The sequence below is a fragment of the Enterovibrio sp. QJM3NY_24 genome (genome assembly GCF_057786035.1).
On sequence record NZ_CM173520.1, the window covers coordinates 1,267,391 to 1,498,076 of the forward strand.

A 230,686-nucleotide genomic window follows, 5' to 3' on the forward strand; every position below is an offset into this window, starting at 1 on the left:
TTCAGATCTTTCTACTTTATCCATATAGGCTGCTGCATAGAGTTCACCTCTGCGCTCTAAGATTATTTTGTCGTCTAATTCCGTAACAGAAAACACGATGTTGGAAAGACTGTCTGGCGGTGTTGAGTAGCTGCCAGAGAGTGAAGCCCAAGCGTTCAAAGAGGTAACTAACAAAGCGAAGGGCACAATGTACTTCATATGCTGATCCATATTGCAGCATCACCTGCTTTATTAACCGGATCACCGCTTAGGCGTTCACCCATGTTCGCTTTAAGTGCCTCATTGCTGACATTGGAAACCCACTCAGCTGTCACTGGTGCCTCATCGCCCGGCAATGCGATGTGGTGAAAAGGTAGTTTTTCATGGCTGAATAAAGCGCTAACATTTTGTTCGCGAGCAAAGTCTACCCAATCTTTTGGGTAATAAAGCGATTTGCGGTATTCACTGTCGTCAAGATCAAAAAGGATGGTGGCAGCCCCCGACTCCAGTGACCAATAGCCAAAGTGGGTAGCATGTCTGCCTTTATGGCGATTATGCCAATAGCAATTTTTCATGCCCTTGTACCAGCCCTTAAGATAGGCATTTAGCGCCGCTTGGCGTTCGGATTTTGTCGGAGAAACGCCGTCGCCTTTAATGGCATCATAAAAATCGCTGTAGGGCTTTTCGAAAACAAGTGAATCTTGTCTTGGGAGACCTTGCAAGCCAACACGAGTGTATAATTGGACGATGCATTTGTCGTCGCCACCTTGTGGGTTTTTCCCAGTCATTCTAGCGATGGTGAGCAAAGCATCTTTGTTGCCAGTTAGCACTGCAAGACTGACCAGCCAAAGAAGAAATTGATAACCGTCTGGCTCCCAGTATTTTATTATTTCAAAGGTAAATTGGTCTTTGTGGCGATTAAGATCTTGGAAAGCGACATCAACGAGCAGTTGTACTGCTTCAATATTCGCTCCTCCAGAGTATTCAAGAAGCGCGTGCTCTACTTTATTTAAAAATAGAGACCAACTAATACTTGATCGATGAAATATGTCTTTATTTTCATCGGTTAGATGTGTGTAGCGCCGAGAGTTATCTTTGCTGAAGTAGGTGTTTTGTTCGTCATAAACATGTTCGTCCAGAAAAGCATCCCTTCTCGTTTGATTAAATGTTAGTGCTTGTCCTGTCATTTCATCACCTCTTCAATGCTTCTTGCATTGGCGTCCAATTTTGTAATGTTGACCACTTCTCCCGATTCATCAACAATCATTAACCATCGTTCATAGCCTTGATTTCTCACCTCCCGAGCCTGACTTTTACCTAATTCATCGGCCAGTCTAGGCTCGATCCACCGATCGCTCATTTGTTTTGCACTTATGGAAGTGAGACGTCGCATAAGGGCAAATCATTTCAAAATCTAGACTCCATAAATTCAGACCAGTCAGGAGGAAGTGAAATGGCCAGCTTTTCTTCAGTCGTCATTGAATTCCAATATACTGCCCAGAAGTGTGTAAACCACAAATCTAAGTTGCCTTGCAGGCTGCCATAGCTGTTAGGATCTAAACTTGGAAATGATTGATGAGGAAGAGGAGGAGCAAGCTTTAGTTGCGTAATTTTCTTTACAGTATCTTCATTATTGCAGGTAAAACTGACGACATATCCGGTGAAGTCTTCATACAGTGACAAATTAAGAATTAGTCCTTGTTCTGGAAGTGAATCACCAGATTGGGAAGATAATGCGGACATGAACCTTCCTAGTTCAGGCTTTGCCAGCAAAAAAAACAGATAATAGGCTTGGCTTTTGTGTTCTTGGGATAGCTTAACCTGAGGGTAAGTGTTCTTGTCGAAGTTTAGAGGTAGCGGGTTAGTATGCTCGATATCTACTGAGCTTTTTTTTGACAATCCAAATTTGCTAAAAAAGTTAGTTTTCATAAATAAAATCCGCTACCCAATCCGCTCCAAAGTAACCAGCTGCACCAAAAATTATGCCCCCGACGAGACCGGTGACAATCGCTCCTGGGCCGGTTTCAATGCCAACTGCTGCTCCAGCAACCGCCCCTATCTTCATACCTGCGACGGCAGAACCCCAACCGCCAACTTGACGAATAGTTTCAGCACTAATAGGTTTCATGCTACCAGTTTTAATCGACTCTTGAGTAGCTACGGTTAAGTCGTAAGCCGTGAGAGCAAACCCAAAGACCTGAACGGTTCTTCCAACTCGACCAACCTGTTTTACAAGGGCATACGAGTCTGGAGTGAAAACCGCTTTTGCGGGGACTTTATTGGCAAGCAGCACTTCCTTATCGATGTCTCTTACGTAGCTGATAATTTGCTCTATGCGTTTAACTCTTTTTGGGACGGTCTTTTTATATTCTTCTAAAGCTGCAATTATCTCTTCAGTAGAGACGAGCGTAGCTCCCCCCTGAATGGCCTTTTTTACATCAATGTAGACGGTTTTTCCATTAAATCTGGGGGATCCGTCAGGAAAGACTGAGCTTGTTGATGAAAACTGAGTTTGATTTTTGACACCCATAACATGTTCAGCGACGGTTGCATTTGCATTAATGTCTCTGCCGGAGATGCCAAACTGTTCAGGAAACACCTCTTTTAATGCTTGGGAATCTGGGAGCTGCATCGCCTTCAAAAACTGGTCGTCGAGCGTGGCATAAACTTTTCTTACGAGAATACCATCACTTCCGATTTCATCGACTATGGCAAAGAAAAATGCCCTTGCTGGCATGTCACCACTCAATACGTCAGTTGTTGAACCGACATTTGCGTTTGTTGTGACGTCAGTTTCAATCAATGTGTCGCTCATTTTCTGGCCACCTTTCAAGTGCTTTGACACCCGTTAGTACTTTCATAAAGTCGGGCTTATCCGTTTGGATTCTTGGCAATAAACCTTGTGCATCTGATACGCCAAAGAAGGTTCTTCCGTCGTTCACGTCAACAAAATAAGGCGTATTTTTCATAATTCGACCTTCAGAATTTACCAACCTTACTTGTTCATCAAATATGGGAGGTTCAGCAACAAAGTTTGGGGGATAAGGAAGTTGACCACCAAACCCACTGCCACTTCCTGCGCCCCCACCAGAGTTCAAATTAACTACCGCACCTGAAAAATGCACACCCGCAGGGTCAAGTTTTACAAAGCCCGCGGCTGTTTTGATGGTGATCTCTGTACCTGCTTCAATGATGACTTTATCGCCGGCTTTGTGGTGTATTTCGGTGCCCGCTTCGAGAAGCTGCTTCTTTCCCTGTTTAATATGGAGGGAGCTATCGATAGTCAGACTGATGTCACCCTTCACATGCTCTTTGCTTTGTCCGTCGACGGTTAAATGGTCATCGACTTTGATGTGCGAGAAACGCTCGTTTTCCACATCCAGATGCAAGTCATGTTTGATGTTGTCTTTGCGGTCGTTCTCGACCAGCAGGTTCATGTCCTTTTGGGCATGAACGTAAATCTCTTCTTTGTCCGCTTGGTCTTCAAAGCGCAGTTCATTGAACCCTTCGCCTTGATGGGTTTCGGTTCTCAGTACCGTGCGCGTTTTGTTGGCTGGCAGCGGGTAGGGCGGCACATTGGTCGCGTGATAAGTGCGCCCTGTGATAATCGGTTGGTCCGGGTCGCCTTCTAAAAACGACACAATCACTTCATGACCAATGCGCGGTATCGCCATCATGCCGTATTGCCCGCCAGCCCAGCCTTGGGAGACCCGTACCCAACAACTTGAGGCTTCATCACTGTTGCCGTATCGGTCCCACGGAAACTGCACTTTCACACGCCCGTGCTCATCACAGAAGATTTCTTCCCCCGCAGGCCCAGTGACAATCGCCATTTGTGGGCCATGCACACAGGGCTTGGCTTGTGGCGCGGGACGCCACGGGCGGTGAGCGGGAATGACCGAAAACGTATTGTGATACGTTGTCATGCCCTCACCACCGTGCTCTTCGAGCGCTTGGGGTTGTGTGCCGTCACACTGCGTTGAGACCACCACCCAACCACGGTTCGCCTCATCATCAGGGTGGTCAGCAAAATCAAACAGCATGCCGGCTTGGATTTGCATGACATTGCTTGAGGCGGTCGCGGTAATCGCATCGCTTCTTAGATGTTCTAACCGGTATTGGGTGAAAGGTTTTCCTGCCGCATCACTTTTAAAGCGACCAGGATAATCATAATGCTCATAGGTGCCGCGCTGATAATCCATCTCCGTACCGGGATGGTCATGCAAAAAGCCATAAGCCGGTTTTTTAAAGCTGTAGTCTTTAAGCTGCGCAGAGGAAGGTCGGGTTTTCGCTGAGCGTTGCCAGCCTTTGATAAAGGCTGAACTGGCCGTGCCGCCCACGGTGGCGTTATAAGGGAGTGTCAGCGAAGAGTGAGACAGCGTCTGAGTGTCATCCGAAAACAACACCGTGTGTTTGTCTTTACTGTGCAAGAAAGTATAGAACAAGCCTTCTTCGGCCGCGATGCGCTCTAAGAATTCCAGGTCCGATTCACGGTACTGCACGCAGTATTCGCGTACTTGCGGCGAGCCAGACACCGAAAACGCATACTCATCAATGCCCATTTCTTGCAGCAAGATACTGATGATTTCAGGGACAGATTGTTGCTGGAAAATACGGCTGTTATGGCGAAGGGACAAACGCGAAAGGGCAGGGACCATTTCAAGGGCATAACGGGTATGACTGAAGCCCGTGTCGCCGCGGGTAAAGCTGCGCACAACGCCATGAAAGCGTTGAACCAACTCCCCGTCTTTCCACAACATCAAAGAGACATTGCGGTCAACGACATCATGGTCAGTCAAAGTGTCAGTGCGGCTGGCGAGTTTCACCTGATACAGAAACGGGGCAGACAAGGCTGACGCCCCCGAGAAGTCGACCACCGCCAAGGCGTCGTCAGGTAAGCCTTCAACATGAAGAGTAAATTGCAGACCGCTTTCCGTAGCCATAAACCATCCCAGCATGACCCCGTTTAACCAGAGTCCGTACATCATTCAACATCAGGTCGTCAGGCGTCATTGCTTGACGACAAAACCCGCCCAAAGGCGGGTCAGTGGCAAAAGGTGTTAATGAGCAAGCGTTACAATACTGTGTTAACGCGTGCCACCTTTTGCTAAGAAGCCTTAGGCTTCAACAGGCGCACGCCAGTCATCGGCACCTGACGTCCCTGCTACTGTGTGTTCCCAATCAATCTTGCGGTATGCGACAGAGACAGTCACCAGCTGGGTGAACTCTTTCTTGTTCGCGTCTTGGCAATGGGGCATTTGGCAATCGATATCGATGATGGTGCTGTCCGTCAGGATGGTCGAGAAGAAATGCTCTTGCTTGCCTTCCACGGAGGTGCGGTACCATTTGAGTTCAATTTTCGGCAGCATCTCGCCTGAGGCCAGAGAGTTGTACATCAGCGGCACGGCTTTGTTCAGTGCCACGGTGAACTTGAAGGGCTTGTGAACACGTTGGCCAGAAGGCTGACCGCTTTGTGGGTCAGTCGGCACGGTGACGATGTGGTCAAAGGCTTGCACCAGCATTTGGTCTTCGTGGCCTTCCACATAGATGTTGCCGACAGAATCCGCGGTGAAAGCGCCCGCGGTAATGTTGCCCTGAGTTTTGCCTTCGATAGCGATATAACATGGAGTTGGCATTGCGATGTCCTTATTCAATGGTTGCCCGCCAAACATGGCCGACAGAGAAATGAGTGATACAACGCAAGAGATAACGCAAAGGGTGTGCCAGCTATGTGGTGCAATAAAAACAAGGAGTTATAGAAGAGTGAGGTTTAACAGAGCAAAGAATTGCTTGGATGTCGGGCGAAAAATTGCTCAGCGAGCAAGATTTGGCCGGAATGAGAAAATCAGATCCACCCAATACCGTCATCATTTTGCTAAGCGTATAGACTTAGAGAAGGATGAGGGAGAGGGAAGGTTCATGCGCGCTGACGAACAAAAACAATTTCATACCTTTTTGACTAAACCTGTATTGGCGATGGGGCAAAGCCTGCCGGGTGAAAGTGATTTGCGGATAGATGAAACCGCAACGCGAGCACGCGCAGGGCTGCTCAATATTCTGTCTGCGGTCACCCTATTTATACTCATTGTTCGTCCCGAATGGGATCCCGTCATTTATATCGGACCTTATGTCATATTTGACATGGCAATGGCTGCGATGTTTGGTTTAACACCACTCAGTCCATCGGGTGTGCTAGGTACCGCCATGACAATGAAGTTCAAGCCAGTTTGGCGGCCAATCAAGCCTAAACGCTTTGCGTGGATATTAGGCGCAACGATGGGGATCACCTGTTTGGCATTTCGTTTGCTCGATTTTTCTGATGTTTGGCTTCTCTCTGTCTTGGGGATCTGTTTCATGTTGACGTGGCTTGAGGCCGTTCTTGGCTTTTGCGTGGGTTGCTGGATGCACAGCAAACTCTTTGGTTGCGAAGTGTGCCAGCTAGATTGATAAGAAAGATGCATTCGGTCTTTCGTCGCAGGGATGCCACGTCGTGTCATCATCTGTTCATCCATTACTTTGCTGGCTTTTTTCGGATCTGAAATCCGTATGGGTATACACTGCTTTCTTGTTTCCCGTTCAAAGCGTTCACACCATGCTAGAAAAAGAAAATATGCTCAAACTTGCCCGTGTTAAAATGCCCTTCGGCAAATATTCAGGCAGAGTACTGATCGACTTACCTGAAGAATACTTGTTGTGGTTTGAAAGACAGGGTTTCCCGAACGGCGAACTTGGTAAGCTGATGGCGCTTTGCCTCACCTTGAAAATTGAAGGGCTAGACGAGATTGTGAGACCATTAAAAAACATGTAAGCCAAAAAAGCCCCTCTCACTAAAACATGCATGTATTTAATGGTTAGGGCTAGATTTTTAAGTACGCATTCTTTGTCTTAATCAGTCACTAGTGACCTCAAAGCCTACCAAGATGTAAAGCGTCAGATCGGCTTCATGGACATCATAGGATTACGTGAAATTCAGCACTTGTCCTTCGGCGCGTCGACTGACTGATTTATATTCCACTTTTGAAATCACGTTTTGCTCAGTGTCTAACAACTCAATGGTTGACCCTTTGTTGGACAGGGCTGCACCGCCACCTCCGGCTCGCACGATAATGCGATGATCTCGCCCAGGTGCAAGCTTGGTTTTTTCTTGAATCGTGGTGGTGCCAGATTTGCTGCGTATTTTCCATCCGGTGACATCGGCCAACCCCCCCGTTTCATTGCGAATGGCAACCCACTCGTTTTTATCACCTGCACCTTCAGGGTTAGGGAGTGCCGATGCGATAATGACATCGCCTTCTTCATACAATAAGACCTCGGCATTGGAATGCGGCGCCAAAAGGGGTTGAGTGTTGTCTTGGCTTTTCAGGATGGGGAAGAACGAACGTAAATGGAATCCGCGAGATTTATCTTGGCGTGTTTCACGATAAAGCACCAAGTCATAGCGCCAGTCGTTAATGGCAGCACGTCGGAAAGATTCGCCGTCGAAAAATGGTAGTGGGTCGGTTTCGTTTCGATAGCTTTCAAAGCTCAGTAGCGTGCCCATTGCCAGCATACATTCTGGGCTAGTACCCACGAAGAACCCGCCTTTTTCTTTCAATGCAGATTTGTTCCCCACTCGCCATCGCATGGAAAGGGTCGCCACATCGGCATTGAGTTGCCCTTCAGGACCATCATAAAACGAGCCGAGATAATTGAGGTTAGATTGACCGTTCATTGCGGCTTGTTCATCCCAAAAAAACTTCACCCAATAATGGTATCCGCTGACTTCATAGCGCGATCCTTCGCGCTTGATTTCGCCTAAAAAGACATGCTCAAAACCGGATGCACCAACCACAGCTTTATCAAAGTAATTGGTGTACAGACCAAACCAGAGGTTGCGCACGGTTTCTCTAAATGCCGCCATGTTTGAAAGGTCCACGCACGCATTCGAGCCAAATGTGGGGCTGGAAAAGGGCATATCGGAATATTTCTTTGCCTCAAAGCCTAGCCCGCCAATCTCACGACTCGCCGTGACGTAGTGATACACCTCTTCCATTAAAGGCACAGCATTACTGCTTTCAGCGTTAAAGCATGTCTCGAGAAAATGGTCTATTTCAATCAGTTCCTGTTGGCTGTATTGCTCACCATCACGTTGTAATTCGTTGTAGTTATCTATTAAACGCTTGAATGCTTGATAGGAAGAGGAATGCATTAACTTGTCGGTATTTACTGAATCGAACAGCGTAAATTTCGCGAGATCGCGCTTTCTCGGATTGCGTGACCCTTGCTCGTTGAGCTTGATATCCGCCCCTTCATTCATCCAACGGCCTTCTTTCATTCGCGTCACGCTAAAGCGGTTTCTGTCACCATCCCAAAGCGCTTGAACAATGTCAGTGTAATCACCGCGTGTATTGACGATATCTGTTGGTGATTCAATTGGCCGCATTTCCGGCGTGTCGATATCGTTTGAAAGCGTAAAGTTATTTGGCGAGTAGAAAATCGGATTGGCTTCATACAGTTCTACTTGAAAGTACAGATCCGTCAGCTCACTGATTTGGGTGAGAGAGACCTGATAGCTTTCTAAATTGAGGCTGTTTTTTCCGTCATGATCATCCCAAAATTCGCTTTGTTTCATTAAAAACGCGCGACATTGCAGCTCACCACCAAGGGTAAACACGATGACTTTCCAGAAGGCTGATGGAATAAATGTACCGCGATAGGGTTGGTCATTGATGGTATTGATTGGGCCAGTAAACACCGACAAGCGATCGCCGAGCTCTTGTTCTTCAAGCAGCCAATTTTCAAGTTCTAGCCATTCGTCCTGATTAAACTTGGCGTGTTGTAGGTTGGCGTTGGTATAGAAAAAGGAATCTCGATTGGCTTGACTAGCCTCGGGACGCTTCCCCCAATTAATGGCTGCGCGTCGCACCATGTGTCCACGATCCCACACATTATTTTTGTAGACAGCAGGACCTGCTTGATAGGTGAGATCGACCCGCGGGTCGAGTTTCCAACTGCTTCGTTTCAAGCTGATCAGGCTTTCACGATCTATGTTGTGTGCCGTGTAAAACGCCATTTTGGTTTCACGGTTCATCACCAATGAAAAGTGTTCGTAATGCAGGGGTTCACCAAACTCCCATGCCACTTCGAGTAAGCTTTCGCCCAAACGAGGGAGAGAAATAGGGATAGACAAAAACGCGGTATCGAATCCTTTAGCAGCCATTGAAATCTCCTGAGTATTAAGCCGAACTGCCCTCTGATGGCGACAAGTACCATGGCCTTAAAATGTGGGCTGCGTAATACGCTATATCAGCAATGTGTCTGTTTTGTTCGAACAAAGCATGGTTGTCAGATACTTATGTAGAAATGAGACGATTTTTCATGTTTGCTTTTATTGGTGGGGAGAAGATCGCAGTCGCGGAAAACAACAGAAGGGGAAGGTAAGGTCGATGAAATTAAACATGAATAAAGTGCGCCAACTGGACCTTCTTACTGGCAGTCATTGGCGCGGACTAATAAGTTACTCACTGAATAGGTTAGCGATTACCGTATTGGGTCATGGAATCCAAGTACAAGTCGAGTACGGCTTGATCTTTGACCTCGATGGCGACTTGTTGCGGATGTTTGTCTGCCCATTCATCAGTTTTGTGTTGTGTCTGTTTGTACTTTTGCAGGGTCAGACCTTCGGCCGGGCCGTCGCATACCACTCGGATAGGGCCTTCACGTAGCGTAAACAGCGAAGGATTTATCACATAAGCAATGGCAGAAGGGTCATGTACAAAACAGCCATTTACCCCCATGCGAGATTTGTAAAAATCGAGGTAGAAGCGGCTGATATCCCACATAAACTGACCCACTTCTCCGCACGTATCGCGAAGTGTGTCGATATAGTCCGTAGAGAAGAAGGTTTCGTGAGTCACATCCAACCCAATCACGGTGACAGGCCAGTCAGCGGTAAATACGACATCTGCGGCATGTGGGTCGTCGTGAACATTGGCTTCGGCAAATGGGGTGACATTGCCTGTGTGTTCATGCGTGCCAAAAGCCCCACCCATGATCACCACCTCTTTGACCAATCCCGTAATTTCAGGTGCTTCAATTAGAGCCAAAGCAAGATTGGTCAGTGGCCCAACAGCGACCAGCGTGATCTCGTTAGGTGATGCTTTGACGGTATCGATGATGTATTGGTGTGCTGCACGTGGGTCGGCAGAAATTGTGGGTTCTTTTATGTCTACGTTGCCGAATCCATTCTCGCCATGAACCGCAATACTGGCGCCGACGGGTGGGCGCTTAAGTGGTTTATTCGCCCCTTTGACCACGTCGCATTGAAAGCCAAAACGTTGTTTGAGGTAAAGCGCATTACGCGTACTGATATCGATCTCCGCATTACCAAACACCGTAGTTAGCGCGACCAACTCAACGTTGGGATTAGCCTCTGCAAACAGTATTGCCATCGCGTCATCAATACCGGGATCAGTATCAAGGATGATTTTTGTTTTCATTGTGAATATACCTAGCCATTATGTTTTTTATTTTAAATGTATTTTGAGGTCACATGGTTATATTGCCAAAGCAAATTAGAACTGTTGGCTTTTATTATGAGAAATGTCAATAAAGTGAAGTGTTGAGTCGTTTATGACTCTGTACCGACGCGTTGAAAATAGTCGCTCAGGTAGTCAATCACCGCTCTGACTGCGGGCGCCATGTTTTTTCTCGACGGGAAAAGAACGTAAACCTGCATGCTTTGCGGCTTCCATTCACCCAGAATTGGGACAAGCTCACCAGACTGAATATATTTATCAGCTAAGTAAGTTGGCTGCATTGAAATCCCCATCCCTTCTATTGAGCCGTATAACAATGCTGTCGCTTCATTCGCCGTAAGTTGGCATTGGATATCGATTGATTCGCTCAACTCGCCGTTTTGTAAATGCCATACGTGGTGCGCGAAGTTTCTATAACCAAGACACTGATGTGTCGACAGATCGGAAGGGCATGTGATCGGCGCATGGGTATCGATATATGACGGAGAAGCGACCAAGACGGATTCACAAACTGCGATAGGCTTTCCTATCAAAGATGGATCGGGGTTGGATGAAATGCGAATGGCGAGATCGATACGATCGCGGGTCAAATCGTTGGTTGTGTCTCGTAAGTCCATGTCGATGATGACACGAGGGTTGTCCGCCATGAAGGTTTTTAAAGCAGGAATAAGTTGAGCATGCCCAAATGACATGGAGACGGCAATGCGCACTGTTCCTGTTAATTCACCGTGAGTCGTATTAAGGAAAGAGAGCGATTCCGCCTGATCAACAAGTTGTTCAACGTGATCAAGATATCGCTCACCGGCTGAAGTCAGAGACACTTTACGTGTGGTGCGATTCAGCAGGCGTGTTTCCAACCAATTTTCCATGGTTTCAATGTATCGCGTCACCATAGGGCGTGACATGTCTAAGCGGTCGGCGCTTGCGGTAAAGCTTCCGGTTTTCGACACATCAATAAACACCTTTGCAGCAGTGATCCTATCCATGATTAGCTCGATATAAAAAACAATATTGTTCAGTATTTGCTGTTTTTCCGAGCAGGTCAATTCACTAATCTACTCTCCGACAAGAAAATTAAAATACAATCTTTTGGAGAACAATGATGAAAACACGTATCGCGCTTTTGACAACGCTACTTGCCGGTCAAACGTTCGCAGCTGACACGGCGCCATTGACACTGGATGTCTATCATGGCGATGAAAACAGCTTTTTGGTGACATCTACCCTAGTGTATGGAGAAACCGAAGCGGCACTGATCGACACTGGTTTTACTCGCGCTGATGCCCTACGCATCGCTGCTAAGGTGCTGGACTCAGGCAAAGAACTGAAAACCATTTTTATTAGTCAGGCAGATCCGGATTACTATTTCGGTGCAGAAGTGATTCATCAGTTCTTTCCCAATGCTGAGATCATCACAACGCCTGCTGTGAAGAAAGTGATTGAGAAGAAATTGGCGGGGAAAATAGCGTATTGGGGTCCACAAATGGGTGCGAATGCCCCTGTGAAGCCAATTGTTCCAGAAGCGGTTACTGCCTCCTCATTCTCAGTGAATGGCACGCCGATCGAAATCAAGGGGACGGAAGGCGCACTGGCACACCGCCCATATTTATGGCTACCTGCTAACAAAGCGGTATTGGGTAACGTAGGTGTATTCGGTGACATGCATGGTTGGATGGCAGATACGCAAACAGACGCGGAACTGGCAGCGTGGACTGCTCAACTGAAAAAAATGCAGGCACTGAAACCTGAGGTGGTGGTACCAGGTCACATGGCAGCGGACACTTCTTTGAATGCCGACGCGATTGAGTATTCACTCTCATACATCACTGATTTTGTCGAAGCGAAAAAGAGCAGTAAAGACAGTAAAACATTGATTGAGAAAATGACCGAGTTATACCCTGACGCGGTAGAGCCGTCTTCGCTGGATCTTAGTGCGAAAGTGCACACTGGCGAAATGGAGTGGTAAGCCACATTGGTTAAAATCACAATGAAAAAGGAGGCGTGATGTATTCATTCCTCCTTTTTATATTTTCATCAATCGTCGATTGTTATTCGTCGATCTTTAAGCCCGATTTCTCGGCAATCTGCGATTCAAAGCCGTCCAAGCTGGTTTGGTTTTTTTTGAGCCAGTATCTTTGAATACCGTGCTCGCCTTGTTTGGCTGACCATTTATCCAGTTCATCACGATCGCTTTCGTAACGAAAGAAGGGGACTGACATGCCGCATGATGCTTGCACCATATCGATATCAAGCAAGAAGATCTGTCGCGATGCGATGCTTTCAGGAAAAAGGACGCTGTAAATTGCCCACTCAGGATCATTGCGATGGATGGCTCGCGCAGTGCCGTAGGCACGAAGGATCAAAGGAGCCCCTTCGAAAGCACAAAACATCACAGTCATGCGCGGGTCTTGTAAAACATGAGCGGCGGACTCATTGCCACTGCCCGTCAGGTTCAACCACGCCAGCGTTTTACTGTCGATCACACGCAGAGAATCGCCTCCTTTAGGCGACATATTCACCGTTCCGGTTGGTGCAGCAGTACCCACAAAATAGAGCTTTTGCTTTTCGATAAACGCGATCTGTTTTTCGTTGAGTGATTTGGTGGTCTGTCCCATGGTCTTCCTCTGACGGGTAGTGTTGGAAGCCATGAGTATACCAGCCGATGAAATATTGACCACGCATCGTGATGAATCGCTGTTTTTGAAAGGAAAAAGCTAGATGCGACCCCGTCTGTTGCCTAGGCTGTTACTACCGCTAACCAGAGGTAGCATTCACCATGGGGCAACCGTCGTTGTTTTTCTTTAAAGGCTATATGAAAGCGCTGAAGGTCGCGGCGAGGGTGATCCCTATTCCGCGTCCTACTTTGTTTGCCGGCGCTGACAGTACCGAGCAATTGTGCGAAGCCATTGGGTTGATGAATCTCGGCAAGTTGCTGATAGTGACCGACCAGCCTTTAGTCGATGTGGGGATAGTCGATAAAGTGGAGGCGCATTTATCTCGCTTTGGCGTGAGCTTTGTTCGCTATGCCAGTGTCACGCCTGATCCCACCTACCCCATGGCCGAAGAAGGTCGAGACATGTATTTTCGCGAAAAGTGCGCGGGCATTTTAGCGATTGGCGGTGGCTCGCCAATGGATTGCGCCAAAGTGATTGCTGCGCGTGTGACCAATAAAAAATCGATTCGAAAACTGGCCGGAATCTTGAGAGTGTGGCGAACACCTGCGCCGTTATTTGTGATCCCTACAACGGCGGGTACAGGTTCAGAAGTGACGGTTGCCGCGGTGATATCGGACCCTTTCACGCATCAGAAAACCCCATTGATGGATCCAAAGCTCGTGCCCTTAATGGCGGCATTAGACCCAGTATTGATGACAGGCTTGCCTCCTAGCGTGACCGCCGCGACAGGCATGGATGCGCTAACACATGCAGTCGAAGCCTACCTTTCAGTCAACGCGACTACAGAAACAGATGGCTATGTGAATGCGGCGATAAAACTCATTAGTAATAACCTTGTCCCTGCATACAAAGACGGCCATTCACTAAAAGTGCGGCTCAATATGTCCATGGCGTCGTATTACGCTGGGCTGGCGTTCACCAAAGCCAGTTTGGGATACACCCATGCGATTGCACATAATCTTGGTGCCAAATACGGGACACCTCATGGCCTCGCCAATGCCTTGGCGTTGCCTCATGTGTTGAGGTTTTCATTGCCGAGCGCGACATCACGAATGGCTGATCTGGCGCACATGGCCGGGGTAGGTGATGCAACATGGGATGATGCGACCAATGCACATGCTTTTGTTGCCTATATAGTATCATTGCAAGACGCTTTATCGTTGCCAAAAACACTGGCGGAAATTCAAACGTCGGATGTGGCAATCATCGCCAAAAATGCTATTCAAGAGGCTAAGTGGAATTATCCCGTTCCACGCTATGCCACGCAAAAGGAATGCGAGCAAATGATAGAGAAAATCATGGCTTGAGTGATGCTTCAACATCGCCTTGCTAATGCGTAAATTGACCTGCACAGACATTGCTCTGCTTTTTGAACCACTCGTGCTAGAATGCGCGCCCTTTGTGGCGTTGCTATCTGCCATACTTGTTGTCTTTTCTTTTTACGCCGAGATTTCTCATGCCATTCTCTAAGCTGGGCTTAAGCCTGCCGATTGTTTCTGCCGTCACTGAACTTGGGTATGAAACCCCAACGCCGATCCAGGAAAAAGCCATTCCTGTGATTTTAAAAGGTAAGAACCTGCTAGCCGCAGCACAAACCGGTACGGGTAAAACAGCAGGCTTTGTATTGCCAATTCTTGAGATATTGAGCCGTGGTGAGACCCAGCGTAAAAAACGTGTACGTGCGTTAATCCTAGCACCAACACGTGAGTTGGCGGCACAGGTAGAAAAGAATGCAGAGCAGTACGCAAAGAACTTACCACTGACTACATTGGCTATGTATGGCGGTAAAGAAATCGCTGCACAGAAACAGCGTTTGATTGAAGGCGTCGATATTCTGGTTGCAACACCAGGCCGTTTGCTAGACATGTACGCGCAACGCGCCGTTCACTTCGACGAAATTGAAATTTTGGTTCTTGATGAAGCCGATCGCATGTTGGACATGGGCTTCATCGAGGATATCAACAAGATCATCGAGCGTTTGCCTGTTGATCGTCAGAACTTGCTGTTCTCTGCAACCTTGTCTGACAAAATCCGTATGCTGGCAAAAACAGCCGTGCCAAACCCCGTTGAGCTTTCAACCGCGGATTCGCAAAGCAAGCCAGAGATTACGCAGTGGTTAACCACGGTTGATAAAGACAAAAAATCTGCACTGTTGAGCCACCTCATCACTGCAAATGATTGGGATCAGGCACTGATCTTTCTTGAAACCAAACATGGCGCTGCCAAGTTGGTGGAACAGTTAGGTAAGCGCGGTATTCCGGCTGAATCTTTCCACAGCGGTCGCAGCCAAGCGGTTCGTGAGCAGTTGTTGGAAGACTTTAAATCTGGTGCACTGAAATACTTAGTTGCAACGGGTGTTGCCTCTCGTGGTATTGATATCGAAGAGCTGACCCGAGTGGTTAACTACGATTTGCCATTCCCAGCTGACGACTACATTCACCGTATTGGTCGTACAGGGCGTGCAGGCGCGAAGGGTGAAGCGATCACTTTCTTGTCGAAAGACGATTTCAAAAACCTGTGCATGATTGAAAGCCGCTTAGGCCATTTGATTGAGCGTCGTGTTATTGAAGGGTTTGAACCACGTAATCCAGTGCCTATTTCAGTGCTGAACTTTAAGCCAAAGCACTTGGCGTCAAAGAGCAGTGCCCCCCAAAATAGTTCATCAAAAAGTGGTTCACCAAAAAGTCGTCAGCCTCGCGGCAACGCAGGACGTAGCGAAAACGCACGTTCAGATGGTCGTTCAAATGACAGCCGCTCGCGTCATGGTGCTGACAAATCTCGCAGTGACAAGCCTTCTGTAGCAAGTAACAATGATCGCTCAGGTCGCGGAAGCAGCCCTTGGGACAACGTGAAGCCGCGTTCTGGTCGATGAGCTAACATCTTCTCGCTGATGCCCCTGGTGAAACATTGATAGAGAGCCCGCTCATTGTAAGCGGGCTTTTTTTATGGAATTTCCTGATAGCGCTCGGTTAGTTTAAGCCGATGTTAACTTAAGCTAGATGCCAAGTTCTTAACCCACTTTCCACTATTGAGTCGCCAGTAGCAAACCAGTGCTTTGAGTGTTTCTTCCACTATGATCAAACCAAACAAATACACGGGTGGGAACCCGAGTACATGAGTAAGCCAGAACGCACAAGGCAACAAGAATACCCACTGTGCGAGCACATCAGTCACCAAGCAGAAATTGGCATCTCCACCTGCGCGAAGTACGCCGACTATGAGCATCATTGAGATGCTTTTGATCACCAAAGAGGCAGCCATGATATCGAACAGTGATGACGTGAGATATTCGGCTTCTGACGGTAAATCAGAATGGAAGAACAGTGAGAGCAACGGCGCTTCCAGCAACGACAAAATTACCGCTGTGACGATACCAATCACGCCACTGAATATGACGTGTCGACGAACGGCGAGTGGCAATTTTTCGTGTTCGTTTGCACCCACCAAGTTGCCCACTATAATCGAACCCGCTGTCGCCAAGCCAATAAGTAAAGACATCGCGAGCGCCTCCAAAGGTGCAAGTACGGACAACGCAACCAACAGGTTCGGATCGCTATAACCAAGGATCGCGTGGAAGGCGAATAGTCCCGCTGCCCAAACCACGCTATTTAACGCTGCGGTTGCAGAAAGACGTGCCACTAAAATGACATCTTGGCGGCGAAGGGCGTTGAAATGGTGAAGACGAAAATGAGTCAGAGGGTGTGTTTTAGCGCGCAAGTAAAGGTAAAGAGCGACACACTCAATCACTGCACTGAACACGGTTCCCAACGCCGCCCCTTTGATGCCCATCGCTGGAAAGCCAAAGTGACCGAAGATGAGTATCCAGTTGAAGACAAGGTTCAGCGCCACACCGATCAAGCTGATTTTTGTTGCGATACCAGGTTGGTGCATGGCGCGCAATCCACTGGCAATACTCGATGCATAAGCAAAACAAAAGAGACTGATCGCGATAGTTTGTAGGTAGTCAGACCCTTTACCAATGATGTCTGTAGATTGGCTTCCCAGTGACATTAATTGACCGGGAAAGAAAAACAATACAATGAAAAATAGCAGGGCGGTGCTAACACTCAGCAGCAAGGTAATGAACACCGTTGTGTGGAGCTTTCGCTGTCCGTCTTCGCTCTTCATGCCAAAGCACTGCGCGGCAATTTGACCGCCACCGATACTCAAACCAATAATGAAAAAGGTGATGATCATTTGTGCTTTTGCTGCAAGGCCAATGGCAGCGATATCTAGCTCACTCAAGGAGCCTAACATCAGGGTATCGACGGTGCTTTTGCTCGAAAAAATAGCGGTTTGTAATGCGACGGGTAGTGCCAGCGCGATCAAGCTTTTGTAGCTTGATAGAGGCACGATAAAACGGGCATATAAAGACATGAAACAATCCATGTTGGAGAGAACGAGCAGATCCTCCTGTTATTTTGAAGGCGTTCGCCTTCAGTTTGACGGAAAAGGAGGATCTGCGAGTGAGGTTAAGACGCGATGTCTAACTGTTTAACTGTTTAACTATTTAACTATTTGAGCAGGGTTGCCCATGGCGATGCAGTTATCTGGCACATCGCGGTAGACAACACTGTTAGCACCGATCACTGCATTGTGTCCGATGGTGACACCTTTCAAAATAGTGACCCCCATACCGAGCCAAGCATTGTCTTTGATCGTGACCTTTGCACTTCGCGTTCGCGCGGCATCGTCATTACCCCAACGCCCTGTGACAGGGTGACCGCTACTGTCCATGATGGTGACTTGTGGGCCAAACAGTACCTTGTCCCCAATCTCGACTTCTTGATATGAGACGACAGCCGTACCCTGCATCACGACACCCTTTCCGATGGTGATTTTTCCTGGTGGTTGGTCGTTAACTTGCACCACGGTTAGACGAACGGGGCGGTTTTCAAAAGCAAGGTTATCGTCTGAATAGATAACCGTGCCTTCACCCACAGTGATGGCATTGTTGAAACTGGCTTTGTCGATCAAAGAAAACTGCACATCACGTTGATAGTCGTCTGAGTCTCTCGCCAATGTAAACGCAATGTGTGGTTCGCCAACAAAAGTCGCTTCCTTGTGGAAATTCATCTGATCGCGATAAACGGCCTTAGCATCCTCGATGGTCATGCCGTTTGAAACAGGGAAAATATTCTCGTAAACACAAGGCATAAACTGACTCCTTATGCTTCTACGGTGGTGTCGGGTGAGGCTTTACGCTTGGCGGTGTACAGCGAGTTGTCAGCCATTGGATAATTGGGGCTGGTTTTCATCACTTTGATCAACCTGTTGAGCGGTAAATCATTGATCTCATGGTCTAGATTGTAATAACTGGTTTGCCAGATGTTGTATTTGCTATGGATGAGTTCGGCGGCGCTTTTTGAGCTATCACTGGTGTCTTTGACTTCTTTCGGATGTGGCCAGTGAAAAGATGCCATGGATTTGTCGACGATGAACATGTTGTTGTTTCGGAACAGGCGCACACCTAAATCGACATCTTCACCACCCCAGCTGTTAAAGCGTTCATCAAACATACCGGCTTTGATTAATTCTTCGCGCTCAGCAGAAACGTGGCATGTCCAAAATAGATCGAAAGGCGCTGGCCAATCACTGATATTTTGGCCCAGGTCATCGTATTGTGATTGGCGAATATCATGCATGCCTTGCTTGTCTAACTCACGCAAAATAGCATCTACGTTATTAGGGCTAATAACCGATTCCATTTTCTTTACACCTTCTTCATCAAGATCGAAGCCGTAAACATAGCCAACAATAGCAATAGGGTGTGTAGAGACTTTGTGGCGGAACAAATGTTCTTCCAGTGCACCTGTCGCAAGCAACACGCCAGTGTCTAGGTAGACAACATATTTCCCTTCAGCAATTGCGGTGCCTACGTTTCTGGCTTTCCCGGCGCGAAAGCCTTTATCTTCCTGCCAGAAATATTTCACATTTAATTTTTTTGAAAAAGATTGAACAATGGCTTCAGAATCGTCGCAGCCACCATCATCAATAATAATGACCTCAAAGGAATCTGAAGGCAGTGTTTGTTCTGCCAACGCATTTAAAGTATGTGACAGCAATTCGCGACGATTGTAGGTGGGAATAACAACGCTTAATTCAATCATGTTCTAATTTCTCTTATTTTCTAGGCAACTGACAGGGAGGATAATAAGAGGTTAAATTTTTATAGCAATGTCACACTTTGACAAATTCTGTCATTTATTGAAACAATTCCTGTGTTTAAGTCAATATAAATCAATTGGTTACAGAAAATTTGATTCATGTCTCATTTTTACAACAGTGCGACTAGAATCTCATTAAGTTTGTAACAAATGTAAAAAATTGAAAGGTTAACTTTATGTGTCGTCACATTAACGAGGTGAGTGATTATGATGACCCCTTATGAACTTATGTATGGTTGTTGCTTTGGAGATGAAAGTGTGAATACGGTTTTTATGTCGGAATATGTTATGTGTTCTAATGGAAAATAGCCTCATCGTTTTTTTCATGGGATATTAGTCTGGAAATGATGGGCTTACTGATGGAGGTGATGTTGTTGATGAATAGCATGGCTAAATAATTTTCCGTGTATTGATATCTGTTCTTTTTGAATGTGTTTGAGAAGAAAGCATTGGGCGGGTGTTTATGCTAATAATGTTGGAATATTGGTGGCTTCTCAAAGTTATCCCTGAAAATTCATGTTGTGATAACACAATCAAACGTTGATTTAGAGACACTGACTTTGTTGATGTACGTGGCATTGAGGAACTGCATCGACACTAACCAGTAAGGAATGTATTTGAGACGAACAATTGGATCATTGACCGTGTTGCTACTGGCCGGTTGTTCAGGTGTTTCATCCGATTGGATGGCGGTAAACGGAACGTTAGTTACGCAACAAGATGTTGATGCGGTTGAGCGTCAATGCGGCGTATCGCCTGTTCAGGAATCGAAGGGTGGAGCAGGTATTGACTACTGTATGCTCTCCAATGGGTTGATCCGGCAAGATGCGATGTATAACGCGGCTCCTTCATTTGTTAAAGCCGCTGAGATACGCATCAATCGTGATGTCCCCGTTATGGTCGATAATGGAACGAGGCTAGACTCGGTATCGCAAGAGGGGGAAGGTCGTTTGCTGCGTCTTAATCATACAATTGTTGATGATGTGGCAGAAGACATTGATATTCAGTATTTTCGTCAGGTCGTGCCACCGTTGGTGGTGAAAAACACCTGCAGGGCTCGGCAAGCAGTTATGTTGTTTGAAAATGATGTGGTGTTTCGCTATCGCTATTTTGACATGGTAGGCGAGTTTATTACGGAATTTGATGTAAAACTGTCTGATTGTGTCGCTGAGGTGCCGTCATTAATGGAATAGCGATGTGCTTTTCTGCGGTTAATCACTATCTTATCGATTAGAACTTTAGAAGTGTGCCGCACAAAATGGCTCTCTTCGCGCTATTTTCCCCTATCTATGTAATAAATAACACTCCACTCAATAGTAGCCACTATGAGTGAGTGTTTTATCAGCAATCCACTGCCTTTTCTCGCTGATGTCAATCTGAGTGAAGTATCACCGATTGAACAATTCGTCCGCCTTGACGAACACCTACCTGAACATGTCCCTATGATGGAGACAACTCAGGTAGGTGGATTTCTTTATGCCTTTCTGACATTGTCTTTGTTTACGCAAATCGCGCAGCAGCGTGGCGGGCAAGACCTGATGTTACAGAACCAAAATAGTCACCAGCGACGATAGGTACACCCGGTAACGTTGTTTCAAGCAACGCACGCAAAATCGGAGATCGCGCACTACCACCCGTCATGAAAATGGCATCAGGCTTGATTTGTGCTTGCGCCAATGCCTCGGTCACCAATTCGGTAATCTTAGTCACGGGTTTCACTATCGCATCTGCTAACTGTTCCGTGTTGATATCAACATTCAGTTGCTCACCAACCATGGGTAGCGTCACTTGCGTGGTATGTTGCTCTGAAAGCAAAATCTTCGCTTCTTCTGCGCCACGAACAATTTGATAACCCAACGTTTCTCTATGCACGTTAATCAAACGTGCGATCTTTTCAGGTTCGCTGGCATCACGCATGAGTTGTTCTAGTACTTTGCGATTGGCAGAGGCATAGAAATCGGACTGAGCGACAACATTGTTGATTGCTATGGGGTTCCAAAACTGTGTCACGGGCATATCAATACCGCGTTGCAGGGTTGAACCTTTGCCAAACAGCGGCATGAGTTGATCAAATGCCAAATGAATATCAAGGTCGTTCCCACCGACACGACACCCCGAGTGTCCCAGCAACGAAGCGTGGCGATCTTCTTGGTTCCTCCAGCTTGGACCCATCTGAATCAAGCTACAGTCTGTGGTGCCACCACCAATATCGACCACTAAAACAGTGCTGTCTTGTCTCAGTGTGCTTTCATATTCCAAACCTGCGGCAACGGGTTCAAATTGGAATAGCACGTCTTTAAATCCGGCGCGTTTGGCGGCGGCAGTAAGAATTGATTCTGCCTGTTGGTTGGCTTTTTCACCGCCGCTTCCTTGAAAGTTCACTGGGCGGCCAATCACAGCCTGCAAAATGTCATCCTGTAGATTGGCTTCTGCTTGTTGCTTGATGTTAGCCATCATTGCGCACACCAGATCTTCAAAGAAACTGACTTGCACATCGCGCAACCCCGTTGCTCCTAGAAAAGACTTTGGAGACTTAACGTAGTAAACCTCTTCAGGATCTTCTAAATAGGTCGCTAACGCTGAGCGACCAAAACGTAGATCACCCGGTTCGATATCAATCCCTTCTTCACGATTAAAAGCCACGGCACGGCGCAATAGTTGCTCACCGACCGGATCGTTGGGTTTGATTGAAAAATGACGCCAAAGATACTCGCTCACTGCTTCTCGCGTCGGCGCACAAAGGGTCGAGGGGATGAAAGGGCTGTCGCCTTCCAGAGGAAGGAGGCGCGGTACGCCATTCTCAATAACAGCCACAGAACAGTTTGCGGTTCCGTAGTCGAAGCCGATAAACATGAAAACTCTCCTGCGTCAAAAAAGTCGGTCAGTTTACTCGAAAGAGAAATCATGACAAGCAAAGGTCACTAATAAATGTGACTGCTTTCGATTGATTAATGTTGGTTTTTTTACAAAGCGACAGAAAGGAGCGTTATGACAATGAGGTTTTTACTGAACACGTCTATCTTAAAGGTGAGATAAACTGTTGGGGCATTGATGAAAGGTCAAAGAATTACAAAACATCAATTGAGGAAAGGTTTATATATTAAGCTGCCTTTACGGTGGCATGAGCATCCATTTCTACGCAGTACGTTTGAAATTCAGACTGTTGAAGAAGTGGCACTGATAAAAAGGCTGCCCGTTGATTTTCTCCTCTACTTCCCTGAGAAAAGCTCTTCTACACCGAAGTTGGCTTTGGAGATCATGGAAAACAAAGATGCCGAACCAGAGCCAAGCAAAGAGAGTGTGCTAGAGCTATCCGTTGAATTGCACAAGAAAAAACAGCAACAAATCAATGAAATGAGTGTATTACGCACGAGACAAGCCGAATGCGAAAATAAATATAAACAAAGCATGCTGCTACTTCGCAAAGGGATTGAGGAATTTAGACGTAACCCTCAGAGGTCCTGCGGTGAAATTAAAGATCTCTCTGCTTCACTGGCTGAGATCGCGAGCTCAGGACCGTTGACGTTGCATTTAATTGATAAACCGTTGACCGGTGATGATCATTTTTTCCACACCCTAAATGTATCTATTTTTTGTGCGATGATGGCAAAGCAAAAAGGTTTCAGCAAAGAGCAGACCACAGAGTTGCTAATGGGGGGCATGCTGCATGATATCGGTATGATAGACCTTAGCCAGCCTTTCAGTGCCGATGGAAAAGTGGTGAGTGTTGGCGCTGATATGCAAAAAGAACAGCACCCCATAAAAGGGGCAAAAATGGTGGAGCACTATTCGTCGGTCTCGCTGAATACGCGTAACATAATTCAAAATCATCATGAGTACTATGACGGTAGCGGCTTTCCTATCGGGCTTAAAGGTGATGAGCTAGATGAAATGTCCCAGATTGTTTCCCTTTCCAATATGTATGATGATCTCTGCCAACCTCAGCGTAGTGGAAAAGCCTATCAGCCAAGTTCTGCGGTTTCATTACTTTATAAAACAATGAAATCAAAGTTCAGGCCAGATTTGCTTGAGCAGTTTGTGAAAATGATCGGCATCTATCCGCCGGGTACGATAGTGGTTTTGTCTGATCAAAGCGTGGGGATGGTTCTATCTAACAGCGCGGAGACACTGCTAAAACCGAATGTGGTTATCTATGACCCGATGATCCCTCGTGACCAAGCAACGTTATTACAGTTGAATGATACGGAATTGACTGTAAAACAGGTTATTAAACCAAAATCTGTTCCCCAACATATTTATGATTACCTTTGCCCCAGTTCGAAATTTTATTACTTCTTCGATACGTCGGAATGATTCTTTTATGTCGACTTCTCTCTCTTCGTTAAGATGTTCTAAGAGAGAGGGGTGAAAATATTGTTATAAAAATTTCGTCATTTAAATCAGTGTATTAATGTGTGTATTTTTTAGGCTTAGGCAAAGATCAACGAGATAGATATCATGCGGTAAAGCGATGCTCCTAGCTTTTTCTACGACTCTGCTAAATTAGAAAGACGACGTTATTTCACCTAACTGCTGCTCTCATGTTTCGCAGTCACAACGTCCTTGTTAACCCAATAGCTGTGCATTCAATAACACCTCGATGTCTTCAACCAGAAAGGGCTAACCCAAGCAGCGAACGCCTAACAGTGGCACTGGCGAACGTTACTCTCATACTAATCATCACATTTGGAGTGACCTATGTTGTCAGCAACACAGGTAAAAGCCGTTGTTTTTGAGTTAGATGGTATCTTGGTGGATACTGCAAACGACATTTGCCACGCTGCAGAGGAAATGTTGTCCGACTTGCGCTTACCGAGCTTGAGGCCTGAGCATGTTCGCGACTGGATTGGAGATGGTTCAGATAAGTTGGTCCACCGTATTCTTTCTCGAAAGATTGATGGAATCGTGCCTGACCCGGTGTTTCGTATCGGCAGTGCACTTTTTATGAAAGCCTACCAGCGCCGTAATCATGAGGGTGCGGCCTTGTTCGAGGGCGTTGAAGCTTGTCTTCACCAGCTGAGGCGACGAAAAATCCCCATGGCGGTTGTTACGAACCAAGCCACCGCACAAGCTAATGAGATTCTGACGGTGTTAGGTATTCGTAGTCACTTTTCACTGGTGTTAGGTCGAGACGCATTACAAGAGCCTAAACCTTCTGCTGATGGCTTGTTGGAAGCGGCGCTCTTGCTGCAACTCAAACCAGAGCAACTCTTACTCGTTGGTGGGAGTGTGAATGATGTGAATGCCTCCAGAGCTGCTCATTGCTCTGTTGTTTGTGTTAGCCACGGCTATAATTATGGAATTGATATTCGCAAATCAGCGCCGGATATTGTGGTGGATTCTTTGGCGGAACTCCCTGTCTATTTGAATCAAAATAAACGGCGAACCACCAAGCCCCGATCGGTGAGAAAAGTGACCTCGAAAGCGGGAAAAGAGAAGCGCTAGATAGCGCTTCTTTTCTTTAAGCGGATGGATGCAATTCATCCAGCGACTGTGGCAACCCTCGATCGTTGATGAGTTGGGCGTGAAAGCGTTTTAGTTTTCTAGGCTCGGTGACACCGCAGGCGTGGGCAATCACACCCACTTCGTACATCAGGTTTGTTGCGTAGTGTGCAACACGCTCGGCTTTGTCGCTGACCACCAGACCTTTATGTAACTTTGGGTCATGGGTAGTGATGCCTGTTGGGCAGGTGTTTTTGTTGCATTGCAACGCCTGAATACAACCGAGTGAGAACATAAAGCCACGCGCCGACGTGATAAAATCTGCCCCTATACACATTGCCCATGCGACTTCCGCTGGGTTCACCAATTTGCCCGAAACAATCACTTTCACGCGTTGTTTGAGCCCATGACTCTCAAGTTTGTCAACAAGCATGGGCAAACTACGCTTAATCGGTAAGCCCATAAAGTCCATCAGCGACTGCGGCGCGGCACCTGTCCCTCCATCCGCGGAATCAAGGGTAATAAAGTCTGGCGCAGATGAGATACCACGGCTGTGAATAGCCAGCATTAACTCGTCAAGCCAGCCATAAGCGCCGAGTACTATTTTGAAGCCAACAGGTTTTCCTGTGACTTGGCGGATTCTATCTATCATATCCAGCAAGTCATCAACGCAACGGATGTCTTTGTGCCCATTCGGGCTAATAGAATCCTCTCCTTCGGGAATACCTCGAATGGCTGCTATTTCAGCGCTGACTTTATTGCCGGGTAGGATCCCGCCTTTGCCCGGTTTAGCGCCTTGACTCATTTTGATTTCAAACATGCGTACTTGTTGATGAGACGCAATGGCTTTGAGCTTTTCGTCGCTCAGTTCACCGTTTTCATCACGCACTCCATATTTAGCCGTGCCAATTTGGAACACAATATCTGCACCTCCCTCAAGGTGATACGGTGACAAACCGCCTTCGCCAGTGTTCATCCAGACACCCGCTTTTTTGGCACCTTTGGACAAGGAAAGCACGGCTGGCACACTGAGTGCGCCAAAACTCATGCCGGAGATGTTGAAAATGCTTGAAGTGGTGTAAGGGACTCGTGCAACCCCTTCACCAATAGTGACAGCACTGGCAGGCACTGCATCTTCAGACAGTGTCGGAAATGGGCAATTAAGAAAGATGACATCGCCGGGCTGATTCAATGGGCGTGTTGACCCAAACGCGACAGTGCTGTCGATGTTTTTGGCGGCTCGATACACCCAGCTGCGCTGAGCCCGGTTAAAAGGGAGTTCATCGCGGTCTTGTGCGAAGAAATATTGGCGAAAAAACTCCCCCATATGTTCGAACCAATATCGAAAGCGTCCTACGACAGGATAGTTACGTCGTATTGCCTGCTTTGTTTGAGTGACATCACGGATGTAGAGGTAAATGATGCAGAGAAACAAGCAGCCCAGCAGGAAGATAAAGAGAGCGGCACTGATTTCCAAAAGGTGGGTTGCCCAACTTGCCATGACGTCCATGAGGTTTCCTTTTTCCATTTTGTTGCAGCTGATGAGTCGTTAGACCGGATTCACCAATCTATACTTTCCGTTAAATATCACAGACTCGTATTTGTGCTTCGTCGACGCGTTCTATACCTGTTGATTGAAAAGGGTATTGAGATGAAGTTTGCTTGGCGGAGATGACTGTCAATAATCCCAAAAATTGTCTCATAATCAGTGACGAAACCCGTTAAGTTATCGGAATCAGGGTAAAGGAGAATGACATGTTTAATCGTGTTCTTACGTTTTGGTTTGAAGAGCTAACGCCTAAAGATTGGTTCGTGAAAAATGCTGACATAGATAAAGAGATTGAGCATCGTTTTTTGCCTGTGTTAGAAAGGGCAGCACGATGTGAACTTGTTGATTGGCGTGACACAGCGAAGGGGCGTTTGGCAGAGATTATCGTGTTGGATCAGTTTTCACGTAATGTGTATCGCGACACACCATTGTCATTCGCGCAAGATCCGATGGCATTAGCGCTAGCACAAGAAGCCTTAAGTCTGGGTCTCGATAGAGAATTGACGGAAGTTGAACGTCCTTTTCTGTACATGCCGTTCATGCACAGTGAGTCATTGGAAGTTCATAAAGAATCGGTACAGCTCTTTGATAGCTTGGAAGAGAAAACGAGTTATGAGTTTGAGCTGAAACATAAAGTGATTATCGACCGTTTTGGCCGGTATCCGCACCGCAATATGATACTGGGTCGTGAGTCGACTCCAGAAGAAATCGAGTTTTTGAAGCAACCAGGTTCAGGCTTTTAAGCTGTCGATTACGGGCGTTCGAAGGGGCTCCCGAGAGCGGGTTGCTCCCGACCCCTTCTTGTTGGTTGTTAGCTAGGTGTTGGTTTGATCGCCTCTGGATGATACCCAGATACTGGCGAGCGCCAACATGGCGGATGCGACCATGAGCAGTAAAGAGACGGCGTTAATGACGGGTGTTGAACCTTCTCGCAGGCGATCAAACATGGCAATGGTCAGCGGCGCGTCAGAGCCGACTAGCATCAGTGTCGTATTGAAGTTCTCAAACGACATTAAAAACGCAATGATCCCTGCGCCAATCAATGCAGGACGCAAAAATGGCAAGGTGATGGTAAACACGGCTTCTGTTTTCGTGGCACCGAGATTCAGTGCAGCCTCTTCTAAGCTCATATCAAATTTGCGCAGTCTTGCCGCAATCACCAAGGTACAAATGGTGGTGATAAAGGCAAACTGACCCAGTACCACGAGCACCAGTCCCGGTCGCATCCACTCAATGTCCCAGCCTATGCTGTCTTCAATGCCATTGGCGATGGTGCTGCTCATCAGCAGAATCGACACGCCTAGAATCACGCCAGGAATTACCAACGGCAATAAAAGCAGCACGTAGCAGAACCCTTTGAAGCGAAATTCAAACCGTTCAAAAAGGAATGCGTTTGTGGTGGCGAAGGTCAGTGAACACAGGGTGACAGCGATGGCAACAAACAAGCTGACGCCAATGCCGTCCGTGAGTTCTCGGTCATGAAAAATGCCAACTTTAGGTTCGGACGTACCTGTAAACCAATCCATGGTGAACCCGTTCCACGGCAGGGAAGGGAACAAACTGTCGTTAAATGAGAACACGGCAACCACGACTAATGGCAGCATCAGAAAAAGGAAGAAAAGGGCAATGTATCCCTGATAAGCACGGGCGAAACGTTTATTGGTAGGCAATGAAGGGATCATGTTGTTACCCCATTGTCTTAACGAAGGATTGTCGAGTCAGCTTCAAACCACCCCACACCATCAGCGATGACATGCCCAGCAGCAAAATGCCAAATGCAGACCCCTGTTCCCAGTTGAAGCGAGTAATGAACTGGGTGAATATTTGCTCGGTAAACCACAGGCTGTCTTTACCTCCGAGTAGCGTTGGGGTGAGGTAATTACCCAAGGTCAGCATGAAGACCACAATACACCCAGCCACAATGCCGCTCATGGCATGGGGTATCACGACTTCTCGCATTACATCCCAACTGCTTCCGCCCAAATCATAGGCCGCTTCAATAAGACTGTTATCAAGGCTGTCTAGTGTGGTGACTAGGGGCACGACCATAAACAACATGGAGGTGTAGACCAACCCCACCATGATGGTCACATCGTTGTAAAGTAGCTCAACGGGTTGATCAGCAAGGCCAAGGGTTTGCAGTAAACCGCTCACTAACCCTGACTCGCGTAACAAGATCATCCAGCCGTAAGATCGCACCAATTCACTGACCCAAAACGGCAGTAAACAGGCAACAAACAGCAAGCTTTTAGCTTTTCCTTGGCACACCTTGGCAATATAAAAGGCGACTGGAAAGGCGATCACTAAGGTGAGTACGGTCGCCAGCAGCGACATCACAGCGGTACGCATAAAGGTACGCCAGTAAAGAGGCTCACTGAAAAACGTGGCGTAGTTTTCGATACTCAGTACCTTCGCGCCACCGACCGCGCGGTCGTGAATGGAAATAGAAAACATCTGCATATGAGGCAAGATGATCAGCAGTGTCAGCCAAAGTAGAAAGGGCGTCAGCAGCAGAAACAGGGCAAGTCGGTTACCTCGCTCAATCATGGTGGAGTCCTATTTCTGTGAGGGTAGGCAGCGAGAAAACTGCGACTGCCAATGCACAAACAGTGCGTCGCCAGGACGTACATGACGAAACGCTTCGGTTTGCGGTAATTGAACGGAAAATTGCGTTTGGTGCTGTGGGCAATCGACCACCAATTGGCTGCGAGAACCGTCAAACAGGATCTCTTTCACCGCGACATCAAACCCGTTGTCGGCAGTCGCAGGCTTGGCGTCTGGAAAAGCAATGCTGATCGCTTCTGGACGCACAAACACATCAGAGCGTTGACCAATTGAAAGAGGGCTTCCCGCATTGGCCTGCATAATGTCACCGCCTTCGCCTTTCAAGGTAACCACGTTGCCATTGATGGCAGTGACGGTGCCCGTGCGTTGATTATTTTCGCCGACAAATTTGGCGACAAATGCGGTGGAAGGTGAATAGTAAAGGTCTTGCGGTGTGCCGAGTTGTTCAAACTGGCCGTTGTTCATTACGGCGACTTGGTCGGACATGACCAAGGCTTCTGATTGGTCGTGGGTGATGTAAACAAAGGTGGTACCAAATTCTTGTTGTAAGTGTTTCAGTTCCACTTTCATTTGTTCGCGCAGTTTTAAATCCAACGCGCCGAGAGGTTCATCAAGCAAAAGCACGTCAGGGTTTAATACCAGACACCGCGCGATGGCTATACGCTGTTTTTGACCGCCAGAAAGCTGTGAAATCTGCTTTGGGCCACTGCCAGAAAGTCCCACGCGCGCGAGCACTTCATCGATTTTCTTTTTAATTTCATGCGACGGTGTTTTGCGACGGCGAAGCCCATAGCCAATGTTTTCAGCCACGGTCATGGTGGGGAAAAGGGCCAAATGCTGAAACACCATATTGACGGGGCGTCGATTCGGGCTGATATCGTTTACTCGTTTCCCTTTAATAAAGATGTCGCCATGACTGGCTTGCTCAAACCCAGCAAGCATTCTTAGCAGGGTGGTTTTTCCGCAACCTGATGGGCCGAGAATGGAGAAGAAGCTGCCGTTAGGCACGGTGAAATCAATGTTGTCCACGGCCATGAAATCGGCGAAGGCTTTGGTCAATGCCCGGCATTCGAGATCCGGGATAGGGTGTTCTGTCATGAAAGTACCGCCAATTGGTTCAGACTAGGTCACAATATGGGTCAACAAAAACGACCAAAAACATGCGATAAAGAGTGTGATAGAAACGGCCTGTGCGGATCACCGGCCGTGATGGGAGACTAACGAGCTTAGTTTGCTGCTTTCACGCGATCGAGCACCAAGCCTTCCATTTCTTCTAAACCAGCAGGCACGGTTGGATACCACTTGATGTTATCAATGTCCGCTTGCGGGAAACTGGTTTGGAACTGCGATTTTGCAGTGTCGTTGACAAAATTATCTGCACCTTTAGACGCGGTAAAGTTGCCTGCTGACTCAGTGATTTTGGCGGCAACCTCAGGCTGGTTAACGAAGTTAATCCACTGGTAAGCTGCATCAACCGCTTTGGATTTTCTTGGAATCGCGAAGGTATCAATCCAGCCTAGCGCACCAGAAGCAGGGGCGACAAAATTGATGTCAGCATTGTCTCTGTTTACTTTCCATCCACCTGCATCCCACGCCATTGCACCAACCACTTCACCAGAACGCACAAGGTTGAGCAGCTCATCACCGCCTGACCAATACGCTTTCACGTTGGGTTTGCACTCGACCAGCTTCGCTTCTACTTTGTCCAAAATGGCTTTGTATTTAGCAGGGTCGCTGTAGGCGGCAAACGGGTCTTCTCCCATGGCAAATGCGAAGCCTATTAAGGTTGGTCGCTTGAGGCGATAAGACACTTTGCCTTCGTACAGTTTATTACACAGATCGGTGTAATCTTTGATCATGCCTGCGTCTTTGGTGTTTATGACCAAGCCGCTGGTACCCCAAATGTGTGGTACACCATAAACCTCACCATCTAGGGCCGTGTTTTTCTTGGTGGCGTCTACCATGGAAGGAATCAACAGTGCCGTGTCGACCTTGCTCATATCGATAGGCTGATAGATACCAAAATCACGTTGTGCGCCGGTAATACGGTCCTGACTTGGTTGAACGAGATCAAAGCCTGAGCCGCGCGTTGCGCGCAGTTTAGAAATCATATCTTCATTGTTTGATTTGGTGACTTTGACTTCAATACCCGTTTCTTTCTCGAACTGGTCAATCACTTCTTGCGGTGCATACCCCCCCCACGTCAACAGGCGAAGGGTTTCAGCATTGACAGCTTGCGCAGAGAGCAATGTTCCTGCTGCAAGCGCAACAGTGAGTTTTAAGCTATTCATCTTTCGTTCCTTTTGATGGGGGACAGCGTAGGCATCATCCTTGCTGTTCGGAGCCAACTTGGCACGTCTGCTTCGAACGGTACGAATATCTTGTTACGTTTTTTTTACAAGTCAGTGAAATAGCTATGATCTAAAGCGGAAGAAATAACCAATAAGCGATCTCACATCTGTGAACGTAATCACGCGGCAGGGCCAAAATTTATCTTTAATTATTAATTGGTTGACCGTGTCTTAGTAGCGATGCGTTTGATTTGAGAATGAAAGGGGTGATAAAAGAAGGAAAGGTGGAATAGACATTGATTGACCTGACTCATGCATCGGCTCCTGTAGGACATACCAGCATATTTTTGTGTGAGATGACCAAGCCAGATAGTCACGCAACACTTGTATACTTAATCACATGGCGTAGCGTTACCGATCACTCTTCGGTGGTCCTTGTTTTGCACACTTGTGTATTGAAAATCATACTCATGAACACTGACATGCTCTTTGCTACCGAAATGCTGAAAGGGGTTTGTTTATTCCAAATGTAAGCAATAAGAGGTGAGTCATGAAAAATGAACTCAACATTGCCAAGTTGTTGGCAGCGTTCGAAGTGATTATGGAAAAAGGCGAAGCGACTGAATTTGGTAAACGCTATCAAGGGGTTGAAGCATCAACTGACTATGATGGATATAACGTGTATTTGAAGGGCAATGGTGTTGAATTGCATATTGGATTTCACAACATTTATGATCTTAAGTATGACCAGGCTCATCTCAAGGACAGCTTTTTGAAGAAAATCGATAGTCTGCTTCAGGATACGCCCGCGGATGATCATCGGTAAAAAAAGTCCGGACTCTCCGGACTTTTTATCTTTGAGTGACTGGAATCTAATGAATTATGCCGTTTCGCTGCGTGGGGTTAAGCGAGGTTTACTGCTTTCCATTTGAACCAGAAAGCGCGTAAAAGGCAGTTTTTCCAACAAGAAAACCAATCCAAACGAGAGTAAAACAGTCAGAGGTGCGAGCAAGACATCTTTAGCTGGACCTTCGATGGCAAAGGCGCCAAAGACGTTAAACAATACAATCATCACAACAAAGTGCGCCACATAAACGCCGAGTACACGCTGACTCAAAGCAAACGTCACGGGTGAATTACCCCACGTTGGGTGATTGAGTAGCAGACTAAAAATACCAATGGCCATGATTGGCGTACCTAGCAAGAAGTCATGTGTTGCCATCCAAATATCGTATTGACTGAGCAATGCCCCTTCTGCCAAACATAATGACAACCCACCCAAGAACATTGCTACTGATACCTTTGTCGAGAATGTTATGTTTCGACGACGTAATTCGAAGCCCGCGACAACCATCAGCAAGCTAAAGAAGGGACCATTGCGGGTGAAAATTGGCGCCTCACCTTCCATGATGGGTTGATAGCTTCCTGCACCTAGGCCCCACATATAGAGACCGAGGGCCAATGGCACCATTAAGGATTGCTGCTTGAATCTGATGAGTAATGCAATGATGCCAAGGGCGCAAAGTAACCCTGGAATGTACCAAAGATGAACCATGCCACCTTCAAATAACGTGTTCAGGGGCGAGTCTAATAGAAAGTTCCAGTATCCAGTACGAGCAGCTAGATAGCCTTCTGTCATCGCCACATCGAAACGAAAAGGGATTAACAAATAGATAGCACTCCACGCTAACCAGATAGCCACCAGAGGCTTGGCATAATGTGAGAATGTCTTAGACGGAGCCTGAGTCAGTTTGGGCTGGGTAAAATACCCCGTCAGCAAAAAGAAGAAAGGAACCGCAAAACGAGACAGTTGATTGATGACATCAGAGAGTATATTGATGTTTTGGCTGTAGGCGTCACCACGCAAAGGCCCAGCATGGATAATGATCACGGCAAGAATTGCCAATAGGCGTCCCATCTCTAACGATGAAATACGGGCGGGAGACATACAAATTCCTTAGACGCAAAACCGAGCACCGACTGGCGCAAAAAAGTGCACTGACTATAAGGATTTGTTGAACCGAAACTGAGTGATTCCTCTCGATTTTGCGAAGAGGTTATGCAAAGTTTGAGTAACTCGGTGCGCATGGTTGAAAAAAAGCCAATCTGTATCCACAAACAAAGTCGTCACTTCTAATGGAATCAGGATTGGGGACAATGCCACTTGCATAAACACGCAAGCAGAAAAGAACGCCGGAGATAAACGTGATTGGGTCTGAAATGTGGTTAGAAATACAGCAACATAAACTTAAATTATCTCGCTGTGTACAACATGTTTCTTTACGCGACAACGCCTGCTATAATCTCCGCCCTTATATAAGCCAGTAATTGTTTATAGAGACGAACAATGACAGATCTAAGTAAATACAGAAACATTGGTATTTTCGCGCACGTTGATGCGGGTAAAACCACTACTACCGAGCGTATCCTTAAGCTTACCGGTCAAATCCACAAAACTGGTGAGGTTCACGATGGTGAATCTACTACCGACTTTATGGAACAGGAAGCTGAGCGTGGTATTACCATCCAGTCAGCAGCAGTTAGCTGTTTCTGGAAAGACCACCGTTTTAACGTTATCGATACTCCGGGACACGTTGACTTCACTGTAGAAGTTTATCGCTCACTGAAAGTACTTGATGGTGGTATCGGTGTTTTCTGTGGTTCTGGTGGTGTTGAGCCTCAGTCAGAAACTAACTGGCGCTACGCGAACGAATCAGAAGTTGCACGTATCATCTTCGTTAACAAACTAGACCGTATGGGTGCAGACTTCTTCCGAGTTGTTAAGCAAACTAAAGACGTGCTAGCTGCTAACCCATTGGTTATGGTTCTGCCAATCGGTATCGAAGACGAATTCTGCGGTGTTGTAGACCTTCTGACTCGTAAAGCATACGTTTGGGATGACTCAGGTCTTCCTGAAAACTACGAGATCACAGATGTTCCTGAGAACATGCTTGATCAAGTAGAAGAATACCGTGAGATGCTAGTCGAAACTGCTGTTGAGCAAGACGACGACCTGATGGAAGCATACATGGAAGGCGAAGAGCCATCTATTGAGCAGCTTAAATCATGTATCCGTAAGGGTACTCGCACAATGGACTTCTTCCCAGCTTACTGTGGTTCTGCTTTCAAGAACAAAGGTATGCAACTTATTCTTGATGCTGTTGTTGATTACCTTCCTTCTCCGACTGAAGTTGATCCACAACCACTGATGGACGAAAACGGCGAAGAAAATGGCGAGCACGCTATTGTTTCTGCTGACGAAACCTTCAAAGCGCTGGCATTCAAAATCATGGATGACCGCTTTGGTGCACTAACATTCGTACGTATTTACTCAGGTAAACTGAACAAGGGTGACACCATCCTTAACTCGTTTACTGGTAAAACTGAGCGTGTTGGCCGTATGGTTGAGATGCAAGCAGATGACCGTAACGAACTAACTAGCGCTCAAGCTGGTGATATCATCGCTATCGTTGGTATGAAAAACGTGCAGACTGGTCACACTCTGTGTGATCCTAAGCACCAAGTTACGCTTGAGCCAATGATCTTCCCAGTGCCAGTAATCTCAATCGCAGTTGCTCCTAAAGACAAAGGCGGTTCTGAGAAAATGGGTATTGCAATCGGTAAAATGGTTGCAGAAGATCCAACGTTCCAAGTTGAAACTGATGAAGAAACTGGTGAAACCATCCTGAAAGGTATGGGCGAACTTCACCTAGACATCAAAGTTGATATCTTGAAGCGTACTTACGGCGTAGACCTAACTGTTGGTCAACCACAAGTTGCTTACCGTGAAACTATCACTAAAGCTGTTGAAGATAGCTACACGCATAAGAAACAGTCTGGTGGTTCTGGTCAGTTCGGTAAGATCGACTACATCATGAAGCCAGGCGAAGTTGGTTCAGGTTTCTCGTTCAAGTCTTCTGTAGTGGGCGGTAACGTTCCTAAAGAATTCTGGCCTGCAATCGAGAAAGGCTTCAAAGGCATGATGGATACTGGTGTTCTTGCTGGTTTCCCTGTACTTGATGTTGAAATCGAGCTACTTGACGGTGGCTTCCACGCAGTCGATTCATCTGCAGTAGCATTTGAAATCGCAGCGAAAGGTGCATTCCGTCAATCTATGCCTAAAGCTGGTGCTCAACTTCTAGAGCCAATCATGGCTGTAGACGTGTTCACTCCAGATGACCATGTTGGTGATGTAATCGGTGACCTTAACCGTCGTCGTGGCATGATCAAAGACCAAATGGCTGGCGTAACGGGTGTTCGTGTTAAAGCGGACGTACCATTGTCAGAAATGTTTGGTTACATCGGTACCCTACGTACAATGACTTCAGGTCGCGGCCAATTCTCTATGGAATTTGCACATTACGCACCTTGTCCTGCGAACGTTGCTGAAAAAGTTATTGCTGACGTTAAAGCGCTTAACGCTAAGAAGTAATTCTTACTAAGTCAGTAATACTAAAAAACCCGCATGCGAAAGCCTGCGGGTTTTTTGTTGTTTTTTGTTTATGTACCATTAACTTTTTTGATAGCCGTTGTTAGATGTCAAAAGCTAAATCAGAATAACTAAGGTGAAGGCTGTGTGGCTAGCTTAGCCAGAGAGACCAATGCTTTTTCTACTTTTTTCACAGACAAGCCGCAATCTTTGATACGGTGACGTTGTGCAATATAGTCTGGGCTGTTGTAGCCAAGCCAAACTTTCCCTTTCTCATCTTCCCAAATTAGTGCTTTTTGCGGTAAATCAATACCTGCTGACTGGTTACATTCCATAATTGGCGTACCAACTTTTGGGTTTCCGAATATGACCAATTCAGTAGGGCGAAGTGCTAATCCAGCTTTCTGTGCGCCTTCAGCATGATCGACTCGCCCAATGACTTTAAGCCCGCGTGCTTTTGCTGCGACGATCAAACGTTCTGTTGTGACTGGAACACTATACTGGCTTTGAATCTGAACCATCCCTTCTTGTGCAAAAGCAGGAATAGTGATGAATGCGGACAGAAGTGTAACAAGTCGGAAAGTCAATTTCATATTCTATTCCTTATCGCGAATACCATAATGACAAAGCAAATAATAAGGCTCTACTTTTCTCTATAATAAGCAAAGTAGTAATGCATGCCGACACATAAAGACTAGCAAATCAATAGGAATGTCACTGAATTACGGGAAGGAAAAATGAAATTGGCATACTTAAATGCTGCCTGTAACGGATAATTGACGAATGTTTGTAAATTTTACTGGGCAGTGTAAATGTCGGAGACTGAAATTAATTGGCCATAACTCTCGCAGTTTTGAGTCATTTTCGCCAAATATTTACATGTGGGAGCAAATGCATACTCCACAAAAGATGGCTTGTTCTTGCAGGTAATGTGCAACGTGCATCGTGAAACAGGAACATGAGCAGCGGAACGTTTTAGGTGCATGTTCACAGCACAAATTTGTAGCCTACACTGTATACCGATCGCACGGGGTCACTGGGTCGAAAGTTGTTTTTCAGCAAAAGCTTGAGTGGTGATCAAGATGTTGGCTGCGCCAGTTGCCATCACCCTATGTTGGGAGGTGCAGACGATCTAAGTCTTCCTGTCGGCGTGAATGCAGCGCAACCAGAAGTGTTGGGCGAAGGACGCGTGGATGTGGATGATTTGCCGATGTGCCAAGAAACAGCCCAACCATTTTTAACATAGCATTGTGGGACACCGGCTTGTTCTGGGATTCACGCGTCGAGAGCGCAGGCAAAGAGGCAGGGGAAATGGTGCGGGTTCGACCATTAGCACACCCGACACTGGGTTTGGGGCTGCTGATACCAATGCGGGTGATAATTTGGTGATGGCACAGGCGCGATTTCCGGTGACATCCGATGAGGAAATGAAAGATACAACGTTCGAAAATGGGTCAAGTAATGACACCATTCGAAGCCATCTTGCAGCGCGTGTTGGTGACTATGGTGCCGGTGCGGGGGAGTTGGCGACAAACCAGTGGCTTGCTGCATTCCAAACGGGGTTTAGTAGCTCAGATGATGCAACGCACTGATTACCTATGAAAACATTGCGAAAGCGCTCGCTGAATATCAAAGGTCGATGGTGCTTGTGAATTCTCCTTGGCAAAATTACCTTGATGGCGAGACCGATGCATTAACTATTCAGCAGGTTGAAGTTGCATTGTTATTTTTTACCGATGCAGCACAAGGTGGCGCGGGGTGCGTGAATTGCCATAGTGGCAGCCTTTTCAGCGATGGTTTACATCACACTGTTGGCTTTCCACAAATAGGTCCTGGGAACAATACCGCTGACGATGATGACTTTGGGCGCGAGCTGATTTCAGGCGATTCCAATGACCGTCATCGTTTCCGCACCCCATCTTTACTCAATATAGCGGCAACTGCACCTTATGGACATGCAGGGGCTTATGGCAGCTTAGATCGGGTCTTGCGCCACTATGACAACCCGAGAAATACCGTGAATAACTATTTTAACAATGATCGGCTATGTGATTTAGCGCAATTTGAAAACGTGAGTAACTGCAATAGCCTGTATCCTGATGCGCGCTCGCACACGTTAGATGCCATTTCAAAATTGGAAGATGAGCAAGACAATGGGACGTCGGAGCTCAATAACGTCAACTTTAATGGCACTGAACGCGGGCAACTTGAAGCATTTCTCAATGCATTGACGGACCCTTGCGTACTTGACCGAACGTGTATGAGTGCTTGGATTGCCGACGAAGTTGAAGATAACCCAGATGATCAGGTATTAATTGCGACCGATGAGTTTGGTGTCCCTCTTTAGCCCAGAATTAATAAAGAAAAAACCGATGTGAAGTTGTTAAATCAACAACATCACATCGGTTTTGTATCGATCTTGATGAACGATTTAAGCGCGAAGAATTACGCTTTTTTGATCGCTTTCTTGATCTGTTTTACTTTTGCTTTTGCTTTCTTCAATGATTTTTTCAGTTCTTTTTTAGTCTTAGCCATGCTGATTCTCCTTTAGTGGCTGATTAGAGAAACTCACCGGTACAACATACTCCGCTAAGTTTATTCCGAGTGGGTCTTAGACCCGTTTTCATTAATAAACTGTTTGATGAATCTTCGAATCTCTCGTGCGGATGACGTATCAAGATCTTCACATAATGAAATGAATTCATCACGTTGCTTGCTGTTGATACGAATGATTAGTTGGCTGTCTTTCTTGTTTTCCGCACTTTTCTTTTTACTGCTCATCGTCATCACTTCGTGTAATGCTTTGCGTATACAATGTATATACATTTTTGGTAGCGAGGCTAACAAGTCATGAGTGAATCGGTGAGAGTTGGTTAAAGAAAAGCCACTCTTGATGAGTGGCTCTATTACAGCAAGAGGTGATGTATCCCTAAAACGCTATTTTTCGAGATGTTGGAGTAAAGAAGGAAATCCCCAACTGTCTTCTCCCACTTCTACTGGCTTACCAGACAGGTATTCATACAGCGTTGGTGCAAGCGAACCGTTGACGGCGGTAGGAATGCGTTTATCACTGGTGACAGGTGTCCCCCAAAACCCAATGAAGGCATCTTTCTCATGAAAATGCTCTCCAGCATGACGTCCGGGTACCTTGGTGTTGTAGCCAACGCCTTGTGCAGGGAAAAGGTTGATGGTGCCTGCTCGGCTTTCATCATAAAGGTGGGCAAGCTGATTGACGCTGTCCGGTCTAGGGGTGAGTCTTGTTAGCTGTTGCCATGTGCTTTTATCACACCAGGTCTGCGGACTGGTTGCGTCTACTTTGTTCATGCACTGGTCAATTAACGCAGATTTCTCCTGCTGTTCTGTTTCGCTCAACGCTGCTGCGTAAGGGTTGGTCTCATAAAGATTCAACAGCACAGGTGTTTGGCCGTTTTTAGCGTGATACAAAGTGCGGTTGCCGTTGCGAGTAATAAATTCATCATGTCGAACGCCATCTTTCACCGCGACCAAACGCAACGTACAGGCGGATAAGCTGCAGTCTTGTTCGCGAACCGCAAGGTAATCCAAGCTATCGCCAAGGCGTGAAACGGTTTCGTGCACCATGTCTATCGCAGGATCATCCTTCTTCGCGGATAAAGGCTTCCAGAAAGTGAGTTCGCTATAGAGAGGCTGTGTTTCCCAGCCTCGTTGGCTATTGAATAGATCCATCATGTAGTTACCACCCGCGGTGGATGCCACAATGACATCAATCCCTTTATTACTTGGGTAATCGAAGGTGTGGGTGATTTTAGGCCCTTCTCCTTCATCAGATGAAATCTTGCGAATACGCAAAGACATGTCGTAATCCGATTGGATGCCCTCAAACACTTCGTTCTCTGGGCTAACGATATGGTAGATAGGTGACAAACCATGATCGCCGGCTATGCCCCAAAGCACCTGATCGTAAACGCCTGCTTTGCGGTAAACCGTTTCCATTTCTCCGAGCCAAAAATCTAAACGATTGAGCTCGCCCGTTGGCGCGAGAATTTCATTTGCAAAGGGGCCCGTGAAATGGGCGAAATGGTCTGCCCAAGGGTTATAGGCCAACACAAAGTCAGGTAGGCCTTTTTGAGAAAGCTTGGCGTAATCTCCCAGCTTGTCTTTTATGGTTAATCGCTTGGTCGAGCGCGTTAGCGGCGTCCACCATGTGATGTCTTGATAGGCGTGGATGTCTTTTATTAAGCTTTCGCGCATCGAGTGAAGGGAGACTTCTATCTCGCCGCGCTTGCGTAGATCTTTCAAGCAGCGCTGCTCACCAAAATCACGTATCGCCTCCCCGAGGCCAAGGTTAATCAGAGGGTCGTAACTGGATTGCGCATACCAATCATATTGTGCATTGCAGTTAAGCGTGACCAGTGGAACCAACCGCTCAAATTGCGTCTTTGCACCGTTACCACTAAATAGTGGATCGAGCTGAATGGCGTCGTTACCAAAGAAGTAATAGGCGCGATCTTGTTCGCGATCGACAAAGTGAAAATTCGGGATACCCGTGCCACCGTCGCCTGTCACGTTTGCACCGGTTTTGATGATCGGCAAATTGCGTACGCTGATGGTGGGTGTGGTCGACACACCATATTCCACAACGCCCTTCGCGCCTTCTTGATAAAGTCTGCTGAAGAAAGGCAGGTAGCGTGGGTCGGTATAAGGTGTGTCCGCAATCTCAAACAAGAAAGTGTTATCTGGCAAGTGGTTTGTCTGAGTGATTTCGACGCCTTTCGGTGCAAAGCCTTCGATGTTTTGTTCATCGCGCTTCACTTGCTGCAAGAAAGGTGAAGGTTGCTTGCTCACCAAGCCTTGAATCAGGCCTTGTTGCAGACCATCAACTGTCATTTGAACGGCAAAGGGACGTATGTTTTGATGCGCTAAATAGGCAAGTAATGCATTGGGCTCATCGTTCAGTGCGTCTTGCATCCACGCGTTTAATGCGTCAACTTTCGCGCCTTCAAGCAGGTATTGACGATAGCCTTTCAACACATTTAATCGCACAAAATCGACCAAGCTGATGGTAATGGCTTGGGCGCGATTGTTCTTTTTGGTCTGGTTTTCAGGTTTGGCGTCATCAATAATGCTGAGAATGGCCGCTTTCATGTCGCCTTCTTCAAGGCTTTCACTGTACTTAGTGAGCATGCTCACCAGTACTTGCTGCACGGTGGCGACCGTTTCCCTGTCTGCTTTGCTGTTCGTGAGGTATTGATATTGATCGGGCAAGTCATCGCCATAAAGCAGTTTATCTTTGCCAAAAAGGGCATCATAAAGCGTCACAAGTGCGGCGATGAACTGTCGATTCAGCAGGGCTTCTTCTTCGGTTTTAGGGCCATGGCTGCTTGATTTGGACACCTCTTTTTTGCCGTCGAGTGAGAACAATGAATGCTGCCATTGCGCGAGTTCAGCCTCAGTGAAAGTGTCCAGCAAATACTGTTTGAAGATGTCTTGGTTAACCACTTCGCCGGTGTAGCGATCGTAAAAGCTATAGAGCAAGTGCCCGAGCTGAATCGCGTATTTCGGATTGGATAACTGAGAAATGACTCTGGCCTTAACGCTCGCATCGAGAGGTAAGGTCAATACCAATGCATCGAGCGCGACACCACCAACCATAAACAGCGCGATGTCACGGCTGGTGGCTGCACTGATATTCATAGATTCGTAGATATTAGAATAAACCAGCTGACTGCTGTTATAAATGGCACCAACGAGAGGAGTACTACCAAGATCAGGCTCGGAGTTAGCTGAAGTACAGAAAGAAGTAACGGTCAGGGATAAAGAGACCGTTACTGCACAGCGTCGTATCGATTGGATGCGTGTCATTAGTCTATTACATTGTCATTGGGTATGACGTAGAGCTTACTAGAGATATCAGATTGTTAGAAAGGGAAGCGGTGCAGTTTTGCGCAGTTGCTCCGCCCACAATTGAGAACAAAACTCAGATCTCGCTATTCCCCGTCAGCTATTCGCCATAGTAGGTGACGAGGTAATCGAGGACGCGCTCATGATCCTCATCGTCTAGCTCATCCATGCCTTGTTCATCAACCATCCATTCCAACGTTTCGTCCCAACTATCACGGCTGAGCCCCTGCTGCACAACAAGGTGTAATGAGTGGCACACGGAACAGGTAGACGCAACCAATGCCATGTTTTCATCCGAGTTAAGAATGCCTTCCCCCAAGGCTTTCACCGGAACAACGTCGTCGATGCTTTGCCAATTTGGCGGCGTCGGATTTTTTGTGGCGAGCCATGCAATGATAGCCGCGCGAGCACCGGGATCTTTTACACCGGGATACACCATGTTCGTGCCTGGCGCGAAATCCGAGGGTGACGTTAAAAAGGCATCAAGGGATTCCGCATCCCATGTTTTACCTTCAATACGATTAGCGGAAAGCCCCTCACTGTAATTGAAACCCGAAAAAGCGGCGATTTCTCGATCAGCTATTCCGTAAAGAGGCGGGCCAACAATCGTGATACCGTTGGGTTCTACTTGGTGACACGCTTTACACACGGCAGCTTGTTGTTCCCCAGCAGCAACCAAGGCATCAACAGCAGCGTTGGCAGCGAGGGAAGAAAACAAGAAAGCAGCGCCGAATAACGACGCAATAGTAGATTTCATCAAAGCCATTTCACCTACCCTTTCACTACAAGTGCGATGCGGTGAAAGCTGTTGTTGAGGTAGCCTTTCGGGTTCCATGCAATCGCGAACGGTTGGCTGACGCCTTGGTCATCGGTGGCTTTTGCCCACACTTCGTAATAACCGGCTTGCGGGAAAGTCACTTTTGATTCAAAGGTTTGCCATGCGCCGTCATTCGCGGGATCGGAAAGATCGGCATCGATCCATGTTGCGCCGAAATCGTTCGACAGTTGAACCTTGGAGACTTTACGATCCCCAGACCACGCATGGCCACGTACCAGGACTTCTTTACCTGCGACTTCACTGTTCGTTTCCGGCGAGGTGATCAGAGATTTCACGGGCATTCTTTCGATGATCACAAAATCGTCTTTATCGACTTTTTCTCCGGGTGCAACGGGGCGGTTAGGCACGCGATAGGCTTTGCCTGTCATCTTTGGCCCATCATGCACCTGATCTCGCACCGTGATTTTGGTGAGCCACTTCTGTGAACATGAACCCGGCCAACCTGGCACAACCAGACGAAGCGGTGCACCGTTCATGTCGTGTAATGCTTCGCCATTTTGTGCGAAGGCAATCAGGTTTTCACCGCCCAAGGCTTTCTCTATAGGCACACCACGAGATATGGGCAGTTTGCCTTCCTTGCCCGAAAGGTGCTTATCCGCACTGTAGTGGGCGGTGTACACCGCGCCTTCTTGCACACCAGCGGCTTTCAACACGTCAGCCAAGCGCACGCCTGTCCAAGATGAACAGGCCACTGCCCCTAAGGTCCATTGGTTGCCTTTGGCTTTTGGTTCAAAATACGCGCGGCCATTACCGCCACATTCCACGACCAATTGTTGCTCAACCACGTCGAAGTTCTTCTTGAGATCTTCGATGGTTAGCGTCATGGGTTTATCGACTAAACCGTCAATGGTGAGTGTCCACGTGTCAGCATCGACAGCAGTAGGAGGAATGCCGTTGTTACGAATGAAATGTCGTGCTGTTGGCGTGACATCGTCATTAAGCAGGTGAGGGGGCGTTTCAGCGTTTAATGGTCTGTCGTTAAGCACGATCAGGCCATCTTTCCCTGCAATGGTGACATCATCGAGCCCTTCCGCAAATGCGGCGGGAACCATGCCTGCGGGCATATTGCGATGAAAAGGGATCGCGCCGCCAAGCACGGCAGCCATGGTGGCCAAGCCTGCGCCTTTTAGAAATCCACGTCTGTCAGAGTGGCTTTTTCGACCAAACACCTTTTCGTCTGCGGTTTCTGGGTGTTTGTTATAGAGGTCGTAAATGCCTTCCGTTTGTTGCGCGTCCGTGTCTGATGAATGTCCTTTCTTATTCGACATAGTGCCTCCTACTTAATGGGCCAACTGAGCTGTTTGAATAGTTATATTAAAAATGTAAGCGGTTACATTATTTAATAATAAAGTATAGGCACAGCTTTGATTGGGCTTTAGTGCGACTTGTAGGGGTTTCTTAGTAGCGGGACATGGATGCGCAGCAATGCGTTGAAAATTGCGATGTGTGCTGGCTTTTCCGCAAAAGATTTCTAGTCACTTTTTCCAACAACTTAGGCTGACATGTGGTGAATCAGCTTAATTTTAGTTTGTCGAACTTTTGGGAGGCTTATTTCGAATGGTGCCATCACTTATCTTGGGAGCACCAAACAAATAGGTTAGACGAACACTTATGGGAGTCTTGGCAGGCGAAAAGGCCAGCGTGACGAGTGTTTTCCATTGGTGAAAGGTCACCACAAAGGGATTCCAACTGTTTATGGCATGTGGAATACCGTAATTAATGTGGATGTCGCTTCTTTCTTCAACAAAAGTACCAAACAGTTTGTCCCATATGATCAAGACGCCTGCAAAGTTTTTGTCGATGTATTCTGGGTTTCGAGCGTGATGCACGCGGTGATGAGAGGGCGTATTGAAAATGTGTTCAATCCAACCCAATTTTCCCACTGTGCAGGTATGCACAAAGAACTGAAAGCCAAGGTTTAAAGCCACGACTAAGATAACCATTTGGGGTGGATAGCCCATTAACATTAGTGGTGTCCAGAACAACCACATGCCTGAAATGGGGTAGGTCAGGCTTTGGCGAAACGCCGTCGTGAAGTTCATCTTCTCGGAGCTATGATGGGCAACGTGTGAGGCCCATAGCCAATGTACGTTATGCGATGTTCGATGAAACCAATAATAGAAGAAATCTTGAAGAATAAATGCGGTAAATACCGCCAATGGCGTCATGGTGATATCGAACAGGCGAAACTGATACAGCCATAAGAAGAAAGGCATGAGTAGAAAGGTGGCGATAATATCTGCGCCTTGATGAAGACCGGCAAGGCTAAAGTTACACACTAACTCTTTCAACGAATAGTCGTTGGTGCCTTGCCTGCGCAGCAGTCGGTATTCAAGCACCATGCAGATTAAAAACAGCGGTGCAAGAAAAACCAGTGTTAGTGATTCCCAGCCTGATTCCATGTCATTTCCATATGTGATCTTGGCTTATTCAATCTATACCCTAGCAAATTCTCACTGAACAAACATCTTGAGGTTGCTTGGATATAACCACGAGCACAATGGTGACGACTTCACCTAACCGATTGGAAATCTGATTACTTTTCTAGTTTGTTTAATGCCGCTGCCCACGGATCTGCGGTCTCATCCTGAGTACAGAAAGTGTCAATATATAGCTCTTCAGTTTTTTCTCGTGCCCAAGGCGTTTTACGAAGAAACTTGAGGCTAGACTTCACGGAAGGATCGCTTCTAAAGCAGTTAATGGCAATATGTTGACCTAAATATGGCCAGCCATAATGGTCAACTAACGCATTGACGATTTGCTCAAGTTTAAGCCCATGAAGTGGGTTATTTGGTTGGACGTTCATGTTAAAGCCCGTGGATGAGTGAATTCGGCTGCGACTTTGCCACAATGTGCGCTGCGCTTCAATCTATCGAGCAAAAAGAAAGGGAGCCTAGGCTCCCGTTCGAATGTTTGCAATGTCCAATGCGCGGTTAACGGCGCATTGAAAGTCTTTGTTCTGTGAACTGATTAAGACGTAAACGGGTTTTGATGTCTTCGCATGCGCGTTGAACACTAAAGGTTTCTTCCGCTGACAGATGAAGTGACAAAGTGCCACTAAAACGGATATCTTCGCAAATGTCGGCTAACCCTACTAAATCAGACACTTTAGCGTCTTCTGGATCTTTCAACAGCTTCTCGTGTTGCTTTTGAATTTGAATCACATATATCTGACTTGAATAGGTCAGTGAGGTGAGCATCATTGCTAACATCGTAAAAAACAAAACCAGAGAGACAACAAGTAGAGGTTTATTCGTAGACATAAATTTTTATTGATACCATCAATGTAAATGGAAGCTCTTATTTTGGAAGGGGAAGTCTACTCTTCTGGACATTGTTTAGGCAAGCGTTTCAATGCGTTATATTGACAGTAATATGAGAGTGAAATCCAATTTATTGGTTTTATTTTCACAGGATTACAAATTAGTTGCTGTACAGTCTTTCCTGTTTCGTCGTACAGGTTGCAAAAGTAGACCTTTCAGGATAGACATGAGAGTATAATGAGAATTAATATCATTTAAGAGTGTAGGCATGCCGGAGTTACTTCTTATTGAAAGCAGGTTATCCCCATGCGGTTGGGTGAAAACGACATTTAGTCAACACGGTTGCAAAGTGACACGTGTTCTTCATGTCAAACAAGCAGAGCGCGCACTCCAGCAATACAATTTCGATTTGGTGCTGATTGCTTCTGAAGGCGTACTTCCTTGTATGACAGATGTTAGACGTTTAAGAGAAAGCACGGCGTTACCTTTGCTTGTTCTGATGCCAAATGCGACTAAGGCGAATCAAACCGACCTTTTCCGTGCTGGAGTGGATCAATTAATCTGCGACAATATAGCGAGAGAAGCACTTTGGCCTCAGGTCGAAAATTTGTTGAATCGAAAGTGTTAATTGGCCATCAACGCAATATTGCTACATTGATGAAGCTATTGCGTCAGTAGAGATTCATTTTACAGAAATAACCTATTGTTTTAAAAAGTATATTTACAGATACGATCAGGCTGATTGGCATGATTGTTTTACAGTGTAAATATTGACCAAGTATCCAGAGACACACTATTTCATGAAACTCTTCAAACGCATCTTTGTTATCACCTTAGTTAGCACACCTCTATTAGTGGGCGCGACTGAATTGGATAGAGCCGCTTCCATCGAGGCTGACACACTCCACGCTGCAACTGTCTCCCAAAAGCGCATTGATGCGAGTGACGAAAACACTCAACAGATGAAATCTGAGATTGAACGCCTTCAACAGGAAATCGAAAACCTGAAGGTTTATCGTCACCACCTCCAAAACTTGGTTATTGATCAAGACCAAGAGAAAGATCGCCTTCATCAACAATTGGAAGACATCAAACAAACACGACAAGGCATTGTGCCTTTGATGTATCTCATGATCGATGCGCTGGATAGCTGGGTAGAATCCGATTTACCCATCAAGCACGACCGCCGTCAGCAGCGTGTTGCTGGGCTCTTAAGCATGATGTCTCTGGCGGACGTCAGTGATGCAGAGAAGTTTCGCCGCATCCTCGAAGCTTATCAAATAGAGCTCGACTATGGCGCAAAGCTGGGCGTATATCAGGAAAAAATGACGTTGGATGGGGTTATACGAGATGTCGATGTTCTACATCTTGGCCGCCTTTCTCTTGTCGCTAAAAGTCTAGATGGCAGCGCATTTTGGTATTTCGATCGTGCTCACTCTGCGTGGGTGCCAGTGTCGGCTGAAGGTCGCGATATTGATAGGGATAAATTGCATTTGGCCTACCAAGTTGCCAACAAAAAAGCTGCGCCAACACTATTGAGTTTGCCACTATCATTGACTGAGCCTTCTCAACCGGAGGCGCAAAAATGAAGATGAAAAATCTGCTCCCAAACTTGCTACTGGCACTGCTAATGAGTGGTGTTTCTTTGCCCGTGCTGAGTGATTTGGTGGATAAATCTCAAGCTGCACACATTGAAGGCAAGGCACATAACAGGGAGCGCGAGTCTACATTCCAACAACAAGAGGCTGCGCTGAAAAGCCAGCTAACCGCACTTCAAATACAACAAGAGACGCTTGAAAGCGAGACTGAAAAACTGAGTGATAACTTCACCACCAACGAAAAAAAATTGTCTGATCTTGAACAAACTCTGCATCTGGAAACGGGCAGTTTAGGGGAAGTCTTTGGTGTGGTGAGGCAAGTTGGCCGAGAGCTTCAACAAGGGCGTGTAGATTCGCCAGTGTCGGCGTCTCAGTCCGAGCTAGCTCGTGAATATAATCGTACACTTGATGACATCGCTGACGCGAAAGTGTTGCCTTCTCTAACTAAACTTAACGCCTTGTTTGTCGGCATGTCGAACGATCTCGTGGCCAGTGGTGAAATTGCGCCAGTGCAGGTCAATGTGCGTGATGCGAGTGGAGCAATCCGTGAAAAATCAGTGCAGCGCTTGGGAAATGTTGGCTTGGTGGATCAAGACGGTTACCTCGAATGGGATGGCGTACGCCAACAAGCGAACCTGCTGCCGTATCAACCCAACGGGGGCTTGACGAATGTGACGTTGCGTCAAACCAAGGCGGGAGACTTTGTCACCATTGATCCTACTCGCGGCGAGGTGCTTAACCAATTGTCAAACACGCCGACATTGTCGCAACGATTTCAGCAAGCTGGTGTTGTCGGTAAGATTATCGCTGGTTTATTGACGGTGGGCTTGGGTATTGCCCTAGTGCGAGGGGTCGTGCTGTTAAGAACGCGCTTAATGATTCGCGCGCAAATTAAACACCCTGAAACAGCGGGTAATAATCCCTTAGGGCGAGTATTGAAGGTTTATCACTCAGAACCTAACCGAAGTTTGGATTCTCTTGAGCTGAGATTGATGGAAACCATTATGGATGAGCAGCAAGGCTTTGAAAAAGGTTTGTCGATGCTCAAACTGTTGGCAGCAATAGCACCGATGCTTGGGTTGTTGGGCACGGTGACGGGTATGATAGAAACCTTTCAGGTCATCACCCAATTTGGCAACAGTGATCCCACGGTCATGGCTGGAGGTATCTCAATGGCGTTGGTTACCACTGTGATGGGTTTAGTCGCGGCCATGCCGTTACTTTTAGCACACAATATGTTGACGACGCAGGCTGAAATGCTGAGGGGAACGCTGGAAAAAATTGGTGTGAGCTTGGTTGCGCAGCAGTCTGAAGTGTCCATCCCTACGAGTGTTGTCGAGTTGCGAGCATGACAGAGATAACCGTTTATCAGGCAAACCTTGCTGAACAGTGGTGGCAGTCACTGTTAGGCTTTATGACGCAAGGTGGTCCAATTCTATGGGGATTAGCCATTGTCGCAGGGGTGTGTTGGTTGTTGGTGGCAGAGCGGATACTCTTTTTAGCGCTGATCTTCCCCAATACTCACCAATCCTTGGTGTCACGCTGGCAGACTCGCGACAACCCTGCGTCATGGGCATCTCGAGTGATTCGTGACGGCTGGCTTTTTGACGCGCATGTTCTGTTGTTTCGTCATCTCAATCTGATTAAAGGGCTGGTGGTGATTTGCCCCATGCTCGGATTACTTGGCACTGTCACAGGCATGATTACGGTATTTGATGTTATTGCTATGGATGGGACCAGCGAGCCGCGTTCGATGGCTGCTGGTATTTCGATGGCAACGCTTCCCACTTTGGCTGGGATGGTGATCGCACTCACGGGAATGTTTGCACATGCCCGTATTTTTAAAGCATGTGAACGCCGTGAAGCTTTATTGTCCAAAGCGTTAAGGAGTCAGCAGTGAGATTCCAGAGACAGCAAAAGGCCAGAGATGATGCCCAGATTGATTTGACCTCCATGCTGGATATTGTATTCATCATGCTGATCTTTTTTATCGTCACTAGTTCATTTGTTCGAGAGTCCGGCGTTGATGTTAACCGCCCTGCAGCTAGCCATGCTTCAGTACAAAAAGGCGTTGGGATAATCGTTGCGATTACCGCTAGCAATGATATCTATATCGATAAGCAACGAGTGGATGAAGAACGTCTTGAAGCGACGCTAATAAGGCTGATGGTTGAACAGCCAGGCGCCTCATTGGTCATCCAAGCAGACAAGCTCGCATACAACGGCACGGTAGTGACGGTTATCGATGCCGCTAAAGGAGCGGGTATTGATAACATTGCATTGGCAGCGGAGCAAGGTTAATGCTGCGTTGGATATTGGCAGTCCCCGTTGCTGGGCTTTGTGTGCTTGCACTGTTTGCACTGATGGCTGCGATGGTTGAGCCGTCACGGCCAAACGATAGGCGTGCAAGCAACTCACTGGCTTTCGATCTTGTGATGGTTGAACCCGAATCTGAGTTAACACGCCGAGAACGTTTGTTGCCTCCGAAACCCGAACCGCCTCCACAATCTGCAACACCGTTAACGCCAGTTTTGAATCCGCAAGTTACCAGTACCGCGAATACGACCGCGCAACCCAGCATCAGTGCATTACTGCCAGATATTGCGATGGATATTAGCGTCACGGGTTTTGAAACATCGTTGCCTGTTGTGTCGAAGCTTGCTGCGATGCCTGCGAGTGCTTTGCCATCTATGGAGGTGGGAACGGCACAGGCCGCAACGCCGACTTTACGCGTGGAAGCAAGATATCCAGCCAAGGCATTAAAACGCGGTATTGAAGGATATGTGGTGATTAGCTTTACGATAAATGAAAAAGGACGCCCGACAGATTTGAAAGTGGTGGATTCAAAACCAAAACGCATGTTTGACCGCGAAGCACTACGCGCGCTGAAAAAGTGGAAATACACCCCTCAACGTATTGGCGGCCAAGTCATTGCGCAGCAGGGTCAAACCGTTAAGTTTGATTTTACGGTAGCCAAATGAGAACGCTTCGTTTGATTTTAGCTGCGATTTTTACTGTTTGTTTGATGATACCGCCCGTGAGTGCAACGTCGCTTTCCGCCATTACCGCCAATAAGGTACAACGGGCGATAAACTTGCAGCAGCAGGAAAAATGGAAAGAGGCAACCACAGTACTGGAAAGTACATCCATGGCTAGCACGTATGACGTTGCTTTCGTACAACGCATGTTAGGCGGCTTGTATTGGCAATTAGGTGTACCCAACAAAGCGATAAGGTCATTAGAAGCCGCAGTAGACAGTAACAAGCTTGAACCTGATGCACAGCGCTCAGCGCAACGTATGCTCGCTGATATCTTGCTTTCGCAATCGCGCTACGCCGAAGCCCTTCGTCGTTATTATTCACTGACCAGTGACAAGCTTCCACTTACCTCCGGTCATGCGCCAACCGAAAAAGAATTGGCTGATATTTGGCTACGTATTGCGCAGGCTCACTATCAAAATCAGCAAGCAAAACAAGCGCTGTCCGCGATTAATCGTCACCTTTCACTGGCGGCGGCCAAGGTGTCTTCTTTGTCTCTAAAATTGGGATCTCAGATCACGCTGAAGCAATGGAAGGGGACGATTGCCACGCTTAAACAGCTTATCGCAATTGATCCTGAGAATAAGGCCTGGTGGCTTCAGTTAACGGGGAGTTATCAGCAGCTCAATCAACCGATAGACATGTTGAAGACCCTTGTTTTGGCGGTGCGAAAAGGAATCGCACTGTCATCTTCAGAAAAAAGGATGATGGCACAACTTTATGCTCAACAGGGTGTTCCTGAAAAAGCCGCCGCTTTGATGCTCGAGTTGAATACGAAAAATGCTAAAGCCTCATCTTTGGCGATGGAAGCCAGTTACTGGCAGTTGGCGAAAGAGTGGGATAATGCGATTGCGGCTTGGCAGCGAGCAGCGGAGCAAGACAATCAGTATCGTTGGTCGCTGGCACAGTCACAACTTCAACGTGGTTTGTATCAAGAGGCGTTAACCAGTCTGGATTTGATCACGGAAACAAACCAACAAGCGCAAGCTGAACTTGGTCAGGCAATCGCTTATGACAAACTCGATAATCTAGATAAAGCCCTTGAGCATGCGAAGCGAGCCAATGAAATCGAGCCGACAACGCAAACTGAAAGCTGGATTCAATACCTTAGCCACAAACGGGATGCCGCTTCTGCTGTCTCTGACATTCGATGAAAGAAGTAAAATAATATATATCTGCATTAGATGTTGATAATCGCGTCATTCTCGCCTTATTATCGCTCCAGACCTTATTTTCCCCCTTACTTGTGCGGGCGTAATGGTTAAATATTCGGCAAGTTGGCTACGTCCTTTCTGTCGGTTAAGAAAAACGCAAATTTGAGCTTTTCATGCTCCTCTGTAAGAGATATACCCTGAATGACGTTAGACTTTTTCACAGAAATCCTTGGATGGACATCCGTTGCTTTCTACATCGGTATTACTATTTTCAATACCATGAAATTTACGCGATTTGCCGCGTTTGGCTCTGCAGCGAACGATACGTTGTGGGCGTTTTTGATGGGATGGTGGCCGAAAGTCATTCTTAACCTGTCAGTGGCATCACTGAATACTTACCGCTACGCAAAAGACTTCACCAATGCGTCAAAGGCCGTGATCCTTGGCCTGGGCGGAGTGATGGCGGCAGGTATTATGTACATCGTTTACGTGGCAGTCTCAGCGTTTATTGCAGAGCCTACGTTATCCGTTGCCTTGCAGTTTGCGGATTTGGGTGTGATTTTGCTGGCACTGTATATGACCACCCTGATCAACTACCGCAAGCTTATGCTGCTCTCGGGTTTTGTTGGTATGGCCGCCTACTACGGCAACACACAAATGATGATCATCAAAGTGCTGGTGATTGGCATTATGAGTTACAAGCTTTTGTTTGATAAATCACAGAAGACGGAAGCTGCTGAAGTGGCTTAGGCCCGTTAGATGTCCTCGATCTTCGCTTACTGTTAAAGGCACCTTATAAAGGTGCCTTTTTTGTATCTATCTGTTTAAAAGAGATTTATGACGTTGTATCTGCCGTATACATTTTGAGCGGAACAGGGTTTAATCGATGTAGAACGAGACTAGAGAGCATGTGATCATTAAGTATAAGAAAGGAGAACAAGATGAAAGGAAGTTGTCTTTGTGGTGCTGTTCAATATGAGGTGGAAGCATTAAGTTCACCGATCATGCATTGTTCGTGTAACACATGCCGTAAAGCGCATGCAGCGGCTTTCAATACATGTGCGGCGGTGAAGCCAGAGGATTTTCGCTGGTTAACGGGGGAGGACAAATTGTCACAGTTTGAATCTTCACCGGGTAAGTTGAGAAAATTTTGCTCAGTGTGCGGCAGCCAACTTATCTCTACCAAAGAAGGGATGCCATTTCATGTGCTACGTGTAGCTTGTTTAGATGATGATCCCCAGCAAACGCCCGCACTTCGTATCTGGAAATCGCACGAAGTCAGCTGGATGAATTATGAGCATGATATGCCACAGTACGAAGAATGGCAGCCTGGTCGATAAAGACGATCTATCTGGCCCTGCGTATTAACGAAAAAAGCACCGAGAGGTGCTTTTTGTGAATAAACATCGGGGGATCAATAGTTAATAAATCCATCATCAATGCAGACCAGTATACATTTTTCTGCGGCAATTTCTGCGTCTTCTTTGCTTTTGAAAATTGACACAGATTTATCTGAATTCATCAATTCATACGCTTTTTGCTCTACGTCTGTGTCATTGGATTGGGTTGTAAACGAGAACGATGCTGAATAACCGCCCAGATCTTCTTGCTTACTTTTACTAGGTAGTTGATATTATTATGAGTTCCCTTCATTTCTTTCATTCCTTTACTCTTTAATGTTACGCGTGTGTTAAAAAGTAGGTACTGAAATGGAGTTGGTCAAAAATATAACCGAACTAATGACGGTAAATGCGGCGCAGTCGTGATGGCGAAGGTGATAATAAGTGACGGTGTCACCTTGTGGTGCGATATTCAATTGTTAATGATCAATCCACCGCCGACCATATCTTGGCAACGCGGGCAATCAATGTCGCATTGGGTAATAGATGGGTTGTCAATGATGGCACGCGTGCAGTTTTCCAATAGCGATTCAAGCGAGTAGCTTGTCCAGTCACCTAATCCGACTTTGATTTTTGTCGCCGCAGGTTGCAAAGCATCCTCGAGCTGATTAAACCCATTCGAGCAACTACCGATGCAAACCTCAACTTCTCCCCTTGAGGCGGTGAGTGCCCATCTGCGGAATAAGCGACGTCCAGCCTGTTGTTCTGCGCAATGAATAGGGGTAAGACTTTGTGGTGTCACGCCTATTGATAGCACGATAGCGTCTTTGACCTCCGAACCTTGATAGTGACCATAGACCTCAGCATCAGTTTGTTGTGCCAGTATTGCACCTGCTTTAGGGCCCACACCGGCAAAGCTGTTGATCGGATGATCGGTTCTTAACCGTTTAGGGTGGTTGACAACCGCAGCGGCAAACGCGCCCATAGAGGGTTCGATGTGATTCGAGCTGACATCAAAGGACTCGGTGTGTTCGAAATGCCATTGACCGCGATGCCCATTTTGTTGGTAGTTCGTTCCTATGGGTGGGAGACAAAGTGTGTCGTAGTTAAATGCCGGTACGATAACGGTACACCCTGCGTCAAGAAAGGCATTGAGTAGCGCTATCGCTCCGCCATCAAGTTTGCCCAGTGAACGTATAGAAGCATGAACAAAAAGGACTTTATTATTCAGCGAAAGTGTTTGAATTGCCGATTTGACCTCGAGAAATGTGTTCGTCATAAGATAGCCTCTTGTGCGTCGACCTGAACGGGGATGTCTTCGAGCAAGGTCAATAAATACTCCAATCGTTCGCTACTTTGCGTTAAACCGCCGGGTCGATAGTATTCCGCCCAAAGCGTTCGATATGTGTTCAAAAGCTGTTGTACATCATGACGAAGGGTATCTTTTCGTGAAGATGAAAAGTGCTCTACCTGACGGTGGCCTTCTTCGGCATATCCTTGCACGATGCGACAAGCAATATCGAGCGCATCGATCGTCCACAGTAAATCTGGCATCACTTCACTGGCATCAAGGAGTGCCAGTTTTTGCTTCCACACAGTCAATTCTTTGCGTGCAATATCCAGAGTGTGGGATGGTACACCGGTGGCATGTTTGATATGTCGACGTGATTTTTGATCAAACAGAACGGGGCCAAAAAATGCACAGTTAGGGGTTTTGACTCCTGTTGAGAGGTAAATGTCTTGTAGTGCAATAAGCGCTTCTACCTCGGTATGAGTGGCATCAGGGTAGAACCCTTTCACTGCGTCGATGACATTACTGTCGAGTTGTTGCTCTTGTCCCCACGCCATGGCGGCACCAAACGCATAAGCCGGGATAGGCATAGCGAACTGCTGCCCATGTCCCATGTCACCCCACTCGCTCACCATGTACCCTTCAGCGCCAAAGCGCTTGGCGGATTTAGCCGCTCTACGCATATGCGAAACGGCCGCATGCCAACGGCCTGAAACAGAGGCAAAACAATTTGTCGATACCACGACATGAAACGGATATCCAAACAAGGAAAGCTGTTTGTGTTCAGCATCAAAGGGGTGATCGGGTTCGTACCCCCAATTTAATAAGATGAGATCGTCGGGGAGTTGGTCAATTAGGTTGGGGTAGCGAAACAGCATGTCGCTAAACATTTGGCAGTGTTTCCCTTTTGATTTGGCAAGAGAAATCACTTTATTTAGGTAAGTGAGGTAGACCTTTCCTTTACCGAAAATCTCGCAAGCAGATTTGCTTGCCCCAGCGCCGAGGTCCATGGTTTCATCAAAATTAATGTTAATGGTGTCACTCGAAAAATTCGGCAACAGTTCTTCGAGTAATTCGTCAATAAACGTTTCGGTTTGTGGGCTGATTGGGTTTAGTCCAAAGGCACCAGGGCGAAAGTCTCCCCTTTGATCGAGAAAGCCCGACGTCTGCTCGGCAAGATGTTGATAGTCTTCATGATTAAGCCACTTTTCCATATGGCCAAAGCAAGCTTGATTTGCGACCAACTCGATACCCAGTTGACGACAATACGCATCGATTTCTTTGACTTCTTGCGCTGTCATTGGCGAATAATTTGCCCATACCTTCTCATGATTGCGGTAAGCGAAGGTATGTTCGGTATAAAGTTGCAATTGGTTGAATCGTAGTGAAGAAAAATAATCGATCAATCGTTTGAGTGATGCCATGGTCGGCACACGATCACGGCTAATATCCAGCAAAACAGACCGTGTTGGAAAGTCTGGCCAATCTTCGATGACGATGTCCTCTCGAATCACAGCATTCTTTTGAATCAACTGATTAATGGCGAGATGTGCGTAGCGAATACCATGAAGGTCGGCATAGTCAACGACGAGGCATCCCCCCATAAACCGAATGCGAAAACCTTGCTTTGCTAGAGCGGGATCGTGGCGATAGTTGAGGGTAGCGATTAATACTTTAGCCCCAAAGCGTATCGGACAAGAAGATACTAACGCAGAGACATTGACATGTTTTGTCGAATATCCTGCTAAGTAGCGCTTTGGTGCGGGGAATATCATTGTCATCAGACGTCCTTGTCATTCGCCATTAAATGGAAAGATTTCCGTTTTCAGACAGGCCGAGACTTTCAGCAAGCTTGAGTTCGGGTGTGAGCAATTTTTGCCAAGCCATACAGGCTGCGCCCATCGCAGCGGCTTGTGGACCTAACAATGAAAACTCGATGTTGGGTTTGACGATTAATGACCCCGCCAGATTGTCACTGTGCTTTCGCAGTGAAGCCGCGAGTTCAGAACCGAAAGACATGCCATTACCACCGATGACGATCCGGCGAATACTCATTAAACTACAAACGTTTACGGCAAGTGATGAGAATTCTTCGATGATGACGCTAGGCGTCGGTTCAGCGCCTTGCATCAGCGCCTGGCTGTTAAATTGCCCCGCCATAAATTGCTCGCCATAAAACAGTTGGCGATTGAGCACCACGCCTACGCCAATCCCTAGTCGGTGATAAAGCTCTCTCGCATGGTGCGTTGAAAGCAGCACATAAAGGAAGTGGTCAAAGGGCAGGCTTCGTTGCTGCATGAGCTCACCCCAAGCGCCGCAGTTTGCATCGTTGTCGATGAAAACTGGATAGGGGAAATATCGCTTAAATCGAGAGGTAAAGTTGATGGTCGACCTAGCGTTTAGGGAATGAGAAACGTGTAATTGGCCTTTGTCAGGATCGATTAGCCCTGGCATACCAATACCAATCGCCAAAATACGGGGGAACAATGATTGAATGGTTTCAATACAAGGTAGCAAAGCATCAACAACGGCTTTATCTATGAGGGCTTGGGTATCGATGGCGCTCATGTCGTGATAGATCACCTGCCCGAGCAAGTTGATGACGGAAACTTTGATGGCATCAGAATTGACATCGACACCAATTATTACGCCAAACTTAGCGTTGAATAACAATGAGACCTTGGGGCGACCCCCTTTCCTGACACCGCCTGCGGCTGCTCCACGATCATGCCGATATCAATGAGATGGTTGACAGTCTTTGTTACGGTAGACTTATCTAGCCCTAATTTCATGGCCATATCAATCCGAGACACGCCAGGTGACTGCCACAAAGAATTGATAATTCCGGCAGTGTTGGTTGTGCGGCTGAGCTTTATTGACAAAACATTAGTTTCCAAAAACAACTTAACTATGAGCATGGTATTGATGGTGTTGAAAAAAACAACACGCTAGCGGTATTTCACAGCGCAGTTCACGAGTTATGCCTTATAGATTGAAGTGCATCGAAATTATGATGAAAGAGAAAGGGGGTTACTGTGATCGTATGGACAATATCCCCGAGCCGTTATGCATTGAGTTATTGAGGTGGCTCGGGTATATAGGTTGCTATTGGCAACTATTCTTAAAGAGAGGGCTGCAAGACCCAACCAAAACCTCAGTTCGGTGCACCGGTAAGGTTTTAACGGTGAAACTAAACGTTAGAAAAGAATCGGGTCGATAGGCTCTAAATCATCATTCCGAAACAGGTCGCTCGTGGTGACATTGGTGCTATCAATACTATGCAAGACAATGGTTACCTTGTCTTGAAAGTTTATCAGCATGTTTGCGCCTTGTTGCGTCACGATAAATGAAGTGTCTTGATTGGTGAGGTATTCATTGCCATAAAAGTGGAACGCGAGCTTATCAACGCCGACTTCAAAATCAGTAATACGCACTACGGTATTGCTTGGGTCGACATCATCGCTTTCCTCAAACTCAAAGAAATTAAATGAATCTGCTCCTTGTCCGCCAATGCAGAAACTCACGCCAGACTCGGCTATGCCGAGATCTCTAAATGAGAAAAAGTCATCGCCTTCTCCGCCATACATTGTGCAGTTTTGCGAGCTTTCAGAAGAGAGAGTATCGTCGCCGATACCGCCTTGCATCACATCGCGATAGTTGCCGCGATCTTGGTCTGAGTCGATTTTACTCAGAATGTAATCGTCACCCGTACCGCCGCGCAACGAGTTACTGCCGAAATTTGCAAAGAGAAAATCGTTACCTGCACCACCGACCAATATGTCATCACCGCGACCCGAATACATAGTGTCATGACCGCTGAATCCAACAATGGTGAGATCATCGTTGTCGCGTTGCAAATCAAAATAGTCATCTTGCGTTGAGCCATAGAGAAAATCGACGTCTGATTCCCCAAGTATTTCTATTGCCTCATTTGAAACCACTGACATAGCTAACACCTTCCTTGAGTATAAATAGTGATACGAGTTGGCTTGTTAACATTTACAGGTTTGCACAATCCGTTGATTCTGTGTGGCTTAATGTCGAGACAGGAATGTTAGAACGCCTTACACAGGCTTAAGATGTGATCCAGCATGTAAACTGGCGGCTGTTTGTTAGAAGGTTTGAAATGTTGATGAATTGAAAACGCTTTCAAAGGTTGCTGTCACTACTTCGCTGCGGGATACTCGGATGATTGCTTTCCTTTGCTCTGGATATTCACGGAATGAATAAAAACGTTTGGTTGTTGGCGCTTTGCCAAGCCCTTCTGATGAGTGGAAATATCGTGCTCATTTCGGTTAATGACCTCATAGGTCAACAACTCTCCCCGAGTGACAATTGGGTTACCTTACCTGTTTCTACTCAGTTTGTTGGCTTGATGCTGGCGACTATCCCTGCTTCTCTCATTATGGCTAAAATTGGTCGAAAAAATGGGTTTATGCTCGGTAATGTCATTGGTATTTTTGGCGCGATGTTGTGTGTTTATGCATTGAGTGAAGCGGCTTTCTGGCTATTTTGCTTCAGCACTTTGCTGTTGGGCGTCGGGATTGGATTTGGCACCTTGTATCGCTTTGCTGCGTTGGAAGTGAGCGCCCCTGAAAGCCACGATAAGGCCATTTCATTATCCATGGTCGGAGGCGTGCTGGCGGCAGTGCTTGGGCCAAACCTCGCAATTGCCAGTCAGCACTGGCTACCCGGTACTCATTTTAGCGGTGCTTTCGTTGGCATCACTGTGCTTTATATTATCTCTCTCATCGTTCTGCAATTTATCGGCTTACCGCCAGCTCCGGCGATTGATAAAAACAACCCACCACGCTCGGTGTTTCGCATTATTCGCGTTCCAGGATATTTGGTTGCGGTGTTCGCAGCCGTTGTCGCGTATGCGGTGATGAATTTGTTGATGACAGTCACGCCCATTGCTATGCACAAGCACGGATTTGAGTTCGAGCAGGCGGCGCTGGTGATTGAGTGGCATGTATTAGGGATGTTTGCTCCGTCATTTTTCACCGGGTCGATTATTGGGAAAATCGGGACTCGCATGACCATCATGCTGGGGAGTTTGTTCTTTATCGCCTGTATTTTAGTGAACATGAATGGGGTGTCGGAGTGGCATTTTCGTGTGGCTCTGGTCCTGCTTGGGGTCGGGTGGAATTTCATGTTTATTGGTGCGACCAGTAAACTCACCCAGACATATTTGCCTCAGGATAAATCGCGCGCACAGGCATTCAATGAGTTTGCGGTGTTTGGCAGTGTCACCGTTACTGCATTGTTGGCGGGGAATCTCGAAGTCACCTTAGGCTGGCAAACGCTTAACTTAGCCATGTTGCCTTTTGTCTGCATTGTGCCTCTGGTTTATCTTTTGTTTACGCGAACACCAAAAAAAGCCGCGGTCTAGTTTTCGTCTTCTCCTGCTTTGGGGTGTGGCATGGATTTTTGCACCTTTATGTAGATTGCGGAGGGCGTCATATCGCTTGTTGATAAAACTGATTACAATCGCGATTCCAATTCTGTGCCACAACAAAACGTGGGCACATGCCGTGTTTCAAAAAAGGATGTTGTATGAAACTGTTCGTGTTCGATCATTGCCCATTCTGTATCAAGGCTATGATGGTCGCCGGCTTGAAAAAGGTGGATGTGGAACTTGTCTATCTTCAGAACCATGATGTTGAGGCACGTGTCGAGAAAGTGGGTGCTAACTTGGTACCGATTCTAGAAACGCCGGATGGTTCTTATATGGCTGAAAGTCTTGATATTGCGGCGTACTTTGACAAGGTGGATGGGCAACCTATTGTGGCCGCTGGCCGTCAGAGTGATCGCATTTCATCGTGGATGGAAGTGGCTGGATATTTCGGTTCTCACCTGATTTATCCGCGTTGGATGATGATCGATTTACCGGAATTTCAAAGTGAAGAGGCGAATGCATGGTTTATCAAAAACAAATCCGCCATGATTGGAATGACGTTTGATGAAGCCTTTGCTAACAGTGAAGAATATCTTGCCAAATTGAACGTGGAACTGTTCAAGCTTGATTGGCTGGTGCCGCCTTCACAGCGTCATAATCAACTGACATATGACGACGTAAATATCTTTCCGTTCCTACGCAATTATACCGTGATAAAAGGGCTGCGTTATCCGGGTCATGTTCGCCAGTATCTTGATGAAATGTCGGTACTGACTGGAATCGCGTTGTATGATTCGGTCGCGGTGTAATACATAGCGGCGAATGCTCTTTTCTAGTTTCTAGTTTCTAGTTTCTAGTTTCTAAGTGAACGATTGTGTATCGACTGATATAAAAAAGGGGCTGGCGGATAACACCGCTAGCCCCTTTTTTGCATCTGTCAGAGTCGTTTGACTACAGGTATAGTTTCGCGAGTTCCGCAGGCTCAAGTTCTTTGCCTTCTAGCTCTGCATTCCAGTTGGTACCAACCAATATGCCATCTTCGCTGAGCGTGACTAACCAATCTTCAACGAACACATCCAACGGGATTTCAACGACATCGAAATCAGCCCATTCTTCGACATTATGATGTTCTGCATCTTCTTTTGCAGACCAGAAAGGCATTACTTCGCTGTTTTCGAATTCAGAAGAGTCGCAAGCCAGCCAACCATCTTCTTCGTTTTTCAAGCCCCACACCACTTGGGTGCGTTGGGTTTCTTCAACGAAAAGCATCAGGTTCGCTTGGGTATCTGCAGTCAGTTTGCTCATTTTTAGCATCTCTTAAGATAAGTCCGCGTTAGGGTAGCACTTTATTGGTTAATGTGCGCGTATGCTTTCGATTAATAGCAACAAGGTTTCTGTCTATAACGCCAAGATCAAAAGGAACTTTTGCTTGTTTCCTGTCTGTCGTCACGTTACAACGTTCCTTTACTGTAGAGGCTAGGGAAGCGGAGATGACACACAAGAAGGTTTCATTCATTGGGTTGGGTGTGATGGGGTATCCCATGGCAGGGTATCTGGCCAAGGCAGGCCATGCGACTCGCGTATTTAATCGCACAACAGCACGCGCTGAAAAGTGGGCAGAAGCTTATCAAGGTTCGGTTGAGTTAACCCCTCGTGATGCAGCTGAAAACTGCGATATGGTGTTTGTGTGCGTGGGCAATGATGACGATGTTCGTAGCGTGGTATATGGCGAGACTGGCGTTCTTGCCAGTATGAAACCTGACAGCGTGCTGGTGGATCACACCACCACATCGGCTGAATTGGCAATGGAACTAGCGAGTGCGTGTCGCGAAAAGGGTGTTCACTTTATTGATGCGCCTGTATCGGGCGGACAAGCGGGCGCAGAAAACGGTGCATTGACGGTGATGTGCGGCGGAGATGCCGACGTATTCGCTGGTGTAAAGACCGTGATTGATGCGTATTCTAAGCAAGCGGTATTGATGGGCGAAAACGGCCAAGGTCAGCGCTGTAAAATGGTTAATCAGATATGCATTGCCGGTATTTTGCAGGGATTGAGTGAAGGTATAACCTTGGCGCAAGCATCTGGCTTAGACGTTGAACAAATGGTGAATGTTCTTAAGCACGGGGCAGCGGGTTCATGGCAAATGGAAAACCGTGCAATAACAATGGCGCAGGATAAGTTTGACTTTGGCTTCGCCATTGATTGGATGCGCAAGGATTTAGGGATTTGTCTTGATGAAGCTAAATCCAAAGGCTTAGCACTGCCTCTTACCAAAGCCGTTGATGAAAAGTATGCCGAACTTCAAACCCAAGGCTTGGGGCGCATGGACACATCGGTATTGATTAAAGCGCGTTAATCTTTCTGCCTTAGATTTTTAGCTGATATTTATCTTAAAAAACAGGGCCAGCGATGCATGATCGCTGGCCCTGTTTTTTTAGTACTGTCTGACCGCTTACTTAATCTGATTGGTATTACTTTAAGTTTGCCGAATCGCTACGCGACTTGCTTACGAGCTTGTTTGGAAAAAAACTCCTGATGCAGCGCGCGAATCGCGTTTTCATAAACATTATCTTTGACGACGAACTGCACGTTCACATTACGCATCGATGAGTGAACGGCGATGGGTGAAATGTCGTGACTCATCAAGGCCAATACGCCTTTACTCAGCGTTGTGTTGGTATTGATTTCTGATCCGATTGCGGAGATCAGTGCCACCATGTGGCCCGTGATGGTGGAATGAGGAAAACGCTTTTCTGCGCGATAAAGCATTTGATTCAAGCTTTTTGATGCGCCGCTCAAATAGTAAGTAATGGAGTTGGCGTTCATCTCTTTACCAACCAAATTCACACGCTCATCCGCGATGATTTCCATTAACTCGTAGCTTACATTATCGATCTTGCCCACCATGGCCTGATCAAAGATGTGGAGTGCAAACACCTTATTTTTTCCTGCGATGATTTCGATTTTTTGCGCTTCTGGTTGATACGCTTTCGAAATCAATGTGCCTTTATGTTCTGGCTCGAAGGTATTCTTAATTTGAAGCGGAATATTGTTCTGACGAAGGCCTGAGGCGGCATTTGGGTGAATGGCTTCCATCCCTAAATTGGCCAGTTGGTCGGCCACATCGAAATTGGATTGACCGATTGGCAGCACGTTTTCAGGGCCGACAATACGTGGGTCTGCGCTACTCAAATGGTACTCTTTGTGGATGATGGCAAGATCAGCGGATGTATTGCAGGCAATGCGGCTAAAGGTAATTTCGCTGTAGCCACGATCATAGGTTTTCATTAGTCCTTCATCGCAATACGCATAGCCTGTCACAATGGGTAACTCGGTGCTGACATCGATGTCTTTAAACGCGCTAGAGATGACGGAATCAAGGTTACCCTGCAGTGTGTTATCCCAGCCTGACAAATCAACAAAACGTGCGTTGATATCAAGAGTTCTTAGCTTCAGGGCCGTGTTAAACGCACTGTGCGCTTCGCCGATTGAAGATAAAAACTCTCGGATTTGAGGAAGGTACTGACGCAGTGTGAACTGACCGTACTGGCAAGTCGCTAAAATGTTAGTGATGCAGTTTTGTGCCTCATCAACACGTGAACAAATGAAGTTGTCAGCGCGAGTACGGCTCAATGGGTCGGCAAACATGTTGCCATTAATCAGCTGCAAACGCTGTTTGAGTGCATGGAAGGCTTCAATCCAACTGTCATCGCGCTTTGCGACAAGCTGATAAATACCAGGCTCTCCGGTACGTTTACATTCCAATAGCGCATCGGTAATCCCGCCGTAAGCAGAAACGACAAAAACGCGATTATAGGGGGAAGCGGGGCGGAGGAAAATGTTGTCCAAAACGGCATCAAATGCCGACATAGATGTTCCACCGATCTTTTCTACGGTATAAGTCATGGATGAATCCTTTGCTTGCCAAGACGATAAATGAAAGGGAGCAAATTGCTCCCTAAAGCGGTGGGGGTAAATCAGTCGACTAGCGGGTAAACACCATTTTCGTCGTGGACTTCATTGCCTGTGATGGGCGGGTTGAAGACACAGGCCATCACCATTTCTTTATTTGTGTAGGCACGCAGATAGTGTTCATCGTTCTTGTCGAGAATATATAGCGTACCCGGCTTAATTGGATAGGTTTCACCGCCGACCACTTCGATCTCACCTTCGCCGGACATGCAGTACACTGACTCTAAGTGATTTTTGTAGTGGATGTGCGTTTCGGTGCCTTCGTAAATCGTCGTGATGTGGAAAGAAAATCCCATCTTGTCGTCTTTGAGCAGCATGCGAACGCTTTCCCACGTTTCTGATACCACGCGACGCTCGCTGTTTTGGCACTCTTCAAGAGTTCTTACAATCATCTTTTATTCCTTACGACGCTTTACGGGTGGAAACAGTAGCAACATGCTCGGCAGCTTTTTCGAAGATATGTAGGCCTTGCTCTAGTTCCGACTCACTGATAGTAAGTGGTGAGAAAAATTTGACCACTTCATCATTCGGGCCTGCAGTTTCAATGACCATACCGTTTTCAAAGCAGTGGCGCGTGATAGAAGATGCAAACTCAGGTCGCTGACACTCAATACCTTGCATCATGCCGCGACCTTTGGTGCGCACAAATAAACTTGGGAATCGTTTCAGAACACGGTCGATGGTTTTCTTTACTTGTTGGCTTCGGTCTGCAATGTGATTCTCGAAGTCATCATTCTGCCAGTAAGTTTCAATGGCACTGGTGGCAGTGATAAAGGCGTGATTGTTACCACGGAATGTGCCGTTGTGCTCGCCTGGTGACCACTTATCCAATTCAGGCTTCAGCAGTACTACTGCCATAGGCAGGCCGTAACCACCGATGGATTTTGATAATGTGATCATGTCCGGTTTGATGCCTGACGGCTCAAAGCTAAAGAAAGTCCCCGTTCGGCCACAACCTGCTTGGATATCATCCACAATCGTCAAAATGCCATGGGCTTTACAGATTTTGCAGAGTTTTTGCAGCCAAGCATCAGACGCCACGTTCAGACCGCCTTCACCTTGAACCACTTCCAACAAAACTGCAGCTGGCTTGTCGAGGCCGCTTGAATTGTCGTTCAGCATCGTTTCAAGTAGTGCCAATCCGTCGACACCGGCATACCCTTCATAAGGAAGACGAGACGTACCAGCAAGTGGCATACCTGAACCACCACGATGATGTTGGTTACCCGTTGCAGCTAACGCACCCATGGTACAGCCATGGAAACCATTGGTGAAGGTGACGATGTTGGTACGCCCAGTGACTTTACGTGCCAGTTTCATCGCCGCTTCAACAGCATTGGTGCCTGTTGGGCCGGTAAACTGCACTTTGTAATCAAGATTTCTAGGTTCGAAGATGTGATTACGGAGTGCGGTTAGAAACGCGGCTTTGGCCTCAGTGTGCATGTCTAGGCCATGGGTAATACCGTCTTTGTCGATATAGTCGATCAAGGCTTTCTTCAATATTGCGTTGTTATGGCCGTAATTGAGCGAGCCTGCACCAGCGAGAAAATCAATGTAGCGATCGCCATTATCTGTTTTCAGCCAGCAGCCTTTGGCTGCGGTAAATAGCACCGGGAAGCTGTTGCAGTAAGACTTAACGTTTGATTCTTGCTTGTTAAAAATGTCCATGAGGGTTCCGTTATTATTGAGTGTTTTTATTCAAAGGGATGCGGAAAAGAAACTCAGTGTCATGATGTCCCTTAAAATGCTGTGCTTCATCAAGAAACACGGAGACTTCACCTTTTCTGCCGTTTGCGGCATCAAGTTTTTTAAACAAATGCCAAGACCCTTCATTCGATTTAGTGATCGTGGTTTCGATCGCCTCAACATGTTGTAAATGCTCTCGCATCAAAAGCTCTTGCAGCATGTGATAAGCCAACCCTTTACCACGCATGTTTGGAGACACAGCGACTTGCCAAACAAACAGATCATGAGGGGAATCCGGTTTTAGATAGGCAGAAATAAATCCAGCTATCTCGCCATCATGCTCAGCGACAATGCAGGTTTTACTAAAATGGGAAGACTGGAGGAAGTTGCAGTACGAGGAGTTTTCATCAAGCGGGGGGCAGTTAGCGATGAGGCTATGGATATTGATGCCATCATCCGTTCTAGGAACACGAAACACCCACTCGTCTTCGTCCGTCCTCAAACGCGTTAATGTCGCGTTCTGGTAAATCGTCTCAGTACTCATTGTGATTCAAATCCTTTAGTGTTCTAAGCATTGCAACCCTGTAAATGATACCAATAATGGATAATTTATCAAGTGTAAGTCACCAATTCGAGAATAAATGCTTGTAAAGCCTTGTTTTATATAGGTGGCTAACGCATGACTTAAAAGTGAAACATTTAGAGGTGTAATCAAGTTGTCACTTATTTGTCGGAATTAAATGAGCAATGAAGAGAGGAACCCGCTTGTGTTCTTACTTATCGACGAATATTAAGTGGGGTGATCACAATTTTCTGTCGATATTACGTAGTAAACTTTCAGTCAGATTTTAGTTGGCGATAAAGCTAAGGGGGATTAGACAGTAATTAGTTAACGAAAATATCGTTAAAGTATTGAATAATAGGCAATAGATTTAGATCTTATTTTTTCTTGGTTAATAATTATTCCCTCGTTAGACTCTGCGCCAAAATAATAAAAACAGTCCTAATCCTACTTTTCACCGTGAAGCACCCAAAAAGGCAAAGAAAGTAACGATGAGCCCTGAACAATATCTTACCCAATGGCAACAAAGCCAAACCGATGCCGAAACTATGTCTCCTCTGATCGGCAAACTCTACCGCGAAAAAGGTGTCGAAATTCAGATCTACGGTCGGGCAGTGATTAATGCCAGCACCATTGATCTTCTCAAATCTCATCGTGTTGCGCGTTGGTATACCGGACAGGAAGTGACGACTTCGCATACCTTGCCGCTTCTAGAAGCGTTAGCTGGGTTTGATTTACCTGCGTGTCGCATTGATTTGGGCCGTCTCGCAAGTCTTTACTGGCGCGATCATCAAGATTGCGCGCAATTGGACGAGTTTTTAAAGACAACAGTCGCAGACCTACCGAAAAGCACACCTCTTAAGGAGCCCAAAGATGTTGTGCTGTATGGTTTTGGCCGCATTGGACGTTTAGTGACACGTCTGATGATCGAGAAAAGCGGACCGGGGTATCCCCTGCGTTTACGCGCGATTGTTGTACGTGGCGGCAAAGATGGCGACTTGGAAAAGCGCGCCAGCTTGCTGCGTCGTGATTCAGTACACGGACCATTTAATGGTTCTATTTTGGTTGATGAAGCCCGTAATGCGCTGATTGTGAATGGTAACTACATTCAGTTCATCTATGCGAATCATCCCTCAGAGGTTGATTATGAAGCGCATGGTATTAAAAATGCCGTTGTGGTGGATAACACGGGAATGTGGCGGGATGTAGAAGGACTCAGCCAACATTTAACCGCTAAAGGCGCTGAAAAAGTGTTGCTGACTGCACCGGGGAAAGGTGATATCAAAAACATCGTATTTGGTGTGAACCATGATGATATTGCTGATAACGACACTATTATTTCAGCGGCTAGCTGCACCACCAATGCCATTACGCCTGTGCTAAAAGCGATGAATGATCGCTATGGCGTGGAATCGGGCCATATTGAAACCGTGCACTCTTTCACTAACGATCAAAACTTGATTGATAATTTCCACAGTGGTGAACGCCGTGGTCGAGCAGCATCATTGAACATGGTGATAACGTCGACAGGTGCGGCGAAGGCTGTCGCGAAGGCTCTTCCAGCATTAAAAGGCAAGCTAACAGGTAATGCGATTCGTGTTCCAACGCCAAATGTTTCCATGGCGATTGCGAATCTGAACCTAAGCAGTGACGTGGAACGTGAGTCTTTGAATGCATTCTTGCGTGAAACTGCGCTGGTATCGCCGTTGGCAGGACAAATTGATTACACCCAATCAACTGAAATAGTCTCTTCGGATATTGTCGGCTCACGTTACGCGGGTGTTGTTGATAGCCAAGCGACCATTGCCGATGGCAATCGTTGTGTGCTTTATATCTGGTATGACAATGAATTCGGTTACAGCTGTCAGGTGATCCACTGCATTGAGCACATGGCGGGTATGCGCTATCCGGTTGTGCCTGCGCCGAAAGCCGAACGCTAATTCGCTAAAAGCAGTTGCTGCGAACCCTAGCAACTGGCATTGGCAATAAATCCCCCTAATTGAAAGCGGCTCCCATTGGCCGCTTTGTTTATTTTGCTGCTAGCAATGGGTGAGTTCGCACGATTAACCTTGCCCTTATTGCCTATCAATGCCTTTTTATTTATTTCAGTTTTTTGACCAACGAAAAATTCTCTTTCAAGCGGCTCACTTTACTCGTCATACACAGCGGCAGAATACCTTCATTCGCAATTTTTCGTAGCACGAGTGCGGAAGGGCTGAGTAATGTCATGTCTGATTCGGCGCGAAGTTCCAACACATAGCGTTCATTGGCTGTTGTGTCGTATTCTGCGGGCAATTTTCCTCTGTGTTCAAATGCGCCTTCTAGCAAAGGCGAATAGGCCACTAAAATGATGTCAGGGTTGGCTTGTTGAAGCAGAGACTTAATGTCATCAGTCAGGCAAATTTGTACGCCAAAATCCGCATCGTCTTTCGGTGGGATCACGGTATAGCGATATTGTGCATAACTGATAGGGGTTAATTCTTGGCGTTCAATGAGTACACAAAGGTCGCTGAGACGAGCAAGCGTGTAATTTGAGATACCGAGTTTCTTCACCACGCCTTTTCTTACGTATTCTGTGAGTACTGTCCACGTTTCTTCTAGTGGCGTGTTCAAATCATCCACATGGGCGTAAAGCACATCAATATAGTCAGTACCAAGACGAGTGAGTGACGCTGCAATGGCTGTGTCGATAGCTTGGCGACTCAAGCCTTCGGACGTGGAAAAATCCTGACCATCCAGCGGAAATGCACCCATTTTGGTGTGAATCTCGACTGAGTTGCGGTCAACCGTTTTCAGCCATTCTCCAATCGTGCGTTCGCTTTCACCGCCGTTGCCTGCCCAAAATGCATAGTTGTTGGCGGTATCAATGATTCTTCCGCCCATAGCGACATAAGCATTTAACACTTTGAAGGCATCAGAAGGCGATGTGGTGGTGCCAAAGGCTGCGGTGCCTAATCCTGCTTTCATAGAATGTTCCTTGTCGATGAGGTGTGATGAGTCGTTGCGTACTGTGAAACAATTGGGGAAGGATGAATAGATCAGCAAAGTACAATCTTAGTTTACGCTTTCTGAACCGCGATTCTTGTATCAGACAAGAGCAAATACCGTTTTTGTATCATGTCGAAGCCTCTGCTATGCGCTAATGCATTTTCACATGGTGCGTTTAGCCGCGAGAATGGATAAAGAGGGCACCCATTAACTTAGGATCTGCGAGGCCACGTGTTTTGGAGGCAAATTCTGTTGAGGTGGTGAGGGAAACAGAGCGACACAGGGTCGCTCTGTTTATGTCGGGTTTAAAACCCTTTTTTCTTATGGCGGTTGCTTGATTGGATCGTGTTCACCATCTTAGTAAAGGTTTTATCCTTTGCGCGTTTTTGCGCCATGGTGGCAGAGTTTCTTGCGTCTTCGTTTTGCAACTTGAGATAGTTACTCAAACGACGCTCGTCAATATTGCCAGTTTCCAACGCGGCACGAATAGCGCAACCCGGTTCGTTACCATGCTGGCAATCGCTAAATCGACATTGTGATTCTAATTCTTTGATTTCGGCAAACAGAGTATTGAGACCATCTTCGCTATCGAAGATCTTCAATTCTCGCATCCCTGGCGTATCCAGCAATACTGCACCAGACGGCAAACAGTGTAGGCTTCGCGCTGTTGTTGTGTGTCGGCCTTTGCTGTCGCTTTCGCGGATCCCACCTGTTGATTGCACCGAATCCCCCAGCAGGGTGTTCACCAAGGTGGATTTACCTACGCCTGATGACCCCATCACAACCAGCGTTTTTCCCGCTTTCAGCCAAGGGCTGAGGGCGTTAGCTGTATGCTCGTCGAGTGCGTTAACTGCTTCAACAGCCAAAAAAGGCGCTAAGGCTTCGACTGAACGAATGGTCTCATCAAGATCAAACGCGTTGCCGTCCGCATCAAGGCTGTTTTCTGCAAGGTCACGCTTAGTCAGCACCACAACCGGTTCAACAAATGCATCGGCACACATTGCTAGATAGCGCTCGATACGGTTGAGATTAAAGTCGTGGTCCAGTGCACACACAACAAAGGCGGTGTCGATGTTCGCTGCGATCAACTGTTCAATCACTTTTGTGCCAGCACCTTTGCGTGCAAATAAGGATTGACGGTCTAACTGACGAATGAAATGGCCGTCATCGTCGATCAATATCCAATCGCCAACTGTCATGCTGGGAAACGATGCGTGGATCTCAAGAGATTCTGTGCCTGTTTCATTGATCAGTAAGTAGTGACTACGATGATGTTCTGCAATTCTGGCGATACGGGTATTTTCGTAATCTTCCAGTGTCAGTTGTTGCTGAAATACAGGTTGCCAGCCAAGTTGGCTTAGTGTTTTAAAAGGTGTCATTGTTTTTCCCTACGCACAGAGCGTATATCTGTGTGTTTGAGTAACAGTGTGTTGTAGGGTCGAATCAATTCGGAAAGACCCCGGTCGAGATTCACCGGGCAAAGAAGGGCGGTAGCTGTGGAGCAAACGTGGTTTTACCCATCGTTTAAAAAGCGCTACTTAGCGTACGATTCCTGCCGGGTGGGTCATTGCTACAATCATGTTGTTCCTCCTAGTTGGGTTGTGCTGTTTTGTGTCGGCTTAGACGGTAGATGCCGCTAATATCGCGAATCTATCATGAAGCCATTCGCCCTGCAAAGTGTATTGATTAAGTGCCCAGTGTGGTGGTGCCATCAATATGCTAATCGTTTGGGATGTGGACAGAAACATCGGCAGACGCCTGAGCCTTTCGTTATGATGACATGCATAAAATCAACACGGAGTACGCCATGTTCCGCTATCCGAACACACGTCAAGACGAGACTGTGGACACTTACTTTTCTTCTGTGGTCGCAGACCCATATCGTTGGCTTGAAAATGATCTGAGTGAAGAAACTGCTGCTTGGGTTGATGCCCAAAATGACGTCACATTCGGTTATTTGCGTGCGATACCGTTTCGCGATGCGATCCGGGCACGTCTTGAAACGGCAAATAATTACGTCAAGGAATCTCCACCGTTCACGCGCGGGGAATATACCTATTTTTACCGCAACGATGGCCTGCAAGATCAAGCGGTGGTCTTTCGCACCAAAGATGTGATGGAAAATGCGGGTGTGTTTCTCGATCCCAATAGCTGGAGTGAAGCAGGCACTACCTCTCTCGATCAAATGCGCTTTTCCGCTGATGACACCTTCATTGCTTATTCTACATCTGAAGGAGGCAGCGATTGGCGCACCATCTATGTCATGGACGCAGTTTCGGGCGTGTTGCTCAGCGATAAAATCGAGAATGTGAAATTCTCAGGTATTGAATGGCGGGGCAGTGAAGGGTTTTACTACTCGACTTATGACAAACCGGAAGGCAGCGAATTGTCTGCGCGTACCGAGCTTCATAAACTCTATTTTCATCGATTGGGCACGTCGCAGGCTGACGATGAATTAGTGTTTGGTGGCGAAGGCGATCCTCAGTATCGCTACGTGGGTGGCTACACCACAGAAGACGATCGTTTTCTGGTGATCACGGGTGCGAATGCGACCTCTGGCAATATGCTCTATGTGCAGGATTTAGACAAAGGCACAGATCGGGTTTGCCTGACAGAAGATGAAAGCGCAGACAGTGATGTCTTTGAACACCATGATGGCAAGTTGATTATTTACACCAACCTTGATGCGCCAATGGGTCGCATGGTGGCGGTCGACACAGCTTCACCTCATCAAAAAAATTGGACAGATTTAATCCCTGAAACAAGCCATGAGCTTAGCGTGAACAAAGGCGCAGGCTACTTGTTCGCGAGCTATTTGGTTGATGTACAAACGCAAGTGAAACAATACCAATTTGACGGCGCATTTGTGCGTAATGTGTCATTACCAGGCGTCGGCAGTGTGTCCGGTTTTGGTGCGCGAGCAAAAGATAAAACGCTGTATTTCACTTTCACCAATTACACCACTGCCAGCGATACTTACCGCTTTGACCCACAAACGGGCGAGGCCAAGCTGTATCGACGCAGCGCGTGTGCCATTGATAGCACGCAACTTGAATCAAAGCAGGTGTTCTATACCTCCCAAGATGGCACGAAAGTGCCGATGATGATTTGCTACCGCAAGGGCATTGCACTTGATGGCTCTCATCCCACCCTGCTGTACGGTTATGGCGGTTTCAACATTAGCCTTGAGCCTTCATTTAACCCAAACGTGGCAAGTTGGATTGAAATGGGAGGCGTATATGCGGTTGCCAATTTACGTGGCGGCGGTGAATACGGCAAAGCATGGCATGACGCAGGGACACAGCAGCAAAAGCAAAACGTGTTTGATGACTTTATCGCGGCGGCTGAATACCTGATTGACGAGAAGTACACATGTTCTGAGAAACTCGGCATTCGTGGTGGCTCAAATGGCGGTTTGCTGGTGGGCGCTTGTATGACACAGCGTCCTGAGTTGTTCAAAGTCGCGCTTCCAGCAGTGGGTGTGTTAGACATGCTGCGTTACCACACCTTCACCTCGGGCGAAGGTTGGGCGTATGACTATGGCACATCGGCGCAAAGTGCAGATATGTTTCGTTACTTGCTGGGTTACTCGCCTGTGCACAACGTGAAAGCGGGCGTTAGCTATCCATCGACCTTGGTAACAACCGCCGATCATGATGATCGCGTTGTGCCTGCACACTCTTACAAGTTTATCGCCGAGCTGCAAGCCAAACACGGCGGCGATAACCCAGTGCTGATCCGCATTGATGTGAATGCAGGTCACGGCGCGGGCATGCCAACCCATAAAGTGATGGATTTGAATGCCGACGTTTACGCATTCTGTTTTGATCAGATGGGTGTCATACCCATTTAGAATCAGAGCTGATTACTGCATTTTCGAAGGGAAAACGCGCCGCTATTGGCGCGTTTTTTGTTGAGTGAGTGCGGTGTTGAGCTTCTAGCGGCAGTCCATGATTACTGCCGCCCATAAACCCGAACGCCTGCAGATGAATTTTCTGACTTGCCGAACACTTCCAGCTTCTTAACACAGCGCTTGTAAGCCAGCTTTCGCCAATCTGTGGTTTTGTCTTTCCCGACGTCGCGGTAAAAGCGGATGGTTTTGGTATCGCCATTTTTAAAGGTGATTTTCACTTTTTGAAGGTACATATCCCGGTCAGCCTTTACTTGAATGGCGTTGACGCGGCGGCAAATCACCAAGGGAATATCTGCACCGTAATCGGTGTTCTTAAACACGATGGTCCGGCCCAATGTGATCCTGTCATCTGCTTGCGCGGCAGTTGGTATACCGAGCAGGGTGGCGTATACGCAAATTAGGGAAAGTAACGTGTTCGTTTTCATGGTTCTACCTCAAGGATTCAGCGTGCTAGCCAGCTGGGTGGTGAGAGTATCGAGTGCTACGGAAAGGGCATCGACCAAAGCGGGATAGCCCTCCTGCTTCAAGGGCTCGCTTATTTGGAAGGTTTCGGACAACAGGATGTTGCCGCTGTCATCAAACAAAATCCATTCACCTGCCAACATGGCATCGCCAGTATAACTGCCATTAAATTGCGCCATCTTTACCCAAAGCGTTTGCACTGGCGAGGTGCTGGAAATAGGCGAAGTGCCGACAGGCCAGTAGCGTGTTTGTTTCTCGCGAAGCCCAGAGATGATGAGTCGGGTGAGTTGTTCGGATAAGCCCTCCGCCCATCGGTTATTGTTTGCCGCGACCGTTTCAGTGTTCGAGATTTGGTAAACAATGCCGCTGCCAGAAAGGATATCCGACACCGCAACGTTGGGAATGACCAGAATGGGCACCTTGTTCTGAAAGGTATAGGTTCTGCCCAATGAGTCGGACGTGAGCAAATAGGTGTTTTGCTCAATATTGGGTGTGCTACTGCATGCACTAAGCATCAACAAAGCCAAGGCCGTCATGAGGAAAGTTTTCATTGGCGTTTTCCTTTCGCAGGCACGGGGTCGTTTTGTCCGCTTGTGCCAAATATCAACGCATCCGGGGAATCGTTGAGGGTTTTAAGTAACGGCTCGAGTTGACCTAATGCATCGTTGACCTGTGACAACGCCTGTTGAAGTTCAGAGTAGGAGCTTGATTCAGGACTGAATCCTTTCAAGGTTTTTTGAAGTTGCGTCAGGCTATTTTGAATTTCTTTTGGTAGCTGCTGTGTGTCTTTTTGTTTTAGCAGGGCGTCGAGACGCCTGACTGTCACAGAAAGATCCTGTCCAAGGCCATCAAAGGTTTTTAACGTTTGTTGCGTGGTACTGAGCGTGTCGTCCAGAGACGACAGTGTGGTGTCGAGTGGCAGCTTACTTAGCTTGGTAAGAATGGTACCTATCTGGCGCTGGAACTGAACAAATTCGCCGTCAATGGTTGGGAATACGTTAAAGCCGTAATATTGCGCCATGTGGGTTTCAGGGGGGGAATCAGGGTAAAAGTCAGTGTCGATGTACAATGCCCCCGTCAGTAAATTACCCGTTTTGAGCGAGGCACGAAGCCCATGGCCAAACGCTTTTTTAAAGTCAGCTAAAAGCTGTGATTCGCTCAGCGTGAGCGAAGCATCATATATTCGCTCCATTTCGATATGCACCAGAACGGGGATCTTTTCTGATCCCATTTCTGCTTGCTGGCTTAGATGAAGGGGCACTTTCTTGACCGTGCCAATGCGAATGCCACGATATTCCACTGAGGCGCCGGGGTTTAGCCCCCGTACCGATTCACTAAATAGCATGGCGTAAGCGACGAATTGCTCATACATTTTCTCGCGAATTTCTTTCTTATTATCAAACAGTTTGAAAGACAGCATTTGTTCGGTAATCGCTGATCCATCCGTATTTCCATCCGGCACACCAAAACTCACACCACCAATCATGAGGGATTCGAGGGAAGCAATATTCACACTAAACCCTTCGGCGTTGAGCTTGATATCTAGCCCTGAATTGAGCCAAAAGCGAGTGTGTTTCCGGACTAAAGCATCGTAAGGTTGGAAGATGAATAGTTGATAGGTGGCATTTCGTTTGTCGATGTCGAAGCCGACTTTTTCTACCCGACCGACGGTGTATCCTTCGTACATCACCGGATCGCCAATGGCGAGTTTACCTGCATCGTCAGAAGTGAGGACAACGCGCAAACCTTTGGTATCTGCGGGGGCCACGGGTGGGGAATCGAGCACGGTGAACTTGCTCTTTTTGACGTCAGATTCACCCGGTCTCAGTTCAAGGTAGGGGCCAGACAATAAGGTCTCTAATCCCGATACGCCTTCGGTTCCGATGCGGGGTTTCACCACCCAAAATAATGTATCTTCTCTCAGCATTCTTTCGGTGCCACTGTCCATTCGCACCGTGAGCAAAATTTCGTTGTAGTTTTTGCTCAATGCCACGTTGTTGACGATACCAATTTTCACGCTTCGTGCTTTTACCAAGGTTTTTCCTGCTTCTATGCCTTCAGCGGTGGGAACGGTGAGCGTGATTTCAGGGCCTTGTTCACTGGCATATTGGTAGATCATCCATATGCCTGCGAAAAGCGACACGATAGGAATGATCCACACGGCTGCCATGCGTTTAGCGGGTTTTACGTGCGCGGTAACGTCACGGTCTTTATCCATGCTTTTCCTGTTTTATCGGTGTCTGTTGGCCTGAGACGGGAGCCGGTGAAACAGCACAATTGTCATCTGCTGAAACGGCTTCGGTTTGCCAAAGTACGCGAGGGTCAAAGGTGTGCGTCGCGAGCAAAGTGAAAACGACGACCAAGGCGAAATAGAACACGGCGGGGCCGGGAGTAATGCTCATTAATTGATGAAATTGAACCAGCGCGGTGAGTATCGCGACGACGAAGATGTCGATCATTGACCAGCGACCAATGATTTCAATAAAGCGATATTGTTTCAGCCGTATTAAGGCGTCTCTGGCGCTTTGTTTTCTGGAGGATTTCGCCTTGATGAGTAAATGCACCAAGATCAGCATTTTAGTGATTGGCACGATAATGCTGGCAGTCAGAATAATCAGGGCAATGGGGTAAGAGCCCAACTGCCAAATCAAAATCACGCCGTCCATGATGGTTGAAGCCGCCGACGATCCAAAGCTGGTGGTGTACATCATGGGGTACAGATTCGCGGGGATATAAAGGATGATCGCGGTGGTCACCAGTGCGGCAGACGTTGTCAGAATGTTGGACGGGTTAAATGCCTGCAAGCCGCTGCCACATCGTTGGCACGTCTTGGGATCGTGCTGGTTTGATGCGTGTGTTGGGTTGATTTGGCTGCACAATCGGCAAACAAGATGCGTTTGGCTGAGGTGGGTGTCGCCAGCATGAACATGTGCGTACGACTGGGTCGGAAACAGTCGATCCCAAAGCCATTGCTTGTCTGCCACGCGCGAACATTTCAAAACCAGATGTGCGTAAAGAAAAAAAGTCCAAAATGCGGGTCCTAACGACACATCCGTCATGGCAGCAATTTTCACGATACTGACTAATACGCCCACAAAGAAGATATCGACAAGCAGCCAAGGCTCAACGCGAAGTACGAAGCGGCAGAGAAACTGCGTCCATTGATTGGCGTTTGAACGGGTAACGGAGCCGTCCGGTAGGCTGGATGAGAAAACCCTGCTGGCTTTAAAGAACAGATACATCATGGCGGTGATGGTCAATACGGGAAGCACCACCACAGTAAAGATCAGCATCGCAGCCAGTACATCGTTGTCGAAATAGTGAAATACGCTGAGTGCGTTCAATAGCACGATGTCGTTCGACAAGCCCTGAACGCGAATAGACATGAATGGGAAAAAGCAGCTAAGTGCAAGCATGATGCCGCAAGATAAGCCGTAAGCGAGAACGTTGGTGTGCGTATTCTTTACGTGCGTAAGCAGAGTATGGCCACAACGAGGACATGCCGCCCCTTGGCCATGTTCCAAATTAGGAATGGCACAAACAAGGCCGCATTCTCTGCATGAAATCAACGCACTGTCGCGCACTGCCATTTGGTCTTACCCTGCTACTCAACTCGATACGAAGTATAGGGACCAGTGGCGGCGTCATTTAAGTAAAGTCGTTGTTTCTAAACTCTGAAACAGGTTGGGCTTTTTGAGGATAGGCCGAACCTTTGGTTTTCCAGCAAGGCCATTCTCGCTATTCATGAAGAATGTTAACGATAAGAAGCGGTTTTTTGAGATATCAATCCGTGATCAAGAACCTGCGTTATTGATATTGGTTTGGATAGTCACAAATGCGGTCTTGAGTGCTTCGTGCAAGTCGCTATTTTGACTCAGTGCTGCCAACACGATAATTGACATTGCAACACCCAATATGGCGTATTCGACAGCGGTGACGCCAGATTCATTCTGGATATATTGCTTTGCAATTTTAAACATCAATTTGCATTCTCTCGTATATCGGTTCGACGTCTTTGACGCCTTATATCTAAGCGATAAAGTTAACGTAACTTATTGCTTTTAAAGGTATACCCCCGCGGGAGAATATTCCAGCTTTAAGTTTTTGCAAGGTGAGGTTAAACATTGGTCAGAGATGGTTCAAATTTAGGTCTTTTGTGTTATATGTAATAAAAATGACGGCTGATTGATATTTATTGCTTGAAAGTTTAGGCAGCACAGCAGATCTGTATATGTGTTCTGTTTCTATGTAATTGATATTTTGCCAATAAACATTGGGGGAAGGTTGTTGCGATATTTTGATGAGCATCACACTGGTACTTGAAATGATACCCAAGCAACCTCAAGTGGAACGATTCTGAAGCAATCGCTCACATTCAAATTAGGTCGCTGGAGGATAAAAGGCCGGAGTTACCAGCCTAGTCACTAATACTCGTTAAGCATTATTCACATATCGGGTATTAAGCTGGAAAAGTGTGTTTACCCTCTTAATGTTAGAGAAACTTTTCCAGCATCACTTCATCGATATATTGGCCGTTAATCTTGGCATGTTTCTTCGCTGTTCCGGCGACTTCAAATCCTTGCTTTAAGTAGGTTGTTAAAGCAGGTTCATTATCGCCACGGACTTGGGCGATCAGCTTTTTAAAACCACGGGCTTTTGCGGTTTCTAATGTTGCAGCGAAAAGTGCTGAAGACACGCCTTGCTGACGATAATTTTCTGCCACATAAGTCGTGATGATGCCGACATGGTCGAGTGCACGAGTGTAACTGGCGAAAGGCTCAACCGTTTGATAGCCAATGAGCGTTGACGACGTTTTATCTTCAGCGACAAGAAAAACCCCGTTCACGGGGAAATACTGAATGAAAAAACCTTGGTCAGACACAGAAAAAGTGGCGTCGAGGATAGTGAACTGACCACTTTCAACGATAGGGTTAATGATTTCGGTGATGCCTTTTGCATCCGAAGATAGAACGTTTCTGATGATGAAATTCATGTTTGAAAGGCTTTAATTGAGCTTGAATTGGAAGGAAGCGTAGCGCATTCAACACTTGCTACGCCAATGAAATTTTACCCAAAAATCACGCGATTAAATAACCGCCGTTCGACTTCGGCATCAGCGACGTCCATGGGTGAAAAGCTCACGCTTTGTCCCGGACTGCGCTGCGAAAGCTGGCCTGCCCCCAAGCTGCTAAGACAACCAATTTTTGGGTAGCCGCCGATGGTCTGTCTGTCTTTCATCAAGACAATAGGTTGGCCATCATTGGGTATCTGAATCGCGCCAAACGCGATGCCCTCTGAAATGATGCCATCAAGGCGACTTTTGATGGGCGCACCCGACAGGCGATATCCCATTCTGTCGATGTTCTGGCTCACTTCATACGCACTGGTGAAAAAGGTCATCTGTTCATCGTGAGAAAACGATGCGTTTTGATAGGCGGGCATGACCCCTAGTTCTAATGGCGCATCGTAATGGGGAATCGTCCACTTTGGCGCGCGTTGATCGATCACGTTTACGTGCGGTGTGAAACGTAATACATCGCCTTGTTTGAGTGGTTCGCCGTTGCCGTTAAGGCCGCCGATTTTTTCGCGCTTTACGGTGGCGACACTGCCGAGCTTTTCTTCACATTCAAACCCGCCTTTCACGGCCAAATAAGCACGTAGTCCCTGTTTGGGTGTACCAAATTCGATGGTGTCGCCTTTTTTCACGGCGTAGGAACACCAATTTCGAACGGGTTTGTCGTTAATACGCGCTGACAAGTCTGCGCCTGTGATCGCAATGCAGGTCGCTGCATTTACGTTGAGCTGAAGCTGACCGAAGGTGATCTCCAGCTGGTTAGTGCCAGGTGGGTTATTGAGTAGACGGTTAGCCCAGTAAAAAGCGTGTTCATCCATTGGACCACCCGTGGTGATCCCCAAGTGTTGAAAGCCTATACGGCCGCTGTCTTCAAGCAGGGTCAGCATACCCGGATTGACCACGTCAAAACTCATCGAGTACCCCTCCAAGTTGGATAAATGCATCTCTATCTATCGGGCGAAATTTCACGCGGTTACCCACATTCACGCGAGCGAGAGTTTCACTGTCCCAGTCGATCATGTTTAGCGGCGTTCGTCCTATGATCTGCCAGCCGCCCGGTGTACTACTGGGGTAAATGGCCGTTTGGTTGTCGGCAAGTCCCACACTTCCTGTCGGTACTTTCAGCCGTGGCGTCGATTTTCGTGGCATCACAATGGCGTCATCCACACTGCCGAGATAAGCAAAACCAGGGCTAAAGCCAATGGCGTAGACGCGGTATTCCCGTTCACTGTGCAATTTGACGACTGCATCGGCAGTTAATCCGGTTTTGCTGCACACATCCGCCATGTCTAATGCGACGTCTTCACCGTAATAGACCGGGATTTCGACAATCACTTTGTCGCTGTCATTACTCACGGCCTCCGTATGGGTGGCTAAGGCCTGTTTGATGCGTTTGATGATGTCGAATCTGTCCGTTCGGCTGAGATCAAAGCTCACCAATATCGAGTGATAAGAGGGGATGATATCGGTGATTAAATTGCCAAGCGCATGTTGGATTTGAAAAATGGCATGGTTCACTTCTGCTGCCACAGCTTCATCAATCTTATCGCCTAAATACACAATCAATGTCTGTTCATTGACGGCCTCAATTCTTGCCATTTGCCCTCCATAGCCCCAATGCCTGAGCAACCGCAGACGCGTGAGGGCCATCGCCATGAATACAGAGTGTGTCAGCATCGACCTTGAGGGTTTTACCGCTTAAGGTGGTGACAGTGCCCTGTTCGGTGATTTGCTGCACCTGTCGAAGGATCGCTTCTGCACTGCCATGCACCGCACCTTCAATGCGACGATCAACGAGAAAGCCTTCATCGTCATAGGCGCGGTCTGAAAAGGCTTCGAACAGCAGTTCAATGCCAATCTCTTCTGCCAGATTATTGATGGTGTCACGATGAGGAATGGCCATGACGACCAAGGGACAACCGGGCGCAGTATCTTTCACGGCGCGCATAACCGTGCGTAGTACTTTCATGTCTTTCATCATGGTGTTGTAGAGCGCACCATGGGGTTTCACGTAATCCACGATGGCACATTGCTGCCGACAAATGCCCGTCAGTGCACCTAGCTGGTAGCCCAACCATGCGTAAAGCTCTTCGTCGGTGCAATCAAATTTACGGCGACCAAATCCCAGTAAATCGGGATAACTCGGATGCGCACCAATCGACACGCCATGTTCGCGTGCGAGGGCAACAGTATTGCGCATGATCACGGGATCGGACGCGTGAAAGCCACAAGCAATACTCGCCATGTCGATGCAAGGCATGACTTCGGCGTCTTTGCCCATAGTCCATGCGCCAAAGCTTTCACCCATGTCGCAATTAAGTTTCATTTATGAACTCTCCTTGTTGTTCGCTGCTTTTTTTATTGAAATGGCCTACCTTTTAGGCCATTTCTTTTTGTCAGCCGCTACCGTTGACTCATGGTGGTAGGCAAATAGGTCACAATTTCTGGGAACACCGAAATCAACACTAACCCTAATAAGATCAGCATGAAAAACGGAAAAGCAGCCCGTGCGACATACAGTATGTTTTTGCCGGTGAGTGCCTGAATAACAAACAAATTGAAACCAACGGGTGGGGTGATTTGCGACAGCTCCACCACCAGAACGATAAAGATACCAAACCAAAGCAGATCGATACCGGCTTGCTGCACCATCGGCATGACAACAGCGACCGTTAATACCACCACGGAAATGCCATCTAAAAAGCAGCCCAGCACCACAAATAAAATGGTGAGATAAAGCAGCAGCTCAAACGGGGATAACGACATGGCCGCAATCCATTCAGCCAATGCGCGTGGAATACCTAAAAAGCCCATTGCCAGCGTCAGAAAGTGCGCGCCGACTAAGATAAACCCGATCATACATGCGCTTTTCACTGCGCCTAGCAAGCTATCTATAAAGCTTTTTTTGGTGAGGGAGCCGGTTAATGCCGCTAACACCATGGCGCCAAATACACCCAGTGCTGCTGCTTCGGTTGGGGTGGTAAAACCGCCGTATATTGAGCCAAGTACAAAGCCGATCAAAATGACAATCGGTAGCAGTTTCTTTAGCGACTTAAAGCGAACAGACCAAGAAATATCTTCACTGGTGTGTTGCGGAACCCCATCTTTGTTAAACATGGCCCAGATGGTGGTGTAACCGACAAACAACAGCATCAACATGATGCCGGGCAGTGCGCCTGCGATAAACAAACGACCAATCGACACTTCTGCCGCTACGCCATACACAATCAAAATGATAGAAGGCGGGATAAGCAATCCCAACGTGCCTGAGCCGGCTAATGTGCCAATTGCCATGCGCTCGCTATAGCCTTGTGCTTTAAGCTCAGGCAGTGTCATGCGCCCAATGGTCGCTGCGGTGGCTGCCGATGAACCGGATACCGCCGCGAAAATGCCGCAACTCAGTACGTTCACGTGCAATAGTTTGCCGGGAAGCCCGCTTAGCCAAGGGGCAAGGCCTTTGAATAAGTCTTCAGATAATTTGGTTCTAAAGAGCAGTTCGCCCATCCAGATAAACATGGGCAGTGCCGTGAGCGACCAACTGGTGCTTGCCCCCCAACTTGATGACGCAAACAGCAGCCCGATTTGTTCGTTGCCTGTCATGTAAAGGCCAATCACGCCTACGCCGATCAGAGCGAGAGAAACCCAAAGCCCTGCCGCCAAAAATAACAGTAGGCTGAGTGCCAAAATAAACGATATTAGTGTCATGTCGGTCATTACACGCCCTCCTTGTCGTCGCCAAGGTCTAGGGTCACGTCTTCCCCTTCCAGCACCTTGTAATGGGGCGTAATGCCACGAATGTTGTCGATGAGGCTGTCCAGTACGGCGAGGTTAAACGCAATCATGCCAACAGCAAGCGGAACCTGAGGGATCCACAATGGAATAGGAATATAGCCGTGAGTCACTTCTTCAAAATCGTGTGACTCCCACACCATGTAGGTGCAGTAGTAACTGGCAAAGCACAGCAGTAGAAACGCTAAACCTAATACCAGCGTTTCGAGTGGACGCTGCCATGCGTCAGGCAAGCGTTGGATCGCTAGGTTGACGCGAATGTGGCCGCCTTCGTGAAAGGTATAGGCCAACCCAAAGAAGGTGGAGGCTGCCAGTGCGTAACCGGAAAAGTCTTCTGCTGACGGCACGATAAAGCCAAGCAGACGACCGATGATTTGGGCAAGGATGATCATCATGATCAACACAATGAAGAAACCGGACAAGCCGCCCGACAGCATGTACAAGGCTTGCTTAAATCGCATAGTCTTAACCTTTTTTTAAACCGTCCTGATTGGCCTAACTGTCGCAAGTGCGCAGTTCTCGCCATGATTGGTTTGAACGCCCTCCCCAATCCGATCGGGGAGGGTGACTTATCGACTTATCTAGAGTGAGTGGTTACTGACCACGATAAGCTTTTAGAACGGGAGTCAGTGTTTCTGGCGATTCAGCTTCCCATTCACTGGTCATGGTGACGCCAATAGCTTGTAGTTCGTTGAGAAGTTGCTCAGAAGGTTGTGAAACCTCAATGCCGTTGTCAGCCAATGTTTTGGTGTCTTTGGCTTCTTGAGCGGTCACTTCGCTCCAACCACGTGCTTCAGCAGCTGCGGCAGCATCCAACATCGCTTGTTGGGTTTTCTTGTCCAAACGTTTGAACGCGCGTTTGTTCACAACCACGACGTTTTTCGGGATCCATGCCTTGATTTCATTGAAGTGGCTCAGGTAATCCCAAGCTTGACCATTAGCGCCAGTAGATGGCGACGTGATCATCGCATCAATGATGCCAGTGCTGAATGCTTGAGGGATATCAGGCACTTGCACTGTGGTTGGTGTGGTGTTCATCAGATCAGCCAGACGAGATGTCGACGGGCTGTAGGCGCGCATCTTGGTGCCTTGAATATCTGCTAGCGAGTTCACCGGCTTCTTGGAATACAAGCTTTGCGCAGGCCATGGGACGGTGTATAGCAACATCATGCCTTCTTTATTGAGCTGTTTTTCAATCTCAGGCTTTGACGCTTCCCAAAGGGCTTGTGCTTGTTCGTAATTGGTGGCGAGGAAAGGAATGTTGTCATGTTTAAAAATGGGGTGGGTGTTACCCATGATGCCAATGAACACTTCGCCAAGCTGAACCTGACCCGTACGCACTGCGCGAGGGATTTCAGGGTGCTTCATTAACGATGCGCCGGAGTGAACTTTGATGTCCAGATCACCGCCCGTTGCTTCGTTGATTTGTTCGGCGAAGCCATAAGCAATTTTCGTTGGCAAGTTGGCGTCGCCATACGGAGTTGGCATGTGCCATTGAGCCGCAAATGTTGAAGGCATCATTAATGCCGAGAAAGATACCACCGCAGCGGGTAGCAGGGTTTTCAATAACTTCATTGGAAGTCTCCTTTTCACTTGTGTTCGTTAAAGAATGGAAAGCTGATCATTGCTCACATCGGTCACTAACATCTTCCCTGGTGAATGTGTGATAGCAATGGGTGGACAGGCGTTGGCAATGGCCAATTGCGGTGTAACACCACACGCCCAAAATACGGGGATCTCGTCATCATTAATCGGCACGGGATCGCCAAAATCTGGCTTGGACAGGTCTTTAATGCCAATCATCTCTGGATAACCAAGGTGAATGGGTGCGCCATGGGACTTCGGATAGCGCGTGGTAATTTGCACGGCGCGGATGGCATCTGCTGGCTTAAACGGGCGCATGGAAACCACCATGTCACCACTAAAGTATTGGCTTGGGTTGGTGGCTATGTTGGTGCGGTACATAGAGACATTGGCATTGCAATCTATGTTGCGTAGCGACAGTCCCGCACGCATGAGCGAGTCTTCAAATGAAAATGAACAGCCCAATACGAAAGTCACCAAGTCAGTGCGCCACAAATCAGTAATATCGGATGTCTCTTCGGACAATTCACCGTGACGGAACACGCGGTATTCAGGCACGTCAGTGCGAATATCAATGTCTTCGCCTAAGGCATCAAGAATAGGTTTACCGGGTGCGGAGACAGCAAGAAGGGGGCATGCAATAGGGTTTTGTTGACAGAACAGCAGAAAGTCATCCGCCCAACTCTTAGGCAGTATTACCACATTGCCTTGTGCTAGGCCGGGTGCGAACCCGCTGGTGGGGCCTTTAAACTTGCCGACTCTTGCAAGTTGGCGTAATTCGCGTGCTTGAGTGAGTGCTGCTTCGTGATCATTAGTCACGATAGACGTATTCTGTCCGGCGATCATTGAGGCTGTCATCCTTATACCTACATGTTAATCGTGTTAACTAAATGTTGCAGGTTGATGTCATTTCGTCCAATTATAGTTTTTTACCTTTTCTGATAAATAAAATTAATCACTGGCCATCGGATAAGCGTGTGAGTGTGTATGAATCGCCGCCACTTCCATCGCCAATTTAGCCGCCTCTTCTGCTGCCCCATTGAAGGGGGCGCGAAGATAAGACGCTGTGAAGCCAAGCGGGGAAGGTGTCCAATCGCAGTTCACCGTGCGTAATCGGCCATTTTCAATTTCTGGTTCGGCAATCTTTGCTGGAAGGGTGGCGATACCTAGCCCATCTACCGTCATCCGTAAACAAGCTGACAAAGAACTCGACGTGAAAAAGCGCATATTGACGGCATCAGCTTGGTTGAATTGCTGTTTGATCTCACTAAATGGTTGGGTGTTGCGGGCGTAAGTGATCACGGGCCAAGGGGCTAGCTCTTCTATGGTCAATTTTCGTTCGGGTAGATTGAGAGACGGACTACCCACCCACACCAGAGGGTAACGACACAGCGGCAAGTTAGTCACAGAAGGCTCTGAAAGTGGCCCCATTAAAAATGCCAGATCGAGAGTTCTGTCCAGTAAATCGTGTCGAAGATTGGCGGTGACATCGACCGTGATATCAATATCCAATCGAGGAAATCGATCGTTAAAACTGCGCAAAAATTCCGTAAGCCAGGTGTGAACCACGGTTTCTGAAATGCCAAGTCGTAACGTTCCCGTAAACAGCGAGGTATTCTCGGCGCGCTTTTGAAATTGCTCTGCAGACATCAGCATTTTTTCTGCAAAAGGCAACAATTCGCGTCCTTTTGTCGTGAGAGAAATGGGCGATGCATCACGGTCGAACAGCGTAACGCCCAACTCTTTTTCTAAGCTGGCGATACGAGAAGAAATAGCAGGTTGCGTGGTGAACTGCTGGTCGGCAGCTTTTCGGAAACTACGGAGAGTGGCGACAATAACAAAGGTTTCTATTCGTTTCAGGTTCATAGTGACTGCTGGTTACTGTGAGTTATTGAAAAGATAGACTTTGATTTGCCAACCCATTGATCACAAGTAACACCGTATGGCATACATCACAGAGAAATCTTGTTAAGGCAGTTTTGGCGTCCTTAAATGCCCTGAATCTGTGAACTGGGTCTCGCGATACACTTCGCCTGCAAAATTGTCATTCCGGTTTTCATCCTATCGAAAGCAACATTTTCTTTTTTGGTCGGTTATCGTCCAATTTCCCGTAAAAGTATTTGCTCATTTTGTGCTCACGCAGTCAGCGATGAACTAGATTTAAATAATGTCTCGTTTTCGAGATGCGCATATTTTTTGGCAGCTGTCTTGCGCCACTTTCTGTCCTCTAGGAGAGACAAATGCTAAGCACAATAAGAAGCAAGCTAATTTCGGGTATCGTACTTTTACTGATCTTGCTATCAGTGACTGCAGGCGCTGGCTTATTTTATGTCTTCAAACTCGATCTTAGTATCAGAAGCTTAAGTGAAGATGTGACGCCGACTATTGAGAATACGGATGACATGATTGCCTCGTTGTGGGAGCGCGGAAAGGTCGCCAACGAGATCATGGCATCAGAAAGCAAAGAAGAAATTAAGCAATTGTATGAACAATTCGGGCCACTTAATAATGTGTTTGCTGAGTCCCATGAAGCGTTAAAAGGACTGCTTTCTGGGGATGAAGTTCGCATGGCATCGGAGGCCGACAAGGCTAACGTATCACTAAACGAATATGTTCAGTTGATGTACGAAGCGCATTATGCAGAGCTGGAAGAGGAAGAAAAAGCCAAGCGATTATTGGGTGATTTCGACCAAGTGGGTGGGCTTTTGATTTCTGCGCTTGATGAATTCGCGACAGAAAATGAAGCGGAAATGGCAAAAGCTGAAGCCCGAGGTGACGCACTTGCCGTTCAGTTTAGTGCAACCGCCGGTGATGTGAATGATGTACTTGGCGAATTGTTTGAGCGTGACTATCCGGTTGTCGAAGCCGCGCTAAAGCTGCAACGCTATGTGATTGAAATGCAAGATACTGCGGGTGAGTACCTTGCGGAAGAAGATGCTAATAATCTTCCCGCTATCAGAACGAACTTTGATGAATTAGGCTTACAAGTGGTTTCCTTGGTCGCTATTTTGGATAACCTCGCTGAATCTGCTGAAGACAAGCAAGATGCGATTGATCTAAGGAAAAACTTCGCCCAATGGCAATCAATGGCGTTGGAAGACGAGCGACTGTTTGACACTTACCGCGATCAACTTGAACAAGAAGTGGCTGCCGATAAGTATACCGAAGAGCTTGAATCGTACATCACGCTGGCAGATGGCTTTTTGGAACAACTTGCCGATTCTGCTGACTCGATTGCTGATAGTGCGGATGAGCAAGCGGCTGTGGCGGTGCAAACCGCTGTCACCATGGTTGCAGCGGTTTGGATTGTGGCAATGGTATTCGGCGCAATGACGACGTATGTGTTGATCCGAGCGATCATCAAGCCTGTTGATGAACTTCTCAAACGCCTCAATGATATAGCCCAAGGTGATGGTGACCTGACGCAGCGTGTAGATGACAGCGGTAACGATGAAATCGCTGCGCTTGGTAAGGCGTTCAATGGGTTCGTTATTAAAATCCAGTCTTTGGTTTCCCAAATTGCGACCGAGTCAGGTGTGCTGAACACCGCCATCGGGTCGATTTCGGACCTTTCAAACCGAGTGAGTGAACGTGTTGAAGTACAGAGCCAAGAAGTGGAATCTGTAGTGAGTTCTATCTATCAAGTCAACGATGCGGCAGACAGTATTTCGTCTAATGCCCAAAATTGTTCGGAAGCGTCTCGCTCCGCCAGCGATGATGGTGAATCAGCCAGGCAAGTCGTCCAACAGGCCGTCACATCGGTACAAGGTCTCGCGAAGGACATTGATCTCAGTTCGTCTGTTATCGACCAATTGAATACGGAAGTGGCGCGTATCGTATCCGTGCTTGGTGTGATTAGAGACATCGCTGAACAAACTAATCTACTGGCATTGAATGCAGCGATTGAAGCCGCACGCGCTGGAGAACAAGGCCGAGGCTTTGCGGTCGTCGCAGATGAAGTGCGTACTTTGGCCTCACGCACCCAAAACAGTACCAATGAGATTCAGGGCATGATCGACAGCCTTAAAAAAGGCGCTGATGACGCCGTAGAATCCATGAAGCGCTCTAAAACGGGTGGTGAAAGTACCGTTGAGTATGCACAAAATGCAGGTGATGCGTTGGAGCGGATCACACTGGCAATCAATAACCTCAACACCATGAATCAGGAAATCGCGACAGCGGCAGAAGAACAACGCAGCGTCGTTCATACGGCTAATACCAGTGCGAAGAATGTGAAGGAAGTGGTAGAGGAAAGCCGTCTCGCGGCGAAAGAAAACCTTAACTACACCCAAGACATGCGCGCATCACTGGGTAAGCTCAGTTCATTGGTGGGTCAATTCCGCGTATAGATAAACCGCGTAAACAAAACCTTTTTGAGGAATCAAAAGCCCGCATCTGTTGCGGGTTTTTTTGTGCGTAAGTGAGATTTTGAACTGAGTTCTCACCCCTTTCTAATCACGACGGTGACCCATTTCACACATTGATTTTCATGCGCGTTTTGTCCAGTAAATGATAGATATTTCATCTATTTGTCCAGCACGTTAAGGCATAGCATCAAGCTGTCTGGATTAAACGATAAGTAGTGCTCATGAAAGTAGTTGCGATTACTGCCTGCCACACCGGCATTGCCCACTGTTACATGGCGGCTGACCGTCTTGTTGACGCTGCGCGCATCCTGAACATTCAAATAAAAGTCGAAACGCAGGGCGCGATGGGTATCGAAAACAAAATATCGAAACGCGAGTTTGATGCTGCGGATCACATCGTGTTAGCGACCGAAATTAGCCCTGCTGAAAGCGACCGATACCACGGAAAACCCGTTTGTCAGGTCTCGGTTCAAGAAGCTATCAATCACTCCATTGCCTTATTGAAAAAATTTAAGTGAACCCAATGAAATTAGAACTCGCGTTTACCTGTGAACTCCCAAATGGCATTCATGCCCGCCCTGCAAACCACCTCGAAGCGGCCTGTCGCGCGTTTAACAGTCAAATTACACTTCACAATCTTCGCAATGACAATCAAGCGTCAGCGAAGAGCGTATTGTCGTTGGTTGGTACTGATACTCTACTTAATGATGCGTGTTTGCTTATCATCGAAGGTGATGATGCTGAACAAGCGCATGACACACTGACGGCTTACCTTCAGAACGAATTCCCACATTGCGATGAAGAGTTGGTAGTGATGGACGATGGCGACGTGACACTGCCACAATCGCTGATGAACCATAACCCGACCCTTATTCGAGCAAAGCGCCTTTCAGCGGGTATCGCAAAGGGTAAACTGATCCGTTACAACGACATCGAACTGTCAGTGTTTGAGCAAGAAACTGCATCGCTCAACTTTGAGCAAGCGAAGCAGCAAGTCACTGAAACCTTGATTAATAAAGCCGAGTTGGCAAGCGGCCAAGAAAAAGAAATCATCAAGGCACATCTGGGCATTTTGAACGATGACACCCTGAATGAAAAAGTGTCGGGTTTCGTTACCAGTGGTGAATCGCTGGCCAAAGCAATTCTTCTGACCGTTGCCGCCATCACTGAAACCTTGATGCAATCGTCTTCTGCATACCTAAAAGAACGTGTGCTGGACATCAAAGACATCGCGTTGCAATTGCTGATGACAGCGCATCCACACGTAGAAGTCTCTACCGATTTCACGCTGACTGAACCGTCAATCGTGATCGCCAACGATCTAACCCCGAGCCAATTTCTCGGCCTAGATCGTGACTATTTGCAAGGGCTGATCCTCACCCAAGCGGGTTCTACCTCGCACACCGTGATTCTGGCGCGTGCATTCAACATTCCTGCAGTATCTGGCGTTGAAATCGACGCGTGTGCGAAACACGAAGGCGAAACCTTGTTCGTGGATGGTGGCCTAGGCATCGTGGCGTTAGCGCCATCTGACGCAGTTGCTACTTACTTTGAGCGTGCTATGTGGTTGGCAGAACAAGTCAAAGCCACTGAAAGCGAATACCTGAACCTGCAAGCGCAAACCAAAGATGGCCACAAGATTGAAATCGCGGCAAACATCGCGTGTACCGTAGAAGCAGAATCGGCGTTTGCGAAAGGCGCGGAAGGCATTGGTCTGTTCCGCACAGAAATGCTGTTCATGGATCGCAGCACTGCGCCTGATGAGCAAGAACAATTCGATGCCTACAAGCAAGTGCTGGAAGCGGCTGGCGACAAAGCGGTGATCATCCGCACCATGGATATCGGTGGTGACAAGCCGTTGGATTACTTGAACCTGCCGCACGAGCACAACCCATTCTTGGGTTACCGCGCGGTGCGTATTTATCCGCAATTCCTAGCGTTGTTCCACACCCAAATTCGCGCCATTTTGCATGCCGCGAAATACGGTCACGCCAAGGTAATGATTCCGATGATTCAAAGCATCGAAGAAATCCGTTGGGTGAAAGAACAAATTGCCATTGTGAAAGCGCAGCTTGATGCCGAAAACGTGGTGTACGGTGAATTTGAGCTGGGCATCATGGTGGAAATCCCATCGGTGGCGTTCATCATGGATCAGTTCTGCAAAGAAGTGGATTTCTTCAGCATTGGCTCGAATGACATGACCCAATACCTGCTGGCAGTCGACCGCGATAATGACAATGTCGCCAAGCTATATAACAGCCTTGCTCCGTCGTTCCTGCGTCTACTTCGCGCGGTGGTCTCTGGCGCTCAAGCGCACGACAAATGGGTGGGCTTGTGTGGTGAGCTGGGCGCGAACAAGAAAGTGCTGCCATTGCTGGTGGGCGCGGGCTTGAACGAGTTAAGCATGGCTGCACCAAGCATTGCACCCACCAAAGCGGCCCTTCGCCAGTTCGACAGCGAAGCGTGTAAAGCCCTGTTCAATGAAGCGTGTGATTGCGCGACGATTGCCGACGTTGAAGCCTTGCTAGATGTATTTGCACAATCTCAAGAAGACAAGCCGCTGCTAGACGTTGAATGTGTGCTGCTTGATTGCGATTTCAACAGCAAAGAAGAAGCGATTCAAACGCTGGTGGGCAACCTAGGTGTACGTGGTCGCACTCACTTGGTCAACGAGCTAGAAGCCGATATCTGGGCACGTGAATCTGTGTTCACCACTGGCCTTGGCAATGGTTTTGCGATTCCACACACCAAATCAGACAACATTGCGCATTCGTCTATCTCTATCGCTCGCTTGAATAAGCCTGTGATTTGGAGCGACGACGAAGATGGCGCGGTCGAATTTGTCATCATGCTGACGCTCAATAAAAACCAAGGCGACCAGCACATGCGTATTTTCTCTGGCCTTGCGCGCAAACTGATTCATGCCACATTCAGAGACACCCTCAAAACAATGACAACAGAAGACGAGATGATCACCTTCCTAAAATCTGAATTAGCACTTTAAGACATCACCATAAGAAAAGCGTTACTCACGTCTATTGCCGCTCCTACGAGCGGCTTTTTTATGAGAATGCGTTTGATGCAGAATGTTTGGGGTTGTAACGGCTTAGAATGATCGCCATAAAACGTTTTTGACAAAAGTCATTTAGATGACTCGGATCAACCCTGATAATCCGAATCTTATTTCATCACCTTCTCATGCACTTGAGGTTCCGTGAATCACTGTATTTTTAGCTAGCACTAGACAGTGTTTATGACTTCCATTAATAGGTGACTTTCTAAACAGGCGTTCTTTGGGTCTTTGGCTGACTCGATGCTTGGGTTCTTAGTAGCTCTGTTTTTGAGCCTGAAATTTCTTCCTTTTAATCGTCATAAAGCATGGTTGCAACCAATTGGCTTTGTCAGTGCTGGAAGTAAATCTGATAACGCTAAGGCTTGGAATGAGTTATAACTGATATACCTTGCCAACAAAGTAAGCTCAGGTTTTTTATATGGATGAGTACCTAGCTGGCCTCAGGAAGATAAAGCAGCGTCATAACAACCTCCATTCGCTAAAGTGGTCACTCTTTAGTCTCTTTCTATTGTCATCAGTGGCAGCTGTTGCGATTCCTCTCTTCGCCATTTTTAATGCGGTAATCACTATCACCATATTTATTCTGTACTGGCGTTTAGCAACGGCAGAATGCCCTCGTTGTGAAAAGCGATTCTACAGCTTGCTCCAAATTGCGATTGGGCGAATGCATGTTGAAGAGGTTGTTGGCTCAGTGAAGTGCTGTCATTGTGGTTTGAAAATGAGTGAGTTGCCAGAGGTAGAAGAAACTGAGATGACATCTCACACCGATGAGTGGCGACAGTAAGCAACGCTGAAAATGGTGATAAATCTGCTACACAGAGCTAGAGAATGCGAAATTCCTGAGTTGTTACTAACTTATCAGGCCTTTCTGTATGTGGCAAACCCTCCCAAGCTTGAGCTGGGGACCAATCGATTACGAATAGTCCGTTGAGACGAAATTGGATAATTCTGAGTTACATGCTTTGCTAAATTAGCAAAGCATGTAACTCAAGTATTACAAATGCAGCCAGTCATAACAATCCCTCTAACTAAGTGATCTCGCCGCACCACTACACTGACTATCTTATTTGTCAGTAACAGTTCTATAATGAAACTTATTGCTCGGGACATGTTCTTCCCGTTGCATTAAATTAACAATTTTAACAGTCTCACTATGCTTCAAATACTTGTAGGTAAAATATCTAGCTACTTTAGCTTCATGCGTAGACAGAATGATTTGTTTCCCTTTGAAGTCATTCCGTAATACCTCAACCAATGAGGACATATTTATATCATCCATTGTCTGAACAGGATCGTCGATCAAAACGCTGCCAAATTTAGAGGCGTATACTTTATGTAAAGCTAAAGTCAATGCGATAACAACTGCTGATATCTGCCCTGAACTCATAGTATTTAGAATATCGTGATCACTTTCCCAATTAGAAACAAGTCGCACATTCTTTAACTCATCGTCCCCTGTCGGGTCTTTGATAAAAATCCCATGACCAAGCCCTGCTTGATGGAATTGGAGGATTTTTCCTGAGTAGATGTAAAAAGGGATCTCAATATCGGTAATAAGTTTCTTTCTGTACTGTTTAATCTTACTATTTAAAATATCAATCAGATTACTTACATCAATAATGGCTTGATCTAATAACCTACACTCCCTTAAAAGCTTGGAAAATTTCTCTGATATTTCCTTCAAAGAGCTGAAATAAAGGCTCTTGATATATACTTCTTTCTTATCGAGTTGGGCAATACTCACCTGATCCAGTCTGACATGTTGGCTATTAAAGTAATCCCTATATATTCGTTCGAATATTTTTTCACCATTGGTTTCATAATAACTCTCAGGAGCGGATCCAATAGCTGAGAATATACGTTCGCAAAGGAGATTTGTAGTCTCAATAATATTATTTCGCCCCCCCTCTACGGGAAAAGTGGTTGCTAACAAATCATCATGAAAAATACCTTCAGACAAAAGCCAAAGTCGAAGTTTGTCAAAACGCTCTCTCATGGTTATTGCCCTAGAAAGAGCAAGAAGATCTTCCTGAGATGGAGGTGATATTTGATCTACATAAACCTCACATGCTTTAACTAGGGCTGAAATATATGTGCTATTAAAAATATCTCTAGAAGCAACCAGAAGCTTGTCTTGTCCCGTCAACTCCGAACGGAGTAAATCTCCATGCTGAGATATTACTTGAGATAACGAATCATGCGACTGATAATCTTGTCCACAAAGCAAACATGACGATTCATCTGGTATCTTCTGAAGCCCTGAGAACATGGCATTATGATGTTTAATAAGTTCCGAATAAATGGAACTAAGTCCGTTTGCTTTGCTTTCTTGTTTGATAAGAGATTGGAGCGCCAATTTAAATGCATCGCCGTCTTTAAACTCCAAAGTTTGAAAAATCGTGTCAATGTTCTTAACGATAGATATCTGTTTGAGATCGCCACTTCTAAGCGTAACTTCGAAACTCTTGATGATTTGATACTTTTGACTTCGCGTAACATGTAAATCATGGTCATTGATAGAATTGAAGTAGCCTACATAAGATTCAAGAACCTCCCTCTGACGAATCGCGTTTTCAAAGCTTCGACTTCTAAGAAAATAACGGTGATGCTTAAGAAAGTTTTTAATGTTGACTATCTCTGCCAAAGAGCTGTTAAGTTTGTCTTGATTCAACTCAGGTATTTTAATATCGTCCCAAAAAGGGCTCTTGTTGGATTCAACTAACCATGGAAGAGCATAAACATGAGGTTCACTAACCCCAGTCGTTATATTTGTACTCTCATCGATTTTGTACAATTTCTTAATGGTATCAACTTTTGCGCTATTAGCTTTTTTCGACTTCCTCAATTTTCCAAGAATATCAGTAAGCTTGTTGAGCTTTTCATCTGCCTCACGAGTATTACCAAAAAGTTGTGCTAACTCTTCAGCTCGCTGAGTCTCGTTATTACCCTTTAGGAATCGTGATGTCTCTTCTTGCTGTACATAATGGAATAATAGAAAATCTCGCTTAAAATCTTTACTATCGAAATACTGATCCAATGCCAACTGACTTGATGTTACTGGTTGTCCATCAACTATCTCATAAAGCTCCCAAAGCTCTGCAAATCTAGAGATTTTTTTGGAACTGTTAGGAACTGATCTTTTCATCTGCCTTTTGAATATTTTTACTTTGGAATCACTGTCTTTCAATTCTAATTCTATTTCGACATGACCTTTCCCTTGATGCGCAACAACAACATCTGTGGGGTTCTGGCGGCCTCCAGGGATACAAGACGAGTCAAATTCCCAGTCAATGCTAACTCGATACCATCAAAGACCGATGTTTTTCCATACCCATTCGGTCCATCAAGCAAAACTAGCCGATAGTTCTCAAAATTAATGGTATACGGCTTATCACCAAATATCTTAAAGTTCTTAAAGGTGATTCTATTTAAGTTAATCATACTAAGCGCCCCCAAACCATTTCAACATTCTGAACGGCATTACTTTCAGTCCACTCTACATCCAAGTTTGTTAATTGGTTGTAGATTAAAGCTAACTCAGGTGATAATGAGTCATCAATATCATTAAGCAGATTGCTAAGTTGTTGCTCTTGTGGACTATAAGTAATAAAAGGCAGTTTGAGTGCGATCTTTAAAATTAGAGAATAATGGTTTTTTTGAAGCTTGTTGTTCTTTTTAAAATCAAGGAAACCTTTACCACTATCTACATTAATTATATTATTTATGACCGTGATGGTAACCTTTTCGACTTGCTCTTGAGCCAGATAGTTCTTTAAAGCCAGCACCTCCTGTTGAGACCCTGCGATTACATTTTTTTTAAAGTTATACTGATCCTCTTCAATCATCAGTATTGTTTTCCTGCTAATTTTATCTTCTTCGTGGCAGAGAAGCATGGTGCAATTTTTCTCAAAGGTTTGATCTACCTTACCTGACTGACTGATTTTTTCAAACCAGTCTTGAACTTGGTTTTCCAGTAGGTGTTGTGCAGTAATATCAGACTGCGTACGAAGTTGTACCGTAACAAAATATTCTTCTCGTTTACTTTCGGTTAGTGGACAAAATAAGTAGAAGTCTGCCACATCTTGTTTTAACGCGAGTTCGACTTGTTTATATCCATTGCTGGAAAGTATATTGTTAATAATATTAATCATTAGTTTAATGCTTCCTTTGCAGTAGATATGGGCACAAGTGTTATATGTTTCAAAATATCATCTCTTTTAGTTCGAGGATCTTCATCTTCAGCTGGTGGTGCTTCCGTATGTGCCATCGAAGTTGGACAAAATGTATGAGCCTCTAAACCACTGTAAATCAGGTTTTCAACCTCAAACAAAGTCTCAAACATATTGGGATTTGATGTGATTTTTCTTTCTATTTGTGTAACTCTAGCGGTAGAGGTAATAGTTGTAGGAAGGAAACTCTTGTGTGGTGGTGTCGTTGTACGATAACTAAAATTATATTTTGATGCGTTGTGTAAAGCTCGATCAAAATTGATTTCATGAAGGATTCTTATAAGTACATATCTGATACCATCAAGATCCGTTACCAAAGCATTAGTCGTGTTATTGTCATGTGCTAGATCAATATGGGGACAGAAGTTTCGGTAATACGCCCATAAATCCGTTGGGCTAAGATTTAAAAGAAACTTACTTGCTTCTTTTAGATTGCAAAGAATGTTTTCTTCTGGGTCGGTATAATCATCGGGATCACTTATATATTCATCTATCTGATGGGCAAATTGATTTTTAAATTTATATGCCAGATATTCATCCCCAATATCTTCATGATCATTTTCAAGAACCTCAAGAATCTCATTAAATGCTATCGATATTTTTTCTTCTTGTTGCTTAGTCTTATGTCGCCGGATAATATATCTATCCATCATACTTAGAAAATAGTGAAATGTTTTCTCTAACTGCTCTGTCGTACTAGTAATATTGCGAGCTTCCATTGCTATTGAAATTTCTGACTTAATCTTTTTGTTAACTTCCTCAAGATCGCAAAACCTATTATTATCCTCGTACAGATAGCTATCTATTCGATTTGTTGCGTCGCTCTGCCCGCCATGAATAGAATTTAAAACATCAAATAACTGTGCTGCGGTAAGTTCTGGAAGGTCGCCCTCAAGATAGCTGCCTGCTTGGGTTTATTTCTATCTGTAGATACCGCTTTTTCTATTATCGAACTTCCATCCTTTGGATTGGTGTTTCGATATTGATCTAAAAGAATCTTTAAATCATCCTTCATAGAAGCTTCAAGATCTTGAAAATTTGGTTTTGAGTTAATTTTCTTCCAAGTATGAATTTTTCCGATAACACCTTCTTGTTTATACAGTTCTAGAGTTATTTCAAGTAGAGCATCAGAATACTTACCATAAGCGCTAGAGTTATACGCTTTAACTTGATGGATAGAGACAGAGTTTCCATTACACAATATTTCAAAATCTTCATTGTCTTCCAGCATCAGAGCACGATCGGAAAAATCTGTCCCTACGGGGTCTGCATTGATCAATGTTAAAGCATAGTAGAGTGCTACTTTGCCTTGGTAATTAAAGCCACTCCAAGAAGGAGACGCATCAAAAGCCATTAAATCTCCAGTACCGACAATAATTTTATCGGAATAAAAAGCACCACAACAAATAAAATTAACTTACTGATTTATAGATATTAAAACTCGAAAATCGGTAATATAGTAGTTAATCTTACCTTTCATTAAGAATGAAAATATTATCCTATGAGGCATAGCTGACTAGCTTCTTGGAACAGACACATTTAGAAATAAATGAAGAAAACTGTCGGTGACTTACTTTCTTAAAATGTCTCATTAGATTGTCTTCCCCACATCCGGCGTATGCTACCGCCCTTTGATCATCGGCACGCAACACGCCATCACTGTCTAAATTATTTGGCTGGAATGTACCATGAAGTGCATAAAGCAAGTCTTGATTTTTATCTCATAGCAGAGTGAGTGACTAATGATTAGGCAGAAGTGGAAGCAGGATTTATTTAATGAATGGATAACACCTGAAAGATGTCTTTCTATGATTATATTCCTCGTTTGAAGACTATTGAAAATTGGCTAACTCACTTTGGGGCAGAAACGGCTTAGAGTGCAAGCTCTAAGCCATGTAGTGGTCAACTCATTCCGGACAGTAAATTAGGCTGATTTTCAGCTTTCGCAGGTGGAAGACCACCGTTATAACTATGCGGTCTCTTCCAGTTGTAATAGCTCATCAGGTAATGGCTGATATCTTTGGATGCCTCAGCAAAAGATGCATAGCCTGTTGCTGGTATCCATTCAGATTTTAGACTTCTAAATAGCCTTTCCATTGGAGCGTTGTCCCAGCAGTTGCCACGGCGACTCATGCTTTGTGTCATCCGATACCGCCACAGGTGTTGTCGAAACTGGCGACTGCTGTATTGGGAGCCTTGATCCGAATGGAACATCACGCCACTTGGTTTTCCTCGTTGCTCATACGCCATCGACAACGCTTTTGTCACCAATGCCGCATCAGGACTGTCAGACATGGCCCAACCGACAACCCGTCTGCGATACAGATCAATGACAACGGCAAGATAGCACCAACGATGACCCGCCCATATATAGGTAATATCGCCGCACCATACTTGATTTGGGGCGTCGACAGTGAACTGACGATCAAGCTGATTGGGAATATCAGGCCGTTCAACCGTAGCTTGCTTATAGTTATGTGAACCGGGTTGCTTGCTGATGAGTTGTGCCTCTTTCATCAATCGGCGAACCTTGAATCGTCCAATCTTATGTCCGATTTCACACATCATGCCGACCAGAGTGCGACTACCCGCAGAGCTTCTGCTCAGCGTAAACAGTCGGTTGATCTCGCTACGAAGATGCAAACGTTCAGCATCAATATCATGGCGTCGTTGGCAGTGCTCATAGTAAGTCGACGTGGCGATATCGAACACAGTACAGACCAATTCTACCGGTTCTTGCTCTCTCAATTGGTCTATCAGCGCGTACGTTCGAGTTCGTCCGACATCAAGAGAGCAGTAGCCTTTTTTAGAATAGATTTTTCTCGTTCAAGTCGATGGATCCTTGCCTCTAACTCTTGGATTTTCTGCTGCTCTGGCGTTAAGGCTTTGGAAACTGGCGTACTACCGCCGCGCTCTTGTTCAAGTTGTGTGACCCAGCGTCTGAGTCCCGTTTCACCGACGTTTAATGAGCGGCTAGCCTCAGCAATTGAATACCCTTGGTCAAGTACCAAACAGGCTGCTTCTAGTTTAAATTCAGCGGAGAATGAACGACGTTGTCTTGTCATGGAACACCTCTTTCTTTAGTGGTGACTTTACCACCTTAAATGGTGTCCGGGATCATTAAACCACTACACCACTAACCTAGGATAATTTGAGCTTGGGCAAAATCAAATTTGTTCCAGCCCACAGACCAAGTGGCTATTCAAGGGATTACAGGTTTTTCACTCTTTTTTCTTGATAACTCCCCTCTGCGCCATACTGTACGCATAATTAAAACCGGAAAGTGGCAGGTCTATCGTGCCGCTGGAAGTACTTATTTTGATGTTTTTTAACCCCTGAACGCCCGCTGCTCTTATCGCTGCCAAGGTAGCATTGTTAAGGCTATATTCAGGACTCGAGTAAGCTAAGTTGCAGGAAACGATAGCTGAAATGAGTAGCTCACCGCCAATACCCACATCTGTATATTCTGGTCTTGTACCTATACCTAACTTTTTGCAGTTCGCATTAACCATCAGCCTCAGAGAGGGTTCATTTCCCAAATGGTCCAAAGAGGTAGGGAGTTGTACTGGTGGCGTTAGCGTTGCAACAAAATTTTCAGCTTCGTACGAGAAGTGATTCGGTGATTTTTCAACCCATATTGTGGGTGCGGGTTTGCTTGCTTGAAGCACGTTTAACGCTCTACTATCGAGTCTCGGTATCCACCAACTTCCAATGAGGCCAGTCTGCTCTGGAATATGTTCAATGAGTGTTAAGCCATTGCGCGTGATCTTGTAGATGTAGTTACTACTGGCAACGATAAGATTTGAGTCTTGACGTGCCATTCTCATTGCAATCTTTATCCGTCCATCTCCTTCATCGGTCGCAATCGCATATACATTCATCGGTACTGTTTTGTCTTCCACTGAATAAATATAGAAAAGTTCACCGAAAGTTAGGTTGTCTTTCTGTACATTTAGTGTTTGTACGTCTCTGTAGTACTCAGGATTGTCTGCCATTTGTCTCGCGCAACCTGACATCACCAATGTCACAGATATTGCGGCGATTAGAGCTAATTTTTTCACTGTTATACCCTATAAATTGTGTGGATTTTCGGCATATTATAATGGGCATTTTTGGGGGGGGGGTGGGTATTGTTACGACTCATCTAAGTCTTTTTTTTCAATATGATAGCTATATCACCTTTGTCGAGTATTGAGATAATGCAAGCGCACTGACAACATGGCTGTACCAACTCGCTTGCGGGTATTCAACAATACCGAGTTTTAAATCTACATCACGTTTTAGTCTAAGAAAATCTAGTGAAAATGTTTAAAGAGAGGCTTAGGAGATCTGAACGCGCAAACACGGAAAGGGGCAAAACCGATTTAATTCTCATGAAAAAACGGAGGATGCCCCTCCGTTTACGCCAAGTTTTCTATTGTTCTGGCACTACGGCTGCCTGACTGCCCACCTTCACCACTTTTCCACTGTGTTGCTCGGTATAGCGTTGCGCCTCCGAAACAGACGAGAACCACTGAACCAAGTAACCAGCATCTAGCCGTTCGGTGCTATAGGGGAGAAGTGTACCTTTCGGAGCCGCTGAAACGATTTTCTTAAAGTCCGCCCAACAGCTCCATCCATTCTCGGCTGCCAACATATGAAGTAGATGCTTACGTTGAATAGTGGCGGAGTGACGCTTGAGTTCTGGCAAGGTGATATCGGTGAATATCTTAGATTCAAGCAAACGCCTAAGCACGGGCAGAGATTGTGCCAGTGAATCAGACTGAGCGGCTTTTTGTAGAAACTTGGCTTCGCGAAGCCACAGTTGAAGATCGGGATTGTTTTGATGACGCATATCGTCCTCCTTGTATACAACCTACTCGCTATGGGTTGTGGGATGATATGTGAGTGAAATGCTGATTAACTCTGGTTTATGCGTTGGTACGATTGCTTTGGCGAGGTAGGCTTCCAACTAACCTAAATGAAGAGTACTACTGCAACATTCATTTATCAACCGTCGTCAATGATTCGGTAATTGGTTTTAGCATCAATGCATTAGGAAACCACATTAGACTCCTCGCGTATAAAGCTAAATCTGGGAGGGGTAGCCATCTCTGACTTCTGACTGCTAACCTCGGGCCTCAAACCGCCCCCAATCGATACCCACTTGGTGTCTTACCTGTTTTGTTCTTAAACACGCGGCAGAAATAATTGGTGTCTTTGAACCCGCAACGATGAGCAATTTCTTCTAGTTTAAAGTTGTATTTTTTCAGCATGAATTTGGCACGGTCAAGGCGAACATAGGTCACGTAGTCAGCGTATTTCACAGAGCCTTCTTGGTTAAACAAACGTGAAACATGGGCGGACGACACACCAAATCGGTTGGCGACGGAAACACGGGTAATGTCTTTGTGGAAGTTCTCTTGCACGTAAATACACATGCTGCGGTAAAGCTTTTCACTGCGGCTGATTTTGCTTTGAACGGGGTTGTCTAGCAATTCGAGACAATACAGAATCAGCGCATTGGCGAGGTGTTCTCCCATTACGTTCGAGCGGCTTTTATCACTCATGCAGTTGAGAGCGTCCAGCACATGCTCCAAGGCCATGGATGATGGCAGTGAAAGCGCATGCTTTTGCACGTCCACAAACCCTCCTTCCGTTGTGTACTGCACAAAACTGAACCCAACCTGATGCTTGCCAAACAGAACAGAAACCATTTTGCATGGCTTCTCCCACGTCGGCTTGCTCCAGGCATTGGAAGGGATGTACACCATCTCTCCTTGTTTCAGCGTTAGCTGGCTACAGCCACCTTTGGCATCCACAATCAGGTCGTATTCTCCCTCAAGAATAATTTCAAGGCGGTTGAAATTGACTTGATATGCGCCTTCCGGTGGCGTGCTCTCGTTGCTGCAAATGGCGACAAGCTTTCCGTTAAAATGGGTGAGTGATTCAGTAATGTTGATGTGCATGGCGATTTATCTTTTATTGAATACGAATGCGTAAAGCGATGTAAGAAGGTAGGTAAATAAGTGGAGCTTTACGGATGGTAAAAACGAAGAAAGCGGAGTGGGTTTGGCATCCACTCCGCTGGAATGATTAAGCTTGCGCTAACATGCTCTCTAACTTACTGATAATGTCAGGGGCTTGTTTTGCTGCTTGGGTAACGGTGACACGAACAATCTTCTTACCCGCAAAACGCTCTTCTCGTTTGATGGCGATGTCTTTGGTTAAGATAACCACATCTGCCGATGCAACGTCTTCTGCGGAAAGTTCGTTTTCAACGCCAATGGCGCCTTGAGTTTCAATTTTAACGTCCCAGCCTTTTGCGCGAGCCGCGGTTTCCAGTGCTTCTGCTGCCATGTAAGTATGAGCAACGCCAGATGGGCAAGAAGTTACGCCGATAAGTTTCATAATCAATCTCTCTTTTACACTTTTATTGTTATTAGTTCAGTGTGGAGCGACAACGTTATTGGAGGTCGTCGCTCCGTTAATTCGTGGTTTTAGCTAAACATGTATTAGTCGAAGGACAGTTCAAGTTCTTCAGTGTTTGCTTTTGTTTCTTCTTCACGGTCAGCGACGGGTTTTTTCAGTGCGTTCACAACAAGGGCTGTGGTTGCGGCACCTGCAATAACCGCGATGACATACATCATGCGACCTTCAACGACGGGTAGAACAATCAGGCCACCCCAAGGCGCGTGGTTAAGCACACCTGCCATGAAGGCCACAACGTTACCGACGATACCGCCTGCTACGATGGCTGGGATAACGCGTGCTGGGTCATTGGCTGCGAAGGGAATTGCACCTTCAGTGATACCGATACAACCCATGATTGCTGCTGCTTTACCGGCTTCTTTTTCTTCTGGAGAGTATTTCTTAGGAGCAAGGAAAGTTGCCAGAGCCATGCCGAGTGGTGGCACACAGATTGCCACACCAACGCCGCCCATCAACCAAGGTTGAGTGCCAACTTGAGTTTGTGCGAACAGGGTTGCGACTTTGTTGATTGGGCCGCCCATATCGAATGCTGTCATCCCACCTAGCACTGCACCCAGAACCGCTTTAGATGCGCCAGCCATGGATTGCAGGCCTTCGTTCATGAATGCCATGAAGCCAGCGATAGGTTGACCGATTACCCAAACAACCAGTGCTGATACGATGAACGTACCGCCGATTGGAATAATGAAGTAGGTTGAAAGCGCTTTAAGCTTGTTAGAAAGAGGAATGCGCTTCAGTTGTAGAACAACGTAACCTGCGATGAAACCGACGATGATTGCACCAAGGAACCCCGCTTGTACTTGGTTAGCAAGGTAAGCACCAATCATACCTGGAGCCAATGCTGGACGGTCTGCGATTGAGTAAGCGATGTAACCGCCAAGAACAGGAACAAACAGGGTGAAACCTGCGATACCCATGTCCCAAATGCCTTCAAGGAACACACCTTCAGGTACCGCGCCTTTACCGCCAAGCATGACAGATAGAGCAAGTAGAACACCACCTGCAACAACGAATGGCAACATGTGGCTGGTGCCGGTGAGTAGGTGACGCTTCAACTCTGCTAAGTTAGTTTTCATGGTTCAGACCTTTGTTTAATGTTTTTAGATTTGTAGGGAGATGGCCTGATTATGCGCTCGGTCTGGTGCTTAAGATATTGGACAAATAAGCCCTTTACTGGAGAAATGTTGCATGTTGAACTGACTGAGAAGGCAATCACATATCCTTGATTTTAGTGATCTTATTAACACTATTTGCCGTGTGATTACGGTGATTCTTCTCTCTGTGACTGGAGGCTGGCGCTCTACGATCTACAATGAATGATCGACGCATCAAGGAAGAGTGAAATGCCCTTCTTGATCTTCTGCCGGGGAGTCGCTCTTCTCGTTCCTGGTGATGGCTGTTAGATAACATGAGCGGGTGCTAAACGGCATCCGCTTTTTTGTGCGTGATGCTCTGCATTTGTCGACGGAAGCAGCATTAACGGTTAAGTGGGGCGATTGTTTTTACTTCTCAGGCTTATTGGAGTGAATAAATATGGGTGAATTGGGATTATCTTAGTCAAAAACACCGTTCAATTTTTATACTGCAAACTATAAGGCCAGTAAATGTCTTATTTACAGAGTATTAAATAGATCGTTTCGTTATTTATTACAAAATTTCACTTAGGTTACATTGGCGACATCAAAAAAATGGAGTAATAAAAATGTCTTCAATGAAAAATCTTTTGCTTGCCACCCTTGCTTTGGCAACCAGCGTTACCGCTACTGCTTCACTGGCTCAAGACGATGTGAAAGTGGGTATGTCTGGCCGTTATTTCCCATTCACTTTTGTGAAAATGGATGAACTGCAGGGCTTTGAAATTGATGTTTGGAACGAGATTGGTAAGCGTGCTGACTATAACGTTGAATTCGTGACATCGAGTTTTTCTGGTTTGTTTGGCATGTTAGAAGCGGGTCATATCGACACCATCAGTAACCAAATTACCATCACCGAAGCGCGCACTGCTAAGTACGCATTCTCCGTCCCTTACGTTTTGGATGGTGCGCAAGTTGTGATCCGAAAGGGCCGTGATGACATCGCAGGTATTGATGACCTGAAAGGCAAGAAAGTCGCGGTGAACCTTGGCAGTAACTTTGAGCAACTACTGCGTAACTACGACAAGAAAAACGAAATCAACATCATCACGTATGATTCTGGATTTGAGCAAGATGTGGCGCTAGGCCGCACCGATGCTTTCATCATGGACCGCGTTTCTTCGGCACAGCTTATTCAAAAGTCTGGCTTGCCATTGCAACTGGCGGGCGAACCGTTCGAGACGATTCAGAACGCGATGCCATTTTTGAACACGCCTGAAAAATTAGCGATTAAAACCAAAGTTGACCAAGCACTGACCGAGATGAAAGCCGACGGCACCCTAAGCGAAATCTCTCAGAAATGGTTCGACTCTGACATTACCCAATAATGAACGGCTTCGATTTTGACTACATGCTAGCGCTGCTCCCGATACTGGTAAAGTATCTGGGAGTCACCCTAGAAATGTCGCTGATAGGCTTTGCGATTGCTCTGGTGTTATCGGTGTTTCTCGCACTGGTAAGGGTGTTCAGAGTCAACGTATTGAATGCGATTGTGGTGGTGTATATCTCTTTCTTTAGAGGGACACCGTTGCTGGTTCAATTGTTTTTACTGTATTACGGTCTGCCACAAGTGTTCCCGATTTTCGTCGGTATGGATGCATTTACTGCGGCGGTCATTGGTATCTCGCTTCATTTCTCTGCGTACATGGCCGAGAGCATTCGCGCCGCCATAATGGGGATTGATAAGAACCAGCTGGAAGCGAGCCTCAGTGTTGGTATGACTGAACTTCAAGCCATGAGACGCATTATCTTGCCTCAGGCTGCACGTGTCGCGACGCCATCGCTAATGAACTATTTTATCGATATGATCAAAAGTACCTCGTTGGCCTTTACGCTGGGTGTGGCAGAAATCATGGCGAAAGCGCAGATGGAAGCGTCATCGAGCTTTAAGTTCTTTGAAGCATTTTTGGCCGTCGCACTGATTTACTGGCTGGTGGTGATTTTCTTCACCCAGGTTCAGTCAATGTTGGAAGTCAGGTTGAATAAGGCGTATGCGCGATGATTAGTGTCAAACGGTTAAGCAAACGCTTTGGTGACGTAGAAGTGCTAAAGCACATCGACCTTGACATTCATCAAGGTGAGATTGTGGCGATCATTGGGCCATCGGGCACAGGAAAATCCACGCTGTTGCGTTGCCTGAACTTTCTCGAAACGCCAACAACCGGAGACATTCAAATTGGTGGGGTTAGCGTCACTGCAGAAAAAGCCACCAAGTCTGACATTCATCAGTTACGCAAACAGAGCAGTTTCGTGTTTCAAAGTTACGCGCTGTTTGCGAATAAAACGGCGCTGGCGAATGTGGCGGAATCTCTGATTACCGTTTGGAAAGAGCCTAAAGCACAAGCAGAAGAATCCGCCAGAAAACTACTTGAGAGCGTGGGCATGATGGACCACCTTCATAAGTATCCGGCACAGCTCTCTGGCGGTCAGCAGCAGCGTGTCGGCATTGCGCGCGCGATGGCGTGCAAAGGCGAGGTGATTTTGTTTGATGAGCCGACATCCGCGCTTGACCCTGAATGGATCGACGAAGTGTTGTCTGTCATGAAACAACTGGCTCAGCAAAAACAGACCATGATTGTTGTTACCCATGAGATGCAGTTTGCGCGTGATATTGCAGACACCGTGATTTTCATGGAAGGCGGCGTGATTGTGGAACAAGGGCCCCCTTCGCAAATCTTTGATAACCCGCAACATGATCGTACTCGTGCGTTTGTCGCAAGAGCCATGGGTTACTAACAAGACATCAGCTCACCCCAATTTCACGTGTGTTAACAAAGCTAGCTAATGCTGGCTTTGTTACGTATTGAGGTTGCGTATTGAAGTGGAGATACACAAGTGAAAGGGGTTGCACTTCATCAATGAGCGAGATGATTCGTGAAGATGAGATTTTTTATTGAATGGTCACAAACTCGTCACGAAAAAGTCAAAAAACATTCAAATTAAACGTGCTGGTAATATTTTTGTCACATTACATTCATACGATGCCTGCGAACTGACAAATTACTTACATATCAGGAAACGAGTTATGAGCATCCAATCTGACGCACTGCAAGGACCTCAGTCCAAAGCTCCAACCAAACGCGCTCTGCAGTGGGCTGCCCTTATCGCCATGCTGTATCTGCTGCTGGTATCGGTTTCAATGATTGGCAGTGGCTTCAAATGGGCTGCTGGTGATCACGCGAAAGAATTGTTCGAATTTGCATCTAACCCTGTAGCGGGTTTGATGATAGGTATTATTGGTACAGCGCTTATTCAGTCATCCAGTACAGTGACGTCGATCATTGTTGGGTTGGTGGCGGGTGGCTTGCCAGTCGAGTTAGCTATCCCCATGGTTATGGGTGCCAACGTGGGCACAACAGTGACGAACACGCTGGTCAGCTTGGGTCATGCACGCTGTAAAGATGAGTTCCGTCGTGCCTTTACCTGCGCAACAGTACACGATTTCTTCAACCTTATTGCTGTTGCTATCTTCCTTCCTCTCGAAATGATGACTGGCTTCTTAGCGAAGATATCAGCTTGGCTCGTCTCTCCACTGATGCATGCTGACGACCTGAGCATGAAGAGCTTTAACTTCATTAAGCCGATCACCAAGCCTGTTGTGAATGGCGCCAAATCGGTATTTGAAGCGCTGCCAGGAAGCTTTGGCGGTATTGCTTTGGTTATCTTCGGCATTCTTTTGGTTATCGCTGCGATTACAGTGATGGGCAAACTGATGAAAAGACTGATGGTAGGCAGGGCGCGTGAAGTCCTTAATAGCGCGATTGGACGCGGCCCTATCCACGGCATCGCATCAGGCACGCTAGTGACGATTCTTGTTCAATCTTCATCAACCACTACGAGCTTGGTTGTGCCTTTGGTGGGCACCAACGTATTGACTGTTCGTAAAGTGTATCCGTTCATGCTGGGCGCAAACATTGGTACTTGTATTACCGCATTGCTTGCAGCAACGGCTGTGACGGGCGACAACGCGGTGTTTGCCCTGCAAATTGCGCTTGTCCACCTCACATTTAATGTATTGGGCATCGTGGTGATTTATGGGCTGCCATTCCTACGTGATCTGCCTGTTAAGTGTGCGGAGACCCTTGCTGACTATGCGGTGAAATCGAAACTGACTGTTGTTGGCTACCTTGCCACCGTGTTTGTACTGTTACCTGGCCTGGTGCTCTTGGTGTCGTAAGTAAAAAGTGATTTGTTCGAATGAATGAAAAAGCCCTGACTGATTTAGTCAGGGCTTTTTTGATCGGGTTGTGTATATCGATTCGTTCAGAGCGGTGCGCGTGATGGGGGCTCACCGACACTGATTAGCATTGATTGAAGCTCAAAGCTTCAGTTGCCCAAACCGATCAAACGCACTGTGGCTGGCAAATTTGAGGGTGGTGGCAACCGAAAGAGTGACGGTGAGAAAAATCGCTATCATGATCACCAGTTGGTATTTCACAGCAAGTAGCGGGCTTGTGCCGCCGAGGATTTGCCCTGTCATCATGCCGGGAAGACTGACGATACCTAAGGTGCTCATGGCTGCCAACGGAGGGCGAAGCGCGGCAATGAATGCTTCTCTCAAAAATGGCTTACTTGGGTCAGGTGATCCTAAAGATAAATAGAACTGAAATTCATCATGGCGCTGATTCAAGCTGGCGTGAAATCGGTCAAGTGCAAGAACGTTGGCAGAAAGCGCGTTGCCAAGCAACATCCCAGCGACAGGCATTAAATACTGCGCATGCCACCATGGCTCTGCTTGAATCACGCCAATGAGCAAAACGGGCAGCAAACAGGTCAAGGCGATAATTTGACCGGACAAGACAGGTAAAAGTAATGTTTTCACATTCGCACCCGCCTGACGACACACTGTCCAACTAGCGGCCAAAATCATCACGAGTAGCCACAGAGTGTTGAGGAGGATGTTGGCAAAATCAAACAAAGTTTGCAGATATAAGCCCACCACGGCCAGTTGCAATGTCATACGCGTAACAGAAGCAATGAGTGGCTTACTTAACCCCAATTGCCAGCGTTGAAACAGCAACAGCGGGAGGAGGAAGATCAAATAGAAAGCGGCCAATGCGCCATTGCTGATGTTTAACGCGTCACCCATAACTATTTCCCATGTTCAACACCTTATTAGCCGACTGCAGCCATATTGGATCGTGCGAAATCGAAACGCGAATGATCGGAGAATTAGAAAGCAGTGCTATCAGCTTGTCGCGGCTGGCGGGATCTAGTGCAGAAGTGGGTTCATCCAATAACCAGATCGGGCGATGCAGTAAAAGCGCACGTGCAATGGCTAACCGCTGTTTTTCACCGCCTGAAAGCGTCTTCACCTCAGCATTGAGTGCATGTGATAACCCTGACTGAACAAGCACAGCGATGCAGCGTTCATCATTGGGGATCGGTGATGATTCTGCTTTGAGCGTCCAAGGTAAGCGCAATACACCTTCCACTGTGTCAGCACCCATGATCGGTATTTGAGGTAAGTAGCAGCATTGTTTGCGCCACCAGACAAGATGGTTATCACTGATGTGCTGTTGTTGCCAGTGGACCTCGCCGCTTTGCGCGGGCATCAAGCCAGCGATAACCTTTAGTAGGCAGGTTTTTCCGCAGCCAGATGCGCCACTTAGGGCAAGATGTTCGCCCATGGCTAACGCAATAGAAAGAGGGGCTAATTGTGTGCTTTCAAAACCCGATTTTAGGTCATGAATGGATAGCAAAGACGTCGTCACGATCTATCGTAAATAGCGTTGAAGCTGTTTGGTTGTTTCTGTCGGAATCGCGCAACTTTTACCGGTTTTAAAATCACAGTAAACAATCAGTGCTTCACCCACCGCGACACATCGCTGTTGGTTATGGCTGTGGATTTCATATTTCATGGTATAGCGCTTCTCTTGCACATCTTCGACCCATGAAACGGTCGTGATGGTATCGGGGTACACCAGTGGGGCGCGATAGTCACAGCGTGTTGACGCCACAACAGGGCCAATGTTGTGGCTTTTGACGTGATCAAATACGTTCAGTTCTTCGAGCATGACCACGCGAACATCTTCAAAATAGCGAAAATATACGGTGTTGTTGATGTGCTGGAGGGCATCCATATCATTCCAGACAATGGCTTGAGTTTGGGCGAGTGGGTAATCACTGAAGTGGGCTTGAGACACGTAAAACTCCTCTTATTGATTCTATTTGATTGGACACTAAGTGCTGAGGAGTGACAAGTAACGGTGTGAATACGATTTGCGTTGTGTGACATCAGACCAGTGAAGGCTTGTTTGTATTGAGGCCTTAGCGTGCCAATAAAACGTTGTGATGAGTGTCTTCGAAATGGAGGTAATGGAGACGGAACTTAAGACGAATACCGTTAACGTATTGCGGAGACGGTGTGAGAATGGCCAAGCGCAAGCTTGGCCTTTTTATAATGGTATTTTGCCACGCATTGATTTCGTTTTGCCACGTAGTGTTTTGCCATCAACACGTCTTTTTTGTGACCCTTTAGTCGGCTTGGTCGCTCTTCTCGCCTTTTGAACAATGCCCACGCTTTTAATCATTTCCTGCAAGCGTGAAAGTGCGTCATCGCGGTTCTTTTCCTGCGTACGATATTGCTGGCCTTTTATCACAATCACACCCTCTTTGGTGATGCGACTGTCTTTCAGCGCAAGCAGTCTTTCTTTGTAAAAATCAGGCAAAGACGAGGCGTTGATATCAAAACGTAAGTGTACGGCAGAGGACACTTTATTGACGTTCTGACCACCTGCACCTTGTGCACGAATATACGAAATGTCGATTTCGTCATCTGGGATCGAGACGGTTTGAGAAATATGTAGCATGTTGATACGCCCTAGTAGCTATTGGGCGTCACTATAACGGAATGTCGCGGTGTGACTCAATCTTCATTTTCAGGTCAGTGTTTATCGTGGTGAAGAGAGTTGTTGCTTTCTGGAAGGGAGATGAGCAATAAATAACCCCAGTATAATAAAGGTAATGCCAACATAGTGATAGCCAGCCATTCGTTCCCCGAGTAACAGCATTGAAAAGATAATGCCAAACACCGGAATGAGGTGCATAAATTGCCCAGTTTGTGCCGCCCCCATCTTCATTACCGCACTGTTCCAACAGAAAAACGCAATGCCAGACGCGAAGATTCCGGTATAGAGGGAAATCGCCACGCTATTGAATGACACAGGCATGGTTTGAATAAACACAGACTCAGCAAGATAAACGGGGAAAATCATTGCCGTGCCGATGTACACGGTATAGCCAAGAATAGGTAAGCCTTTGAGCGCTTCCGGTAAACGTTGGACCAATACGCAGTAAGTCGCCCATACCAGAATGGCGAACAGGGCAATAAGCTCACTTTGACCAATGGAAAAATCCGAGATGAGCTGACCTTTGGTAATGATCAGCAGCACGCCGATAGCTGAGATAGCAATGGCGATCGTTTGTTTAAGCGTTGTTGTGTGGCCCAGCAACAAAAACTGCACCAGTAAAATCATCAATGGAGAAGTAGATTGCAAGATCACGACGTTGGTCGAGAGTGTATTTTCCAGTGCAATGTAAACAAGACTGTTGTATCCGGCGACACCAAGCAATGCGAGGACAAGTACCAAACCGAGATGTTGCTTAAGCAACGGCCACTGTGCGCGCATGGGTTTATAGACGAAGGGAAAGAGTACAACCGCAGCCACTGTCCAACGCCAGAAAGACAGCCCCATAGGGGGGATGGTCGCGTTCACTAGTTTGGCCAAGGTGATGTTACCTGCCCAACTCATTGTCGCAATAACGGCCAAAACGACGGGCAGCCATGCCACTAAGCGAGACGGCTTTTCTTCGTGCTGCTTCGTTTGTGGGCCTAGCTTTCTCATTCAGTGATACGTCCATGGGGTTTTCTCGGTAGGTAAGTTACTCATGTTGTTCATGCTTTGGCAACATGGGAAATGTGCATTGAGCGAGAAAATTGGATATTCACGATTACATCGATTTTTCTTATCAAAATGAATCTGATGAGCGAGTTAGGATCCTGCATCGAGAGATTACTAGGGGGCCGCTTTCTTTGGTAAAGTAACGATAAGGTACAAAGTGCCATTAGCATTGAGTGATGAGTGAAGTTGGAGAAAACAATGAACGAGTATATTGGGGTGCTTAAGAAATACGCATTATTTAAAGGGCGAGCGCGTAGAAAGGAATACTGGACGTTTATCTTGATCAATGTTTTGGTTTCCTTTGCACTGGGCTTTGTCGACCAATGGGTCGGGTCTTTTAATGCCGAAGCCGGTATTGGCACTCTGGGCATGGTATATGCGGTGGCCGTGTTTATTCCGACTCTCGCGGTGACGGTGCGCAGATTGCACGACACTGATCGCGTTGGTTGGTGGGCATTACTCGGTATAGTTCCTTTTGGCGTAATTGCTTTGCTTATTATGCAGGCCTTTGAAGGTACCAAAGGAGAGAATCGCTTCGGTGTTGACCCTAAATGTCATCAGGCCAGCCACGGCAACAACGGTACATTCGACGGATAATTTATTGTTTTTAATACGCAAAAATCCAGTCATCTCGACTGGCTTTTTGTTTTATGCTTGCTGTTAATTGAACGTTCACTGCGTTAAAAATGTCTCATTTTTTCCTATGTCCGAGAATGAGAATGCAACTGTATGAATTGCCATTTATAAGATCACGTATTAATACTGAGAGTTAATATGTAAGTGCAGAAGCCACTTGTATTTATGAGGGATATATCCCCGTTTCTACCCTTATGCTTTGTTAGCGTGCTAGTCGATTTTGACATAGATACCCCCTCCTCCGGCAGTAAGGGAAGACAAATGAAGTGGCTATTCCTCGGCTATTTGAAGTATGCAACGTTTTATGGAAGAGCGAGAAGAAAGGAATATTTCGGCTACTTTTTCACTCAAAATTTGATATTGGCATTTTGTGTTTGGTTAGATGTTGCCTCTGTAGGCGTTGAGAACTTTCATATCATGAAACTCAATGCGGCATTGCTATGGTGGGGAATCACATTGCTACCCTCCTTAGGCGTGACGATAAGGCGATTGCACGACATCAACAAGTCAGGATGGTGGATGTTGATAAACATGATTCCGTTGGTGGGTGGGTTGATTTTTGCGGTGTTCTTATTGCTTCGAGGAACAAAGGGCGGCAATCGATTTGGTAGCGATCCGAGAGGGTTGTTTAGCCACAGTCTTTGAAGCCTCATTCTAGTCAGTGAGGCAGACACTATATAAACGCGCTGATGGGCGCGTTTTTTATTGGCTAGGCGCATTGGAGTCTCACGCGTTTGCCACTGGATTAATAGATTATCATCCATTTTTCCATTTTAACGCCTTATGTTCTCATCATTAAATCTCGATGTCTTTTGTGTGAGATATTGAGTTGCACTTACATTACGTGCCTGACTGATTGCTCATTAATTGGGATGAAAAGGGATTTTATCTGATTTTTTAGAGGCTATTGGTCATCATTGCCGCACAAAGTACACGATGAAAATGTTTAATAAATGCCCTTTCTCATGCAAGAAGACGTGAGAAAGGGCATTGTTATTACTGCTTAGTCGTGTGAGAGCAGTAAAAGGAGGCAATGCTGTGAGTGATTCAACATCGGAAGTGAATAATGACGATCAATACAATACTGATTATAAAGTTGGTCAAGATAACGTTAACGCACTAGGGCTTGATTTCCACAACCCTGTTTTCCCAATTTCCGCCATCATGGTGGTGGTGTTTGTATTGGGTGTGCTGATATTTCAAGAACAAGCCGCAGAGTTTTTTGGGTGGTTGCGCCCCGCAATCACACAGTCGTTTGACTGGTTCTTTGTGATTTCAGCCAACATATTTTTAATTTTTTGTTTGGTGCTCGCGTTCTTGCCTGTCGGTAAAATTCGACTGGGTGGGGATGAAGCGACACCGGATTACTCCTACCCAGCGTGGTTTGCCATGCTGTTTTCAGCAGGTGTCGGCATTGGCCTGATGTTTTATGGCGTGTTAGAACCTATGAACCACACGCTTAACCCACCATTAGGCTTAGACGTTGGCTCTGAGGCGGCACGAAGCATTGGTACGGCAGCATCGATTTTCCACTGGGGTTTTCACGCGTGGGCAGTTTATGCGGTGGTGGGGTTGGCGTTGGCCTTCTTTCATTACAACAAAGGTTTGCCGCTGACACTTCGTTCCGCCTTCTACCCGTTGCTGGGTGATCGCGTTTGGGGTGTTTGGGGACACGTCATCGATATCATGGCAGTACTGGCGACATTGTTTGGCTTGGCAACATCGCTTGGTATAGGTGCGAACCAGATTGCAGCCGGACTCAACTATCTGTTTGGTATTGATGCGGGTATTGAAACAAAATCTATTCTGATTTTGCTGATCACCCTAGCGGCATTGGTGTCGGTGTATCGCGGCATGGACGGTGGTGTGAAACGTCTGAGTGAGATCAACATGGTGATGGCTGGCATGCTGATGATCTTTGTGATTGTTGTTGGCCCAACCATACTCATTTTTAAAGGTGTTGTGACAAACACCGTGGATTACCTCAGCTGGTTGCCAGCCTTGTCTAACTGGGTGGGTCGTGAAGATTCTGGTTTCTACCATGGTTGGACAACCTTCTACTGGGCGTGGTGGGTATCTTGGTCTCCGTTCGTCGGTATGTTTATCGCACGCGTATCGCGTGGCCGTAGTGTTCGTGAATTCATTCTGGCAGTACTGATTGCTCCAACCATTGTTTGTATTGTTTGGATGACAACGTTTGGTACGACGGCATTGGATCAAATGGATGGCGGCTACAATGGTGTTGTTAACTTGATCACCAATGGCAACTGGCAGCCAGAGCTCTCCATCTACAAGATGTTTGAAGCCTTGCCGTTTACTGGCGTGATCAGTTTCTTTGGTATGATTCTGACGATTATTTTCTTCGTGACATCATCAGATTCGGGTTCGCTGGTTATTGATACAATTACGGCAGGCGGAAAAATTGATGCGCCAGTTTCACAGCGTATTTTCTGGTGCTCCATTGAAGGACTTGCGGCGATAGCACTTTTGATGGGGGGCGGCTTAGGGGCACTTCAAGCAGCAACCATTTCTACGGGGTTGCCGTTCGCGGTGTTCTTGTTGGTGATGTGTGTGAGTTTGTACCTCGGTCTTTCACGAGAGTTGCGTAGAAAGCAATTCGCGTAATTTCTGGTCGCGCAATTTCAAAGCAAGCAGATAAAAAGAAACCCGCCAATTGGCGGGTTTTTTATGTTTGAGCTGGAAGTTATGCGAGTAACTCTTTCGCTGTCTCAACGACGTTTTCAACCGTGAAACCAAACATTTTGAACAGCTGATCAGCCGGTGCCGACTCACCAAAGCTGTGCATACCGATAATGCGACCATCAAAGCCAACATACTTGTACCAGAAGTCTGCAATGCCTGCTTCAATCGCAACGCGTGCTGTTACGTCAGAAGGCAACACCGACTCGCGGTATGCCGCATCTTGCTTGTCAAAGGTGTCTGTTGAAGGCATGGAAACAACGCGCACGTTGAAGCCTTGTGCCGACAGATCTTTGCTTGCGTTGACTGCCAGTTCAACTTCAGAACCCGTGGCAATCAAAATCACCTCAGGTTGGCCAACGCTGTCCAGTAGGACATAACCACCTTTGGAGATGTCGGTTACTTGATCCGCACTACGAGCTTGCTGTGCTAAGTTTTGACGCGAGAAGATAAGCGACGTTGGACCGTCTTTACGTTCAATCGCCAGTTTCCAAGCAACAGCAGATTCCACTTGGTCACACGGACGCCATGTGCTCATGTTTGGTGTTAGGCGAAGCGATGCGATTTGCTCAACAGGCTGGTGTGTTGGGCCATCTTCACCCAGACCGATGGAGTCATGGGTATACACTTGGATGTTCTGAATTTTCATCAGCGCGGCCATACGCATTGCGTTACGCGCGTATTCCATGAACATCAGGAAGGTTGCACCGTAAGGCACAAAACCGCCATGCAGTGACATGCCGTTGATGATCGCTGTCATACCGAACTCACGCACACCGTAGTGAATGTAGTTACCAGATGCGTCGTCTGCTGTGACAGCTTTCGAACCCGACCACATGGTGAGGTTTGAAGGCGCAAGGTCAGCCGAGCCGCCCATGAATTCTGGTAGCATGGCACCAAACGCTTCTAGCGCGTTTTGAGAGGCTTTACGTGATGCAATGTTGGCTGGGTTGGCTTGCAAGTCAGCGATGATTTGGCTCGCTTTCGCTTCCCATTCTGCTGGCAGTTCGCCGTTTACGCGGCGTTTGAATTCAGCTGCAAGTCCAGGGTGAGCTGCTTCATAAGCTGCAAGTTTCTCATTCCACGCCGATTCCTTAGCTGCGCCTGCGTCTTTCGCAGACCACGCTGAATAGATGTCCTGCGGGATTTCAAACGGGCCATGTTCCCAACCTAGTTGTTTACGGGTTGCTTCAATTTCGTCAGCGCCTAGTGGTGCGCCGTGACAATCGTGTGTGCCTGCTTTGTTTGGTGAACCGAAACCAATCACGGTTTTCGTACAGATCAGGGTCGGACGGCCTGTTTCTGCTTTTGCTGCTTCAATCGCCGCATTGATTGCTGCGGCATCGTGACCGTCTACTGCTGGAATAACATGCCAACCGTATGCTTCAAAACGCTGAGGTGTATTGTCAGTGAACCAGCCATCAACGTGACCATCGATAGAAATACCGTTGTCATCCCAGAACGCAACCAGCTTGCCAAGACCTAGCGTACCCGCCAGTGAACATGCTTCATGAGAGATACCTTCCATCAAGCAACCGTCACCCAAGAACACGAAGGTGTTGTGGTCAACGATGTCATGGCCGTCGCGGTTAAATTGCGCTGCCAGTGATTTCTCTGCCATCGCCATACCAACAGCGTTGGTGATGCCTTGGCCTAGAGGACCTGTGGTGGTTTCAATGCCCGGTGCATAACCGTATTCAGGGTGCCCTGGGGTTTTTGAATGCAATTGGCGGAAGTGTTTCAGATCATCAATCGACAGATCGTAACCTGTCAGGTGAAGCAGAGAGTAAATCAGCATTGAGCCGTGGCCGTTCGACAGTACGAAACGGTCTCGGTCAGCCCACTCAGGGTTTTGCGGGTTATGATTCATGTGGTCGCGCCACAGGACTTCAGCGATGTCCGCCATGCCCATTGGGGCACCTGGGTGACCAGAGTTGGCTTTTTGTACACCGTCCATGCTTAGAGCACGGATCGCATTGGCAAGGGTTTTACGTTCCATCTTAGGCTTACCTTATTAAATGATGTTCAGACCTGTAGGTCAGGATCATATAAGAAATAAGAGAGCGGCAATAGCCGCTCTTGAAAATGTGTTTTGCGAACTTACAACTTCTCGCGAATCATGACTTCAAGTTTGCCTTGGTCAACTGCGAAATTGCGAATGCCCTCAGCCAGTTTCTCAACAGCCATAGGGTCAGAATTATGTTCCCACAGGAACTCAGCGTGTGTCATCGAAGCTGGACGCTCTTTAATTTCAACATCATCAGAAAGCTTACGAACCACTTCACCTTGTTCATCTGACAGTGTTTGAAGCAGGTCAGGACTAATGGTTAGACGATCACAGCCAGCCAGCTCAAGGATTTCACCAATGTTACGGAAGCTTGCGCCCATCACGACGGTATTGTAGCCGTGAGACTTGTAGTAATCGTAGATAGCAGAAACAGACAATACGCCAGGGTCTTCTGCTGGGGCAAAATCGCGGCCTTCTTTTGCTTTGTACCAGTCCATGATGCGACCAACAAATGGCGAAATCAGGAAAACACCCGCTTCAGCACAGGCGCGCGCTTGAGCAAACGAGAACAGCAGCGTCAGATTACAGTTGATGCCTTCTTTTTCTAGTACTTCCGCTGCGCGAATACCTTCCCACGTTGATGCCAGCTTGATAAGAATACGGTCGTTGCTGATACCTGCTTCGTTGTACATGCTGATAAGCTTGCGTGCTTTAGCGACGCTATTTTCGAAATCATAAGAAAGGCGCGCATCGACTTCGGTTGAAATACGACCTGGAATAACGTTTAGGATTTCTTTGCCAATGTTTACCGCGAGACGGTCACCCGCATCTGCCAGTTGTTGTTCAGTGTCTTGGCTTTTTGTTTTTGCGTAGGCAATCGCTTCTTCGATCAGAGGCGCATACTCGGGGATTTGGGCTGCTTTTAGGATAAGAGACGGGTTAGTTGTCGCATCCTGAGGCTGGTACTTCGCGATAGCGTCGATATCACCAGTGTCCGCAACCACGGTTGTGAGCTTGCGTAATTGTTCGAGTTTCGTGCTCATCTTTTAGACCTTTAATGTAGAGTTTCACCATGAATGCTTTGCAGTCAGGAGCTGCTCGGTGACATTTCTATCAACCTGCTTGTGTCGATGTCAGCAACAGGTTGAACAAATGCAACGCACCTGAGCAAATGATAGGGTCATATTTCTTGTTTTATGCGATAAAGTCAACGATCTGATCGGATAAATCTCACGACGATCTCACTCATTTTACCCTTGATAACCAAATGTGTTGAAAGGATGTTGAAATATTGTCCAATCCGCATTTTAGAGAAATATGGGTCACTGTTCGTTATCAACCATATTAAGCAATGCCATGGCACAACTTGCACTGGTAGCTAACACGTCAATGGTTTGGGTTTTGAGTGCACCAAGAATAGACAGCGCTTTTCGACTTTCACTGGCCATGGCGATCACATTAGGAATGTTGATTAAATCCTGCATTTCCAATCCGACTACACGGTCACGCATCAGTGTATTGGCGCGACTGCCATCCAACTTGAAGAAGTCGAAGCCACCAATGTCCCCAACAATACCGTCGTTAACTCGGGCTTCAACGAACTCGCGTGCGGAGAAACACCCCAATTTCACCATGTGGCTGTTTTCGTCCATGTCACCGATACCAACCAGTGCAAATTCGGCCTTGCGGGCTTGGTTTAACGTCTCGTTGATATTGGGATGACCAAGGAAAACGTCGCGAATCTGCGGTGTGTCTACATAAGCAGGGGCGTAGAGCGTCTCGCTGCTGCCGCCGAACTTCTTAGCCAGGCGACGGCAGATGTGGTCTGCGTTAATGATGTCGCCACTTCTGTGTGTGCCGCCGATGGCACAAACGAAACGCGCATTTCGATGAGAAACAATGCCGGGTTGATCGGCAACCGCCGCAACGTTTTGGCCTTGTCCAACGGCGACAACCATACCGTCTTGCAAGTTGCCGTCGATAAATGAGGAAACCAGTGTGGCAACTTGGGTGCGTTGCTCCTGCACACTGGGTTGGTCGAGGGCGATCAATGCGCGTTTTAGATTAAATTTCTCCATCAACCGTTGTTCGAGTTGTGCGCTGTGAACCGGGTGGAATTTCACTGTGATTTCGACAATGCCTTCTTCACGAGCTCTTCGTAAAAGCCGACTCACTTTCGCGCGGCTGACACCAAATTTCTTAGAAATCTCTTCTTGGGTCGTGTTGTGTTGATAGTACAGAATCGCGATTTCAGTAAGAAGATTCGTGTCGTCTAGCAGGCTTTCAAAGTTGCTGCTCAATGTTCGCGTGGTGCTCATTGTCACGTCCTACTTTAAATTATTCGTCTTCAGTCTACTGATTTTCTTTAGAGTGAACAAATGTTCACGATCATTTCATTTGTTCGCGTCAGTAACGACAGAAAACAAGATGAAATTTATGCTTCATCCTGCATTCGTGTTTGAAAAAGTAGTCATCCGTATCTAAATTGAAACATATCGGTATCGCTATTTTGGTGGTTATACGAACGATGACATCGCCCCTCATGAACCGTGTTGTGAAAAGATTCCTTTATATTATTGATGTAGCAGCACTTTAGTTGGTTAGCCTATGAACGTTTTATCGAATCCGTATGTTTCCGTGTTTTATCGGTTCATCGGTAGCCTGCGCTTGCAAAGCGAGGTAGGGGCATGAGATTTCGATCCCTGATACCTAACCGGATGCTTTGGATTTATGCGACATTGCTTGTTGTATCTTTGTTCGCCATCGTAGGGGTCCGTTTTGCAGGGCTTTTCCCTCCTTTGACGTCTTATGCAGAAAACATCAACGTCAATTATGGCTATTTTGTTGATAGTACCAATAGCCACATTCTTGGTTACGTCAAAGAATCGGCGATATTCCGAAGTGTTGATGACCCGAAAGACATCCCATGGCAACTTGGGAAAAAATCTTATTGGATCAAGATGGATGTCGAAAATATGGGCGCAGATCATCGTCATCTGAGCTTGTATTTTGATACGCCAATGATCGACAGGCTCAACATTTATCAGTTCGCGTCTGAGGGGCAAGAAGTTAAGCGTTGGCACTTGGGAGACAGTGTCCAAAAAGGTTATACGCAAGTCGATATGCCTCCAGCAGTGCCATTAACGTTGGATGGGTTTGAAAGCTCAACGATTTATTTACAGGTGTATTCAACGGGTATACCTGTGATGCCTATTTGGCTGCTAAATGCGCATGAGTTCCATGTGCTAACACAACTTCTTCATGCGGTATGGGGAGGTTTCATCGCGATTATGTTACTGGTTGCGGTATATAATCTTGCTGTGTTTTTGTCGCTCAAAGAACGAGTTTACTTGGTGTACTCAGGGTATGTGTTGACGGCGTTAGTGCAACTTGGTGCCGTTCATGGATTTGGTATTTATTTGTTTCCACCCGCGGTACAGACGTTTTTTAGCAATAATATTGTCGCGTTAACGTTTGGATTATTCTTACAAGCGCTCCTATTTGCACACCTTTATCTGAGAGTGCACAAAGTCCAGTCTCTGCTTAGACAAGTTGTTCACTATGGCATCATGGTCTTAAGCGGTTTAATGCTGATTTCCTTTGTTTTACCAGAACACATTTCGGGTACTTTTTTAATTGCGATTCAACCAATGTTCTATGGCTTAATCGGCGTGCTTATTTGGCTGCGCTGGAATGTGGGCAGACGTTGGAGCGGGATGTTCCTGTTTGCTTGGCTTCCTTTGCTGGTTGCGGGTGTTTTTCCGCCGTTGCTGGTGACTGGTGTGATCGAATACACGCTGCTGACACGTTATGCGCTGATGTTCGGCACGGTACTGGCTGTTCTTTGTATGGCGCTTGCGTTAGCTGAACGTTTTCGACATCAAAGAGAAGAATCAGTATATCAGCTCACCCACGATGCCATGTCGGCAACACCCAATGCGAATGTGTTGTCTCTGATGGTCGAAAATCTGATCAATAGAAACGTCAACTTTAAACTTTGCTGCTTTGAAATTGGTCGATTCTCAAGCCTAGCACCCTTTATGTCGGCGGAAGAAAAACGATATTTCGTTGGTCAGGTATGCGAAAAACTGGATGCAGCATTAGATAGCGATGTTGTCCACGTTGTGGAATCGGGCTATCAACAATCGCGACCGTACAGGATTGCCAGTACCAAGGAAGGTCAGTTTGGTTTCATTGTTTTGTCGTCTGACGATGAGAAAGTGGCGTTGCTCTTGTCGAGTGTGATTGATGAACTCGATTGTTATGTAGAGCTCAATAATTTTGCTATTCGTATTCAGGGTACGATTGGTACGAGTTCATATCCAAAAGACGGCAAGCTTACCGATGTACTGTTCAATAAATCATTGCAGGCACTCACTGAAACGTCCATGACGGTCAATAAAGTTCATGCTTATGATTCACTGAATAACTTTAACCGTACCTTGAATATGTCGTTAGTCGCTGACCTCAAAAAGGCGATAGACAACGATGAATTGGAGCTTTATCACCAGCCACAGATTGACCTGCGTACGGGCTCAATACATGGGTCAGAAGTCTTGTTACGTTGGGAGCATCCTAAGTTTGGGCAAGTGTCGCCAGAGGTGTTTGTTAAATTGGCCGAGGGAGTAGGCTTGATCAATGACCTGACGATATGGGTGATCAAGCGCGCGTTTTATCAACAAAGTAAGCTAATAGAGCTGGGTTATAGCCGTCGCTTATCCATCAATATCAGCGCGTCAGATATCGCGATCCCTAATCTTGTCGACAAAATCGCCGACATTGCACAAAACTACAATGTCCCAACCGGTCTTCTTTCGCTTGAGCTAACTGAATCCACCATGGTGTCTGATTACGTGAGGCTTAATGAAGTGATAGAGAAGCTTTCAAAGTTTGACATTGAAGTGTCGATAGACGACTACGGAACGGGATATTCCTCTCTTACTTATCTTTCGCAGTTGCCGTTTACAGAATTAAAAATTGATCGTAGCTTTATCACGGGGCTTACGAGTAATCCTCGCCAGCAAAATATCGTGAGAACAACAACGGAGATGGCTAAATCACTGGGTTTGATGGTGGTGGCTGAAGGGGTTGAAGATCTCGAAACGGCAGTCATCCTGAAACGTTATGGTGTGGATATTGCCCAAGGTTACCACTATTCGCGTCCGCTGAGCTTTAGCCAATACTTGCTCTATCTCAAGCGAACGAGCCACCAAATACCGATCTCTGTTAAACACCCGCGTCGGCAGGGTTCTCAACTGGGCTAGCGCGAAAGATCAGTCCGAATAATAGATAGCGCCAAGTCGGCAAGGTCGGCTGGCGCCTGTCACTTCAGGCAAATTTCCCGGTTCCCCTTCTAATGCCTGACGTGCTAGCCACGCAAAAGCGAGTGCTTCCATCGAATCACCGTCTATCCCTTTATCGTCTGTTGTCATGACTTGCCAGCTTGGCAGTGCGTGTTGCAACGCATTCATTAGGGTCGAATTTCTTGCCCCCCCGCCACAGACCAGCAACTCTCCCTTGTCATCATCGTTAAGTTCGTCGGCAATTGAGGTTGCTGTTAATGCCAGCAACGTGGCTTGAACGTCTTCCGGTGCGATCTCTTCTCCGAACTGTGCCAATTGTTGAGTTAGCCAACCCTGATTGAAAAGCTCGCGTCCTGTGCTTTTTGGGGCAGACTTTGCGAAATACCCATCAGATAGCATTTGGTTGAGTAATGCCGGATTCAGCTCGCCGCAAGCGGCCCAATTGCCGTCTTTGTCATAAGGTTTGTGTTGGTGTTCGAGTACCCAGCTGTCCATCAACATATTGCCAGGGCCGGTGTCATAACCCATCACGGGGTGATTGGGCGCCAATACGGAGATATTGGCAATACCCCCGATGTTGAGCACGACACGCGTTTTATTGCTTTCTCCAAACAAGTAACGATGAAACGCAGGAACGAGTGGCGCGCCTTGGTCACCTAATGCCATATCTTTGCGACGAAAATCAGCGACGGTGGTGATACCGGTTAGTGCAGCAATGATGTTGGCATCGCCAAGCTGCATCGTGAAAGGCATAGGACCGTTAGGTTGATGGAATACGGTTTGACCGTGGCAGCCAATAGCCGTGATGTCTTCGGCTTTTAATCCTGTTTGTGCTAAGAATTGATTCACGGCACTGGCGTAGGTTTTGCCAAGAAAATGGTCGATGGTGCCAATTTCTTCCAGTGTGACAGGTGCGCCTTGGCTCAATGCAATCAGCTTTTCCTTAAGCGCTTCAGGAAAGGGATACATGGCTTGATGATGCGCGTTAGCGCTTTGATGATCAAAATCAGCAGCCACCAAGTCAATACCGTCCAAACTTGTGCCGGACATAATGCCAATATACATGCTCACGGATAAGCCTCTTTATTCTTCTAAATCTGATGACTTAAGTCTCTCACAGTCCTAAGAATTTGGTGATCGAAATTGTGTTGAAGATGTGACTCATCGTACTATTCACCACAGAGCCTAATTTGAAACAGGAGAGCACCATGGGCCCATTGTGGCTTGATGTGGAAGGATGCGAGCTAGACGCTGAAGAGCGAGAGCTATTGGCACACCCAACCGTTGGCGGCGTAATTCTATTTGCGCGTAATTTTCATGACAGCCAGCAACTTGCGGCGCTGAATCAGGCAATCCGAAAAGCGGCAAAACGCCCTATATTAATCGGTGTTGATCAAGAGGGTGGTCGCGTACAGCGTTTTAGAGAGCAGTTCACCTTGATCCCGCCCGCACAATCTTATGCGCGAATGCCTAATGGTGAGGCGCTTGCAAGAGAGTCTGGATGGTTGATGGCTGCAGAGCTAATGGCGCACGATTTCGATCTTAGCTTTGCGCCAGTGCTCGATCGAGGTTTTGATTGCAAAGCCATTGGTAGCCGTGCATTTGGCGATGACAATGCGACTGTAATTCGTTATTCAAGCGCGTTTATGTCAGGCATGAAAGAAGCAGGCATGGCAACCACGGGCAAACACTTTCCAGGACACGGTGCCGTGTTGGCGGATTCTCACGTTGAGAGCCCAATCGATGAGCGCAGCAACCTATTCGAACAAGACATGGCCATTTTCAAGGCCCAGATTGATGCGGGCACCTTGGATGCCATGATGCCCGCACACGTCATTTATCCACACTATGATGATTTACCTGCAAGCGGTTCATCTTACTGGTTGAAGAAGGTGCTGCGGGAGCAACTGGGCTTCAAAGGTATTGTTTTCTCAGATGATCTGAACATGGAAGGGGCAACCGTGATGGGTGGCCCAGCAGAGAGAAGTCAGCAAGCATTGTCGGCAGGTTGTGACATGCTGTTGCTTTGCAACAATCGTCAATCATCGATTGAAGTGTTGGATCAACTGCCAATCACTGAGGTGTCACATGCGGCTAACCTAGCGAAAAAGCACGAGTTTACAGTGAAAGAGTTACAAAGCTCTGTGCGTTGGCGCGAAACGACGAAACAGGTCGAAATCTTCAACGCACAATGGCAAGAGCAAAACGCTTAAGTACATTCTGTTATAAATTTGCGGCGGGCTACTCTGAAAAAAGAGTGCTTTGCCGCTATGTCTTACCACGTACTTTGATACTCATCCCGCGCTAATTTGACAGCTCTTCGTCAGCACAACACTCTTCTTGCAAGAACGTCACGACACCATTCAATTGTTCAAACTGAGGCACACAGTAAAGAACACGGCCTTCACGACGCTGTGTAATTAGACCTGCCGACATTAAGCTAGACAGATGATGTGACAATGTCGAGCCTGGGATGCCGAGATCTTCTTGAACTTCTCCGACGGCGATACCATTGTGTCCGGAACGTACCAAGCGTTTGAAAATCGACAAGCGGGTCGGGTGCCCTAACTCTTTCAGTGCTTTCGCAACGGTCTCCAGTTCCATGTCATATCCTCTCATCTATTCTATTTAATATTTCGATATTACCAGAAATGTCTTGTTCGTGTCTTCGAAGATCCTTATGTTTTTTGCGGTCGACATTTTCCCATTAGTTATTTGGCTGGTGTGCTGCGAAAGGTATGCTCATTGGAGCAATAATGGCTTCAGTGATTGGTCGTGCGGGAGCCACGCACCTTGAGGTTACTCGGGCATGGTTTGCTCATTTACAAAACTATAAAAGCCAGGAATGCAGAGCATTTCTGGCTTTTTTCTCATCAATCGAACGGGTATTCCTCGTGGGAAGTTCGACTAGGGCGCGGTTTACGTCGCTTCTTGTCGCGTTGAGGTTGCTCACCGAACTCTTCGTTGAACTTAGAATGTACTTTGTCTTTTCGATTAGTGTCGTTTTTCAGCCACTGTTCCCACTTGGCCATCTTATTTTACCTTGTTCGTATTCTTGTTACTTTGGATAACTAGGGATCTAGAACCTACTTGGTTTCTAGACGCTAAGTCGTTGTCTATTAAATATAGCCCAAATAACATGACATATTGATGAAGTTTCTTTGGCGTTTCCATTACGCCAATTCCAAGTAAGAATAAATCCAGATCATGAATTAAATACAACGAAAAAAATCACTGCGTTTGATTAAATATTTCGATTGTCATGAGTGCCGGTTGGCTATTTTGGGACGTGTGTATCATTAACGGAAGATAGCGATAGTGAAAGTGGCAAGAATCAGCTGCAAGCCAGTAAATTTGGGTTTTTATTTGTGATTCAGGGGTGTGATGTAAAACAAGTAAACGTCAAAAAGTGGCATATTTTTTGTAATAGGATGATGTTTTTCACATTGTTACAATAACTTACTTCATTCATGCTCGACCTGCGAATGCTTATTGGCTACCTTACTTATAAAATTCATCACTAAACAGGTGTTTGATACTCGACAGGGTTCTAAAACACCGCTATAACGCTAAGAGAATAAATTTTCTTTGTTGTCAGATAAATAATATTTTTCTTTACATCGAATGTAGTAATGAAGAATATTGCACAATGTATGTTGAGGAGTTAAATAATGTTTAGTGGTCAAAGGTTTTTTGATGACAGGCATTTCCCAAAAGGTTTCGCGCGTTCCGGCTATTTCACGATTAAGGAATCGCAGCTTTTGGAAACCAGTGGCCGTACCATGAAAGCACTGTTTGACGGTGTGATGGTGCCGCAAGACGAAGAACAGCAAAAGTTTGTCGACGAGATAAACGGACGTCGTGCAGCGGAGTCTCAATACGCGCTGTGTTGGTTGAAGTATTTAAGAGAAATCAATCATAAGCACGTGGTATACAACCTGTGCTCTACGTCTCGTAACGGTGCAACTGAAGATTATTCTGAAGCAGAAGCAGACGAATAAGAAATGTGACTGACAAGTAAAAAGCGAGCATATCGAGCTCGCTTTTTTGTTTTGTTGACGAAAGATTACGCGAGTAATTGTGCCAATGTGTATGGTTGCCTCGTTAGCCCCAACGCTTGTGCTGGGGTTATCCCATCGCCATTTTGATGGCACAAGTTGTTCCAAGCGCGGAAAATATCCAGCAGAGGGAGCAAGCCTCCTGGTCGAAGTCGTCTTCTAGGCTCATCGATCAATGATCGGAAGTTCAGGTAGAAGCGGGCTTGATACTCTTCCAGCATGAAGGTGCTTGCACGCTGCAGCCATTCATCTTCTTTTCCCGTCTCTTTACCAAGGTGACATATTGCTTTGGCTGCATTGCCTCTTTGGGTGAACGCCCAGCGATCACGCCACCAACTCAGTAACATGATATCAATATTGTCTGCCGTGTCGTTTTCTTGCCATTCCGACGTCTGCGTGACGTAAACCGGTTGGCATTGGCGTTGTTGCAAGCGCTCTTTAAACACACTAATTACCGCCGAACGCAGCAAGGGTTCTTGTGGGAGATAGAGTGTTAAATCATCCCATTGCATGGTCAATTCTTGTAAACGCAGAAACTGGGCATACGCAGTGTACTGAGGGCGTATCAAGCAACCTTTTGATGGATAGTCCACATTGACGGGGCGCGTGTACAGGTCTTCTACATTGCTACGAGATAGGACTTCTTTGTATTTGTTATTAACTTGATTCAGCAAATCATTGCTGTCTGGCTCGCCAATTTCTGCCAAATGAATAAAGCTATCGGGCATGCGACGTGAGTTTGGGGTGTAAACATCGGCTTCTTCGTCGGGCTTTTCTTCATCTTGGGAATAATTGATGTTTTGAAGCAGTACATAACCTTGCGCTGCATCGCCTGTGGTTAGCCACATAACCCCGTTATCACTCAGTGGTTGCAACGGTGCAAGCGTTGAAGCAAGAGGGTTATTGATGGCAAGTTGTAAAAAACGGGCGTCAACACTGGCCAGTTTGCTTCGACAGCGTGCCGCAACTTGGTCCAAGTGATCATAAAATGTCTTGGGGTTCATGCTTAACTTGCGGCAGATTTCTCTGACAGGGTGACCAGTGAACAATAAACCAAGCAGCTTTTGTTGTACGCCAGACTTTGGGTTCGCGTTCGACCACTTGTCCACGAAGGTTGATTGGCAATGTTTGCAGCGATAGCGCTGACGTTCACCACTGTATCCAAAAGCATGATAGAGCTCGCGGTTAGTGAGGACGGGCTTACCATGTGCAATGCAACCCTCTGTGCTGCAGGCTGCCAAGTTACCTGAGTCTTGCGTTTTGAGTCTTGCAAACTCGGTTCTCACGGCTTGATTGTTAAGGAGAGGAGGAAAGGCGCCACACTCACGGCACACCAAGCTGGGACGAGACGGATCAGTATCTTGAAGTAAATAGTACTTCGCATCACTCAATCCAAAGTTTCGACACGCCAATGTTTTACAAAAGTTGAGTTGTAATCCATCTGCCGCCGGCGGTAGCTTCCCTGTAGACACCAGTCCTCCTCGAGTTTTCTTACATCTTTAATAGAAAATAAAAACTGGCACACCTTGCGCTAGATATGAACAGAACGGGCTTGGGTTAAGAAAAAAAGCGGGTAATCATTGTTTGGTAGGCCATGCCACCCAAGTAGATACCAACAATGCCCATAATTCCGGAAATGACAGGAGGAGCAGGTAACGGTAGCTTGACCGCGCTGAAGAAGAAGCCCACAACGGCACCTGCAACAATGGCTAAAAGAACTTCACTCATCACGACACCTCTCTGTCTTTTTTAGACGAACAGCAGTTTGTTCCTGTAAATGTATATTCAGTGTTAACGTTTCTGTGCCCAGTCTAAGGAACCCGCAACATGCTTCAGCAGATCGTGATCACATTCATTGGCATTCTATTTGGCTTTTCTGGCTTAATTTACCTTTCCTGTTGATTTGGTGATTTTGATCACTATTAAGGTCGGGTTGGATTTGTATGTTAGTCATAAATGGATATAAAAAACGGAAAAAAGCGCCAGTTCGATACGTGACCCATTTATGTTGGACACACAGCGAAGTGGCGCTCTTGTAGGAAACTACCCGTTATTTAAGCAAATAAGGCAGGTGGGAAGTTACCGTTTGTCCCACGCATCAGCCCAGTAAAGGCTATCACCCGGTGCGTAAGACGCATTGGCACACCAGCTGGTGTAAGGCCAAGGCTTACATTCGTAAGTATTGCCGTCTACACCTGTCACCAAATCGCCCGCCGCGTAAGCCGTACCTGATACATAGTCAGGATATTCTCCGCCCGGAGGTGGAGGTGTAATAGACGCATCTTTTACGGTAAACGCCGCGTTTTGCTTCACGGTCGTACCATTTTCCGTTGTACCGATAACAGAGACTGAGTACTGACCAACTTCAACGTTGCTCAGTGACAAAGACACAGCCAACTTACCGTCAACGTTCACTTGAGTTTCGCCGCCAGACACCATTGAAGCGCCAGAAACGGTGATGTCTGTTGCCATCGCTTGGTTGCTCTCAAGCGCCAGCTCTAGCGTGACATTGCCATTGTCGGCAGTGTAGGTGCTTTTCACGCCTGACAGTTTCAACGATGCCGCTGGCGTGCCAGTGTCACCGCAATCGCTGTCGCCTGTTTCGCGCCAAACACCCCATTCGCCCGTTGTGCCTGGTTCTTCACCACGTGACCACCAACCCGCTTGCCAGGTTTTGCCGGCGTGGCTCACGATATCATCCGTGTTATATACCGATGAGGCATCCCATGCGTTCACACAGGTGCTGCCGTCGGTAACAGAAATCACACGGTCGACTGTCACGGTTTGAAGTGCACTGTCGGTGACGCTGTAACTTATGCCGTATTTGCCAACAAGGGATGTATCAACGTTACCTTCAACCGATACGGTGCTGGTCAGGTCGCCATCTTCTGCATCAGTGGCTTTTACGCCGGCCATTGCGTCGAATTCAGCGCCCAGTTTTAGGGTAAGTTTCTCCACACCGGAGAAAACAGGTTTTTGGCTGTAAACCTCAACAGTGCGCGTTGCTTTGGTTTCGTTGTCATCTTCATCAGAAACACTGTAAACCAGCACGTATTGACCCAAACGTGAGGTATCAACGCTGCCATCAACCACAATGCTAAAGGTCAGGTCGCCATTTTCTTCGTCCATCGCAGAAACGCCTGCCATGGCATCGAATTCATCACCGTGGCGAACGCGAACGTCATTCACACCGCTGAACACAGGTTTGCCTTCCGCTGGTGGTGGTGGCGTTTGGCCGTGAATAAATGGGCCGTAATCTTTAATGAACTGTTCGTTGTATTGGTTACCCGCTGCATCTGTTCCCATGTCCCAGTTCACTGACCATGTCATGACACCGCGAAGTGGCTGACCTTGGTTACTTAACTGTCCAAAGGCTGCATATAGCTTGGCAGGATCTTTTACAAAACCGGTTGCTGCCGCATCGTCGCTTGAAGGAATACCGAATACCAGTTTGTCGTGCGGGATCTTGTGGAAGCCACGGGTACCGTTGATCAACGAATCAGAGATGTAATAGATAAACTCTTGTTTTAGCGCATCGTTGTTTTGTGCAATCCAGCCCACACCATCAATCCAAATACCGTCGCCGCCTTGGTTGTAAAACTGTGGGTTGATCCAATCGTAGTAACCTTCCAGAGCCGTAATGTAAGGCACGTATTTACCGCCTTCTGTCAGGTAAGGAAACTCTGGTGCCATGGTGATCAGGAAGTTTTTACCTTGCGCCGCATAGTGGTCTTTGACCATACGCAGTGCAGCAGGAATCACGGTTTGGTTGTCTGCCGCTGTGACTGCCGCTTGTTCTAGGTCGATGTCTAAACCATCGAAGCCGTACAGGTCAGTCAGACGAATGATTTCATCGGCAAATGCTTGTTCATCGCCGGTCTTCAATTCTACGTGTGCATCCGCACCACCAAGAGCTAGCAGCACAGAACGACCTTGACGGTTTAGCTCTGCGATTTCGTTAATGAAATCTTGCTCAGACAAGCCAATCATAGGGTCAAGACGGAAAGTAGGAATGCGGCCTTCTGCGGTATCGAACACTTTCATGAAAGACACGTCGACCACGTTATACATTGGGTTCACTTCTTCCAACGTGACACATGGTGCGTTGCCGCGTTTATAACCTGCACCGTCGCACCAGTTGTGCCAGTAACCCACAACAACGCCACCCTCAGGGTTCACCATATCGTCGCCGTTTACCGCTGACACAGAAGCGTGAGTAGAAAAGCTCGCTAAGCCTAAAAAGAGTGCCGCACAAATTGCATTTGGCTTGAACGTCATGGCCGTTTTATTCCTTAAAAAGAAGAGACAGGTATTTTCGCCAGTAAGTTACGGGATGTTTTTAAAAGACATAAGCGAAATTTATGTCTGCTTTTTTTACATGGAAGTACGATCACGCCTTGTCCACTATTCTGACAAGGCTATACAAAATTCTTCTGTGTAACTCACTGAAAATAGGCGCGAATTGTAGGGGTGGGATGTAGGCGAAATATCAGGGCAATGATGAAAAAACGTCAGGGGAATGTCAGGAGTCGCCGTGTTGAACAATAAAAACTCAGCCATATAGCGAGTTTCCAGACAGCCCTGACGATGCTTTTGTATATCGGTAAGAAACGGCGGCGAGTCATGAATAAATGACAGCCTAAAACGGCATGCTGGGAGTTCGGGTGAATGTCACGAAATTTGGGGTGGTTTTTAACCGTTTTGGTTTTTCTAAAAGCGCCAGTCCTTAGATAGGCAAAGTCGATAATTATTGGCTTTAATGAGCCTGTAACAGATTCTGTGTAACTGCCATTTAGTTAATATGCTTTTCGAGGCGTTCCCCGAACTCGATAATAAATCGACTCATCGCCTGGCGCCAGTTTTGAATCGGCATTGTCCATTTCTTACTGGCGTCCTTAATGGCCAGATACACCATCTTCCTTGCCGCATCATCACTTGGGAATACCTTCCGTTTTTTGATAGCCCTTCGGATAACACTGTTGAGCGATTCAATCGCATTAGTGGTGTATATCGCTTTGCGAATGTCATCAGGATAATTAAACAACGTATTGAGATTCTCCCAGTGATTACGCCACGATTTGCTGATTTGTGGATACTGTGCATCCCAAGTCTCGCCGAACCGCTCTAATTCAAGCAAGGCCTCTTCTTCTGTGGCAGCACGGTATACGCGCTTCAGAGCGGCTGTGACCGCTTTGTAATCTTTCCAAGAGACGTATTTCAATGAATTACGCACCATGTGCACGATACAGAGCTGGATGTGTGTTTGAGAATAGACAGCATTGATGGCGTCAGGGAACCCTTTCAAGCCATCAACACAAGCAATGAGAATGTCTTCAACGCCACGTTGCTGAAGCTCAGTCAATACACTTAACCAGAACTTTGCGCCTTCGTTCTCGGCTATCCACATGCCCATGAGCTCTTTATGTCCCTCGGTATTAATCCCCAGAGCCAAGAAGATAGACTTGTTAATGACACGCTTATCTTGGCGAATTTTCACGACGATGCAATCAAGGTAAACAATCGGGTAAACAGCATCGAGAGGGCGAGACTGCCATTCAATAACTTGCTCGATGACCGCATTGGTGACGCGTGAAACCAGCGTCGGAGAGATGTCGGCGCCGTACCATTCGTCGAATGCATTAACGATGTCACGCGTGCTCATGCCTTGCGCGTAAAGCCAGAGGATCTTGTCATCCATAGAGGTAAAGCGGGATTGGTGTTTCTTCACCAACGCTGGCTCAAAAGAGCCCTCACGGTCGCGTGGTGTATCAAGCTCAAACTCGCCATCTTCGGTTTTGACACGCTTGCTGATCGTGCCATTACGACTGTTGTTTGACGATGACTTTTGATGTTTTTCGTAGCCTAGGTGCTCATCCATTTCAGCGTTCAAAGCCGCTTCAACGGTGATCTTTTTCAACATCTGACTAAATTCGTTCAAGTCCTCAGGTGTTTTGATACCTTTGGCTGCTTCCTTGGCGAAAGCTTCGAGTTTTTTCTTGTTCATGCGCATCTGCCTATCCTTAACTCTCATTAGAGTATGGTGTGATAAGCAGTTACACAAAATTAGTTACAGTCTCGCTTTAATTCATCGACTCGCCTCTAGCTCATGCTCACAATCACTCAATCGTTTCAAAGTGGAACTTGTAATCACGGACACCGTCTATCTGAACCCCTTTTTCTCTCAATTCAAGATACTGCTTAATCTTCACGGTTCTGAAATCCATCGCTTTCAGCGCAAGGATAATCCTCAGCTCGTCCATTGAGCGTGATTTAGCGTCAGAGCTACACGTACCACAGACAACATGCGTCTTTTGTTTAAAACCCACCTTATCCAGCCAGTGCAGTTCTTTGGGTTCTTTACGTTCGCCACAGAAGTAGCATTGATTATCTTGCTTCAATGCTGCCTCTTCCCTTAACGCTTTAGGGCTTGGCGATTGGGTTGCTGGGGGAGTGTTGGTCTTCTTGCTACCACCAAACTTAGAGAACTGAACGACATTAGACATTGGGATTGCTCTTACTCATCAAGGTATAAGGCATGTAACTGAACTTCATTGCCATGCGCCTTTATACCCTATTCTTAGCGCATGCAATGAGTCAAATTAATCTAAACATGCCTGTTCTTAGATAGACGTGAATGCGTTAGCCAGCAGGCAATTGCATTGGCGTTAAATTTGGTGACACCAGAAGTGTTGCTCCTGTCGCTGCTTGAACGTCGTCGATGGAAAACTCAGGGGCAAGCTCGGTGAGTACCATGCCACTTTCGCTGATTTCAAATACGCCCATTTCTGTCACGATCAGGTTGACTTGATTCGCGGCGGTGAGTGGCAAAGAGCAATGCTTCAGTAGCTTCGGCTGGCCTTTCACAGAATGCTCCATCGCGACAATGACTTTTTTGGCACCGACGACCAGATCCATTGCGCCGCCCATGCCCGGCACCATTTTCCCTGGAATGATCCAGTTGGCGAGGTTGCCCTGTTCATCAACCTGCAGCGCACCCAATACGGTGGCATCGACATGACCGCCGCGGATGATGGCAAAAGAGTCTGCGCTGTTGAAGTAACACGCCCCTTGTACGGCAGTAATGTGTTGACCACCCGCATTCACCAGATCGGCATCTAGGGTGTTTTCACACGCCAGTTGATCAATGCCTAGCAGGCCGTTTTCCCCTTGAAGTAATAGCTCTACCTCTTTGTCGACATGGTTGGCAACCAGTGTTGGCAAGCCAATACCAAGGTTCACCACATCGCCGTCTTTCATCTCGCGGGCGACACGCCATGCAATGCGACGTCGGATGGTATTTTTATCTAATTGCGCTGTCATTGCGTGTCCTCCACCAGGATGTAATCAACGAAAATGCTTGGGGTATGGACCGCTTCGGGTTCAATGTCGCCAAGTTCAACAAGCAGTTCCGACTCGACGATCACCGTGTCTGCGGCGGTTGCCATTAACGGATTAAAGTTCTGGGTGGTTTTGCTGTAAAACACGTTGCCACGACGGTCGACTTTTGAGCCCCTGATTAAGGCCAAATCGGCTTTTAGCGGTGTTTCCAGCAAAAATTGTTGCCCATCGATATCTATCACTCGCTTGTTTTCCGCGACGATGGTGCCAAGCCCTGTAGGGGTAAGTACGCCGCCTAACCCTGCACCTGCAGATCGAATACGTTCGGCGAGGGTGCCCTGTGGAACCAGTTCAACCTCCAACGTGCCTTCGTTCATTTGTTTGCCTGTTTCGGGGTTCGTCCCAATGTGAGAGGCATACAGTTTCTTTACCCGTTTTTCGGCAATCAAGCGGCTTGAACCGCGACCGGGAGAACCCGTGTCTGTGGTGATCAGCGTAATGTCTCTGATGTTTTTTTGAATTAAGAGTTCGATGAGGCGCTCTGGTGCGCCTGTCGCCATAAAGCCGCCAATCATAATGGTCATGCCGTCATGTAAAAGGCGTTCAATCTGCTGGGGTGTCGCTGCTTTTTTCATGGTGACTCTCCCTTAGCAACGTTTCAGAATGAGTGCCGTGCCCATACCGCCACCAATGCACAACGACGCCAGACCGTAATCTTGCTGCGTGCGCTGCAGTTGGTAAACCAGCGTGGTGACAATACGGTTGCCGGACGCGCCAATAGGGTGACCGAGGGCAATCGCGCCGCCGCTGAGGTTGCTGCGCTCCAACAGCCAGTCTTGTTCGATCTGATGCTCTTCAGCGACTTCTTTGATCACACCAAGCGCTTGTGCCGAAAAGGCTTCGTTCAGTTCGAATACCTTGATGTCTTCGATGGCCATTTTGGCCTTGGTCAACGTATTGGCGATGGCTGAAACAGGCCCAAGTCCCATCACTTCGGGCGCAATGGCACCTTGTCCGTATTCCACTAACTCAGCCAATGGAGTGAGGTTGTGACGTTTCACTGCGCTTTCTGATGCCAGCAAAATGGCTGATGCGCCATCGTTAATGCCGGAAGCGTTTCCTGCTGTCACGCTGCCTTGTTTGTCGAAGGCTGGACGCAGCGCTTGAAGTCCTTCAAAGGTGGCGTTTGCTTTGGGGTATTCATCGTCTTTGACGTCGAACTGGCGTTTTCGCTCTGTGATGCTGATTGGCGCAATTTCTGCTTCGAAGTGACCGTTTTCAATCGCATTCACGGCTTTCTGCTGGCTTTGTAATGCGAACTGGTCTTGCGCTTCGCGGCTGATATTGCACTGGGAGGCGATGTTTTCTGCGGTGATACCCATGTGGTAGTGATGGAAAGCATCCGTTAAGCCGTCTTTGATGATGCTGTCTTCCTGCATTTGTTGGCCCATACGAACGCCGCGGCGAATTTGCCCAGAGGTGATATACGGCGCGTTGGACATGCTTTCCATGCCGCAAGTGAGAACAATTTGTGCATCGCCAGCACGAATGTGACTCGCACCGTCCATGATGACTTTCATGCCGCTGCCGCAAATCATGTTCAGTGTGTAGGCGGGCACCGTATCTGGAACACCCGCATTGATGGCAGCTTGACGGCCTGGCCCCATACCCGCACCGCCGGTCAGCACATTGCCCACAATCACTTCGTCGATAAGATCCGGGGTGATGTCTACCTGTTCAAGTGCGGCTTTCATCGCATGTGCACCAAGCTCAACGCCTGACAATGACGCGAGAGATCCGTTAAATCTGCCGATTGGCGTGCGCTTTGCCGCCACAATAAAGATGCGTTCCATGTCACCAATACTCCCATGCTGCGATGTGTTATTTGCTAACTGATTTCTAGCTTACGGAAGGGGAGCGAGTGGCGATATAGACAGAAATTCAAAGTGGCTTTGCGAAAATGCAAAGCAGGGGAGTGAGGTGTGTGAAGCCCTATTAGCAAGGCGTCAATAAGACGCGGTCAGAAAGGGGTCAGCAAGGGTTTTCCAGTAAGAAATCTTTAAATTTACTGGCGACAGGTGAGGCGACACTGGCAGGGTGGTAATACAGGTTCAAACTCCAAGTGCTGGTTGTGAAGTCTTGCAGCAAAGGGATAAGCGCGCCGCTTTCTACCGAGTCTTGGGTGACAAACTGTGGAAGATAAGCAATCCCCGCACCTTGGGATACGCCACGCAACAGAAGGTCGCTGTCATTCACCTCAATGGTTTTTGGCACTTTCAGTACGATGTTTTCAACGCCTTTTTGGAAGATCCATTCGTTGCTGCCCGTGAGGGTGGTGGCGACTAAACAGGCGTGATCATGTAAATCTTCTGGCTGGGTTGGCAGGCCTTGTTTCTCTGTGTATTGCGGGGAAGCAACCACCACAAACGGAGACGCCAACAGCTCCCGTTTGACCAACAGTAGGTCTTTTTCACGGTAGCCCTGAAAGCGGGCGTTGGCACTGATCATTAGATCGCTGGTGCTGGCATGGTCGAGAGCCCAGGGCGTGACGTTGATGTTGAACGTTACTTTCGGGTTGAGTCGGGTGTACTCGGTGATTTTGTCCATCAAATAATGGTTGGCATAAACCGGCGTGCAGGCAATGTTGATATGGCCTTTTTCATGATCCTGAAACCCTGCCAGCTTCTGGCTTATGCGCTCGGCTTTGTCGACGATCGGCGAGAATTCTTCATAGAGAGTCTGACCCGCCTGTGTGGCTTCTAACAGGCGGTTTGAACGGAGACACAGCGTGGTGCCGAAATGCTGTTCCAATTCTTGCAGCCAACGGCTACCCGCAGAGACGGAGACATTAAACTGACGCGCGACCGAAGAGATGGAACCTGTGCGGATCACGTAGATAAAGAATGCCATTTTATCGAGCATGAAATCTCTCCGAGGCTAAATCAGAACATGAAAATCGGTGAGTTCCCTTTGTAAAATATTTGGTTAACTTTTGCACGTGCGCAACGGGCAGTTTTCAGATTTGGTCAGTTTTTATCCCACAAGTTGCAATTTTTACCTAGGACGAAGCCGAGCATCTGAGTGCACATGGTGAAAATTCGCGCATCTTTAGTACTGGGCGCCCGTTTTTTTCTTTTAGACCACAGCTATTGAAAGTTAATTGTCTGATTTAATAAAACTTTATGGTAGATTCGAACAAATTTAAGCGGACTAGTCGGGCGTCCCGATTTTGGACTAAACGGGCAAGTTGCCCGCTAATAAGTTGTTATCTCTATGGAGGGGTGATTAAAGTGAGCACACTTTATCATTATACAAGTTTACAAGGCTTAGTCGGTGTCATTACTGGTAAAGCCATCTGGGCTAGCCACTGTGAGTTCTTAAATGATTCTAGCGAGTTTAGACACGCACTATCTTTTGCTAAAACAGTCTCTAGTGACATATTTATGGAGGATGATTACTTAGAAGCTTTTGGGTGGGCTGTTCGAGATTCCCTAGAGCATATGGTTAAACATGATATCTATGTTACAAGTTTTAGTGAAAATGCAGATTTATTAAGTCAATGGCGTGGATATTGTCCACAAGGAGCAGGGGTTTCAATTGGTTTTGACCAAGACTTATTAAGCCAATTTTGTGATGAGCACGGGTTTCGGTTAGAAAAATGTATTTACGACATGGAAGATCAATCTAAGAAGATTCATGATATTACGAATCAATGCTTTGAATTATTTCCTCAGCCGGACTTAACTCGTAGTGATTACGATAGTTTAGATTCCAAAAAACAGGTAGAGTTCGAATTAAGTGAGCGTTTGCGAACAACTGAAGGTGATAAAAGTACAAAAGCTAAAAGTGCAACTGATTGGCTTTGTGCACAAATAAATGAATGTGCTCCATTAATTAAACATTATGGTTTTCATGAAGAATCAGAATGGCGTATAATTGTTCGTAATCCATCTGAAAATATTCAATGTCGCATTTCAAATCTCACATCTTGCCTTATTTAGTGCTTTCGATTATTAAAGAAAAGCCGGATATAATTAAAGAAATCTATGTCGGCCCCAATCCTGATTCGAGCAGGTGTTTGAAATCCATTGAACAATTGTTAAATGGCGAAGGTTTATTTAATGTTGAGAAGAAGGTATCCAGCATTCCTTTCAATAGCTGGTAAATAAAGGTAACAAATGCATCAACACGATTTACTTCACTCGGCATCTCAGGTTGTCGGATTTTTCTCGTTTTAATGCGTCAATTTTAAGTATGATTGCATAGTAGTAGACGTGTTATACAGGCGTTAGTTTTTTATGAGGAGTTGAATATCTATGACAAAATTTGAAATAGCAATTTCTACATTGCTAATTGGTTTCATGCTTGGTCAAGCGGTAGATTTCATAAAGTATCGCTGGGATGTCTATCGTAAGAAAAATGGTATCTCAGATGAAGTTCTGGATATTCATGATGAGTTTAAATTCAAGGCTAAGAGAATCGAAGAAATTCTCAATGACCTAAATAGCGTAGCCTTAAGCGGCACAGTTACACCATCCTCTATATCACACGTTATTTTTGACAATCACTATGCTGATGTTGCGCCATTTTACACCCGTAAAGAAAGAGCTGAACTCGCATCGATTTATAAATGTGTCGAGAATTTCAACAAAGAATTAGCAAGTGGTGAGCGTAAAGATATCTCAAGTAGTAATAACTCGTTTATCTCCCTGTATGCTCAGTGCCGAATGGGAATTGGCTCTATTGAACATTATCAACGCTATAAAGGTGAAAAAAGCTTAAACGATAACAAAGAAGAGTTGGACAGAATTCGGTTATCTATACAGACACTTGCAGATAAGTACCATATTTAAAAACACAGCTAACAAATATGAGCCCTTCAACGGACAATAAGCAATAGCCTTCTTTTGGCTGCGCCAGCAGCCAATGCTCTCTAACAACAAAGCTGTCTACTTCGTTCTGTCACTTTCGCCATTAAGTCGTTGCTTACGGCAAACACATATTGAAGGTCTCTTACTGCGGTCTCACCGCGGCCTTGTTGATCAAATCGTTAAGCTAACGAATTGATCCTATTTGATTTTAACGGCCTAACCAGTTGGTTTTCTAACAGGCATACCGAGTCTTATGACTTTGTTCATTGCCTTGACGTTCGCTAACGCTTCTCCGACTTGTGCGTTGTAATCTCTTAACGTCAATTTTGGACTGAGTAACTGCTTATAGCGGTACATCGCCGTTTCTGACAATGACCGTTTGTGATAACCACTTTCTGTTTCCACGTGGCGAGATCACCCGATTTTAAGGCGCTTACAGCTATGTTTCGAGGATGCCCTTCCTCCCAAAAACCTGCGTTACTTCTCGGAGGAATGGTGGGTGTTATCCCCTTATTTTTCAATACACGATGGCACGCTTTAGTATCATAAGCACCGTCAGCGCTCACTTGTTGAATCTTTCGACGAAGCGGATTCAACAACGTCGGTAAGACTTCATTATCACCAACACTATCCAAGCTCACTTCAGCAGCAATGGTCTCGTGCGTAGCGGCATCAATAGCGAGGTGCAACTTACGCCATACTCGGCGTTTTTCTTTACCATGCTTACGCATTTTCCATTCACCTTCCCCATACACTTTTAGACCAGTGGCATCGATGACGACATGAGCGATAGGCCCACGGCTTGGAGAACGATAGTGAACTTCGACGGTCTTTGCTCGCTTGCTAATACAGCTATAAGAAGGAGACGTCAGTGGAACATCCATGAGCACAAACAGCGAGTTAATGAATCCTTCGAGTGCTCGCAAAGGGAGCTTGAAAACTCCTTTGATCATCAATGCCGTCTCAATCGATGCATCACTAAATTGGAAACCCCGACCACGCTTCCCATGGTGTTTATTGCAGCGCCAAGATTTGATGGCAGCAGCATCAATCCAAAAGGTGACCGAGCCACGATTTTTCAGGGCTTGGTTGTATTCTTTCCAGTTGCTGATCTTGTGCTTGGATTTGCCCATCATCATCTACCTGTTTGAGGTCCTGATGATCTGATCGCGGCTATTGATATTAGTTCAATGATTTAGGAAACAACGCCTCTCACCGCTGCCTGCCAATCGAGTGACAGAGCCATTAGACATTATTCGGTTAACCCAAGCTGGCACTATTCAAAAATAAGGCTAAACAATTGTTTTCCAGTTATCTTCGGGCTCAGGTTGGGTGTAAGCAACTTGAGTGTCATGGGAGCGTGCTTCACACCCTGAGCGTTGATCACGCGTTATACCGCAATCAATCATCTAACCTTCTCATCGCTTTACGGTACACATCGCTACGTTCGCGTTTTCCGACAGCTAAGACGGTTACAATGATGACATCGTCTTCAACTTTGTAGACGAGACGGTAGCCCGATTGACGCAGCTTAATCTTATACATGTTGTCAGCCCCAGAAAGTTTTGACGCCGGAACATGTGGGTTATCTAATCGCTCGATGAGCTTTTTCTTAAATTGCTGTTGCAGAGTAGAGCCAAGCTTTTTCCACTCTTTGAGTGCGCTCTTTTTAAAGTCGAGTCTATAGGTCATCAATATCTACCGAAATGCTCTCTTCAGATTCACGCTCTCTCGCAATAGCTAATAGTTCAAGATCTTCGAGTCTGTCCATCATCATTTCGTACGCTTCGGCAGGTACGCAATAAAATGCTGGCTCATTTCGGTTCAATACAGCAACAGGTTCACCGTGAGCACTCGTTGCAACTTTCATCGGGTTAGCTTTCAACTCAGTAATGCTTGCAGCAACATCGGCTAAAATTCTAGCGGTCATTTAATCGGTCTCTAAATTGGTCTTTGTGTTGGTCATCTTAGCCTCAACCAAGCGGTTTAACAAGTTGCTTACGAGTGATTCGCAACGCGTGTTATTTTTGGTTTTGCTGCGCCAGCAGCCAATGCTCTCGAACAACAAAGCTGTCTACCTCGTTCTGTCACTTTCGCCATTAAGGTATTGCTTACGGCAAACACAGATTGAAGGCCTCCATACTGCGGTCTCACCGCTGCCTGTATTTCCCCAATCTAGCTTAACGTCGTCTTGCGTTGCTTTAGAGAATCGTGCACTGGCTTCGGGGGCGGCAATCCTCTCTTCCGAACCTATTGAGATAGTATTTTCCAAAAAACGCTCATAATCTTGCTTCAAAACACTTAACGGAAAATTATCCATGACTAATTTTCAATATTACTTTCATCAAGCACCTTGTTTTAACTGTAAAAATACCAAAGTAAGCACCGATCTTGGTTGGTTGACTGCGGCGATGAAAGAGGATGTCGTCGCGCAAATGGCTGCGATTATCGCGCAAGGCAACGTTGCACAAGAGTTTTCGGTGAACGTGACGTGTACGAAAGACGAAGCACGCGAATACTTACTGCTGAATTTCTACGGCTACTCAGAAGAGCAACTTGCGAATCAAGTGAAAGCGGAAGATGAGCAAGAAGTGGCTGATGAAATTGCAGAGCTATTGGCAGAAGGTAACGACGCGGTTTTTGAACATGAAATCGCACTACAAAGCTGTACTGACTGCGATATTGATTAAGCGCAAAACCAAGCGCAAACATGTTCGTCATACATAAAAAGCACCGCTCAAGAGCGGCGCTTCTCATTGATATTTTGTCATTCACTCATGCTTAGCGAATCACATCAATCTCGACTTTCTTACCCAGCGACATCGCAAGGTTGTTGTCGTAATACGCGGCTTCATTGATGAAATGCGGGTAAGCATCGTAGTCGCCCTCCCAGCAGACTTCGGTGCCGTCAAACAGGCTGAAGATTGGGTCGCCGCTGCGCAGCACGGTGAAGTCAGCATCTTGCACATTTTTATGCACCATACCGAGGCGTTCGCCGTCTTCACTTTCAGGTAATTTGAGCGTCTCTTCGTAGCGGTAGGCAGAAACGGTGGCTGGCAGTTCAGGCACTTCATTCTTATTGAACAGTTCAACAAAATCTAGAATGTGGGCAGTCATTTCGTCCATCCAATCCAGCACATCTTGGCGAACCACGGATTGAGACTGAGGGCCAATTTCAACGATGATGCCTTGGTCAGCGATTGAGCAGAGGAAGTAATGCTCTTCCACCGAACAATGGTCTTCAAACAGAATCACGGCGTTTTCCATACGCGAAGACACATACGCAGCTAGCTGGGTGTTAAACGCATCTGCTTTCAGCAAAATGATGGTAGGGCCCATGTTGCTAGTGGTGTTGTGCAGGTCGATGACCAAATCAGTACGGGCATTGCCTTTTGGGCCAAGCTGAGCGTTGATCACTTTGGCACGGCTTTGCTCGTAATTGCTTAATTCCATGTTCGCGAGATCGGCAGGAAGGAACTGTCGGTTGAGATCGCAATCAAGATAACGTTTGTTATCGCGAAAGCCATTAGGGTTAGCAAAGAGTGTTTCCGTTTCAAAGCTGGCGCGGCGAATAAGCGCAGGGGAAGCCTGCCACTTTTTAAGAAGATAAATACCGCTGAATTCGTTGCCGTGGGTACCGCCGACAATGGCTACCCGATTGAATGTGCTCATCCTTGTCCTCTCCTGATAGACGAAAATTCAATATATCAGGGAGATGAGCAATCCCCAAGCGCTTCGACATACTTGAGGAGTGCATAATCATTCAATAATCGTATGGTTACTCGTCATGCCAACGGTCTTTGTACGCACTTGAGTAGTCTGGTACGTCGGTAATTTTGTTGTCAGACGTTGGTTCCAACGGCCCGACAACAGTGCGAAATGGCAAAATACCTGCCCACACATCAATGTCCATGTCTGCCAAATCATCGTTTACACCATGACGCCCAATTTTCACTGAGGTTTCATCCAGCGGCATCACCAGCATTTCTGTGGCGGTGAGTTCTTTCTCATTCCCTGGGCGTGCTTCCTTGCTTCTTCCTGGGGCGATTTGCTCAAGAAAAGCATCCAGTGCAACGGATTTTTCGTCGTTGTCTTCCACGACAGAAAAGCGGCCAAAAGCCATGGCGCAGCGATAATGCGCACTGTGATGAAACGCAGAGCGTGCCAATACCCATGCATCTAAAATTGAGAACGTCATGCTGCATGGCTCACCATTTTTAAGGTGCTTCAGCATTTGGCTGTTTTTCGCGCCATGAATATAGATGTTGTTGCCGATGCGCCATGCAAGCATAGGGATGACAGTAGGGCCGCGTTTGTCATTGAACGCGACGTGCGCGAGTTTGGATTCATCAATGATGCTGTAAAGCGCTTCTTGGTCTTTCACCGCTTTGTGTGCGCCTTTTCTTACGCGTGTTCTTTCTGTTGTTCCTACTGTCATAACCTTTCCCTTCTTTTGGCGCTGTTTTGCGTTTGTTTGTCCGTTGACTTGCAATTTACGGATAAACTGGCACCTTAAATAGAGCCAGTTTGAATAACTCAATAGATCCAATTTGAGGCGAGATGAGATGCAACCCATTGATATCGGTGATTTACGCTTAGATGCCGACAATACGTCTAAGCAAAGTGCCTTGTACCTTGCGATTCAAAACAAGATTTTGAATGGCCTGTGGCCAACGAACGGACGTTTACCTGCGACGCGCTTGTTGGCGGAAGAACTGCGTGTGAGCCGAAACACGGTGACTGCCGTGTATGAACAACTGAAAGCAGAAGGCTACATTGAGAGCCGTCGTGGAGCGGGGTATTTCATTCAATGGGCAATGCCAGATCAGTATTTACATACAAATATCAACAGCGAGCGCCAGCGCTCACTGGAAACCAAATGCGTTGTTGATGATAGGGAAGAAAAGCGACCGCCTTTTGATGCACATGTTAGAAACCGACCTTTCGCCCCCGGAGTGCCCGATCTTGCGCAATTTCCGTACAAGAAGTGGGCAAGATCGCTGCAATGTCATTTTCAACGTTCAATACTCGGCGGGCAGAATGACATTCAAGGGAATCTCGCGCTTCGCCAAGCGCTGAGCGACTATCTTTCACTCAGCCGTTCGGTGGATGCCTCGCCGCAACGCATTATTATTACTGTTGGCGCACAGCAAGCGCTCTATATTGCCATCAACGCGATCCTCGAAGCGGGTGAAAAAGTGATGATGGAAAACCCCGGTTACGCGCAAATGCGCAAGGTGCTTGATCGCAGCAACATTGATGTGTCCTACATGCCTGTTGATGCGATAACAGGGGCAGATATTTCATTGCTCGATAAGTTTGATGGCAAGGCGGTGTACCTGACTCCGAGCAATCAATACCCCATGGGAACAAGTTTAAACACCAATGACAGGATGCGATGCATTGAGTGGGCAACGCAGAAAACCCAAGGAAAGCAAGCAAGGTGGATCATCGAAGATGATTACGACAGTGAATTCCAATTCGCGAATCGTCCCTATCCTTCACTTCAAGGTTTAGCAACCAAGTTTCATGGTGACGCCGCCAATGTCATTTATGTTGGTACGTTCAGTAAAACCCTGCTGCCCGCCATTCGTGTCGGCTACATGGTGGTGCCAGAATCTCTCGTGGAGAAATGCTTGAGCGTGAAAGACGCTATCGGCGGCGACACTGCCATGCACATTGAAGAAGTCTTGGCGGAGTTTATCGCGGAAGGGGATTACCTTCGCCATATCCGAAAAATGCGGACTTTGTATCAAGAAAAACAGCGGGTATTTGTCGAATCCTTGCATCAACATTTTGGCGACGAAGTGGAAGTGATCAGCCAAGCCGCGGGGTTGCATGTCACGTTTCGGTGGCAAGGTGGATTAACCGCGCTAGAAGCCAAAGCATTGTTAGAAGAAAAGGGGGTTACGATCCGCACATTGGCGTTTTACTGCGATGCTGACACGGTGAACGAGATACCCGATTGGATGCAGCGAACTTTGGTAGCAGGGTTTGGCAACAGTTCGCTGGATGATATCCGCCAAGGCGTGAAGAAATTGGCAGAGTGTTTTTCTTGCCAGTAGGTTTAGTCCACTAATTCAATGCCAAGTGCTTCGAGCAGATAAAGGGCTTCGTAGCGGGAAAATTTAGCGGCATTGACGTTGTTGTCCAGCACGCTCAACGAGACATTGGTGGATTCAGTCAAATCGGCATTTTGAAGATTAGTGCGCATAAATACACTGTTGGTGAAATCACAGTAGGTCATTGACGAATCAGTAAAATCGCCTTCACGAAAATCGGCATCGTGTAGCTTACATTCTTTGAGGTTTAGCCCTCTGAGTGTTAAGCCAAAAAACGAGGTATCGTTCATGATGCACTTAGAAAATGTCATATCGGCATCAACACGATAGGCAGGCCATTCCGCAAAAGTCCAATCAACCCCAACCAATTTACATTCACTAAACGTAACGTCAGAGAAACGAGAGTGATTCACTTTCATCAAACTAAGATTACAGCGTGTGAAGGTACAGTTTATGAACTTGCAGCGTCGAAAAGCGGATTCAGATAACTGACAGTCTCGAAACTCACACTCTTCAAATTCTGTACTCTCAATGGTTTGGCTGGACAATTCAAGCTTATCGAAAGTTTGGTCGTAGTATTCGAAATGGCTTTGTAGATGCTGCATTTTCACCTCAATGAGTGAGCAATTAGACGTGGTATTTAAGCATTACATGCTGAAAAGTCGATATAAATTTCAACGTCATGTGAATGTTTACTGTTTTCCCCTATGACGTTAAAGACGTGAGTGCTCAATGTTCATCCTTTAACTATGATTAGAGACAGCCAACAACATAAAAATAGGCTGCGCTAATGACCAACACGATCTGTTTTTATGAACCGGACAAGGCCTACGGCTTTCTTTCTAACTTCTATGGCGCACCATTGCGCATTGACGGGAAGGCGTGGCTAACGTCAGAACATTACTATCAGGCGAGTAAGTTTGAAAGTATGGCATTGCAACAAAAAATCCAATGCGCGCTGACACCTGATGAAGCTTTTTCATTGAGTCGTGAATTTAACCATGAAGTAAAAAGTGATTGGTTAGATATACGTTGTGATGTCATGCGCCATGTTGTGGGGCGAAAATTTCAACAACATGCCGATCTCGCTCTAAAACTGGCTTCAACTTATCCTGCGGATTTGGTGGAGTGTTCACATTGTGATGCATTTTGGGGGACGGGAAAGAGCGGTGGTGGCCTTAATAAGCTCGGTCATATTTTGATGGATGTCAGACATCAAATTCTTGTTCAAAACGTACTTTTGAGCAACCCTGGATCACATCATCGTTAAGGATTATTGTTAGATAGATATACATCAAATTCCCGCAACATCTGCGTTCATATACGCCATTCAATATCAAAGAAAAGTGACTACAAAATAAGAATTAATCGTAATTCCTAGGTTTGCACTGCCCGACTTTTTTTCACGCTGCTAGAGTGGTAATCGAGCGTTTGAAGTCTCGGTGATTGTGTCATTCACTCATGCAGTTGAATGAAAAAAGTGCTCGCTACCTACTTCAATAACAAAGGCGATAATCAACACTTTTACTCGGGATTTAGGGTGCCTGTGCAGATTAAGCACCGATGAATTCTGACACAGCCACGGACCTTTTAGCGCTTAGACTGCTGTTGATTTAATTTTTCTGATACGGGAATTGGCGTTAATCAAACAGCTTCTATCAACATAATCTAACGTGGTGCGTGTGAATTGCGCTACTAACCCTTTCAGAGTTCGCCCTATGCCTGAAAGAGTACCCATTGTTTTAATCAAGATTGTTTTTAATTAAGAAAGTAGCACCAGTGACTTTAATCGACTGGCAGAGGTAACACGAGAGTGAAGCGTTCGGGGGCAATGATTGAACCCAAATAACTGAACGTGCTTACCCGTTGGATCTGATGCGCCAAAAAGGCAAAAAACACGGATTTACGTGTTGCTTCCGAATGCGAATATTTCAGTTTGTTCGCGCTTGGCCTGAGGCATTTTCAAACTCACGGTGCTAATTACCCTATAAGGTGAGATCCATGGTTGATACCCATCAAAGTTTGGCCTCTCAATTGCAAGAAGCGTTGCTTATTGTCGAGGATGACCCATACGCACAGAAGAAACTCTGCCAAGCATTAGAAAGTGAAGGCTCGATACTCACCGCGCATTCATTGAGTGTGTCAGCGGCGTTGCAGCAACTGTTAACGTCGGTTGTGGTTATTGGACGATGTGATGCCAATACATTGTCGTTGATGAAGGAAATTCTTTCTTTTGCACCTCGCACAAAAGTGCTGGTTGTGGTGAACACAGAGAACGATGGTGATGCGGTTTTAGCGTTGGAATCTGGCGCGTTTGATATTATCGAACAACCGTTTAGTGATGACCTATTGAGGTTATTGGTTCGTCGCGCGCGACATATCGGGCAACTAGAGCGGGAAGTAGATCGCCTGAAAAGCTATGAGCGTCGGCAAGAGTCTATTCTTGGTGGCAGTCCGCAAATGATGCAGTTACTGCGCATGGTTGATCGTGTGTCCTTGACGGATATCAACGTGTTGATTTATGGCGAAAGTGGTACGGGCAAAGCGTTGTTGGCAAGAGCTATCCATGATCGTAGTCCGCGTAGCGAGAAGCCTTTCATCGCTATCAACTGCGCGTCCATTCCTGAAGAATTGCTTGAAAATGAATTATTTGGTATCGAGAGCGATACCTTAGGTGTTCGTCGTGTCAAAGTGGGCAAAATCGAAGCCGCTCATGGCGGCACCTTGTTCTTAGATGAAATCGGGGACATGCCTTTGCATGTTCAGGCCAAGGTGTTGCGCTTTGTGCAAGATCGCGTGGTTGACCGAATTTCTGGCCAGCGCTCAATCCCTGTTGATGTAAAGATCGTCTGTGCAACGCATCAAGATCTCAAGCAACGTTGTTCTGAAAAGCGTTTCAGAGAAGATTTATTACACCGGATTGGTGAAGTGCCCATCACTATCCCACCTCTTAGAGAGCGTGGAGACGACGTGTTGTTGCTGGCTAAAACGTTTTTGCTTCAGTTCAACCAATCCATGAATCGCAGCATATCGGGGTTTAGCGATGATGCACTGGAAGCCTTGTTGACGCACATGTGGCCAGGAAACGTGCGAGAACTTCAAAACAAAGTGAAGTCTGCCGTGATCATGGCTGATGGTAATCAAATCTCGGCCTCAGATCTGGCGTTAACGAAAGAGCAAAAAAAAGATTCTGGGCTACCACTCAATATCCGTCAGGTCAGAGAAGAAGCGGAGCGCCAAGCAGTGACGCGTGCGTTGGCACGAGCTGAAGGCAATATGTCGCAAACAGCCAATCTTCTTGGTGTCTCTCGCCCGACGCTATATACCTTAATTGAAAAGTACGCGCTGCAGCGCTAAAGGAGTACATGTATATTCGTCTTGATTGTGAGAGCTTGAGTTAAATAGCCTTTCATTCTCAATGGGCTTATCGCTAAAGCATATACAGTAAATATAAGGCAACGAATTTGTCGAATGTTCCCCACCTTGTTTTCTTTGTCCGTTAATGGGAGTGCGTTTCGGGAAGGTTGTCTTGCTCGTGTGAGGTAATCCTCTCGCGCTTTTGTCAGCGACAATGACGTGGAGTAGTAGAATGAAAGTAGCTGAATTGGTTGATAGTAATTTGGTACTAAAAGCTGAAGTTGATGTGTGTATAGCGGACAATTTCTCTCTCGACATATGCAGTTATGAATCGGGTGATCAGCTTGTTATTTTCAGCCCCAATACTGAAGACGTGCTTATCTGCGATAGTGCGACCAGCGTTTTCCTTTCCCTTATTGAAAAGAACCTTCCACTTGGCGCGGCACTTTCAGCGTTGTCCGTCTGCGAGCCAGAATATGCAAAAAGGTTATTGCATGAGCTTGAACGCATGGAAATCATAAAGCTTAATGGCGTGCGTTGACGCTAACCATCCCTTCTTGTCTATACCCGAGTAAACTCTCGCTGAACAAGCACTTTGAGGTTGCAGGGTATAGATATAAAACAAAGATGTAAGTAAGCACCTGATCTTTCTCCTCTAAGCTGTAATCTTTTAATAGCTGCGGTATGCTGAGACTATTGTTAATCGCTGAGCGAAGCCGCAACCTTGCAATACATTCGAATCAAAGACGCGATCAAAGAGCAGATCCAAAGCGGGCAATTGGCGGCGGGTGCGAAGCTGCCTTCAGAACGAAAACTGGCAGACACCTTTAAAACGACGCGTGTCACGCTGAGAGAAGCACTTTCACTATTGGAAACAGATGGCCTGATCTACCGTGAAGACAGACGTGGGTGGTTCATTTCACACCGTGCACTGCATTTGGATCTCTCATTACCTTTTGTGTTTTCAGCGGTTGCCAGCGCCCAAGGCCGCTTACCTTCCATCGAGGTTCATCGTGCTGAGAGTGTGATGGCGAATCATGAGAGTACGACATATCTATCACTGCTACCGTTTACGGAAGTGTTTAACATTGGCCGTATTCATCGTCTTGATGGAAGGGCTGTAATGTACGCTGATCATTATGTTCGCGCGGAGCGACTGCCTAACTTGCTCCAGCACCCACTGGACGGAAATTTGGCAGAACTCTATCGAGAAAACTGGCAGCTCAACATCAGTAAATGCTGCTACACCGTACGATCCTCGACATTTGATGCGCTGATAGCAACAACGATAAAATCAACCGTTGGGGCGCCCTCATTGCGTATCTCTCGTGTGCATATTGATGAGGCAGGCGTTGCGCAGGAATATGTGATCGAACATTGGCGACACAACGCGATTTCGTTAGATATGACGGTCGGATTTGGTGATAGCTGACTTTAGATTGAATGCTCACATCTTGTAGATAGAGGGGGATTTCTTGCTGTTATGGTCGAAATGCTTTGCGCTACTTCGTTTGGGCTCTGAGTTGCTGCTGGCGCTCGATACGCTGAATTTGTTTTTGCAGCGTCGCCGCATTGAAGGGTTTCACAACAAAGCCATTAACGCCATGTTGAATCAACTCTTTTACCCGCTCTTTATCCTGCTCACAGGACACAATGAGGACTGGGGTTTGTTTTAGTCTTTCGTCACAACGCACTTCTTTGAGTAGCTCTCTGCCATCCATCTTTGGCATGTTCAGGTCCGTGATGAGCAATTCATAACTGTTCTTCTTCAACATTTGAAAGGCTTGCCATCCGTTGGTGGCTTCCTCCAAATCTAAATAGCCAATGCTTCTCAGTAAATTAAGCATGACGTGCCTCATGGATGTCATGTCATCCACGACCAGAATTTTCATCGTTGAGCATTACCTTTATATTGGCTTCCTGAATAAAATATAGCCTAACCCTCAGTAACTTCGAGAAGTGCTCCCAAGTGAGCTTGGTTGTATATTGGACACGTTGACTGACATCCTAGATATTCAGGGGCATAGCTGGCATTAGCACCCCTGATTTATTATTTGAAAATTTTACGGATGTGACTGCGTTGGACGAGGGTTGGGTCTGGGAGAGCTTGTTGAACCTTCGGCTTTCAAGGTTGAATGCGCCAAATCGTAGAGCATACCGAAGCGAGAATGATAGGTAGGCTGGCAATGAAAATCCTGAATATAACGTCGCGCTGCTCGGCCGATTTTTAAGCGTTTGTTGTTGTCAGAAAATAGCTCTAGCAACTGATCTTGCAGCATATTGGTTTCGGAATCGGTCGACCAATAAAGTGGATGGTCAACATCAGCATAGTCGCTATCAGTTCGATGGGATGCAATTGGGAGTCCCATCGACATGGCTTCCAATACTGAAGTGTCGTGCTGCTCAGGACGAAGACAGACAAAGGTGTCGATATGTGTATGAAAAAGATAATTATCCTTTAAGTGGCCACAAAAACGGATTTGTTCTTCTGCGACATTCTTACCTTCAAAACTACGGCGTAGCCTGTTTAAGTGGGGGCTGTTGCCGGCGACGAGCAGCAAGGTTTGTTGTTTGAACATCGGTGAGCGCATGCACGCTGCAAAATACTCGTCGAAAAATGCGTCTAATTCACTTTTCCTTTGCCCGGACACATCGACGCCGATAACGAATCGGTGTGCTGGAACAGGAACGGTACCGACAAAATGATTGGTCACATTGGTGTCAATCACCTTCAATGAAGGGCTGTATTTTCGGCTATCTACACCACAACGGATAAGTTTCAGTTTGTCTTTTGGGATATGAGCGACCTGGTTAAGCCATGCCTTGTCCGTGTCTGATTGTGCAATCACAAAATCAGAGGAATAGGAAAGCGTCCTATGCATCCATTGGCGAAACCAAGCGTTAAGACCCTTGATTTTTTCCACGCTATTTTGATACATGTGCAGCTTAACGGGCACGTTTTGCCTGCGCGCGACCCATTGTATTGGAAATGTCTTATCACCATAGGTTTGGCAAACATGAGGTTTAAGCACTACGAGTGCTTTATGGCATTCTCTTAGCCGTCTGGGTAACGACCCTTTTAGGTCTAACTCTAAGCAACTTGCGTGGTTAGGGATTGTTTGCGCTGAATGTATTGTTGATTTTTTCAATACGATCAGTGTGTGCTCAAAGTAGGGTTGTGGAAAGTGACGGATGTTCGAAAAGACCTGATCATTTTGCATCGCATCGCTCAAGGAGCTGACAACGTGGCAGATATGGAGTGGCTGCGGCCTGACAGACACCATCGGGAACCTCATGCTCATGCGAAAAACGTTGAGTAATAGTCGCACAGTTGCAAGAGGCAACATTTCCGATTTCAGAGACAACGACAAAAAAAGCAACGCGCGATGTCTTGAACGACGTTGGTGTTGTCCGCGTAGGTAGGCGTCATTGAGCGAGAAGAAAAATGGAATCGCGATAAAGGCAGTGCCCGCTAGGCGTTATTAGGGTTCTTTATCAAGAGGAAGGTAAGGTTGCAAAATCGCGCGATTTCTTCCTCCGTGCTTTGCTTTGTACAAGCATTGATCAGCGGCTTCCAGTAGTTGGTTGGGCTGAGTGTCTGCGGTGGGTTCGCAGGTAATGCCACCGATACTGATGGTGATAATGCCGCTACTGGTGCTCCCTTGGTGGGAGACGCAAAGATCACGCACTGCTTGGCAAAGTTGCCAAGCCACTTTTTGTGTTTTTTCGAGGTCGCTGTTAGGTAGCATCAAGGAAAATTCTTCACCACCAAAACGCGCGAGTGGTGCATCCCATTGCTTCGCAATACCACTCATTGCTTGAGCAACGCGAGACAGCACTTTGTCGCCTTGCAAGTGACCATAAATGTCGTTGTAGGCTTTAAAATGATCGATATCTATCATCATGACAGACAGCATGGATTGGTCATCCACTGTGTCATACAACGCAGCGCTTAATTGGCGGCTAAATGGTCGACGATTCAACAAATGTGTCAGATCATCGGTTTCAGCTTCCACACGTAGCCTTTCATTGGCCATGATCAGCTCTTCTTGAAGCTCAGCCATCGCATAGTGATCCCGTTCGCGAATCGTCAGCTCACTGAGCATGGTGGCAAAACGTGTAAGCAAGAGGCTTTTGTTCTCATTCCAAGTGAGAGAGCGGTGATTGTTGGTTGCAGCGAGTATACCAAAGCTCTTGCGTCCATCTGTAAGGGGGAACATTGCCAAGCTATGTATGCCGACGTCTTTGAGGAAATCGAGCTCTGCAAGCGCGTCTTCCTCGAAATTATCGACATCAACCAGCGCCACATTCTGCGCCGCCATGAGCCAGCGTTTCACTTTGAACATATCGCTGAAATCAATTGGGGGCTGATCGCTGCTTTCGGGATAAGAAGCACGATATAGGATATTGTCGTGATCGAATGAAAGCCAGAAAATATGGTCTGATCCAAGCAGTTCTGCCATTTGAGGCATACAACATCGAACATCATGTTCAACGTTGGTTTTGTGACCCTTCAACAGTCTGAGTGATAAATCTGCCAGCAGTTTGTTAGCGAGATTTTGCCATTCAATAGCTTGAGTGCGGGCAGTGACTTCCTCTACCAGTAGCGATTTGTGTTGTTTTAACGTGCGTTCTTTCAATCGCTTTTCAATGGAATCAGCCCGTATGCGCATATAGAGTTCTTGCACGGATTTCGCTATTTGTCCTAGTTCATCATGGTGATGAGTCAGCGAGCGTGGGATGGCAAATTTGTTGACTTTATTAAGGTCAATTTTGTCTATATTTTCGACTAATGACTTCACGCGAGTAATACATGTTTTGCCAATGATCATCAGAAGTAGCATTGCTACCAGTAAAGCTTCAACAAGGTAAACCAGTGCCGCGGGGATGGCATCGCGTAACGCGCTATTTTCAATTTCTTCAAGGTTTAAATAGATGTCGAGTTGACCAATACTCTCGCCTTGAGTGACAAGTGGGTATTTTTTGTATCTTCCATCTTTCCGGTTTCGGGTAATGTTGTCAGCCCAATATTGTTCACCATCTTTGCTCGTGAAATGGACGTTTTTCACAAATGGCATATCTGCAAGGCTTTGAAGCTGATGAAGAAGTAAGGACGTGTCTTCTTTTTTTAGTGAATAACGAATGGTAGATAAAGAGCTGTCTGCTCTTTTTTCTAGCAATGAAACGGTCAAAGAATAGGTGTTCGTATAATTGATGTGTAGCTGCAAGCAGATAGAGACAACAGCGAAAGTTAAGCTTAAACCTAGGACCAGTGTGGATAGTTTAGCTTGGATACTTTGGCGCATATTAAGAAAGGTTTTTGGCATGCAAGGCTCATCATAATTAACAGAACGCTGTTACTCGCAGCAGTTTACCGCAATAAATAGTCAACTCTGGCTTAAAAAAATCACCAATGAGTTATTTAGCGCACTGATCGAATGGAAAACCATCGGATATAAATAAATTGTTACATTAAGGTAGCTTTCATTGGCCTCAATAATCAACGAAGTGTGAGTTTTATGACCTTGGATTTTTAACCTTTTCTGTTTTCTGCACGAGTAGACCGTATTTCTATTTTATTGTTGCTTGTCTTGTAATACGCAAATTCTATGGCTGCCAGCATGAGTTTGTTTCCCCATGTCTAAGCATGCATCCAGATGGGTGAATTTTTGATATTCGACACCCAGTACAAATGCGCCGATGACGAGCACTACAACGATAATCCATCTAAAAATGTTTAACTTCATGTAAGCTGTCGCTCCATTGATATGCCATTAGCGCTAAGTATAAACAGGTATCTGTACTCGGATTGCATTATGGAAACTGTCTCGGGTTACTGTACAGAATTATATTCTGGATCATTAGACCCAGATTTACGAAAAAGAAAGAATAGATACCAATGAAAACAACAATTTATTTTGTAGCGGATTTATGGCAGCAATGAAATCTGGCTCTATACTCAGATCTTGTACACATCAGGTTTTCACATGAAGAAGAGATACCACATTGAAAACTAGAAAACGAATTCGAAAGTTCTTTCCACTAGACTTTTATGGCGCAGACAGAGGCTGGCGATTCGTCATTCGAGCGTATAACACATCTGAAGTTTTTGATGCGTTAATGTGGCGCTCTTACCTTTCGGTACGCAGACAAGATTTTAATTTGTTACGCCTTGCCGTTGAAACATTTTCCTACGTCAGTGATTATTCTGAAGGACATGTCGCTGAAATCTCTGGATCACATGGCACATTGATGCGCGTTAAAATGCTCGGGCCGGTTGTAGAAGTTGGCGCATTGAACAAGGCCTACTTGGAAAAGAAGCGCATAAACGCTGATTGCTGCCCAGTTGGGTAACTATGCTTATTGTTAGGGGCCGTTGCACCAGGTTCTCACCCATGCGATAACAAAAAAGCCGAGTTTGAAACTCGGCTTTTTTGTTTGTGATATTGCTTTTTGATGGGCAGACTTTCTGAACAAGGAAACCAATGCCTAGTGAGATGAGTGTGGCTAGGATGGCCCTGACATTTTTTTGTCTGTAGCGGGTAGCCAGTGTGATATCACACAGGTTATGCCAAGCATTGCGCACGAAACCCATAAGCAGGCAACCAAGCTATAGTGTTGATAAATCCAGCCAGATAGCAGAGTCCCCAGTAACCTTCCCATCGCATTCGCCATGTAATAGAACCCAACATCTAAAGATACGCCGTCTTCACGTGCATAGCTGACAATAAGATAGCTGTGAAGCGATGAGTTAACGGCGAAGATGGCGCCAAATATCAGAAGGCCAGCAACGAGGCTGATTTGCGGTGTAATGTTGTTCATTAGGGCAAGCGCAATGAGTCCGGGGATCACGGTTAAAACGCCGGCCCAGAGCATGGCCGCACGCCCATCGGGTACTCTCCCTGATGTTCTTGCCGTTATCTTGGGTGCAAACCCCTGAACAACACCGTATCCGATCACCCAAAGTGCCAGGAAACCGCCAACGGTCCAGTGATCCCAGCCAAATTGACTGGCAAGGAACACAGGAAGTGCGACCACAAACCAGACATCACGTGCGCCAAATAGGAACATACGCGCCGCAGAAAGTACGTTTATGGGGGCACTCTTGGAAAATAGCTGGGTAAATTTTGGTTTGTTCTTTGCTTGTCCTATTTCGGATTTTAGGAAAAACAAGCTACCTAACCAAACCAGTGTCAATGCGCTGGCCATGATGAGTACAGAGCCTTGGAATCCAACCAATGAGAGCAATGCACCACCGAGAAAAAACCCCGCTCCTTTCAGTGCATTTTTTGAACCGGTGAGTACTGCAATCCACTTATATAACGTGCCTTCGGCATGGGTAGGAACCAGCGTCTTAACCGCACTCTTTGCGCTCATTTTGTTTAGATCTTTGGCAATGCCTGAGAGGGCTTGTGCCGCCATGACCCAGCCAACAGTCAATATGCTTGATGGCACCATTAGCATCGCCAGAGCAACAATTTGAAGCCCCAATCCAATGTTCATGGTGCGGTTCAAACCAATATGTGCACCTAGCCAGCCACCCACTAAGTTGGTGACAACACCAAAGAACTCATAGAACACAAACAGCAATGCAATATCGAGAGGGCTGTAACCCAAACTATGAAAATGGAGGACAACCAGCATTCTCAATGCGCCATCGGTGAGGGTGAAAGCCCAGTAGTTACCGGTGACGACTAGGTACTGTTTTAGTTCTGATGAAAGTGCAGCAAACGGCATGGTTTGCAAACTCCTATTGTGCTTTGTCGATGCGGCCGACCATCAATGCGAGTTCGGCGGTACGGTTTGCATAGCCCCACTCATTGTCGTACCAAACGTAAAGTTTAACTTGTGTGCCGTTGATCACCATGGTTGAAAGCGCGTCGATCGTGCCTGAGCGAGGGTCTGTGCGATAGTCGATAGACACTAGCGGGCGTTCTTCGAAGCCTAAGATGTCCTTTAGCGGCCCTTCAGCAGCGGCTTTCAGTATCTGATTTACTTCTTGCTCGCTGGTTGGGCGGCTAACTTCAAACACACAATCCGTCAGTGAGGCATTGGTCAATGGAACGCGCACGGCATGGCCATTTAGCTTGCCTTTTAGCTCCGGGAATATGTGTGTAATAGCGGTGGCTGAGCCTGTGGTGGTAGGAATGAGTGAGCTACCACACGCACGGGCACGACGAAGGTCTTTATGCGGCGCATCAATAATAGTCTGCGTATTAGTAATATCGTGAATGGTTGTCATTGAACCATGAACGATACCCAACTGCTCATGGATAACTTTCACCACGGGTGCAAGACAGTTTGTGGTGCAAGATGCTGCGGTCACAATGCGATGATCATCTGGAACATATTGATCATGGTTAACACCCATGACCACATTAAGTACGCCGTCTTCTTTCACTGGCGCAGTCACTACAACACGCTTTACACCTTGCTCTAAATAGGCGTTTAGCAGTGCCTTTGTCTTCATTTGCCCCGATGCTTCAATCACTAAATCACAGCCAGACCAATCGGTATCTCCAATGGCGCGGTTTTGGCTGCATTGAATCACGGTGTCACCCACGATGATTTGATTGCCTTGCGCTTTGGCTTCGTGGTGCCAACGACCGTGCACAGAGTCGAAGTTGGCTAAGTGAGCCAGTGTTGCCGCATCGCCAGCTGGATCGTTAATAGCGACAAATTCTACGTCACTTTGATCGAATGCTGCACGGAAAGAGAGGCGTCCCATCCGTCCAAATCCATTGATACCGATTTTGATAGTCATGCTTTGTCCTTATCATTCACACTGAAAGCTTTAACATTTGGAAAATCATATATACGAAATAACATATGTAAAGTGAAGATTTGTTGACAAGGTATGAAGCAGGGTAGAGAAAGCTGAAAAATGTGGCGTGTTATCTCCTATGAAATATCACTCTTACCGATAAGAAGTGGCGAGAATGGCTCCCCAAAGGTATTAATCATGTCTGAATCGCATATTTTTAAATCATAATCGTAACAATATGTTTCCGTCGGTAACAAATGCACAAATTGTTAACGTGCGGAAGTATGTCTAAGTGATAGAGAAATCGCAAGATAGCTTCTGCTAATACCCTGAATTGGCGTTATTATGTTGCAGGTTTGTAACATTTAGCGTTTTAGCACTCTGCGCAAAACTATGTAAAAATAGACCCAAGCGAGCAAATATTGCTCAACCCTCTATTAACCCTTTATGTAGGAGTAGAAATGGCCTTTTTCGCGGTTGTTTTTCTGTCTGTTGTTGGTGGCATCCTTGCTGGTGATCATTTTCATTCGTACATGGTGGGCTTTTCACTAGCGACACTGGTCGTTGGTTGCTGTTACTGGCTGAGTTTTCGCCATACCAACTACCCGCAACTTGCGCTTCTTATGCTTATCTCGGGATTTGCCGTAAAAATGGGCATTACGGTATTCGGTGTGATGTGGAGTTTGGAACGTGACCTGCTGACATCGCCATTTGTTTTTGCGTTGTCATACCTATTCTTCTCCTTGGTAGCGACATACGGTTACTTTAAATACCGAGAATATGTTGGTAAACGTATTGAAGCAGTGAAAACCAGCCTTCAAAACAGCTAGTAGCTAACAGCTAGCAGCTAAATATAGAATATCCAGTTGTGAAGGTGGCTTATGCCACCTTCATTGGTTTGTACCCTCCGCAATGTATTACCCACACTATTTGTACTAACCCTTTGCCTGTTCGTGCCTGTCTTTGCACATTCGTTCCGTCTATTTACTCAAGCTTGTGAATGAATATCTACTACAATTTAAGTGGCTCAAAAATAAGACTAAGTGTCAGGTATACATGGCAAATAAAACCCTTAACACCATTCTCATTCTTCTGTGTGTTGCTATGTTGGCAACGTCTGTTGGGTATAGCGTTCATCAGGCGAATTACGTCGAAAAGCTCAATGATGAATGGCATTCAGAAACTCAACAGCAATTGAATGTGGCGCTGGAATTTGAAGCATTAGAGAGAGCATTCGGTTATCTGGGCTTCATACATCATTTCAAAAACTACGTGTTGAGGCGGACTGATTACTACTACGTTGAAGCCACGAAAAGTTATTGGGAAGCCAATGAGGCATTGCTCAATCTTCTATTGGTCGATCTCCCTAACTCTGACGTCAATGACATCATTACGATTCAAGGCACATTGAATGAGTATTTTAAAAACCTCAATTATGTCTATTTAGAACTGAAATTAGAATCGGCAGTTGATGTCGATAAGCGCGTAAGGGTCGACGACAATAACGCGAGGGAAGCATTAATTAGACTACGAGCAGGGATAGTTAAGAATCTTTCCAAGCACAATCAAAATGCCACCTCTAGTGATGAGAGCAAAAGCACTTGGTCGTTCGTTTCCACCTCACTTCCGCTATTCGTCATTGTATTTCTCGCCATCATTTTATCTGTGGTTGCCCGCCAGATGTTTCATCGCCAGCGTGAAACCAATGCTATTTTCAATTTTTCTCCTGACGGCTGCCTATATGCAGATTCTGAGGGAAATATTCTGCGTGCAAACCAAGCGGTAACCACGATTTTTGGTTATAGCCTGACAGAGTTAACGTCGATGAAAGTGGAAGATCTGATGGATGAATCATTGCGTCAGGATCATGTTTTACATAGAGAAGACTTTTCCAAGATAAGCCGCACACGATTGATGTCAGATTCAACCACCGAAGTGAAAGGGAAAACGAAATTTGGAAATGCTAAGCCATTATCGATTGCTATTTCTTCGTTTGAATATGATAAAACTTATCGAAATATCGCCATTATTCGGGATTTGTCGGCCCAAAATAAAACGGAAAATGATCCTCAATACGATCTGCTGACCAGCCTTCGAAGTCGACGTGCGATGGAACAATTGATGGACGTGGAAGTGAAGCGAGCAAAGCGGTATGGAAGAAATATGTCAGTGCTGTTGATCAATATCGATGACTTCAAAACGCTTAATGATAACGAGGGGCATACTGCGGGAGATGAAGGTTTGGTGATGGCGGCGGATCACTTACGGAATGTGTTTAGGACTGTCGATCATATTGGCCGATGGGGCGGAGACGAGTTTCTTGTCGTTTGTCCTGAACTGGATGCAGAAGATGCGATCTACCTTGCTGATCGTGTTTGCATGCGATTTGCGAAGTTACCGTTCCCCTGGGACACAAAACTCACAATGAGTATTGGGATCTCTTCAATGTCGCCTACTCGTGCGTCGGGTTCACTTGAAACCTTGTTTGATGAAGCGGATCAGGCTTTGTATTCGGCCAAAGCACAGGGGAGAAATCGGCAACAACACTTTAGAGAGTTGCGCCGACCTAAGCTGGTGAACTAGGTGCGTTAGTAATCCTATGGGGTCTAACGTTCAATTTGGTCGGGCTTGGCCACTGCTCGGCCCTGGTCATCAAAAAAAGGCGTGGGGACGTTAGTGCCTTTTATCTTGTTTTTCAACATAAACGACATGACCGCCATGAGTGATGAAGCAGAAAACTTAGGATGTGGATTTGTTGGCGGTGTGCCCTTAGCAAATTTCCCCATCACGTAGCATTTTACTGGGCCAAAAGCCGCTTCCTTGCCATCACCATGGATCGCTGTTGTTGGTATACCAGCAAATGGCATTTTTCGGCTAATTGTATTAGCGATAGGTGAATGGCAACAGGCCGTATAAAAGCGATAAACCCCTTTGGGTGTCATTCGCATACAACGTAATTGTTCGGCGCCTTGGTGAATATCAACTTGCGCGGGAGCGAGTTGGAATAATTCAGTACCACCCCATTCATCTAACCACTTTCCTCCAGCATCCAGACGGTTGGCAAACCCTTGGCAGTCATCGCAATAACACACCAAATGGTTGCCTGTTTTAGGCGACACATTTTTTACAGTGCCTTGTAATGTGCCACATTCACAACGCAGTGTGAGATCGGTCATTGTGCAGTCCTTTGTCGATTAGATAGTTGAAATAATACCTAATTTAATCCGTCGCTAAGGTTGAAAAAATCACCAAATTCCATCACTCATTGCCATTGATCAAGGTCATTCATAAACTTAGATTAGATCAGAACGATAAGGTAAATGGGTCTTTGCATCGTCAAGGTACTGCTTTATCAACGTATGCTCCCGCTGCAAATAGTCGCCAATGGCTTGATGAAATCCTTGATGCTGCAAGTAATGCGCTGAATAGGTGTAAACAGGTTCAAACCCACGCATCAGTTTGTGTTCGCCTTGTGCGCCAGCATCAAATCGCTCAAGGCCATGCTGGATGCAATATTCAATGCCTTGGTAATAGCAAAGTTCAAAGTGCAGATTTTCATATTCAGCCAAGCAGCCCCAATATCGACCGTAAAGGGTATCGGACGATTTGAAATACAAAGCGCCAGCCACTGGCTCGTCGTTGACGTATGCAAGAGCAAGCACCAAGCTTTTTCCCAGTGATGCCCCAATGCGCTCGAAGAATGCCTGATTGAGATAGCCTGTATGCCCCGAACGTTTCAGATAAGTACGTTGATAAAAGCGGTAAAACGTTGCCCAGTCGGAGGGTGCGGCGGTATCTCCATCCAGCATTTTCACATCGACACATTGATCGCCAATGCTCTTTCGTTCTTTGCGGATATTCTTGCGTCGACGCGACGTCAACGTGGCAAGGAAATCATCAAACGTCAGGTAGTTTCGATTAAACCAGTGGAACTGCACGGCGCGTCGTTCCAAGAATCCTTGGTCAATGAGCGAAGGTAAAGCAGCCTGTGTAGGGAAAAGAATATGTGCACCGGAGCAGCCGATTTGGTCTATTAGCGAGCGCATGCCCCCTAACAGATAAGTCGTGATTTCCTGTAGGTCTTCACCCTCGACAATAAGCAAGCGTGGACCGGCAGCAGGCGTGAAGGGGATGGCACAAACTAGTTTGGGGTAATATTCAATCCCCGCGTCTTCGTAGGCTTCGGCCCAAGACCAATCAAAGACATATTCGCCATAAGGATGGCTCTTAACAAAGCATGGCATGGCACCGACGAGGGTGTTGCCTCTATAAACCGTGAGATATTGCGCCGCCCAACCACTTTTGTGGCCAATGGCCTCACTTTTCTCTAGTGCGACAAAGAAGGCATGACGGGCAAATGGGTAGTCATCCTTCAGTAGGGAATTCCATTCGTCTTCTTTGAACGCATCAATTGTCGGGACTGCCCGACACGTCAAATTCTCTGTGTCGCTTTGTTTGTTGTCCATGTTGATGTTTGATGTCCTTTGAGATGAATACGCATCTTGGTTGAGCTTTTGCTGAAATACAACCCACAGACATGGAGGGTATTTGGGGTATTTGGGGTGCTCTTGGTAATACACACTGATTAGGTACCAATGCCCGTTAATAGTATTAAGGATGGTACAAAATTCCAACGATGACATCAGAAGCAATGGAATATGCCAGCTCTGGGTGGGTGTGATATTTAATACTGGTTAATCAGTCTTTATTGGCGTTTTGTTCTTGTTTGTTGGGTGATATGTGGCATAAGATTTCATTAACAATCTGATAGCAGGTTGGGGTTTTGTTACGGTTTACAAGGAATGAGAGATGCAAAACAAATTTCTGATCGAAGCCTTCCAAACACCTGATGCGGTGTCACAAACCTTGCTACCTTACTTTTCGAGGTTGAGCAAAGACCCTTATGTCGACAGTGATGTGCGCTTTAGAAGCTATGCGCGTTTTGCGATCGACACTGAGGGAGAGATCAAGCGCTTGCCTCATAAAGCCTTCATGCAATCTTCGGATGTGAATCGTGTGGTTGGCGATGTTGAGCGTCATTTCGCCCCGATGGATGATGGCATGGTGACCTTGCCTGAATTCGCTCACCTTTTGAGATCATTCAGTGCTGCAACCGGGTTAGAGCATACCGGCGGTGAGGTTGATGTTCATCAGATCCGTGTGACATGTTCAGCGCAAGATACCAGCGCTCCAGCGCCGGAGGGGATTCATCAAGATGGCTTCCGCTTTGTTGGTATTTTTTGTGTGCAGAGACAAAACATCGCAGGCGGTTTTACGCAGATATTTACATCTCCCGTTGAACAACATCCTCATCTCAATACGGTATTAGAACCCAATCAATTCGTAATTATTGATGACCAACGCTATTACCATCACATATCAGAAACGCTCTCGAGCGAATCTGGGCAGGAGGGGGTACGTGATGTCTTCGTCTTTACCGCTTAATCAAGAAACCGTTAAATCGCTGCGCCGTCAATTTCCTGCACTGCAACGTAAAATTGATGATGTGTTCCCCGTCTATCTTGATGGACCCGGCGGCACGCAACTGCCCGACTCTGTTATCGATGCCTTTGGTGATTATCTTCGTGCTGGTAATTCTAACCTTGGTGGCAAGTTTCAAGTGAGTGAGGAAACGGTGTCATTGGTTGAACATGCACGAGCAAGTGCGGCTGCGCTAGTGGGGGCGGCTTCGCCGAGTGACATTTTCTTTGGCCCAAATATGACGTCTGTGACGTTTTCCTTCAGCCGCGCCTTGAGCCAACAATGGCTGCCAGGCGATGAAGTGATCGTCTCAGTGGCGGATCACGGTGCCAATCGATCCAGTTGGGTTATGGCGGCGCAAGACCGAGATGTGCAGGTGCACTACTTGCCAGTGAAAGATCAGCGTGGTGAGTTGGATTTAGATGCGTTGGACGAATTGCTGAGTGGAAAGACAAAACTGGTTGCGCTGACGGCGGCAAGCAACATTACGGGCACAATAACTGACCTGAAAGCTGTAATAGAAAAATGCCACAAGGTAGGCGCAAAAGTGTTTATTGATGCGGTTCATTTGTTGCCACATCAGCTGGTGGACGTGCAGGCATTAGATGTGGATTTCCTCGCCGGTTCTGCCTACAAATTTTATGGCCCACACCTTGGTTTTCTGTATGGAAAAGCTGAGTGGTTATCATCTATTAAGCCCTATAAAGTCGAGCCCGCACCGACTTATGCACCTCACTGCTGGGAGACAGGAACACTCAATTTCGAAGCGCTGAGTGCGTTTGTGGCCACTGTGGAATATCTCGCGTTGCTAGGCGAGGGGGACACGCTTCGAAACCGACTCGCATCGGGCTACGACAACCTGCACCAGTACGAAGCATCACTGTCTGCTTACTTTTTGAACCAATTGGTATTGATAGAGAATGTGCAACTGTTTGGCCTGCCACAAGCCGAAGGGCGAACAGCGACGTTTGCGCTTCGCTTCGGTGAGCGTGACCCCGCAGAGGTTGCGTCAGCGCTCGGCAAACGTCAGATCTATGTGTGGAGTGGGCATTTGTACGCCGACAAGCTCACGGACGCGTTTGGTGTCACAGACAAAGGCGGTATCCTTCGTGTCGGATTAATGCACTACAACACAATAGAAGAAATTGACCGTTTCTTTGAGGCTTTGAAAGCGGTGCTTTGATTACCATGTCTGGAACTAAGGCGTAAAAAAGCCGACATCATGTCGGCTTCTATTTCAATCTACAGCTTATGGCGTATTGGTTAGCTAACGAGCTTGTAGCTGATCACGTAAAACGTATCGTCTTCGGGATAGATCTTGCGGATCAAAGGTTTCAGTTCATCCAGTGGCAGAAATTCTTGGGCGGCATGAACTTCGCCAATGTCTTCAAATGCGATCTGCTCAACGGTCAGAATATCGATCTGACAAACATACTCATCTTTTTCTAGCGTGTGTACGTCTACGCGAGTGCCTGGTACATAATGTGATTCAGACACATCGCGGATCGTGATGGTTTTCTTGCCAGATGCAACAAGCGGCGTTAGCCATTCGAAGAAAGTAATTTTAGTCGGTGCTTGGCTCACAGTAATGCCTCAAATAGGTGAGATGACTATTGATCCGCATTAAAGCACAGCCTGTGAAGTTCTCAATTATATTTCGCATACCTGTGGCAATAAAGCAGGAATCGCGGGGGGAGGCGAGACAGAGTGACGCCATGTCACGCTAGCACTATATTGCTTGTTTTTGCTTATACATCAAGGCATCTGCATCTGACAGTAAATCTTTTAGTGATGCGTGTTGTTCAGGTTGGTATTCGACTGCGCCATAACTGAATGCTAGCTCATACTCTTTTCCTGAATGATTGTTGTATTCATCTACGTAAGTTTGGAAGCGAGTCATAATGGTGGATGCGACTAACGCTTTGGAATTTGCAAGCAACACAACGAATTCGTCGCCGCCAATGCGAGCACAGAGATCAGACTCTCTAAAAAACGAAAACAGTAAATTGGAAAAGGTTTTCAACGCGAGGTCGCCTTCGTGATGGCCAAATTTGTCATTAATGGGTTTAAATTTGTTGAGGTCGATGAAAATCAGAGTTGCATCAATGCTCGTGCGTTTGCAGATCTGAATGCAATGGTCACCCAGTGTCATGAATCCGCGACGGTTTGAAATGCCGGTGAGCTCATCGATGTTTGAGTTGCGCAGGGCCACCAGTTCGTGCTCAATCATGGTTGCGAGGTCAATTAACGCTTCTTTGTCGTCGGTATCAAATTCTTTAGGCTGACTATCAATCAGACACAATGTGCCGATCTTGGCACCATTGGGGGTTTTAATTGGATAGCCCGCATAGAAGCGGATATTGGGATTGTCAGTAACCAAAGGATTATCAGAAAAACGCGCGTCCTTCGACGCATCCGAAATAATGAAAACCTCGTCGCCAAGTATGGTGTGACCACAAAAAGATATGTCTCGTGGTGTTTCGCTCGCGTCCAACCCTTGGCTGGATTTAAACCACTGTCTGTTTGAATCGACCAAGCTAACAAGTGCAATCTCAACGGAGAAGAGGCGTTTTGCCATGCGAGTGACACGATCGAATCGCTCTTCCGGTAAGGTGTCGAGAATGTCTAGAGACTTAAGAGTATTGACACGAAACACTTCATTGTCTGGAAAAGAAGGCTTTTTCATCTATTTTCTTCCCTGAAATTTGGCGCGAACGGCGATTACTTTTCTGTAATGATTTTCAATGCGTTGATTATTTTTTCACATGTCGCGAGTGTGTAGCCGAGCAACCTCAAGGCCCTCTGAATCCTGCTTCTGAGGTTACTCGAAAATAGATAAATTATAGAGCACATTATTATCGTGCATCAAAATTAAGACGATTCGTGTCAAATTTTTCTATCGTTGTCCTTTATATTTCATCGTGGTCTATTTGTAACGATTGTTTTGTCACAAAACAAACAACATCTTGAATGGGATTGTTGGTATCGCCATCTAGATTGATCCCTCAATGTCCGAATAATGGTTGTCAGCATTCGTGATAAAAAATGCGGTTCAATCTATCTTGCCAAGTTATGTTTCAAGTACAATGAGCGATTACATCGAGAAAGCCATCGGAAGCCGCGTCAATGCGTGCTCGCAAACCACATGGCTGAACGTGATCAGTACAACTTGAGATAAGAAACGTTTGTGAACACAAGTAGCGGAATACGACTAAATAAATTCATCAGTGATTCTGGTTTTTGCTCGCGTCGCGAAGCAGACAAATTCATTGAGCAGCAAAAAGTCACCATCAACGGCATCGTGCCTGAGCTTGGCACCAAAGTGCTACCAGGCGACGAAGTAAAGGTGAACAACAAACGCATCGACAAAGTGCCTGAAAGTAAAGAAGACCGCGTTTACATTGCTTATAACAAACCTATTGGTATTACCTGTACCACGGCGAGCAATGTACGTGGAAACATTGTTGACGCGATTCGTCACCCAAAACGTATTTTCCCTATTGGACGTTTGGATAAACCTTCTGAAGGTTTGATTTTTCTGACCAGTGACGGTGATATCGTCAATAAAATTCTGCGTGCGGGCAACAATCACGAGAAAGAATATCTTGTCACGGTTGATCGTCCTATCACGCCAAAATTCCTTGAATTGATGTCAAACGGCATCCCAATTCTGGATACCGTCACCAAACCGTGTGTCGTCGAAAGACAAAGTAAATTTGTTTTCAAGATCATCCTGACCCAAGGCTTGAACCGCCAAATTAGACGCATGTGCGAATACTTGGGGTTTGAAGTCACCAAACTAAAACGTATTCGTATTATGAATGTGCGTTTAGGAACGTTGAAACTGGGTGAGTGGCGCGAGCTAACACCACAAGAGATGGATGACATTAACTCTGCTGTGGCTGACTCGAAGAGTACTTTTGTCCCTGATGAGGCATACGTGAGTAATGAGCCAGGATCGGGTGACGTGAAAAGCGCATCGAGTCATGCCGCGCAGGAAAATCTAAAATCCGGCAAGATTGCTTTTGCAAAACCGAGATCTTCATCAAATGGTCGTTCTGGGCGTGGTGATAACCGTGCTTTTTCGAAAGACGGTCAGCGCAAAGATGGCTCAGGCAATGCACGCCGTGGCGATGCTCGACAAGGCGATTCACGCCCAAGTGACTCGCGAAAAGGTGAGTCGCGTAGAGATGACAACCGCCGAGATGACTCTCGCCGAGGTGGCCCTCGTCCAGACAATGCGCGTCCGCAACGTTCCGATAAAGACGGCGCACGTCGAGACGGTTCGCGTAACGACAGCTCACGTAACGACAGTTCACGCAACGATAACTCGCGCAAAGAGGGCTCTCGTAGCGGCGGAGCACCTCGTAACGCACCGAATGGTACGCCTAACAATAGAAAACCGAGAAACCGTCGCCCATAGTTTATGAGCCGCAAGCTTGTGGCTTATATTTAAGGTCGCGAATCGAGAAAGGGGGTGATGATGTCACTCCCTTTTTTGTTGTTCGGATAAACCATGAAGCATTCACACCGGAAGTTTGATTGTGTGTATTTTAAGTATTGGCAGTGAATTTGATGCTGAAGTTACGTGAATTGTACCGTTGGATATTCATGCTTGGATACTGATAGATATCGAGGAGTGATGCAGGAGTTGTGTTGAGAGTGTGCGTCCTTGCATCCTCTCTTTCATAGCAGAAAGTCTATTCGTGAGTACTCATACCACACGCTAGAAAGGACTCTCTTTGTTCAGTTCGTTACAAATTTCAACAATCGCAAGAGAAAGGCCAGATACTATCATCTGCTGTTGACGTATAAGTTGCATTTGATAGAACTCCAAACCCACATCATCATCAGGCTGCATCACGTCCAGTTTTACCATGCCCATTTTCTCTACCAAGTTAAGTTTCTTGATGGCATTGAGAATGAAAGGGTGCGTAAACGTGTACTCCTCACTGTCGTTGTTCAATTGATTTCGTAGCTTGATGATGTCATTGATGTCTTGATAAATCGCGTCAGGCAATACACCCAAGCCATAGAGCAGCTTAAGACGAACCGCAATATCTCCCAGGGGACCAGTATCATCGAGCAGTGGGCCAACGACAGATTTCACGGCAAAGTCATCTTTGCGGAAAATCCGTTGCACGAGAGAGTCAATCGCATCGGTAAATACCTCCACAGAGGCAATAAAGAACCCTCGCACAGACGGCGCGCTGTTAAGCCTTTCTATAATCTGCGTTTCTTTTATCGGTGCTACCATCTTAGGCTTGGTGTTCTTCCTCTGTAACGGGAGCTTTTGCTCCCGTTTATCGTTCCCATTCAGCGGGAAATTGACTTTAAAGCTGGTGGTAGATTGGCTCAATGCTTTGCGCCTCTTTGCTTGTTTCTTCTAGGTCGCAATAGTGTGCAAGCGTTTTGATCACACCGTGTTGTTGTAAATAGGTTTGAAGTTCCACGGCTTGCGGGTCAGTGCTGTTTTCATATTTCAGCGCGGCAGCAATGCCTTTTAATAAAGCATCGTTCTCGGTTTCGTATTCCATTGTACCGAGTAACGGCCTGATTAATCTATCGTTTTGGCCCAATTTTCTGATCGGCTCACGTCCGACACGTCCTACTTCATCAACGAGGAAGGGATTGGCAAAGCGCTCAATAATCTTATCGATGTAAGCATAATGTTTTTCACGATCAAAACGATAGCGTCGAATGAGTACTTCTCCGCTCTCCATCATTGCTTGCGTGACATCGGTTCTGATTATCGGGTCATTGATAGCCTCTCTAATAGTGTTATAGCCATGAAGGCATCCTAAATAAGCTGTAATACAGTGGCCAGTGTTAAGAGTAAAGAGCTTGCGCTCAACATACGCCATGAGATCACTAGTGCGTTCCATGCCTTCAATGGCAGGGATCTTGCCTTTGAATTGCTGATCGTCAACAATCCATTCGCTGAAGCTTTCGACAGTGACTTCAAGTGGGTCGTCGTTCGCCGCATCCATCGGGGGAACGATACGGTCTACGGCAGAATCGACGAACCCAACGTACTCATCAGTTTTCGCTTGTTCATCTTCGTTTAAGTGGCGGTAAACCTCTGCCTTGAGGTGGGTACTACCACGTACCATATTTTCGCATGCAATAATGTTTAACGGGGATTCATTACCGTCTGAAAATCGCTTTTTAAGGCCCTCGGCAATGGTGCGCGCGATTTTGTCTAGCACGTTTGCGCCGACGGCTGTGGTGATCAAATCTGTGGTTGCTATGCGGTCGATGACATCAGCGCTCATCGAATTAACCGCTGAAATATGGCTGACTGACTCAATGGTACTTTCTGTGCCAACCACTCGAACATTGTATTGTTGTTTATGGCTCAACTGATCAATCAGTGGCTCGTTGACGTCTGCAAAGGTGACAGCCACGTTTGAATCAGCAAGGAGTTTGCCAATAAAGCCGCGACCAATATTGCCAGCACCAAAGTGTACTGCTTTTTTCATGATTATTACCTCACCAACAAAGTTGATCTTTTGTATCAAGATCTTGTTCTAGATAAAGAGCCAGCAGGTGCTGGCTCTTTTTGGTCTAACTGGGCTTATGCAGCCTCGGTTGCAGAGAGAATCACCAGGACTTCATTAACATCGTTCGTTGAAGAAAGACGTTCAATAGCATCTGGATCATCCAGCGCGTTGGTGATGGCGGTAATAACTTGAATGTGTTCGTCGTTCTTCGCAGCGATACCAATAACCAGTTTTGCCACATCGTCTTCATCATCAGTGAAACGAACGCCAGCAGGGTATTGGCAAATTACGATACCCGTTTTCTTGACCTTGTCTTTCGCTTCAATGGTGCCATGTGGAACCGCGATAGACTCGCCAAGGTAGGTTGAAACCAGTTTTTCACGAGCAAACATAGCATCTACGTACTCTGGCTCAACGTAACCCAATTCAACCAAACGTTCTCCTGCAAAACGAATTGCGTCCTCTTTGTTGTCTGCACGAAGGCCAAGATGCACGTTCTTCTTCTCGAGTTGGAACGCAGGTAGAGGTTGAGGCTGGAGGGTTTCATCGTTAGCGGCAAGTAACGGTTTTTTGATGTACTCGGCATCATTCGCGGCCTTTGGGCCTTGTGCCGCCAACAGTTGTGTCACCAAGTTGTTGTAAATCTCACCATCTAAGAAGTTTTTCAACGAAATGTGGTGAGCGTGCCCAGCATGTTTACGAGCACGATCTGTCAGGTCAGAATGGGTGATCACGATATCAACGTCTGATGGAAGATTGTTAATCGCCACGTTAGTGACACTGATATCAAGGCCTGCGTCTTTCACTTTCTTACGCAGCAATCCAGCACCCATGGCACTCGAACCCATGCCTGCATCACAAGCAACGATGATGTTCTTAACGTCAGCCATGTTTACGTTGCCGCTACTTTTAGCGGCAACTGCACCTTTTGACGTCGCTTTCATGTCTTTCATTTGTGATGTTGCTTTGTTCAGCGCATCTTCGTCACCGTCTTCATCGGTGGTGCGCTGCGCTTTCAGTAGAATTGATGCTACGAAGAATGACACTGCGGTTGAAGCCGTGACTGACAACAGTACGCCCACCAAAGAGCTTTTGGGTGTCATCAACAAAATCGCGAAGATAGAACCCGGTGATGCAGGAGAAACCAAGCCAGCGTTGAACACAGTCAGAATGAATACGCCGGTCATGCCGCCAGCAATGGCAGCTAGCAGAAGGCGTGGGTTCATCAGTACATATGGGAAGTAGATCTCGTGGATACCACCAAAGATTTGGATGATGGATGCACCGCCTGCTGTTTGTTTTGCCATGCCCTTGCCGAAGAACATGTAAGCCAACAGAATACCGAGTCCTGGGCCTGGGTTAGCTTCAATCAAGAAGAAGATCGATTTACCCGTTTCTGCAGCCTGCTGAATACCCAACGGAGAGAAAATACCGTGGTTAATCGCATTGTTTAGGAACAGAATTTTCGCTGGCTCAACAAGGATAGAAGTAAGAGGGAGAAGGTTTGCTTCAACAAGGAAGTTAACCCCTGATGCCAGTACGTCTGAGATGACTTTAACAAATGGGCCAATCAGGAAGAATGCGATGATGGCACACAGCATACCGATGATGCCGGATGAGAAGTTGTTAACCAACATCTCAAAGCCGCTTTTGACTTTACCATCCATTTTCTTATCGAAGGTTTTGATGGCTAGACCACCCATTGGACCTGCGATCATTGCGCCCATGAACATTGGAATGTCGGCGCCAACGATAACGCCCATGGTGGTGACTGCACCCACAACTGCGCCGCGGTCGCCGCCCACTAGCTTACCACCGGTATAACCGATAAGAAGCGGAAGTAGGTAGGTGATCATAGGACCAACCAGAGCAGCCATTGTTTCGTTAGGCCACCAACCGGTTGGAATAAACAGTGCTGTGATTAAACCCCACGCGATAAACGCGCCAATGTTAGGCATAACCATGTTTGAGAGAAACCGACCAAAATTTTGTACTTTGATCTTCGCATCTGGTGATATCATAAACGTTACCCGTTTGAAGTTTCTTTGAATTGTGTATAGCGGTTCGCCAAAACCGCTGGTTTGTTTGTCGTCAAAATCAAATTACCACACAAACACTCAAAGACACCGATAACGGGTTTTTATTGATCTTTGTCACGTTATCTTCCTCGTGAGCCGCCAAAAAAGTGAGAGCCATCTCGCATTTGCCGTGTAGTTTTATTTCATTTCCCTTTGAATTCAGAAGTCAATATTTTTCTATTGCAATAATGCCGATCTAAGTCTCGTTTATTGATCTTGTGGTTGTGATATTTATTGTGACAAGTATCACTAAATTGACTAATTTACGGGGATGTTAAAAATTTTGAGTGATCTGGATCTCTATTTGTTGATTAATTCGCGTCATTAAAAAATAGAAGTACTTCCCGATACTTGATTCTGTAATTTTTTGACATAGTGTGATTGCTTTGTTTGTCTTCGACCTGATATACCCAAGTTGCTTGAAGATACTTGGGAATATCACTGCATCTAAAAATGTGTCGCCGGATGAGATTTGGTTAATAACCAAGCACTCAGATTGACTCTGTTTGAGTATAGGTATCACTCTGCTATGCTGGCTCGAGAAAATAAACTGGAGTGATGGAATGAAAAAAATTAAACACGAAGCCCAGTTACTGAAAAAAGCGCTGCAAATTGGAGAGCAGTACGCGGCGAAGCGCGGGTTTACGAGCTTTGATGATGGGACGTCCAATAAAATCAAAATTGAATGTATCTACCGTCTATTGGTGGATGACAAAATTATCGTTCCTCTTGCCTCAGATAAGGAAGACGGCCCCAACATGAAGCACAAATTGGTGCTTTGGATTCAAAAACAGCTTCCCGAAGGACACGCACTTCTCGCTGACTAAATACCAAAACTAAGCTCAGACCAAAACAAAGCTTCACCATTTTTCATCTCGCGCAGATTGGCAGTATGCGTAAACAACATGAGAGTCCTGATCATGAAAAAGACAGCACTTATCTATGGCGCAATGGGGTTGATACCCTTTGTTGCTTTCGGCATTTTGTTACCTATCTGGCCAATCGACTGGCAGAGCGCACTCGTTCACACCTTTTTGAGTTACAGCGCAGTTATTTTGGCGTTTCTTTCTGGTGCTGTGTGGGGAATGACAATCAGTGGCGCAAAGCCTGACAAGCCAACGAATGGGTTAACGGTAGGGATTGTATTTTCTTTGGTTGCGGTTGGCGCTTTGTTGATGCCGTATCCTTATTCGCTCTACTTATTGATCGCATCGTTTGTGATTTTGTTTGCGCTGGAAGTGGGGCTGATGTTTAAAGGAATTTATCCATTTTGGTATACCCTCATGCGCGCGGCGTTAACCGCTGTTGTGGTGGTGTGTCATATCTTCTTACTGTATTGGTTAGAAGGGATAGGACTGAGTGGGCTGCCTTCTCAGGCGATATAAACGAAAAGCGCCGTAAGGCGCTTTTTTATTGAATATCTATGTCACCAGCGGTTAATCTTCTAGATCTTCCTGCCATGGCATTTCTGGCAACATTTCAAGATGCTCTTCATAGCGTTTTAAGTTGAATTCGCCGCTACCTTTCGCTACATCGTAGACTTCTACCATCAGCGCACATGCGATGTACTCGATGGCCTCTTCTTGAGAGGAACCTGTCATGCGCAGACGCATCAAGGTTTCTTTTACTTTCTTTGGATTATTATCGGAGAGTTGATTCTCAACGATTTCAATCAAGTGTTCGCTGGTAAGGATGTCATCGTCATTCATGATTGTTCGCCTTGCGCTTACGCAGTTAAGTTTTTCCGCCGTATGGTACGGCAAAAGGAAGGCTAACCGCTACTGAGACAACGTAATTATATTTTTACCACCATACTTAAACAGTTATACCCAAACAAATTCTCGCTGAATCAGCATATTGAAACTGCTTGGGTAGAGTCATGACTTGGGAGTATTGAATGAATACGGAAGAAGTACGAGTAGAACATGACAGCATGGGTGATGTGGAAGTGCCCAAAAATATGCTTTATCAAGCTCAGACGCAGCGCGCGGTGAATAATTTTACGGTAAGTGGAAGGGAGATGCCTGCACCGTTTATTCGCGCGCTGGCCATGGTGAAGTATTGCGCGGCTAGTGTGAACAGCAGTTTGTCGCTTTTGGATGCCCAGATTGCAGAAGCAATCACGGAAAGCTGTGAAGAAATATCTGCTGGAGAATACCTTAATCATTTTCCTGTCGATGTATTTCAGACAGGTTCAGGCACCAGCTCAAACATGAACATGAATGAAGTGGTTGCGACCTTAGCAACCATTAAATGTGGCATAGACATTAGCCCCAATGACCATGTCAATATGAGCCAAAGCAGCAACGATGCGGTACCAACCGCCATTCAAATCAGCGCAGTTTTAGAGTGCGAAAATCGATTGCTTCCTGCCCTTGATATTCTGACGAGCACATTGGTCGATAAAGAAGCTGAAGTTGGGCATATCGTCAAAACAGGGCGAACCCATTTGATGGATGCAATGCCAGTCACCTTTGGGCAAGAGTTGGAAGCATGGAGACGACAAATGACTTGTTGTCAGCGTGGTATTACTTTTGCGTTAGAAGAGGTAAGGAAGTTGGCGCAAGGTGGCACGGCGGTAGGAACGGGAATTAACGCACATCCTCAGTTTGCGTCATTGTTTGCCACTGAGATTACTGCGTTCACCGGAACGAGATTTGAGCCTCATTCTCACCCATTCAATGTGATGGGAAGCCAAGATGCCTTAGTGGGTTTGTCTGGGCAATTGCGTAATCTTGCCGTCGCCGTCATGAAAATCAGCAATGACTTAAGATGGATGAACTCTGGTCCTTTGGCTGGGCTCGGTGAGATAGAACTTGAAAGCTTACAGCCTGGTTCTTCGATTATGCCGGGTAAAGTAAATCCCGTTATCCCAGAGTCTAGCGCCATGGTCGCTGCGCAGGTCATGGGCAATGATGTCACTATTGGTATCGCGGGGCAGTCGGGGAATTTTGAGCTTAATGTGATGCTACCGTTAATCGCCGACAATCTGCTGGACAGTATTCATTTGATGGCCAACGCACTTAATCTTCTTGCAACAAAAGCTATCGCGACGTTTAAGGTGCATGAAGATCGTGTGGGAGCGGCATTGGAGAGAAACCCAATTCTAGTAACAGCACTTAACCCTGTCATTGGATACTTGAAAGCGGCGGATATTGCAAAAAAGGCTTACAACGAAAATCGGGCAATCATAGCGGTCGCTCTTGAAGAAACGGATTTGACACGAGAGCAGCTCGACGCACTGTTAGATCCAGCCGCGTTAACGCGCGGAGGAATTGCGGGTAAATAATATACAGTAGGTGATGGGGGCGTTGGTTATAGAGCATGAAATGGCAAGAAGGTATTGGCAACATCGTTACAAACGGCAACTATCGATGAATGCGCAGATTCTTTTCTTGGTTTGCCCTCGTTTACCTGAGACAATTCATTCGTATTTTTTATATCAGACGGCTTAATATGAAACTTCTAGTTCGCAACCTTGCGCGCACCACGACAGAGCACGAACTGCGTGTTCTTTTTTCAGCACATGGCTCAGTGGGTGAATGCACGCTCGTTTTAGACCAAGAAACAGGTCTGTCAAAAGGCTTTGCGTTTGTTGAAATGCCAAATGACGATGAAGCAAAAGCAGCGATTGCAAGCCTGAATCAAAGTGATGTTGCCAGCAGCAAGATCCGCGTTAAGAAAGCTGATTAGTTAATTCAGTCTTTCTGAACAATAAAAAGCCAGCCTGATATGGGCTGGCTTTTTACGTTTTACGTTTTACGCTTCGCTGCTACTCTTCTTTGCTTAACGAAACAGCATTAATGCAGTAACGCAGTTTGGTTGGCGGCGGCCCATCAGGGAAGACATGCCCAAGGTGCGCGTCGCACACGTTGCATGTCACTTCAATGCGAGTCATGCCATGGGAAATGTCCATGGTGTACGCCACGACATTGTCCTCGACAGGGGCAGTAAAAGACGGCCATCCTGAGCCCGAATCAAACTTTTCTTGTGCATCAAAAAGGCGTGTATTGCAGCAGGCACAAGCATATATTCCGGGGTGAAAAATACCGCACATTTCAGAGCTAAAGGGGCGTTCGGTGCCATGTTTACGCGTGACATAGAATTGCTCTTCACTCAGCTCGGCCTGCCACTCCACCTCCGATTTTTCAACCCGACGCGGAGGGATAGGGTTACCGTGTTTCGCGGTGGTTAATACAGACTCCCAGTTAAGCATAGTGTCACCTTCTTATATGTTGTCATTGGAACGCGCGTCATAAAAACGCGCTGTGGATGAGAAGACCGCATGGGGTGTCGATTACTTTCACGGCATAAGAGCGCCGCTGAACATCATGATGTGTACTATGGTTGAACCATGATGTGTCACCAACTTTATTTCGCCCATCTTTCTATTCGCTTGGGCTATGGCCAGTCAGCATTGCGTGCAATGCTCATTTTTCTGATCCTGACTATCACAGGTTGTTCTTCTTCTAACCCTATGACAGATACGCTCACAGATATCTCTCAGATCAAAGATGGTGAAGTATTAGTGGTGGGTCGGCTGACAGTATTGCCTGCTGTGGTTGGCGCATCTTTAAAACAAGAAACTGACACCTTTGAGCCGTTTAAAAGGGAAAGAGTGCTGATTTGGATTCGCGCAGACAACGTTTCTGCCAATTCACTTGGGCTACTAACAGATTGGGGCCAGCCATTTTATTTCGCGATTCCGAAACGAACCCAACTACTCACAGGGCTAGAGCGTGCAATCGATGATGATAGCGACCTTGTCTATGCCATGTTGGCGCTTCCGGAGCCACTCAAATTTTTGGTACGTGTTGACGACAACGTGGTGTACATAGGCAACCTGCGGTTATACACCGATGAGTTTGATGAGATTGTTGCTGTTGAAGTCGTGGATGAATCTCAATCTGCAATTCATGACATCCGTCAGCGGTTCGGAGAGCAGGTTCGGTTTCGCGTCTCCTTGCTCGCGCCTTCGCAACATTTTCACTAGATTCACGTCAGAACTGCACCACATCGACTGTGGATAACTGACTATCACAGTCTGAAACTAGATGGAATTAGAGGCATTGTTCTCTTCGCTATCGAGCGTTTGCAACGCTTTTACACGACGCTGGTCTTCGGGTGAAAAGTGCGTGTTTATTAAGGCAGTTAACGCGCTGTCTCGTTCAGCGTCAGAGCCAAATTCTTGATCTAGTATGTCACCGCGCTCGGTCAGATAACGTTGGAAGGTTTGGTGAAAGGCCGTTTCTTGCACATCGAGTTCATGAAGACGTTGTGCGGCATCGTCACCAACTAACGCACGGATTTTATCGATGTTCATCTCTCCATCTTGCTGAGAGAGGGTGTTTAAGTTGCTAATCAATGCGGCGTTCTGGTAACTCTCTTTCATATCCGGCGGTAATTGGTCGAGTTCAGATTGCCATTGCGCTTGGTAGCTCTCCTCATCAAGGCCCATTAGCTCAAGCTCAAGGCGTTTGATTGCCATTTCACTCGTTAAGTTTTGTTCGTAAAACAGGCGCTTTTGTTCTTCTTCGCTGAAATGCAGTGATTGAATAGATAGGCTCTGATAATGAACATGGAGCAAGTATTCTATACCTGATAATGATGTTGGTGCGGCGATCAGCGATAGCGATTGACGATACGCCTGATACTTATCGAACAATGCTTTTTGGCGTTCTCCGAAACTCATTGTTTCCGAAAAATGGCTATAGGCATCGTTCACTTGTACCAAGTCTTGTTCACCTAAGGTCGAGAGAAAATACTCAAACGTATCACGATCTGATGAGATGTCGACGTCAGTTCCAAGATGAGAGCGTATCTGCGCTTGGTCTTCATTTTCATCGTTTGCGTACAGGTAGACACATGCAGCAAATACTAATCCCACCACAATGAGAAAGATGATTTTGTAAGACGTATATGTAATGCGCATTTGGGACTCCTTGTCATCCTAGATGTCAGCGTATGCTTCTGTGATCGTTGGTATTAGCAGGATGCGAACACTGATTTCTAAGTGTGTAGACGTCAACATTATTGTCTATGGCTACAAGCCTTGTCGCTTCAACCTGTTGGCGTGCTGGCGATAGACAGTGACAGGATCCGTTTCAAATAGGTGGTGAAGTCCGAAGAACTGGTTCACTTCATCAAGATGATTCATGCGATAGTTGCTTCGAATCACACGCCCTAAATGTGTTGCGCAGCGTCCTACAAGCCCATCGTTGGGTTCTGAAAAGAACAGCCCTGTGACAAATAGAACAGGGTCGGTGATATCGAAGATGTTGGTCGCAGTGCTCGTGCCTGACCAAGAGTAATAGTAAACACCATTTGATTCGCGGTAACGCCCTTCACCGCAGCGAGACGTAGGTATGCCTTCTGGGTATTTGGCATTGAATGCCAACGAGCCTTTGGTCGTCAAAGAATTCAGTGAAGCGAGTGGGTCTTGAGGTAAGTGACTGCCGCCCGATAAAACACTAATTAATCCAGACAATGCTTTGGCCGCGCCGACTGCAACTGCTTCCCCTGAAGAGCCTGGTGAGAAGGTTTTTCGTACGACATCAGCAAATTCTGATCCTTTATTCACGCCGCCAACACTGGTGACTGAAGCCACATATCGTGGTGCAACGGAAGCAACATATCGTGCTGTTGGACTACCGTGGCTGTGTCCGATTAGGTTGACCTTTTTTGCCCCTGTGACCGCAAGTACCCAGCGAACTTGCTGCAATAACTGCTCGCCGCGTTTTTCTGAGCTGTTCGTTGCTGAAACCTGTGCGACAAAGACTTTTGCGCCGCTGCGGGTTAACGCTTGTGGGATGGCATGGAAATAGTCAACGCCTGCTATCCGGTCGAAGCCAAACAGGCCATGAACAAGCACAATGGGGTATTTGGTTTGGGTGTAGCCTGTGGCAGAAACCCCGCTCGTTGTTGATCCCGCAAACACGGAAAACGAGGCGGTGGCGAGTAACAATGACAATATGAATCCTTTCACAACAAATACCTCTGGTCAGTCCTCTGATGTCGATTACATATTAACCACCTGTTAACCAGGATTATTGTCTCAATAGTGAGATGTTGATGAATTGTTAACTGGGCTTGAGTAAAAGTTGAGGAAAGATAGGGGTTACAGAGTGATGAGCGAATAGATAAAAAGAACAAAAAAAAAGAACAAAAAAAAGAGTTGCAGATAGACTGCAACTCTATACAGATAAACGAAATGTCAGTAACTACTTCGTCTGTGGCTTACTGAACGCCGATGCCGAACTTAATTTCATTGCTTGCATCATCAGTCACTTCATCCAAGTAGTTCTCTACCTGCTGCTCAACCATACGGTCTGGTTCTTCGAAGTAAGCAATGTGGAAGATTGCATCACCTTCATTGACCAGTGGTAGTGTTTGCTGACCGATGATAATGCCACCCAGTGGTGCAATTGTTTGTACTTCTTCGCTACCGACTGGGCTGCTGATTGATGCTAGCAACTGACCTTTACTGACACGCTGACCAAGAGACACGTGTGAGCGTAAAATGCCGTCTGACTCTGCACGAAGCCAACGCGTCGCGCGAGCAATAACAGGTTCAACTTTCGACTTACGTGCACTCTTGCGGATCATCCCTAGGTGCTGCATCACGCGCTTAACGCCATTCACACCCGCAGTAATCGCATACGGTTCGAAACGTAGCGCTTCACCTGCTTCGTAGGTGATTACAGGAATGCCAATTTTCTCGGCTTCAGAACGCAAAGAACCTTCACGAAGCGCAGCATCGATAACCACAGGGGTGCCGAAAGCGATCGCCATTTCGTTGGTTTCTTCGTTGGACAAATTCGCACGGATTTGTGGCAAATTGGTACGGTAAATAGCCGCGGTATGTAGGTCCATAATATGGGTGCATCGGCGTACGATCTGTTCAAAGATCTGATATGCCATGCGTCCTGCAATCGAACCACGTTCTGAGCCAGGGAAACAGCGGTTGAGATCTCGGCGATCTGGGAGGTAACGTGATTTGTGAATAAAGCCGAAAACGTTGACGACAGGAATCGCAATAAGCGTGCCTTTCAGCGTCGCTGGATTAATGCGCTCTAGCGTCTGACGGACGACTTCCACACCATTCAATTCGTCGCCATGAATGGCGGCGTTAATCATTAGAACAGGGCCGGGCTTCTTTCCATGAATAACTTCCGCTGTCACTGACAGCGGCGAGTGTGTATAAAGCTTGGCAACTTCAAATTCAACGCTAGCGCGTTCACCTGGCGGGATGGTGATCCCGCCAATTTCAAATGCGTTATTTTTATTATTGGCTTTTGACACGTGTCCTTGTCCTCGGAGCAGAGACTATTTTCTCTATATGTTCTATGACCAAAGAAGCTACGTCTTTTCCGGTAGCTGTTTCGATCCCTTCTAAACCTGGTGATGAGTTAACTTCCATTACCAGAGGTCCGCGCTCAGAGCGCAGCAAATCTACACCCGCAACGTGAAGGCCCATTGCCTTTGCCGCTGCAACTGCAGTTTTACGTTCTGTTGGCGTGATGCGTATCAGTGATGCGCTGCCGCCACGGTGGAGGTTAGAACGGAATTCGCCAGGCAGAGCTTGTCGCTTCATGGCTGCAATGACTTTGTCGCCAATCACGAAGCAGCGAATGTCCGCACCGCCCGCTTCCTTGATGTATTCCTGAACCATGATATTGGCTTTCAAGCCCATGAAAGCTTCGATAACGCTTTCTGCTGCTTTGCGTGTTTCAGCCAATACCACACCAATACCTTGTGTGCCTTCCAAAAGTTTGATCACAACTGGCGTGCCGCCAACCATGCTCAGAAGGTCTTTAATGTCACCCGGCTTGCTTGCAAACCCAGTGATCGGCATACCGATATTTTTACGCGACAACAACTGGAGTGAACGCAGTTTATCGCGCGAACGTGAAATGGCCACAGAATCGTTAACGGTGTAAATGCCCATCATTTCAAACTGACGTAATACAGCGCAGCCATAGAAAGTCACAGACGCACCGATGCGTGGAATGACAGCATCAAACCCGACCAAGTCTTCGCCCTTCAGGTGAATTGATGGCTGGGTTGAGTTGATGTTCATGTAGCAACGCAAAGCATCAATGATTTTGTATTCGTGCCCACGTGCTTCACACGCTTCGATCAGGCGGCGAGTGGAGTATAGATTTTCGTTGCGAGATAGAATTCCAATTTTCATAAACTTAACCTTGTGGCGCTTCAACGATAAATGATGCTTCTGAATCAACCAGCAAGCGGCCTTCCATTGCGGTGCGTCCCAATAACATTCTAAATATCATGCTATCGCGTGCAGTCAATGTCATCTCAATCAGATAGCTCAAGTTTCCAATAATTAGCTGCGTTTCGATCACATAGCGGAGTGTCTCATGGCCGCCGGAGTCACGCACTGTTCGCATGTCTTTGACTTTTGCATGGCACTCTTCTTGAGTGATGTTGTCGTCTTGGATAGGATGAATCATAAACTTCACCCATTTTTCGCCATCTTTTTCGTATTCTTCGATGCCAAACGTATGCAGGCAAGACGTTCGCGCGCCGGTATCCACTTTTGCTTTAATTGCAGAGATGTTTAGCTCAGGCAGGCTCACCCATTCGCGCCAACCAACCAACATTTTTGAATCTGCCAATGTTTGGTTTGGGTTCTCGACGTGTGTTGGTCGAGTGGTGTTGTTGTTAGTCATCTCTGTCAATGCCCCGGATAAAAAATGTCGGAAAGATGGAGTGAGCGCGTCAGTCGTTGACACTACTCAAGTAAACGATAGTTGCTTTGCGAATATATTCCGCTCACATTTATAAGAACTGATTGAATAATCAACACTATCGTTACAGCTCCGGCGGCACAATTATCGCATCCACATTGACAGCACCGCACTAAGGAGGGCGCAACTTACAGCTTTGCTCTATAAGCGACAAGTCAATTTTTCATTTGTCACGATAAATTATATTCATCAATGCTTGCGGCCTATCCTTTACGCGCTAAGCGTTGTGCGTCTTTGCGCTGCATTGCTACATTTGGCGAGAATTGTTTATCGTAAAAGAGATAGGAGATTGTCGTCATGCCTGACTAACTTCTAGATATAGGATTCAGATTCGCACATCTCGTGCAATGTGGGGAGAAAAGTCTAAGGATTGTGGCCCCTTTGAGGGGCTTTGATGACAATGTCTCTCTGAACAAACACCTTTAAGTCAGTTGAGTTCGTCGTGGGTGCTTGATGGTGTAACAGCATCGTTTAACGATAAGAGAAGGGCAATAACGTATTACGAGTACGCATAATGTATGGTTCGGCTAAAAGCCGACCTATTGTGCCACTCGCAAAGTATATCGACTAAGCCTTCTTCATTATCGTGTTGGCCGACTTCGCGTTCGATAAAGCCATGTTTCTCCCAAAAGTAGCGAGCACCTTTATTGACTTCGAATGTATACAGCCGCAGATCCCCGCTGGCGGTTTCTTTAATTAAGTGAACTAAAGAAGAACCAATCCCTTGCCGCTGTGAACCTGGCGCAACATAGAGTTGAGTAATAAACGCTTCTTCTGCAGCAATCATGCCTAGCACGCGTCCGGTTCTGCGCTCAATGGCAAGATAAATGCGGTTTGTGGCTGCGAGAATTCTGTTCAAATAATAGCGATGCGCTTCTAGATTGTGTGCTTCAGGTTTTCCTATGGCTTTTTCTTTACTTGCTCGCCACATCATGATGGTTTGCTCGGTGTAACGTGGGTGGTAGTCAACAATCTCAATTTTATGGTTCATAGGCTCTTCTAAATCAATATCACTGGATTAGAGGGCTGGACTGAATTGCTGCAAAGCACGTGTGAAAAAAGCGCTATTAGGGTCTTCGACGTATTCAGCAAACGGTGAGCAGTTTTCAAAGCCAAAACGTTGATAGAGTCTTCGTGCGGGTTCAAATTCTGTTTCAGTGCCCGTTTCTAAACTTAGACGTGAGTATTGACGTCTGCGTGACTCTTGAAGAATATGTGCGAGGAGGTTCGCAGCAACGCCGCGACGAAGAAAGTTCTCCGATGTACGCATTGATTTGATTTCGCCGTGTGAGGGGCTAATTTGCTTGAGCGCACCGCAACCTGCCAACTCACCATCGACCCACGCACTCCAAAGCGTGACATCTGGGCTTTTCAATCCACTCAAATCAAGTGCATGAACACTCTCTGCAGGGCTAATTTCGTGCATGTTGTTGAGGTGCTGTTGGAGGAGTGCTTGAATTTCTTTACCACTGAGATCGTCTATGCGTATTTCCATGATCGCTTCCTCCATTAAGTAAAATCATCCTGCATTTAGCACTGTGTTTGGGCGCTGTTCAAGTTTGTGTTTTTGGAAGTAACCGAAGGTCATGCGCTATGTATGATTTATATCAGGCTGCATACGAAGGGAATGTTGATGTTATTCACTGATCTGTTATCTATCGATGGGGGATTGATTCAAGTTAAGGGAGGAGTGTTATGCATCAACATGAACTCAAATCCTCGACTTAGATCAAGTTTCTTTGGCGATGGAGTGCATCAGTGTTGCCATTATGTGTCGTCTGCTCATTAAACGAGAGCAAGAAAGGCCTTTCAAAGCTTATCCATACTTTTATTAAGTCGACATTGATTGAATAACGACGCATCGCAGTAAGCGTTTGTCACAACCCTTTGAGCGAGGCCTTTCGGACTGTTTTTTGCTTCATTCTTACCATCAGCAATAAACTCAACATTACGATTGAGATACCCAACCATTGATAGGGTCCTAAGACTTCGCCAACAAGGAAAATGCCAAGAGTCACCGCTGCTACAGGGTTGAGCATACTGATCATCGCCATTGAATCGGCACCAATCTTTTTGATTGAACGTGAAAATGCCCAATATGCGAAAGAGCTGTTTAGCAAACTTACCCAAAGCAAACCGGGCAGTTCATGCAGAGTCAGTGCTTTTGGCATGCCTTCGACCAAAAAGGCGATTGGCACCAACATCAATCCACCCAGCGTCAATTGCCACGCCGTCAGGCGAAAAATGTCAGTCACTGGCCAGTTTTTTAACCACAATGATGAACGTGCCACGAGTGCCGTGGCGACTAAGGCGGCTGCCGCGCCGATTGGGTCGATATCTGCACTGGGATTAAGAATAAGCATCACTCCGCCTAACCCAACCAAAGCTAATACCAGCATTTTGAGTTCTGGTTTTTTCCCTTCGACTAGCCACTGCACCAACATCAGTTGTAAAGGGAGTGTCGCGCCTAAGGTACCCGCGACGGAGCCGGGTAGGCGATACGCTGCGATAAAAAGGAGAGGAAAGAATGCCGCAATGTTGAACACACTGAGCAGTGTCATTTTGCTCCAAGGCAAAGGGGGACGACCGGGTTTTAGTATTAACAGCAAAAGACCTGCGGGTAGTGCACGCCATACTGCCACCCAAAATGGCGATAAATCTGATAAGAAGAGACTCACCGCAGCGTAGGTGCTGCCCCACAGAATGGGAACAAGTGCTGCGAGTAAATAATTTGGCACGGTGAGCTCCTCAATGATATTTCGCTAAAAAGTATCTTTTATGAAAGATAAAGTATTCGCTTTCGTGTTTTCGATCAAGTATCTTTTACAAAAGATAAATTTGGAGGTGCAATGAACACAGATCACGTTGATACAATTTTGGCGCAGTGGAAGGCGCAACGACCGGATTTGGACTGTTCTCCGATGGGGGTTGTTGGGCGCGTAGGTCGGACGAAACAGCTAATGACAGTTCGAATCGATGAAGTATTTAAGCAATTTGATCTAAGCAATATTGAATTTGATATTCTCGCCTCGTTACGTCGAGCGGGTGAAGCGGTCACCCCGACAGAGCTTTATCAGACGTTGATGCTGTCATCTGGTGCGATGAGCACTCGCGTTGATGGGTTGGTGAAGCGTGGATTAGTTGAACGACAAGCAAGCGAAATAGACAGGAGAAGCTGCCTCGTGACGCTGACAACGGAAGGTTTGGTATTAATCGACAAAGTGGTGGAAGCGCATGTCGACAATGAACGAGAAATGCTGTCTTCGCTCGATGACAATGAACAAGCACAACTCGCAGCTTTGTTGAAAAAATGGCTGATGGCGAACGAGTAGTCGAAGGAATTATCGGCATTGAAGCCGGTACGCGACAAAAATGGGAACACCGATAGTCTCACTTATAGTTCCAATATTTAGGATTTGTTGCGTCATAGTGGCTGTTCTGCATGCTTTGAATATGAGGTAAAACGCCATGGAATTGATCCCAGTCAGTGAATTGGTAAAGATGGATCTCCAATGTTTGCGTGGTGACGATGCACGCTTTAAAAGTGTGCTAAAAAGCCTCAAAAGCGGTGACAGTATAAAAGAGGCGATTCAACTGATTCGCTGTGCATGCGGCAAAACCTACATTCTTCAGGATGGTGGGCACCGTATCTCGGCGGCGTTTAAGCTGTTCCAGGATACAGGGCAAGATCTGCCTATTCCTGTGTCCATATTTCAATCGAATATTCCCTGAAACGTCTCACTAATATTTCATCTCTCCTTACATTCTCTGCCCTCTACTGTTCTACTGAGTGACGTGCCTAACAACCAAAAAATTCTTGCTGAACAAGCATCTTGAGGTTGTTTGGCTATGCGTAATCTCGTTGCATAAGTGTGTTTATGTTTATCGTGTATAAACGACTATATTTATTAGACAACTAGAGTAAATGTCGCTAACAGCGTGAAATTGTGCGTTTTCGGGGTATGAATGTTTCGGTTAATCTATGCGAGTGCTGCCACCATTGAGTTTAGTGAATCAAAGCTAATGCAGCTTCTAGGTAAAGCACGTGCACACAACGCAGGAAACAACATCAGTGGGTTGCTACTTTATGCAAAAGGGAATTTCTTTCAGATCTTAGAGGGTGAGCAGCAAGCTGTTGAAAGGCTTTATTGTCAAATTCAGCAAGATGATCGTCATACCAGCGTAGTGGTGCTTGAGCGCAGTGAGATCACCAAACGTGTATTTCCAGATTGGTCCATGGGATTTAAAAATTTGGAGCATTTTGATAAGCAAGAACTGCGTGGGTACAACGATTTTCTCGATCGTAAACTGTCTGCGAAAGAGTTTGGCGAGATGGGCTCGGATATTATTTACATGATTGAGCAATTCAAAAGTGTTTGGTGACCGGGTGATGTTCTCTCTCGTTCTATATCTCTTCTTTTAGTCACGTTATTTCCTCATGCTTTTCTTTCGCAAAATGTTCTTCCGCAAAATCAATAACACATAAGAAACTTTATGCATTTCTCGATGATGAGTCAGCAACGGGGAGTGCAACAAGATTAATATTAAATCTCAAACTCGCTTCTTTTTATCCATGCTGCATACGTCAAAAAATGCGTAGGCATAGGTTAAAAAAAGGCTAAAAAACCTTAAAAAGTTTTAACCAAAAAACAACAAAGTCAGTGGCTTGATCATAACGCCGCATTTCGGGTTCCGATATCAGTAATCGCGAACGGCTGAGGAAATAGATCATGCTATATGTTGATGGCTTAGTTACCGCCTTACCCGTAACAAACAAAGAAACTTATCGACGCCTTGTGACTGACGCTATCCCGTTGATGCGTGCCTATGGTGCGATCAATGTAGTGCATTGCAGTGACCAAAACTCTGATGACTACCCTTCACAAAGTAGCAATCACAACGCCAAATCCGTCGTCCTGTTTTCGTGGATTATCTGGCCGTCACGACAAGTGCGTGATCAGGGTATGGAAAAAATGCTCTCCGATCCGCGCTTTGATGAAGTGATGAATCCGATTGCACTCGACGGTGAACGAATAGATTTGGATGCATCATTCAGTCCTAAACTTCACTGATACATACCCAAACCCATTGTCACTGAACAAGCATCTTTAGGCTACTTGGGTATATGTCTAGACCCTTCTCGCACTTTCAATAACTTGCGCTCATTCTTCGCGTCCTGTTTTGCTTGTCAGCGAATGAAGTGATACTCCTTTATGATTGAACAAACTCAGGCAGCTTGTGCTGCCAGTGGACGGTATTTTAAGTCAATATCGTTGGCTAAAGGAAAAGGACGACGACAATGAGCGAATACATCATCAAAAAACAAGCCATTGAAGAAATGGAAGGGGTGACCAAAACCCACTTTTTGAATGCCAATGCGGTTAGAAAGAGCAAATCATTGGGTGACCTCGTTGGCCTGACAGGATTGGGTTTTCACATCATTGAGATTGAGCCGGGCCATGAGTCAACCCAATACCATGTTCACTATTTTGAAGATGAATGTGTCTATGTGCTAGCAGGTAATGCGGAAGTCACTATTGATGAAGAGGTATTCCCTGTCTCACAGGGCGATTTTATTGGTTATCCCGCGGGAGGGTTACCACATACCATGATCAATACCGGAGAGAGCACACTGCGATGTATTGTTGTAGGGCAGCGTCTTGCACATGATGAAGCGGATTATCCACGCTTAAACAAGCGCATATTCCGTAATCAAGGACGTCCTTGGCAAGTCGTTGACATAGAAGATATTGATTTCCCCAATGCTGGTAAGAAGTGATGGGACAAAAGCATCAAGAAATTGCCCTCGTGACTGGGGCAAGTCGAGGCATTGGCGCGGCGACAGCGACGCGTCTTGCTGAACAAGGCTTTGTGGTTTGTGTGAATTACCATTCAAGAAAGGATGCAGCCGATGCAGTGGTTTCGTCCATTAAAGCCACGGGGGGCCATGCTTTTGCCGTTCAAGCAGACATATCGCAGGAAGAGGAAGTGATGGCACTGTTTGCTTGTATCGATACATTCGGTATACCGCTAACTCGATTGGTTAACAATGCGGGTATTTTGTTTACTCAAAGTAAGCTGGTGGACATGAATGCCGACCGCATTAACAAGGTATTGCTCGCCAATGTAACGGGGAGCTTTCTCTGTGCTCGCGAAGCCATCAAACGTATGGCGATATCATCCGGTGGCAAAGGTGGTGCGATAGTTAATGTGTCTTCTGGGGCCTCCCGCACGGGTTCGCCAAACGAATACGTCGATTATGCCGCCAGTAAAGGTGCGGTGGATACATTGACTATTGGGCTGTCAAAGGAAGTGGCGGAAGAAGGTATTCGTGTTAACGGTGTGAGGCCGGGTCTAATCCATACTGATATTCATGCTGATGGCGGAGAGCCTGACCGTATTGCTCGCCTTACCCCGCGTATTCCTTTGCAGCGTGGTGGTAGCCCAGAAGAAGTTGCTGCTGCAATCTGCTTTTTATTGTCCAATGACGCGTCTTTCTCCACGGGTACCATTATTGATGTGACGGGAGGTGTCTAACACGCCCCGTTTGAACGTAAACGCCACTGGGTATCTTTGACAATATGGCACGTGTGGTGCGTTGACACGTTGGACTCTAAGTCATCGGGTATAGGTTTCGTTACACTATCCTGCTTCAAAAAATGGAATGCGGTATCAACAATCACTCATCTCTATGAAATAATCTTCAACCTACTAACAGGTTGATAAGTTTGATGTTGTTACTTATGCGCTCTTCCTTTTATGTCTCTGCTTTTTTTCTGTTCTTATTGTTTGTGCCGTCGGTGTTTTGCGCTGAAATTATAAACGGATCTGAGGCGGCTAGAGGCAAGCCTCTTTATGATCGGCAACAAGTGAACACGAGTGAATCTGTTTGCAGCAATAACTTGCGCACAATGCTTTTACAACAACAGATTACGTTCAGTGATAGTCAGAATTCAATGGAAATTCGACGATTCGCTGAGGAAAGCATTGATGTGGCGCGCGCTGTATTTGAGGAAAAGCAGAGCTACTGCGCCGCCAGTTTGGCGCTGATCCAGTTTTTGGAAATCGATGCCCTTGAAAAGGCACATACACCAAAAACCGGTCAGATTCAGAGTTTTGACCATCGTCCTTGATACGCGATTAAACCGCCTTTTTATTGGTCTTAGTGGCGAATCGAACTAGAGATTTCGATTTGGAGATAGGTGTTTCTTGCGGTAAGCCAGCGGGCTTATCCCGTTAATACGACGAAATTGTCGACTGAAGTTCGCGAGATTGTGGAAACCGACCGTTTGGCTGATTTCGGCAATGGTGGTACTGGTATCACTCAGAAGCACACAGGCGCGTTGGATTCTGACGCGATTGACGAAATCAGTAAATCGATGTCCTGAGGATTGATGAAAGAAACGCGAGAAGTATGATTCTGTCATGCCCAATTTATCAGCAAGCGTTTTTAATCGAAGCGGATGCTGATAGTTTTGCATCACGTAGTCCACCACTTCATTGATTCGTGTTTGTAAGGTACCTGCATCTTTCACTTCTGATGCTGGCATATTCGAAAGCAAGCGCGTATTTCGATGGCTGAGATAATCAATAAACGAAAGAAAGTTCACCAAGCGTGTCACGCCTTCACTTTGTTTTACTTTAGTAAAATACTCCACGGCCGTATCAAAAGGGACATTTAAAAACTCAATCCCCATTTTAGCTTGCTCAAGCAATGGACCAAATTGGACGAGTTCAGGAAATGACTTTGCAGCGGTATAGAAAAGATCAGGTTTAAACAGGATCACCATGTCACGCAGTTCGTGCGTTTCCCCTGGCGCTAACTGGCTTTCCCAGTTATGAGGCAACCACGGCCCTACCAAGGTAAGTTGGCCTGGTGAGAAAGGACCCAAGTGGTTGCCTATCATGGCCTTGCCATTGGTTTTTACGATGAGATGCAGTTCATATTGTTCGTGTACGTGCCAGTGAATGCTGTGGTGCGGCACACCATGTTCTTTATAGAACACGGACTTATCTTCTATCTGTATAAATTCCCAAACCGGATCTTGAGCAACTGACATTAGGTGTAACCTCTACATGTTTGTGTGACCATAGGTCGGCGACAGCGCTTGATACAAACGGTCAAAATGTACGTGCTTTTTCACATAGATATTGTGTCTGTCGGGATCGGGCAAAAAGATCGCTTCAACAGGCGGCGGAGTGCAGACTGATTCGATATCTTGTTGAGTGTGGCTCAAAATAGCGAGTCTAGCGGCGCCCATCGCTGGCCCAGTTTCAGCGCCTTGGTATTTGTGAATAGGGACGTTCAATACATCTGCTAGGATCTGAAGCCAGAACGCACTTTTCGCTCCGCCTCCAATGGCACCAAGTGCTGTTAAAGAGGGATGACGACTGTTGAGTGCTAACAAACAATCTCGAAAGCTGAATGCGATGCCTTCCAGAATGGCTTGTGTCATGTCACTGCGTTGGGTCTGCCCCGTAATACCTTCAAAACTGCCCGTTGCAAAAGGATTGTTATGCGGGGTACGCTCGCCTGTGAGATAGGGAAGAAAATAGACGGAGTCATGAATATTGTGCTGGCTTTCTGCTTCTTCTAACAATGTTGCAATGGGCGTTGACGTAATGGTGGAAAACCACTGAAGTGGACTGGCTCCATTAAGTAGGCAAGCCATATGACACCATCGGTTTGGCAGCGCATGTGCGAAGGCATGAATGTAAGCATCTGGGTTGGCGATGTGTTGCTCTTTGGCCACGAATATCTGACCAGATGTGCCGAGAGATAAAAAGGCATCGCCTTCGTTGATCGCCCCAATGCCAATACCGCCGGCTGACGCATCACCCGCGCCTCCTGCGACACAGACTTGCGTGGATAAGCCAAGTTGATTTGCGATGTCTTCTAACAGTGTACCGCTGTTTTCATTGCCTTCAATCAGCGTTGGCATTTGCACTCGCGTCAGGTGACAAGCTTGCAAAATGTCATCATCCCAATCGCGCTTGGCTTCATCGAGCCATACCGTGCCGGCTGCATCACTCACATCGGTACAATACGTGCCGGTCAGTTTTAGACGGACATAATCTTTCGGCAGAATAACTTTGTGGATACGGCGAAAAACGTCAGGTTCATGTTCATGCAACCAAAGCAGCTTTGGCGCGGTAAAGCCAGGCATGGCCGGAACGCCTGCGGTGTGTCCTATGTTCGGGCACAAACGGTTGAGTGTTGCGCTCTCTTGGAAGGCGCGACCGTCATTCCATAAGATAGCAGGACGCAATGGTTGGCCTTGGTCATCAAGGCACACTGCACCGTGCATTTGGCCTGATAGCCCAATCGCTGCAACCTGACGCCATGCTGATTCATTCACGGCTTGTAGCGCTTTGAGCGAATTGACGGTGGCTTGCCACCATACATCTGGGTTTTGCTCGTTCCACAATGGCTGCGGCGAGTCGATCCCATAAGATTCTGAGTGGCTATCAAGTACATCACCGTGGCTGTCAACCAACAGCACTTTCACCGCTGACGTACCAATATCAATACCGAGATAGGTCGTCATATCGTTAGCTCATCACGTTGCCGCCATCGACATTGTATGTCTGGGCGGTGATGTAGTCCGATAATGGCGAGGCAAGAAACAGTGCCATGCCAGCGATGTCATTGGGCACACCCATTTTCCCGAGGGGGACTTCTTCACCCACGAGTTTTTTCTTTTCACCCAGTTGGCGGTTTTCGTACTTGGCAAACAGGGCATCCACGCTATCCCACATTGGGGTATCAACCACGCCGGGCGAAATGCCATTCACTGTAATCCCGTGCTCTGCAAGGGCAAGCGCTGCGGATTGGGTATAGCTGACCACCGCAGCCTTGGTCGCGCAGTAATGGGCGACGAGCGCTTCTCCTCGTCGTCCTGCTTGTGACGCCATATTGATGATCTTGCCACCGTTCCCAGCTTCAACCATCGCCTTAGCGACATCTTGCATCAGAAACAACATGGCTTTCACGTTGACGTTGAACAGCTTGTCAAACTGCGCTTCAGTGGCTTCAAGGAACGGCCCCATGTCGAACACCGCCGCATTGTTAAACAGCACATCAATGCCGCCAAACTTCGATACTACGGCGCTGACAATATGCTGACGCGCCTCAGCATCTGTGATGTCAGCATGCCGATACGCAAGGTTGTCGCCATATTTATCGAGTAGAGCACTCACGCCAGGGGAGGGATCTTTGGGTAAATCGACTATCACACATTTCGCCCCGCTGGCGAGGTAGGCATAGGCCACCGCCAGACCAATGCCACCGTTCGCACCAGTAAGTAACGCGACTTTGCTATCGAGCACCGGCTTACCGTGAAGGTCGAGAGAAAGTGTCATGGGTAGCGCTCCTCATATTCGTCTAATGTCTGCTTGATTTGAATGGCAAGGGATTCACCGAAAAACGGATAACGTTGATTGAGCCCCTGCCAGACATCAGGGTCTTGCAAGAAGGCATCGATTGGGTCAGTTTGATCCATCCACCCTTGTGCAACCGCGAGGTAGGGGTCTTTATAGTTAAACGCAAAGCGACCACTGATGTTGAGTGCCAGAAAGCAGTACCAGTGTGCAATGAGCCTCATCGCAGCGGTTGGCATATGTTCACGCTCTAAATTGAGTCTCACTGTTGGCAAAATGAACTGCGGAAATTTGCTGATGCTGTCCATCGCAATGCGCTCTATAGAATCGGCAATGTATGCATTGCTGAAACGAGATATGATGATTGATCGATATTCTTCTAAGTCAAACGGGCGATCATCAATCGTCGGGATGACTTCATTTTGATGATATTGCTTGAGCCATTTGTTGAGTTCAGCGTCACGAATGTTCTCATCGTAGCTGTGATAGCCACGCAGTGCACCCACATAAGAGAGCAGAAAATGACCGCCATTAAGAATTCGGATTTTTGCTTCTTCAAATGCATGTACGTTGTTGGTGAAGGTCACGCCGACTTTATTAAGTGGAGGAAAGTCGGTCGCGAACTTATTTTCAATCACCCACTGCTCGAAATCTTCCCCCATGATTGGGCAGGCATCATCCACGCCTAACTCTCGCTTAATCTCTTGTGACAGATTCGCTGGTGGCACGGGTGTAATTCTGTCCACCATCGAACACGGGAAAGTGACGTTGTCACTCATCCAGTTTGAAAGGTCACTTAACTCAGCGGCCTCAATAAACTGACCAAAAGCTTTTTCAAGACGCTTACCGTTGTCGCGCAAGTTATCGCACGTGGCGACGGTGATAGCGCCTGATGCCATACTTTGGCGAGTGAGCAGTGCGAGTGCAAGGTAGCCATAGAGAGTTTTAGGTTGTCCGTTACCTTGGCGAATGACGGTTATGTCATGTGAAACCTCAAGGTTGGCGAGGTTAAGATCGTCGCTGTCAGTAAGGTAGTAACCCGCTTCTGTCACTGTAATAGTTAGGGCTTTAACGGCGCTATCATTGAATATACGTTCAATCACAGAAGGGTCGGCCGAGGCATCTTCTACGCGGTCGATACTGTCTATCTCAATGTATTGTGCTGTGCCATCTGGGGCGATGCGTTTGAAATGATAGAGACCTTGTTGCTGTCTCAACGCATCGGGTATACGGCGTGTGTCATCTCGTAAATTCACATCGGTGTAATACCAGCGATCAGCTTCTGGGAGCTGATCGTTGAGCAGCTTTAAGTAAAAAGCCTGATGACCGCGGTGGAAGGCACCAATACCAAAATGCACAAGGCGGTAGTTTTCAGACATGGCTAACCTCACCGTATATGTTGGTGGCTTTTTCTTCTTTGTCAAAAAGATAAACTTTTGATGGGTCCAATTTTACGCCAACAGCATCACGCAACTTAGGCGTGAATTTAGGGTCTGCACGCACGACGATGGTTTCGCCACTCAAGGTACGGACGTAGGTTAGCGTTTCGCTGCCCAACTGTTCAATGACTTCGACGTCCCCGTTGATGTCACCTTCATTTGGCGGGCAGATGGTCAGGGATTCAGGACGAAAACCGATGCTTCCTGCACTCAATGCCCCATCGTTATATTCGCCTTTAGGTAACTGAATGCGAGCGTCTTCATTGAATGAAACGTCCAGTGTTTCTCCATCAATCACCTTGTTTACTGGTAAGACATTCATTTTTGGCGTCCCAATGAAGGTGGCGACAAAACGATTGGCGGGCTGGTGGTAAAGTTCAAGCGGTGTACCAATTTGTGCCACTTCGCCTTGACTCATGATCACCACTTTATCCGCCAGTGTCATGGCTTCGATCTGATCATGCGTCACGTAAATCATGGTGCTTTGAAGCTCTTGATGCAGCCTTGAAAGTTCGATACGCATTTCGACACGCAGCGCAGCATCGAGGTTAGACAAAGGTTCATCAAACAGAAAGACTTTCGGATTTCGTACGATGGCGCGACCAATCGCGACACGTTGACGCTGACCGCCAGAAAGTGCTTTTGGCTTGCGATCAAGCAGGGCGTCCAGCTTCAGCGCTTTGGCGACCTTACCGACTTTCTCTTCGATTTCTTCGGGTGAGCGTTTCGCTAGTTTTAATGCGAAAGACATGTTGTCTTTCACTGACATGTGCGGGTATAGCGCATAGCTTTGGAACACCATGGCCACGTCGCGCTTAGAAGGGTGGGTCTCGATGATCGATTCACCATCCAAGCAAATATCCCCGTCTGAGGATGACTCCAAACCTGCAATTGTCCGCAGCAACGTCGATTTACCGCAGCCAGACGGTCCAACGAAAACAACGAATTCCCCTTTTTTAATCTCAAAGTCGATATCCTTGAGCGCGAGGACGTCGCCGTATTTTTTGTATAAGTGTTTGACTTGTAAGTAGCTCATTTAACAGCCCCAAAGGTTAATCCCTGAACCAGTTGTTTCTGACAGAACCAACCAAGAATGACGATAGGCGCACACGCAAGCGTAGATGCGGCAGAAAGCTTCGCCCAGAACAATCCTTCTGGACTTGAATAGGTGGAAATCATGGTGGCCAGCGTGCCTGCGTTCGCAGACGTTAAGTTGATTGACCAAAATGCTTCGTTCCAGCTCAATACGATGGATAACAATGCTGTTGAAGCAATGCCACCTAACGATAATGGAAGCAACACATGTCGAATTTCACCTAAGGTATCTGCCCCATCTAGGCGCACTGCTTCAAGGATGTCACGCGGGATGTCCTTGAAGTAAGAGAACAGCATCCACACCACAATCGGCAGATTGATTAGGGTATAAATAATCGTGAGTGCAAACGTGGTATCGAGCAATCCTGTCTTTTGGCACAGCACATAGATTGGAATTAAAACGCCAACCGCAGGAAGCATCTTGGTAGACAACATCCAAAGCAACATATCCTTGGTGTGTTTTTGAGGATAAAACGCCATGGAATACGCGGCGGGAATCGCAATGAGCAGCGCCAATATTGTTGAGCCGAACGCTGTGATCACCGAGTTAATCGCAAACTTCATGTAGTCACTGCGCTCTTGCACAATGCCAAAGTTTTCAATCGTTGGTTCAAAGATGAACGCGGGTGGCACCGAAATCGCTTGTTGTTCGGTTTTGAATGCCGTTATTAGCATCATAAAGATTGGGAAAAAGACCAGTAGCGCCAATGCCCAACAAATAATGGGTCGGAGCCAGCCTGTTTGGTCAATAAGTGAAACTTGTTTAGCCATAATGCCTCCTTAAGCGACCAGGTTTTTGCCAATGGCACGGATGAGAAAGAACGCGACAATGTTGGCAAGAATGACTGCTATCAAACCACCCGCAGAGGCGACACCCACGTCGAATTGCATCAGTGCTTGCGCGAAGATCAGGAAGGCGAGGTTGGTGGACTCGTAGCCTGGACCACCGCCGGTGGTGACAAAAATCTCAGCAAAAATCGACAACATGAAGATGGTTTCAATCATCATGACGACCGCGATGGGACGTGCTAAGTGTGGCAGCGTGAGATAACGGAACACTTGCCAGCCTGTCGCACCGTCAAGTAGTGCTGCTTCTTTTTGCTCGTGATCCATCGATTGCAGCGATGTGATAAAAATGAGCAGTGCAAAGGGCATCCATTGCCAACTGACCATCGTGATGATGGAGCCAAGAGGGAAAGCGGTAAGCCAATCTATAGGCTCTAGTCCAACACTTTCCCACACTGATGCCAGCACACCATAAACGGGGTGCATCATCATGTTTTTCCAGATCAGGGCATTGACCGTGGGCATGATGAAAAAAGGAGAAATAAGCAGGACACGTGCAATGCCGCGACCAAAAAAGGGCTTATCTAACGCAATGGCGATGAGCAGCGCGCCAATTACAGTGACCACTAGCACCATGCCAACTAAGGTCAAGGTGTTGATCAGTGCAGGCCAAAATGCATCATCGGTATAAAAGAACTCGAAATTCATCGAGCCGATAAATTCGTTCTCTCCGGGGTAAAGCAGGTTATATCTGATGGTTGAGAAATATATCGTCATGGAAAGAGGGACGATCATCCAGAGCAGCAAGCTGACAAAGGAGGGCGCAACCAGCAGTCGAGGCAACCATTTTTGCATAGCGACTATCCGAAAACTTAAGAAGAAGTAGCCGGACAGCGAACTGTCCGGCGAAAGGGGTTTACTTGTAGTACCCAGACTTACGCATTTCGCGATCAGCTGATTTGTTGGCGCTTTGAAGCGCTTTTTCTACCGTTGTTTTGCCTGCTAGTGCAGAAGACAATTGCTGACCCGTTGCAATACCAATGGCTTGGAATTCAGGGATGGCAGCAAATTGAACACCAACGTAAGGACTTGGGTTTTGTGTGCTGTTGGCGGGATCAGCAGAATTGATGGCAGCCAGTTCCGCTTCAGCAAACGATGCGGCATCAAGGAATGCTTGTGTCTCATACGTTGATTGGCGTGTACCTGTCGGTACGCTTGCCCAGCCATTTTTCTCTGCCACTAACTTGATGTAGTCTTTTGACGTTGCCCAAGTGACAAATTTCTGAGCTGCTTCCGTGTTTTGGGTTGCAGCGGGTACTGCCAGCGCCCATGCCCATAACCAGTTCGCACCGCGATCGGTGACGGCAACAGGAGACTGTGCAAAAGCCACTTTGTCATGCACTTTGCTCTGTTTTGGATCGGTAATGAACGAGGCTGCAATAGTGGCATCAATCCACATACCGCACTTGCCTTCATTGAACAGGGCGAGGATTTCGTTAAAGCTGTTTGAGCTAGAGCCCGGAGGGCCGTAAGTGCTAAGGAGATCCACGTAGAAGTTAACGGCATGATTCCATTCTGGCGAGTTCAATTGCGGTTTCCAATCTTCATCAAACCATTGAGCACCAAACGAATTTGCCATGGTGGTGACGAAAGCGGTGTTGTCGCCCCAACCAGGTTTACCACGAAGACAGATACCGTAAACGCCGTTGTCGGGGTCGTGAATTGCAGCCGCGACGTCACGAATGTGTCCCCAAGTCGCTCGGTCTGGCACTGTCATACCTGCTTTGTCTACCAGGTCTTTACGGTACATGACCATGGAGCTTTCGCCGTAGAACGGAACGGCATACAGTTTACCGTCTAGTGACAAGCCAGCGCGCATTGACGGAAGTAGGTCATCAACATCGTAAGTCGCGTCGGTTTCGATTTCTTTCAACCAACCTTTCTCTGCCCAAATTGGCGTCTCGTACATACCGATTGTCATGACATCAAACTGACCACCTTTGGTCGCGATATCTGTTGTAACACGTTGACGAAGTACACCCTCTTCGAGTGTCACCCAATTGAGTTTTATATCGGGGTTCTGCTTTTCAAACTCTTCGCTAAGCTTTTGCATTTCGATCATGTGACCGTTATTCACCGTCGCGATGGTTAATTCGGTCGCCGCAGAAGCGGACATTGAGAAAGCGGTACAGCATGCAGCAAAGGCGGTTAACGTTTTCCTTGTAGACAGCATTTTTAGTTCCTCATGGTTAAAAGATGAACATTCTTTGTGTTAACATCTGTTTAACAATATAAGTACAAAAAAAGGCAATAGTGAATAAAAGCGGTGAAGAAAAGTACTTTTCTTTATGAGGAATGATGATTTTTTTACTTTTTGGTGCGGCGGTAGTTTGGATAATTAGGCAGTTGTAAGTTAGAGCTGCCTTTTTATTAAGGCAGCTGTATGGCGTGGTTTTTCTGATGAATCAGCAGTGTAGGGCTTTAGATTCAAGCTCTGTCAGCAAGTCTTCTGATATCGCAATGGGGGGGTGTTTTAGTATGCGTTCGCAGTAAAGCGTCATGAAATCTTCGCGGATCAGCTGTTCTAATTCTGTGGCGCGTTCTGTTGGGCAAAATATACGAATATGGACCTGTGGGTCTCCTAAGTCCGTCGATGTGACTTGTACGTGCGGATCGGCACCTGGGAGATCGACACCGGCATGGCGCTCAATCACATGGTTGTATCGTGTTGCTACTTCGTAAAAATCTTGGCAGTGATCATCAATGTGCGCCAACAAGCTTGGTACCATCGGATACAGATTGGTCGTTTCTTTTACTGTGATTTTAAACTCATGATAAACATAGCGTTTCATGAAGTTAAGGTTTTTTACTGGCGTGGTGAAAAACAGGCTGTTAGGAAACGTGGCAGTTTTACCCGTGTAGTTATATGTCCCGTGGTAGAGATCAATTTCCTGGATTTTTGTCGCCATCAAATTGTGCTCAATCACTTCACCGCATAGAGAGCCGACTTCAATCCATTCACCAATTTGAAACGACCGCGAACTCGCGCGTTGGATCGATCCTGTAAAACACAGAATGATTTCCTTCGAAGCAACTACCACGGCTACCGCAATGGCAGTCAGTGACAGTGCAAATTCATTGATCTCTGACTGCCATACCAAAAACATCACGATCAGCAGAATGGTGAAGGATCCGTTTTTGGTTTGTGAGATCCATTTGCGCTGTTCTTCGCTAAGAAAATTGGTATCGCCCCAAATGAACTTGATCATGATGCGTCGAATCGTCCAGATGACGGTGATGATCAACAAGGTCAGGAGAAATTTGTGCTCACTAAAAAAAGTGATGAGTGACTGAAGTTGTTCCACTGGTGCTTCCTGTTATACGCGAGTGCTTAAATCGGTAAATGCTTCGGCGCAACACTACTGACTAAATTGAGGCTTATCAAGGGACAGCAAGCGCTGTTTTTGATATTGCGCAGTTAGCGAGGCCGCTATTTCCTAAAGTTTAGCGTGTTGAAGGAGATCGTGGGGTTTGCAGGTGTTTTCTTATTGGTGTGCAGGTCAGTGTTGGAAAACGATGGTGGCCATAGATAGTGGCGATATAACACAATGTATTGCACATCAGCGCCTTACATTGATACACATTTTCGTGCCAAAAATAACCGCCAATAACTCATGTCCATGCCTTTATCAATCACCGATCATCAACCATGATTATTGAATAGCGATCAGCTGTCGCATTTAAGATTTTGGTGTTTTATTTATGGTGTGTTGGCGTCAATTCAGTGCTTTGTGTTTTCTCTGTTCGCCAATCGCCGTCGCGACTGCAGCAAACATCGAAAAGGTAAGCGGTCAAAGTGCGTTACTCTCAGACGTTCAGCGCGCTACCTATTCGCGCTCGCAATCGCCATTTTCTGGATTTGTACCTACCGAAACCGTTGTTTTGCCTAATGGCAAGGTCAAGTCGAAACACCAGCAATACTATCAAGGTCTCCCTGTTCGAAAAGGCCGTATTGTTTCTGATAAAGATGCTGGTGGTTTTTCCAATGCACGCGGTAAACATGTGACTGGGTTGTCTCAAAGTTTGACGGCCGTCACCCCCTCGGTCAGTCATCAACGTGCAAAACAATTACTTAAAAATCAGCACCTGCTGTCACCGCCTTTTGTTGATGTTGTTATCCCTGAAGATGAAACTAGCGAGTTGTTTGTATGGCTCGATGATAACAATGTTCCTCGTTTAGTTTATGAAGTCAGCTTTTTTATTCCAACTCAAAAACCAACACGACCACATGCTTACATCGATGCAAAAACGGGTAATATCCTCAAAATGTGGGAAGGTCTAGCGCATGCGGCAGATATTGGTCAAGGGCCAGGTGGCAACACGAAAACAGGGCGTTATGACTACGGTGTTGATTACGCAGGCTTGAATATCAATAAGGCAGCCAATACTTGTACGCTTGAAAATACCAATGTGAAAACCGTTAATTTGAACCATGGAACGTCGGGGTCTACCGCGTTTTCATATACGTGTAATGACAGCAGCAATACCAATACACACATAACCATCAACGGTGCCAACTCTCCTTTGAACGATGCGCATTTCTTCGGCCAGCTTGTGTTTGATATGTACAACGATTGGCTGAGTATGGCGCCCCTTTCTTTCCAGCTTGTGATGAGGGTGCATTACAGCAACAACTACGAAAATGCTTTTTGGAATGGATCATCCATGACATTTGGAGATGGCTACAGCACCTTTTATCCCTTGGTAGATGTCAATGTGTCTGCGCATGAGGTTAGCCATGGATTCACAAGTCAAAATTCCAATCTGATTTATTCGGGAATGTCGGGCGGCATCAATGAAGCTTTTTCCGATATTGCGGGTGAGGCGGCAGAGTATTACTGGAAGGGTAGTGTTGATTGGGTAGTCGGTGCGGACATTTTCAAAACTGGCAGTGGGTTGCGCTACTTCGTGACCCCATCCGATGATGGTCGTTCGATTGATCATGCCAGTGAGTATTATTCGGGTATGGATGTTCACTACTCGAGCGGTGTGTTTAATCGTGCTTTTTATCTCCTTGCCAATACCTCAGGTTGGGATATCAGAAAGGCATTTGAAGCGTTTGCATTCGCCAACAAACTGTATTGGGAAGCAAGCTCTGATTTTGATGATGGCGGTTGCGGCGTTGTTCGAGCCGCAGACGATCTCGGTTACAACACTTCAGATGTGATCGACGCTTTTGAACAGGTGGGTGTCTACGCCTGTTTGGATGCAATCGAATTGTTGGATGAAATACCAGTTTCGAATACTAGCGGCGGTGCGGGATCTGAAACCTATTATTACTTCCCGCTTCCGACAAACACGGATAATGCTACGGTCGCCATGTCTGGTGGGACGGGTAATGCCGACCTGTACGTGAAGTACAACGGCTGGCCGACTCCTTCGGATTATGATTGCATAGCGGCTGGGGCAAACAACAATGAAGTGTGCGACGTGACCTTGCAAGGAAGCGGCGAATACAACGTGTTGGTGGTTGGAGACACGAGTTATAGCGGTGCAACGATAGAACTTGATGTTACGGTAACGCCACCTCAAACATTAGCGGTAGGAGAGAGCGTGTTAAGCCTCGCGGGTAGCCGGGGCGACATGTTGTTCTATCTCTTCGAGATACCTGAAGATGGTAGTGATTTGGACGTGAGTATCGCTGGCGGTTCGGGTGACGCAGACTTGTATTTGAACCTCGGTAGTACACCGTCTCAGTCAGATTTCGATTGCCGCCCCTACTATTACGGAAATAATGAAACATGCACGGCATCTGGCGAGGCAGGAGACACATTCTATGTGATGCTTCATGGCTATAGTGACTTTGCTGGTGTGGCATTATCTCTGCAAAAAAGCACGCCATCGTTGCCGCCAGAACAGCGCGCTGACCCTCTCGACCCTGCGACACCGATAACCAATCTGCAGGGCACTGCTGGTGAGGCAATTTATTATTCCTTTACCATCACCAGTGCTGGCGTGTTAGCTTCAAATCGCGCAACATTGAACGCCAGTGGTTTTTCTGCGGGTGGCGTAACCATTTCTTTGGCTGGAGGTTTGGGGGATGCAGACCTTTATGTACGAGCAGGAGAAGCGCCGACTACCACATTGTATGACTGCCGATCTACGTCGAGTTCAAATCAGGAAACGTGTTCACTGTCTGGAATGAGTGCAGGCACTTACTACGTGATGATTTATGGTTCTCAGGTCTTTGAAGGCGTGACCTTGTCGATGTCGGAAACATCAGGTTCAGATCAGCCCAGCGCAGAAGCAGTTGGTGGCGGCGGAGGTGGGGGCACAATGTTTTTAAGCTGCTTCGCGTTAGTGTTCTGGTTGAAATCTCAGTGTGCCAAGAAAAGAAATAAAAACATCGCGGTTTTTTGCCTGCGTTAGTTTGCGACTTGAGTTTCGGATATCGCGATCTTTTCTAACGTTTTTCTGCTGGTGGGGGCGCCTGAAAGTGCAGGCTTAGTTTTGAAAAAGGCCATGATTTGGTCAGCACTGACCTCTGAAGAGAGTTTTGTTGTGTCTACTTCAAAGTCATAGCTCATATTGGTGTGTACATGGTTGTATTCACTTTCTGCCAATCCAATAGCACGATCTCTACGCTGGCGTTCTCGTTCCATTGCCACAAGCAAATGACATTTCACGCCTACGAGACAAACATCAAACTCTGACAATGCGTTGAGCATATCGAGTTTTTCCTTCTCTGGTATCCATGCATTATCGAGAATTAATCTGCAGCCTGCCTTTGCCAGTCCGCGTGCAGCTTGATGGTAACCTTCCACTAATTTTGGGTAACTGTAACCGTCGCGAGTAATGGCTTTACCCGCCATCATTTTTTGAAGATCGCTAGGAGGAAGTGAATACAAGACGCTATCAATACTGAAATTTAGATACTGGGTTTGCAGTTTCTCGATGAGCACGCGGGCAATGCTGGTTTTTCCCGAACTACCTGTGCCGTTGAGAATGATGATCTGAGGGGGCATGGCGTGATTCTCATCGTTGTAAAAGCATCACTCTATTAAACACCCACACTATTAAAGTGTATAGAAAGTTGGCCATATTTTGAAAACAACATCGCAAATTTAACGCGACGAATGGACATGGGGAGCCAATGCCCAGTTGTTGCAGGGCATTGGAAACCTAGCGTTTAAAAGTAACGACTTCTGTGGACTGCAAGTGGATCGATGTTGTTGCTGGATGTGTTTCTGCTATGACGTTTCCGTGGCGTATGGAGAAGCGCACCGAGACCTGACGGCGTAGAGCATCGAAATCATTCTCTGCAGGAAGAATAATCAAGTTACCTGGCTTTCCAACTTCAATACCGTAGCGACCTTGAATGTTTAGCGTGCGTGCTGAGTGATGGCTGATAAGATCAAGAGAATGATTCAGTTGGTCGTACCCCATGATCTGGCAGACGTGCATGCCCATGTGGACGACTTGTAGCATGTTGGCAGTCCCAAGTGGGTACCAAGGGTCGAACACATCATCATGGCCAAAACAGACGTTGATATTGGCGGCCAGCATTTCTTTTACGCGAGTTATGCCACGGCGTTTCGGATAATCATCAAATCGACCTTGCAGATGAATATTCACCAAAGGGTTGGCGACGAAATTGATGCCTGACATGCTAAGTAAACGGAATAACCGTGAAGTATACGCGCCATTATAACTGTGCATTGCCGTGGTATGACTGGCAGTGACTTTGGCGCCCATATCGTGTTTGTGTGCCAGCGCAGCAACAGTTTCGACAAAGCGGGATTGCTCATCATCGATTTCATCGCAATGTACGTCGATAAGCCGATCATATTTTCGCGCGAGCTCAAATGCAAAATGCAACGACTCAACACCGTACTCGCGGGTGAATTCGAAGTGGGGGATTGCGCCCACAACATCCGCTCCCATTTTCACGGCTTCTTCCAGTAACGCTTTGCCATTGGGGTAGGAAAGAATGCCTTCTTGTGGAAATGCGACAATCTGGATATCCACCCAGTTTTTCATTTCTTCTTTCACTTCCAATATGGCTTTGAGCGCGGTCAGCTTGGGGTCAGAGACATCAACGTGTGTGCGAACGTGCTGGATGCCGTTCGCGATTTGCCACTTGAGTGTTTGCATGGCACGTTTTTTCACATCTTCAATCGACAAGAGCGCTTTGCGCTCTGCCCAGCACTCAATTCCTTCAAACAGTGTGCCTGATATATTCCAGCGTGGTTCGCCAGCTGTTTGGGTGGTGTCTAAGTGAATATGTGGTTCACAAAATGGCGGCAAGGTCATGCCTTTTTCGGCATCGATAACCTTGATATCAACATTGGCACAGATATCTATATCATTGCTTTCAATGACACGAATCACGCCATCTTCAATTAAAATTTGCGAGAGGGATTTTTGACCACGAATAACAACATTTTTAATAAGTAGTGTTGCTGACATGTATTGTTCTTCCATTTTAGTCTTGGCCGACATTCGCTATTGAAGCAAACGTTGCTTTAGCTGTTTTTATCCGGAGGAAACTGTTTGAACATTTCTTTGACTTGTTCCTGAATGAAAACATTTTTGCTTGATGGCGTCATGTTATCAATGAGCTTTCTATTCGATATGGCGCGCCAAATCACTTGGTTTGTGACTGGGTCGACCATCTCCACGACCAGTTGTCCATAGTCTATCTCTTCAACACGAACGGGGGTTTCGTAACCAATGCCAATTCGATTGAAGCCATAACCAAAACGAAAAGATGGACCATAAGCCACACTTTCAGTTTTGGGTTCAATAAAATATCGAATATTTACACTTGGGGCGCTCTCGGTTTCCGTCAGCCCCAGTAGGCGTAATTCTGCTTCTACTGCACGTTTTATTCGACTGTTATCCAAAGAGATCGGTACAGAAGATGGGTGGGAGACGATCTCGAAAGATTGAATGTCACTGTAGAGATATTGTTGATCGTAGTCGGTGTAAACGCTTTTTGCGCACCCCGTCAATACCGATATAAAAAGAAGTGAGACAAGACGTAAGTGCATGAAAGCCCTCTCTGACATTGTGATTGTAAATTAGATCTAGATGCGGTGACTTCAATATCTGCAAGTTAGTATCTTGAGGTTGCTTGAGTAAGACAATCAAAGTGACAAAAAAGTTGCTGAGCTTGAAGTTATGTATAAACCGGCAGGAGGTCATGTCGAGAATGGATAAGGGGGCATAAAGACTCGAAAAGAGCCTTTCGTTGAAAATGCTATGCGTTGGTATTTGCCGTAAGAGATAAGGCTTCTTGCGTAAGAGGGTGAGTCGGAGCAAGTTTTCTCATTTCTTGTGCCCAAGCTTTTGCAACATGGGGTTCTTTCATATCCAAAGCCGCTTTTACCGCACCAAGGTGTATCCATGCTTGTGGGTCAAATGGATAATACTGAAGTTGTTCAGACGCCAACATGTTTTTGAGCATATTGTACCCACGCTCTTTTTGATGAAGTAAATCCGGCGTATTCACAAATGTTATAGCCGCAATGGATTGTATGTAAATTCCTTCGTTCAGACCGTAATAGGGTTTGGAAAATGATTCGTTAGACAGCAATCTTAACGACTTGTTGAGTGACGCCATACCCAACGTTGAGTACTTTTCTTTGTCCCAAGGTAACCAAGAATCTCTGGCTTTCACATAGAGGGTGCTGCCGTAGTATGCGGTGAGCAGGGCATCTTCTGGATATTGCCTTAGTAGACTGTCGACGGCACTTAACACATGTTCTCCAGCCCCGCTTACCCCTGACGTTGCATCGATGAATACTTCCTGAAGTGTTTTCGGGATAGGGTTAGCGTTAACTTGGGCAAACCAGATAGGCATAATGCTTGTAAAAACGAGGATGCCGCAGATGAGTGTGCGACTAAGTAAGCTGTCTTTACGTGGCATTCCTTGCCTCCAAATACGAAAAAGCGTGTTTTGTATGCCGACACTTTATATCGCTTAGGCTCAATGAAAAGTACGATGCGACAAAGGGTGAATCTTCCAGATAAATCGTAAATGCGAGCGCTAAGAATGCAGGTGGTTGATGTATGGAGATGTTACATTTGCTTGAACAATGCGTTTGCGTTTCGACTGACGGGGAGTTTTCGATTATCGTTGGTCATTTCAACAACCATTCTTCCAGTGATATCTCGAGATACTCGGTTAATTGATGCCACCTTGACGATGATCGAACGGTGGATTTGCCAGAACGTATCACTACATAGACTTTTGTATAAGCTTTTCAGGGGAGTTCTGATGATGTACTCACTGTCTTGCGTGACAACGGTAACGTACTTATCTTCTGCTTTAAAGTACTCGACATCATCCACGTGAATAAGGTGTATGTCCTCACCTTTAGCTGCTTTTAGCCATGTAAGAGGTGATTCTCGTTTAACTTGTGTTTGAGCAAGTAGTTGGATTAAGTCGTCTCGGTTAAGGTTCTGTTCAAGCTGGCTCTCTAATCGTTCGCACGTTTTTTGGAGGCGGGATTCATCAATTGGTTTGACTAAGTAATCAATCGCCCCTTTTTCGAAGGCTTCAATTGCATAATGATCGTAAGCAGTTACAAAGACGATACGTGGCAATACATCCAGTTTGTTAATGGCACTTGCTACATCTAGCCCATCCAGCCCTGGCATTCTGATGTCTAAAAACACAACGTCGGGTTTGAGTTGGATTATTTTATCAACAGCTTCAATGCCATCTTTAACACTGGCAACAACCTCGATACTTGTACTGAGTTCACTGAGCAATTTGCTTAAGTGGTGGCGAAGTAATGGTTCATCATCGGCAATCAATGCGCGCATAGAATTGAAATCCTTGTTGTAAATCCGCCGTCACTATGTGGAATAAGTTCAAGTTTCCCGTGTTCGCCATAGAGTACCGAAAGACGTTGTCTAACATTTTTCATACTGAGACCATTTCCTTTCGACGCCTCATTAAAGCCAATACCATTGTCAGACACTTCAACGGTAATAACATTATTATTGCGAGAGAAATGTAAATGAACATGACCCCCTTTAATTGAGGGTTCGATACCGTGAACAACGGCATTTTCGACTGCAGGTTGTATAAGAAAAGGAGGAACCAGTGTTTGTGGCGATACAGAGTCATCAAGTGAGATGCTGTATCCCATACGCTCTGACAGGCGGATTTGCTGGATAGCTAAATAGCTATCTAGCAACTTTAATTCATCACTTAATGTAATGGTGTCTTTACGTTGTTGTTTGAGGCTAGCACGAAGCAATTCGGTGATTTTCCCGAGAAGTTTTTTTGCTTTTGCTGCATCAGTTTCAATCAAAATTTGAATGTTAGCCAATGTGTTAAAAAGAAAATGGGGTTCCATTTGTCCTTGAAGATTTCTTAACTGGCTATTGATGAGTGCTTTTTCTTGCTCAGCTTGCCTTAATTGGATGTCCTTCAATTCGGACTCGGCGCGGTTTGCTCGTTCTCGTGCAATAAAAAAGTATGCAATAAAGACAGCAATAGCCATCGTGACGATAAGAATCGGCATAATGGCACCGATTTTCCAAATGCCTTTATAGAAATATATACATAACAGCATATTGATGGTGCCGAATGGCATACCAATGAGTGTCGCCAAAATGATGTTTCGTCCAACTGGGCGATGAGGATAAGCGTTAGAAATAGTAATATTTGCGATCGTGAAAGCAATGCCATATCCAGCAGAAATAGCAAAGTGATACATCAGTGCCCCACCAAAAATGTATTTAGTGGTGTATGCGATAACGAGGCATAAAATGATGGATTGTATGATGCGAGTTCGATCTAAGATTTTAGGTTTTTTAGCCATAAGTATGTGCCTAATCAATCATAGATGATGTTAGATTTTATCAAGGCAAATCGAAATACCTAATTGCCCAAAGGAAAGTGATAATTGTCGAGGAAACAAAAATTGTTTCCATGTATTTAAACTGCCGTACATATGGTCGGCTAAAAAATAGGCGCAGCAAAAAATATGCGCGCCTTTCGATAAGGTATTTCGGATGCACAGTGGCTTTCCCGTCATGTTTGGATTAACAAGATTGGAAAAACAACCAACACAGCCACGGTAACGCAAAAAAGGTATGACTGGAAAGTAATGAGATAAACATCAATATTTGGCGATAAGTAGCGCTATGACAGAATGAATGGGCTACTAATCTTTATGGATCGTGTTCTGAGGTGACTGAATCGCAATAACATCGGATCGTGTTCCATTCCCTCCTTTTCTTTCCGCATCAATACGCATCATTTCACTGGTATTCAACATATGTTGTGGATTGATACGGTCGGCCGTACTTTCAAGTGATGACAACCCTATGCTTAAGGTGATTGCGCCAGTCTTTGACAGGATGAAAGGCAGATTTTTCTGTTTAAGGCCATCATGTAATTTTTGGCAAACCACTTTTGAGTTATCACGCGTGGTATGCGGCAATATGATGGCGTACTTGTTATCGAGAAGAAACGCTAGGACATCGGAAGAGCGCTGGCAGGTATCTTTGATGACCTGACTGATAGTCACGAGCTGTTCACTCGCATCTTCTTCACCATGGGTATGAATATAGCCATCGAATTGATCAACTGAAATCAACAACAAACTGAGTGGTGTCTTATAGCGGCTTGCTCGGCGTAACTCTTTATCTAGCATGTCGTTAAAATGGCGGACGTTGGCTAATCCCGTAAGGTCATCTATCGTATTCACTTCTTCGAGTTGATGTGTAACATCGTCTAAAGTTTCTTGGTTTATATCTAATGCGTGGGTCAGTTCGACGTTTTCATCACTTATCTGATGAATAGTCTCAGTTTGTCGTTTTGCGAGTAATACAAACGCGAGTACGAGAGAGAGCAGGCCAAAAACAATAACCAGCGTCGTCAAAGCTTCTGTCTTATATTCTTGCCAAATTGGGGCTTGATAGTTGATAAATCTTGCGTCTTCGGGCAGCAGGTTTTTGTCAATTCTGTGCTTTTTTGCCGCGTCAAGGTCGAAAAACAAAGATGCAGGTGCTGTCTGATGACTCGGTAGCGGTGCATCAACGTCTGATGCTAACACTTGCAACGCGAGCTGTGCTGCCGCTTTCCCTTGACTAAACCCGGTCACAATCTGACCGCCAATTGCGCCGTGGCCGATATGAGAGTGCCAAAACGTATAGACAGGAAATGGCGTAACCGATGCCAATAATCGCGCTGTTTCAGCAGGACTGTAAAGCATACCGTCAATTTTGGGTAGGGTGTTGCTAAGTGCGAAAACAATCGTGTTGGTGGGCAGCTCGCTTAACATATCATCGAGTTCATCAATGGACTTATCTATGTAGATTTCGATGTCTAATTTGCTGGAAAGAACCGGGACAACACTTTCTTTGATGATGTCGATAATGCGTTGGTTATGGGGTTCTCGTTGAGAGCCTATAAATGCAAGGGATTGAGTTTTTGGATGCAGCGAGAGTGCGACATTAATGGCTTGTTGGTAATCGGTATATTCGGATATTCCCGTGACACGCGTATTTACGTCATAGGCGTTTGTCGAAAAATCTTTTAGCGCCGTATAAATAATTGGCTGGCGAGGGAATAGCTCGTTTTGATGAGCCAATGCAAAGTCTAGTGCCGCATTATCTGACGTGATAACAAGGTCAGTGGCTTCAGAAACATGTTTAAGCGCAAGAATATCGGCCAATTTTTCTTTGATTGGCAATGCGTCGTGGCGCAGCGTGTCAAGATATACCACAGACAATTCTATGGGGACAGCTGAGGATTCGAACGTTTCTCTCAGGCCACTTTCTACTTCATCACTCCAACCATAGCCGCGGTGGTGTGAATTAATAAAGAGTAGTTGCTTAGCGCCCGTTTCCGCAGAAGCATTCGTGGACCCTATGGTGATGGCACTTGTTGTTAGCAGTGCGCCGGCCAATAGTAGTGCTACATGAAGGCTGAATAATCGAGCGATTGTGGTTTTGATTATGCGTTGTAAGCGATTACTCATAGCAATTCCATCTATTCTGTCGTTCTGAATGCGGCATTGATGCCTCACAAATGAGACATTTTAGCTCCTAAGTGTAGTTTCAATATCAATAGATAAGTCAAACAAATAGCAGGATCTGAGAGGTGGGAAGCACAAGGCAATCAATTGGTTGTTTGTCTCAGTTGATTGACCAAAGACTGATGAAGCAGCGTATGGCAAGGGAGTTCACAAATTGCCTTTGACGTAAATACTCGATTTTTTCATGTGAGTCTGTGACTCAATTCGCTGTTTGCTTGAAGTAATGGAGCGATCTCTGTACTCTTGCGGCGTTTTGTATTCACTGTTCAGGATAGTAATAACTTTGATTAGTACAGCTAATATCACCCAGCAATTTGGCGCCAAGCCTCTTTTCGAAAACATTTCCGTTAAGTTTGGCGATGGAAACCGTTATGGCCTTATCGGCGCGAACGGTTGCGGCAAATCAACCTTTATGAAGATCCTGAGCGGTGAGCTGGAACCTACCGGTGGTAATGTGAGCGTTGACCCCAACGAACGCGTTGCAAAGCTGAACCAGAATCAATTTGCGTACGAAGAATTTACGGTTATCGACACTGTGATCATGGGCCACAAAGAATTGTGGGAAGTGAAGCAAGAGCGTGACCGCATTTACGCGTTGCCAGATATGACTGAAGACGATGGTATGCGCGTCGCAGATCTGGAAGTGGAGTTTGCCGAGATGGACGGCTACATGGCGGAGTCTAAAGCAGGTGAACTGCTTCTTGCCGTGGGTATACCACTTGATCAACATTATGGTCTGATGAGCAGCGTTGCTCCTGGCTGGAAACTACGTGTTCTGTTGGCGCAGGTTCTGTTTGCTGACCCTGATATCATGTTACTTGATGAACCAACGAACAACTTGGATATCGACACTATCCGATGGTTGGAAGATACGTTGAACGAACGTAACTGTACCATGATCATCATTTCGCATGACCGTCACTTCTTGAACTCAGTGTGTACGCACATGGCAGATTTGGATTATGGCGAGCTGCGTGTTTATCCGGGTAACTACGACGAATACATGACTGCGGCAACTCAAGCCCGTGATCGTCTGTTAACCGATAACGCGAAGAAAAAAGCGCAAATTGCTGAGCTTCAAACCTTCGTCGCACGTTTCTCTGCAAACGCATCGAAAGCCAAGCAGGCAACTTCTCGTGCTAAGCGAATTGATAAAATCAAACTAGACGAAGTGAAAGCATCTAGTCGTCAAACGCCATTTATTCGCTTTGAACAATCTAAAGAATTGTTCCGTAACGCGCTTGAAATTGAAAACCTGAGCCAAGGTTTTGAACATGATTTGTTTGCTGGATTTAGCGGCATTTTCGAAGTCGGTGAGCGCATCGCGATTATTGGTGAGAATGGTGTCGGTAAAACGACTCTGCTAAACACGCTAGCGGGTGTGTTGGAACCGCGTACTGGTTTCTACAAGTGGTCTGAGAATACCAACCTTGGTTACTATGCACAGGATCATGCGTCTGATTTTGAAGAAGACTTGAACCTGACTGATTGGATGGGTCAATGGCGTCAAGAAGGTGAAGACGAGCAAGTTGTTCGTGGTTTCCTTGGTCGTATGCTGTTCTCACAAGATGACATCAAGAAATCAGTGAAAGTGCTGTCTGGTGGTGAGCAAGGCCGTATGTTGCTGGGCAAGCTGATGATGCACAAACCCAACATGTTGTTACTTGATGAACCGACTAACCACATGGATATGGAATCGATTGAATCGTTGAACACGGCACTTGAGCAGTTCAAAGGTACTTTGTTCTTCGCATCGCATGACCGTATATTTGTTGACTCATTGGCAACACGAATCATTGAAATTAAAGACGGTCAAATCACCGACTTTAAAGGCACCTATGCGGAATTCCTTAATTCTCGCGGTGTTGATCACTAATCGATATTTGCATGTAAAAACACCCGCTGAAGCGGGTGTTTTTGTTTGTGCTGATTGCTTAAAGCAGTGTGTTCAGATCAATGCGTGAATTTATTCACAAGCGCTTCAAAAGCCATTATTCGCTTCTCAGTAATAGCGATACTTTGCGCCCAGAAATCGACTTTTCCTAAGTTCACACCTAGGTGTTTTTTCGCCACGTCTTCTGCGCTCATGCGTCCGGTATCTTTCAAGAGCGACTTATAATCTTCATAGAAAGCTTCGCCTTTTTCTTCACGCTGAGCATAAACGCCTGTACTGAATAGATACCCAAACAGGTACGGATAGTTATAGAAGCTGATCTCGGCAATGCTGAAGTGAAGTTTACTCGCCCAGAACAGATCGTTTGGCTCTGATATGGCATCGCCATACCAATTCTTCCACGTCTCTGACATTAGGTTGCGCAATTGCATCGGAGTGAGTTCACCTTGCTGTCGCTGCTCATAGAAAGCACGTTCAAATTCAAAGCGAACTGGAATGTTCAGCATGAGAGCAACGGCTGTTTGTGCCTCTTCCCACAGCATTAACAATTTATCTTGATCGTTGGCAGCTTCTTCAAGCAAGGCATCACGCACGACGTTTTCCGCAAAGATAGAGGCGGTTTCGGCCAGTGTCATTGGGTAATCAGTTTCAGCCAGCGGCATGTCTTTCATCACCCAGTTATGGAAAGCATGACCGAGTTCATGAGCAAGCGTGAGGACATCAGACATGCTGCCACCAAAACTCATGAATACCAGGGGTGTGCGTGTCTTGGGGATCTTGGTGCAATAGGCGCCCATGACTTTATTCGGCTGAGGAGCGGCATCAATTAAGCGTTGCTCAACCATCATGTCGACGAACTCTGCCATTTCACCGTTCACTGAATGGAAAGCGCGGCGAATAATCGCGATGGCTTCATTAAATGAGTAATTCGCTACTATAGCCTTGCCTTGTGGGGGCATGGCAGCCATTTCATCCCACGGTGCTAATTTGTCAGTACCAAACATCTTTGCCATGGCTTTGGCAGCACGGCGGGAAAGCGCTTTGTGCTGCTCCGCCACATTCATCATGGCATTGAGTGTTTGTCGCTCGACGCGGCTTTCTTCTAGTGCTGGAGCGAGGAAATGCAGAGGTTGGGTGTGGCTACGCTTTTGATATTCGGTCAGGCGATTTCCAGCCAGCGCATTGAGAATGGCTGCAAAGGTAATTTCCTGCTCTTCCATGGCGCAGTAAATCGCTCGCCAAGCAGGTTCTCGTCTATATCTGTCACCGCCATATAGCAAGCTGGCAGCTTGCGACAGTCCAATTTTTTCTTCGATACCATCTTCAAGTTTTAGGGTGACCTTGGCCGTCCCTGTTATGGCGTCGTAAAGTCTTCCCCATGCATTTTTGCCATCCACTTGCATCGCTGAAAGCAATTGCTCTTCAGGAACGGATAGGCGGAAAACACGATTTAGGCGTTGGCGAGAAAGACGAAATGCATGACGATCATAGCTGCCTGAGTCATCGGCACCAGACATCACGGCGGCAAAAAAAACATCGTCGGAGGTTGATAACTGACTTTCAAACGGGCTAAAAGCTTGTGTAAGGGCTGACAGCATCACATCGGTTTTTATGACCAAAGCTTTTGCTTGTTCGTTTGTAGCATCAATAGAAGACTGACAAGCCGCGTAATTGGACACAGACAGGATCAGGTTGTGGATGTTGTCGTGAAGCGTTAGTGCTTGTTGGCAGCTTTCTACCGAGTCGGCAGGTAGATTGGCAAACGACGCTAAATGTTGCTGACTCAGCTGAAGGTCATGAGAAATTGCAGGGTCTTGAAGGCTTTGATAAACGAATGAAAAATCCCAACTTGGCGCTGACATGCCACTTTCCTCTTGCAGTTTGTATGGTGTTAACCATACCGCATGAAAGAGAATGAGAATACCTGTGGCAGTAATTCGCCAAGCTGGAAATATCGAATGATTCTAAATTTCAGAAAAACAGCCGTTTATGTGGATTATACGTTTTCTTCAGTGCTGGCTTGTTCACTAGCAGTTGTATTTTCAACGACTACTTCAGTTTCCAGTGCTAGCTTTTCACGATCCGCCTTGGAAATGTATTTTGGCTTGTTAGAAGTATGCAACTTCGCGTTTTTCTTCTTCTCACGCTTCTTCAGCGTTTGAATCATTTTCTTTTTTCTGTTCATCGTCGGTGACCGTCAATTTTTTGAGGAGGGATTGTAAGGACAAACCACAAGGAGACTCAAGCATAATAAGTAAACTTGAAGATAATAGTATAAATAACGAGCAATCAAACAAATGCCCATGCATTCACGCGGTGAATGAGTTGTGTGTTTTCATTGGTGTTAGGGTTCACTGTTGTGGCTTGGTAACCCTCACTTAACCATCTTGACATTGCCCTTACAAAAACCTGTTAATTCACTGTTACGTGCTACAGGTTCCTGCTTGATTTTCGATCTTTTCAAGTGAGAAATTCGCTGTATACTTCGCCAACTTTTTGAACTCACTGTGTGTAAAACGATGAAAAAAATTGCGATTAAAGCTATTGCTGCTGCAGTACTGACTGTGTCTCTGACGGGTTGTATCGGTCAAATGGCAACGTCAGGTATGGTAATGAAAATGAACCTGACAGCTGTTGATAACCGTTATGCACGTGCAGGTCTTTATGTACTGATGAGCCCAGTTTATGGCGTTGCAGCCGCAGCCGACCTGTTTATCTTCAACTCTATCGAGTTTTGGACCGGCACAAACCCAATTTCTGGTAAATCACCAGCAGTAGCAGACATGCCAGCGAACGCTGTTTTTCGTATCAACCAGAAACTAGACAAAGACCTGACTACTGCGCCGATTAAAATTTCTGCGGCAGACGTTAAGCAAGTTAACGACAAATCTATCGAAATGTCTGTTGCCTATGCTGATGGCACTACGCAGGTACTGCGCGGTGAGAAAGACGGTGAGATGGTTAACTTCTACCTGAACGATGAGTTCATCACGACTGTTTCTGTTGACGAACTGAATGACTACGCGGCAAACCGCGTATAATTTATTTGATTGACTGAACAAAGCCTCGCCCCATTGGTGAGGCTTTGCTATTTGTGCTGTCTGAAGACGCCACGATTATTTCTCGAAAGGAAGCGTCACTAAAGAGTAGAATCGCGTGCTTAAAATTCTCTACACATTGCCACCTTTGGTATCTTTGGCTATCGCCATTCTATTTGAAATCATGGCAACGTCCATGATGCCAAAGACGCAGTCGTTCACACAGCCAGTCACCACTGGTGTCGTGTTGTCCTGCTATGCTGTGTCGTTCTATCTGCTTTCCATTACGGTTAAAACCATGCCTTTGGGCATTGCTTATGCTATTTGGAGTGCTGCGGGAATTGTATTGGTGTCACTTGTCGCATGGCTTTGGCATGGTCAACAGCTTGATTTAGGTGCAATGTTGGGCATGGGAATGATCATTGCTGGAGTCGTGGTTATCAATCTCTTTTCAAGTGTCATGCATTGAACTAAAGACTGATGAACTGATAGCGCGAAATGAAGCTCAGCATTGCTGAGAAGAAGCGGTACTTGGAAACGCTAGGGCTTGGTTTTTTCCGCTAGGCTTCGCGCAATATTGAGCAGTTCTGCAAAATCATAATCGCCTTCCTCATCCACCCATGACACGCCAACATTGTAATCAAGGGTGTAGGGGAGTCGTTTTTCAACCGCATATCTGTCTACCCTTTCTTTAAAACGGTCCAAAATATCCTTGGTATTGGCAATCGGTGTGTTGGTGAGCAGCACAGCAAATTTGTCACTTTCCAAACGTGCCAGTACATCAGAATCACGAAAACCAAACGTCAATAATTCAGCAAAGAATACTAGTGCGTTGTCACCATCTCGATTACTTTGTAGGTGGTTAATCTGCTTGAGTCCCCGCACATCAAAATAAGCCAGTGAAGCCGGTGCGTTAAGGCGCTCGCACATGTTTAGGCTGTTTTGTGATAACACCTGAAAGCCATGTGCATTGAGAAGGCCAGTTAGCTGATCTTGTGTGGTCAGTTGGATCGCATGTAACTCGCTCTGCACCAAATCGGCGATGTCTTTAAAACACTGAATGTCATCGTCGTCGAAACCTCGCGGTTCATCATCCATGATACTTAGTGTGCCCAAAACAGTGCCATTGGCGTGCTTAATGGGATAGCCAGCATAAAAGTGAATATTTGGCTCAGCGGTAACTAACGGATTGTCACTAAAGCGAGGGTCTGCAAGTGCGTTGTTCACGATGAAAGGCTTTGAATCTAAAATCGTATGCGCACAGAAGGATATATCTCGTGGGATCTCTTGGCTAAAGGGCCCGATACATGATTTCATCCATTGCCTGTTGGCGTCGATAAAGCTAATAGCCGTTACCTTAGTAGCAAACATCTGGCTTGCTAGTCTGGAAAGCCTATCGAATCGCTCGTCGGCGCTGGTATCGAGAATATTAAGGTTCTCTAAAGATTGCAGTCTGAGGGCTTCATCTTCTGGCAGCGCGGGCTTTTTCATAAGCAATCCAATGCAATGGCGTTTTCATTACTATAGTCGATGGAAATACCTTTGCATCGGATTGCTAAACTCGCTCGCTGAACGGCGAAAAAGACCCGCGAGCGTATGTCGTTGATAACTTAAGCACTTGCCCATTGGCTTTGTGTCATGTTCATTGTCCCGTCAATCTTTGGTGTGCTGGGCGTTTCTGAATGCGATTTCCCTCGCTCGCCGGTAAATGTACCAACCAGTCGGTCGAGCTCATTGGCTAGTTGTTCAATGGCGCTGGCAGAGTGGTTGGATTTTTGAGCCGCCGATGCAGTCTGTCCGGCAAGCTCAGCGATAACCACAATATTACGATCAACGCTGTCGGTCACCATGGTTTGCTCTTCAGAGGCGGTGGCAATCTGCATATTCTGGCCTGCAATGTCTTCAATTTGCTCGACCATGGCACTCATTACTGCAGCGCCTTCACGTGATTGATTGACACTTATTGTTGCCATGTTACTGCTTTCATTCATTACGCTGACGCTATGGCGGATCCCTGATTGTAGTTGCTCGATGATCTTGGTTATTTCATCCGTTGAGTGGTGTGTTTTCATCGCAAGTTCGCGAACTTGATCGGCAACCACGGCAAAGCCTCGTCCTTGTTCTCCGGCTCGTGCAGCTTCGATAGCAGCGTTTAATGCGAGAAGATTGGTTTGATCAGTAATGGAGCGTATCACGTCAATCACTGAGCCAATTTCTTCACTGTCTGCATTCAGTCTTTGCATGTTGTCACTGGCACTGCGCATGCTTTCAGACAGCTCTGTCGCCTTCACGGATGTTTCACTGTTCACATCACGTCCTGTTTGCGCTGAGGTTTGCAATTCTCGGGCAACACTTGCCGCGCGTGCAACGCTCTGAGCGATTTCTCGGCTGGTCGCCGTCATTTCATTCATTGCAGTAGACACTGAATCCGACTCTGCTCGTTGTTTTTCAGCATTATCAGCAGTAGATCCTGCCATCACTAAACTGTGTCGCGCATTGGACGATAGTTCAGATGAAATACCTGCAATTTTTTCCATGGTGTGTTGTAGGTTGGCAATAAAACGATTGAAGTTGGTCGCCAGTTGCGAAAGTTCATCGTCGCCGGGCAATTGCATACGTACATCCAGTGAACTGTTACCCTTGGCTATGTTTTTCATTAACTGATTGGCCACCGAAATCTTGTGGGTGACATGGCGGATAATAAACGCTAACGAAAGGCAAACAATGATGGCCAGTGTGCCACCAACAAGGGTTAGACGCGTCGTGACTTGATGTTCACGTTGATCGATGGCGTGCACTAAGTTCTCGCTAAGTGACTTCATCTGCGCTTCCGTCTCTCTCACCGAAGCTCTCAAGCTACCGTGTAAACCTTCTTGTGGTGTCAAACCAATATCCTGCAGGCTGGTCGCCAACGAATTAAAGGCTTTGTGATAATCACCTAGAGAGGTTTCCATCAAAAGGCGATGACTTGATGGTATTTCGCTGCTGGCAATGACTAAGCCAACGTTACTCATCTGCGCATTAAACTCGTCGATGTATTTCACATCAGAACGGAGCAGAAAGTCCTTTTCATGACGACGGAGCATCAGCAGCATTTTGTAAATGGTATCGTCTTGGATGCGCTGAATGGCTTGTTCTACGCGATGAGATGCAGTGCGTGCGATGCCTTGTAACCCACTGTCATACTCGACGCCCACATTGACGCGTTGTGCGATCAAAGAGTCAAAATCTCGTTGGTAATTGTCGAGTTTCAACATCATGTCGCTGATGGCTTCTCTGCCGGGCATGTCGAGGGCCGTTAACTTGTTCAATGCAGCAGAAAGCTTTGCTCTTAGTGCCCTATATTCCGCGTCAAATTTGTCTTTGTACTTCACATCATTCCGCGCCATGAAATCTTTCTCATGTCGGCGAAGCATTAACACTGATGTCTGACTCTTCAGTATATCGACGGATGCACTATCTAGCGTTTCAAGCTCTTTAAATGACGACTGAAAAGTGATCGAAAACACGATAACGGATGTCAAAATCAAAAGAACAATACTACTCAGTTGTGCTTTGATGGTTCGAGGAAGGGGCTTACGCATGTACTCTCCTGTTTTATCGTAAGTTGCGCTTTTACTGCATCGACCGCCGCATGAAATATGTTTGTCTATACATTGCTGTCTTAAATATAGGACAGCTTTTGTGTGCCTCACATAAATTGTTGCAAAAATATTACAGCATCATTTGTTAACGCGATGTCGTCCAGTCGCCGTGGGGAAAGAGGGAGACAATAGTGGAGATTGAAGTGAACAAATGTTCGACTTTTAACGTATTGGCACTTCGTGTATGGGCAACTATGTTTATAGAAAGAAGTGAATAAAAAGAAGAATTTGTATCGAGATACATTTATACAATCATAGAGAGGTCACCATGAAGAAAGTACTAATCGCGATGAGTATGCTTGCTGCTTCGTCGACAGCTTTCGCTGGTACGATGAACGATGACGTGAATATGCGAGTCGTCACTGTCGGTCAGGGCGCCTGGGTTCAGGTGCTACAAAATGGTGCGCCAGTTGAAGGCGCGACGGTCACTTTATCAGGCTCGTTGGGAGAGTATGTTACACCGGAAAATGGGAGGGTATTTGTCATGACTGAAGCCCCATTCACGCGTACTGGCGTGTTTACGGCGATGCTAGAAAATGGCGACGAGATACAACGATCGATTGTGATCCCGCGCGATCATTGATGTCATGATCTACACACGATAAACGAATGATATACATCTAAAATCCTGCAAAGAGCAGGATTTTTACTTTGTCAGTAGAATGATTTGTTGACCACGTAACATTGCTCATAGCCATCTTCCCAGCCTTCAGCATACCTTTCTTCTTTAAACATACGTTCAGGGTCTTTGCGAAAGCCATCTTTAATCGTTTTTGCAGCGGTAACTTTGCTGTGACACCCATCGTCATAGCCTTCTAAATAAGGCGTAGCGAAGCCTAAATTGGCAAGCTGATCATGGCGTGTTGTTGAGCATGCGCTTAGAGCGAATACTATGGCAATCACACTGATAATACTTACTGGCTTCTTTGTTGTTTTGAAGGCTTTCATGTCAAACATCCTCTTACTGACATTATGCTTATTGATACATAGCAACAGGTTACATTTGATGGCATTGCCATTCTGTCTCAAAAGCAAGCGGATGTGTAAAGTCTCCTTTTCGGCACATATTAGTTTCTGCCCGATGGAGTCGAATATTGGGGTTAGCGGTCTATTCTTAGAACACTTATTTATGCGCTTGGAAGACAAGCAAGAGAAGGACAAAGGCTTAATGAAAAAAAGGATGTTGACGCTGATCTGTTTGATAATGTGTTGGTCGATTTATGCTGCAACAAAGACTGAAAATGAAGGTAGTGCGCCAAAACAAATGTCAGAGGATGTTCGTGTGCCCCAAAAAATATCGGGCAATCCTTTGTCAGCGCATCGTGTGATATTTATTCATGGCTCACCGGGTAGCAAAGAAGCGTATGACGATTATTTAAATCATCCTTCTTTACAGCAAATCGAACTGGTCTCTGTGGACAGGCTGGGCTTCGGCCAATCTTCAATGCCGGTTGAGACTAGCTTGAAAAAGCAAGCCGAATCCTTGTTGCCTTTGCTTCAAGATAACAAGAATACCTTGCTTGTTGGGCATTCATTAGGCGGACCAATAGCGTTGCAATTAGCGTTACTCGCGCCGGAACATGTTGATAGCTTATTGCTGATTGCGTCGGCGTTTGATCCAAAGCTGGAATCACCAAAGTGGTATAACTATATCGCCGACACACTATTGGCAACGTGGCTCGTACCCGACGACATGTTGCGCTCCAATGCCGAGATGATGGTATTGGAACATGAGCTAGAGAAACTCGCTGCACAGGATTGGGCGTCGTTAACCATGCCTATTGTTTTGGTTCATGGAGCAGACGACGAACTGGCTGACCCGGGGAACGCCTACTTCGCAAAACAACGTTTACCTAACGCCAGTTTGAAAATGCTTAACAATGAAGGGCATTTCGTGTTGTGGCAAAATGTTCCGTTATTAGTGAATGAAATCAAAGCGATGATTGAGATACATTGAGTTATTGGTATGAAAGTAGAGCAAGGATAGGAAGGCGAGAGTGTAAATATCTGTAAAGTACCCTTGAAAATTGAGCGCGAGAGGCGCATTTTAACGGTATTGAAGCCAACTCGATTTTAATCCACGGGGAATTTACATGAGACAAATCCTGATCGGTGTGGTGACGCTTATTTTGGGCTTCTTTACGTTAATGTTTGCTGCGGTGTTTGGTTTGATCGTTTCAATTAGCGCTTTGATCGCCAAACCTTTCATCATGAAAAAGCTACGCAAAGTTCAAGCGGAACAAGCGAATTTGTACCAGCAACAGCATGAACAGCCCATTGAGCAAACGCCTTATGGCCCTAAACAGCGTCATCAAGGTCAAACTATTGATGGTGATTATCACGACGTCACTGATAATCGTTAGTCAAAAATTCGATAAAAACGCCGCTAGTTAGCGGCGTTTTTGTTTTGTGAAATTGTTGGTTTCGTGAGACGTCGGTTTCATTAAAACGATGTGTTGGGGGACATTTACTTGGGGGCTGCTGAAGTTTGAAAAGGGAAGTAATCCCATTCATATTCGTCAAACATAATTTGTAATTCCCCTGATTTTAACAATACCTCAAACCGCTGATCATAAAGCATTCGCAGTTCTTCACCTTCCGGCGTGTTCGTAAATGCTGGATAGAGTTTTAAATCTGTCAGGTTCGACACTGCAAACGCATTTCGGTCTATGTAGCCTTGTTCGAATTCTTGCTCGATTTCAGAGAGCGCGTCGATGAGTACGTCCAGCCTGTCTGAATACACCATGGTTAAGCCCTGACGGCGTGATTTTACTTCTCTCACGTTCACTGACGTTCTGATGTATTCGTTGTAGTCATAACCTTTAACCCATCCTACCGTCTTTCCCTTTAGTGATTCTTCACCTGTCCATTTGGGAATAACAGAAGCCTTGTAAACCGCTGAGACTTGCTCGGCATCAAAATGCCAATAGGGATAAAGCACTTTTTCTTGTTCATCGATGTAAGAACCAAGAAACGCATGCATTTTTTGGGTTTGAACTAAGTAAATGCTGCGCGAATAGGTCGTCGTTAGGGTCTTAACTTTGTATCCCAGAGGCTCAAAAACCTTGCGCATGATGTCGAAGTAAAGACCCGTCCCGTCTTTCTCTGTGGCGTCTTCCCATGCTTCGCTCACAATCACAATTTCCTTGGGCGCATTTTTCTCGGCGAGCGCAGTCGTAGAGAATGTGATGGCAAATAACAAACAAACTAAAGTGGATAGTCCTAAAGGTTTGAGTCGTGGTCGAGCCGATAGTAAGGTGTGAAACATGCGAGCGCTCTCCGGCATAAGTAGCTACAAAGAATGTCTCTTTGTTGAGACTCCTCTTTAAAACTACGTCAGATTAGAGAGCGTCGCGAATAAATAGCTGATTGTTTTTTCCTAACGCGATGTTTGATTATCTGCGCAAACCGATGGTGACACTGACAATGGCATGATCACTGCTGTAAGCATCTTGATCGAACTTTGGGTTAATCAGGTGGCTGTCTTCACAATGAAAATCGCCAACTTCTGCAAGGCTGGCCGGATCGCTGCTGTTAAATTCGTTGGAAAGCAGAATGTAGTCAAGCACTGAACCTTTTGCGTGAAAATAGTGCGTGCTAGGGCGTTCAAGGCCTGTTTCACCGGTGTTTTTGATAAATAGATCCCAGCTATCATGAAGCTGATAGTGAGACAGCGGCATATCCGCCATATCTTCCGTAATTGAACGTAAGCCGGTGACATGAAAAGCGCGCAATACCTCTGAATTCAAATCATCGTTGAAATCACCCATGACAATCGCGGGATTATTGGTTTGAAAGCGACGTTGAATGATGGATGCCATCAATTGACAAACTTCTGAACCACGTTGAATTGATGACGCCCAAGATCCAGCGATTTCTGCCTGCATAGAATCATGAAGCGTTTTCTCTTTACCTTTACTTTCGTCGTCTTCTTCCATGGTTGGGCGTTTGGATTTCAAGTGCACGACGTAAATATCCGTTTGACCGAGAGAAGGGAGTTCGAGCGTCGCACACAGGGGAAGGCGGCTATATTCAAAGTCCTTTGTCATACCCAGTTTTTCTGACACCACAGGATCAGCATGCATGGGCAAGGCACTCAATATGGGATAACGCGAAGCAAGGCAAACCACCGGGCTTTTATACACGTAATCGTTGACGGAATTGATTGGCTCAGGCTCATCCACAACGGAAAAAAATCGATATCCCAGCGGTTCAAGCAGTGCTTTGAGTGCTGATGCGCTAAACACTTCCTGAAACGCAATGATGTCAGGCTGGTAGCTGCCAATGTAGCGATTAAGCCACATGCGCTTTTGTCGCCATTGATCTTCGCTGTAGATGTTACTGAACTCATAAAAGGCACCAGGCGGCTCGATAAAATTAAACAAGTTAATCGTCGCGAGCTTAAGGCCAAAGGCGCTGTGAGCGTATGAGTTTTTGCTATTGGTCGCGAACACAATATCGTCTCAAGAATGAAAACATGTAACTAGTATAGCGAAGAGTTCGTTGGTTATTGGTGAGCTGACAGGGATTTAAAAATGTGGGAGATAAACAAAATGCGCTTCGAGATGAAGCGCATTGATTGGATGACAATGAGTCACGTAGTCTTTAAGCGAGAAAAGCTAGGCTGATACTCTTTCCTCATCGGGTTTCTTTTTGTCTGTGCCCTCGGCCTTATCTACGGTGTTCTCTTCGTTGCTTTGCTGATCAGTCAAGACCTCTACCACGCTAGCGCGAGAAAGCTGGCCTTGAAGTTCACCGTCTTCATCAAGCACGGGTAGTGGAAGTTCATGCTCAATGGTATCAGGGATAACTTGTTCTATCAGGGCGTCTGATTGAATCCCTGGAACCGTTTCAAGCACTTTGTCATCAATAGCATCGCCATGACGTGATGAATCGAATGATTCCAAACGCTCTCTGCATAATGCGCCTTGGTAACCTTCATCGTTCATGTAGTAGCCGTGCTGCACTTTTGCTTGACGCATTTGCGCGAGGGCTTCACCGATGGTTTCGGTGCTAATACGAAGGCTTTGTGGTTGCATCACTGTATCAACGGTCAGTGCGCGAGCGCGATTCACATCTTTGACGAAAGCTTCAACATAGTCGTCGGCTGGGTTAAGTAGGATATCAACCGGGCGACCCTGTTGGATAAGCTTGCCGTCGCGTAAAATGGCAATGCGATCACCCAAGCGAAGCGCTTCGTCCAAATCATGCGTGATGAAAATGATGGTTTTTTGAAGCTTTTCCTGCAAACCAATCAGCTGATCTTGCATTTCACTACGGATCAGTGGGTCTAGTGCAGAGAAGGCTTCATCCATCAATAGAATTTCTGCATCGGTACACAAGGCGCGAGCGAGACCAACACGCTGCTGTTGGCCACCCGAAAGCTGTGACGGGTACTGCTGTTCGTAGCCAGCAAGGCCAACGGTTTCAAGCCATTCGGTCGCTTTATTGTCACGCTCTGCTTTACTGACACCTTGTACTTGCAGACCGTAAGCTACGTTTTGCAAAACGGTGCGGTGCGGCATCAAACCAAATCGTTGAAACACCATGGACATTTTGTGGCGGCGGAAATGTTGTAGTCCTTTCTCGTCCAACTTCATCACGTCTTCACCTTCAACAATGATTTGACCTTCAGTTGGGTCTATCAGACGGTTGAAGTGGCGAATGAGGGTGGATTTACCTGAGCCAGACAGACCCATAATCACGAAGATTTCGCCTCGTTCTATATCTAAGTCAATTTGCTGCAGGCCTACGGTATGTCCTGATGCAGCCAATATGTCATCTTTGGACTTGCCTGCTTTCACGTCTGGCAGCAGTTTCTCTGGTGTCTTGCCAAAAATCTTGTAAAGGCCTTTGATTTGAATCAGCGGTGTAGTGCTGGACTTACTCATGATGACCTCCACTTAAATGCTGCTGAGTACGTTTTGCATAGCTTTGTGACACTCGGTCAAAGATGATTGCCAAGGCAACGATAGCAAGACCGTTGATTAAGCCGAGGGTGAAGTATTGGTTAGTAATAGACTTCAGTACCGGTTGGCCGAGGCCTTTTACGCCGATCATTGAGGCGATAACGACCATCGCTAGTGCCATCATAATGGTTTGGTTTATGCCTGCCATGATAGTTGGCATGGCAAGTGGCAACTGCACACCAAACAAACGTTGTGTTGAACTCGCGCCATAGGCTGTTGCTGCTTCCAATACTTCTTTATCCACGAGTCGGATACCGAGATTGGTCAGGCGTATAACTGGTGGAATCGCATAGATGATAACGGCAATGACGCCCGGAATTTTACCAATGCCAAGCAACATCACGACAGGGATCAAGTAGACAAATGCTGGCATGGTTTGCATGACATCAAGTAGGGGGGTGACCAGAGATTGAATGCGATTTGAACGGGCCATGGCGATACCGATGGGTATGCCGAGTCCGATGGCCAGCATGGTACATACCAATATGATACTCATGGTCCGCATCGTATCTTCCCACATGCCAAAGTAACCAATGGCGAGGAAGACGAATATAACACTGACGCCGAGTTTCCATGAGCGGCTGGCAAGATAAGAGACGCCAGCAAGAATAACGATCATTAACCACCACGGCGTGCCGAGTAGTAGCTTTTCAAACCAGATGAGAAATTGAAGAAGGGGATCGAAAAATGATTCGATGGTTTCGCCATAGTTTCGTGAGAATTCGCGATAAGCACCATCAAGTGTTTTTCGGATGGTTAGAAGATCGGAGCGTTCCATCTCCGGGAATTCCGTTAACCAAGAATTATCTGCCATAACAGTACAGCATCCTCTGTATAGTTGTTATTAGTAAAATATAGTGAATATACCCGGTACGATTTTAGCCTCGGTGTTTTAACTGAGACTGATGAGACGTTAGGCGGGTGAGAGCAATTACACTATTTGTGATTGAAGAAACGGGCTGAATGCATCAGCCCGTTGGTTGAATGCGCGCTTACAGTGCCGCTTTCACTTTTGCTGCCACGTCAGGGGTTACCCACTGAGTCCAAATGTCGCCATGATTTTCGAGGAAATATTCACCGGCAATTTCACCGTCTGCTTGATTATCTTCCATCCAAGCCAGCAGAGTGTTTAGCTCATTGGTGGTGAATGAACGATTAGCCAGGTAGCTCATTGCACCAGGGGCACGTTGTGCAAAGCTTTCCGTTACCACCGTATCGACCGCTGATGGTGGGTACATGGTCGCTTTTGGATCTAAACACTCTTCGCTTGTAATACAGCTTTTGAAGTGTTCTTCATCAATGCCTGAACCGAAGTCAACTTTGACCATTTCGTATTTACCAAGCACAGCAGTAGGCGCCCAGTAGTAACCAAACCAACCTTGACCGCGCTCATATGCTTTGGCAATAGAGCCAGAAAGACCAGCACCTGAACCTGGATCAATCAATTCAAAACCTTTGTCTTCAAGTCCCAATGCGTTAAATAGGTTGCCTGATGAAATCTGGCAGTTCCAGCCAGCAGGACAGCCATAAAATGCACCTTTCGTTGGGTCTTCTGGGTGTTTGAAAAGTAGTGGGTTGTTTTTTACGCCTTCAATCGTGGCTAGGCTCGGGTCTTTGTCGACAAGAAACTTAGGTACCCAGAAACCTTCTACGCCGCCTTCAGATAGTGTGCTACCCGCAAAACGTAATCGGCCTTCTTCAACGCCTTTGTCCAATGCCGCTTTTAGTGAGTTGCTCCAGAATTCTGGCGCAATGTCTGGCTCGCCCTTTTCAATCATTGATGTACCCGTTGGCATGGTATCGCCCGGCACTAGCTCTGCGTCGCAGTCATAACCATTTGCAAGAATGAAGCGGTCAATATTGGCGATAACTGTTGCAGAACTCCAATTCATGTCTGCGATGGAGACCTTGCCACATTCTGCGGCGAAACTGGTCATTGGCATTGCTGAAAGCAGCAGGCATGACGTGGCTAAAAGTTTATTCATGGAAGTTCCCTCTCATATGAACTGCTGCATTAATCAATACAGCTCTAATCATTTATGGCGCTCGCGTACTGTTACGAAAATCATTCAAACATGGTTTAACAGATTGAAAAGTATGTATGCATTGATTGTAATCATAACAAATACGCATCACATTTTCTGCACCCACATTACATTTCATGCTCAAATTGATTCGCTCCCTAATCAAATTGCGCGGTGTTTTGTCGGTTGTTTGGTAATTAAGTCTCTGATTTTTCTTCTTAAAATGCCCACTAATATGAATCGTGCGTTTTATTTGTAAGAATTCACATTCAGTTTGGAGAATTACACGAGACATACCTCATTTCCAGGTTTAAGGATGAAATTTATTTGCGCGTTCCTTGTTCATACATGGTGTCCTCAATAAAAGGTTTAGGGAGTCAATATGTCGCAGACTGTACTCGTACTAGAAGATGATGCAGACATCGCCGAACTGGTTTCACTGCACCTAAAAGTGATGGGCAATGAAGTCGTAAAAGGGACGTCATTGGCAGAAGGGTTTCGCATCCTCAGCGAAAGAAAAATAGATGCCGTGGTATTAGATAGAGGCCTTGATGATGGCGACGGTATGACCTTGTGCCAGCAATTGCGCCACCAGCACAATGGCGTGCCCATTTTGATATTAACGGCAATGGACTCTGAATCCGACATGGTGGAAGGTTTCGAATCGGGCGCTGATGACTATTTAGCAAAGCCATTCAGCGTGATTGAATTTCAGGCAAGAATACGCGCATTAATGCGTCGGGCTGCTGTGCACAACCAGTGGCATCACATTGCAGCAGAAGAAACGGATGCTGTCAGCGATGAGCTAAGTGTCGGATCCTTGTTGTTCAATCATCTGGAGATTTCACCGGAAACACACAGTGTGACGTTAGGTGGTAAAACCATTGATCTTACGCCTACGGAATTTTCGCTACTGTGTTGTTTAGCCAAAAGGCCAGAGCGAGTATTCAGCAAAGACGAGCTATTGAGCCGTGTTTGGAACACGGACTATGACGGATACCGTCATACTGTTTGTTGTGCAGTGAATCGTTTACGAAGCAAATTGGAACGTGATCCAGACATGCCGAAGTACATCCATACTGTATGGGGTGTCGGGTATAAGTTTCGAGAAGCGGCTACTTTGCATCGCATATAGCCTGTTTTTAGCTTTGTTTGGAACAGAACAGTGTTGTACTTGGTGATATACGTCAGCATGCGTGTAGAGACAGAATGAGTACAAACAACAAAATATGTCATGGAGTCGCTATTGACGTTTAAGCATCGTCTGCTGTTATTCACTTTAGTGTGGTTTTTGATCAGTGCAGCCTTGCTGACATTCTTGAGTGTGTCTGTTTGGAAAGAGAATGAATTCAGGGCGCAACAGACACTTCACAGCGAGCTGGCTGTTCATATGAGAGATGATAACCCACTGATGGTGGGTGACGATTACAGCACTGAGGCACTCTCCTCCATTTTCCATACCTTAATGTTGCTGGGGCCTGACTTTGAAATCTATTTTCTTGACCCAGAGGGCAATATCACTACCTCCGGCCCACCGATTGAAGACGTTGTAAGACGTAAGGTTGATGTTGCGCCGATTCAGCAATTTCTTCAAAAGCAACCTTTTCCTATTCTGGGGAATGACCCCTTGTCAAAAGGTGGCCAAAACGTATTTTCAGCAGCGCAAATCGATGTGGGCGGCAAAGTCGCCGGTTACTTGTACGTGGTGATTGGCAGTTCACATCGCGATGTGTTGATGGATCCAGAATCCTTGTTGTTGTATGCCCCAGTGATATTTGCTGCTTTGGTGGCTATTTTACTTTTTGCTTTATGCGTCTATCGCCTGGTGTTTCGCCATATCATCATTCCTGGGCAGCTCATGGTGAATCAAATTGAGCAAGCGGCGAGTTCTGAATTTCGCGTTACTCCGCCGCTACAGTTTTCAGCTGCCGAGTTGCAAGAAATCGCGGCGCAATATCGGCGTATGATGGCCGTGATACAACAACAGTTTATTCAACTGCGAATTCAAGAAGCACAGCGCCGTGAGCATCTTGTGCAACTGAGTCATGATCTCAAAACTCCGTTGGCGAATGTGCTGGGTTATCTCGAAACGTGGCGCATACAGCACAATGAAGGGCGAGGCATGATCGATACGGCGTATCATAATGCACAGCGACTTCAGCGCCATCTTAAAGAGCAGCTTGATGCCGCTCGCTCCCCAACAGCCAAAATTGTTCTTTCATATCAAGAGATTGATGTGTCGTTTTTGCTGAAAGATATCGAGCAACGTTTTTCATTGTCAGCGAAACGTAAGCAGGTCGACATTGTGGTGAGTGCTGACATTCAATGCGTAGTCATCGCTGATGAGCAACTGATCAATCGTGTATTCGACAATCTGCTTGAAAATGCAGTTCGTCATAGTCCTCAGCATTCAACCATTTTGGTTGAGGCTGTCAAAGTTGGCTCGCGCCGTGTGGGATTTCGATTGTCTAATAATGTTGCAGAAGGCAGCGCTTCTGGCTCATTAGGGATGGGAACCAAAATTGTTGACGCCATATTGAGCCTTCATCAAAGTCAGCTAGAGCATATTGAAGAGGACGATGCAGCAAACCGATTCAGTGTCTATTTTGAACTGTCTTCGATCGCCAATACGACGGCGAGGCAAATTCGCGTCGTTCCTGCTGTTTTATCGACAGTCATGGAAGACGAAGATGAACCTCAAATGACCTCATCGTTGCCGAAAGTGAATGGAAGTTTGCGAGAGAGCGCAGATGAAACCGGTGCCATGCCTATGATGATGACAGACGATCCGGCAAGCGCCGCGCCGTTGCCTTCATTTAGCGCATCAGAAACGGATCTATCTAGCGGTAGTAGTGACGAGAAAAATGAGCAAGCAGATGAAAGTGGACGAAAATAAAGCCAGCCAAATACATCGCCCCCCACGCTTCTAAGTCACTCGTCTCGCTTTTTTTGTTTTGGCAGTTGTGACTGTTGTGGATCTGGGCTGAAGCAATATCAATACAAATATTCCTAACATCACCGCGCCCATGATCGAGAAAAGGCGCTTTCCATCCTCGATGAAAGCGCTGCCTGCATTCTGAGTAATGCCGTAATACACCAAGACCACAAATCCGGAATAGAGCAATTGAATCGTGCTGTAGCTGGCGTTTTTCTTCATGGCATGAATGCCCATAAGGAGCGAACACGTCAACACAATACCCATGTTCCCAATCAGATTGGTTTGCAAAACACTCATCATGAGCACAGGCAACGCGAACAGAAAGCCTGCCAAGGTAGCGAGAAAGCGTCGAATACCATAACTATGCGCACTGATCGGATCGGGATCTTTAAGTATCAATGCAACGGTAATCGTGACGATGGTGCTTTGCACCAGATTGAGGGCGATAGAACTGATCAAAACCAGCAAAATCACACTGGCTTTCACCACGATATGCCAGACTTCGGTGTGTTTGGGTTCCGAGGGCTGTGGCGTTGGTGTCGGCGCTATTGGGTCGCCACCCGGAACAAGAAAATACGCCAGATAGGCAACAAACCCAGCGATAAAAATATTCTCCATCAACGCCAGTGGCACTTGTGTGACGTCTATCCCTTTTTGACGGGAGAACACGGCAATCATTGCTGTTGAAACCACCAGTAGCGTCGCCAGTAAATCTTGTGGATTAATTCGACAGCGCAACATGCACCAATAGAACACCACAAACAGCATGCAGTAATAAACAATAGGATTGTCGAGCAATAGATTACTGAGACTGGCCTGAAACCATGCCGTGATAAATAGCACAACAGCCATTAGTATCACCATCATCAGTGGCGGCGGCTTGTGTGAAGTACATAAAAATACCGCACAGATTGCAGGGCCTAATAACGGTATTTCCGTGCCAAACACGTGCTGCCAAAATAGGAGCAAAACGGGAAAAACCGCAACACGGATAATGGCATTACCGGGGCGTCTAAACATGATTAGGATACACCACTACGAGACATAGCTCAGGTAGCTCCAAATCCACGTCCACAAATCAAGTAAGGCTTCTCCAAACTCAGACTGACGAGGATAAAAACTGACGGTTGCAAGGCCGCCGTATCGGAGATTAACGTCATCGGGAATGTCAAAGAAACGAACATTTACGGGGAATCGCTGTGCATGTTGAATACCTGCTGGCGAGTCAAATAAGCCATTGTTGCCATCGATTTGAAGGCTTCCATTGCCGCTGCTACCCCAGCCAATCGAAGTGACTTCGCCGTGAAAAATTTCACCGGGATAGGCATCAAAGACAATCTTCACGATGGTGCCTTTTTGGATATAGACCAGCGAATTTTCACGCACCATGGCGGTTAGCCAGAAATGATTGTTATTGATGTAGGTCAGTAGAGGGTGTCCTGTCGCCGCATAATCACCGGCTGTTAGGTTGATATTGGTGATGACACCAGCGGCAGGGGCAGTAATATCGGTATAGGACAAATCGAGCAGGGCTAGGTCAAGCCTGTTCAGCGCTGACTTAACCTGAGGGTTATTTTCACCTTTCGGACCTAATGCTTCCTGCGCTCTTGCAAATGCTGCGGTGGCTTCTGCAAGATTGGCTCTGGCGGTATTCAGTGCCGATAGGCTGTCATCAAGCGTGGCTTGGCTGACCACGCCTCGACGCGCGAGAGTCGTGTTGCGTTCAGCGTGTTGTTTTGCATTGGCGAGTTTGACGCGAGCCGCAACTTGCGTGGCTTTGGCTGCGTCTACAGCCGCAGAATCGGCATTGACGGATTGCGAGGCTTGTTGAAGTGCTAACCGCGCGGATTCTACGTTTAATTGAAACGGACTCTTTTCAATAGCAAGCAAGGGTTGATTGCGTTTGACCTCGGCATTGTTAACCACCGAAATACTCGAAATTGGACCTGAGACCTGAGGGCTAATGCGAATAAGCTGCCCGTTGACTCTGCCATGGCTGGTCATAGGCGTCACGCGGTCAGCCCACAAGGTATAGAACCAAATGACCAATGCTAACGCGATCAGGTAATAAGTGAAGCGACGCGCGCTGTTTACGGAGGCGGATTGTTCCCCTTTATCCGTTTCTTCCTCATCGCTAGGCTTGTTGGCATCACTCATCACATCGTCCTTTTTGTCATGACCATTTTCAGAATGGCCATTAAAAATGGATGATGGTGACTCATCCACGGAAGGTAATTCTATGAGGAGTGAGAAGGGAAAGTTGTCCAAGTTAAGACACTTTGTTGTAAACAGTGTCATATCAGCTATATAGGGTACGACGTGTGTTTTAGCGACTTTAGTGTAAAAGAAGTCATTGGGGGGCTGGCGTTCGATTGATCGCAGCTCCCCAGAAATCTGTTCAATGCGTTGGGTCAGCGATGATTGCGTGTTATTGACCAATAAAATTGGGTTTACGTTTAGCAATAAACGCTTTCATCCCTTCTTTTTGATCGTGAGTCGCGAACAAACCGTGGAAAACTCGACGCTCAAAGCGTACCCCTTCGCTCACGGGCAACTTCTCTGCATTCACGACGCACTCCTTGGCTAGATTAACAGCAGGTTTGCTGTAACTGGCGATAGTGTGTGCCGCATCCATGGTTTCTCGCAGCAGTTGATGTTCAGGCACTACGCGAGACACCAACCCCGCGCGCTCGGCTTCAGTGGCGTCCATGACTCTACCCGTCAATATCATGTCCATGGCTTTGGCTTTGCCGACCAATTTAGTGAGGCGCTGAGAGCCACCCATGCCCGGAATGACGCCAATGGTGAGCTCAGGTTGACCAAATAGCGCTGAATCGGCCGCAAAAATGGTGTCGCACATCATCGCAAGCTCACAACCGCCGCCTAATGCATAACCCGAAACCGCCGCAATGATGGGAGTACGAATGCGGTCGATAGCTTCCCAACCCGCAAAATAATCGCATTCAGCCATTTCTTGGTAGTTCTTGTTTGCCATTTCGCTGATGTCTGCGCCTGCTGCGAAGATCTGTTCAGAGCCTGTGATAACAAAACAGCCCACGTCGGGATTAGTGTCATATTCCGAGAGTGTTGCCGTGAGTTCTTGCATCAGCGCTGAATTGAGAGCGTTACGTTTCTCTGGACGATTTAGGCGAATGACAACAACGCCTTGGTCCATGGTGGTTTTAATAAGCATATTCATGTCCTTAACTGTCCCAGATGGCGCCAAAAGCAGGTATGCCACGGCTTTCTAAACCGAACACAACTTGACGTGTAAGTTTTTGATTAGAAATGCAAATAACTGCTTCTGCATCAAACGCTTCGTAGGCAGCATAAGCCAATTGCACCATGTCAGGCTTACCTTGCTTATCGGTATCCCAGATCAGCGCATCGGGTTGTGCGGCAAGAATTTCGTCGACCAATTCATCACCATAGGTTTTGCGAGGGTCACGCGTTGACCACACCAGCTGAATCGGCAATTTTTGTGCTAACAAATGTGGTATACAAGGGCCAATACCGCTGCCCGTCGCGATATACACCACGCGTTTGAACAGTACTTCGATGTTTGCGACACCCGCGGTCGGGATGCCTTTCACCCATAGGTGACTCGGTTTGTCGTCAATCAGTTTCCCCGTCCAGTCACCAGCGCGGGATACGGTCAAGCGATAACCGGGTTCAGTTGGCGAAGGTACATTGGCAAAGTGGTGCCATTCAGAAAGTGGAGAGCGGCTTATTGCCATTGAAGAGCCCGCAAACGGGGTGACGCCGTAATTGAACGTCAGCAGCGCGACATGGCGTGAGGGCGTCGTGATAGAAACGGGCACTTTACGGAGGCGCAACCACGGTAACAGTATGCTGAATGTCATGA

General features: G+C 46.5%; 219 protein-coding genes and 1 pseudogene (2 of these 220 cut by a window edge). 77 read left to right on the forward strand and 143 right to left on the reverse strand.

Features of this window, described 5'->3' with window-relative positions:
* The 7 genes from AC3CIC_RS21800 to AC3CIC_RS21830 all read right to left on the reverse strand — a co-directional run.
* Positions 1-198: the beginning of a hypothetical protein gene (locus tag AC3CIC_RS21800; RefSeq protein ID WP_488516215.1), read on the reverse strand. It extends 309 nt beyond the left edge of the window; only the first 198 of its 507 coding nucleotides appear in the window; the start codon lies at positions 196-198; the stop codon falls past the left edge of the window.
* The gene (locus AC3CIC_RS21805; RefSeq protein WP_488516216.1) at positions 195-1,166 is read right to left on the reverse strand and encodes a PoNe immunity protein domain-containing protein; all 972 of its coding nucleotides are present in this window, start codon (positions 1,164-1,166) and stop codon (positions 195-197) included. The genes AC3CIC_RS21800 and AC3CIC_RS21805 overlap by 4 nt, the downstream gene beginning before the upstream one ends.
* Positions 1,163-1,339 (reverse strand): hypothetical protein, encoded by a 177-nt coding sequence (locus AC3CIC_RS21810; RefSeq protein WP_488516217.1) that lies wholly within the window; start codon positions 1,337-1,339, stop codon positions 1,163-1,165. Before AC3CIC_RS21810 ends, AC3CIC_RS21805 begins: the two co-directional genes overlap by 4 nt.
* Before the next feature lie 47 nt (positions 1,340-1,386).
* Positions 1,387-1,908 carry a hypothetical protein gene (locus AC3CIC_RS21815; RefSeq protein ID WP_407330945.1) on the reverse strand — a complete coding sequence of 174 codons (522 nt, stop codon included), beginning with the start codon at positions 1,906-1,908 and terminating at the stop codon, positions 1,387-1,389.
* Positions 1,898-2,794, reverse strand: coding sequence for a glycine zipper family protein (locus AC3CIC_RS21820; protein ID WP_488516218.1), 897 nt, complete (start codon positions 2,792-2,794; stop codon positions 1,898-1,900). Before AC3CIC_RS21820 ends, AC3CIC_RS21815 begins: the two co-directional genes overlap by 11 nt.
* Positions 2,775-4,922 (reverse strand): type VI secretion system Vgr family protein, encoded by a 2,148-nt coding sequence (locus AC3CIC_RS21825; RefSeq protein ID WP_488516219.1) that lies wholly within the window; start codon positions 4,920-4,922, stop codon positions 2,775-2,777. Before AC3CIC_RS21825 ends, AC3CIC_RS21820 begins: the two co-directional genes overlap by 20 nt.
* A 174-nt stretch (positions 4,923-5,096) precedes the next feature.
* Complete coding sequence (locus AC3CIC_RS21830; RefSeq protein ID WP_017003152.1) at positions 5,097-5,615, reverse strand: Hcp family type VI secretion system effector; 519 nt, start codon at positions 5,613-5,615, stop codon at positions 5,097-5,099.
* Positions 5,616-5,898: 283 nt separating this feature from the next.
* Here AC3CIC_RS21830 and AC3CIC_RS21835 point away from each other — a divergent pair, with 283 nt between their 5' ends.
* Positions 5,899-6,426, forward strand: a complete 528-nt coding sequence (locus AC3CIC_RS21835; RefSeq protein ID WP_488516220.1) for a DUF4395 domain-containing protein — start codon at positions 5,899-5,901, stop codon at positions 6,424-6,426.
* Between the two features lie 145 nt (positions 6,427-6,571).
* A complete protein-coding gene (locus AC3CIC_RS21840; RefSeq protein WP_026023831.1) occupies positions 6,572-6,787 on the forward strand; it encodes a DUF3820 family protein in 216 nt (71 codons plus the stop codon).
* Positions 6,788-6,937: 150 nt separating this feature from the next.
* Here the strand turns inward: AC3CIC_RS21840 and AC3CIC_RS21845 are convergent, their stop codons facing one another.
* The 3 genes from AC3CIC_RS21845 to AC3CIC_RS21855 all read right to left on the reverse strand — a co-directional run bounded on the left by AC3CIC_RS21845 (position 6,938) and on the right by AC3CIC_RS21855 (position 11,482).
* Positions 6,938-9,178, reverse strand: coding sequence for a DNA/RNA non-specific endonuclease (locus AC3CIC_RS21845; RefSeq protein ID WP_488516221.1), 2,241 nt, complete (start codon positions 9,176-9,178; stop codon positions 6,938-6,940).
* Between the two features lie 313 nt (positions 9,179-9,491).
* On the reverse strand, positions 9,492-10,457 hold the full coding sequence (locus tag AC3CIC_RS21850) for a nucleoside hydrolase (protein ID WP_488516222.1): 966 nt from the start codon (positions 10,455-10,457) through the stop codon (positions 9,492-9,494).
* A 131-nt stretch (positions 10,458-10,588) separates the two neighbouring features.
* Positions 10,589-11,482, reverse strand: a complete 894-nt coding sequence (locus AC3CIC_RS21855) for a LysR family transcriptional regulator (protein WP_488516223.1) — start codon at positions 11,480-11,482, stop codon at positions 10,589-10,591.
* 116 nt (positions 11,483-11,598) lie between these two features.
* Here AC3CIC_RS21855 and AC3CIC_RS21860 point away from each other — a divergent pair, with 116 nt between their 5' ends.
* On the forward strand, positions 11,599-12,462 hold the full coding sequence (locus AC3CIC_RS21860; protein WP_488516858.1) for an MBL fold metallo-hydrolase: 864 nt from the start codon (positions 11,599-11,601) through the stop codon (positions 12,460-12,462).
* Between the two features lie 82 nt (positions 12,463-12,544).
* Here the strand turns inward: AC3CIC_RS21860 and AC3CIC_RS21865 are convergent, their stop codons facing one another.
* A complete protein-coding gene (locus AC3CIC_RS21865) occupies positions 12,545-13,111 on the reverse strand; it encodes a pyridoxamine 5'-phosphate oxidase family protein (RefSeq protein ID WP_016962463.1) in 567 nt (188 codons plus the stop codon).
* A 161-nt stretch (positions 13,112-13,272) separates the two neighbouring features.
* On the opposite strand from AC3CIC_RS21865, the gene AC3CIC_RS21870 reads away from it, so the two are divergent.
* On the forward strand, positions 13,273-14,478 hold the full coding sequence (locus AC3CIC_RS21870) for an iron-containing alcohol dehydrogenase (RefSeq protein ID WP_488516224.1): 1,206 nt from the start codon (positions 13,273-13,275) through the stop codon (positions 14,476-14,478).
* A gap of 149 nt (positions 14,479-14,627) precedes the next feature.
* Complete coding sequence (locus AC3CIC_RS21875; RefSeq protein ID WP_488516225.1) at positions 14,628-16,043, forward strand: DEAD/DEAH box helicase; 1,416 nt, start codon at positions 14,628-14,630, stop codon at positions 16,041-16,043.
* A 113-nt stretch (positions 16,044-16,156) separates the two neighbouring features.
* Here AC3CIC_RS21875 and AC3CIC_RS21880 read toward each other — a convergent pair whose 3' ends face one another.
* The 3 genes from AC3CIC_RS21880 to AC3CIC_RS21890 all read right to left on the reverse strand — a co-directional run bounded on the left by AC3CIC_RS21880 (position 16,157) and on the right by AC3CIC_RS21890 (position 19,281).
* Positions 16,157-17,548, reverse strand: a complete 1,392-nt coding sequence (locus AC3CIC_RS21880; RefSeq protein WP_488516226.1) for an MATE family efflux transporter — start codon at positions 17,546-17,548, stop codon at positions 16,157-16,159.
* Between the two features lie 129 nt (positions 17,549-17,677).
* Positions 17,678-18,328: an acyltransferase gene (locus AC3CIC_RS21885; protein ID WP_488516227.1), complete on the reverse strand. Its 651-nt coding sequence runs from the start codon at positions 18,326-18,328 to the stop codon at positions 17,678-17,680.
* Between the two features lie 11 nt (positions 18,329-18,339).
* Complete coding sequence (locus tag AC3CIC_RS21890) at positions 18,340-19,281, reverse strand: glycosyltransferase (protein ID WP_488516228.1); 942 nt, start codon at positions 19,279-19,281, stop codon at positions 18,340-18,342.
* A gap of 674 nt (positions 19,282-19,955) precedes the next feature.
* Here AC3CIC_RS21890 and AC3CIC_RS21895 point away from each other — a divergent pair.
* Positions 19,956-20,531 (forward strand): hypothetical protein, encoded by a 576-nt coding sequence (locus AC3CIC_RS21895; RefSeq protein ID WP_488516229.1) that lies wholly within the window; start codon positions 19,956-19,958, stop codon positions 20,529-20,531.
* 307 nt (positions 20,532-20,838) lie between these two features.
* On the opposite strand, the gene yegD is transcribed toward AC3CIC_RS21895, so the two are convergent.
* The gene (yegD, locus tag AC3CIC_RS21900; RefSeq protein ID WP_488516230.1) at positions 20,839-22,191 is read right to left on the reverse strand and encodes a molecular chaperone; all 1,353 of its coding nucleotides are present in this window, start codon (positions 22,189-22,191) and stop codon (positions 20,839-20,841) included.
* Between the two features lie 198 nt (positions 22,192-22,389).
* Between yegD and AC3CIC_RS21905 the strand changes: the two genes are divergently transcribed.
* Both AC3CIC_RS21905 and AC3CIC_RS21910 read left to right on the forward strand, forming a co-directional pair.
* Entirely contained in the window at positions 22,390-23,652 is a 1,263-nt protein-coding gene (locus AC3CIC_RS21905) for a cyclic di-GMP phosphodiesterase (protein ID WP_488516231.1), read from the forward strand.
* 384 nt (positions 23,653-24,036) lie between these two features.
* A complete protein-coding gene (locus AC3CIC_RS21910) occupies positions 24,037-24,783 on the forward strand; it encodes an HAD hydrolase-like protein (RefSeq protein ID WP_488516232.1) in 747 nt (248 codons plus the stop codon).
* 16 nt (positions 24,784-24,799) lie between these two features.
* On the opposite strand, the gene AC3CIC_RS21915 is transcribed toward AC3CIC_RS21910, so the two are convergent.
* Positions 24,800-26,290 carry an FMN-binding glutamate synthase family protein gene (locus tag AC3CIC_RS21915; protein WP_488516233.1) on the reverse strand — a complete coding sequence of 497 codons (1,491 nt, stop codon included), beginning with the start codon at positions 26,288-26,290 and terminating at the stop codon, positions 24,800-24,802.
* Between the two features lie 245 nt (positions 26,291-26,535).
* Here AC3CIC_RS21915 and AC3CIC_RS21920 point away from each other — a divergent pair, with 245 nt between their 5' ends.
* Positions 26,536-27,072: a DUF924 family protein gene (locus AC3CIC_RS21920; protein ID WP_488516234.1), complete on the forward strand. Its 537-nt coding sequence runs from the start codon at positions 26,536-26,538 to the stop codon at positions 27,070-27,072.
* A gap of 72 nt (positions 27,073-27,144) precedes the next feature.
* On the opposite strand, the gene AC3CIC_RS21925 is transcribed toward AC3CIC_RS21920, so the two are convergent.
* From AC3CIC_RS21925 to AC3CIC_RS21940, 4 genes are all read right to left on the reverse strand, one after another.
* Positions 27,145-28,011, reverse strand: coding sequence for an ABC transporter permease (locus tag AC3CIC_RS21925; protein ID WP_488516235.1), 867 nt, complete (start codon positions 28,009-28,011; stop codon positions 27,145-27,147).
* 4 nt (positions 28,012-28,015) lie between these two features.
* Positions 28,016-28,876, reverse strand: coding sequence for an ABC transporter permease (locus AC3CIC_RS21930; RefSeq protein WP_488516236.1), 861 nt, complete (start codon positions 28,874-28,876; stop codon positions 28,016-28,018).
* Positions 28,877-28,885: 9 nt separating this feature from the next.
* Positions 28,886-29,992: an ABC transporter ATP-binding protein gene (locus AC3CIC_RS21935; protein ID WP_488516237.1), complete on the reverse strand. Its 1,107-nt coding sequence runs from the start codon at positions 29,990-29,992 to the stop codon at positions 28,886-28,888.
* 128 nt (positions 29,993-30,120) lie between these two features.
* Complete coding sequence (locus AC3CIC_RS21940) at positions 30,121-31,185, reverse strand: extracellular solute-binding protein (protein WP_488516238.1); 1,065 nt, start codon at positions 31,183-31,185, stop codon at positions 30,121-30,123.
* 550 nt (positions 31,186-31,735) lie between these two features.
* On the opposite strand from AC3CIC_RS21940, the gene AC3CIC_RS21945 reads away from it, so the two are divergent.
* Positions 31,736-32,011 (forward strand): DUF3081 family protein, encoded by a 276-nt coding sequence (locus AC3CIC_RS21945; RefSeq protein ID WP_488516239.1) that lies wholly within the window; start codon positions 31,736-31,738, stop codon positions 32,009-32,011.
* Positions 32,012-32,065: 54 nt separating this feature from the next.
* Here the strand turns inward: AC3CIC_RS21945 and AC3CIC_RS21950 are convergent, their stop codons facing one another.
* Positions 32,066-33,133: an acyltransferase gene (locus tag AC3CIC_RS21950; RefSeq protein WP_488516240.1), complete on the reverse strand. Its 1,068-nt coding sequence runs from the start codon at positions 33,131-33,133 to the stop codon at positions 32,066-32,068.
* A 399-nt stretch (positions 33,134-33,532) separates the two neighbouring features.
* Here AC3CIC_RS21950 and fusA point away from each other — a divergent pair, with 399 nt between their 5' ends.
* Positions 33,533-35,617 (forward strand): elongation factor G, encoded by a 2,085-nt coding sequence (gene fusA / locus AC3CIC_RS21955; protein WP_394209308.1) that lies wholly within the window; start codon positions 33,533-33,535, stop codon positions 35,615-35,617.
* A gap of 128 nt (positions 35,618-35,745) precedes the next feature.
* Here the strand turns inward: fusA and AC3CIC_RS21960 are convergent, their stop codons facing one another.
* The gene (locus tag AC3CIC_RS21960) at positions 35,746-36,207 is read right to left on the reverse strand and encodes a DUF302 domain-containing protein (protein WP_488516241.1); all 462 of its coding nucleotides are present in this window, start codon (positions 36,205-36,207) and stop codon (positions 35,746-35,748) included.
* 443 nt (positions 36,208-36,650) lie between these two features.
* Here AC3CIC_RS21960 and AC3CIC_RS21965 point away from each other — a divergent pair, with 443 nt between their 5' ends.
* Genes AC3CIC_RS21965 through AC3CIC_RS21975 form a run of 3 tightly spaced genes read left to right on the forward strand, consistent with a single transcriptional unit; the run spans position 36,651 to position 37,961 of the window.
* Positions 36,651-36,860 (forward strand): cytochrome c peroxidase, encoded by a 210-nt coding sequence (locus AC3CIC_RS21965; RefSeq protein WP_488516859.1) that lies wholly within the window; start codon positions 36,651-36,653, stop codon positions 36,858-36,860.
* A gap of 4 nt (positions 36,861-36,864) precedes the next feature.
* Positions 36,865-37,206 (forward strand): hypothetical protein, encoded by a 342-nt coding sequence (locus AC3CIC_RS21970; protein ID WP_488516242.1) that lies wholly within the window; start codon positions 36,865-36,867, stop codon positions 37,204-37,206.
* Positions 37,207-37,262: 56 nt separating this feature from the next.
* A complete protein-coding gene (locus AC3CIC_RS21975) occupies positions 37,263-37,961 on the forward strand; it encodes a cytochrome-c peroxidase (RefSeq protein ID WP_488516243.1) in 699 nt (232 codons plus the stop codon).
* Positions 37,962-38,551: 590 nt separating this feature from the next.
* On the opposite strand, the gene AC3CIC_RS21980 is transcribed toward AC3CIC_RS21975, so the two are convergent.
* From AC3CIC_RS21980 to AC3CIC_RS22005, 6 genes are all read right to left on the reverse strand, one after another.
* On the reverse strand, positions 38,552-41,287 hold the full coding sequence (locus AC3CIC_RS21980; RefSeq protein WP_488516860.1) for an alkaline phosphatase family protein: 2,736 nt from the start codon (positions 41,285-41,287) through the stop codon (positions 38,552-38,554).
* 307 nt (positions 41,288-41,594) lie between these two features.
* Complete coding sequence (locus tag AC3CIC_RS21985; protein ID WP_488516244.1) at positions 41,595-42,251, reverse strand: c-type cytochrome; 657 nt, start codon at positions 42,249-42,251, stop codon at positions 41,595-41,597.
* Between the two features lie 14 nt (positions 42,252-42,265).
* Positions 42,266-43,600, reverse strand: a complete 1,335-nt coding sequence (locus tag AC3CIC_RS21990; protein ID WP_488516245.1) for a molybdopterin-dependent oxidoreductase — start codon at positions 43,598-43,600, stop codon at positions 42,266-42,268.
* A 255-nt stretch (positions 43,601-43,855) separates the two neighbouring features.
* Positions 43,856-44,734 (reverse strand): sterol desaturase family protein, encoded by an 879-nt coding sequence (locus tag AC3CIC_RS21995; protein WP_488516246.1) that lies wholly within the window; start codon positions 44,732-44,734, stop codon positions 43,856-43,858.
* A gap of 134 nt (positions 44,735-44,868) precedes the next feature.
* Positions 44,869-45,138, reverse strand: a complete 270-nt coding sequence (locus AC3CIC_RS22000) for a VF530 family protein (protein ID WP_488516247.1) — start codon at positions 45,136-45,138, stop codon at positions 44,869-44,871.
* Between the two features lie 127 nt (positions 45,139-45,265).
* Complete coding sequence (locus tag AC3CIC_RS22005) at positions 45,266-45,595, reverse strand: hypothetical protein (RefSeq protein WP_488516248.1); 330 nt, start codon at positions 45,593-45,595, stop codon at positions 45,266-45,268.
* A gap of 268 nt (positions 45,596-45,863) precedes the next feature.
* Between AC3CIC_RS22005 and AC3CIC_RS22010 the strand changes: the two genes are divergently transcribed.
* From AC3CIC_RS22010 to AC3CIC_RS22050, 9 genes are all read left to right on the forward strand, one after another.
* A complete protein-coding gene (locus AC3CIC_RS22010; RefSeq protein WP_017006422.1) occupies positions 45,864-46,223 on the forward strand; it encodes a response regulator in 360 nt (119 codons plus the stop codon).
* Between the two features lie 172 nt (positions 46,224-46,395).
* Positions 46,396-47,184 carry a DUF3450 domain-containing protein gene (locus AC3CIC_RS22015; RefSeq protein WP_488516249.1) on the forward strand — a complete coding sequence of 263 codons (789 nt, stop codon included), beginning with the start codon at positions 46,396-46,398 and terminating at the stop codon, positions 47,182-47,184.
* Entirely contained in the window at positions 47,181-48,545 is a 1,365-nt protein-coding gene (locus AC3CIC_RS22020; RefSeq protein WP_488516250.1) for a MotA/TolQ/ExbB proton channel family protein, read from the forward strand. The genes AC3CIC_RS22015 and AC3CIC_RS22020 overlap by 4 nt, the downstream gene beginning before the upstream one ends.
* On the forward strand, positions 48,542-49,093 hold the full coding sequence (locus tag AC3CIC_RS22025) for a MotA/TolQ/ExbB proton channel family protein (protein WP_488516251.1): 552 nt from the start codon (positions 48,542-48,544) through the stop codon (positions 49,091-49,093). Before AC3CIC_RS22020 ends, AC3CIC_RS22025 begins: the two co-directional genes overlap by 4 nt.
* Positions 49,090-49,494 carry an ExbD/TolR family protein gene (locus AC3CIC_RS22030; RefSeq protein WP_488516252.1) on the forward strand — a complete coding sequence of 135 codons (405 nt, stop codon included), beginning with the start codon at positions 49,090-49,092 and terminating at the stop codon, positions 49,492-49,494. Before AC3CIC_RS22025 ends, AC3CIC_RS22030 begins: the two co-directional genes overlap by 4 nt.
* Positions 49,494-50,174 (forward strand): energy transducer TonB, encoded by a 681-nt coding sequence (locus AC3CIC_RS22035; RefSeq protein ID WP_488516253.1) that lies wholly within the window; start codon positions 49,494-49,496, stop codon positions 50,172-50,174. Before AC3CIC_RS22030 ends, AC3CIC_RS22035 begins: the two co-directional genes overlap by 1 nt.
* Positions 50,171-51,385 (forward strand): tetratricopeptide repeat protein, encoded by a 1,215-nt coding sequence (locus AC3CIC_RS22040; protein ID WP_488516254.1) that lies wholly within the window; start codon positions 50,171-50,173, stop codon positions 51,383-51,385. Before AC3CIC_RS22035 ends, AC3CIC_RS22040 begins: the two co-directional genes overlap by 4 nt.
* Positions 51,386-51,586: 201 nt before the next feature.
* The gene (locus AC3CIC_RS22045; protein ID WP_488516255.1) at positions 51,587-52,135 is read left to right on the forward strand and encodes a hypothetical protein; all 549 of its coding nucleotides are present in this window, start codon (positions 51,587-51,589) and stop codon (positions 52,133-52,135) included.
* A 191-nt stretch (positions 52,136-52,326) separates the two neighbouring features.
* Entirely contained in the window at positions 52,327-52,725 is a 399-nt protein-coding gene (locus tag AC3CIC_RS22050) for a GFA family protein (RefSeq protein ID WP_488516256.1), read from the forward strand.
* A 472-nt stretch (positions 52,726-53,197) separates the two neighbouring features.
* Here AC3CIC_RS22050 and AC3CIC_RS22055 read toward each other — a convergent pair whose 3' ends face one another.
* From AC3CIC_RS22055 to AC3CIC_RS22075, 5 genes are all read right to left on the reverse strand, one after another.
* Positions 53,198-54,004, reverse strand: coding sequence for an AAC(3) family N-acetyltransferase (locus AC3CIC_RS22055; protein WP_488516257.1), 807 nt, complete (start codon positions 54,002-54,004; stop codon positions 53,198-53,200).
* Positions 54,001-55,620, reverse strand: coding sequence for a beta-N-acetylhexosaminidase (locus AC3CIC_RS22060; RefSeq protein ID WP_488516861.1), 1,620 nt, complete (start codon positions 55,618-55,620; stop codon positions 54,001-54,003). The genes AC3CIC_RS22055 and AC3CIC_RS22060 overlap by 4 nt, the downstream gene beginning before the upstream one ends.
* 199 nt (positions 55,621-55,819) lie before the next feature.
* Positions 55,820-56,689: an ROK family protein gene (locus tag AC3CIC_RS22065; protein ID WP_488516258.1), complete on the reverse strand. Its 870-nt coding sequence runs from the start codon at positions 56,687-56,689 to the stop codon at positions 55,820-55,822.
* A complete protein-coding gene (locus tag AC3CIC_RS22070; protein ID WP_488516259.1) occupies positions 56,662-56,934 on the reverse strand; it encodes a MarR family transcriptional regulator in 273 nt (90 codons plus the stop codon). The genes AC3CIC_RS22065 and AC3CIC_RS22070 overlap by 28 nt, the downstream gene beginning before the upstream one ends.
* A 279-nt stretch (positions 56,935-57,213) precedes the next feature.
* Entirely contained in the window at positions 57,214-57,963 is a 750-nt protein-coding gene (locus AC3CIC_RS22075; RefSeq protein WP_488516260.1) for a calcium-binding protein, read from the reverse strand.
* A 275-nt stretch (positions 57,964-58,238) separates the two neighbouring features.
* Between AC3CIC_RS22075 and AC3CIC_RS22080 the strand changes: the two genes are divergently transcribed.
* Positions 58,239-59,408, forward strand: coding sequence for an MFS transporter (locus AC3CIC_RS22080; protein ID WP_488516261.1), 1,170 nt, complete (start codon positions 58,239-58,241; stop codon positions 59,406-59,408).
* 164 nt (positions 59,409-59,572) lie between these two features.
* Entirely contained in the window at positions 59,573-60,223 is a 651-nt protein-coding gene (gene grxB / locus AC3CIC_RS22085; protein WP_488516262.1) for a glutaredoxin 2, read from the forward strand.
* A 142-nt stretch (positions 60,224-60,365) separates the two neighbouring features.
* On the opposite strand, the gene AC3CIC_RS22090 is transcribed toward grxB, so the two are convergent.
* Positions 60,366-60,719, reverse strand: a complete 354-nt coding sequence (locus AC3CIC_RS22090; protein WP_488516263.1) for a DUF2750 domain-containing protein — start codon at positions 60,717-60,719, stop codon at positions 60,366-60,368.
* A gap of 185 nt (positions 60,720-60,904) precedes the next feature.
* On the opposite strand from AC3CIC_RS22090, the gene AC3CIC_RS22095 reads away from it, so the two are divergent.
* On the forward strand, positions 60,905-61,771 hold the full coding sequence (locus AC3CIC_RS22095) for an NAD(P)-dependent oxidoreductase (protein WP_488516264.1): 867 nt from the start codon (positions 60,905-60,907) through the stop codon (positions 61,769-61,771).
* 137 nt (positions 61,772-61,908) lie between these two features.
* Here the strand turns inward: AC3CIC_RS22095 and AC3CIC_RS22100 are convergent, their stop codons facing one another.
* From AC3CIC_RS22100 to ectA, 4 genes are all read right to left on the reverse strand, one after another.
* Positions 61,909-63,321, reverse strand: coding sequence for an aspartate kinase (locus tag AC3CIC_RS22100; protein ID WP_016962416.1), 1,413 nt, complete (start codon positions 63,319-63,321; stop codon positions 61,909-61,911).
* 71 nt (positions 63,322-63,392) lie between these two features.
* Positions 63,393-63,779: an ectoine synthase gene (locus tag AC3CIC_RS22105; RefSeq protein ID WP_016962415.1), complete on the reverse strand. Its 387-nt coding sequence runs from the start codon at positions 63,777-63,779 to the stop codon at positions 63,393-63,395.
* Positions 63,780-63,789: 10 nt separating this feature from the next.
* A complete protein-coding gene (gene ectB, locus AC3CIC_RS22110) occupies positions 63,790-65,055 on the reverse strand; it encodes a diaminobutyrate--2-oxoglutarate transaminase (protein ID WP_016962414.1) in 1,266 nt (421 codons plus the stop codon).
* A gap of 13 nt (positions 65,056-65,068) precedes the next feature.
* Positions 65,069-65,617: a diaminobutyrate acetyltransferase gene (gene ectA, locus AC3CIC_RS22115; RefSeq protein ID WP_488516265.1), complete on the reverse strand. Its 549-nt coding sequence runs from the start codon at positions 65,615-65,617 to the stop codon at positions 65,069-65,071.
* A 509-nt stretch (positions 65,618-66,126) separates the two neighbouring features.
* Here ectA and AC3CIC_RS22120 point away from each other — a divergent pair.
* Positions 66,127-67,575, forward strand: a complete 1,449-nt coding sequence (locus AC3CIC_RS22120) for a glyceraldehyde-3-phosphate dehydrogenase (RefSeq protein WP_017006865.1) — start codon at positions 66,127-66,129, stop codon at positions 67,573-67,575.
* A gap of 160 nt (positions 67,576-67,735) precedes the next feature.
* Here the strand turns inward: AC3CIC_RS22120 and AC3CIC_RS22125 are convergent, their stop codons facing one another.
* Entirely contained in the window at positions 67,736-68,602 is an 867-nt protein-coding gene (locus AC3CIC_RS22125) for an aldo/keto reductase (protein WP_488516266.1), read from the reverse strand.
* A 326-nt stretch (positions 68,603-68,928) separates the two neighbouring features.
* Entirely contained in the window at positions 68,929-70,002 is a 1,074-nt protein-coding gene (rsgA, locus tag AC3CIC_RS22130) for a ribosome small subunit-dependent GTPase A (RefSeq protein ID WP_488516267.1), read from the reverse strand.
* 428 nt (positions 70,003-70,430) lie between these two features.
* Between rsgA and AC3CIC_RS22135 the strand changes: the two genes are divergently transcribed.
* Positions 70,431-72,476, forward strand: a complete 2,046-nt coding sequence (locus tag AC3CIC_RS22135; protein ID WP_488516268.1) for a prolyl oligopeptidase family serine peptidase — start codon at positions 70,431-70,433, stop codon at positions 72,474-72,476.
* 101 nt (positions 72,477-72,577) lie between these two features.
* Here the strand turns inward: AC3CIC_RS22135 and AC3CIC_RS22140 are convergent, their stop codons facing one another.
* The 14 genes from AC3CIC_RS22140 to AC3CIC_RS22205 form a co-directional block, all read right to left on the reverse strand.
* Complete coding sequence (locus AC3CIC_RS22140; RefSeq protein WP_016962408.1) at positions 72,578-72,961, reverse strand: DUF2541 family protein; 384 nt, start codon at positions 72,959-72,961, stop codon at positions 72,578-72,580.
* 9 nt (positions 72,962-72,970) lie between these two features.
* A complete protein-coding gene (locus AC3CIC_RS22145; protein ID WP_488516269.1) occupies positions 72,971-73,549 on the reverse strand; it encodes a PqiC family protein in 579 nt (192 codons plus the stop codon).
* Positions 73,546-75,216 (reverse strand): intermembrane transport protein PqiB, encoded by a 1,671-nt coding sequence (gene pqiB, locus AC3CIC_RS22150; protein WP_488516270.1) that lies wholly within the window; start codon positions 75,214-75,216, stop codon positions 73,546-73,548. The genes AC3CIC_RS22145 and pqiB overlap by 4 nt, the downstream gene beginning before the upstream one ends.
* Positions 75,209-76,588, reverse strand: coding sequence for a PqiA/YebS family transporter subunit (locus tag AC3CIC_RS22155; protein ID WP_488516271.1), 1,380 nt, complete (start codon positions 76,586-76,588; stop codon positions 75,209-75,211). The genes pqiB and AC3CIC_RS22155 overlap by 8 nt, the downstream gene beginning before the upstream one ends.
* Before the next feature lie 204 nt (positions 76,589-76,792).
* Positions 76,793-76,978 carry a Flp family type IVb pilin gene (locus tag AC3CIC_RS22160; protein ID WP_016962404.1) on the reverse strand — a complete coding sequence of 62 codons (186 nt, stop codon included), beginning with the start codon at positions 76,976-76,978 and terminating at the stop codon, positions 76,793-76,795.
* 512 nt (positions 76,979-77,490) lie between these two features.
* Positions 77,491-77,991, reverse strand: coding sequence for a GNAT family N-acetyltransferase (locus tag AC3CIC_RS22165; RefSeq protein ID WP_488516272.1), 501 nt, complete (start codon positions 77,989-77,991; stop codon positions 77,491-77,493).
* A gap of 74 nt (positions 77,992-78,065) precedes the next feature.
* Positions 78,066-78,986 (reverse strand): 5-oxoprolinase subunit C family protein, encoded by a 921-nt coding sequence (locus AC3CIC_RS22170; protein WP_394209333.1) that lies wholly within the window; start codon positions 78,984-78,986, stop codon positions 78,066-78,068.
* Positions 78,976-79,671, reverse strand: a complete 696-nt coding sequence (pxpB, locus tag AC3CIC_RS22175) for a 5-oxoprolinase subunit PxpB (RefSeq protein ID WP_394209334.1) — start codon at positions 79,669-79,671, stop codon at positions 78,976-78,978. Before pxpB ends, AC3CIC_RS22170 begins: the two co-directional genes overlap by 11 nt.
* On the reverse strand, positions 79,658-80,398 hold the full coding sequence (locus AC3CIC_RS22180; RefSeq protein WP_488516273.1) for a 5-oxoprolinase subunit PxpA: 741 nt from the start codon (positions 80,396-80,398) through the stop codon (positions 79,658-79,660). Before AC3CIC_RS22180 ends, pxpB begins: the two co-directional genes overlap by 14 nt.
* A 77-nt stretch (positions 80,399-80,475) precedes the next feature.
* Complete coding sequence (locus tag AC3CIC_RS22185) at positions 80,476-81,786, reverse strand: TRAP transporter large permease (RefSeq protein ID WP_016962399.1); 1,311 nt, start codon at positions 81,784-81,786, stop codon at positions 80,476-80,478.
* Positions 81,786-82,322 (reverse strand): TRAP transporter small permease, encoded by a 537-nt coding sequence (locus AC3CIC_RS22190; protein ID WP_016962398.1) that lies wholly within the window; start codon positions 82,320-82,322, stop codon positions 81,786-81,788. Before AC3CIC_RS22190 ends, AC3CIC_RS22185 begins: the two co-directional genes overlap by 1 nt.
* Before the next feature lie 133 nt (positions 82,323-82,455).
* On the reverse strand, positions 82,456-83,436 hold the full coding sequence (locus AC3CIC_RS22195; protein WP_488516274.1) for a TRAP transporter substrate-binding protein: 981 nt from the start codon (positions 83,434-83,436) through the stop codon (positions 82,456-82,458).
* A 27-nt stretch (positions 83,437-83,463) separates the two neighbouring features.
* A complete protein-coding gene (locus tag AC3CIC_RS22200) occupies positions 83,464-84,291 on the reverse strand; it encodes a putative hydro-lyase (protein ID WP_488516862.1) in 828 nt (275 codons plus the stop codon).
* Positions 84,292-84,396: 105 nt separating this feature from the next.
* A complete protein-coding gene (locus AC3CIC_RS22205) occupies positions 84,397-85,311 on the reverse strand; it encodes a LysR family transcriptional regulator (protein WP_394209335.1) in 915 nt (304 codons plus the stop codon).
* Positions 85,312-85,685: 374 nt separating this feature from the next.
* Between AC3CIC_RS22205 and AC3CIC_RS22210 the strand changes: the two genes are divergently transcribed.
* The 4 genes from AC3CIC_RS22210 to AC3CIC_RS22225 all read left to right on the forward strand — a co-directional run bounded on the left by AC3CIC_RS22210 (position 85,686) and on the right by AC3CIC_RS22225 (position 91,669).
* Positions 85,686-87,794 carry a methyl-accepting chemotaxis protein gene (locus AC3CIC_RS22210; RefSeq protein ID WP_488516275.1) on the forward strand — a complete coding sequence of 703 codons (2,109 nt, stop codon included), beginning with the start codon at positions 85,686-85,688 and terminating at the stop codon, positions 87,792-87,794.
* Positions 87,795-88,033: 239 nt separating this feature from the next.
* The gene (locus AC3CIC_RS22215) at positions 88,034-88,330 is read left to right on the forward strand and encodes a PTS fructose transporter subunit IIB (RefSeq protein ID WP_016962394.1); all 297 of its coding nucleotides are present in this window, start codon (positions 88,034-88,036) and stop codon (positions 88,328-88,330) included.
* A gap of 5 nt (positions 88,331-88,335) precedes the next feature.
* Positions 88,336-90,816, forward strand: a complete 2,481-nt coding sequence (gene ptsP, locus AC3CIC_RS22220; protein WP_488516276.1) for a phosphoenolpyruvate--protein phosphotransferase — start codon at positions 88,336-88,338, stop codon at positions 90,814-90,816.
* A gap of 487 nt (positions 90,817-91,303) precedes the next feature.
* Positions 91,304-91,669 carry a hypothetical protein gene (locus tag AC3CIC_RS22225; protein WP_488516277.1) on the forward strand — a complete coding sequence of 122 codons (366 nt, stop codon included), beginning with the start codon at positions 91,304-91,306 and terminating at the stop codon, positions 91,667-91,669.
* 279 nt (positions 91,670-91,948) lie between these two features.
* On the opposite strand, the gene AC3CIC_RS22230 is transcribed toward AC3CIC_RS22225, so the two are convergent.
* From AC3CIC_RS22230 to AC3CIC_RS22280, 11 genes are all read right to left on the reverse strand, one after another.
* The gene (locus AC3CIC_RS22230) at positions 91,949-94,072 is read right to left on the reverse strand and encodes an AAA family ATPase (RefSeq protein WP_488516278.1); all 2,124 of its coding nucleotides are present in this window, start codon (positions 94,070-94,072) and stop codon (positions 91,949-91,951) included.
* An 8-nt stretch (positions 94,073-94,080) separates the two neighbouring features.
* Entirely contained in the window at positions 94,081-94,326 is a 246-nt protein-coding gene (locus AC3CIC_RS22235; RefSeq protein ID WP_488516279.1) for an AAA family ATPase, read from the reverse strand.
* Positions 94,323-95,036, reverse strand: coding sequence for an ABC-three component system middle component 1 (locus tag AC3CIC_RS22240; RefSeq protein WP_488516280.1), 714 nt, complete (start codon positions 95,034-95,036; stop codon positions 94,323-94,325). Before AC3CIC_RS22240 ends, AC3CIC_RS22235 begins: the two co-directional genes overlap by 4 nt.
* On the reverse strand, positions 95,036-95,953 hold the full coding sequence (locus AC3CIC_RS22245) for an ABC-three component system protein (protein WP_488516863.1): 918 nt from the start codon (positions 95,951-95,953) through the stop codon (positions 95,036-95,038). Before AC3CIC_RS22245 ends, AC3CIC_RS22240 begins: the two co-directional genes overlap by 1 nt.
* 5 nt (positions 95,954-95,958) lie before the next feature.
* Positions 95,959-96,468, reverse strand: a complete 510-nt coding sequence (locus AC3CIC_RS22250) for a hypothetical protein (RefSeq protein ID WP_488516281.1) — start codon at positions 96,466-96,468, stop codon at positions 95,959-95,961.
* Positions 96,469-97,016: 548 nt separating this feature from the next.
* Positions 97,017-98,179 (reverse strand): IS3 family transposase gene (locus tag AC3CIC_RS22255; protein WP_488514316.1). Its coding sequence is split into 2 segments (ribosomal slippage): positions 97,017-97,924 and positions 97,924-98,179, totalling 1,164 coding nucleotides; the frame shifts between segments, so codons are not numbered across the junction.
* 156 nt (positions 98,180-98,335) lie between these two features.
* On the reverse strand, positions 98,336-99,175 hold the full coding sequence (locus tag AC3CIC_RS22260; protein WP_488516282.1) for a hypothetical protein: 840 nt from the start codon (positions 99,173-99,175) through the stop codon (positions 98,336-98,338).
* 353 nt (positions 99,176-99,528) lie between these two features.
* Positions 99,529-99,948 (reverse strand): hypothetical protein, encoded by a 420-nt coding sequence (locus tag AC3CIC_RS22265; protein ID WP_488516283.1) that lies wholly within the window; start codon positions 99,946-99,948, stop codon positions 99,529-99,531.
* A 286-nt stretch (positions 99,949-100,234) separates the two neighbouring features.
* On the reverse strand, positions 100,235-101,062 hold the full coding sequence (locus AC3CIC_RS22270; RefSeq protein ID WP_488516284.1) for an AraC family transcriptional regulator: 828 nt from the start codon (positions 101,060-101,062) through the stop codon (positions 100,235-100,237).
* Positions 101,063-101,189: 127 nt separating this feature from the next.
* Positions 101,190-101,504, reverse strand: coding sequence for a PTS fructose-like transporter subunit IIB (locus AC3CIC_RS22275; protein WP_347230846.1), 315 nt, complete (start codon positions 101,502-101,504; stop codon positions 101,190-101,192).
* Positions 101,505-101,608: 104 nt separating this feature from the next.
* Positions 101,609-102,661: a PTS fructose transporter subunit EIIC gene (locus AC3CIC_RS22280; RefSeq protein WP_016961824.1), complete on the reverse strand. Its 1,053-nt coding sequence runs from the start codon at positions 102,659-102,661 to the stop codon at positions 101,609-101,611.
* 626 nt (positions 102,662-103,287) lie between these two features.
* On the opposite strand from AC3CIC_RS22280, the gene AC3CIC_RS22285 reads away from it, so the two are divergent.
* From AC3CIC_RS22285 to AC3CIC_RS22300, 4 genes are all read left to right on the forward strand, one after another.
* Entirely contained in the window at positions 103,288-104,046 is a 759-nt protein-coding gene (locus tag AC3CIC_RS22285; protein WP_016961826.1) for an amino acid ABC transporter substrate-binding protein, read from the forward strand.
* Positions 104,046-104,720, forward strand: a complete 675-nt coding sequence (locus tag AC3CIC_RS22290) for an amino acid ABC transporter permease (RefSeq protein ID WP_016961827.1) — start codon at positions 104,046-104,048, stop codon at positions 104,718-104,720. Before AC3CIC_RS22285 ends, AC3CIC_RS22290 begins: the two co-directional genes overlap by 1 nt.
* The gene (locus AC3CIC_RS22295; protein ID WP_488516285.1) at positions 104,717-105,454 is read left to right on the forward strand and encodes an amino acid ABC transporter ATP-binding protein; all 738 of its coding nucleotides are present in this window, start codon (positions 104,717-104,719) and stop codon (positions 105,452-105,454) included. The genes AC3CIC_RS22290 and AC3CIC_RS22295 overlap by 4 nt, the downstream gene beginning before the upstream one ends.
* Positions 105,455-105,743: 289 nt before the next feature.
* Positions 105,744-106,895, forward strand: a complete 1,152-nt coding sequence (locus AC3CIC_RS22300; protein WP_016961830.1) for a Na/Pi symporter — start codon at positions 105,744-105,746, stop codon at positions 106,893-106,895.
* Between the two features lie 141 nt (positions 106,896-107,036).
* Here the strand turns inward: AC3CIC_RS22300 and AC3CIC_RS22305 are convergent, their stop codons facing one another.
* From AC3CIC_RS22305 to AC3CIC_RS22325, 5 genes are all read right to left on the reverse strand, one after another.
* Complete coding sequence (locus AC3CIC_RS22305) at positions 107,037-107,807, reverse strand: ABC transporter permease (protein WP_488516286.1); 771 nt, start codon at positions 107,805-107,807, stop codon at positions 107,037-107,039.
* The gene (locus AC3CIC_RS22310; protein WP_488516287.1) at positions 107,800-108,432 is read right to left on the reverse strand and encodes an ABC transporter ATP-binding protein; all 633 of its coding nucleotides are present in this window, start codon (positions 108,430-108,432) and stop codon (positions 107,800-107,802) included. Before AC3CIC_RS22310 ends, AC3CIC_RS22305 begins: the two co-directional genes overlap by 8 nt.
* A 3-nt stretch (positions 108,433-108,435) precedes the next feature.
* A complete protein-coding gene (locus AC3CIC_RS22315) occupies positions 108,436-108,864 on the reverse strand; it encodes an acyl-CoA thioesterase (protein WP_394209350.1) in 429 nt (142 codons plus the stop codon).
* A gap of 252 nt (positions 108,865-109,116) precedes the next feature.
* Complete coding sequence (gene arfB / locus AC3CIC_RS22320; protein ID WP_016961836.1) at positions 109,117-109,530, reverse strand: alternative ribosome rescue aminoacyl-tRNA hydrolase ArfB; 414 nt, start codon at positions 109,528-109,530, stop codon at positions 109,117-109,119.
* 81 nt (positions 109,531-109,611) lie between these two features.
* Entirely contained in the window at positions 109,612-110,565 is a 954-nt protein-coding gene (locus tag AC3CIC_RS22325) for a DMT family transporter (RefSeq protein WP_488516288.1), read from the reverse strand.
* 255 nt (positions 110,566-110,820) lie between these two features.
* Between AC3CIC_RS22325 and AC3CIC_RS22330 the strand changes: the two genes are divergently transcribed.
* From AC3CIC_RS22330 to AC3CIC_RS22340, 3 genes are all read left to right on the forward strand, one after another.
* Positions 110,821-111,219, forward strand: coding sequence for a DUF805 domain-containing protein (locus AC3CIC_RS22330; protein WP_394209352.1), 399 nt, complete (start codon positions 110,821-110,823; stop codon positions 111,217-111,219).
* A 300-nt stretch (positions 111,220-111,519) separates the two neighbouring features.
* Complete coding sequence (locus tag AC3CIC_RS22335) at positions 111,520-111,903, forward strand: DUF805 domain-containing protein (protein ID WP_488516289.1); 384 nt, start codon at positions 111,520-111,522, stop codon at positions 111,901-111,903.
* A 393-nt stretch (positions 111,904-112,296) separates the two neighbouring features.
* Positions 112,297-113,883, forward strand: coding sequence for a BCCT family transporter (locus AC3CIC_RS22340; RefSeq protein ID WP_488516290.1), 1,587 nt, complete (start codon positions 112,297-112,299; stop codon positions 113,881-113,883).
* 79 nt (positions 113,884-113,962) lie between these two features.
* Here the strand turns inward: AC3CIC_RS22340 and tkt are convergent, their stop codons facing one another.
* From tkt to AC3CIC_RS22355, 3 genes are all read right to left on the reverse strand, one after another.
* On the reverse strand, positions 113,963-115,957 hold the full coding sequence (tkt, locus tag AC3CIC_RS22345) for a transketolase (protein ID WP_488516291.1): 1,995 nt from the start codon (positions 115,955-115,957) through the stop codon (positions 113,963-113,965).
* A 101-nt stretch (positions 115,958-116,058) separates the two neighbouring features.
* Positions 116,059-117,009: a transaldolase gene (gene tal / locus AC3CIC_RS22350; RefSeq protein WP_017006241.1), complete on the reverse strand. Its 951-nt coding sequence runs from the start codon at positions 117,007-117,009 to the stop codon at positions 116,059-116,061.
* 279 nt (positions 117,010-117,288) lie between these two features.
* Positions 117,289-118,284 carry a sugar-binding transcriptional regulator gene (locus AC3CIC_RS22355; protein ID WP_016960325.1) on the reverse strand — a complete coding sequence of 332 codons (996 nt, stop codon included), beginning with the start codon at positions 118,282-118,284 and terminating at the stop codon, positions 117,289-117,291.
* Between the two features lie 399 nt (positions 118,285-118,683).
* On the opposite strand from AC3CIC_RS22355, the gene AC3CIC_RS22360 reads away from it, so the two are divergent.
* Complete coding sequence (locus AC3CIC_RS22360) at positions 118,684-121,230, forward strand: EAL domain-containing protein (protein WP_488516864.1); 2,547 nt, start codon at positions 118,684-118,686, stop codon at positions 121,228-121,230.
* 9 nt (positions 121,231-121,239) lie between these two features.
* Here AC3CIC_RS22360 and AC3CIC_RS22365 read toward each other — a convergent pair whose 3' ends face one another.
* Entirely contained in the window at positions 121,240-122,334 is a 1,095-nt protein-coding gene (locus AC3CIC_RS22365; protein ID WP_488516865.1) for an anhydro-N-acetylmuramic acid kinase, read from the reverse strand.
* Between the two features lie 143 nt (positions 122,335-122,477).
* On the opposite strand from AC3CIC_RS22365, the gene nagZ reads away from it, so the two are divergent.
* The gene (nagZ, locus tag AC3CIC_RS22370) at positions 122,478-123,482 is read left to right on the forward strand and encodes a beta-N-acetylhexosaminidase (RefSeq protein ID WP_488516292.1); all 1,005 of its coding nucleotides are present in this window, start codon (positions 122,478-122,480) and stop codon (positions 123,480-123,482) included.
* 91 nt (positions 123,483-123,573) lie between these two features.
* On the opposite strand, the gene AC3CIC_RS22375 is transcribed toward nagZ, so the two are convergent.
* Together AC3CIC_RS22375 and AC3CIC_RS22380 are read right to left on the reverse strand one after the other, a co-directional pair.
* The gene (locus AC3CIC_RS22375) at positions 123,574-123,873 is read right to left on the reverse strand and encodes an ArsR/SmtB family transcription factor (protein WP_488516293.1); all 300 of its coding nucleotides are present in this window, start codon (positions 123,871-123,873) and stop codon (positions 123,574-123,576) included.
* Positions 123,874-124,142: 269 nt separating this feature from the next.
* Entirely contained in the window at positions 124,143-124,301 is a 159-nt protein-coding gene (locus tag AC3CIC_RS22380; protein WP_016960330.1) for a hypothetical protein, read from the reverse strand.
* Positions 124,302-124,940: 639 nt separating this feature from the next.
* On the opposite strand from AC3CIC_RS22380, the gene AC3CIC_RS22385 reads away from it, so the two are divergent.
* Positions 124,941-125,270 carry a MaoP family protein gene (locus tag AC3CIC_RS22385; RefSeq protein WP_016960331.1) on the forward strand — a complete coding sequence of 110 codons (330 nt, stop codon included), beginning with the start codon at positions 124,941-124,943 and terminating at the stop codon, positions 125,268-125,270.
* 65 nt (positions 125,271-125,335) lie between these two features.
* On the opposite strand, the gene AC3CIC_RS22390 is transcribed toward AC3CIC_RS22385, so the two are convergent.
* The 9 genes from AC3CIC_RS22390 to AC3CIC_RS22430 all read right to left on the reverse strand — a co-directional run bounded on the left by AC3CIC_RS22390 (position 125,336) and on the right by AC3CIC_RS22430 (position 135,587).
* The gene (locus AC3CIC_RS22390; protein ID WP_488516294.1) at positions 125,336-126,799 is read right to left on the reverse strand and encodes a transposase; all 1,464 of its coding nucleotides are present in this window, start codon (positions 126,797-126,799) and stop codon (positions 125,336-125,338) included.
* Between the two features lie 85 nt (positions 126,800-126,884).
* The gene (locus tag AC3CIC_RS22395; protein WP_016960333.1) at positions 126,885-127,055 is read right to left on the reverse strand and encodes a XapX domain-containing protein; all 171 of its coding nucleotides are present in this window, start codon (positions 127,053-127,055) and stop codon (positions 126,885-126,887) included.
* 351 nt (positions 127,056-127,406) lie between these two features.
* Positions 127,407-129,605: an immunoglobulin-like domain-containing protein gene (locus AC3CIC_RS22400; protein ID WP_488516295.1), complete on the reverse strand. Its 2,199-nt coding sequence runs from the start codon at positions 129,603-129,605 to the stop codon at positions 127,407-127,409.
* Positions 129,606-130,119: 514 nt separating this feature from the next.
* The gene (locus tag AC3CIC_RS22405; protein ID WP_488516866.1) at positions 130,120-131,331 is read right to left on the reverse strand and encodes an IS256 family transposase; all 1,212 of its coding nucleotides are present in this window, start codon (positions 131,329-131,331) and stop codon (positions 130,120-130,122) included.
* 112 nt (positions 131,332-131,443) lie between these two features.
* Positions 131,444-131,830 (reverse strand): hypothetical protein, encoded by a 387-nt coding sequence (locus AC3CIC_RS22410; protein ID WP_488516296.1) that lies wholly within the window; start codon positions 131,828-131,830, stop codon positions 131,444-131,446.
* Positions 131,831-131,966: 136 nt separating this feature from the next.
* Positions 131,967-132,647: a 3-oxoacid CoA-transferase subunit B gene (locus AC3CIC_RS22415; RefSeq protein WP_488516297.1), complete on the reverse strand. Its 681-nt coding sequence runs from the start codon at positions 132,645-132,647 to the stop codon at positions 131,967-131,969.
* A complete protein-coding gene (locus AC3CIC_RS22420) occupies positions 132,644-133,300 on the reverse strand; it encodes a CoA transferase subunit A (protein WP_488516298.1) in 657 nt (218 codons plus the stop codon). The genes AC3CIC_RS22415 and AC3CIC_RS22420 overlap by 4 nt, the downstream gene beginning before the upstream one ends.
* 12 nt (positions 133,301-133,312) lie before the next feature.
* On the reverse strand, positions 133,313-134,518 hold the full coding sequence (locus tag AC3CIC_RS22425; RefSeq protein WP_488516299.1) for an acetyl-CoA C-acetyltransferase: 1,206 nt from the start codon (positions 134,516-134,518) through the stop codon (positions 133,313-133,315).
* A 178-nt stretch (positions 134,519-134,696) separates the two neighbouring features.
* On the reverse strand, positions 134,697-135,587 hold the full coding sequence (locus tag AC3CIC_RS22430; protein ID WP_488516300.1) for a LysR family transcriptional regulator: 891 nt from the start codon (positions 135,585-135,587) through the stop codon (positions 134,697-134,699).
* A 368-nt stretch (positions 135,588-135,955) separates the two neighbouring features.
* Here AC3CIC_RS22430 and AC3CIC_RS22435 point away from each other — a divergent pair, with 368 nt between their 5' ends.
* Both AC3CIC_RS22435 and AC3CIC_RS22440 read left to right on the forward strand, forming a co-directional pair.
* Positions 135,956-136,666, forward strand: a complete 711-nt coding sequence (locus AC3CIC_RS22435; protein WP_488516301.1) for a DUF2971 domain-containing protein — start codon at positions 135,956-135,958, stop codon at positions 136,664-136,666.
* Between the two features lie 315 nt (positions 136,667-136,981).
* Positions 136,982-137,518, forward strand: coding sequence for a hypothetical protein (locus tag AC3CIC_RS22440; RefSeq protein ID WP_488516302.1), 537 nt, complete (start codon positions 136,982-136,984; stop codon positions 137,516-137,518).
* A 234-nt stretch (positions 137,519-137,752) separates the two neighbouring features.
* Here the strand turns inward: AC3CIC_RS22440 and AC3CIC_RS22445 are convergent.
* From AC3CIC_RS22445 to AC3CIC_RS22455, 3 genes and pseudogenes are all read right to left on the reverse strand, one after another.
* Positions 137,753-138,669: pseudogene (locus AC3CIC_RS22445) on the reverse strand (IS5 family transposase).
* Between the two features lie 268 nt (positions 138,670-138,937).
* A complete protein-coding gene (locus AC3CIC_RS22450; protein WP_488516303.1) occupies positions 138,938-139,228 on the reverse strand; it encodes a type II toxin-antitoxin system RelE family toxin in 291 nt (96 codons plus the stop codon).
* Positions 139,218-139,466, reverse strand: coding sequence for a type II toxin-antitoxin system Phd/YefM family antitoxin (locus tag AC3CIC_RS22455; protein ID WP_017003272.1), 249 nt, complete (start codon positions 139,464-139,466; stop codon positions 139,218-139,220). The genes AC3CIC_RS22450 and AC3CIC_RS22455 overlap by 11 nt, the downstream gene beginning before the upstream one ends.
* Before the next feature lie 388 nt (positions 139,467-139,854).
* Between AC3CIC_RS22455 and AC3CIC_RS22460 the strand changes: the two genes are divergently transcribed.
* A complete protein-coding gene (locus tag AC3CIC_RS22460) occupies positions 139,855-140,226 on the forward strand; it encodes a hypothetical protein (RefSeq protein WP_488516304.1) in 372 nt (123 codons plus the stop codon).
* A 91-nt stretch (positions 140,227-140,317) separates the two neighbouring features.
* Here the strand turns inward: AC3CIC_RS22460 and AC3CIC_RS22465 are convergent, their stop codons facing one another.
* Together AC3CIC_RS22465 and AC3CIC_RS22470 are read right to left on the reverse strand one after the other, a co-directional pair.
* Entirely contained in the window at positions 140,318-141,208 is an 891-nt protein-coding gene (locus AC3CIC_RS22465) for an aspartoacylase (protein WP_488516305.1), read from the reverse strand.
* Between the two features lie 106 nt (positions 141,209-141,314).
* Positions 141,315-141,974 (reverse strand): pyridoxamine 5'-phosphate oxidase family protein, encoded by a 660-nt coding sequence (locus AC3CIC_RS22470; protein ID WP_488516306.1) that lies wholly within the window; start codon positions 141,972-141,974, stop codon positions 141,315-141,317.
* A gap of 127 nt (positions 141,975-142,101) precedes the next feature.
* Here AC3CIC_RS22470 and pdxR point away from each other — a divergent pair, with 127 nt between their 5' ends.
* The gene (gene pdxR / locus AC3CIC_RS22475; RefSeq protein ID WP_488516307.1) at positions 142,102-143,601 is read left to right on the forward strand and encodes a MocR-like pyridoxine biosynthesis transcription factor PdxR; all 1,500 of its coding nucleotides are present in this window, start codon (positions 142,102-142,104) and stop codon (positions 143,599-143,601) included.
* A gap of 2 nt (positions 143,602-143,603) precedes the next feature.
* On the opposite strand, the gene AC3CIC_RS22480 is transcribed toward pdxR, so the two are convergent.
* Positions 143,604-144,203: a pentapeptide repeat-containing protein gene (locus tag AC3CIC_RS22480; RefSeq protein ID WP_488516308.1), complete on the reverse strand. Its 600-nt coding sequence runs from the start codon at positions 144,201-144,203 to the stop codon at positions 143,604-143,606.
* Positions 144,204-144,388: 185 nt separating this feature from the next.
* Here AC3CIC_RS22480 and ybiA point away from each other — a divergent pair, with 185 nt between their 5' ends.
* From ybiA to AC3CIC_RS22500, 4 genes are all read left to right on the forward strand, one after another.
* Positions 144,389-144,868, forward strand: a complete 480-nt coding sequence (gene ybiA / locus AC3CIC_RS22485; RefSeq protein ID WP_488516309.1) for a riboflavin biosynthesis intermediates N-glycosidase — start codon at positions 144,389-144,391, stop codon at positions 144,866-144,868.
* A gap of 731 nt (positions 144,869-145,599) precedes the next feature.
* Positions 145,600-146,955 (forward strand): sigma 54-interacting transcriptional regulator, encoded by a 1,356-nt coding sequence (locus tag AC3CIC_RS22490; RefSeq protein ID WP_488516310.1) that lies wholly within the window; start codon positions 145,600-145,602, stop codon positions 146,953-146,955.
* 232 nt (positions 146,956-147,187) lie between these two features.
* Positions 147,188-147,496, forward strand: coding sequence for a hypothetical protein (locus AC3CIC_RS22495; RefSeq protein WP_016960353.1), 309 nt, complete (start codon positions 147,188-147,190; stop codon positions 147,494-147,496).
* Positions 147,497-147,679: 183 nt separating this feature from the next.
* Positions 147,680-148,387, forward strand: a complete 708-nt coding sequence (locus AC3CIC_RS22500; RefSeq protein WP_488516311.1) for a UTRA domain-containing protein — start codon at positions 147,680-147,682, stop codon at positions 148,385-148,387.
* Between the two features lie 70 nt (positions 148,388-148,457).
* Here the strand turns inward: AC3CIC_RS22500 and AC3CIC_RS22505 are convergent, their stop codons facing one another.
* From AC3CIC_RS22505 to AC3CIC_RS22515, 3 genes are all read right to left on the reverse strand, one after another.
* On the reverse strand, positions 148,458-148,847 hold the full coding sequence (locus AC3CIC_RS22505) for a response regulator (protein ID WP_488516312.1): 390 nt from the start codon (positions 148,845-148,847) through the stop codon (positions 148,458-148,460).
* A gap of 171 nt (positions 148,848-149,018) precedes the next feature.
* Complete coding sequence (locus tag AC3CIC_RS22510; protein WP_488516313.1) at positions 149,019-149,837, reverse strand: glycosyltransferase; 819 nt, start codon at positions 149,835-149,837, stop codon at positions 149,019-149,021.
* Positions 149,838-150,437: 600 nt separating this feature from the next.
* A complete protein-coding gene (locus AC3CIC_RS22515) occupies positions 150,438-152,282 on the reverse strand; it encodes a GGDEF domain-containing protein (protein WP_488516314.1) in 1,845 nt (614 codons plus the stop codon).
* Between the two features lie 679 nt (positions 152,283-152,961).
* Here AC3CIC_RS22515 and AC3CIC_RS22520 point away from each other — a divergent pair.
* Positions 152,962-153,309: a hypothetical protein gene (locus AC3CIC_RS22520; protein ID WP_016960359.1), complete on the forward strand. Its 348-nt coding sequence runs from the start codon at positions 152,962-152,964 to the stop codon at positions 153,307-153,309.
* Between the two features lie 153 nt (positions 153,310-153,462).
* Here the strand turns inward: AC3CIC_RS22520 and arsJ are convergent, their stop codons facing one another.
* Both arsJ and AC3CIC_RS22530 read right to left on the reverse strand, forming a co-directional pair.
* Positions 153,463-154,692, reverse strand: coding sequence for an organoarsenical effux MFS transporter ArsJ (arsJ, locus tag AC3CIC_RS22525; RefSeq protein WP_488516315.1), 1,230 nt, complete (start codon positions 154,690-154,692; stop codon positions 153,463-153,465).
* A gap of 13 nt (positions 154,693-154,705) precedes the next feature.
* Positions 154,706-155,719, reverse strand: coding sequence for an ArsJ-associated glyceraldehyde-3-phosphate dehydrogenase (locus tag AC3CIC_RS22530; RefSeq protein WP_488516316.1), 1,014 nt, complete (start codon positions 155,717-155,719; stop codon positions 154,706-154,708).
* A 461-nt stretch (positions 155,720-156,180) separates the two neighbouring features.
* Between AC3CIC_RS22530 and AC3CIC_RS22535 the strand changes: the two genes are divergently transcribed.
* Both AC3CIC_RS22535 and AC3CIC_RS22540 read left to right on the forward strand, forming a co-directional pair.
* Positions 156,181-156,549, forward strand: a complete 369-nt coding sequence (locus tag AC3CIC_RS22535; protein WP_488516317.1) for an NADH:ubiquinone oxidoreductase — start codon at positions 156,181-156,183, stop codon at positions 156,547-156,549.
* Positions 156,550-156,775: 226 nt separating this feature from the next.
* Positions 156,776-158,302, forward strand: a complete 1,527-nt coding sequence (locus AC3CIC_RS22540) for a sensor domain-containing diguanylate cyclase (protein WP_488516318.1) — start codon at positions 156,776-156,778, stop codon at positions 158,300-158,302.
* A 23-nt stretch (positions 158,303-158,325) separates the two neighbouring features.
* Here AC3CIC_RS22540 and AC3CIC_RS22545 read toward each other — a convergent pair whose 3' ends face one another.
* The gene (locus AC3CIC_RS22545) at positions 158,326-158,895 is read right to left on the reverse strand and encodes a DUF6151 family protein (RefSeq protein WP_488516319.1); all 570 of its coding nucleotides are present in this window, start codon (positions 158,893-158,895) and stop codon (positions 158,326-158,328) included.
* A 117-nt stretch (positions 158,896-159,012) separates the two neighbouring features.
* Positions 159,013-160,185 carry a GNAT family N-acetyltransferase gene (locus tag AC3CIC_RS22550; RefSeq protein ID WP_488516320.1) on the reverse strand — a complete coding sequence of 391 codons (1,173 nt, stop codon included), beginning with the start codon at positions 160,183-160,185 and terminating at the stop codon, positions 159,013-159,015.
* Positions 160,186-160,528: 343 nt separating this feature from the next.
* On the opposite strand from AC3CIC_RS22550, the gene AC3CIC_RS22555 reads away from it, so the two are divergent.
* Together AC3CIC_RS22555 and AC3CIC_RS22560 are read left to right on the forward strand one after the other, a co-directional pair.
* The gene (locus AC3CIC_RS22555; RefSeq protein ID WP_488516321.1) at positions 160,529-161,164 is read left to right on the forward strand and encodes a 2OG-Fe dioxygenase family protein; all 636 of its coding nucleotides are present in this window, start codon (positions 160,529-160,531) and stop codon (positions 161,162-161,164) included.
* Positions 161,142-162,383 (forward strand): cysteine desulfurase-like protein, encoded by a 1,242-nt coding sequence (locus AC3CIC_RS22560; protein ID WP_488516322.1) that lies wholly within the window; start codon positions 161,142-161,144, stop codon positions 162,381-162,383. The genes AC3CIC_RS22555 and AC3CIC_RS22560 overlap by 23 nt, the downstream gene beginning before the upstream one ends.
* Positions 162,384-162,463: 80 nt before the next feature.
* Here the strand turns inward: AC3CIC_RS22560 and yqfB are convergent, their stop codons facing one another.
* Together yqfB and AC3CIC_RS22570 are read right to left on the reverse strand one after the other, a co-directional pair.
* On the reverse strand, positions 162,464-162,784 hold the full coding sequence (gene yqfB, locus AC3CIC_RS22565; RefSeq protein WP_016960368.1) for a N(4)-acetylcytidine aminohydrolase: 321 nt from the start codon (positions 162,782-162,784) through the stop codon (positions 162,464-162,466).
* 145 nt (positions 162,785-162,929) lie between these two features.
* Positions 162,930-163,886 (reverse strand): sensor domain-containing diguanylate cyclase, encoded by a 957-nt coding sequence (locus AC3CIC_RS22570; protein ID WP_488516323.1) that lies wholly within the window; start codon positions 163,884-163,886, stop codon positions 162,930-162,932.
* A gap of 501 nt (positions 163,887-164,387) precedes the next feature.
* Here AC3CIC_RS22570 and rluF point away from each other — a divergent pair.
* On the forward strand, positions 164,388-165,623 hold the full coding sequence (gene rluF / locus AC3CIC_RS22575; protein ID WP_488516324.1) for a 23S rRNA pseudouridine(2604) synthase RluF: 1,236 nt from the start codon (positions 164,388-164,390) through the stop codon (positions 165,621-165,623).
* Positions 165,624-165,926: 303 nt separating this feature from the next.
* On the opposite strand, the gene AC3CIC_RS22580 is transcribed toward rluF, so the two are convergent.
* From AC3CIC_RS22580 to AC3CIC_RS22590, 3 genes are all read right to left on the reverse strand, one after another.
* Positions 165,927-166,457 carry an MltR family transcriptional regulator gene (locus tag AC3CIC_RS22580; RefSeq protein ID WP_016960372.1) on the reverse strand — a complete coding sequence of 177 codons (531 nt, stop codon included), beginning with the start codon at positions 166,455-166,457 and terminating at the stop codon, positions 165,927-165,929.
* A gap of 76 nt (positions 166,458-166,533) precedes the next feature.
* Complete coding sequence (locus tag AC3CIC_RS22585) at positions 166,534-167,682, reverse strand: mannitol-1-phosphate 5-dehydrogenase (RefSeq protein WP_488516325.1); 1,149 nt, start codon at positions 167,680-167,682, stop codon at positions 166,534-166,536.
* A gap of 95 nt (positions 167,683-167,777) precedes the next feature.
* Positions 167,778-169,724 carry a PTS mannitol transporter subunit IICBA gene (locus tag AC3CIC_RS22590; RefSeq protein WP_488516326.1) on the reverse strand — a complete coding sequence of 649 codons (1,947 nt, stop codon included), beginning with the start codon at positions 169,722-169,724 and terminating at the stop codon, positions 167,778-167,780.
* 620 nt (positions 169,725-170,344) lie between these two features.
* Between AC3CIC_RS22590 and AC3CIC_RS22595 the strand changes: the two genes are divergently transcribed.
* Together AC3CIC_RS22595 and AC3CIC_RS22600 are read left to right on the forward strand one after the other, a co-directional pair.
* The gene (locus AC3CIC_RS22595; RefSeq protein WP_016960375.1) at positions 170,345-170,608 is read left to right on the forward strand and encodes a DUF5062 family protein; all 264 of its coding nucleotides are present in this window, start codon (positions 170,345-170,347) and stop codon (positions 170,606-170,608) included.
* Between the two features lie 93 nt (positions 170,609-170,701).
* Entirely contained in the window at positions 170,702-171,166 is a 465-nt protein-coding gene (locus AC3CIC_RS22600; protein ID WP_017003289.1) for a DUF3429 domain-containing protein, read from the forward strand.
* Positions 171,167-171,217: 51 nt separating this feature from the next.
* Here AC3CIC_RS22600 and AC3CIC_RS22605 read toward each other — a convergent pair whose 3' ends face one another.
* Positions 171,218-171,490: a hypothetical protein gene (locus AC3CIC_RS22605; RefSeq protein ID WP_016960377.1), complete on the reverse strand. Its 273-nt coding sequence runs from the start codon at positions 171,488-171,490 to the stop codon at positions 171,218-171,220.
* Between the two features lie 188 nt (positions 171,491-171,678).
* Between AC3CIC_RS22605 and AC3CIC_RS22610 the strand changes: the two genes are divergently transcribed.
* Positions 171,679-173,070: a class II fumarate hydratase gene (locus AC3CIC_RS22610; protein WP_488516327.1), complete on the forward strand. Its 1,392-nt coding sequence runs from the start codon at positions 171,679-171,681 to the stop codon at positions 173,068-173,070.
* A 167-nt stretch (positions 173,071-173,237) separates the two neighbouring features.
* Positions 173,238-173,474, forward strand: a complete 237-nt coding sequence (locus tag AC3CIC_RS22615; protein WP_016960379.1) for an RNA recognition motif domain-containing protein — start codon at positions 173,238-173,240, stop codon at positions 173,472-173,474.
* A gap of 79 nt (positions 173,475-173,553) precedes the next feature.
* On the opposite strand, the gene msrB is transcribed toward AC3CIC_RS22615, so the two are convergent.
* The gene (msrB, locus tag AC3CIC_RS22620) at positions 173,554-173,997 is read right to left on the reverse strand and encodes a peptide-methionine (R)-S-oxide reductase MsrB (RefSeq protein WP_016960380.1); all 444 of its coding nucleotides are present in this window, start codon (positions 173,995-173,997) and stop codon (positions 173,554-173,556) included.
* Between the two features lie 138 nt (positions 173,998-174,135).
* Here msrB and AC3CIC_RS22625 point away from each other — a divergent pair, with 138 nt between their 5' ends.
* Positions 174,136-174,774, forward strand: coding sequence for a hypothetical protein (locus AC3CIC_RS22625; RefSeq protein ID WP_488516328.1), 639 nt, complete (start codon positions 174,136-174,138; stop codon positions 174,772-174,774).
* A gap of 57 nt (positions 174,775-174,831) precedes the next feature.
* Here AC3CIC_RS22625 and AC3CIC_RS22630 read toward each other — a convergent pair whose 3' ends face one another.
* From AC3CIC_RS22630 to AC3CIC_RS22665, 8 genes are all read right to left on the reverse strand, one after another.
* The gene (locus tag AC3CIC_RS22630) at positions 174,832-175,713 is read right to left on the reverse strand and encodes a lipase secretion chaperone (protein ID WP_488516329.1); all 882 of its coding nucleotides are present in this window, start codon (positions 175,711-175,713) and stop codon (positions 174,832-174,834) included.
* A gap of 111 nt (positions 175,714-175,824) precedes the next feature.
* A complete protein-coding gene (locus AC3CIC_RS22635; protein WP_035008534.1) occupies positions 175,825-176,766 on the reverse strand; it encodes a lipase family alpha/beta hydrolase in 942 nt (313 codons plus the stop codon).
* Between the two features lie 251 nt (positions 176,767-177,017).
* A complete protein-coding gene (locus tag AC3CIC_RS22640; protein WP_016960385.1) occupies positions 177,018-178,082 on the reverse strand; it encodes a succinylglutamate desuccinylase/aspartoacylase family protein in 1,065 nt (354 codons plus the stop codon).
* Positions 178,066-178,974: a 30S ribosomal protein S6--L-glutamate ligase gene (gene rimK / locus AC3CIC_RS22645; RefSeq protein ID WP_016960386.1), complete on the reverse strand. Its 909-nt coding sequence runs from the start codon at positions 178,972-178,974 to the stop codon at positions 178,066-178,068. The genes AC3CIC_RS22640 and rimK overlap by 17 nt, the downstream gene beginning before the upstream one ends.
* 4 nt (positions 178,975-178,978) lie before the next feature.
* Entirely contained in the window at positions 178,979-179,404 is a 426-nt protein-coding gene (locus tag AC3CIC_RS22650) for an ATP-dependent zinc protease family protein (RefSeq protein ID WP_198928382.1), read from the reverse strand.
* Between the two features lie 646 nt (positions 179,405-180,050).
* Entirely contained in the window at positions 180,051-180,542 is a 492-nt protein-coding gene (locus tag AC3CIC_RS22655; RefSeq protein WP_394209393.1) for a GNAT family N-acetyltransferase, read from the reverse strand.
* 27 nt (positions 180,543-180,569) lie between these two features.
* The gene (locus AC3CIC_RS22660; protein ID WP_488516330.1) at positions 180,570-181,046 is read right to left on the reverse strand and encodes a GNAT family N-acetyltransferase; all 477 of its coding nucleotides are present in this window, start codon (positions 181,044-181,046) and stop codon (positions 180,570-180,572) included.
* Positions 181,047-181,428: 382 nt separating this feature from the next.
* Positions 181,429-182,289, reverse strand: coding sequence for a DMT family transporter (locus AC3CIC_RS22665; protein WP_488516331.1), 861 nt, complete (start codon positions 182,287-182,289; stop codon positions 181,429-181,431).
* Between the two features lie 111 nt (positions 182,290-182,400).
* On the opposite strand from AC3CIC_RS22665, the gene AC3CIC_RS22670 reads away from it, so the two are divergent.
* The 7 genes from AC3CIC_RS22670 to AC3CIC_RS22700 all read left to right on the forward strand — a co-directional run bounded on the left by AC3CIC_RS22670 (position 182,401) and on the right by AC3CIC_RS22700 (position 186,684).
* Positions 182,401-182,883, forward strand: coding sequence for a MarR family winged helix-turn-helix transcriptional regulator (locus AC3CIC_RS22670; protein ID WP_488516332.1), 483 nt, complete (start codon positions 182,401-182,403; stop codon positions 182,881-182,883).
* A gap of 136 nt (positions 182,884-183,019) precedes the next feature.
* A complete protein-coding gene (locus tag AC3CIC_RS22675; protein ID WP_488516333.1) occupies positions 183,020-183,283 on the forward strand; it encodes a hypothetical protein in 264 nt (87 codons plus the stop codon).
* A gap of 234 nt (positions 183,284-183,517) precedes the next feature.
* Positions 183,518-183,934, forward strand: coding sequence for a BLUF domain-containing protein (locus AC3CIC_RS22680; RefSeq protein ID WP_016960395.1), 417 nt, complete (start codon positions 183,518-183,520; stop codon positions 183,932-183,934).
* A 347-nt stretch (positions 183,935-184,281) separates the two neighbouring features.
* Positions 184,282-184,623: a DUF1428 domain-containing protein gene (locus tag AC3CIC_RS22685; RefSeq protein WP_016960396.1), complete on the forward strand. Its 342-nt coding sequence runs from the start codon at positions 184,282-184,284 to the stop codon at positions 184,621-184,623.
* A gap of 227 nt (positions 184,624-184,850) precedes the next feature.
* On the forward strand, positions 184,851-185,330 hold the full coding sequence (locus AC3CIC_RS22690) for a cupin domain-containing protein (protein WP_017006312.1): 480 nt from the start codon (positions 184,851-184,853) through the stop codon (positions 185,328-185,330).
* Positions 185,330-186,088, forward strand: coding sequence for an SDR family oxidoreductase (locus AC3CIC_RS22695; RefSeq protein ID WP_394209399.1), 759 nt, complete (start codon positions 185,330-185,332; stop codon positions 186,086-186,088). Before AC3CIC_RS22690 ends, AC3CIC_RS22695 begins: the two co-directional genes overlap by 1 nt.
* A gap of 194 nt (positions 186,089-186,282) precedes the next feature.
* Positions 186,283-186,684 (forward strand): hypothetical protein, encoded by a 402-nt coding sequence (locus tag AC3CIC_RS22700; RefSeq protein ID WP_394209400.1) that lies wholly within the window; start codon positions 186,283-186,285, stop codon positions 186,682-186,684.
* 45 nt (positions 186,685-186,729) lie between these two features.
* Here the strand turns inward: AC3CIC_RS22700 and AC3CIC_RS22705 are convergent, their stop codons facing one another.
* The 9 genes from AC3CIC_RS22705 to AC3CIC_RS22745 form a co-directional block, all read right to left on the reverse strand.
* Entirely contained in the window at positions 186,730-187,611 is an 882-nt protein-coding gene (locus AC3CIC_RS22705; RefSeq protein ID WP_488516334.1) for a cupin domain-containing protein, read from the reverse strand.
* Between the two features lie 12 nt (positions 187,612-187,623).
* Positions 187,624-189,099 (reverse strand): xylulokinase, encoded by a 1,476-nt coding sequence (gene xylB, locus AC3CIC_RS22710; RefSeq protein WP_488516335.1) that lies wholly within the window; start codon positions 189,097-189,099, stop codon positions 187,624-187,626.
* Between the two features lie 4 nt (positions 189,100-189,103).
* Entirely contained in the window at positions 189,104-189,913 is an 810-nt protein-coding gene (locus AC3CIC_RS22715) for an L-iditol 2-dehydrogenase (protein ID WP_488516336.1), read from the reverse strand.
* Positions 189,910-191,310: a mannitol dehydrogenase family protein gene (locus AC3CIC_RS22720; RefSeq protein ID WP_488516337.1), complete on the reverse strand. Its 1,401-nt coding sequence runs from the start codon at positions 191,308-191,310 to the stop codon at positions 189,910-189,912. Before AC3CIC_RS22720 ends, AC3CIC_RS22715 begins: the two co-directional genes overlap by 4 nt.
* Complete coding sequence (locus AC3CIC_RS22725; protein WP_488516338.1) at positions 191,303-192,406, reverse strand: ABC transporter ATP-binding protein; 1,104 nt, start codon at positions 192,404-192,406, stop codon at positions 191,303-191,305. Before AC3CIC_RS22725 ends, AC3CIC_RS22720 begins: the two co-directional genes overlap by 8 nt.
* Complete coding sequence (locus AC3CIC_RS22730; RefSeq protein ID WP_016960404.1) at positions 192,403-193,236, reverse strand: carbohydrate ABC transporter permease; 834 nt, start codon at positions 193,234-193,236, stop codon at positions 192,403-192,405. The genes AC3CIC_RS22725 and AC3CIC_RS22730 overlap by 4 nt, the downstream gene beginning before the upstream one ends.
* A gap of 9 nt (positions 193,237-193,245) precedes the next feature.
* The gene (locus AC3CIC_RS22735) at positions 193,246-194,106 is read right to left on the reverse strand and encodes a carbohydrate ABC transporter permease (protein WP_016960405.1); all 861 of its coding nucleotides are present in this window, start codon (positions 194,104-194,106) and stop codon (positions 193,246-193,248) included.
* Positions 194,107-194,167: 61 nt separating this feature from the next.
* Positions 194,168-195,484, reverse strand: coding sequence for an ABC transporter substrate-binding protein (locus AC3CIC_RS22740; RefSeq protein ID WP_488516339.1), 1,317 nt, complete (start codon positions 195,482-195,484; stop codon positions 194,168-194,170).
* A gap of 232 nt (positions 195,485-195,716) precedes the next feature.
* Entirely contained in the window at positions 195,717-196,616 is a 900-nt protein-coding gene (locus AC3CIC_RS22745; RefSeq protein ID WP_016960407.1) for a mechanosensitive ion channel family protein, read from the reverse strand.
* A 397-nt stretch (positions 196,617-197,013) separates the two neighbouring features.
* Between AC3CIC_RS22745 and AC3CIC_RS22750 the strand changes: the two genes are divergently transcribed.
* Positions 197,014-199,680 (forward strand): M4 family metallopeptidase, encoded by a 2,667-nt coding sequence (locus tag AC3CIC_RS22750; protein WP_488516340.1) that lies wholly within the window; start codon positions 197,014-197,016, stop codon positions 199,678-199,680.
* Here AC3CIC_RS22750 and AC3CIC_RS22755 read toward each other — a convergent pair.
* The 7 genes from AC3CIC_RS22755 to AC3CIC_RS22785 form a co-directional block, all read right to left on the reverse strand.
* Entirely contained in the window at positions 199,677-200,276 is a 600-nt protein-coding gene (locus AC3CIC_RS22755) for a chloramphenicol phosphotransferase CPT family protein (RefSeq protein ID WP_488516341.1), read from the reverse strand. The genes AC3CIC_RS22750 and AC3CIC_RS22755 overlap by 4 nt on opposite strands.
* 157 nt (positions 200,277-200,433) lie before the next feature.
* The gene (locus AC3CIC_RS22760) at positions 200,434-201,720 is read right to left on the reverse strand and encodes a cytosine deaminase (RefSeq protein WP_488516342.1); all 1,287 of its coding nucleotides are present in this window, start codon (positions 201,718-201,720) and stop codon (positions 200,434-200,436) included.
* A 56-nt stretch (positions 201,721-201,776) separates the two neighbouring features.
* Positions 201,777-202,304 carry a DUF4136 domain-containing protein gene (locus AC3CIC_RS22765; RefSeq protein ID WP_488516343.1) on the reverse strand — a complete coding sequence of 176 codons (528 nt, stop codon included), beginning with the start codon at positions 202,302-202,304 and terminating at the stop codon, positions 201,777-201,779.
* Between the two features lie 209 nt (positions 202,305-202,513).
* Positions 202,514-203,182: a hypothetical protein gene (locus tag AC3CIC_RS22770; RefSeq protein WP_488516344.1), complete on the reverse strand. Its 669-nt coding sequence runs from the start codon at positions 203,180-203,182 to the stop codon at positions 202,514-202,516.
* A gap of 152 nt (positions 203,183-203,334) precedes the next feature.
* Positions 203,335-204,084 (reverse strand): LytR/AlgR family response regulator transcription factor, encoded by a 750-nt coding sequence (locus tag AC3CIC_RS22775; protein ID WP_488516345.1) that lies wholly within the window; start codon positions 204,082-204,084, stop codon positions 203,335-203,337.
* The gene (locus tag AC3CIC_RS22780) at positions 204,072-205,091 is read right to left on the reverse strand and encodes a sensor histidine kinase (RefSeq protein ID WP_016960414.1); all 1,020 of its coding nucleotides are present in this window, start codon (positions 205,089-205,091) and stop codon (positions 204,072-204,074) included. Before AC3CIC_RS22780 ends, AC3CIC_RS22775 begins: the two co-directional genes overlap by 13 nt.
* Positions 205,092-205,436: 345 nt before the next feature.
* Complete coding sequence (locus AC3CIC_RS22785; protein ID WP_488516346.1) at positions 205,437-207,257, reverse strand: diguanylate cyclase domain-containing protein; 1,821 nt, start codon at positions 207,255-207,257, stop codon at positions 205,437-205,439.
* A gap of 340 nt (positions 207,258-207,597) precedes the next feature.
* Between AC3CIC_RS22785 and AC3CIC_RS22790 the strand changes: the two genes are divergently transcribed.
* Positions 207,598-209,190, forward strand: coding sequence for an ABC-F family ATPase (locus AC3CIC_RS22790; protein WP_488516347.1), 1,593 nt, complete (start codon positions 207,598-207,600; stop codon positions 209,188-209,190).
* Positions 209,191-209,267: 77 nt separating this feature from the next.
* On the opposite strand, the gene AC3CIC_RS22795 is transcribed toward AC3CIC_RS22790, so the two are convergent.
* The gene (locus AC3CIC_RS22795; protein WP_488516348.1) at positions 209,268-211,070 is read right to left on the reverse strand and encodes a M3 family oligoendopeptidase; all 1,803 of its coding nucleotides are present in this window, start codon (positions 211,068-211,070) and stop codon (positions 209,268-209,270) included.
* A gap of 134 nt (positions 211,071-211,204) precedes the next feature.
* Positions 211,205-211,393, reverse strand: a complete 189-nt coding sequence (locus AC3CIC_RS22800) for a DUF2986 domain-containing protein (protein WP_016960419.1) — start codon at positions 211,391-211,393, stop codon at positions 211,205-211,207.
* Between the two features lie 334 nt (positions 211,394-211,727).
* On the opposite strand from AC3CIC_RS22800, the gene AC3CIC_RS22805 reads away from it, so the two are divergent.
* Together AC3CIC_RS22805 and AC3CIC_RS22810 are read left to right on the forward strand one after the other, a co-directional pair.
* Positions 211,728-212,249 carry a DUF3332 domain-containing protein gene (locus AC3CIC_RS22805; RefSeq protein WP_016960420.1) on the forward strand — a complete coding sequence of 174 codons (522 nt, stop codon included), beginning with the start codon at positions 211,728-211,730 and terminating at the stop codon, positions 212,247-212,249.
* Positions 212,250-212,385: 136 nt separating this feature from the next.
* Positions 212,386-212,715 (forward strand): DMT family transporter, encoded by a 330-nt coding sequence (locus AC3CIC_RS22810; RefSeq protein ID WP_394209780.1) that lies wholly within the window; start codon positions 212,386-212,388, stop codon positions 212,713-212,715.
* 71 nt (positions 212,716-212,786) lie between these two features.
* Here AC3CIC_RS22810 and AC3CIC_RS22815 read toward each other — a convergent pair whose 3' ends face one another.
* Positions 212,787-213,737: a sensor domain-containing diguanylate cyclase gene (locus AC3CIC_RS22815; RefSeq protein WP_488516349.1), complete on the reverse strand. Its 951-nt coding sequence runs from the start codon at positions 213,735-213,737 to the stop codon at positions 212,787-212,789.
* Positions 213,738-213,856: 119 nt separating this feature from the next.
* Positions 213,857-215,830 carry a methyl-accepting chemotaxis protein gene (locus tag AC3CIC_RS22820; protein ID WP_488516350.1) on the reverse strand — a complete coding sequence of 658 codons (1,974 nt, stop codon included), beginning with the start codon at positions 215,828-215,830 and terminating at the stop codon, positions 213,857-213,859.
* A gap of 328 nt (positions 215,831-216,158) precedes the next feature.
* Here AC3CIC_RS22820 and AC3CIC_RS22825 point away from each other — a divergent pair, with 328 nt between their 5' ends.
* Complete coding sequence (locus AC3CIC_RS22825; RefSeq protein WP_488516351.1) at positions 216,159-216,473, forward strand: hypothetical protein; 315 nt, start codon at positions 216,159-216,161, stop codon at positions 216,471-216,473.
* A gap of 71 nt (positions 216,474-216,544) precedes the next feature.
* Here the strand turns inward: AC3CIC_RS22825 and AC3CIC_RS22830 are convergent, their stop codons facing one another.
* Positions 216,545-216,838: a hypothetical protein gene (locus AC3CIC_RS22830; RefSeq protein ID WP_488516352.1), complete on the reverse strand. Its 294-nt coding sequence runs from the start codon at positions 216,836-216,838 to the stop codon at positions 216,545-216,547.
* Positions 216,839-217,019: 181 nt separating this feature from the next.
* Between AC3CIC_RS22830 and AC3CIC_RS22835 the strand changes: the two genes are divergently transcribed.
* Both AC3CIC_RS22835 and AC3CIC_RS22840 read left to right on the forward strand, forming a co-directional pair.
* Positions 217,020-217,847, forward strand: coding sequence for an alpha/beta fold hydrolase (locus tag AC3CIC_RS22835; RefSeq protein ID WP_488516353.1), 828 nt, complete (start codon positions 217,020-217,022; stop codon positions 217,845-217,847).
* Between the two features lie 136 nt (positions 217,848-217,983).
* Positions 217,984-218,253: a hypothetical protein gene (locus AC3CIC_RS22840; RefSeq protein WP_394209418.1), complete on the forward strand. Its 270-nt coding sequence runs from the start codon at positions 217,984-217,986 to the stop codon at positions 218,251-218,253.
* 104 nt (positions 218,254-218,357) lie between these two features.
* Here the strand turns inward: AC3CIC_RS22840 and AC3CIC_RS22845 are convergent, their stop codons facing one another.
* From AC3CIC_RS22845 to AC3CIC_RS22865, 5 genes are all read right to left on the reverse strand, one after another.
* Complete coding sequence (locus tag AC3CIC_RS22845; protein ID WP_488516354.1) at positions 218,358-219,023, reverse strand: substrate-binding periplasmic protein; 666 nt, start codon at positions 219,021-219,023, stop codon at positions 218,358-218,360.
* A gap of 262 nt (positions 219,024-219,285) precedes the next feature.
* Positions 219,286-220,344 (reverse strand): endonuclease/exonuclease/phosphatase family protein, encoded by a 1,059-nt coding sequence (locus AC3CIC_RS22850; RefSeq protein ID WP_488516355.1) that lies wholly within the window; start codon positions 220,342-220,344, stop codon positions 219,286-219,288.
* Positions 220,345-220,509: 165 nt separating this feature from the next.
* On the reverse strand, positions 220,510-221,781 hold the full coding sequence (locus AC3CIC_RS22855) for a quaternary amine ABC transporter ATP-binding protein (RefSeq protein ID WP_016960431.1): 1,272 nt from the start codon (positions 221,779-221,781) through the stop codon (positions 220,510-220,512).
* The gene (locus AC3CIC_RS22860) at positions 221,774-222,673 is read right to left on the reverse strand and encodes an ABC transporter permease (RefSeq protein WP_026023853.1); all 900 of its coding nucleotides are present in this window, start codon (positions 222,671-222,673) and stop codon (positions 221,774-221,776) included. The genes AC3CIC_RS22855 and AC3CIC_RS22860 overlap by 8 nt, the downstream gene beginning before the upstream one ends.
* 178 nt (positions 222,674-222,851) lie before the next feature.
* Positions 222,852-223,844 carry an ABC transporter substrate-binding protein gene (locus AC3CIC_RS22865; RefSeq protein ID WP_488516356.1) on the reverse strand — a complete coding sequence of 331 codons (993 nt, stop codon included), beginning with the start codon at positions 223,842-223,844 and terminating at the stop codon, positions 222,852-222,854.
* Between the two features lie 421 nt (positions 223,845-224,265).
* Here AC3CIC_RS22865 and AC3CIC_RS22870 point away from each other — a divergent pair, with 421 nt between their 5' ends.
* Complete coding sequence (locus tag AC3CIC_RS22870) at positions 224,266-225,018, forward strand: response regulator transcription factor (protein ID WP_017006588.1); 753 nt, start codon at positions 224,266-224,268, stop codon at positions 225,016-225,018.
* A gap of 99 nt (positions 225,019-225,117) precedes the next feature.
* Positions 225,118-226,779, forward strand: a complete 1,662-nt coding sequence (locus AC3CIC_RS22875; protein WP_488516357.1) for a sensor histidine kinase — start codon at positions 225,118-225,120, stop codon at positions 226,777-226,779.
* A gap of 30 nt (positions 226,780-226,809) precedes the next feature.
* On the opposite strand, the gene AC3CIC_RS22880 is transcribed toward AC3CIC_RS22875, so the two are convergent.
* The 4 genes from AC3CIC_RS22880 to AC3CIC_RS22895 form a co-directional block, all read right to left on the reverse strand.
* On the reverse strand, positions 226,810-227,841 hold the full coding sequence (locus tag AC3CIC_RS22880; protein WP_488516358.1) for a DUF2955 domain-containing protein: 1,032 nt from the start codon (positions 227,839-227,841) through the stop codon (positions 226,810-226,812).
* Between the two features lie 15 nt (positions 227,842-227,856).
* On the reverse strand, positions 227,857-228,978 hold the full coding sequence (locus AC3CIC_RS22885) for an HlyD family secretion protein (RefSeq protein ID WP_488516359.1): 1,122 nt from the start codon (positions 228,976-228,978) through the stop codon (positions 227,857-227,859).
* 271 nt (positions 228,979-229,249) lie between these two features.
* Positions 229,250-230,014 (reverse strand): enoyl-CoA hydratase-related protein, encoded by a 765-nt coding sequence (locus AC3CIC_RS22890; RefSeq protein WP_488516360.1) that lies wholly within the window; start codon positions 230,012-230,014, stop codon positions 229,250-229,252.
* Positions 230,015-230,024: 10 nt separating this feature from the next.
* Positions 230,025-230,686, reverse strand: partial view of a hypothetical protein gene (locus AC3CIC_RS22895; RefSeq protein WP_488516361.1) — the 3' portion only. It continues 682 nt past the right edge of the window; the window shows 662 of its 1,344 coding nt (coding positions 683-1,344); the start codon falls outside the window, past its right edge; the stop codon is at positions 230,025-230,027.

Excerpts from the sequence above, each read along its gene's own strand:
- AC3CIC_RS21805 (WP_488516216.1), bottom strand. The coding sequence starts at position 1,166 with ATGACAGGACAAGCACTAACATTTAATCAAACGAGAAGGGATGCTTTT.
- AC3CIC_RS21810 (WP_488516217.1), bottom strand. The coding sequence starts at position 1,339 with ATGAGCGATCGGTGGATCGAGCCTAGACTGGCCGATGAATTAGGTAAA.
- AC3CIC_RS21815 (WP_407330945.1), bottom strand. The coding sequence starts at position 1,908 with ATGAAAACTAACTTTTTTAGCAAATTTGGATTGTCAAAAAAAAGCTCA.
- AC3CIC_RS21820 (WP_488516218.1), bottom strand. The coding sequence starts at position 2,794 with ATGAGCGACACATTGATTGAAACTGACGTCACAACAAACGCAAATGTC.
- AC3CIC_RS21825 (WP_488516219.1), bottom strand. The coding sequence starts at position 4,922 with ATGGCTACGGAAAGCGGTCTGCAATTTACTCTTCATGTTGAAGGCTTA.
- AC3CIC_RS21830 (WP_017003152.1), bottom strand. The coding sequence starts at position 5,615 with ATGCCAACTCCATGTTATATCGCTATCGAAGGCAAAACTCAGGGCAAC.
- AC3CIC_RS21835 (WP_488516220.1), top strand. The coding sequence starts at position 5,899 with ATGCGCGCTGACGAACAAAAACAATTTCATACCTTTTTGACTAAACCT.
- AC3CIC_RS21840 (WP_026023831.1), top strand. The coding sequence starts at position 6,572 with ATGCTAGAAAAAGAAAATATGCTCAAACTTGCCCGTGTTAAAATGCCC.
- AC3CIC_RS21845 (WP_488516221.1), bottom strand. The coding sequence starts at position 9,178 with ATGGCTGCTAAAGGATTCGATACCGCGTTTTTGTCTATCCCTATTTCT.
- AC3CIC_RS21850 (WP_488516222.1), bottom strand. The coding sequence starts at position 10,457 with ATGAAAACAAAAATCATCCTTGATACTGATCCCGGTATTGATGACGCG.
- AC3CIC_RS21855 (WP_488516223.1), bottom strand. The coding sequence starts at position 11,482 with ATGGATAGGATCACTGCTGCAAAGGTGTTTATTGATGTGTCGAAAACC.
- AC3CIC_RS21860 (WP_488516858.1), top strand. The coding sequence starts at position 11,599 with ATGAAAACACGTATCGCGCTTTTGACAACGCTACTTGCCGGTCAAACG.
- AC3CIC_RS21865 (WP_016962463.1), bottom strand. The coding sequence starts at position 13,111 with ATGGGACAGACCACCAAATCACTCAACGAAAAACAGATCGCGTTTATC.
- AC3CIC_RS21870 (WP_488516224.1), top strand. The coding sequence starts at position 13,273 with ATGGGGCAACCGTCGTTGTTTTTCTTTAAAGGCTATATGAAAGCGCTG.
- AC3CIC_RS21875 (WP_488516225.1), top strand. The coding sequence starts at position 14,628 with ATGCCATTCTCTAAGCTGGGCTTAAGCCTGCCGATTGTTTCTGCCGTC.
- AC3CIC_RS21880 (WP_488516226.1), bottom strand. The coding sequence starts at position 17,548 with ATGTCTTTATATGCCCGTTTTATCGTGCCTCTATCAAGCTACAAAAGC.
- AC3CIC_RS21885 (WP_488516227.1), bottom strand. The coding sequence starts at position 18,328 with ATGCCTTGTGTTTACGAGAATATTTTCCCTGTTTCAAACGGCATGACC.
- AC3CIC_RS21890 (WP_488516228.1), bottom strand. The coding sequence starts at position 19,281 with ATGATTGAATTAAGCGTTGTTATTCCCACCTACAATCGTCGCGAATTG.
- yegD (WP_488516230.1), bottom strand. The coding sequence starts at position 22,191 with ATGTTTATCGGCTTCGACTACGGAACCGCAAACTGTTCTGTGGCTGTT.
- AC3CIC_RS21905 (WP_488516231.1), top strand. The coding sequence starts at position 22,390 with ATGAAAGGTCAAAGAATTACAAAACATCAATTGAGGAAAGGTTTATAT.
- AC3CIC_RS21910 (WP_488516232.1), top strand. The coding sequence starts at position 24,037 with ATGTTGTCAGCAACACAGGTAAAAGCCGTTGTTTTTGAGTTAGATGGT.
- AC3CIC_RS21915 (WP_488516233.1), bottom strand. The coding sequence starts at position 26,290 with ATGGACGTCATGGCAAGTTGGGCAACCCACCTTTTGGAAATCAGTGCC.
- AC3CIC_RS21920 (WP_488516234.1), top strand. The coding sequence starts at position 26,536 with ATGTTTAATCGTGTTCTTACGTTTTGGTTTGAAGAGCTAACGCCTAAA.
- AC3CIC_RS21925 (WP_488516235.1), bottom strand. The coding sequence starts at position 28,011 with ATGATCCCTTCATTGCCTACCAATAAACGTTTCGCCCGTGCTTATCAG.
- AC3CIC_RS21930 (WP_488516236.1), bottom strand. The coding sequence starts at position 28,876 with ATGATTGAGCGAGGTAACCGACTTGCCCTGTTTCTGCTGCTGACGCCC.
- AC3CIC_RS21935 (WP_488516237.1), bottom strand. The coding sequence starts at position 29,992 with ATGACAGAACACCCTATCCCGGATCTCGAATGCCGGGCATTGACCAAA.
- AC3CIC_RS21940 (WP_488516238.1), bottom strand. The coding sequence starts at position 31,185 with ATGAATAGCTTAAAACTCACTGTTGCGCTTGCAGCAGGAACATTGCTC.
- AC3CIC_RS21945 (WP_488516239.1), top strand. The coding sequence starts at position 31,736 with ATGAAAAATGAACTCAACATTGCCAAGTTGTTGGCAGCGTTCGAAGTG.
- AC3CIC_RS21950 (WP_488516240.1), bottom strand. The coding sequence starts at position 33,133 with ATGTCTCCCGCCCGTATTTCATCGTTAGAGATGGGACGCCTATTGGCA.
- fusA (WP_394209308.1), top strand. The coding sequence starts at position 33,533 with ATGACAGATCTAAGTAAATACAGAAACATTGGTATTTTCGCGCACGTT.
- AC3CIC_RS21960 (WP_488516241.1), bottom strand. The coding sequence starts at position 36,207 with ATGAAATTGACTTTCCGACTTGTTACACTTCTGTCCGCATTCATCACT.
- AC3CIC_RS21980 (WP_488516860.1), bottom strand. The coding sequence starts at position 41,287 with ATGAATATCAGTGCAGCCACCAGCCGTGACATCGCGCTGTTTATGGTT.
- AC3CIC_RS21985 (WP_488516244.1), bottom strand. The coding sequence starts at position 42,251 with ATGAAATCTACTATTGCGTCGTTATTCGGCGCTGCTTTCTTGTTTTCT.
- AC3CIC_RS21990 (WP_488516245.1), bottom strand. The coding sequence starts at position 43,600 with ATGTCGAATAAGAAAGGACATTCATCAGACACGGACGCGCAACAAACG.
- AC3CIC_RS21995 (WP_488516246.1), bottom strand. The coding sequence starts at position 44,734 with ATGGAATCAGGCTGGGAATCACTAACACTGGTTTTTCTTGCACCGCTG.
- AC3CIC_RS22000 (WP_488516247.1), bottom strand. The coding sequence starts at position 45,138 with ATGAACGTCCAACCAAATAACCCACTTCATGGGCTTAAACTTGAGCAA.
- AC3CIC_RS22005 (WP_488516248.1), bottom strand. The coding sequence starts at position 45,595 with ATGTCTACGAATAAACCTCTACTTGTTGTCTCTCTGGTTTTGTTTTTT.
- AC3CIC_RS22010 (WP_017006422.1), top strand. The coding sequence starts at position 45,864 with ATGCCGGAGTTACTTCTTATTGAAAGCAGGTTATCCCCATGCGGTTGG.
- AC3CIC_RS22015 (WP_488516249.1), top strand. The coding sequence starts at position 46,396 with ATGAAACTCTTCAAACGCATCTTTGTTATCACCTTAGTTAGCACACCT.
- AC3CIC_RS22020 (WP_488516250.1), top strand. The coding sequence starts at position 47,181 with ATGAAGATGAAAAATCTGCTCCCAAACTTGCTACTGGCACTGCTAATG.
- AC3CIC_RS22025 (WP_488516251.1), top strand. The coding sequence starts at position 48,542 with ATGACAGAGATAACCGTTTATCAGGCAAACCTTGCTGAACAGTGGTGG.
- AC3CIC_RS22035 (WP_488516253.1), top strand. The coding sequence starts at position 49,494 with ATGCTGCGTTGGATATTGGCAGTCCCCGTTGCTGGGCTTTGTGTGCTT.
- AC3CIC_RS22040 (WP_488516254.1), top strand. The coding sequence starts at position 50,171 with ATGAGAACGCTTCGTTTGATTTTAGCTGCGATTTTTACTGTTTGTTTG.
- AC3CIC_RS22045 (WP_488516255.1), top strand. The coding sequence starts at position 51,587 with ATGACGTTAGACTTTTTCACAGAAATCCTTGGATGGACATCCGTTGCT.
- AC3CIC_RS22050 (WP_488516256.1), top strand. The coding sequence starts at position 52,327 with ATGAAAGGAAGTTGTCTTTGTGGTGCTGTTCAATATGAGGTGGAAGCA.
- AC3CIC_RS22055 (WP_488516257.1), bottom strand. The coding sequence starts at position 54,004 with ATGACGAACACATTTCTCGAGGTCAAATCGGCAATTCAAACACTTTCG.
- AC3CIC_RS22060 (WP_488516861.1), bottom strand. The coding sequence starts at position 55,620 with ATGGGGGGATGCCTCGTCGTTGACTATGCCGACCTTCATGGTATTCGC.
- AC3CIC_RS22070 (WP_488516259.1), bottom strand. The coding sequence starts at position 56,934 with ATGCTCATAGTTAAGTTGTTTTTGGAAACTAATGTTTTGTCAATAAAG.
- AC3CIC_RS22075 (WP_488516260.1), bottom strand. The coding sequence starts at position 57,963 with ATGTCAGTGGTTTCAAATGAGGCAATAGAAATACTTGGGGAATCAGAC.
- AC3CIC_RS22080 (WP_488516261.1), top strand. The coding sequence starts at position 58,239 with ATGAATAAAAACGTTTGGTTGTTGGCGCTTTGCCAAGCCCTTCTGATG.
- grxB (WP_488516262.1), top strand. The coding sequence starts at position 59,573 with ATGAAACTGTTCGTGTTCGATCATTGCCCATTCTGTATCAAGGCTATG.
- AC3CIC_RS22090 (WP_488516263.1), bottom strand. The coding sequence starts at position 60,719 with ATGAGCAAACTGACTGCAGATACCCAAGCGAACCTGATGCTTTTCGTT.
- AC3CIC_RS22095 (WP_488516264.1), top strand. The coding sequence starts at position 60,905 with ATGACACACAAGAAGGTTTCATTCATTGGGTTGGGTGTGATGGGGTAT.
- AC3CIC_RS22100 (WP_016962416.1), bottom strand. The coding sequence starts at position 63,321 with ATGACTTATACCGTAGAAAAGATCGGTGGAACATCTATGTCGGCATTT.
- AC3CIC_RS22105 (WP_016962415.1), bottom strand. The coding sequence starts at position 63,779 with ATGATTGTAAGAACTCTTGAAGAGTGCCAAAACAGCGAGCGTCGCGTG.
- ectB (WP_016962414.1), bottom strand. The coding sequence starts at position 65,055 with ATGGACATTTTTAACAAGCAAGAATCAAACGTTAAGTCTTACTGCAAC.
- ectA (WP_488516265.1), bottom strand. The coding sequence starts at position 65,617 with ATGAGTACTGAGACGATTTACCAGAACGCGACATTAACGCGTTTGAGG.
- AC3CIC_RS22120 (WP_017006865.1), top strand. The coding sequence starts at position 66,127 with ATGAGCCCTGAACAATATCTTACCCAATGGCAACAAAGCCAAACCGAT.
- AC3CIC_RS22125 (WP_488516266.1), bottom strand. The coding sequence starts at position 68,602 with ATGAAAGCAGGATTAGGCACCGCAGCCTTTGGCACCACCACATCGCCT.
- rsgA (WP_488516267.1), bottom strand. The coding sequence starts at position 70,002 with ATGACACCTTTTAAAACACTAAGCCAACTTGGCTGGCAACCTGTATTT.
- AC3CIC_RS22135 (WP_488516268.1), top strand. The coding sequence starts at position 70,431 with ATGTTCCGCTATCCGAACACACGTCAAGACGAGACTGTGGACACTTAC.
- AC3CIC_RS22140 (WP_016962408.1), bottom strand. The coding sequence starts at position 72,961 with ATGAAAACGAACACGTTACTTTCCCTAATTTGCGTATACGCCACCCTG.
- AC3CIC_RS22145 (WP_488516269.1), bottom strand. The coding sequence starts at position 73,549 with ATGAAAACTTTCCTCATGACGGCCTTGGCTTTGTTGATGCTTAGTGCA.
- pqiB (WP_488516270.1), bottom strand. The coding sequence starts at position 75,216 with ATGGATAAAGACCGTGACGTTACCGCGCACGTAAAACCCGCTAAACGC.
- AC3CIC_RS22155 (WP_488516271.1), bottom strand. The coding sequence starts at position 76,588 with ATGGCAGTGCGCGACAGTGCGTTGATTTCATGCAGAGAATGCGGCCTT.
- AC3CIC_RS22160 (WP_016962404.1), bottom strand. The coding sequence starts at position 76,978 with ATGTTTAAAATTGCAAAGCAATATATCCAGAATGAATCTGGCGTCACC.
- AC3CIC_RS22165 (WP_488516272.1), bottom strand. The coding sequence starts at position 77,991 with ATGAATTTCATCATCAGAAACGTTCTATCTTCGGATGCAAAAGGCATC.
- AC3CIC_RS22170 (WP_394209333.1), bottom strand. The coding sequence starts at position 78,986 with ATGAGTTTTGACGTGGTCAATCCGGGTATGCTGACCCTGCTTGAAGAC.
- pxpB (WP_394209334.1), bottom strand. The coding sequence starts at position 79,671 with ATGGCAAGAATTGAGGCCGTCAATGAACAGACATTGATTGTGTATTTA.
- AC3CIC_RS22180 (WP_488516273.1), bottom strand. The coding sequence starts at position 80,398 with ATGAAACTTAATTGCGACATGGGTGAAAGCTTTGGCGCATGGACTATG.
- AC3CIC_RS22185 (WP_016962399.1), bottom strand. The coding sequence starts at position 81,786 with ATGACCGACATGACACTAATATCGTTTATTTTGGCACTCAGCCTACTG.
- AC3CIC_RS22190 (WP_016962398.1), bottom strand. The coding sequence starts at position 82,322 with ATGCGATTTAAGCAAGCCTTGTACATGCTGTCGGGCGGCTTGTCCGGT.
- AC3CIC_RS22195 (WP_488516274.1), bottom strand. The coding sequence starts at position 83,436 with ATGAAGTTATTGAAAACCCTGCTACCCGCTGCGGTGGTATCTTTCTCG.
- AC3CIC_RS22200 (WP_488516862.1), bottom strand. The coding sequence starts at position 84,291 with ATGATCGCCGGACAGAATACGTCTATCGTGACTAATGATCACGAAGCA.
- AC3CIC_RS22205 (WP_394209335.1), bottom strand. The coding sequence starts at position 85,311 with ATGAACCTGAAACGAATAGAAACCTTTGTTATTGTCGCCACTCTCCGT.
- AC3CIC_RS22210 (WP_488516275.1), top strand. The coding sequence starts at position 85,686 with ATGCTAAGCACAATAAGAAGCAAGCTAATTTCGGGTATCGTACTTTTA.
- AC3CIC_RS22215 (WP_016962394.1), top strand. The coding sequence starts at position 88,034 with ATGAAAGTAGTTGCGATTACTGCCTGCCACACCGGCATTGCCCACTGT.
- ptsP (WP_488516276.1), top strand. The coding sequence starts at position 88,336 with ATGAAATTAGAACTCGCGTTTACCTGTGAACTCCCAAATGGCATTCAT.
- AC3CIC_RS22225 (WP_488516277.1), top strand. The coding sequence starts at position 91,304 with ATGGATGAGTACCTAGCTGGCCTCAGGAAGATAAAGCAGCGTCATAAC.
- AC3CIC_RS22235 (WP_488516279.1), bottom strand. The coding sequence starts at position 94,326 with ATGATTAACTTAAATAGAATCACCTTTAAGAACTTTAAGATATTTGGT.
- AC3CIC_RS22240 (WP_488516280.1), bottom strand. The coding sequence starts at position 95,036 with ATGATTAATATTATTAACAATATACTTTCCAGCAATGGATATAAACAA.
- AC3CIC_RS22250 (WP_488516281.1), bottom strand. The coding sequence starts at position 96,468 with ATGGCTTTTGATGCGTCTCCTTCTTGGAGTGGCTTTAATTACCAAGGC.
- AC3CIC_RS22265 (WP_488516283.1), bottom strand. The coding sequence starts at position 99,948 with ATGCGTCATCAAAACAATCCCGATCTTCAACTGTGGCTTCGCGAAGCC.
- AC3CIC_RS22270 (WP_488516284.1), bottom strand. The coding sequence starts at position 101,062 with ATGCACATCAACATTACTGAATCACTCACCCATTTTAACGGAAAGCTT.
- AC3CIC_RS22275 (WP_347230846.1), bottom strand. The coding sequence starts at position 101,504 with ATGAAACTTATCGGCGTAACTTCTTGCCCATCTGGCGTTGCTCATACT.
- AC3CIC_RS22280 (WP_016961824.1), bottom strand. The coding sequence starts at position 102,661 with ATGAAAACTAACTTAGCAGAGTTGAAGCGTCACCTACTCACCGGCACC.
- AC3CIC_RS22285 (WP_016961826.1), top strand. The coding sequence starts at position 103,288 with ATGTCTTCAATGAAAAATCTTTTGCTTGCCACCCTTGCTTTGGCAACC.
- AC3CIC_RS22290 (WP_016961827.1), top strand. The coding sequence starts at position 104,046 with ATGAACGGCTTCGATTTTGACTACATGCTAGCGCTGCTCCCGATACTG.
- AC3CIC_RS22295 (WP_488516285.1), top strand. The coding sequence starts at position 104,717 with ATGATTAGTGTCAAACGGTTAAGCAAACGCTTTGGTGACGTAGAAGTG.
- AC3CIC_RS22300 (WP_016961830.1), top strand. The coding sequence starts at position 105,744 with ATGAGCATCCAATCTGACGCACTGCAAGGACCTCAGTCCAAAGCTCCA.
- AC3CIC_RS22305 (WP_488516286.1), bottom strand. The coding sequence starts at position 107,807 with ATGGGTGACGCGTTAAACATCAGCAATGGCGCATTGGCCGCTTTCTAT.
- arfB (WP_016961836.1), bottom strand. The coding sequence starts at position 109,530 with ATGCTACATATTTCTCAAACCGTCTCGATCCCAGATGACGAAATCGAC.
- AC3CIC_RS22325 (WP_488516288.1), bottom strand. The coding sequence starts at position 110,565 with ATGAGAAAGCTAGGCCCACAAACGAAGCAGCACGAAGAAAAGCCGTCT.
- AC3CIC_RS22330 (WP_394209352.1), top strand. The coding sequence starts at position 110,821 with ATGAACGAGTATATTGGGGTGCTTAAGAAATACGCATTATTTAAAGGG.
- AC3CIC_RS22335 (WP_488516289.1), top strand. The coding sequence starts at position 111,520 with ATGAAGTGGCTATTCCTCGGCTATTTGAAGTATGCAACGTTTTATGGA.
- tkt (WP_488516291.1), bottom strand. The coding sequence starts at position 115,957 with ATGGAACGTAAAACCCTTGCCAATGCGATCCGTGCTCTAAGCATGGAC.
- tal (WP_017006241.1), bottom strand. The coding sequence starts at position 117,009 with ATGAGCACGAAACTCGAACAATTACGCAAGCTCACAACCGTGGTTGCG.
- AC3CIC_RS22355 (WP_016960325.1), bottom strand. The coding sequence starts at position 118,284 with ATGAGCACCACGCGAACATTGAGCAGCAACTTTGAAAGCCTGCTAGAC.
- AC3CIC_RS22360 (WP_488516864.1), top strand. The coding sequence starts at position 118,684 with ATGCTTTGGATTTATGCGACATTGCTTGTTGTATCTTTGTTCGCCATC.
- AC3CIC_RS22365 (WP_488516865.1), bottom strand. The coding sequence starts at position 122,334 with ATGTATATTGGCATTATGTCCGGCACAAGTTTGGACGGTATTGACTTG.
- nagZ (WP_488516292.1), top strand. The coding sequence starts at position 122,478 with ATGGGCCCATTGTGGCTTGATGTGGAAGGATGCGAGCTAGACGCTGAA.
- AC3CIC_RS22375 (WP_488516293.1), bottom strand. The coding sequence starts at position 123,873 with ATGGAACTGGAGACCGTTGCGAAAGCACTGAAAGAGTTAGGGCACCCG.
- AC3CIC_RS22380 (WP_016960330.1), bottom strand. The coding sequence starts at position 124,301 with ATGGCCAAGTGGGAACAGTGGCTGAAAAACGACACTAATCGAAAAGAC.
- AC3CIC_RS22385 (WP_016960331.1), top strand. The coding sequence starts at position 124,941 with ATGTTTAGTGGTCAAAGGTTTTTTGATGACAGGCATTTCCCAAAAGGT.
- AC3CIC_RS22395 (WP_016960333.1), bottom strand. The coding sequence starts at position 127,055 with ATGAGTGAAGTTCTTTTAGCCATTGTTGCAGGTGCCGTTGTGGGCTTC.
- AC3CIC_RS22400 (WP_488516295.1), bottom strand. The coding sequence starts at position 129,605 with ATGACGTTCAAGCCAAATGCAATTTGTGCGGCACTCTTTTTAGGCTTA.
- AC3CIC_RS22405 (WP_488516866.1), bottom strand. The coding sequence starts at position 131,331 with ATGAACAAGAAAAAACTCGAAGCTTTCGCCAAGGAAGCAGCCAAAGGT.
- AC3CIC_RS22410 (WP_488516296.1), bottom strand. The coding sequence starts at position 131,830 with ATGTCTAATGTCGTTCAGTTCTCTAAGTTTGGTGGTAGCAAGAAGACC.
- AC3CIC_RS22415 (WP_488516297.1), bottom strand. The coding sequence starts at position 132,647 with ATGACAGCGCAATTAGATAAAAATACCATCCGACGTCGCATTGCATGG.
- AC3CIC_RS22420 (WP_488516298.1), bottom strand. The coding sequence starts at position 133,300 with ATGAAAAAAGCAGCGACACCCCAGCAGATTGAACGCCTTTTACATGAC.
- AC3CIC_RS22425 (WP_488516299.1), bottom strand. The coding sequence starts at position 134,518 with ATGGAACGCATCTTTATTGTGGCGGCAAAGCGCACGCCAATCGGCAGA.
- AC3CIC_RS22430 (WP_488516300.1), bottom strand. The coding sequence starts at position 135,587 with ATGCTCGATAAAATGGCATTCTTTATCTACGTGATCCGCACAGGTTCC.
- AC3CIC_RS22440 (WP_488516302.1), top strand. The coding sequence starts at position 136,982 with ATGACAAAATTTGAAATAGCAATTTCTACATTGCTAATTGGTTTCATG.
- AC3CIC_RS22450 (WP_488516303.1), bottom strand. The coding sequence starts at position 139,228 with ATGACCTATAGACTCGACTTTAAAAAGAGCGCACTCAAAGAGTGGAAA.
- AC3CIC_RS22455 (WP_017003272.1), bottom strand. The coding sequence starts at position 139,466 with ATGACCGCTAGAATTTTAGCCGATGTTGCTGCAAGCATTACTGAGTTG.
- AC3CIC_RS22460 (WP_488516304.1), top strand. The coding sequence starts at position 139,855 with ATGACTAATTTTCAATATTACTTTCATCAAGCACCTTGTTTTAACTGT.
- AC3CIC_RS22465 (WP_488516305.1), bottom strand. The coding sequence starts at position 141,208 with ATGAGCACATTCAATCGGGTAGCCATTGTCGGCGGTACCCACGGCAAC.
- AC3CIC_RS22470 (WP_488516306.1), bottom strand. The coding sequence starts at position 141,974 with ATGACAGTAGGAACAACAGAAAGAACACGCGTAAGAAAAGGCGCACAC.
- pdxR (WP_488516307.1), top strand. The coding sequence starts at position 142,102 with ATGCAACCCATTGATATCGGTGATTTACGCTTAGATGCCGACAATACG.
- AC3CIC_RS22480 (WP_488516308.1), bottom strand. The coding sequence starts at position 144,203 with ATGCAGCATCTACAAAGCCATTTCGAATACTACGACCAAACTTTCGAT.
- ybiA (WP_488516309.1), top strand. The coding sequence starts at position 144,389 with ATGACCAACACGATCTGTTTTTATGAACCGGACAAGGCCTACGGCTTT.
- AC3CIC_RS22490 (WP_488516310.1), top strand. The coding sequence starts at position 145,600 with ATGGTTGATACCCATCAAAGTTTGGCCTCTCAATTGCAAGAAGCGTTG.
- AC3CIC_RS22495 (WP_016960353.1), top strand. The coding sequence starts at position 147,188 with ATGAAAGTAGCTGAATTGGTTGATAGTAATTTGGTACTAAAAGCTGAA.
- AC3CIC_RS22505 (WP_488516312.1), bottom strand. The coding sequence starts at position 148,847 with ATGAAAATTCTGGTCGTGGATGACATGACATCCATGAGGCACGTCATG.
- AC3CIC_RS22510 (WP_488516313.1), bottom strand. The coding sequence starts at position 149,837 with ATGCATAGGACGCTTTCCTATTCCTCTGATTTTGTGATTGCACAATCA.
- AC3CIC_RS22515 (WP_488516314.1), bottom strand. The coding sequence starts at position 152,282 with ATGCCAAAAACCTTTCTTAATATGCGCCAAAGTATCCAAGCTAAACTA.
- arsJ (WP_488516315.1), bottom strand. The coding sequence starts at position 154,692 with ATGCCGTTTGCTGCACTTTCATCAGAACTAAAACAGTACCTAGTCGTC.
- AC3CIC_RS22530 (WP_488516316.1), bottom strand. The coding sequence starts at position 155,719 with ATGACTATCAAAATCGGTATCAATGGATTTGGACGGATGGGACGCCTC.
- AC3CIC_RS22535 (WP_488516317.1), top strand. The coding sequence starts at position 156,181 with ATGGCCTTTTTCGCGGTTGTTTTTCTGTCTGTTGTTGGTGGCATCCTT.
- AC3CIC_RS22540 (WP_488516318.1), top strand. The coding sequence starts at position 156,776 with ATGGCAAATAAAACCCTTAACACCATTCTCATTCTTCTGTGTGTTGCT.
- AC3CIC_RS22545 (WP_488516319.1), bottom strand. The coding sequence starts at position 158,895 with ATGACCGATCTCACACTGCGTTGTGAATGTGGCACATTACAAGGCACT.
- AC3CIC_RS22550 (WP_488516320.1), bottom strand. The coding sequence starts at position 160,185 with ATGGACAACAAACAAAGCGACACAGAGAATTTGACGTGTCGGGCAGTC.
- AC3CIC_RS22555 (WP_488516321.1), top strand. The coding sequence starts at position 160,529 with ATGCAAAACAAATTTCTGATCGAAGCCTTCCAAACACCTGATGCGGTG.
- AC3CIC_RS22560 (WP_488516322.1), top strand. The coding sequence starts at position 161,142 with ATGTCTTCGTCTTTACCGCTTAATCAAGAAACCGTTAAATCGCTGCGC.
- AC3CIC_RS22570 (WP_488516323.1), bottom strand. The coding sequence starts at position 163,886 with ATGAAAAAGCCTTCTTTTCCAGACAATGAAGTGTTTCGTGTCAATACT.
- AC3CIC_RS22580 (WP_016960372.1), bottom strand. The coding sequence starts at position 166,457 with ATGGTAGCACCGATAAAAGAAACGCAGATTATAGAAAGGCTTAACAGC.
- AC3CIC_RS22585 (WP_488516325.1), bottom strand. The coding sequence starts at position 167,682 with ATGAAAAAAGCAGTACACTTTGGTGCTGGCAATATTGGTCGCGGCTTT.
- AC3CIC_RS22590 (WP_488516326.1), bottom strand. The coding sequence starts at position 169,724 with ATGATATCACCAGATGCGAAGATCAAAGTACAAAATTTTGGTCGGTTT.
- AC3CIC_RS22595 (WP_016960375.1), top strand. The coding sequence starts at position 170,345 with ATGAAAAAAATTAAACACGAAGCCCAGTTACTGAAAAAAGCGCTGCAA.
- AC3CIC_RS22600 (WP_017003289.1), top strand. The coding sequence starts at position 170,702 with ATGAAAAAGACAGCACTTATCTATGGCGCAATGGGGTTGATACCCTTT.
- AC3CIC_RS22605 (WP_016960377.1), bottom strand. The coding sequence starts at position 171,490 with ATGAATGACGATGACATCCTTACCAGCGAACACTTGATTGAAATCGTT.
- AC3CIC_RS22610 (WP_488516327.1), top strand. The coding sequence starts at position 171,679 with ATGAATACGGAAGAAGTACGAGTAGAACATGACAGCATGGGTGATGTG.
- AC3CIC_RS22615 (WP_016960379.1), top strand. The coding sequence starts at position 173,238 with ATGAAACTTCTAGTTCGCAACCTTGCGCGCACCACGACAGAGCACGAA.
- msrB (WP_016960380.1), bottom strand. The coding sequence starts at position 173,997 with ATGCTTAACTGGGAGTCTGTATTAACCACCGCGAAACACGGTAACCCT.
- AC3CIC_RS22625 (WP_488516328.1), top strand. The coding sequence starts at position 174,136 with ATGATGTGTCACCAACTTTATTTCGCCCATCTTTCTATTCGCTTGGGC.
- AC3CIC_RS22630 (WP_488516329.1), bottom strand. The coding sequence starts at position 175,713 with ATGCGCATTACATATACGTCTTACAAAATCATCTTTCTCATTGTGGTG.
- rimK (WP_016960386.1), bottom strand. The coding sequence starts at position 178,974 with ATGAAAATTGGAATTCTATCTCGCAACGAAAATCTATACTCCACTCGC.
- AC3CIC_RS22650 (WP_198928382.1), bottom strand. The coding sequence starts at position 179,404 with ATGTTGGTTGGTTGGCGCGAATGGGTGAGCCTGCCTGAGCTAAACATC.
- AC3CIC_RS22655 (WP_394209393.1), bottom strand. The coding sequence starts at position 180,542 with ATGAACCATAAAATTGAGATTGTTGACTACCACCCACGTTACACCGAG.
- AC3CIC_RS22660 (WP_488516330.1), bottom strand. The coding sequence starts at position 181,046 with ATGGAAATACGCATAGACGATCTCAGTGGTAAAGAAATTCAAGCACTC.
- AC3CIC_RS22670 (WP_488516332.1), top strand. The coding sequence starts at position 182,401 with ATGAACACAGATCACGTTGATACAATTTTGGCGCAGTGGAAGGCGCAA.
- AC3CIC_RS22675 (WP_488516333.1), top strand. The coding sequence starts at position 183,020 with ATGGAATTGATCCCAGTCAGTGAATTGGTAAAGATGGATCTCCAATGT.
- AC3CIC_RS22680 (WP_016960395.1), top strand. The coding sequence starts at position 183,518 with ATGTTTCGGTTAATCTATGCGAGTGCTGCCACCATTGAGTTTAGTGAA.
- AC3CIC_RS22685 (WP_016960396.1), top strand. The coding sequence starts at position 184,282 with ATGCTATATGTTGATGGCTTAGTTACCGCCTTACCCGTAACAAACAAA.
- AC3CIC_RS22690 (WP_017006312.1), top strand. The coding sequence starts at position 184,851 with ATGAGCGAATACATCATCAAAAAACAAGCCATTGAAGAAATGGAAGGG.
- AC3CIC_RS22695 (WP_394209399.1), top strand. The coding sequence starts at position 185,330 with ATGGGACAAAAGCATCAAGAAATTGCCCTCGTGACTGGGGCAAGTCGA.
- AC3CIC_RS22700 (WP_394209400.1), top strand. The coding sequence starts at position 186,283 with ATGTTGTTACTTATGCGCTCTTCCTTTTATGTCTCTGCTTTTTTTCTG.
- AC3CIC_RS22705 (WP_488516334.1), bottom strand. The coding sequence starts at position 187,611 with ATGTCAGTTGCTCAAGATCCGGTTTGGGAATTTATACAGATAGAAGAT.
- xylB (WP_488516335.1), bottom strand. The coding sequence starts at position 189,099 with ATGACGACCTATCTCGGTATTGATATTGGTACGTCAGCGGTGAAAGTG.
- AC3CIC_RS22715 (WP_488516336.1), bottom strand. The coding sequence starts at position 189,913 with ATGACACTTTCTCTCGACCTTCACGGTAAGCCGGTGCTCGATAGCAAA.
- AC3CIC_RS22720 (WP_488516337.1), bottom strand. The coding sequence starts at position 191,310 with ATGTCTGAAAACTACCGCCTTGTGCATTTTGGTATTGGTGCCTTCCAC.
- AC3CIC_RS22725 (WP_488516338.1), bottom strand. The coding sequence starts at position 192,406 with ATGAGCTACTTACAAGTCAAACACTTATACAAAAAATACGGCGACGTC.
- AC3CIC_RS22730 (WP_016960404.1), bottom strand. The coding sequence starts at position 193,236 with ATGGCTAAACAAGTTTCACTTATTGACCAAACAGGCTGGCTCCGACCC.
- AC3CIC_RS22735 (WP_016960405.1), bottom strand. The coding sequence starts at position 194,106 with ATGCAAAAATGGTTGCCTCGACTGCTGGTTGCGCCCTCCTTTGTCAGC.
- AC3CIC_RS22740 (WP_488516339.1), bottom strand. The coding sequence starts at position 195,484 with ATGCTGTCTACAAGGAAAACGTTAACCGCCTTTGCTGCATGCTGTACC.
- AC3CIC_RS22750 (WP_488516340.1), top strand. The coding sequence starts at position 197,014 with ATGGTGTGTTGGCGTCAATTCAGTGCTTTGTGTTTTCTCTGTTCGCCA.
- AC3CIC_RS22755 (WP_488516341.1), bottom strand. The coding sequence starts at position 200,276 with ATGCCCCCTCAGATCATCATTCTCAACGGCACAGGTAGTTCGGGAAAA.
- AC3CIC_RS22760 (WP_488516342.1), bottom strand. The coding sequence starts at position 201,720 with ATGTCAGCAACACTACTTATTAAAAATGTTGTTATTCGTGGTCAAAAA.
- AC3CIC_RS22765 (WP_488516343.1), bottom strand. The coding sequence starts at position 202,304 with ATGCACTTACGTCTTGTCTCACTTCTTTTTATATCGGTATTGACGGGG.
- AC3CIC_RS22770 (WP_488516344.1), bottom strand. The coding sequence starts at position 203,182 with ATGCCACGTAAAGACAGCTTACTTAGTCGCACACTCATCTGCGGCATC.
- AC3CIC_RS22775 (WP_488516345.1), bottom strand. The coding sequence starts at position 204,084 with ATGCGCGCATTGATTGCCGATGATGAACCATTACTTCGCCACCACTTA.
- AC3CIC_RS22780 (WP_016960414.1), bottom strand. The coding sequence starts at position 205,091 with ATGGCTAAAAAACCTAAAATCTTAGATCGAACTCGCATCATACAATCC.
- AC3CIC_RS22785 (WP_488516346.1), bottom strand. The coding sequence starts at position 207,257 with ATGAGTAATCGCTTACAACGCATAATCAAAACCACAATCGCTCGATTA.
- AC3CIC_RS22795 (WP_488516348.1), bottom strand. The coding sequence starts at position 211,070 with ATGTCAGCGCCAAGTTGGGATTTTTCATTCGTTTATCAAAGCCTTCAA.
- AC3CIC_RS22800 (WP_016960419.1), bottom strand. The coding sequence starts at position 211,393 with ATGAACAGAAAAAAGAAAATGATTCAAACGCTGAAGAAGCGTGAGAAG.
- AC3CIC_RS22805 (WP_016960420.1), top strand. The coding sequence starts at position 211,728 with ATGAAAAAAATTGCGATTAAAGCTATTGCTGCTGCAGTACTGACTGTG.
- AC3CIC_RS22815 (WP_488516349.1), bottom strand. The coding sequence starts at position 213,737 with ATGAAAAAGCCCGCGCTGCCAGAAGATGAAGCCCTCAGACTGCAATCT.
- AC3CIC_RS22820 (WP_488516350.1), bottom strand. The coding sequence starts at position 215,830 with ATGCGTAAGCCCCTTCCTCGAACCATCAAAGCACAACTGAGTAGTATT.
- AC3CIC_RS22825 (WP_488516351.1), top strand. The coding sequence starts at position 216,159 with ATGAAGAAAGTACTAATCGCGATGAGTATGCTTGCTGCTTCGTCGACA.
- AC3CIC_RS22830 (WP_488516352.1), bottom strand. The coding sequence starts at position 216,838 with ATGAAAGCCTTCAAAACAACAAAGAAGCCAGTAAGTATTATCAGTGTG.
- AC3CIC_RS22835 (WP_488516353.1), top strand. The coding sequence starts at position 217,020 with ATGCGCTTGGAAGACAAGCAAGAGAAGGACAAAGGCTTAATGAAAAAA.
- AC3CIC_RS22840 (WP_394209418.1), top strand. The coding sequence starts at position 217,984 with ATGAGACAAATCCTGATCGGTGTGGTGACGCTTATTTTGGGCTTCTTT.
- AC3CIC_RS22855 (WP_016960431.1), bottom strand. The coding sequence starts at position 221,781 with ATGAGTAAGTCCAGCACTACACCGCTGATTCAAATCAAAGGCCTTTAC.
- AC3CIC_RS22860 (WP_026023853.1), bottom strand. The coding sequence starts at position 222,673 with ATGGCAGATAATTCTTGGTTAACGGAATTCCCGGAGATGGAACGCTCC.
- AC3CIC_RS22865 (WP_488516356.1), bottom strand. The coding sequence starts at position 223,844 with ATGAATAAACTTTTAGCCACGTCATGCCTGCTGCTTTCAGCAATGCCA.
- AC3CIC_RS22870 (WP_017006588.1), top strand. The coding sequence starts at position 224,266 with ATGTCGCAGACTGTACTCGTACTAGAAGATGATGCAGACATCGCCGAA.
- AC3CIC_RS22875 (WP_488516357.1), top strand. The coding sequence starts at position 225,118 with ATGGAGTCGCTATTGACGTTTAAGCATCGTCTGCTGTTATTCACTTTA.
- AC3CIC_RS22880 (WP_488516358.1), bottom strand. The coding sequence starts at position 227,841 with ATGTTTAGACGCCCCGGTAATGCCATTATCCGTGTTGCGGTTTTTCCC.
- AC3CIC_RS22885 (WP_488516359.1), bottom strand. The coding sequence starts at position 228,978 with ATGAGTGATGCCAACAAGCCTAGCGATGAGGAAGAAACGGATAAAGGG.
- AC3CIC_RS22890 (WP_488516360.1), bottom strand. The coding sequence starts at position 230,014 with ATGCTTATTAAAACCACCATGGACCAAGGCGTTGTTGTCATTCGCCTA.